At 61.7% G+C, this 229224-nt stretch carries 214 protein-coding genes, 4 tRNA genes and 1 pseudogene (1 of these 219 only partly in view); 116 read left to right on the top strand and 103 right to left on the bottom strand.

All coding sequences use genetic code 11. From position 1 onward, the window contains the following. Positions 1-1036 carry the 3' portion of a phosphoglucomutase (alpha-D-glucose-1,6-bisphosphate-dependent) gene (gene pgm, locus AR689_RS18170; RefSeq protein ID WP_231745585.1) on the top strand. The gene continues 626 nt to the left of window position 1, outside the view, so 1036 of the gene's 1662 nt are visible here — the last part of the coding sequence; the start codon falls outside the window, past its left edge; its stop codon occupies positions 1034-1036. A gap of 2 nt (positions 1037-1038) precedes the next feature. Here the strand turns inward: pgm and AR689_RS18165 are convergent, their stop codons facing one another. Beyond that, entirely contained in the window at positions 1039-2016 is a 978-nt protein-coding gene (locus AR689_RS18165; protein ID WP_062072376.1) for a sigma-70 family RNA polymerase sigma factor, read from the bottom strand. Positions 2017-2218: 202 nt separating this feature from the next. Further along, positions 2219-2872, bottom strand: a complete 654-nt coding sequence (locus AR689_RS18160; protein ID WP_197412921.1) for a TetR/AcrR family transcriptional regulator — start codon at positions 2870-2872, stop codon at positions 2219-2221. Positions 2873-2977: 105 nt separating this feature from the next. Here AR689_RS18160 and AR689_RS18155 point away from each other — a divergent pair, with 105 nt between their 5' ends. Next, positions 2978-4450 (top strand): MFS transporter, encoded by a 1473-nt coding sequence (locus AR689_RS18155; protein ID WP_082698050.1) that lies wholly within the window; start codon positions 2978-2980, stop codon positions 4448-4450. Between the two features lie 62 nt (positions 4451-4512). Here AR689_RS18155 and AR689_RS18150 read toward each other — a convergent pair whose 3' ends face one another. Next, positions 4513-5118, bottom strand: a complete 606-nt coding sequence (locus AR689_RS18150; RefSeq protein ID WP_062072374.1) for a malonic semialdehyde reductase — start codon at positions 5116-5118, stop codon at positions 4513-4515. Between the two features lie 245 nt (positions 5119-5363). On the opposite strand from AR689_RS18150, the gene AR689_RS18145 reads away from it, so the two are divergent. Then, positions 5364-6719: a uracil-xanthine permease family protein gene (locus tag AR689_RS18145; RefSeq protein ID WP_062072372.1), complete on the top strand. Its 1356-nt coding sequence runs from the start codon at positions 5364-5366 to the stop codon at positions 6717-6719. A 209-nt stretch (positions 6720-6928) separates the two neighbouring features. Here the strand turns inward: AR689_RS18145 and AR689_RS18140 are convergent, their stop codons facing one another. Beyond that, positions 6929-7189, bottom strand: coding sequence for an ABC transporter ATP-binding protein (locus AR689_RS18140; protein ID WP_156424638.1), 261 nt, complete (start codon positions 7187-7189; stop codon positions 6929-6931). Between AR689_RS18140 and AR689_RS18135 the strand changes: the two genes are divergently transcribed. After that, complete coding sequence (locus AR689_RS18135; RefSeq protein ID WP_231745584.1) at positions 7169-7762, top strand: MurR/RpiR family transcriptional regulator; 594 nt, start codon at positions 7169-7171, stop codon at positions 7760-7762. The genes AR689_RS18140 and AR689_RS18135 overlap by 21 nt on opposite strands. A 6-nt stretch (positions 7763-7768) precedes the next feature. On the opposite strand, the gene AR689_RS18130 is transcribed toward AR689_RS18135, so the two are convergent. From AR689_RS18130 to AR689_RS18110, 5 genes are all read right to left on the bottom strand, one after another. Next, positions 7769-8149: a hypothetical protein gene (locus AR689_RS18130; RefSeq protein WP_062072368.1), complete on the bottom strand. Its 381-nt coding sequence runs from the start codon at positions 8147-8149 to the stop codon at positions 7769-7771. Then, the gene (locus tag AR689_RS23570; RefSeq protein WP_062072366.1) at positions 8149-8760 is read right to left on the bottom strand and encodes a nucleotidyltransferase domain-containing protein; all 612 of its coding nucleotides are present in this window, start codon (positions 8758-8760) and stop codon (positions 8149-8151) included. Before AR689_RS23570 ends, AR689_RS18130 begins: the two co-directional genes overlap by 1 nt. Positions 8761-8804: 44 nt before the next feature. Next, a complete protein-coding gene (locus AR689_RS18120) occupies positions 8805-9605 on the bottom strand; it encodes an alpha/beta fold hydrolase (protein WP_062072363.1) in 801 nt (266 codons plus the stop codon). 62 nt (positions 9606-9667) lie between these two features. Beyond that, positions 9668-9955, bottom strand: coding sequence for a helix-turn-helix domain-containing protein (locus AR689_RS18115; RefSeq protein WP_062072362.1), 288 nt, complete (start codon positions 9953-9955; stop codon positions 9668-9670). Continuing rightward, a complete protein-coding gene (locus tag AR689_RS18110) occupies positions 9955-10446 on the bottom strand; it encodes a DUF2975 domain-containing protein (RefSeq protein ID WP_062072360.1) in 492 nt (163 codons plus the stop codon). Before AR689_RS18110 ends, AR689_RS18115 begins: the two co-directional genes overlap by 1 nt. 192 nt (positions 10447-10638) lie before the next feature. On the opposite strand from AR689_RS18110, the gene AR689_RS18105 reads away from it, so the two are divergent. After that, positions 10639-11205 carry a type 1 glutamine amidotransferase domain-containing protein gene (locus AR689_RS18105; RefSeq protein ID WP_062072358.1) on the top strand — a complete coding sequence of 189 codons (567 nt, stop codon included), beginning with the start codon at positions 10639-10641 and terminating at the stop codon, positions 11203-11205. Positions 11206-11305: 100 nt separating this feature from the next. Here the strand turns inward: AR689_RS18105 and AR689_RS23165 are convergent, their stop codons facing one another. The 3 genes from AR689_RS23165 to AR689_RS18090 all read right to left on the bottom strand — a co-directional run bounded on the left by AR689_RS23165 (position 11306) and on the right by AR689_RS18090 (position 13660). Continuing rightward, positions 11306-11554 (bottom strand): hypothetical protein, encoded by a 249-nt coding sequence (locus AR689_RS23165; protein WP_156424637.1) that lies wholly within the window; start codon positions 11552-11554, stop codon positions 11306-11308. 164 nt (positions 11555-11718) lie between these two features. Continuing rightward, positions 11719-12171 (bottom strand): DUF3806 domain-containing protein, encoded by a 453-nt coding sequence (locus tag AR689_RS18095; RefSeq protein WP_062072355.1) that lies wholly within the window; start codon positions 12169-12171, stop codon positions 11719-11721. Positions 12172-12499: 328 nt separating this feature from the next. Beyond that, positions 12500-13660 (bottom strand): hypothetical protein, encoded by a 1161-nt coding sequence (locus tag AR689_RS18090; RefSeq protein ID WP_062072353.1) that lies wholly within the window; start codon positions 13658-13660, stop codon positions 12500-12502. Between the two features lie 75 nt (positions 13661-13735). Between AR689_RS18090 and AR689_RS23160 the strand changes: the two genes are divergently transcribed. From AR689_RS23160 to AR689_RS18080, 3 genes are all read left to right on the top strand, one after another. Further along, complete coding sequence (locus AR689_RS23160) at positions 13736-13897, top strand: hypothetical protein (RefSeq protein WP_156424636.1); 162 nt, start codon at positions 13736-13738, stop codon at positions 13895-13897. Between the two features lie 471 nt (positions 13898-14368). Continuing rightward, positions 14369-14695 carry a hypothetical protein gene (locus tag AR689_RS18085; RefSeq protein WP_062072351.1) on the top strand — a complete coding sequence of 109 codons (327 nt, stop codon included), beginning with the start codon at positions 14369-14371 and terminating at the stop codon, positions 14693-14695. Between the two features lie 41 nt (positions 14696-14736). Further along, positions 14737-15288 (top strand): dihydrofolate reductase family protein, encoded by a 552-nt coding sequence (locus AR689_RS18080; RefSeq protein WP_062072349.1) that lies wholly within the window; start codon positions 14737-14739, stop codon positions 15286-15288. A gap of 47 nt (positions 15289-15335) precedes the next feature. On the opposite strand, the gene AR689_RS18075 is transcribed toward AR689_RS18080, so the two are convergent. Further along, a complete protein-coding gene (locus tag AR689_RS18075; RefSeq protein ID WP_062072347.1) occupies positions 15336-16289 on the bottom strand; it encodes an ArsR/SmtB family transcription factor in 954 nt (317 codons plus the stop codon). Between the two features lie 56 nt (positions 16290-16345). Here AR689_RS18075 and AR689_RS18070 point away from each other — a divergent pair, with 56 nt between their 5' ends. Beyond that, on the top strand, positions 16346-17644 hold the full coding sequence (locus tag AR689_RS18070) for an MFS transporter (protein ID WP_062072345.1): 1299 nt from the start codon (positions 16346-16348) through the stop codon (positions 17642-17644). A 34-nt stretch (positions 17645-17678) separates the two neighbouring features. On the opposite strand, the gene AR689_RS18065 is transcribed toward AR689_RS18070, so the two are convergent. Together AR689_RS18065 and AR689_RS18060 are read right to left on the bottom strand one after the other, a co-directional pair. Beyond that, positions 17679-17978 carry a hypothetical protein gene (locus tag AR689_RS18065; RefSeq protein ID WP_062072343.1) on the bottom strand — a complete coding sequence of 100 codons (300 nt, stop codon included), beginning with the start codon at positions 17976-17978 and terminating at the stop codon, positions 17679-17681. Positions 17979-18457: 479 nt separating this feature from the next. Continuing rightward, a complete protein-coding gene (locus AR689_RS18060; RefSeq protein WP_197412920.1) occupies positions 18458-18823 on the bottom strand; it encodes a MerR family transcriptional regulator in 366 nt (121 codons plus the stop codon). Positions 18824-18848: 25 nt separating this feature from the next. Here AR689_RS18060 and AR689_RS18055 point away from each other — a divergent pair, with 25 nt between their 5' ends. After that, positions 18849-19652 carry an aminotransferase class IV gene (locus tag AR689_RS18055; protein WP_062072339.1) on the top strand — a complete coding sequence of 268 codons (804 nt, stop codon included), beginning with the start codon at positions 18849-18851 and terminating at the stop codon, positions 19650-19652. A gap of 297 nt (positions 19653-19949) precedes the next feature. Here the strand turns inward: AR689_RS18055 and AR689_RS18050 are convergent, their stop codons facing one another. The 3 genes from AR689_RS18050 to AR689_RS18040 form a co-directional block, all read right to left on the bottom strand. After that, positions 19950-20393 (bottom strand): YdeI/OmpD-associated family protein, encoded by a 444-nt coding sequence (locus tag AR689_RS18050; protein WP_062072337.1) that lies wholly within the window; start codon positions 20391-20393, stop codon positions 19950-19952. Positions 20394-20455: 62 nt separating this feature from the next. Beyond that, complete coding sequence (locus tag AR689_RS18045; RefSeq protein ID WP_062072335.1) at positions 20456-21598, bottom strand: glycerate kinase; 1143 nt, start codon at positions 21596-21598, stop codon at positions 20456-20458. Between the two features lie 220 nt (positions 21599-21818). Then, entirely contained in the window at positions 21819-22790 is a 972-nt protein-coding gene (locus AR689_RS18040) for a D-2-hydroxyacid dehydrogenase family protein (RefSeq protein WP_062072333.1), read from the bottom strand. Positions 22791-23069: 279 nt separating this feature from the next. Here AR689_RS18040 and AR689_RS18035 point away from each other — a divergent pair, with 279 nt between their 5' ends. Next, positions 23070-24830, top strand: coding sequence for a glycoside hydrolase family 2 protein (locus AR689_RS18035; RefSeq protein WP_062073870.1), 1761 nt, complete (start codon positions 23070-23072; stop codon positions 24828-24830). Between the two features lie 31 nt (positions 24831-24861). Here AR689_RS18035 and AR689_RS18030 read toward each other — a convergent pair whose 3' ends face one another. Then, complete coding sequence (locus AR689_RS18030) at positions 24862-25659, bottom strand: glycerophosphodiester phosphodiesterase family protein (protein WP_062072331.1); 798 nt, start codon at positions 25657-25659, stop codon at positions 24862-24864. Positions 25660-25672: 13 nt separating this feature from the next. Further along, a complete protein-coding gene (locus AR689_RS18025) occupies positions 25673-25945 on the bottom strand; it encodes a hypothetical protein (RefSeq protein ID WP_062072330.1) in 273 nt (90 codons plus the stop codon). Between the two features lie 135 nt (positions 25946-26080). On the opposite strand from AR689_RS18025, the gene AR689_RS18020 reads away from it, so the two are divergent. Beyond that, positions 26081-26947, top strand: a complete 867-nt coding sequence (locus AR689_RS18020) for an SDR family oxidoreductase (RefSeq protein ID WP_062072328.1) — start codon at positions 26081-26083, stop codon at positions 26945-26947. After that, on the top strand, positions 26944-27891 hold the full coding sequence (locus AR689_RS18015) for a methyltransferase family protein (RefSeq protein ID WP_062072326.1): 948 nt from the start codon (positions 26944-26946) through the stop codon (positions 27889-27891). Before AR689_RS18020 ends, AR689_RS18015 begins: the two co-directional genes overlap by 4 nt. Before the next feature lie 170 nt (positions 27892-28061). Here the strand turns inward: AR689_RS18015 and AR689_RS18010 are convergent, their stop codons facing one another. Then, the gene (locus AR689_RS18010; RefSeq protein WP_062072324.1) at positions 28062-28871 is read right to left on the bottom strand and encodes a Cof-type HAD-IIB family hydrolase; all 810 of its coding nucleotides are present in this window, start codon (positions 28869-28871) and stop codon (positions 28062-28064) included. Positions 28872-28964: 93 nt separating this feature from the next. On the opposite strand from AR689_RS18010, the gene AR689_RS18005 reads away from it, so the two are divergent. Further along, positions 28965-30026: a glutathione S-transferase family protein gene (locus tag AR689_RS18005; protein ID WP_062072323.1), complete on the top strand. Its 1062-nt coding sequence runs from the start codon at positions 28965-28967 to the stop codon at positions 30024-30026. Positions 30027-30029: 3 nt separating this feature from the next. Here AR689_RS18005 and AR689_RS18000 read toward each other — a convergent pair whose 3' ends face one another. Beyond that, positions 30030-30965, bottom strand: coding sequence for a carbohydrate kinase family protein (locus AR689_RS18000; RefSeq protein WP_062072321.1), 936 nt, complete (start codon positions 30963-30965; stop codon positions 30030-30032). 41 nt (positions 30966-31006) lie between these two features. Beyond that, on the bottom strand, positions 31007-31828 hold the full coding sequence (locus AR689_RS17995; RefSeq protein ID WP_062072320.1) for an alpha/beta hydrolase: 822 nt from the start codon (positions 31826-31828) through the stop codon (positions 31007-31009). Between the two features lie 110 nt (positions 31829-31938). Here AR689_RS17995 and AR689_RS17990 point away from each other — a divergent pair, with 110 nt between their 5' ends. The 3 genes from AR689_RS17990 to AR689_RS17980 all read left to right on the top strand — a co-directional run bounded on the left by AR689_RS17990 (position 31939) and on the right by AR689_RS17980 (position 35725). Further along, positions 31939-33045, top strand: coding sequence for a GTP pyrophosphokinase (locus AR689_RS17990; protein WP_062072318.1), 1107 nt, complete (start codon positions 31939-31941; stop codon positions 33043-33045). 22 nt (positions 33046-33067) lie between these two features. Then, the gene (locus tag AR689_RS17985; RefSeq protein ID WP_062072316.1) at positions 33068-34564 is read left to right on the top strand and encodes a SulP family inorganic anion transporter; all 1497 of its coding nucleotides are present in this window, start codon (positions 33068-33070) and stop codon (positions 34562-34564) included. A 165-nt stretch (positions 34565-34729) separates the two neighbouring features. Further along, a complete protein-coding gene (locus AR689_RS17980; RefSeq protein ID WP_062072314.1) occupies positions 34730-35725 on the top strand; it encodes a bile acid:sodium symporter family protein in 996 nt (331 codons plus the stop codon). A 34-nt stretch (positions 35726-35759) separates the two neighbouring features. Here the strand turns inward: AR689_RS17980 and AR689_RS17975 are convergent, their stop codons facing one another. Then, entirely contained in the window at positions 35760-36764 is a 1005-nt protein-coding gene (locus AR689_RS17975; protein ID WP_062072312.1) for a LacI family DNA-binding transcriptional regulator, read from the bottom strand. A 128-nt stretch (positions 36765-36892) separates the two neighbouring features. On the opposite strand from AR689_RS17975, the gene AR689_RS17970 reads away from it, so the two are divergent. Then, a complete protein-coding gene (locus AR689_RS17970) occupies positions 36893-38140 on the top strand; it encodes a D-arabinono-1,4-lactone oxidase (protein ID WP_062072310.1) in 1248 nt (415 codons plus the stop codon). A 78-nt stretch (positions 38141-38218) separates the two neighbouring features. Here AR689_RS17970 and AR689_RS17965 read toward each other — a convergent pair whose 3' ends face one another. Genes AR689_RS17965 through AR689_RS17950 form a run of 4 tightly spaced genes read right to left on the bottom strand, consistent with a single transcriptional unit; the run spans position 38219 to position 43828 of the window. Next, on the bottom strand, positions 38219-39979 hold the full coding sequence (locus AR689_RS17965) for an acetyl/propionyl/methylcrotonyl-CoA carboxylase subunit alpha (RefSeq protein WP_062072308.1): 1761 nt from the start codon (positions 39977-39979) through the stop codon (positions 38219-38221). 7 nt (positions 39980-39986) lie between these two features. Then, positions 39987-41645: a 5-oxoprolinase subunit B/C family protein gene (locus AR689_RS17960; RefSeq protein WP_062072306.1), complete on the bottom strand. Its 1659-nt coding sequence runs from the start codon at positions 41643-41645 to the stop codon at positions 39987-39989. A 6-nt stretch (positions 41646-41651) separates the two neighbouring features. Next, complete coding sequence (locus AR689_RS17955; RefSeq protein ID WP_062072302.1) at positions 41652-43022, bottom strand: MFS transporter; 1371 nt, start codon at positions 43020-43022, stop codon at positions 41652-41654. Positions 43023-43069: 47 nt separating this feature from the next. Next, on the bottom strand, positions 43070-43828 hold the full coding sequence (locus AR689_RS17950) for a LamB/YcsF family protein (RefSeq protein ID WP_082698048.1): 759 nt from the start codon (positions 43826-43828) through the stop codon (positions 43070-43072). A 109-nt stretch (positions 43829-43937) separates the two neighbouring features. Here AR689_RS17950 and AR689_RS17945 point away from each other — a divergent pair, with 109 nt between their 5' ends. Further along, the gene (locus AR689_RS17945) at positions 43938-44636 is read left to right on the top strand and encodes a GntR family transcriptional regulator (RefSeq protein ID WP_062072301.1); all 699 of its coding nucleotides are present in this window, start codon (positions 43938-43940) and stop codon (positions 44634-44636) included. On the opposite strand, the gene AR689_RS17940 is transcribed toward AR689_RS17945, so the two are convergent. Beyond that, complete coding sequence (locus tag AR689_RS17940; RefSeq protein ID WP_062072299.1) at positions 44637-45362, bottom strand: LysR family transcriptional regulator substrate-binding protein; 726 nt, start codon at positions 45360-45362, stop codon at positions 44637-44639. Between the two features lie 33 nt (positions 45363-45395). On the opposite strand from AR689_RS17940, the gene AR689_RS17935 reads away from it, so the two are divergent. After that, positions 45396-45845: a DUF5997 family protein gene (locus AR689_RS17935; RefSeq protein ID WP_062072297.1), complete on the top strand. Its 450-nt coding sequence runs from the start codon at positions 45396-45398 to the stop codon at positions 45843-45845. A 68-nt stretch (positions 45846-45913) separates the two neighbouring features. Here AR689_RS17935 and AR689_RS17930 read toward each other — a convergent pair whose 3' ends face one another. Then, positions 45914-46297 (bottom strand): VOC family protein, encoded by a 384-nt coding sequence (locus tag AR689_RS17930; protein ID WP_062072296.1) that lies wholly within the window; start codon positions 46295-46297, stop codon positions 45914-45916. A gap of 167 nt (positions 46298-46464) precedes the next feature. On the opposite strand from AR689_RS17930, the gene AR689_RS17925 reads away from it, so the two are divergent. After that, positions 46465-47019 (top strand): hypothetical protein, encoded by a 555-nt coding sequence (locus AR689_RS17925; protein WP_062072294.1) that lies wholly within the window; start codon positions 46465-46467, stop codon positions 47017-47019. A 2-nt stretch (positions 47020-47021) separates the two neighbouring features. Here the strand turns inward: AR689_RS17925 and AR689_RS17920 are convergent, their stop codons facing one another. The 3 genes from AR689_RS17920 to AR689_RS17910 form a co-directional block, all read right to left on the bottom strand. Next, positions 47022-48524 carry an APC family permease gene (locus AR689_RS17920; protein ID WP_062072292.1) on the bottom strand — a complete coding sequence of 501 codons (1503 nt, stop codon included), beginning with the start codon at positions 48522-48524 and terminating at the stop codon, positions 47022-47024. Positions 48525-48547: 23 nt separating this feature from the next. Then, positions 48548-49414, bottom strand: coding sequence for a universal stress protein (locus tag AR689_RS17915; protein WP_062072290.1), 867 nt, complete (start codon positions 49412-49414; stop codon positions 48548-48550). Positions 49415-49499: 85 nt separating this feature from the next. Next, positions 49500-50900: a flavin monoamine oxidase family protein gene (locus tag AR689_RS17910; protein WP_286158893.1), complete on the bottom strand. Its 1401-nt coding sequence runs from the start codon at positions 50898-50900 to the stop codon at positions 49500-49502. A 79-nt stretch (positions 50901-50979) separates the two neighbouring features. Here AR689_RS17910 and AR689_RS17905 point away from each other — a divergent pair, with 79 nt between their 5' ends. Continuing rightward, positions 50980-51687 carry a TetR/AcrR family transcriptional regulator gene (locus tag AR689_RS17905; protein WP_062072287.1) on the top strand — a complete coding sequence of 236 codons (708 nt, stop codon included), beginning with the start codon at positions 50980-50982 and terminating at the stop codon, positions 51685-51687. A gap of 20 nt (positions 51688-51707) precedes the next feature. Here the strand turns inward: AR689_RS17905 and AR689_RS17900 are convergent, their stop codons facing one another. Both AR689_RS17900 and AR689_RS17895 read right to left on the bottom strand, forming a co-directional pair. Further along, complete coding sequence (locus AR689_RS17900; RefSeq protein WP_062072285.1) at positions 51708-52517, bottom strand: hypothetical protein; 810 nt, start codon at positions 52515-52517, stop codon at positions 51708-51710. Next, positions 52514-53086, bottom strand: coding sequence for an RNA polymerase sigma factor (locus AR689_RS17895; RefSeq protein ID WP_062072283.1), 573 nt, complete (start codon positions 53084-53086; stop codon positions 52514-52516). Before AR689_RS17895 ends, AR689_RS17900 begins: the two co-directional genes overlap by 4 nt. 165 nt (positions 53087-53251) lie before the next feature. Between AR689_RS17895 and AR689_RS17890 the strand changes: the two genes are divergently transcribed. From AR689_RS17890 to AR689_RS17845, 10 genes are all read left to right on the top strand, one after another. Further along, a complete protein-coding gene (locus AR689_RS17890) occupies positions 53252-53596 on the top strand; it encodes a helix-turn-helix transcriptional regulator (protein WP_062072281.1) in 345 nt (114 codons plus the stop codon). Then, on the top strand, positions 53580-54824 hold the full coding sequence (locus tag AR689_RS17885; protein WP_062072279.1) for a type II toxin-antitoxin system HipA family toxin: 1245 nt from the start codon (positions 53580-53582) through the stop codon (positions 54822-54824). Before AR689_RS17890 ends, AR689_RS17885 begins: the two co-directional genes overlap by 17 nt. Positions 54825-54960: 136 nt before the next feature. After that, positions 54961-56088 (top strand): L-talarate/galactarate dehydratase, encoded by a 1128-nt coding sequence (locus AR689_RS17880; RefSeq protein WP_062072277.1) that lies wholly within the window; start codon positions 54961-54963, stop codon positions 56086-56088. A gap of 10 nt (positions 56089-56098) precedes the next feature. Next, positions 56099-56797, top strand: coding sequence for a FadR/GntR family transcriptional regulator (locus AR689_RS17875; protein WP_062072276.1), 699 nt, complete (start codon positions 56099-56101; stop codon positions 56795-56797). 421 nt (positions 56798-57218) lie between these two features. Then, positions 57219-58547, top strand: coding sequence for an FAD-binding oxidoreductase (locus AR689_RS17870; protein ID WP_156424635.1), 1329 nt, complete (start codon positions 57219-57221; stop codon positions 58545-58547). A gap of 55 nt (positions 58548-58602) precedes the next feature. Next, positions 58603-60255: an ABC transporter substrate-binding protein gene (locus AR689_RS17865; RefSeq protein ID WP_062072274.1), complete on the top strand. Its 1653-nt coding sequence runs from the start codon at positions 58603-58605 to the stop codon at positions 60253-60255. Beyond that, positions 60252-61205 carry an ABC transporter permease gene (locus AR689_RS17860; RefSeq protein ID WP_062072272.1) on the top strand — a complete coding sequence of 318 codons (954 nt, stop codon included), beginning with the start codon at positions 60252-60254 and terminating at the stop codon, positions 61203-61205. Before AR689_RS17865 ends, AR689_RS17860 begins: the two co-directional genes overlap by 4 nt. Further along, positions 61202-62056, top strand: coding sequence for an ABC transporter permease (locus AR689_RS17855; protein WP_082698046.1), 855 nt, complete (start codon positions 61202-61204; stop codon positions 62054-62056). Before AR689_RS17860 ends, AR689_RS17855 begins: the two co-directional genes overlap by 4 nt. A 1-nt stretch (position 62057) precedes the next feature. Beyond that, on the top strand, positions 62058-63761 hold the full coding sequence (locus AR689_RS17850) for a dipeptide ABC transporter ATP-binding protein (protein WP_062072270.1): 1704 nt from the start codon (positions 62058-62060) through the stop codon (positions 63759-63761). Continuing rightward, positions 63758-64957: an aminotransferase-like domain-containing protein gene (locus tag AR689_RS17845; protein WP_062072269.1), complete on the top strand. Its 1200-nt coding sequence runs from the start codon at positions 63758-63760 to the stop codon at positions 64955-64957. Before AR689_RS17850 ends, AR689_RS17845 begins: the two co-directional genes overlap by 4 nt. Before the next feature lie 124 nt (positions 64958-65081). On the opposite strand, the gene AR689_RS17840 is transcribed toward AR689_RS17845, so the two are convergent. Then, positions 65082-65164: transfer RNA gene (locus tag AR689_RS17840), tRNA-Leu, on the bottom strand. A gap of 330 nt (positions 65165-65494) precedes the next feature. Between AR689_RS17840 and AR689_RS17835 the strand changes: the two genes are divergently transcribed. Genes AR689_RS17835 through pknB form a run of 7 tightly spaced genes read left to right on the top strand, consistent with a single transcriptional unit; the run spans position 65495 to position 75070 of the window. Then, a complete protein-coding gene (locus AR689_RS17835; RefSeq protein WP_062072267.1) occupies positions 65495-66244 on the top strand; it encodes an FHA domain-containing protein in 750 nt (249 codons plus the stop codon). 5 nt (positions 66245-66249) lie between these two features. Further along, positions 66250-66729, top strand: coding sequence for an FHA domain-containing protein FhaB/FipA (locus AR689_RS17830; RefSeq protein ID WP_024818875.1), 480 nt, complete (start codon positions 66250-66252; stop codon positions 66727-66729). Positions 66730-66732: 3 nt separating this feature from the next. Then, positions 66733-68439 (top strand): PP2C family protein-serine/threonine phosphatase, encoded by a 1707-nt coding sequence (locus AR689_RS17825; protein ID WP_062072265.1) that lies wholly within the window; start codon positions 66733-66735, stop codon positions 68437-68439. After that, the gene (locus tag AR689_RS17820; RefSeq protein ID WP_062072263.1) at positions 68436-69866 is read left to right on the top strand and encodes an FtsW/RodA/SpoVE family cell cycle protein; all 1431 of its coding nucleotides are present in this window, start codon (positions 68436-68438) and stop codon (positions 69864-69866) included. The genes AR689_RS17825 and AR689_RS17820 overlap by 4 nt, the downstream gene beginning before the upstream one ends. Then, a complete protein-coding gene (locus AR689_RS17815) occupies positions 69863-71320 on the top strand; it encodes a penicillin-binding transpeptidase domain-containing protein (protein WP_062072261.1) in 1458 nt (485 codons plus the stop codon). Before AR689_RS17820 ends, AR689_RS17815 begins: the two co-directional genes overlap by 4 nt. Continuing rightward, the gene (locus tag AR689_RS17810; RefSeq protein ID WP_062072259.1) at positions 71317-73158 is read left to right on the top strand and encodes a protein kinase domain-containing protein; all 1842 of its coding nucleotides are present in this window, start codon (positions 71317-71319) and stop codon (positions 73156-73158) included. Before AR689_RS17815 ends, AR689_RS17810 begins: the two co-directional genes overlap by 4 nt. Before the next feature lie 10 nt (positions 73159-73168). Next, positions 73169-75070 (top strand): Stk1 family PASTA domain-containing Ser/Thr kinase, encoded by a 1902-nt coding sequence (pknB, locus tag AR689_RS17805; protein ID WP_062072258.1) that lies wholly within the window; start codon positions 73169-73171, stop codon positions 75068-75070. 99 nt (positions 75071-75169) lie between these two features. Here pknB and AR689_RS17800 read toward each other — a convergent pair whose 3' ends face one another. Genes AR689_RS17800 through AR689_RS17795 form a run of 3 tightly spaced genes read right to left on the bottom strand, consistent with a single transcriptional unit; the run spans position 75170 to position 76809 of the window. Then, positions 75170-75811 (bottom strand): aminodeoxychorismate/anthranilate synthase component II, encoded by a 642-nt coding sequence (locus tag AR689_RS17800; protein ID WP_062072256.1) that lies wholly within the window; start codon positions 75809-75811, stop codon positions 75170-75172. Continuing rightward, entirely contained in the window at positions 75808-75978 is a 171-nt protein-coding gene (locus AR689_RS23425) for a hypothetical protein (RefSeq protein WP_197412919.1), read from the bottom strand. The genes AR689_RS17800 and AR689_RS23425 overlap by 4 nt, the downstream gene beginning before the upstream one ends. 3 nt (positions 75979-75981) lie before the next feature. Next, a complete protein-coding gene (locus AR689_RS17795; RefSeq protein ID WP_062072254.1) occupies positions 75982-76809 on the bottom strand; it encodes a class E sortase in 828 nt (275 codons plus the stop codon). 157 nt (positions 76810-76966) lie between these two features. Here AR689_RS17795 and AR689_RS17790 point away from each other — a divergent pair, with 157 nt between their 5' ends. The 7 genes from AR689_RS17790 (at position 76967) to AR689_RS17760 (ending at position 81777) form a co-directional block, all read left to right on the top strand. Next, on the top strand, positions 76967-77221 hold the full coding sequence (locus tag AR689_RS17790) for a cell division protein CrgA (protein WP_062072252.1): 255 nt from the start codon (positions 76967-76969) through the stop codon (positions 77219-77221). 45 nt (positions 77222-77266) lie between these two features. Then, complete coding sequence (locus AR689_RS17785; protein WP_062072251.1) at positions 77267-77776, top strand: methylated-DNA--[protein]-cysteine S-methyltransferase; 510 nt, start codon at positions 77267-77269, stop codon at positions 77774-77776. Continuing rightward, complete coding sequence (locus AR689_RS17780) at positions 77776-78306, top strand: RNA polymerase sigma factor (RefSeq protein ID WP_062072249.1); 531 nt, start codon at positions 77776-77778, stop codon at positions 78304-78306. Before AR689_RS17785 ends, AR689_RS17780 begins: the two co-directional genes overlap by 1 nt. Beyond that, entirely contained in the window at positions 78303-78932 is a 630-nt protein-coding gene (locus AR689_RS17775) for a methylated-DNA--[protein]-cysteine S-methyltransferase (RefSeq protein WP_062072247.1), read from the top strand. Before AR689_RS17780 ends, AR689_RS17775 begins: the two co-directional genes overlap by 4 nt. After that, positions 78929-79645: an alpha-ketoglutarate-dependent dioxygenase AlkB family protein gene (locus AR689_RS17770; RefSeq protein WP_062072241.1), complete on the top strand. Its 717-nt coding sequence runs from the start codon at positions 78929-78931 to the stop codon at positions 79643-79645. The genes AR689_RS17775 and AR689_RS17770 overlap by 4 nt, the downstream gene beginning before the upstream one ends. 121 nt (positions 79646-79766) lie before the next feature. Continuing rightward, on the top strand, positions 79767-80366 hold the full coding sequence (locus tag AR689_RS17765) for a DNA-3-methyladenine glycosylase I (protein WP_062072239.1): 600 nt from the start codon (positions 79767-79769) through the stop codon (positions 80364-80366). A 790-nt stretch (positions 80367-81156) separates the two neighbouring features. After that, positions 81157-81777: a GyrI-like domain-containing protein gene (locus AR689_RS17760; protein ID WP_062072237.1), complete on the top strand. Its 621-nt coding sequence runs from the start codon at positions 81157-81159 to the stop codon at positions 81775-81777. A gap of 76 nt (positions 81778-81853) precedes the next feature. Here the strand turns inward: AR689_RS17760 and AR689_RS17755 are convergent, their stop codons facing one another. Together AR689_RS17755 and AR689_RS17750 are read right to left on the bottom strand one after the other, a co-directional pair. Continuing rightward, positions 81854-82708, bottom strand: a complete 855-nt coding sequence (locus AR689_RS17755) for a rhomboid family intramembrane serine protease (protein WP_062072236.1) — start codon at positions 82706-82708, stop codon at positions 81854-81856. 21 nt (positions 82709-82729) lie between these two features. Next, complete coding sequence (locus AR689_RS17750) at positions 82730-83272, bottom strand: peptidylprolyl isomerase (protein ID WP_062072234.1); 543 nt, start codon at positions 83270-83272, stop codon at positions 82730-82732. 154 nt (positions 83273-83426) lie between these two features. Here AR689_RS17750 and AR689_RS17745 point away from each other — a divergent pair, with 154 nt between their 5' ends. Together AR689_RS17745 and AR689_RS17740 are read left to right on the top strand one after the other, a co-directional pair. Beyond that, positions 83427-84362 (top strand): hypothetical protein, encoded by a 936-nt coding sequence (locus tag AR689_RS17745; protein WP_062072232.1) that lies wholly within the window; start codon positions 83427-83429, stop codon positions 84360-84362. A gap of 144 nt (positions 84363-84506) precedes the next feature. Further along, positions 84507-85382 carry a glycosyltransferase family 2 protein gene (locus tag AR689_RS17740; RefSeq protein WP_062072230.1) on the top strand — a complete coding sequence of 292 codons (876 nt, stop codon included), beginning with the start codon at positions 84507-84509 and terminating at the stop codon, positions 85380-85382. 18 nt (positions 85383-85400) lie between these two features. On the opposite strand, the gene AR689_RS17735 is transcribed toward AR689_RS17740, so the two are convergent. From AR689_RS17735 to dnaA, 12 genes and pseudogenes are all read right to left on the bottom strand, one after another. Continuing rightward, positions 85401-86309, bottom strand: coding sequence for a DMT family transporter (locus AR689_RS17735; protein ID WP_062072228.1), 909 nt, complete (start codon positions 86307-86309; stop codon positions 85401-85403). Between the two features lie 409 nt (positions 86310-86718). After that, positions 86719-86794: transfer RNA gene (locus AR689_RS17730), tRNA-Ala, on the bottom strand. A 70-nt stretch (positions 86795-86864) separates the two neighbouring features. Next, a complete protein-coding gene (locus AR689_RS23565; protein ID WP_217639245.1) occupies positions 86865-86984 on the bottom strand; it encodes a DLW-39 family protein in 120 nt (39 codons plus the stop codon). Between the two features lie 48 nt (positions 86985-87032). Continuing rightward, positions 87033-87106: transfer RNA gene (locus AR689_RS17725), tRNA-Ile, on the bottom strand. Positions 87107-87219: 113 nt separating this feature from the next. Then, positions 87220-87939, bottom strand: coding sequence for a DUF3566 domain-containing protein (locus AR689_RS17720; protein WP_062072226.1), 720 nt, complete (start codon positions 87937-87939; stop codon positions 87220-87222). After that, a complete protein-coding gene (gene gyrA / locus AR689_RS17715) occupies positions 87936-90605 on the bottom strand; it encodes a DNA gyrase subunit A (RefSeq protein ID WP_156424634.1) in 2670 nt (889 codons plus the stop codon). The genes AR689_RS17720 and gyrA overlap by 4 nt, the downstream gene beginning before the upstream one ends. 62 nt (positions 90606-90667) lie before the next feature. Beyond that, entirely contained in the window at positions 90668-92746 is a 2079-nt protein-coding gene (gene gyrB / locus AR689_RS17710; protein WP_062072224.1) for a DNA topoisomerase (ATP-hydrolyzing) subunit B, read from the bottom strand. 336 nt (positions 92747-93082) lie between these two features. Then, a complete protein-coding gene (locus AR689_RS17705) occupies positions 93083-93637 on the bottom strand; it encodes a DciA family protein (protein WP_062072222.1) in 555 nt (184 codons plus the stop codon). Then, the gene (recF, locus tag AR689_RS17700) at positions 93624-94817 is read right to left on the bottom strand and encodes a DNA replication/repair protein RecF (RefSeq protein WP_062072220.1); all 1194 of its coding nucleotides are present in this window, start codon (positions 94815-94817) and stop codon (positions 93624-93626) included. Before recF ends, AR689_RS17705 begins: the two co-directional genes overlap by 14 nt. Before the next feature lie 23 nt (positions 94818-94840). Further along, positions 94841-95758, bottom strand: a pseudogene (gene gnd, locus AR689_RS17695) (phosphogluconate dehydrogenase (NAD(+)-dependent, decarboxylating)); the annotation flags it as partial. Between the two features lie 8 nt (positions 95759-95766). Then, positions 95767-96891, bottom strand: a complete 1125-nt coding sequence (dnaN, locus tag AR689_RS17690; RefSeq protein ID WP_062072216.1) for a DNA polymerase III subunit beta — start codon at positions 96889-96891, stop codon at positions 95767-95769. 575 nt (positions 96892-97466) lie between these two features. Further along, entirely contained in the window at positions 97467-98885 is a 1419-nt protein-coding gene (gene dnaA / locus AR689_RS17685; protein ID WP_024818846.1) for a chromosomal replication initiator protein DnaA, read from the bottom strand. Positions 98886-99350: 465 nt separating this feature from the next. Here dnaA and rpmH point away from each other — a divergent pair, with 465 nt between their 5' ends. From rpmH to AR689_RS17650, 8 genes are all read left to right on the top strand, one after another. Next, positions 99351-99488 (top strand): 50S ribosomal protein L34, encoded by a 138-nt coding sequence (rpmH, locus tag AR689_RS22825; protein WP_011776797.1) that lies wholly within the window; start codon positions 99351-99353, stop codon positions 99486-99488. A 41-nt stretch (positions 99489-99529) separates the two neighbouring features. Continuing rightward, on the top strand, positions 99530-99940 hold the full coding sequence (rnpA, locus tag AR689_RS17680) for a ribonuclease P protein component (protein WP_062072214.1): 411 nt from the start codon (positions 99530-99532) through the stop codon (positions 99938-99940). A 79-nt stretch (positions 99941-100019) separates the two neighbouring features. After that, positions 100020-100355, top strand: a complete 336-nt coding sequence (gene yidD / locus AR689_RS17675; RefSeq protein ID WP_208097097.1) for a membrane protein insertion efficiency factor YidD — start codon at positions 100020-100022, stop codon at positions 100353-100355. A gap of 16 nt (positions 100356-100371) precedes the next feature. Beyond that, positions 100372-101349, top strand: coding sequence for a membrane protein insertase YidC (yidC, locus tag AR689_RS17670; RefSeq protein ID WP_062072211.1), 978 nt, complete (start codon positions 100372-100374; stop codon positions 101347-101349). Continuing rightward, complete coding sequence (locus AR689_RS17665) at positions 101349-101888, top strand: Jag family protein (protein WP_062072209.1); 540 nt, start codon at positions 101349-101351, stop codon at positions 101886-101888. Before yidC ends, AR689_RS17665 begins: the two co-directional genes overlap by 1 nt. Positions 101889-101894: 6 nt before the next feature. After that, positions 101895-102545 (top strand): 16S rRNA (guanine(527)-N(7))-methyltransferase RsmG, encoded by a 651-nt coding sequence (gene rsmG / locus AR689_RS17660; RefSeq protein WP_062072207.1) that lies wholly within the window; start codon positions 101895-101897, stop codon positions 102543-102545. Positions 102546-102633: 88 nt separating this feature from the next. Further along, complete coding sequence (locus AR689_RS17655) at positions 102634-103689, top strand: ParA family protein (protein WP_231745579.1); 1056 nt, start codon at positions 102634-102636, stop codon at positions 103687-103689. A 67-nt stretch (positions 103690-103756) separates the two neighbouring features. Then, on the top strand, positions 103757-105004 hold the full coding sequence (locus AR689_RS17650; RefSeq protein ID WP_062072205.1) for a ParB/RepB/Spo0J family partition protein: 1248 nt from the start codon (positions 103757-103759) through the stop codon (positions 105002-105004). Positions 105005-111220: 6216 nt separating this feature from the next. On the opposite strand, the gene trxA is transcribed toward AR689_RS17650, so the two are convergent. The 5 genes from trxA to AR689_RS17625 form a co-directional block, all read right to left on the bottom strand. Beyond that, on the bottom strand, positions 111221-111547 hold the full coding sequence (gene trxA / locus AR689_RS17645) for a thioredoxin (protein WP_021473158.1): 327 nt from the start codon (positions 111545-111547) through the stop codon (positions 111221-111223). Positions 111548-111582: 35 nt separating this feature from the next. Then, positions 111583-112539 (bottom strand): thioredoxin-disulfide reductase, encoded by a 957-nt coding sequence (gene trxB / locus AR689_RS17640; RefSeq protein WP_062072204.1) that lies wholly within the window; start codon positions 112537-112539, stop codon positions 111583-111585. A gap of 230 nt (positions 112540-112769) precedes the next feature. After that, positions 112770-114431 carry a hypothetical protein gene (locus tag AR689_RS17635; protein WP_062072202.1) on the bottom strand — a complete coding sequence of 554 codons (1662 nt, stop codon included), beginning with the start codon at positions 114429-114431 and terminating at the stop codon, positions 112770-112772. A gap of 139 nt (positions 114432-114570) precedes the next feature. Then, positions 114571-116586, bottom strand: coding sequence for a murein biosynthesis integral membrane protein MurJ (gene murJ, locus AR689_RS17630; RefSeq protein ID WP_062072200.1), 2016 nt, complete (start codon positions 116584-116586; stop codon positions 114571-114573). 26 nt (positions 116587-116612) lie between these two features. Continuing rightward, positions 116613-117116, bottom strand: coding sequence for an NUDIX hydrolase (locus tag AR689_RS17625; protein WP_062072198.1), 504 nt, complete (start codon positions 117114-117116; stop codon positions 116613-116615). 196 nt (positions 117117-117312) lie between these two features. Between AR689_RS17625 and AR689_RS17620 the strand changes: the two genes are divergently transcribed. The 5 genes from AR689_RS17620 (at position 117313) to AR689_RS17605 (ending at position 123260) form a co-directional block, all read left to right on the top strand. Beyond that, positions 117313-118782 carry a CCA tRNA nucleotidyltransferase gene (locus tag AR689_RS17620; RefSeq protein ID WP_062072196.1) on the top strand — a complete coding sequence of 490 codons (1470 nt, stop codon included), beginning with the start codon at positions 117313-117315 and terminating at the stop codon, positions 118780-118782. Further along, a complete protein-coding gene (locus AR689_RS17615) occupies positions 118779-119360 on the top strand; it encodes a histidine phosphatase family protein (protein WP_026541028.1) in 582 nt (193 codons plus the stop codon). Before AR689_RS17620 ends, AR689_RS17615 begins: the two co-directional genes overlap by 4 nt. Before the next feature lie 600 nt (positions 119361-119960). Beyond that, complete coding sequence (locus tag AR689_RS23420) at positions 119961-120101, top strand: hypothetical protein (RefSeq protein ID WP_181151794.1); 141 nt, start codon at positions 119961-119963, stop codon at positions 120099-120101. Positions 120102-120304: 203 nt separating this feature from the next. Then, positions 120305-121822 (top strand): glycosyltransferase family 87 protein, encoded by a 1518-nt coding sequence (locus AR689_RS17610; protein WP_197412918.1) that lies wholly within the window; start codon positions 120305-120307, stop codon positions 121820-121822. Continuing rightward, positions 121815-123260 (top strand): phytoene desaturase family protein, encoded by a 1446-nt coding sequence (locus AR689_RS17605; RefSeq protein ID WP_062072194.1) that lies wholly within the window; start codon positions 121815-121817, stop codon positions 123258-123260. Before AR689_RS17610 ends, AR689_RS17605 begins: the two co-directional genes overlap by 8 nt. Before the next feature lie 7 nt (positions 123261-123267). Here AR689_RS17605 and AR689_RS17600 read toward each other — a convergent pair whose 3' ends face one another. Together AR689_RS17600 and AR689_RS17595 are read right to left on the bottom strand one after the other, a co-directional pair. Continuing rightward, positions 123268-123969, bottom strand: a complete 702-nt coding sequence (locus tag AR689_RS17600; protein WP_062072192.1) for an ABC transporter ATP-binding protein — start codon at positions 123967-123969, stop codon at positions 123268-123270. 24 nt (positions 123970-123993) lie between these two features. Next, on the bottom strand, positions 123994-125103 hold the full coding sequence (locus tag AR689_RS17595; protein ID WP_062072190.1) for an ABC transporter permease: 1110 nt from the start codon (positions 125101-125103) through the stop codon (positions 123994-123996). Between the two features lie 195 nt (positions 125104-125298). On the opposite strand from AR689_RS17595, the gene AR689_RS17590 reads away from it, so the two are divergent. The 7 genes from AR689_RS17590 (at position 125299) to AR689_RS17560 (ending at position 137169) form a co-directional block, all read left to right on the top strand. After that, the gene (locus tag AR689_RS17590; RefSeq protein WP_062072189.1) at positions 125299-126579 is read left to right on the top strand and encodes a sensor histidine kinase; all 1281 of its coding nucleotides are present in this window, start codon (positions 125299-125301) and stop codon (positions 126577-126579) included. Next, positions 126576-127232 (top strand): response regulator, encoded by a 657-nt coding sequence (locus AR689_RS17585; protein ID WP_062072187.1) that lies wholly within the window; start codon positions 126576-126578, stop codon positions 127230-127232. The genes AR689_RS17590 and AR689_RS17585 overlap by 4 nt, the downstream gene beginning before the upstream one ends. 181 nt (positions 127233-127413) lie before the next feature. Next, positions 127414-131253 carry an NPCBM/NEW2 domain-containing protein gene (locus tag AR689_RS17580; RefSeq protein WP_062072185.1) on the top strand — a complete coding sequence of 1280 codons (3840 nt, stop codon included), beginning with the start codon at positions 127414-127416 and terminating at the stop codon, positions 131251-131253. A 112-nt stretch (positions 131254-131365) separates the two neighbouring features. Beyond that, positions 131366-133357 carry a penicillin-binding transpeptidase domain-containing protein gene (locus tag AR689_RS17575; protein WP_062072183.1) on the top strand — a complete coding sequence of 664 codons (1992 nt, stop codon included), beginning with the start codon at positions 131366-131368 and terminating at the stop codon, positions 133355-133357. 44 nt (positions 133358-133401) lie between these two features. Beyond that, positions 133402-135084, top strand: a complete 1683-nt coding sequence (locus tag AR689_RS17570) for an ABC-F family ATP-binding cassette domain-containing protein (protein WP_062072182.1) — start codon at positions 133402-133404, stop codon at positions 135082-135084. A gap of 133 nt (positions 135085-135217) precedes the next feature. After that, positions 135218-135985 (top strand): DeoR/GlpR family DNA-binding transcription regulator, encoded by a 768-nt coding sequence (locus tag AR689_RS17565; RefSeq protein ID WP_062072180.1) that lies wholly within the window; start codon positions 135218-135220, stop codon positions 135983-135985. Beyond that, positions 135982-137169, top strand: coding sequence for an MFS transporter (locus tag AR689_RS17560; protein WP_062072178.1), 1188 nt, complete (start codon positions 135982-135984; stop codon positions 137167-137169). The genes AR689_RS17565 and AR689_RS17560 overlap by 4 nt, the downstream gene beginning before the upstream one ends. Here the strand turns inward: AR689_RS17560 and AR689_RS17555 are convergent. Beyond that, a complete protein-coding gene (locus AR689_RS17555; protein ID WP_062072176.1) occupies positions 137114-137818 on the bottom strand; it encodes a phosphatase PAP2 family protein in 705 nt (234 codons plus the stop codon). The two genes, AR689_RS17560 and AR689_RS17555, sit on opposite strands and share 56 nt — an antisense overlap. 55 nt (positions 137819-137873) lie before the next feature. Between AR689_RS17555 and AR689_RS17550 the strand changes: the two genes are divergently transcribed. From AR689_RS17550 to AR689_RS17525, 6 genes are all read left to right on the top strand, one after another. Then, positions 137874-139376, top strand: coding sequence for a bifunctional phosphatase PAP2/diacylglycerol kinase family protein (locus tag AR689_RS17550; RefSeq protein ID WP_062072174.1), 1503 nt, complete (start codon positions 137874-137876; stop codon positions 139374-139376). A 148-nt stretch (positions 139377-139524) separates the two neighbouring features. Next, positions 139525-140469: an ABC transporter ATP-binding protein gene (locus AR689_RS17545; protein WP_062072172.1), complete on the top strand. Its 945-nt coding sequence runs from the start codon at positions 139525-139527 to the stop codon at positions 140467-140469. A gap of 2 nt (positions 140470-140471) precedes the next feature. Continuing rightward, entirely contained in the window at positions 140472-141323 is an 852-nt protein-coding gene (locus AR689_RS17540; protein ID WP_062072170.1) for an ABC transporter permease, read from the top strand. 26 nt (positions 141324-141349) lie between these two features. After that, complete coding sequence (locus AR689_RS17535; protein ID WP_062072168.1) at positions 141350-142639, top strand: histidine kinase; 1290 nt, start codon at positions 141350-141352, stop codon at positions 142637-142639. Continuing rightward, on the top strand, positions 142636-143328 hold the full coding sequence (locus AR689_RS17530) for a response regulator (protein ID WP_062072166.1): 693 nt from the start codon (positions 142636-142638) through the stop codon (positions 143326-143328). Before AR689_RS17535 ends, AR689_RS17530 begins: the two co-directional genes overlap by 4 nt. Before the next feature lie 96 nt (positions 143329-143424). Then, positions 143425-143868, top strand: coding sequence for an Lrp/AsnC family transcriptional regulator (locus tag AR689_RS17525; RefSeq protein ID WP_062072164.1), 444 nt, complete (start codon positions 143425-143427; stop codon positions 143866-143868). A gap of 41 nt (positions 143869-143909) precedes the next feature. Here the strand turns inward: AR689_RS17525 and AR689_RS17520 are convergent, their stop codons facing one another. From AR689_RS17520 to AR689_RS17510, 3 genes are read right to left on the bottom strand one after another with little or no spacing between them, the layout of a single operon-like run. Beyond that, entirely contained in the window at positions 143910-145289 is a 1380-nt protein-coding gene (locus AR689_RS17520) for an aspartate ammonia-lyase (protein WP_062072162.1), read from the bottom strand. A gap of 11 nt (positions 145290-145300) precedes the next feature. Beyond that, positions 145301-146716, bottom strand: coding sequence for an aldehyde dehydrogenase family protein (locus AR689_RS17515; protein ID WP_062072161.1), 1416 nt, complete (start codon positions 146714-146716; stop codon positions 145301-145303). Further along, positions 146709-147755: a homoserine dehydrogenase gene (locus AR689_RS17510; protein WP_062072159.1), complete on the bottom strand. Its 1047-nt coding sequence runs from the start codon at positions 147753-147755 to the stop codon at positions 146709-146711. Before AR689_RS17510 ends, AR689_RS17515 begins: the two co-directional genes overlap by 8 nt. 285 nt (positions 147756-148040) lie before the next feature. Here AR689_RS17510 and AR689_RS17505 point away from each other — a divergent pair, with 285 nt between their 5' ends. The 3 genes from AR689_RS17505 (at position 148041) to AR689_RS17495 (ending at position 151522) form a co-directional block, all read left to right on the top strand. Next, positions 148041-149483 carry an amino acid permease gene (locus tag AR689_RS17505; protein WP_062072158.1) on the top strand — a complete coding sequence of 481 codons (1443 nt, stop codon included), beginning with the start codon at positions 148041-148043 and terminating at the stop codon, positions 149481-149483. 84 nt (positions 149484-149567) lie between these two features. After that, entirely contained in the window at positions 149568-150722 is a 1155-nt protein-coding gene (gene alr / locus AR689_RS17500) for an alanine racemase (RefSeq protein ID WP_062072156.1), read from the top strand. 35 nt (positions 150723-150757) lie between these two features. After that, on the top strand, positions 150758-151522 hold the full coding sequence (locus tag AR689_RS17495; RefSeq protein WP_062072154.1) for an IclR family transcriptional regulator: 765 nt from the start codon (positions 150758-150760) through the stop codon (positions 151520-151522). Here the strand turns inward: AR689_RS17495 and AR689_RS17490 are convergent. The 3 genes from AR689_RS17490 to AR689_RS17480 are packed head-to-tail and all read right to left on the bottom strand — an operon-like array spanning position 151519 to position 153531. After that, complete coding sequence (locus tag AR689_RS17490; protein ID WP_062072151.1) at positions 151519-152319, bottom strand: IclR family transcriptional regulator; 801 nt, start codon at positions 152317-152319, stop codon at positions 151519-151521. The two genes, AR689_RS17495 and AR689_RS17490, sit on opposite strands and share 4 nt — an antisense overlap. 25 nt (positions 152320-152344) lie before the next feature. After that, a complete protein-coding gene (locus AR689_RS17485) occupies positions 152345-153085 on the bottom strand; it encodes a cyclase family protein (protein WP_062072149.1) in 741 nt (246 codons plus the stop codon). Continuing rightward, positions 153082-153531 carry a hypothetical protein gene (locus AR689_RS17480; RefSeq protein WP_062072148.1) on the bottom strand — a complete coding sequence of 150 codons (450 nt, stop codon included), beginning with the start codon at positions 153529-153531 and terminating at the stop codon, positions 153082-153084. The genes AR689_RS17485 and AR689_RS17480 overlap by 4 nt, the downstream gene beginning before the upstream one ends. A gap of 178 nt (positions 153532-153709) precedes the next feature. On the opposite strand from AR689_RS17480, the gene AR689_RS17475 reads away from it, so the two are divergent. The 3 genes from AR689_RS17475 to AR689_RS17465 all read left to right on the top strand — a co-directional run bounded on the left by AR689_RS17475 (position 153710) and on the right by AR689_RS17465 (position 157569). Continuing rightward, entirely contained in the window at positions 153710-154597 is an 888-nt protein-coding gene (locus AR689_RS17475) for an intradiol ring-cleavage dioxygenase (RefSeq protein WP_062072146.1), read from the top strand. A gap of 37 nt (positions 154598-154634) precedes the next feature. Then, positions 154635-155942, top strand: a complete 1308-nt coding sequence (locus AR689_RS17470; RefSeq protein WP_062072144.1) for a M18 family aminopeptidase — start codon at positions 154635-154637, stop codon at positions 155940-155942. Between the two features lie 220 nt (positions 155943-156162). Beyond that, positions 156163-157569, top strand: a complete 1407-nt coding sequence (locus AR689_RS17465) for an amino acid permease (RefSeq protein ID WP_062072142.1) — start codon at positions 156163-156165, stop codon at positions 157567-157569. A gap of 86 nt (positions 157570-157655) precedes the next feature. Here AR689_RS17465 and AR689_RS17460 read toward each other — a convergent pair whose 3' ends face one another. Beyond that, positions 157656-158315: a DUF1345 domain-containing protein gene (locus tag AR689_RS17460; RefSeq protein WP_062072141.1), complete on the bottom strand. Its 660-nt coding sequence runs from the start codon at positions 158313-158315 to the stop codon at positions 157656-157658. Between the two features lie 26 nt (positions 158316-158341). Next, positions 158342-158512, bottom strand: a complete 171-nt coding sequence (locus tag AR689_RS23415) for a hypothetical protein (protein ID WP_197412917.1) — start codon at positions 158510-158512, stop codon at positions 158342-158344. A 131-nt stretch (positions 158513-158643) separates the two neighbouring features. Here AR689_RS23415 and AR689_RS17455 point away from each other — a divergent pair. From AR689_RS17455 to AR689_RS17445, 3 genes are all read left to right on the top strand, one after another. Next, positions 158644-158726: transfer RNA gene (locus AR689_RS17455), tRNA-Leu, on the top strand. A 192-nt stretch (positions 158727-158918) separates the two neighbouring features. Beyond that, complete coding sequence (locus tag AR689_RS17450) at positions 158919-159569, top strand: TetR/AcrR family transcriptional regulator (protein WP_156424633.1); 651 nt, start codon at positions 158919-158921, stop codon at positions 159567-159569. 5 nt (positions 159570-159574) lie between these two features. After that, on the top strand, positions 159575-160477 hold the full coding sequence (locus tag AR689_RS17445) for an SDR family NAD(P)-dependent oxidoreductase (RefSeq protein ID WP_062072138.1): 903 nt from the start codon (positions 159575-159577) through the stop codon (positions 160475-160477). Between the two features lie 33 nt (positions 160478-160510). On the opposite strand, the gene AR689_RS17440 is transcribed toward AR689_RS17445, so the two are convergent. Continuing rightward, entirely contained in the window at positions 160511-160843 is a 333-nt protein-coding gene (locus AR689_RS17440; RefSeq protein WP_062072137.1) for a YnfA family protein, read from the bottom strand. A 232-nt stretch (positions 160844-161075) separates the two neighbouring features. Between AR689_RS17440 and rpsF the strand changes: the two genes are divergently transcribed. From rpsF to rplI, 4 genes are all read left to right on the top strand, one after another. Next, positions 161076-161381, top strand: coding sequence for a 30S ribosomal protein S6 (gene rpsF, locus AR689_RS17435; protein WP_011776755.1), 306 nt, complete (start codon positions 161076-161078; stop codon positions 161379-161381). A gap of 50 nt (positions 161382-161431) precedes the next feature. Further along, on the top strand, positions 161432-162013 hold the full coding sequence (locus tag AR689_RS17430; RefSeq protein WP_011776754.1) for a single-stranded DNA-binding protein: 582 nt from the start codon (positions 161432-161434) through the stop codon (positions 162011-162013). 128 nt (positions 162014-162141) lie between these two features. Then, positions 162142-162381 (top strand): 30S ribosomal protein S18, encoded by a 240-nt coding sequence (gene rpsR / locus AR689_RS17425; RefSeq protein ID WP_003800144.1) that lies wholly within the window; start codon positions 162142-162144, stop codon positions 162379-162381. 18 nt (positions 162382-162399) lie between these two features. After that, positions 162400-162852, top strand: a complete 453-nt coding sequence (gene rplI, locus AR689_RS17420; protein ID WP_024818808.1) for a 50S ribosomal protein L9 — start codon at positions 162400-162402, stop codon at positions 162850-162852. An 86-nt stretch (positions 162853-162938) separates the two neighbouring features. Here rplI and AR689_RS17415 read toward each other — a convergent pair whose 3' ends face one another. After that, positions 162939-163361, bottom strand: a complete 423-nt coding sequence (locus AR689_RS17415; protein ID WP_062072135.1) for a DUF1801 domain-containing protein — start codon at positions 163359-163361, stop codon at positions 162939-162941. 83 nt (positions 163362-163444) lie between these two features. Here AR689_RS17415 and AR689_RS17410 point away from each other — a divergent pair, with 83 nt between their 5' ends. Then, positions 163445-164296 carry a PhzF family phenazine biosynthesis protein gene (locus AR689_RS17410; protein WP_062072133.1) on the top strand — a complete coding sequence of 284 codons (852 nt, stop codon included), beginning with the start codon at positions 163445-163447 and terminating at the stop codon, positions 164294-164296. A 7-nt stretch (positions 164297-164303) separates the two neighbouring features. On the opposite strand, the gene AR689_RS17405 is transcribed toward AR689_RS17410, so the two are convergent. Next, positions 164304-165779, bottom strand: coding sequence for a DUF6297 family protein (locus tag AR689_RS17405; protein ID WP_231745578.1), 1476 nt, complete (start codon positions 165777-165779; stop codon positions 164304-164306). A gap of 118 nt (positions 165780-165897) precedes the next feature. Next, the gene (locus AR689_RS17400; RefSeq protein ID WP_062072129.1) at positions 165898-166575 is read right to left on the bottom strand and encodes an ABC transporter ATP-binding protein; all 678 of its coding nucleotides are present in this window, start codon (positions 166573-166575) and stop codon (positions 165898-165900) included. Positions 166576-166633: 58 nt separating this feature from the next. On the opposite strand from AR689_RS17400, the gene AR689_RS17395 reads away from it, so the two are divergent. From AR689_RS17395 to AR689_RS17380, 4 genes are read left to right on the top strand one after another with little or no spacing between them, the layout of a single operon-like run. Further along, entirely contained in the window at positions 166634-167425 is a 792-nt protein-coding gene (locus AR689_RS17395) for an IclR family transcriptional regulator (RefSeq protein ID WP_062072128.1), read from the top strand. 27 nt (positions 167426-167452) lie between these two features. Next, complete coding sequence (locus AR689_RS17390) at positions 167453-167812, top strand: iron chaperone (protein WP_062073865.1); 360 nt, start codon at positions 167453-167455, stop codon at positions 167810-167812. Next, positions 167812-168567 (top strand): class I SAM-dependent methyltransferase, encoded by a 756-nt coding sequence (locus tag AR689_RS17385; RefSeq protein ID WP_062072126.1) that lies wholly within the window; start codon positions 167812-167814, stop codon positions 168565-168567. Before AR689_RS17390 ends, AR689_RS17385 begins: the two co-directional genes overlap by 1 nt. A gap of 32 nt (positions 168568-168599) precedes the next feature. Then, positions 168600-169499 (top strand): diacylglycerol/lipid kinase family protein, encoded by a 900-nt coding sequence (locus tag AR689_RS17380; protein ID WP_062072124.1) that lies wholly within the window; start codon positions 168600-168602, stop codon positions 169497-169499. A gap of 5 nt (positions 169500-169504) precedes the next feature. Here AR689_RS17380 and AR689_RS17375 read toward each other — a convergent pair whose 3' ends face one another. Next, positions 169505-170410: a hypothetical protein gene (locus tag AR689_RS17375; protein ID WP_231745577.1), complete on the bottom strand. Its 906-nt coding sequence runs from the start codon at positions 170408-170410 to the stop codon at positions 169505-169507. Positions 170411-170528: 118 nt separating this feature from the next. Here AR689_RS17375 and AR689_RS17370 point away from each other — a divergent pair, with 118 nt between their 5' ends. After that, positions 170529-170822 (top strand): DUF4287 domain-containing protein, encoded by a 294-nt coding sequence (locus AR689_RS17370; protein WP_062072122.1) that lies wholly within the window; start codon positions 170529-170531, stop codon positions 170820-170822. 80 nt (positions 170823-170902) lie between these two features. Next, complete coding sequence (locus tag AR689_RS17365; RefSeq protein WP_062072120.1) at positions 170903-171352, top strand: SRPBCC family protein; 450 nt, start codon at positions 170903-170905, stop codon at positions 171350-171352. Here the strand turns inward: AR689_RS17365 and AR689_RS17360 are convergent. From AR689_RS17360 to AR689_RS23155, 3 genes are read right to left on the bottom strand one after another with little or no spacing between them, the layout of a single operon-like run. Beyond that, a complete protein-coding gene (locus AR689_RS17360; protein WP_062072118.1) occupies positions 171349-172350 on the bottom strand; it encodes a hydroxymethylglutaryl-CoA lyase-like TIM-barrel protein in 1002 nt (333 codons plus the stop codon). The genes AR689_RS17365 and AR689_RS17360 overlap by 4 nt on opposite strands. Then, complete coding sequence (locus AR689_RS17355; RefSeq protein WP_062072116.1) at positions 172347-173597, bottom strand: CaiB/BaiF CoA transferase family protein; 1251 nt, start codon at positions 173595-173597, stop codon at positions 172347-172349. The genes AR689_RS17360 and AR689_RS17355 overlap by 4 nt, the downstream gene beginning before the upstream one ends. Before the next feature lie 40 nt (positions 173598-173637). Continuing rightward, entirely contained in the window at positions 173638-173808 is a 171-nt protein-coding gene (locus AR689_RS23155) for a GntT/GntP/DsdX family permease (RefSeq protein WP_231745576.1), read from the bottom strand. 52 nt (positions 173809-173860) lie between these two features. Between AR689_RS23155 and AR689_RS17350 the strand changes: the two genes are divergently transcribed. The 6 genes from AR689_RS17350 to AR689_RS17325 all read left to right on the top strand — a co-directional run bounded on the left by AR689_RS17350 (position 173861) and on the right by AR689_RS17325 (position 178138). After that, positions 173861-174373, top strand: coding sequence for a GNAT family N-acetyltransferase (locus AR689_RS17350; protein ID WP_062072115.1), 513 nt, complete (start codon positions 173861-173863; stop codon positions 174371-174373). 88 nt (positions 174374-174461) lie between these two features. Next, the gene (locus tag AR689_RS17345) at positions 174462-175538 is read left to right on the top strand and encodes an alpha/beta hydrolase (RefSeq protein WP_062072113.1); all 1077 of its coding nucleotides are present in this window, start codon (positions 174462-174464) and stop codon (positions 175536-175538) included. A 60-nt stretch (positions 175539-175598) separates the two neighbouring features. After that, a complete protein-coding gene (locus tag AR689_RS17340) occupies positions 175599-176558 on the top strand; it encodes an alpha/beta hydrolase (RefSeq protein ID WP_062072111.1) in 960 nt (319 codons plus the stop codon). Between the two features lie 95 nt (positions 176559-176653). After that, positions 176654-177280 (top strand): FMN reductase, encoded by a 627-nt coding sequence (locus AR689_RS17335; RefSeq protein ID WP_062072109.1) that lies wholly within the window; start codon positions 176654-176656, stop codon positions 177278-177280. A 59-nt stretch (positions 177281-177339) separates the two neighbouring features. After that, positions 177340-177660, top strand: coding sequence for a hypothetical protein (locus AR689_RS17330; protein WP_156424632.1), 321 nt, complete (start codon positions 177340-177342; stop codon positions 177658-177660). A gap of 121 nt (positions 177661-177781) precedes the next feature. After that, positions 177782-178138 (top strand): TFIIB-type zinc ribbon-containing protein, encoded by a 357-nt coding sequence (locus tag AR689_RS17325; protein WP_231745575.1) that lies wholly within the window; start codon positions 177782-177784, stop codon positions 178136-178138. Between the two features lie 3 nt (positions 178139-178141). On the opposite strand, the gene AR689_RS17320 is transcribed toward AR689_RS17325, so the two are convergent. Both AR689_RS17320 and AR689_RS17315 read right to left on the bottom strand, forming a co-directional pair. Beyond that, complete coding sequence (locus AR689_RS17320; RefSeq protein ID WP_062072104.1) at positions 178142-178717, bottom strand: hypothetical protein; 576 nt, start codon at positions 178715-178717, stop codon at positions 178142-178144. 7 nt (positions 178718-178724) lie between these two features. Next, positions 178725-179198 carry a hypothetical protein gene (locus AR689_RS17315; protein WP_062073863.1) on the bottom strand — a complete coding sequence of 158 codons (474 nt, stop codon included), beginning with the start codon at positions 179196-179198 and terminating at the stop codon, positions 178725-178727. A gap of 589 nt (positions 179199-179787) precedes the next feature. On the opposite strand from AR689_RS17315, the gene dnaB reads away from it, so the two are divergent. From dnaB to AR689_RS17295, 4 genes are all read left to right on the top strand, one after another. Beyond that, positions 179788-181176 (top strand): replicative DNA helicase, encoded by a 1389-nt coding sequence (gene dnaB, locus AR689_RS17310; RefSeq protein WP_017197290.1) that lies wholly within the window; start codon positions 179788-179790, stop codon positions 181174-181176. A gap of 101 nt (positions 181177-181277) precedes the next feature. Beyond that, positions 181278-182003: a hypothetical protein gene (locus AR689_RS17305; protein WP_231745574.1), complete on the top strand. Its 726-nt coding sequence runs from the start codon at positions 181278-181280 to the stop codon at positions 182001-182003. 384 nt (positions 182004-182387) lie between these two features. Beyond that, the gene (locus tag AR689_RS17300) at positions 182388-183665 is read left to right on the top strand and encodes a hypothetical protein (RefSeq protein WP_062073861.1); all 1278 of its coding nucleotides are present in this window, start codon (positions 182388-182390) and stop codon (positions 183663-183665) included. A 133-nt stretch (positions 183666-183798) separates the two neighbouring features. After that, the gene (locus AR689_RS17295; RefSeq protein ID WP_062072102.1) at positions 183799-184350 is read left to right on the top strand and encodes a hypothetical protein; all 552 of its coding nucleotides are present in this window, start codon (positions 183799-183801) and stop codon (positions 184348-184350) included. A gap of 413 nt (positions 184351-184763) precedes the next feature. On the opposite strand, the gene AR689_RS17290 is transcribed toward AR689_RS17295, so the two are convergent. Continuing rightward, a complete protein-coding gene (locus AR689_RS17290) occupies positions 184764-185423 on the bottom strand; it encodes a helix-turn-helix domain-containing protein (RefSeq protein WP_231745573.1) in 660 nt (219 codons plus the stop codon). Positions 185424-185788: 365 nt separating this feature from the next. Here AR689_RS17290 and AR689_RS17285 point away from each other — a divergent pair, with 365 nt between their 5' ends. Continuing rightward, positions 185789-187210 carry a sugar transferase gene (locus tag AR689_RS17285; protein ID WP_062072100.1) on the top strand — a complete coding sequence of 474 codons (1422 nt, stop codon included), beginning with the start codon at positions 185789-185791 and terminating at the stop codon, positions 187208-187210. Between the two features lie 490 nt (positions 187211-187700). Here AR689_RS17285 and AR689_RS17280 read toward each other — a convergent pair whose 3' ends face one another. The 10 genes from AR689_RS17280 to AR689_RS17235 all read right to left on the bottom strand — a co-directional run bounded on the left by AR689_RS17280 (position 187701) and on the right by AR689_RS17235 (position 197546). Continuing rightward, positions 187701-189275, bottom strand: coding sequence for a tyrosine-protein kinase domain-containing protein (locus tag AR689_RS17280; RefSeq protein WP_062072098.1), 1575 nt, complete (start codon positions 189273-189275; stop codon positions 187701-187703). 138 nt (positions 189276-189413) lie between these two features. Continuing rightward, positions 189414-189734, bottom strand: a complete 321-nt coding sequence (locus tag AR689_RS17275; RefSeq protein WP_197412915.1) for a PqqD family protein — start codon at positions 189732-189734, stop codon at positions 189414-189416. Between the two features lie 101 nt (positions 189735-189835). Next, positions 189836-190468, bottom strand: a complete 633-nt coding sequence (locus AR689_RS17270; protein WP_062072095.1) for a glycosyltransferase — start codon at positions 190466-190468, stop codon at positions 189836-189838. Beyond that, entirely contained in the window at positions 190461-191036 is a 576-nt protein-coding gene (locus tag AR689_RS17265) for a glycosyltransferase (protein ID WP_062072093.1), read from the bottom strand. Before AR689_RS17265 ends, AR689_RS17270 begins: the two co-directional genes overlap by 8 nt. Positions 191037-191052: 16 nt before the next feature. Next, positions 191053-192108, bottom strand: a complete 1056-nt coding sequence (locus AR689_RS17260) for a glycosyltransferase family 4 protein (protein WP_062072092.1) — start codon at positions 192106-192108, stop codon at positions 191053-191055. A 22-nt stretch (positions 192109-192130) separates the two neighbouring features. Then, positions 192131-193414, bottom strand: coding sequence for a glycosyltransferase family 4 protein (locus tag AR689_RS17255; RefSeq protein WP_082698034.1), 1284 nt, complete (start codon positions 193412-193414; stop codon positions 192131-192133). Continuing rightward, positions 193411-194310: a hypothetical protein gene (locus AR689_RS17250; protein ID WP_062072088.1), complete on the bottom strand. Its 900-nt coding sequence runs from the start codon at positions 194308-194310 to the stop codon at positions 193411-193413. Before AR689_RS17250 ends, AR689_RS17255 begins: the two co-directional genes overlap by 4 nt. Continuing rightward, positions 194294-195658: a lipopolysaccharide biosynthesis protein gene (locus AR689_RS17245; RefSeq protein WP_082698033.1), complete on the bottom strand. Its 1365-nt coding sequence runs from the start codon at positions 195656-195658 to the stop codon at positions 194294-194296. Before AR689_RS17245 ends, AR689_RS17250 begins: the two co-directional genes overlap by 17 nt. Next, a complete protein-coding gene (locus AR689_RS17240) occupies positions 195658-196983 on the bottom strand; it encodes an O-antigen ligase family protein (protein WP_062072085.1) in 1326 nt (441 codons plus the stop codon). Before AR689_RS17240 ends, AR689_RS17245 begins: the two co-directional genes overlap by 1 nt. Further along, positions 196980-197546, bottom strand: a complete 567-nt coding sequence (locus AR689_RS17235; protein WP_156424631.1) for a DapH/DapD/GlmU-related protein — start codon at positions 197544-197546, stop codon at positions 196980-196982. Before AR689_RS17235 ends, AR689_RS17240 begins: the two co-directional genes overlap by 4 nt. A gap of 850 nt (positions 197547-198396) precedes the next feature. Between AR689_RS17235 and AR689_RS17230 the strand changes: the two genes are divergently transcribed. From AR689_RS17230 to AR689_RS17210, 5 genes are all read left to right on the top strand, one after another. Beyond that, entirely contained in the window at positions 198397-199623 is a 1227-nt protein-coding gene (locus AR689_RS17230; RefSeq protein WP_062072083.1) for a glycosyltransferase family 4 protein, read from the top strand. 44 nt (positions 199624-199667) lie between these two features. Continuing rightward, positions 199668-200705: a GDP-mannose 4,6-dehydratase gene (gene gmd / locus AR689_RS17225; protein WP_062072082.1), complete on the top strand. Its 1038-nt coding sequence runs from the start codon at positions 199668-199670 to the stop codon at positions 200703-200705. Then, positions 200702-201667, top strand: coding sequence for a GDP-L-fucose synthase family protein (locus AR689_RS17220; protein ID WP_062072080.1), 966 nt, complete (start codon positions 200702-200704; stop codon positions 201665-201667). The genes gmd and AR689_RS17220 overlap by 4 nt, the downstream gene beginning before the upstream one ends. A 3-nt stretch (positions 201668-201670) precedes the next feature. Then, positions 201671-202621, top strand: a complete 951-nt coding sequence (locus tag AR689_RS17215; protein WP_062072079.1) for a nucleotidyltransferase family protein — start codon at positions 201671-201673, stop codon at positions 202619-202621. 71 nt (positions 202622-202692) lie between these two features. Next, positions 202693-204081 (top strand): UDP-glucose dehydrogenase family protein, encoded by a 1389-nt coding sequence (locus tag AR689_RS17210; protein ID WP_062072077.1) that lies wholly within the window; start codon positions 202693-202695, stop codon positions 204079-204081. Here AR689_RS17210 and AR689_RS23150 read toward each other — a convergent pair. The 5 genes from AR689_RS23150 to AR689_RS23670 form a co-directional block, all read right to left on the bottom strand. Next, positions 204078-204413, bottom strand: a complete 336-nt coding sequence (locus AR689_RS23150) for a hypothetical protein (protein ID WP_156424630.1) — start codon at positions 204411-204413, stop codon at positions 204078-204080. The two genes, AR689_RS17210 and AR689_RS23150, sit on opposite strands and share 4 nt — an antisense overlap. A gap of 282 nt (positions 204414-204695) precedes the next feature. Next, a complete protein-coding gene (locus AR689_RS17200; RefSeq protein ID WP_231745572.1) occupies positions 204696-207266 on the bottom strand; it encodes a helix-turn-helix transcriptional regulator in 2571 nt (856 codons plus the stop codon). 316 nt (positions 207267-207582) lie between these two features. Then, on the bottom strand, positions 207583-208557 hold the full coding sequence (locus tag AR689_RS17195) for an acyl-CoA thioesterase (RefSeq protein WP_062072072.1): 975 nt from the start codon (positions 208555-208557) through the stop codon (positions 207583-207585). A 47-nt stretch (positions 208558-208604) separates the two neighbouring features. Further along, positions 208605-208856, bottom strand: a complete 252-nt coding sequence (locus AR689_RS22820) for a hypothetical protein (protein WP_231745571.1) — start codon at positions 208854-208856, stop codon at positions 208605-208607. A gap of 75 nt (positions 208857-208931) precedes the next feature. Then, entirely contained in the window at positions 208932-213293 is a 4362-nt protein-coding gene (locus tag AR689_RS23670; protein ID WP_286158884.1) for a rhamnogalacturonan lyase family protein, read from the bottom strand. Positions 213294-213588: 295 nt separating this feature from the next. Between AR689_RS23670 and aztD the strand changes: the two genes are divergently transcribed. Next, entirely contained in the window at positions 213589-214902 is a 1314-nt protein-coding gene (gene aztD, locus AR689_RS17180; protein WP_231745570.1) for a zinc metallochaperone AztD, read from the top strand. A 159-nt stretch (positions 214903-215061) separates the two neighbouring features. On the opposite strand, the gene AR689_RS17175 is transcribed toward aztD, so the two are convergent. Together AR689_RS17175 and AR689_RS17170 are read right to left on the bottom strand one after the other, a co-directional pair. Continuing rightward, entirely contained in the window at positions 215062-215496 is a 435-nt protein-coding gene (locus AR689_RS17175; protein WP_062072066.1) for a DoxX family protein, read from the bottom strand. Positions 215497-215564: 68 nt separating this feature from the next. Beyond that, positions 215565-216152, bottom strand: a complete 588-nt coding sequence (locus AR689_RS17170) for an antibiotic biosynthesis monooxygenase (protein ID WP_062073858.1) — start codon at positions 216150-216152, stop codon at positions 215565-215567. 41 nt (positions 216153-216193) lie between these two features. Between AR689_RS17170 and AR689_RS17165 the strand changes: the two genes are divergently transcribed. The 3 genes from AR689_RS17165 (at position 216194) to AR689_RS17155 (ending at position 218541) form a co-directional block, all read left to right on the top strand. Continuing rightward, positions 216194-217534 (top strand): MATE family efflux transporter, encoded by a 1341-nt coding sequence (locus AR689_RS17165; protein ID WP_062072064.1) that lies wholly within the window; start codon positions 216194-216196, stop codon positions 217532-217534. A gap of 9 nt (positions 217535-217543) precedes the next feature. Further along, positions 217544-218128, top strand: coding sequence for a DUF308 domain-containing protein (locus tag AR689_RS17160; RefSeq protein ID WP_231745569.1), 585 nt, complete (start codon positions 217544-217546; stop codon positions 218126-218128). 68 nt (positions 218129-218196) lie between these two features. Next, complete coding sequence (locus tag AR689_RS17155) at positions 218197-218541, top strand: hypothetical protein (RefSeq protein ID WP_062072060.1); 345 nt, start codon at positions 218197-218199, stop codon at positions 218539-218541. Between the two features lie 136 nt (positions 218542-218677). Here AR689_RS17155 and AR689_RS17150 read toward each other — a convergent pair whose 3' ends face one another. From AR689_RS17150 to AR689_RS17135, 4 genes are all read right to left on the bottom strand, one after another. Then, on the bottom strand, positions 218678-219625 hold the full coding sequence (locus tag AR689_RS17150) for a class C sortase (RefSeq protein WP_082698032.1): 948 nt from the start codon (positions 219623-219625) through the stop codon (positions 218678-218680). A 111-nt stretch (positions 219626-219736) separates the two neighbouring features. Further along, entirely contained in the window at positions 219737-221218 is a 1482-nt protein-coding gene (locus tag AR689_RS17145; RefSeq protein WP_156424629.1) for a SpaH/EbpB family LPXTG-anchored major pilin, read from the bottom strand. Positions 221219-221314: 96 nt separating this feature from the next. Then, on the bottom strand, positions 221315-223972 hold the full coding sequence (locus tag AR689_RS17140; protein ID WP_062072058.1) for a DUF7933 domain-containing protein: 2658 nt from the start codon (positions 223970-223972) through the stop codon (positions 221315-221317). 479 nt (positions 223973-224451) lie between these two features. Beyond that, complete coding sequence (locus AR689_RS17135) at positions 224452-225000, bottom strand: CGNR zinc finger domain-containing protein (protein ID WP_062072056.1); 549 nt, start codon at positions 224998-225000, stop codon at positions 224452-224454. Positions 225001-225071: 71 nt separating this feature from the next. On the opposite strand from AR689_RS17135, the gene AR689_RS17130 reads away from it, so the two are divergent. Continuing rightward, positions 225072-226112, top strand: a complete 1041-nt coding sequence (locus tag AR689_RS17130) for an EamA family transporter (RefSeq protein ID WP_062072054.1) — start codon at positions 225072-225074, stop codon at positions 226110-226112. A gap of 124 nt (positions 226113-226236) precedes the next feature. Here the strand turns inward: AR689_RS17130 and AR689_RS17125 are convergent, their stop codons facing one another. Further along, positions 226237-226500 carry a WXG100 family type VII secretion target gene (locus tag AR689_RS17125; protein ID WP_011776688.1) on the bottom strand — a complete coding sequence of 88 codons (264 nt, stop codon included), beginning with the start codon at positions 226498-226500 and terminating at the stop codon, positions 226237-226239. Positions 226501-226657: 157 nt separating this feature from the next. Here AR689_RS17125 and AR689_RS17120 point away from each other — a divergent pair, with 157 nt between their 5' ends. Then, positions 226658-226930, top strand: a complete 273-nt coding sequence (locus tag AR689_RS17120) for a DUF2277 domain-containing protein (RefSeq protein WP_024818746.1) — start codon at positions 226658-226660, stop codon at positions 226928-226930. A gap of 73 nt (positions 226931-227003) precedes the next feature. Here AR689_RS17120 and AR689_RS17115 read toward each other — a convergent pair. Continuing rightward, the coding region (locus AR689_RS17115) for a heavy metal translocating P-type ATPase (RefSeq protein ID WP_231745568.1) at positions 227004-229224 on the bottom strand (2221 nt) is incomplete at its 5' end.

Here is a 229224-nt window from a genome sequence, read left to right as displayed (position 1 = left end):
CAGCAGCTACGTGGACGATCTCCCCTCCGTGCTGAACCTTGATGCGATCCGCAACGCCGGGGTCCGCATCGGCGCTGACCCCATGGGTGGTGCCTCTGTGGACTACTGGGGTGAAATCGGCGAGCGCCATCAGCTCAATCTCACTGTTGTGAACCCCACGGTTGATCCGCAGTGGGCTTTCATGACGCTCGACTGGGACGAAAAGATCCGCATGGATTGCTCGTCGCCGTCGGCCATGGCGTCGCTGATCCAGCGCATGGCCGCTGGCGCCGACGGCACCGCCGCCTATGACGTCGCTACCGGTAACGACGCCGACGCCGACCGCCACGGCATCGTGACACCTGACGGTGGCCTCATGAACCCGAACCATTACCTCGCCGTCGCCATCGACTACCTGTACCGGAACCGAAGTGGCTGGAACCCTGAGTCCGTGGTGGGCAAGACGCTGGTTTCGTCCTCGATCATCGACCGCGTCGCCTCCGGGCTGGGCCGCAAGCTGGTTGAGGTTCCGGTTGGCTTCAAGTGGTTCGTGCCCGGACTTTTGTCCGGTGAGGGCGCATTCGGTGGCGAAGAGTCTGCCGGCGCATCTTTCAACAAGCTCGACGGCAGTGTGTGGACCACGGACAAGGACGGCATCCTGCTGGCCCTGCTGGCTTCCGAGATCACGGCCGTTACTGGCAAGTCCCCTTCGCAGCTCTACAAGGGCCTGACTGACCAGTTCGGTGCACCCGTGTACGCCCGCATTGACGCCGCTGCTACCCGCGAGCAGAAGTCCAAGCTGGGCAAGCTGTCCGCTGCCGACGTCACCGCTACTTCGCTTGCCGGGGAAGAGATCACGGCCAAACTCACCGAGGCTCCCGGCAACGGCGCTTCGATCGGCGGCCTGAAGGTGGTCACCGAGAACGCCTGGTTCGCGGCCCGCCCTTCCGGCACCGAGGACGTCTACAAGATCTACGCCGAGTCCTTCAAGGGCGCGGACCACTTGGCTCAGGTGCAGGAAGAAGCGAAGGCGCTGGTAGACGGCGTTATTGCGTAGCCTCAGTGGCGATCTGCGACTACGGTGGCAGTCATAGCCAAGTGAATGTCCCACTCATTTTCACGGATCGTCAAGGAGCCTGCTCGAATCTTCCACATCACGGGCATCGGCGTTGAGGTTGAAGGCTCACCACGGGAAGCGGTCAGGTCCCTGGCACCAGCCGAGGGAGCAGGCAGGGACGGAACCGCCAGGGTGAATCCAATGCCGGTCATCATGGGGAAGAGGGCGGCCCGCATTGCCGATTGGACATCATCCAGGTCCAGCAGCACGGCAGTGCACGTGGGGCATCCGTCCAGGTGCGCCCGGACCTTTTGCTCCCATCGTGTGCTGAGACCTTTACGGGCGTAAGCACCGAGCCGGGAAGAGTAATCTTCACATCCCTTGCCAACGGATGCTGAGATGTGGGTCTGCAGATATGCCTGACGAAGGCCTTCCCTGGCGCGAAGTACCAGTGACGAAACCGCGTTGGGGCTCAGTCCGAGCATGGGCGATGCCGCTTTTGGCTTCATCTCTTCAACGTCTATGTACCAAAGAGCGGCCTGCCAGCGCTCGGGCAGGGACGTGAAAGCCTGGGCTATTGCTGTGGATTCGAACTCCGCCAGGATTGAGTCATGATGGTGTTCCGCACCGTCCAGGTGATATGTCTCGGTGGGCCGCGTCCGGGAGCCCGCATGGTTTGCCTTGTAGGCGATTCTCCGCACCGCGGTCAGCAAATATGCCCGGAAGAACGTTTCAGGACCCTTCCCTGCGACTAAGTACTGAAGCACAGCGGTAAATGCATCGGACACGATGTCCTCGACGTCGGCCTCGTTATCGGCTTGCTTGGAAGCTACGTACAGGGCCATCGAATGATGACGTTGAAACAGCTCCTCAAAGGCGTCTATATCCCCCGCCCGGACGCGTGCCACCAGCACGTCGTCGCCATCGTTGGTGATGGTCTCGTCGCGAGAAGTGCCGTCCAGTGGAGCTTCGTTGCCCATACCAGTCCCCGATTCGGACACGACCCAGGAAGTGGATCACATAGACCATCGGGCAAGGCCTACGGAGCCACTCTTCTGCAGCTCCTACGCGGCGGCCATGTCCAGACCCGCGCTCCAAGGCAAGCCTACGACTAATGCGGGCACGCAAAGACCACTCGTCGACCCATGGTTTGGGAGCAGGGGTCGACCCTCGGGGAGGGAATCAGTTCCGGGTGTCCAGGAGGACCCTGAGGACGCTCTCCAGGGGTTCCGTGAGCTGTTCCGCGGAGGCCGAAGCCAGGGGCTGCACCTCCGTGGCGGTCCTCAGCATCACCAACCCCAGCATCAGGGCTATGGCCATCTGGGCGCGAAGGAGTAGCGGCTGCGAGGCGGGGACATCCGCACTCCACCCTGCTGCTGCAGCGAGTTGTTCGGTGAACCGTTCCAAGGTCCTGCGGCGGATCGCATCTGCGTTCTCATCGCCGGATGAGCGGAGCAGGAGCAGGAGCTGGAGGGGGTCGTCCGCGTTGGGGGCTTCGACAACGTGCGTGAGGAGCCTGGCTATCACCTCGTCAACGCTGGATGCGCGAGCCCGGGTTTGAGGATCAAGCTCATCCACGGTGCGGTTCATGCAGGCCTCGAAGAGACCTTCTTTAGAGCCGAAATACCGGTTGATGAGCGCTACGTTGACGCCCGCGTCCGCGGCGATGTGGCGGACCGTGGTGGCCCTGTAACCTTCCGTGGCGAAACGTCGTCGGGCAGCCCGGACGAGCGCCCGCCTGGTGACGTCCGCATCCCGACCCGATCGGACCAGTTCGTCGTCCGCAAACGTTGCTCCGCCGTCGAGAGCCTTTGATTCCTGCACTTCTTTACCCACTCCCCCACTCTAGCCCGGCAACCGAGCATGTAAACGATTGTTGACATGGGTAACTTTTGTGATTTATTGTCGAAGTAATCAACCGTTTACATCCCGAGGAGAATCATGTCCAGCACCATCGAGCGCCCTCACAGTGCGCCGGCATCGGGTCAGGAGGCTCACGGTAAACGGGGCACCGCGATCATTGCCTACCTCTCCCTGGGTGGCCTGTCCTTCGCCGTCCTGCAGTCGCTCGTGGCGCCGGCCCTAGGCACCATCGGCAAAGATCTGGGCGTCGCAACGAGCGATGCGAGCTGGGTCCTCACGGCCTACCTTCTCTCCGCCTCGGTACTCACGCCGATCCTCGGACGACTGGGCGACATGGTGGGCAAGCGAAAAGTCCTCATCGTTGTACTCTCCCTACTCTTGGTGGGCACCGTACTCGCGGCCCTGGCCCCGAACCTGACCGTGTTGATCATTGGCCGGGTACTCCAAGGTGCGGCGGGTGCGGTGATGCCACTATCCATCGGCATCGTCCGTGATGAGCTCCCCAAGGAGCGTGTCAGCGTCACTATTGGTTTGCTGTCCGCCATCTTCGGCATCGGCGCCGGTGTGGGAATCGTTGCAGCAGGGCCGATCGTCGAGGCTCTGTCCTGGCACTGGCTGTTCTGGCTGCCTGCCGGACTCGTCCTCATCGCCCTCCTCGGCGCCATCTTCGGAATGCCCGAGTCCCCGGTCAAAACTCCCGGCAAGCTCGACATCTTGGGCACCGGGATCCTTTCGGTGGGCCTGGTTGCCGTACTGCTCGCTATCAGCGAGGGCCAGACGTGGGGGTGGGGCGACGGCAAGACCGTCAGCCTGCTCATCGGTGGCGGCATCGCCTTGATCGCGTTTGTATTGGTCGAATTGCGAGTGGCAGAACCATTGATCGACGTGCGGCTGTTCCGCAACCGCGGCGTGTGGACCGCCCACATCGTTGCGTTGGCCTTCGGTTTCGCAATGTTCGGCACGTTTGTCCTGGTGCCCACTATCCTTCAGCTGCCCACGGCCCTTGGCTACGGCTTTGGAAAGACTGTCAGTGAAGCCGGCATCTACCTGCTGCCGACCGTCGTGGCCATGGTGATTTCCGGCGTCGTGGCCGGCGCGCTGATCCGCAAGGTGGGGCCTAAGGTCCCCATGATTCTTGGCGCCGTGGCTGTCACGGTCGCTTTCATCATTCCCGCGCTGGGACACGGCGAAGAATGGCAGATCGTGGTCTCGGGCATTCTCACCGGCATCGGCATCGGGATGGCCCTCGCCGCGACCTCCAACGCCATCGTCGAGAGCGTGCCTGCAACGCAGACCGGTGAGGCCATCAGCGCCAACACCGTGCTGCGGACCATCGGCAGCAGCATCGGCACGGCCGTCATCGCGGCGCTGATCTCCTCCAACGTCACGCCACAGGGCGCACCGACAGATGACGCCTTCACCATCGGCTTCTGGGTTTCTGCGGGGGTTGGCGTACTGGCCCTGCTGGCAGCACTGGTGGTCCCGTCCCGCGTGAAGCGCCGCCAGAACGCGGAAGCCGCGGGCATCGACGACTTCGACGAAGCTTCCTAGCCTCCTTTTAAGGCAGAACGCCCGCTCACTGGAAAGTGAGCGCGCGTTGCTACTGTGAGAACTTAGACGGTGCGAACAACGTCGTCGTAAGCGAACTTCGGCTTGGCTTCGCCCCAGGCGTCCGGGCCGGGCTGGCCGATGTTGACCACCAGGAAGCTCTTCTGGTCGCCGGCCGGGAAGAACCCGGCGTCGATTGCGGAGAAGTCGGCACCGGTCATCGGGCCAGCAGCGAAACCAAGCGAGCGCACAGCCAGGATGAAGTAGCCTGCCTGCAAGTGAGCGTTGTTGTTGCCCGTGGCAGCGGCGAAAGCGGGGTCGGCGTCGTACATGGCCTTGGGCGCGCCGTAGGCGGGCAGGAACTTGTCCCACTGACCCTGCCAGTCGGTGTCGTAGGAGAGGATGGCTACCAGCGGAGCGGAGGCGGTCTTGGCCTGGTTGCCGCGCGAAAGAGTGTCCACCAGCTTGGCGCGGGCCTCGTCCGAGCGGACGTAGGTCACGCGGAGCGGCTGGGAGTTGAAGGCGGTGGGGCCGAACTTGGTGAGCTCGTAGATGGCACGGGCCTGTTCGTCGGTGACCTCACCGGCGAAGCTGTTGGCGGTGCGGGCTTCGGCAAAAATGGCGTCGACTGCTGCGGCGTCAATGACTGCTTCTTGGTGGGCGATCGTCATTCGTAAACCTTTCGCTGGGCCCAGGCCCTGAGCGGGCGGGGCACTTCTGCTTTCCATGGTTGCAACTTCAAGTTCCCTTGTCCTCTTCCCATGACGGCCCGTGACGTTGGGCACAGTCACCTTGTGGGCTCTGCGTTGTGAGGCCCGTTTTGCGCGCTCCCGAGCGCGCGAGGCGCGTAGAGCAGGCCCCGCAATGGCGGTAATGTTGCACCGAATCCCAATACTCTTCTGAGGAAGGCCCCGCCATGAGCATGCTCGGCATGAAATGGAAGCTCCACGGCAACGGCAAGTCCATCCGTCCCGGCCACGTGGTGGCTCCCGACGAGCGGCTGGCTTGGCCCTTGACCATCGGCATCGGCATGCAGCACGTGGTTGCCATGTTCGGCGCCACCTTCCTGGTACCCATCATCACGGGCATGCCGCCGGCAACCACCCTCCTCTTCTCGGGCATCGGCACGCTGCTCTTCCTGGTGATCACCAAGGGCCGGGTGCCCAGCTACCTGGGGTCGAGCTTCGCTTTCATCGCCCCCATCATGGCGTCCCAGCAGCAGTACGGCGTGAGTGGCGCCTTGGGCGGCGTGGTGCTTGCCGGCGTCGTACTGGCGCTTATTGGTGCGGTGGTCCAGAAGTTCGGTGCCGAATGGATCAACCGGCTCATGCCGCCGATCGTTACCGGCGCCATTGTGGCGCTGATCGGCTTGAACCTCGCACCCGCCGCCAAGACCAACTTCGACCTCGCACCCGTCACCGCGCTGATCACTTTGGTGACGATCATCCTGGTGTCAGTGCTGTTCCGCGGAATTCTGGGGCGCCTGAGCATCCTGGTGGGTGTTGTGGTGGGGTACATCGTGGCGATGATGCGCGGTGAGGTGTCCTACGAAAAGATGGACGCCGCCGCATGGATTGGCCTGCCGCTGTTCCAGACACCCGAATTCCACATCGGCGTGGTGGGGCTGTTCGTGCCGGTGGTGCTGGTGCTCGTGGCTGAGAACGTGGGGCACGTGAAGTCGGTGGCCGCGATGACCGGCCAAAACCTCGACGGCGTCTCCGGCCGCGCGCTGATGGCCGACGGCGCCGCGACGGTACTTGCCGGGTTCGGCGGCGGTTCCGGTACCACGACCTACGCGGAGAACATCGGCGTCATGGCCGCCACCAAGGTCTACTCGACGGCGGCCTACTGGGTGGCCGGTATCTTCGCCATCCTGCTGAGCTTCTCCCCGAAATTCGGCGAACTGATCGCCACCGTTCCGGCGGGCGTCCTGGGCGGCGCCGCGACCATGCTGTACGGCATGATCGGCGTGCTCGGCGTGAAGATCTGGGTGCAGAACAAGGTCAACTTCTCCAACCCGATCAACCTGACCACAGCCGCCGTGGCTTTGATCATCGGCATTGCTGACTACACGTGGACCATTGGCGAGCTGAAGTTCACGGGCATTGCACTGGGTTCCGCCGCTGCCCTGGTGATCTACCACGGCATGAAGGGGCTGGCCCACTGGCGCGGGACCGTCGCCGAGCCGGAAACCGAGACGGCGGGGCTGCCGCCTGCGGTGAAGTCAGCGATGAATGCTGCGGCGAAGCGGGGCGGGAAGAAGGGGAAGTAGGGGCAATCCGAACCTCTAGACTGAGCCGATGATTTTTGGTCGCGAAGCAAGGCGGGTCCGCGAGGATTAGTTGCCCCCGAGTGCCCGAGGTGCCTCCCGTGGCTACGCCTTGGAACTTCCGCACCAGCTAAAGCCGGGTCTATCGGTCTCCGCCCCCGAGCAATCCGGACAGTCCACGTTCCCGGACTCCGGACAGGAATCCGGCAACCTCAGACCCGCACCTCTTCTATGAACGCCGCCCGCCGCTTCAGCACGTCGTTCGGATCCCACCCCGGTCCCGGCATCGACGAGATCAGCAGCTTCGTGTAGCTGCGCTCCGGCGCATTCAGCACTCGTCCCGTTGGCCCCTGATCCATGATCGAGCCTCGGTACATGACCAGAACGTCGTCGGTGACCTCGGAAACCACGGCGAGGTCGTGGCTTACGAACAACAGCGCAATGCCCGAAGCATGCAGCAGCGCATCGACCATATGGGTGCCCGCATCGAAGACATCTGGCAGAACGTGTGGTCCGAGGCCAAGGACAGACTGGAACTCGCTTCCAGCGCCGACCCCGCAGAGGCGATCGCTCCCGCCGTCGAACTTCTCATGAGAGGTTCCACGATTGTCAGTTACGGCGTGGGCGCGTCCGGAATCGCCGCCCTCAACCTGGCACTGCGCTGTAACCGAATCGGCAGGCGCGCTCGGTGCATTTCCAGTGACGGATTCCGGCTCGCGGATGATCTGCTCCAACTTGGGAGCCAGGATGTTGTGGTCGTCTTCGCCCCGGGACGAGTAACGGTGGACGTCGAAGTGCTGCTTAAGCGCGCCCGCTCGATTGGAGCGTCCATCGTCTTGCTAACGGATGAACCTGAGTCGGCGTTGCATGACCTGGCTGACGCTGTGATTCTCGCTCCGCACACCCCGACAGGCATGACTACGGAGGCGCTGCCGTCGATCGTGCTGAGCGACGTCCTGGTCCAGGCGCTGGTCTCCGTGGATCACGAGCAGGCCGTGGAATCGTCGCACCAGCTCACGGCATTGCGGGAGCAGCTGGGGTACTGACGTCATTCACGATAGGGAAAATTTCGATTCAGCGGCAATAACCAATTTAGAAGCCCACTCAATGCACTTGCTGGACTTGGCCCGGGTGAGACTCGAAACGTTATAGCCCGCCTTTGTCTTCTCGCCCAAGTGGCGAGCAAGAATGGCATTTTCGCCCCCCGCTTCCTTCAGCACCTCTATTGCATCAGCATGGTTGTCTGACTTAGAGTGACGACCGAGCGCCAGCAAGCAAAATGCGTCGGCTGCCGCTATGCCTACATGGATTGCCAAAGTAGCAATGACGTCCGCGTAGGTTTCTCCGGAATTTAGCGTGTTGATGGTATCGGCCGCCTCGAGGAAGGCTTGCGAATCCTCAAGTCGTGCACTCGCATCTGACCTCGCCGACACTAGGCAGCCGCCGCATCAGGCAGGCGGCGCGACAACCAACGACGGTCACCGTGAACGTGGACGCCTTCCCCCAAAATCGAGTCGAATATCGGTGCCGCCCGTACTTCTGCCGCTTCGTAAATCATCGGACGAACGTCATTACCGGTGAGGCGGTAAACGTCCACGGCCAGATTTCCAATTTGCTCATATAGCTCATCGCCAGCTCCGTCATCAATGATGAACAGCAAGTCGATATCAGAGTCATTGCGCATGTCTCCGCGTGCCGCTGAACCAAAAAGGATTACCTGCAACGGCTCCTCGGGCCATTTGGCTATTGCGCGGGAAATAAAGCGCGTGAATCGTTCCCTGCCCTGGGACGCCTCAGCAATGACGCCTGCGAGCATGTGGGACAAATTCAGGGCGTACTCGTTCCGATTTCCTACCCTGATACCCATAACAATGCCGCTCTCTTCGAGGCGTTCCAAGCATCGTCTGGTGCCAGACACCGAGGCCTTGATGCCACGCTCCCGAACAAGATGCCCGGGCGTGCTCGGGCGACCGTTCGCCAACGCCATGAGGACGTCGGCTTCAAGCGTCGGACAAATCGCTCTCAGCGGGTTCTGTAATTGCATCAGGGCCTCCTAATCGCTTCTAATTGTACGCGATTAGCGGAACGTCAGCTTGGTTTCTGCTTCCACTCCAGCACCCGATCCAACCACTCACCAAGGAGGACCGCCGTTAGCTGCGGTTGATCCAAGTGCGCGTTATGGCCGGCGTGGTCCAGGACTGCAACCGTGGCCCGCGGATAACTGCCAGCTAGATCCATCTGCTCCTGATAACCCACCACATGGTCCTGACGCCCGGCCACGATGAGGGTGGGCCCCTGATAAGTCTCAAAGCGAGCTTCCGGCTCAGTAGTGAGCGCGTAGTTGTTGGAGATCCGAGCTGTGGCAACCTGATCAAACGCCCTCAAGCCCGGCAAGGCGGCTTCGCGGAACCGCAGCCAATTCTGGCTGGATTGGACCACGGCCTTCTCCTCGTAGTCGGATCTGCCCTCCGGGCTCAGGGTCGCCATCAGCTCAGGATCTGAACGCAGGACAGTCTTGGCGGGCAGAGTTCGCGCCTCGTGATCCGCAACGACCACCGGGCAAAGGAGCGCCAGGCCCAGTACCCGCTCCCCGAATTCGGCCACCAGGTGGCGGGCGATCATGCCTCCGAAGGAGTTGCCGAGGACCGCGAACCTCTCGTCGCCGAAGGTCCTCCGGGCAAAGGAAACGACCGCGTCGGCGACGGCGTCAGCACCGTCGATTTCCGGTCCTGCCGATGACTTCCCCATCCCCGGCAAGTCAAGGTAGATCCGCCGCCACTCACCATTCGCGGCGAGCACTGGGTCGAGCCCAAGCAGCAGATGATGATCGACGCAAAAGCCATGGATGATCAGTATCGGGGTCCCCGCCCCGCGCTCAACAAAATGCACTTTCGAACGCTAGCACCCGGGGAACACGTACGGTCACCAATCCGCACTGACCGAGAGCCCGTTCATGAATCCTGAGTCGTCGGTTGAGACGAGGGAACTGTTGGACGAAGCTCGCCGGCAGAAGGGTGTCCGCTATCCCAGTGATCTTCAGATTCCCATCGCAGCAGATCCCCCGGCTGGCACTCCAGCACCTCACACAGCGCTTCGAGCGTAGTAAAACGCACAGCCTTCGCGCGCCCGTTCTTCAAAACAGCCAAGTTGGCCGGCGTTATCCCCACCCGCTCGGCAAGCACTCCCACAGGCATTTTGCGCTTGGCCAGCATGACGTCGATGTCCACGATGATCGGCATCAGATCACCTCGTCCAGCTCGGCCCGCAGGTCAGAGGCCTCGACGTCCCGCGCTACGGCCTGGGCGAGCAGAGTTCGCATCACACGGACAACCAGCGCCACTCCCCCGATCATCAAGGCCGCCCCACAGATCAGCAGCACGACTCCTGGGGCAACCTCGCCCGGCGCCAGGATCACCGCCATGCCAAACATGAGTACCGCCGCGAAGGCGATGGCTCCGAAGATGATGTCCACAAATCGGAAGGCCCGGTGGGAGAACACCGTCCCGCAGCGCACCATGGTCAGCAAACGCCACACGCAGACGGCAACCACCTGCACACACACAATTCCGAGGACCACGATGGCCAGCAGCGCTACTCGAGGAGCGTCCGGGGCTCCTGCCTCTACGAGGTCGGCTGAGAGCAGCGGGACCATCCGCGCCTGAACGAACAATGAACCCGCCAGCACCAGCGCGATTACTACCCGCAAGGCAAGGATGGACAGCTTTCCCATGGAAACTCCTTTATCGAACAACAACCAGATTCTATCGTTATTCGATACATCAGCAAGCTCTAGACCATCCTCATGCGATTAGTCAGCTTGCTTACTAAAGCCGCTTTCCCTAGGCTGGAGCAGGTCAGACAAACAACTCTCACAGCGGCGGCCACGCCCATAAGGCACCCCGCTGCGCAACGAGGAGGAACAATGTCAGAACACAACATCGCAGGCAAGAAGGTCGCATTCCTGTTGACGGACGGCGTGGAGCAGGTGGAGCTCACCAGCCCATGGCAGGCGGTCAAGGATGCGGGCGGTGAGCCAACGCTCGTGGCCCCCTCCAAGGGAAAGCTGCAAGGTTTCAATGGCGTGGAGAAGGGTGACACCTTCGACGTTGATCTTGCCGTGGCCGACGCCAACGCCTCCGATTTCGACGCGCTGGTCCTCCCAGGCGGCGTCGTCAATGCGGACAACCTTCGCGTGGACAAGGATGCCCAGAACTTCACGCGCGCGTTCTTCGAACAGCACAAGCCGGTGGCTTCGATCTGCCACGGTCCGTGGATTTTCATCGACGCCGGCGTCATCAAGGGCCGCAACGTCACCTCGTTCCACACGCTCCAGGCGGACCTGAAGAATGCGGGCGCCAATTGGACCGACGAGGAAGTGGTGTGCGACCAAGGCTTGGTCACCAGCCGCAACCCGGACGATCTCCCGGCCTTCAACAGCAAGCTCGTGGAGGAAATCTCCGAGGGTCAGCACGCAGGCCAGACCGCCTAACTGTCACCCACCCGGATACGGCAAGTGCCGCCGTCGTACTTTCACATGAAGTACGACGGCGGCACTTGGCGTTTCGTGACTTGAAGACTTGGTAGCGAGACTATCCACGCACGGTGACGGAGAACTTCCACACGACTTTCCCGGTGTCAGTCATGATGAAGCACTGGCTTGCACGGGTCCAGGAGGAGTTCATGGTGAGGCGCTTCGTGTTGCACGAGGACTGTGAGCTGAAGTCAGTCGGGTACAGGTAGGTGTAGCCCGCGGCCTGTGCGGGCGTCGCGATCGCGAGGCCTCCGGCGGCAAGTGCGATCGCTGCTGCAAACGTGGCAATGGTCTTTTGACGCTTCACAGTCTCTCCCCAAATAGGCCTGAACGAATATGGCCAAACTATCAGCGCAGCCAAAGGGCCAAAATGGGCAGGAGTGCCCATCAATGGCAATGCGCCAATGAATTCATTGAGGTCCGCAAGCGGAGCAAGTCGCATCCACTCAAGGCCTGGGGTCGGACGGTCGGTTAGTAGACCTTGAAGTGGTCAATCACTTTGCCGGTAAGGGCCTTGATGAACTCGCCGTCTTCACCTCTGTCCCACCGCTTCTCGACGGCATCCAGGGGATACACAAGGAAATTGGTTCGGTCAGAATGAACAGCCAGTTCGCGTCCCTGCGAATCCTCGGCGACGACCCATCGAAGAGGAGAGGTCCGGACGAGGAGTTCGCCGAAAGCAACACCAGCGGCATTTCGGTACAGCTCAGCGTCTGTCTGCCCACCCGATGCCTGCCATGTTTTCAATGCCGTCCGGTAAAAACCGGCGACACTGTCAGGATCCGCGAGATCCACACCAGATCCTTCTGCGATCTGCACGTATGTGGAGAGGAACTCTTGATGCTCCGGTGGCAGCTCCGAAAAAACCGGCTGCTCATATTCGTCGGCACTAACCGCTTTCTTTTTCCAATCAAACAAACCCATGCCAATAGGAAATCATCATCCGATCTCCATCGGTAACACAGCCCTGCGCGCGGTCTCTTTCTGAACCACACTCAGACAGGAGACGGATTGGATGCATCTATGTTCGTCAAGTGGCAGACGTAGGATCTTGAGATGGCCTTCCCGTCCCGTAGCAGCGATCACCGAGGCTATCGCTCGGGTGGGGCTGGTCCTTCGGCCACGGCTGAAACAACTGAAGGTCTCCGGAGATACAACAGAAGTAGGCAATCTGATCGGTTCCATTCCGCGGGAGGATGGGTCGGTTTTGGAAATCGATCCCAAGGCGAAAACCCCTGAACGGGACTGTCGACTAGTTTGCGTACTTTGCCGGTATGACTGCTGCGCGCTGGATGGGTTCGCCCTGTTGTTGGGATAGCTCCGCTGGGATCCAAGGTAAGTCCGGGTTGGTCAGTAACTCGCGGAGCTGATCGCGGTCCGCCGACTCTTCTTGCCACGAATGGAATAGTGAACCGTCTGGATTTTGTCTAGCACCCGGGAGGTATTGATGGACTAACTCTGCATAGGGTTTCGAGTACCATGAACACCAAACCGGGTAGGGCGGGAGTCCGTACCACTGTCCTCGGTAATCGGCAGGATAATAGCCCTCTTCATGCATTTGGGAGAACATCGCACCATGCGAGCTCCGTCCAGGCCTTAGAACTTCCACGGAGGCGAAAAAGCACCCGAGTTCAACGGCCATGCGATCGAAATACTTCATGAGCGCTTCCCGCCACAAAGGATCCCTGAAAGTAGCCCTGTCGACGCTTAGAGAGATGAATCGGGTGTTCCCGGCAAATTTCTTTCTGCCGACCAAACTGCCACTGGTGACGGGATACTTTCCCACTGTATAAGTTGTAGTGGCCGCTTCCACGTCAAGAGTCCTAATGAAGTGGGCGTCCCCGTCACGTTCAAGGTTTCCTTGAAACGGTTCGGAGCTTCCATAACGTCGCGGCAACGCCTCGGGAAAGTACTGTCGCGCGAGCCGTAGATATCGGGCGGCGAGGTCGTGCGGGGCATCTTCGACTTGATAGCACCACTTCAGCTTTATCTCATCGACTAGATCCGCGGCTTTGGGACGCGGTGGTTGCCGTTGGTTGCTTTTCGGCCACACTTGACCGGTCTGCTCATCAACCAGGATGCCCGATGCTGCCTTGGTCAGCTTCCTTGAAATCCTGTTAGCGTCGCCCATGGTCTTGTCCGAGACATCTTCAACGCTGATACGGTACAACCACTTCACGCCCAGGATCCGGGCGGTCACCTCCAAAGGAATGTCCTCATCTTCCACCGCGAATGGCCCGTCTATTGTGAAACCGGGCCCCTGTGGTGCACCTCGGCTGACACGCACCATGCCCGCCCCGGATTCGTCATCGCCAGAATAGATCGCGGTCAGAATCGGAATCGACTGGACCAGGTCCACAACGCTTAATGGGCCAATTCGTGTAGTGCCATAGATCGAGAGGTCATACGACATTTCGTGGGTATCCTTTGCGACGAGTAGTTACTGGATCGTCGTGCCTACGGGACCAGCATCAACGACTTCAGCGCAATGCTAACGTTCACAGGCAACGTCCACGCACAACACCCCTCCCCACTGGTCCCGCTCCTCTTCTGGTGGAACGGAAACGCTATAGAGCCCATCTCGGGTACCGACGGCAACGACGTAAACCTCTACCTTCCCGATGAGCTCCTCAACGTACTGCAAAGCTAATGATGACTACCGAAACTGGACAACCAGCAGCCGTCAACGCAAGGAAGATCCCGCGAGTGCTTTAACTTCGGAGCAATATCACTCGACGGGACACCCAAAGTTTCGAACCGGGGTAATGACAGTGCGGAAGCGTCCTAACAGTTCGCCCCACAGCGTGCACAAAAACGAACGATTCCGTGCAACTCCATTCCAGGTCTCCAACGCTATTTGAAACCTCAAGAAGATGGTCCATTGACCACATCTGTGAGCTTCGCGTTGTCGATAACGGCGTCAGTGATGTCGGCGGCGCTCATAGCCAAAAAGGATTACCAGTTCAGCCTTTAGGCAGCTAATTCGATGTGGAGTTTTGATGCACACCTACGTGTCCTCTCGACGTGATAAACGGGCACGCTCTTACAGTGCCGCCGTCGCAATGTTGCGCAGGTCACACTCGGCTAATACGCTGGGGGACGCTGCAGCGTGGCAGCAAGGATGAAAGGCAGTACATTGGCCAGCGACAAGCTCTCCGTAGTTGTTCGCGTCGACGTTGACGGCGAACAGATCCAGATCGCAGCGACAGGTCGCGTGACCATCTCGAGCCTCCAAGGGCTCTACCCGGTGGTCCAACGCACCAAGAGTTTGGGCGGCGGACTCGGCGTTGAAATGGACCTTTCCCAAGCGACCATTGACCTGGACGCACTGGATCAGCTGCAGGGCTACGCCGCACTTCACGCCGTTCCGGTTCGCCTTGCCGCGGAACCCAGCAACGTGACCGCCCTTCCGGCCCGCAGCCTCCAAACCACCGGCCGCGCCGCCTAAAACCAACAAGTCAACCACCCGCCGTCCAACAGGAGATCCACATGCGCAAAGTTACCGCTGGCCTTTTCCACTCAGTGGACGGCGTAGTTCAGGACCCCTTCAAGTTCCAGTTCGATAGCTTCGACGACGAACTCGGGAAGGGGCTCACCAAGATGATCAACACTGTGGACACCGTGGTGTTGGGCCGTGTCAGCTATCAGGAATGGGCCGGATATTGGCCGAACGCGCAGCAGGACGACGACTTTGCAGCTTTCATCAACCCGATCGAGAAGTTCGTTGCATCCCGCACCCTCACCGAGCCTCTTGAATGGGAGAACTCGCACCTGATCGAGGGTGATGTTGAGCAGTTCGTCACCGAGCTGAAGTCGCGGGACGGCGGCGAAATCGCGGTCTGCGGCAGCATCTCCCTGGTCCGCCAGCTGCTGTTCGCAGGCATCCTGGACGAACTCACCCTGATGACACATCCGGTGGTGGCCGGCAGCGGGCGACGACTTTTCGAAGACGGCGATCCCCTGCACCGGCTCGTCCTGGAGAACCAGTACGCCACCAGCAAGGGCAACGTGGTCAGCACGTACAGTCTGAGAAAAGACTGAACGCACGACGACGCCGCCCGCCTGCCGCCGTCGGCCCGCCTCAGCAGTCACCCCAGCAGCAACGACGCGCCCAATTCGCTCCTGAAGTAGAGCACGCTGCGGCCGTAACGGGTTGAGGTCACGAGTCCGGCGTCCCGGAGCACCCTGAGATGCTGATTCACGGCGGACGTTGTGACGCCAAAGCGAAGGCCCAACTCGGTGGACGAGGCCGGGGCAGCCAGGGCCGTGAGCAGGCTGGTCCGGACCTCTCCCAACACGGCTACTATCGCGGCCGGATTCGTGACCCGTTCCGCCTCCCACATGGCACCTTGGCCCCGGGCCGGGTACATCAGCAGTGGCGGGTCGCCGTGGTTCACGGGAGCAGAAGCCCTGCGGGTGAACATGGTGGGAACCAGGGTCAACCCCAGGCCGTCCGTTTTCTCGGTCCGCGACGCCGGGTTCTTCAACCTCACGGAAATCACGTGGCCATCGAATTCCACGGCGCCGGACAAGTCGTTCAGCATCGTAAACAACCCACCCTGCGCGATCTGCCGGCCGCGGTAGACGATGTCCGCTTCCAGGATGGTGCGCATGCGCAGCCAATGGGGTGCGAAGCAGGTGTCCCAAAACTCCTGGAGGATCCGGACCATGCGTCGGATGGCTGGAGCAACAGGGCCGGAAAAGAAGGACGGAACAACGCCGTGCACACGGATCAGGTCCCCATGAAATTGGGTGGCGGAAATCCGCTCCAACGCCGCGAACTCGTCATCGATCCGCGTAAGTGGGGACTCAGGCCGCGGGTTCAGGAAGTCCGGTGTCCACAATCGGTCATCCACCAACGCCAGCAATCCATCCAGGTCCAAGCGGGAGCGGGCCTCTTCCGTCCGGCGCAGCCAAGGCAGCTGAAGAGGATAGTGGCTGGGGTCTCGAATAGCCCTGAGGGACAGTCCAAGCTCACAGAGAGGCGAGATCCCAAAACGCACGCCGCCCAGATCTGCGTCCGACAACTCGTACTTCAACATGAAGCACTACGCTACATCAATACAAACTGCCGGTAGGGGGTGGCAGAACTACAGGTGTGACTAAATCCCCCGCAGACACCGCACCGGACCAAAAGCACAGCCTCCGCGTCGCGCTCTCAGATCCCCCCCTCAAGATCCTTGCTTCTGCCATCCTCGTAGCCACAGTGGGCCGCGGTATTTTTCTCACGTTGACGGTGCTGTACTTCAGCCGCTTCGTAGGATTGAGCGCCGTGGAAATCGCCATGATTCTCACGGTGTCCAGCGGGGTGGGCGTTGCCACGTCCTATATTGGCGGCCGGCTCGCCGACCACTTTTCAGCACGTCGACTCCTGGTGGGCATGGTCGCCATCGAAGGTCTCGCGATCGCAAGCTATACCTTCGCCGGGAACTTCAATACCGCCGTCGTGATCGCCTGCATCGCAGTAGGAGTAAACCGTGGCGCGAACGCCACGCGTTCGGCGATCATCGCCCGGGCATTCGAGGGCCCCCACCGCGTGAATGCGCGCGCAGTCCTCCGCACCATCACCAACCTCGGCATTGCCGTCGGAGGCATGATTGCCGGACTCGCGTTGTTGGCCGGAACCGCCGACGCATTCCGGGGAATGATGCTGTGCGCCGGCGTTGTCTACATCCTGAGCGCACTGTACCTGCGCCGCCTCCCCCAGCGTGTGGACGCACCGCGCCGCGATCCCGCCAGCCCGGCACCGAAGCGCGGAATCTCCCCCTTCAGGGACCGTCGTTACGCACTATTGACCGTGCTGTCCGGTATTTTTGGCATGCAATTCGGGCTCGCCGAGGTGGGCGTTCCGTTGTGGATTTCACAGGACACAAGTGCCCCGGACGTCCTGATATCCATCATCCTTGTCATCAACACCCTGTGCGTCGTCCTGCTGCAAGTGCCTCTCTCCCGGGGCACCGACCACCCTCGCCGTGCAGGAAAGATCGTGCTGACTGGTGGGGTGCTCATGGCCGTAGCCTGCGTGCTCTACGCATCGGCGGGCGGGGCGCCGGTCATCGCCGCCATCGCCCTGCTGTGCGGCGCAGCCCTCCTTCATGCGTTCGCGGAAATCCTCTCGCAAGCCGGAGCGTGGGGACTCAGCTTCGAGCTCGCCAACCCACTCCAAGCAGGCGCTTACCAAGGGATGTTCGGTATGGGATCGGCGCTGGGCGCAATGCTCGCACCGCTCGTGGTGACTGCCACCGTCGTCGAACATGGTGCGCTGGGCTGGGGCATCCTGGGTGCCGTCTTCCTAGCGGCGGCGGCGGGAACCTGGCTGATAGCGCGGAAGGCATCGACGACGGCGGTAGTCGCCTCAGTGGCCACAGGCCCAGATGGCTGCCTCCCGCCGGGATGATCCCTGAAGAAACAGCCATATTCCTGGCCAAACGTCAGTGGCTACCCGTCACCTCCTGCCACGGAAGCCGGTGGCCGTTGCAGAGCAGGCTAGGCGATTCACCCTGCTCAGCCAGCTCGTCCTTAAGCCCCTGCCTCACGGCTTGGCCATAGGACTGAACCCGCCCGCCTTCCGGATACGCAGCATCGGGTTCATCATTCAGGCCAGAGTATGAGCAGATGGAGTTGGAGTTCTCCGGTCCCTTTTCCACTTGGCCGGCAGCAAAAGCCGGCGTCGCAGACAACGCGGTCAGGGCGCCAACACAGAGTGCAGCGGAGAGAATTTTGATGCGCATTGCATTACCTCACTTCGATTGACGTGGCGTGCGCTCCCCAGCCAGCCCGACGCAGGTTGGCTTAAGATAGCGCAGGTCCGCAGCAAAGTTAAGACCCTTACGGTGCTATCCCCAGCGGGAAGGTCCAGAGCCAGGACGGGGAAACCGCCGCAGAAAAATCTGGAGCCACGATGCATTGGGCTGCTCAAGCGACGGGCCCTGATGCGAGGGTTCATCCACAGCCGAGCAGTCCGGGCAAGGTCCGTCGGGAAACTCACCCACCTGTTTCCAAATCCACCCCTCCAGGCAGTGATTGTTCCGGCAGTTCCCGTGCTCCATGAAGCGTCCCCTATGCGCCAATTACTGTCTCGGGGGTTGTGTGGCAACACTGGATGGTTCCCTACGCAAAACAGTGCCGAATCTCAGCTGAACCAGCCCTAAGTACTACGGGGTGGCGACCGGTGGCTTGTTCGGCGGCGCAGGCGGACTAACCCGGCGGGCTACTCCGTCGAAGAGTCGATTAGACCCTGAAGGGCAGCGCGGGTGCTGACAAGATCCGCGATGCGGTTGTCGTAGTCCTCAACGTGCGCCATCAACGTGGGAACCGCGCAAGGCTCCAACCTCCCCGGCTGGTATATGCAGTCAATCAGTTCACGGATAACGCTGGTGGGAAGCCCTGCAGCCAGCAGAGAACGAATATGCTGAACCCGTTCCACCGCGGAAGGCCCGAACAGTCGCTGTCCGGTGGGGGACCGATCGGCGAGCAGAAGACCACGGCCCTCGTAGTAGCGCAGCAAGCGTGGCGCCACACCGGTGAGGGCGGACAAGTCGCCCACCCGGAGCATTGACCCGCTTGCCTTTGACACTGGTGTCACCTCCTAAGTTCGATCCATGACGATTTCGACGACGTATCTCAACGGTAGTGCCCCAACAGCTGAGGAACTCGCCCCCTTGGCCTTCGCAGGCTTTGCCCATTTCACAGCAATGCAAGTACGGGGCGGGCGTGTTCGTGGCTTGGATTTACACCTTAACCGCCTCAGGGAGGGAAGTGATCTGCTCTTCGGGCATCACCTCCCCGACTCGTCCATCCTGGAAAACATGAGTGCTGCTCTCACTGCCGCCGATTCCGCGGATTCTTCACTGATGGTCTACATCAGCACCAGGCCAGGCGAATTCAGGTTCGCCGCGGATCCTGACCTCAATGTACTAGTGAAATTTGCGGATCCTGTGACACCGCCGGCAACTCCCCTGGCGCTGGATCTTGTGCAGCACGAACGCCATGTGGCACTAGTGAAACATGTGGGAGAAGTATCTAAGACGCTCCTTCTTCGCCATGCAAAGGAACGCGGTTTCGACGACGCAGCGTTCATGGATCGCAGCGGACGGATCAGCGAAGCAACTATTTGGAATCTCGCGTTCTGGGACGGCACAGGAGTGACGTGGCCCAAGGCGGACATCCTCTACGGCGTCACCATGCAGATTCTCCAGAGACAGCTCCGTGCCGAGGGCGTTGTGCAGGAGACTCGGCAAATTACCGCTGCCTCAATTGCTGAAGCAACGTCTGCCGCTGTGCTTAATTCCTGGAGCCCCGGAATCGGGGTGCATAGCATCGGTGGCCAGCGGCTGGCTGCGAGCCTCGAGTTTGTACATCTCCTGCACGACGCGTATCAGCTTGAACCTCTGGAACGCATCTGACGTGCCAGCCCCGAGGGGCCCACCAAACCGGGGGGTGTGTGGCCGGCCCCGGGGGTCTAAGTCAGAACCGGCCACACTGTCCGCTAGAGCGAGCGGACATACGCACGGCCGGCCGGCCAAAGATGGGGCCCTGCACGTGCGCCGTGACCGGCCGACGAAAGGGTCTCGAGTTCTCGTCAACCGTGGCTGAGGTCCCGCATCCAAATGCGCCCTGCAGCCTGTCACTACTAGGTAGTGACGCCGCCGGGCCAAACGTGACATGGTTCAGAGCATTTATCTTCCGCTCAGCCAAAAGGGCTACTTCTTACCGGCTTTCAGATCAGTAACCACCTTGGCGATGCGCCGCGCGCGGGTTTCCGGCGTCTTCGCATCACCGATCGGTTCAACATACCGCCGCTGAGCGCTGTAATTGAGCGTTCCGTAGAAGGCCTTCGCCTCCGGCTCGGCGTCCAGTGCAGCAGCAAGGTCATCCGGCACGTCCACAACGCGCGGCTGGGTGTCCACGTCAAGGCCCACTTCCACAGTGTGCCCCGCTGCGGCGCCGGTCAGCTCGCGGTTGGCCGAGCTGACGCCCACCATGTACTTCCCGCCCATCACCGCGATGCTGCTGCGGTAGCTTTGGCCGTTAATGGTCACCACCACCGGCGGCCGCTTGCCTGCGCCGAGCCCCTCAACTACCTCGTCCGGAACTTCGATGCCCGCCTTGTTGCCTTCGCCCACAATGGTGGTTGTAAATTTCATGACCCCAGTATGCCGCCGGTCACGGTTAGACGCACCCCATCAGCCAGGTCTAACGGCAGTAATCAGGCTCCTTCAAGCACCTGACTGGTGGCCCATGCCAGATACTTGGCGGCGTTGGCCACGGCGTCGGCCACGTCCGGGACGCCATCCTTGCGCTGCGCCACGTCCAGCAACTGGGCTGCAGCAACAATGCCGTGCTTCGCCAGGTCTTCCGGCGTTACCGTGATGCGTCCGGCCACCGCGATCACCGGGATGCCGTGTACGCTCGCGGCGTCAGCCAGCGCGATGGGCGCCTTGCCGGTGAGCGACTGCTCGTCCATGGAACCTTCACCGGTGATCACCAGATCGGCCTCACCCAAGTGCTTCGCGAGGCCCGTCAGCCCGGCCACCAGCGCGAAGCCGCCTTCCAACGCGGAGTCAGTGAAAGCCAGGAACGACGCCGGGAACCCGCCCGCCGCTCCGGCTCCCGGAACGTTAACATCGCGGCCGGTGGCCTCCCGAAGGAGCGACGCCCAGTTGCGAAGACCGGCGTCGAGTTTCTCAACGGCGTCCTCACCCGCACCCTTCTGGGGGCCGAAAACATGCGCGGCACCTTCCGGTCCGTACAGCGGGTTTTGAACGTCGACGGCGATCCGGAACTTCACGGCGGACAGCCGGGGATCCAGCTCGGAGACATCCAAGGCAACGACGTCGGCAAGGGAACCGCCGCCGAGGGGCACCACATTGCCGGCCGCATCAAGGGGTTTGAGCCCCAAAGCACGCAAGGCGCCACTGCCGGCGTCGGACATCGCCGAGCCGCCCAAGCCCAGCACGATCTCGGTGGCACCGGCGTCGAGGGCCGCCGCCACGAGCTGGCCGCAGCCGTAGCTGTGGGCGCGCAGCGAATTCTCAGGTGTGGGCTCCATGTGGGCAAGGCCGGAGGCCATCGCGGTCTCAATGACTGCGCTGGCCCCGCCGAAAGCGTCCTTGCGGATGGCCCACGACGCTCCAACAGGCTTGAGGATAGGGCCCACCACCGCGTTGTTTCGTTCCTCGTACCCCCCCGCTATGGCTGCATCCAGGGTCCCTTCCCCACCATCTGCGACGGGGAATTGCGTGGTCACGGCATCCGGGTACACGCGCAGCGCGCCTTCGGCCATGGCTGACGCGGCTTCGGCGGCGGTGAGGGATCCCTTGAACTTGTCCGGGGCGATGAGGATACGCATGGGTCCTATCTTGCCAGCTTCGCCAGGAAAGCGCTTGCCGAACGCGTAATGTTAGCGCCGGAACGTGGGCCGCTCTGAGCGTGGTCTTCTGCTTGCGCACCCATGTCAGCCGCACGCTCCCGTAACCTCTGGTGCGCCCGGCGCTAACGGGCGCGCAACCCACGCGGAACGGACGCAGAGGGCGCTAACGGGCGCGGTCCTGCGGCAGCAAAACACCGAACTAGCCGTTGAGCACCCTCACAGGAGCTCCGTTGAGCCAACCCCTGACGTCCTCGAAAGCCCCGCCATAGAACTGCCGGTAGCTCTCGTGGGTCACGTAGCCGACATGCGGCGAGAGCACTGTCCTCGAAGAATGAAGCAGTGCGTGCCCTGAGGGAAGGGGCTCTTCGTCGAACACATCCAGCGCAGCGCCGCGGATCCACCCTTCCTCAAGGGCCTGGATGAGGGCTGCTTCGTCCACTAGAGGACCGCGTGCGGTGTTGACCAGGACGCCCTCGGGGCCGAGCAGACGCAACTCTTTCGCGCCGACAGTCCCCTCCGTCCGTTCAGACAACCGCAAGTGCAGCGTCACGACGTCGGACTCGCGGAACAGCTCCTCTTTGCTCACTTTGCGAGCGCCCGCAGCCTTAGCGGTTTCAGCGGTCAAGTTCTGGCTCCACGCCAGGACGTCCATCCCGAAGGCCTTCGCGTACCCTGCCATGCGCTTGCCGATCTTGCCCAGGCCAACGATTCCCAGCGTCTTGCCTTCGAGTTCAAACCCGACGCCGGTCTGCCAGTCGCCTGCGCGCAGCGAGTTCTCCTCCACAGTGAGATTCCGGGCAAACGCCATGAGGAGCGCCCACGTCAGTTCAGGTGCCGCGGCAGGTGAGCCACTGGTCCCGCACACCACGATCCCCCGCTCCGCAACTGCCTCCAGGTCAATCGCGGCGTTGGCCATTCCAGTGGTCACCAGCAGCTTCAGGTTCGGCAGGGCCTCAAGGACGTCCTGTGGAAAACGGGTCCTTTCACGCATGGCCACAATGATGTCGAAAGGCGCCAAGGCGGCCACGGCTTGCTCTTCGGAGACGAAAGGTGCGCTGAAGACGCTGACCTTCACGCCGTCGTCGAGCAGCGAATCCCACGGGGCGTAATCGCCGGAGACCTGCTGGTAATCATCAAGGATGGCTAAACGGAATCGGGTCACGCTACTCATCCTTGCGCGGCGACGCGTGGGACTCAAGGCCGACGGTGATGTTGTGGCTTGTCAGTAATGTCGTCGACAACCCGCTCTTGCGTCGTTGCCCAACAACGTAAGAGCGGGTTGGCCGCGTCGCAATGCCATCTCAAAGGCCTATGGCATCCAAGGGCAAATGATTCTAACGTTGTAAAGGACGTAAGCATCCCTTTCGAAGGAGATCCCTTGACTGATCCACGCAACCGAGCGTTTCCCAAGCCCGAGCATCCCCGCCCGCAACTGGTCCGCGAGAAGTGGATGAACCTCAACGGAACCTGGGGTTTTGAGATCGACGCCGGCGACTCCGGTGTGGAGCGCGGGCTCGCCACGCGTGAACTCGCCAACGAGATTCTGGTTCCTTTTGCGCCGGAATCGGTGCTGTCCGGGATCGAACACGTGGATTTCATGGAGGCCGTTTGGTACCGGCGCACGGTGACCATCCCGCAGGAGTGGGAAGGCCAGAGCGTCCTGCTTCATTTCGGCGCTGTTGACCACGACGCCACCGTGTGGGTCAACGGAATTGAGGTTGCCCGGCATCGAGGCGGCTTCACCCCCTTCACAGCGGACCTGGGAGGAGTTGCTGAACCCGGAACGGAAGCAGTGATCGTGGTTCGGGCCAGGGATTCGCGCCATGAGATGCAAGCCCGCGGCAAACAAGCCACCTGGTACAACAACACCCACTGCCAATACACCCGGACCACAGGAATCTGGCAAACGGTGTGGATGGAGGCCGTGCCCGAGGTTCACATCAAGCGCCTGCGGATGACTCCCAACGTGGCGGACTCCAGTATCACCGTGGAGGTACCCATCAGCCAGAACAGAAGGGGGCACACGGTGACTGCGGTCCTGACTGACGGTTCAGGCGGCCGCATTGAGGCGACTGCCCGTGCCGACCTGGACCTCACCCCCACGCTCCGCCTCAGCATTCCCGCCGAATCACTGCGCCCCTGGTCCATCGAGGATCCGTTCCTCTACGACCTCGAGCTCAGCATCCGGGACTCCTCCGGCACTGTTGTTGACCAGGTCAGCAGCTACGCAGCCATCCGCTCCATAGCGCTGGACGGCAAAGTGGTCCGGCTCAACGGCAAGCCAGTCTTCCAACGCTTGGTTCTGGATCAGGGTTATTGGCCGGAGTCACTCATGACGTCCCCGGACGAGGCGGCTCTGGTCAAGGACATCGAGTTGTCCATGGCCGCCGGCTTCAATGGGGCCCGCCTCCACCAGAAGGTCTTCGAGGAGCGCTTCCTCTACCACGCTGACCGGCTCGGGTACTTGGTGTGGGGAGAGTTCGGCGACTGGGGTGTCTCCGGCGGAGGAACGGTGGGGCACAACCAGCAACCCACGGCGAGCTTCGTGGCCCAGTGGCTCGAAGTTCTCAAACGGGATTTCAACCACCCGTCCATCATCGGCTGGTGCCCGCTTAATGAGACCCATCAAGTCCTGCACGACCGCCTGACAGTTCTCGACGACGTCACCGAAGCCATGTTCCTGGCCACCAAACTCGCTGACCCCACCCGGCCGGTCATCGACGCTTCCGGATACGCACACCGGATCCGGGACACTGACATCTACGACTCCCACTCTTACGAGCAGGACCCCGACCGCTTCCGCATGGAACAGCAAGGCCTTGCTGAAGGGAAGCCCTACATCAACCGCAAAGCCGACGGCGAGGAATACTCTGTGCCGTACGCCGGCCAGCCCTACTTCGTCTCCGAGTTCGGCGGGATCTGGTGGAACGAAATCGAGGCCCGCCAGGCTGCGGAAGGAACAGACATCGCCACATCGTGGGGCTACGGACAGCGGGTCAGCAGCGAGGAAGAGTTCTACACCCGCTTCGACGGTCTCTGCTCAGTACTGCTGGAAAACCCGGACATGTTTGGCTATTGCTACACTCAGCTCACGGACGTGTTCCAGGAGAAGAACGGCATCTTCACCTTCCACCGCAGCAACAAGTTCGATCTGGAAAGAATCCGTGCCAGCCAAGTTCGGCCTGCCGCGATCGAAACCCGAGGGATGTGAGAGAGCGTCACCACCAAACCCCGGCGCTCTGTTAGACCCACTCGCCCCGGCGCACCAGAACTTCCTTGAGCAGATCGAGCCGGTCGGACACGATCCCGTCCACGCCGAGATCCAGCAGCCGTTCCATCTCCACAGGATCATTGACGGTCCACACATGAACCTGCCTGCCCAGTCGGTGTGCGCGCCGGATAAACCCCGGTGTGACCACGGGCAAGCGTCCGTAGCGGACAGGAACCTGGAAAACGTCGACGCCGGAGAGCAGCTTGCGTGCCAAAGGAACCGGAAGCACGGGCCCGAGAATAACGAAGAGCGCGATGAGTGAACTGCCGGCCGAGGACGCCACACGGCGCGACAGTTTGGCCAGAACTGCTCTGCGGCGTCTATCGGAAAAGCTGGTGACCAAAACCCTGTCATGGAGGCCATGCTTCTCGATCGCCGCTGCCATGGGGCCTACGGAGTTCCAGTCTTTGACGTCCAGGTTCAACCGGGCATGGGGCAACGAAGTGACCAGCTCGTCGAAAGTTGGCACCGGCTCTACGCCGCCAATGCGTGCCTCGGAAACCTCGGACGCGGTCAGCTCGGCAATGCGGCCCACGGAATCGGTCACGCGGTCCAAGGAGGAGTCGTGGAACACCAGCAGTACGCCGTCGGACGTGGTGTGGACATCCGTTTCAAGATGCACGGTCCCCAGCTCCACGGCAGCCCGGAAGGCGGCCATGGAATTCTCCAAGCCATCCAGGGAGAAACCCCGGTGAGCGAAGGCCAAAGGGCCCTCTGAACCGTCCTTGCGGAGGAAGTAGGGCAACGTCACTCCCGTAGCGTAGCCCATCACCAAGGTGCGCTTAGCTCTCCGGCGAGAGGGCCGCCGTCGTTGTTTGCGGAACGATCGCCACGCCGTCGCTGATATGCACCAGCGTCCGGCCGCGACCGTCGTCGAGCTCCACCCACACCGCGGTGGCATCGCCGGTCACGGCGTCCACAACTCCGGAGGACTCGAAACCCGGAGTCAGGGTGACGTTGACGCGGTCGCCCTGACGAAGCGAACGCCAGTGATGATCCGGTTCGATGCGCCGCAAAGGCGCGGTGTTGACGATATTGATCCTGCGCTTGGCCATGGTTCCCCCTGCAAAATCCGACTGGTAGACACGATGCGAACGGGTCCTTGGCTGGAAGCCTACGGAGCCAACATGAACGCCGGTTGTATGGAGGCTGGGAACTGGATGACACTGCGGTACTGACAAACTAGGGGCATGACTGTGTTGATTGCCGGCTGCGGCGACCTTGGAACCGAAGTTGGACTGCGCTTCGCAGCTGCGGGCCATGACGTGGTGGGCTTGCGTCGGTCCCCTGAAAAGCTGCCCGCCCACATCAGGGGCGCGTTCGCGGACCTCTCCGTCGCAGTGCCGGAACTGCCCTCCGACGTGGACATTGTTGTGGTGGCCATCGCCGCCGATGCATCCACCGAAGAGGCTTACCGGGCGGCCTACTTGGACGGCGTAAAGAACGTGCTGGACGCCCTGGAACGGCAATCGATCGAGCCGCGACGAATCCTGTTCGTCTCCTCCACTGCCGTGTACAAGGATTCCGGCGGAGCTGTTGTGGACGAGTCCACCCCCACGGAGCCCACCCGGTTCAGCGGCAAGGTCCTGGTGGAAACCGAAGAGCTCCTGTTCACCCGGACGCGCGGCACCAACACGCAGCCCATCTCCCTGCGGCTGGGCGGAATCTACGGGCCGGGACGCACACGGTTGATCGACCAAGTCCGCAGCGGCAAGGCTGTCATCCCCGCCCTGCCCCGGCACACCAATCGCGTGCACCGGGACGACGCCGCGGCCATGATCGTCCACCTCACCACCATGGAAGACGCCCCGGATTCGGTCTACGTAGGGGTGGATGATCACGCCGCGGAAATGGGGGACGTCATGCGGTTCCTCGCCTCAGAGATGGGATGCCCGGAACCCACGACGGCGGCACCGGACTCCGCGTCTGACGCCGACCCCGGGGATAAGCGCTGTTCCAACGCACGTTTACGGGCCACCGGATTTGAGCTCACCTTCCCCACGTACAAAGAGGGCTACCGCGCTTTGCTCGCCGGTGAGGGCGTGCGGCACCCGTGAAACGGGAGGGTCCTGCCGCTGCGCGGGCGCAAGGGTGGGGCCGGGCCTACTTCGCTGTACAAGCCTTGGCCGGGCTGGCGTGGTGGGTAGGAGTTTTCCTGTCACCGGCCATCCGCACTGCCACTCTCGGCAGCCTGGACCCGGTCCTTGTGGCGGCCTTCGACATTCCCTTGTTCGTCATCGGTTCAGGTGTCGCGGCGCTCGGCGTCAGGGCAGCAGCAGTGGTAGCCACTGGTTGGACTGTCCTTGTTGCAGCCGCTTTGGCCGCCTACGCCACCATCACTACCGAAGCGGGGTGGGGCGTCCTGATCATGGCGGCCGCCGCTGCTTGTTCAATGGCAGCGCTGTTCCTCTTGGTGCGGGGACGTGTTCCCACTGAGTTGATCGTGCGGGGACCGTTCGCGTTCCGTCCCGCACCGCCGCGCCGCCACACGGCAGCCAATGTGGCGGCCACCATGGGTCAGTTGATCCTCTTCTGGGGATTCTTCCTGGTGGTCCTTCCGTCAGTCATATGGTGGTTGGAGCAGCGGTGGGGCGTGTCCCTGCTGTTCCCCTCGGCGGCAGCACCCACCGGTCTCGTAGTGCTCATATTGGCCAGTTCCCTGGGTATCGCTTCGGCAGTGACCATGTCCTCCACCGGAAGCGGAACCCCATTGCCCTCCGCCATGCCAAACCGACTGGTGATCGCCGGACCGTACAGGTGGGTTCGGAACCCCATGGCTGTGGCAGGAATTTCCCAAGGGGCAGCTGTGGGCCTGATGCTGGGTTCGTGGCTGGTAATCGCCTATGCGGTGGTGGGCTCGCTGGTGTGGAATTACGCCGTCCGGCCGCACGAAGAGGCAGACCTGGAGAAGCGGTTCGGTGCCGAGTTCCAGCGATACCGCGATTCAGTGCGCTGCTGGATACCCCGCTGGAGAAAGGACCTCCCTCAGCTGCCTCCGTGATCACGGCGCTGGCCACATCCCAGGCATTGCTCAGCGCCGGCGGCTTTGGGCTGGTGTGGAGAGATCGGAAATGAGCAGCAGTCTGGTGGTGTTCGAGGTACATGACGTCATTCCACCAGCCGGCGCGAACTCCGGCTGGCAGGAATGGGACATCACCGGTGCGGGACCGACTAAACCCGCTGCTCGGTGAGCTTTGCCTCGAGAATCTGGGCCACGCCGTCGTCGTCGAAGTGCGGCGCCTGCTGCCCGGCGGCGAGGATGGCGTCCGGGTGTCCGCTGGCCATCGCATAACCGTGACCGGCCCAACGGAGCATCTCAATGTCATTGGGCATGTCCCCGAACGCCACGACGTCGGCCGCTTCGATTCCCAGCGACTCGGCGTACTGAGCCAAAGTGACGGCCTTGTTGATGCCGGGAACGGACATTTCCAGCATCGCGGTTCGTGGCGCTGAGTGGGTGGTGCTCACCAGGTGCGCCACGGCAGGCTGCACTTCGGCGAGGAACTCATCCGGCGTTTTCTTGCGGGTGATCGCCAGGAATTTTACGACGGCGTCATCCGCCGTGAGCGTCTCGGCCAGCGGTTTGGGGGTGAACTCGGCGAGGAGCTCGCTGGTTTCGTTTTCTATGAAGCCCGGCTCGAGCTGGAATCCCGTGAGGGTCTCCACAGCGAACAGGGCGTCCGGCCGGAGGGATTTGATGATCCGGCGTGCCTCAAAGACAGACTCCGCATCGAGGGCACAGGAAGAAAGTGCCTTCTCGGTTTCGAGGTCCCACACCACGGCACCGTTGGAACAGATCACGATCCCGCTGTGACCCAGTTTGTCCTGGAGCGGTGACAACCAGCGCGGCGGACGACCCGTGACGAAGACGAGTTCCACCCCTGCGTCGCGGCACGCCTGGAATGCCTTGATGGTCCGGTCACTGATTTTGCCGTCGTGACCGAGGATGGTGCCGTCAATATCGCTTGCTACGAGCCGCATGAGGCCAGTCTACGTGGGCGCACCGGCCCACAAGGCCGCGCCAAGGTCGCGCCAAGGTCGCGCGGTCCGGGGAGCGCGGCATAGTGTGAAGTCATGAGTGAGAAGACCAGCGAAGTCGAAGAACACAGCACCCTGGGGGCATATGTCACCGGAGGCGAGTTCACCCGGGACACCAATTACATCGAGGACAGGATCACCCGCGATGGCGCCGCCGGACCCAACGGTGAGCCGGGCTGGCCCGTGGAGCCGGGCCGTTACCGCTTGATCGCAGCTCGGGCTTGCCCTTGGGCGAACCGTACGGTGATCGTCCGCCGGCTTCTTGGCTTGGAGGATGTCATCAGCCTCGGCCAACCTGGCCCCACCCACGACGCCAGATCCTGGACCTTCGACCTCGACCCGGATGGCAAGGACCCGGTACTTGGCATCGAGCGCCTGCAGGAAGCATTCTTCCGCCGCTTCCCGGACTACCCCCGCGGCATCACGGTCCCAGCAATGGTGGACGTCCCCAGCGGCGCAGTAGTCACCAACAACTTCCCCCGCATCACGCTGGACTTCTCCACTGAGTGGACTGAATTCCACCGTCCCGGAGCGCCGCAACTGTACCCGGAACACCTGCGCGAGGAAATCGACCAAGTTAACAAGCGCGTCTTCACGGAGGTCAACAACGGCGTCTACCGGTGCGGCTTCGCCGGATCCCAGGAAGCGTACGAGGCCGCGTACCACCGGCTGTGGACTGCCTTGGACTGGCTGGAGGAACGACTCACCGGCCAGCGCTACCTTGTAGGTGACTCCATCACCGAGGCTGACGTGCGGCTCTTCACCACCTTGGCCCGTTTCGATGCCGTCTACCACGGCCACTTCAAGTGCAACCGCAACAAGCTCAGCGAAATGCCGGCGCTGTGGGCGTACGCAAGGGACCTGTTCCAGACACCGGGTTTCGGGGACACCATTGATTTCGTGCAGATCAAGCAGCACTACTACATGGTGCACGAGGATATTAACCCCACCAAGATCGTTCCCGTGGGCCCGGACCTATCTGGCTGGCTCACCGATCACGGACGGGAATCCTTGGGTGGAAGCCCGTTCGGTGACGGCACTCCCCCGGGACCGGTCAAAGCCGGCGAAGAAGTGGCTGAAGGGCACGGGGCCAGCTAGGACCTAGCCCAGGCCGTGGTTGAGCTCGGCCCGCGTGGGGGGATTCGCGCCCGCACGTGACACCGTCACAGCTGCCGCGCGAGTGGCGTGATCCATGATGGCTGCCAAAGTTTCCACTGACATGGCTCGGAGATCAGACCGGTTTTGAGCGCCGTCCAAGCCATGGTCCACAATGGCGGACAACAACCCTGCCATGAAGGAATCGCCTGCGCCCACGGTGTCCACCACATTCACTTTTGGCGCGGCAATCTGGGTTTCGCCGGCCCGGGAGACGCCCCACGGACCACGCGAACCACGCGTCACCACCACCAAAGCCGGCCCTTCTTCACCGCCCAAGGACAGCCAGCGGCGTGCGGATTCCACCGGATCAACGCCTGGATACAGCCATTCGAGGTCTTCGTCCGAGGCCTTCACCACGTCGGACAGCACCACGAAGCGCTCGGCTTGCGTACGTGCATACTCAACATCCGTGATGATGCTGGGCCGGCAATTGGGATCGAAGCTGATAGTGCTGCCCGGGTGGGCGTGCTCGACGGCGGCAATCACCTCTGCGGCGCCGGGCTCCAGGAAAGTTGCAATGGAACCGGTGTGCAGCAGAGTGGACCCCTGCAGCATGAGCGGCAACCGTCCGGCGAGTCCGGGAAGCTCCCAGTCGAGGTCGAAGACGTAGGTGGCGGCGCCGTCGTCGTCGATCTGCGCGGTGGCCACGCTGGTTGGTTTCTCGTCAGGCGGAACCGGAACCATCACCGAGCTGGAACGGAGGTGCGCAGCAATGGAATCGCCGTACGCGTCCCGGCCGTAGCGCCCAATGAACTGCACCGGGTGATCCAGCCGTGCCAGACCGACGGCAACGTTCAGCGGACTCCCTCCCACGTGCGCCTCAATTCCCGAGGAGCGTTGAACGACGTCCACCAAGGCTTCACCAATGACTGTCAGCATGGGGACCACTCTGCCAGAGGCGGGCCCTCATCAACCACAGATTACGAGAGCAGCCGTTGCACCAATTCGCGGCATTTCTTGTAGGCCACGGCCTTGGGATCGATGAGGTCGAAGTGGTCGCCGGGGACGCGCAGCAGCTGGGCCGCACTTCCGGCCGCCGTTGCCGCAGCAACATACGCTTCGGATTGGCTCGCGGGAACGTCCTCATCATCCGTGGCGTGCACGGCATAAACGGGGACGTTGATGGGCAGTGAACTCATAGGGTCCGCGTATTTATGCCGTTTAGGGAATCTATGGGAATCGCCGCCCATGAGGTTGCAGACAGCGCCGTTACTGAGGTTCAGCTTCTCCGCCGCCGCCAGGTTCAGGAGACCCGACTGACTCACTACGCCGGTCAGGTGCACAGCGTTGTCCTCCGATCCTCGCTGCAGTTGCCGGTCGGCGTCGGGCGTTCCAATGGAGGACAGCTTCTGCCGTCCGGCAGCCCAGACGGCCAAGTGGCCCCCGGCTGAGTGGCCAAGTGCCACCACTTTGCCGAGTTGGAGATCGTGCTCACCGGCGATTTCGGACAAGTGATCGATGCCCGCCAGGATGTCCTCGAAAGTATGGGGCCAGCCACCGCCATTCCCGGCCCGCCGGTACTCGAGGTTCCACGCGGTGATTCCATGCGCTGCAAGGTCCCGGGCAAGGGGCTCCCCGAGCTCAGCGCCATACTGTGAGCGCCAGTAGCCGCCATGGATCACAACGGCGATTCCACCGGCCACGCTGGACGCGCCGCGATGGTTTCCGTTGGACGGTTCAGGTATGAAGAGTTCGCCCCATTGGCTGGGGTGTTCGCCGTAGCTGTACTTGTGCCGCAACATTGCGCCCTCCTTTGTACTGAGCCTATCGTGACGATTCGGTAGTTTGGCTAGAGGCACCCCGACGGCGGGTGGCTCGGTTCAGTGTCGGACCCGCCCCGTAAGCTGGGGGCATGGCAAGCAATTGGGACAGCCTGGACCAGGCTCAGCGTGACTCTGTGGATGCGAACGTGGCGCTCTATGAGCGTGTTCGCCCTGCATTGAAGCGGGTCACGCGGGATGTCCTGCTCACTTTGCGGGACATGTTGAACGACGCCGAGGTCACTCCCTTGTTCGTCACGGGACGGACCAAAACCGTGGAGTCTTTCCGCGAAAAGATTTCCCGCACGGATGATCCCCTGGAGCCGGGCGGTCCGCGGGTTTTGAAGTTTCCGGACCCTTTCCGCACCTTGAATGACATGGTGGGCATCCGTGTCATCACCAAACTGCCGGCGGAAAACGCGGCGGTAGCCAACATCATCAAGCGGCAGCGCCAGCTTTTTGATTGCCGTGGAGATCGCGAGAAGGATATCGGCTCCATTGAGTCCGGAACCTATGGTTACTCCAGCCGCCACCTCATTCTGCGGACTCTTCAGAACGAGGCCGTGAAGGAGTACCAGCACGTCTTCAACCCGGACATGCCCGCTAACGGCAGCTACTTCTTCGAATGCCAGATCCGTACCGTGTTTGCGCATGCCTGGAGCGAGATCGAGCACGACATCCGCTTCAAGGCCGAAGACCCGCGCGCCTGGACGCCGCATTTCGATCGCCAGTTCACGGCCACAGCGGCCATGCTGGAGACGGTGGAGAGCGCCTTCGCGGATCTTCACGAGCGCTACGAGGAAGTCCGTAGCTACTGGGACCTCGAAGGTGAGGGTGGCTCGCCGCTGACGCCAAACCGGGTTCGTGACGTCTGGCGTACCCTCCTGCCGCACGTTGACCGTAAAGTTGATGACGACTGGGGATGGGCTGCAGAACTGCTCGCCGCCCACGGACTCACCAAAACCGTTGAACTTGCCGGGCTGCTCAGTGCCAACCGGATCACCGAGGTCCGCAAGGCGCTGGACCACCGCTACTCCCCCGGCCCGGACCGCCTCCTGGACGATCTCCTGCTGTGGCAGTACGGAACCGAACACATTGATCTCACCGCTGAGGCGCCCGACGTCGTCCCGCACCCGCGGCGCGACAGCCTCCTGCGGCGTCTTAAGCAGATTGAGCGCTACCGCCAGACTGCCCTGTAAAAGACCGCACTTCTAAGGATCCATGACACCCGAGCAACTCATGTCACTGCGGGCGACCTTCCGCTCACCCCGCCGCCTGCTGACGGAATCCCTTGCGGGGCTTGTGGTGGCCTTGGCGCTGATCCCCGAGGCCATCGCATTTTCGGTGATTGCCGGAGTGGATCCCCGGATCGGGCTGTTCGCTTCCTTCACCATGGGCGTGGTCACCGCCATCGTGGGCGGGCGTCCCGCCATGATCTCCGCGGCCACCGGCGCCGTTGCCTTGGTGATCGCACCGGTGATGAAGGAACACGGGCTCGACTACCTCATTGCCACGATCATCCTGGCGGGCGTCTTCCAGATCATCCTGGCCATTCTGGGCGTCACCAAGCTGATGCGTTTCATCCCGCGGTCCGTGATGATCGGCTTCGTGAATGCCTTGGCAATCCTGGTGTTCATGTCCCAGATGCCGGAGCTCTTCAACGTGCCGTGGATGGTCTATCCCATTGTCATTGTGGGCTTGGTGATCGTGTTCGGGCTGCCGCGCATCACCACAGCCATACCCGCGCCGTTGGTAGCGATTGTTGTCATCACGTTGGCGACTGCTCTGGGGAACATCGACGTTCCCACCGTCAGCGACAAGGGCGAACTCCCGGACAGCCTCCCCGGGTTCTTCCTGCCCAACGTTCCGTTGAACCTGGAGACGTTCCAGATCATTGCACCCTTCGCTTTGTCCATGGCGATGGTGGGCCTGCTGGAATCCCTGATGACCGCCAAACTGGTGGATGACATCACTGACACCCGTTCCAACAAGACCCGTGTCTCTTGGGGCCAGGGTGCCGCCAACATCATCACTGGTTTCCTGGGTGGCCTGGGCGGTTGCGCGGTGATCGGTCAGACCATGATCAACGTCAAGGGCTCGGGGGCTCGAAGCCGGCTTTCCACGTTCCTGGCCGGCGTTTTCCTGCTGGTACTGGTGGTGGTCCTGGGCGATGTTGTGGGCATGATCCCCATGGCGGCGTTGGTGGCGGTGATGATCTTCGTTTCATTGATCACCTTCGACTGGCACTCCATCCGGATCTCCACCCTGAAACGGCTACCAAAGTCTGAAACCGCCGTCATGCTCGTTACTGTTGCCGCTGTAGTGGCGACGCACAACCTCGCGGTGGGTGTCGGCGTCGGCGTCTTGACTGCCATGGTGCTTTTTGCACGGCGGGTGGCCCATTTCGCGACCGTTGAGCGGACGGAACTGGAACTCAACGGTGAAAACGTTGCGACGTATACGGTTGACGGCGAATTGTTCTTCGCTTCCTCCAATGATCTGTACACCCAGTTCGACTATGCGAAAGATTCCTCGGAGGGCATAGATCGGGTGATCATCGATTTGCATGGCTCGCACATCTGGGATGCCTCCACGGTTGCGGTGCTGGACTCGGTCACCGAGAAGTACCGGAATCATGGGCGTGAGGTGGAGTTCATCGGGCTCAACGAGGCGAGCGTTCGCATGCGTGAGCGGCTGGCCGGGAAGCTCAACTCCTAACCTCCCCCTCCTCACCCAACTAGGTCGCAGATCAGGTCGTTCTGAGCCCTCAAAACGACGCGAACTGCTACCCAGTTGGGGGACAGACAGCGGTCATCTGACATATACACCCCCGCGAATGTAACGAATTCGCTCCTCGTCGGCGCCGAGTGTGAGCATGGATGAATGCTCGAGGCAACCAATTCCCCCTCCAAAACCGAAGAACCTGCTGCACCCGTCAATGCCGCATTGGCCGCTGAAGCCAAGATTGCGCGCGTTGCCGTCACGGTCTTCCCGCTTCTAGTGGTGGTTGCCGGCGTTCTCGGCTTCCTGGTTCCGGATCTGTTCAAACCGATGGGTGTTGCCGTCCCTTACCTGCTGGGCGTCATCATGTTCTGCATGGGCCTCACGCTGACCCCGCCAGACTTCGCCTCGGTGGCCCGCCGGCCGTGGGCTGTGGCGTTGGGAATTGTGGCGCACTACGTGATCATGCCCGGTGCTGGCTGGCTTATTGCGGTCCTCCTGCAACTTCCGCCGGAGCTGGCCGTCGGCTTGATCCTCGTTGGTTGCGCCCCCTCCGGCACTGCATCCAACGTCATGGCGTTCCTTGCCAAGGGCGATGTTGCCCTGTCCGTGGCTGTCGCCTCGGTTTCCACGCTCATCGCACCCCTCGTGACCCCCGCGCTGACGCTCTTCCTGGCCGGGTCCTTCCTGCATATCGATGCCGGTGCCATGGTGATGGACATCGTGAAGACCGTGCTGCTGCCGGTCATCGCAGGCCTCCTCGCCCGCCTCTTCCTTTCCAAAGTTGTGGCGAAGGTTCTCCCGGCACTTCCCTGGGCTTCCGCCGTCGTGATTTCCCTGATTGTCGCGATCGTCGTAGCAGGCAGTGCCAGCAAGATCGTGGCCGCCGGAGGAATCGTGTTCCTGGCGGTAGTCCTCCACAACGGTTTCGGCCTGGGGCTTGGATACTTGGCGGGCAAGCTCGGCCGCCTGGACGACAAGGCACGCCGCGCCCTGGCATTCGAAGTGGGAATGCAGAACTCCGGTCTGGCTGCGACCCTGGCCACCGCACACTTCGGTGCGCTGGCCGCACTGCCGTCCGCCGTGTTCTCCCTGTGGCACAACATCTCGGGTGCGGTCGTGGCTGCTTGGCTGGCTCGCCGCCCGCTGAAGGACTAAGCCCACTGAAGGACTAGGCCCGCTGAAGGACGAGCTAGCCGTTTGTAGTGCCGCGCCGGTGCAACTTCCACGGTGACGCAATCCGGACTCCCTCAACGGGCGTGGCTCCCGCCAAGCGATCCAGCAACATGCGGACAACCTGCTCGAAGATCGGGTCCGGGCCAACGGTAGTCAAAGCGGGATCGTAGTCCTGCCCCTCAGTGGAATTCCCAACCCCCACAATCTGGACATCTTCAGGCACACGGAGGCCAAGACGGTAGGCGGCACGGATCGCTTGCAGCGCCTCCATATCGTCGGTGCAGAGGATGGCCGTGGGCCTGTCCGCCAGCTGGAGCAGCTCAAGAGCAGACTGATACGCAGAGGCCGGGCGGTGATGCGAGGTCCTGACCAAGGCCTCATCCAAGTGAATCCCTGCTTTTTCCAGCCCGGCTGCGTAGGCAGCAAAGCGGCTCTTCGGCCGGCCGGTAGGGTCAGCCCTCCGGATGCAGCCGATTCTGCGGTGCGACGCAGTGAGGAACTCCATGCACTCTTCGAGTCCGGCGTCGGATTCAGGAGCCAGGACATCGAATCCAGCAGGCTCCATGGTCCCTGAGATGACCACTTGGGCAACGCCGCGCCGAGCCAGCTCCGTGACGGTTTTATCCTCTGATTTCGCCTCAGGGAAGTAGCCGATGATGACGCCATCGGCGCCGCCGGACATCATGAACTTCCGCCAGTCGTCGCCGAGGAGGATCACCGGTTGGTAGCCGTGCTGCGGGAGGATCGTTGCTGCAGCCGTGGCGAGTGCCCGGTCCCACGGCCACTCAAGGTTTCCGATGGCCACAGCCACTACGTCCGTCCTGCCCCGGCGCATCCCCCGCGCGGCCTGATTAGGCACATATCCGAGTTCCTTGACTGCTGCCAAAACACGGTCCTGCGTGGGCTGACTGATACGGGTGGTGCCACCATGGCGACCCGAGAGCACATAGGACACCGTGGTCAGCGAGACGTCCGCCGCCTTGGCCACATCCCGAATGGTGGGCTTGGATCCCTTGCTCACGTTGCGACTCCTGGTAGACAGCGGATTCCTTGAACTCTATCCGCTACGGAGTTGGACTCCTCTTGACGCAATTAGTTGTGAACGTTAACAATTGCGGGAGTCTACAAATACAAGCGGGAGATCATTCGATGAAGAACTGGGCAGGAAATCTTGAGTACTCGTCAGCGGACGTTCAGCGGCCCACCACCGTGGATCAGCTGCGCGAGCTCGTAACTCATGCAACCCGTATCAAAGCCCTTGGTTCCCGGCACTCCTTCAACACCGTTGCAGACACCGACGGAACTCACATCCTGCTCGATGCCCTCCCCCAGGAAGTGGTGTTGGACACCGCGAAAAGCACGGTCAAGGTCAGTGGTGGCATCAGCTACGGGGCTCTGGGCCGGGCACTTGAGGAACAGGGCTACGCGATCCACAACCTCGCTTCCCTCCCGCACATCTCCGTTGCGGGCGCTATCCAAACCGGCACGCACGGCAGTGGGGTCAACAATCCCTCCTTGGCTGCCGCCGTCGTCAGCGTTGACTTGGTGCGCGCCTCCGGCGAGCTGGTGACCCTTACAGCGGACGACGACGAATTCCTCGCCAGCGTGGTGGGAATGGGCGCACTTGGCATCGTCACAGGGCTGGAACTGGCGGTCCGGCCGAGCTACGAGGTCCGGCAGCGCGTGCTGACCAACCTGTCATGGGAACATGCTTTAGGAAACTTCCAGGCCATCGCATCCAGTGCCTACAGCGTCAGCTTCTTCACCAACTACACGGGCGACACCATTCCCCAGGTCTGGCTCAAAGCACTGGACACCGAGGCCCCGCTACCGGACCTGTTCGGAGCAACACCGGCGACGGCGGCCATGCATCCCCTGCCGGACATGTCTGCAGAGAATTGCACCGAGCAGCTGGACGTCGCAGGGAAGTGGCTGGACCGCTTGCCGCACTTCCGTCACGAGTTCACGCCGAGCAACGGCGAGGAACTCCAAAGCGAGTTCCTCCTGCCCCTGGATCAGGCGCCGGCCGCGCTGCAGGCTGTCCGGGAACTCGCCCAGAAGCTCGCGCCGCTCCTGTTCGTTTCTGAAATCCGCACCGTGGCAGCAGATGAGTTCTGGCTCAGCCCGTTCTACCAGCAGCAAAGCGTGGCGCTGCACTTCACGTGGAAACCGCTGCAGACCGAGGTGGAAGCAGTGCTGCCCGAGCTTGAGGAAGCGCTGCGGCCGTTCGGTGCACGCCCGCACTGGGGCAAGCTCTTTACCCCCGGCCAGTACGACTTCGCTTCTTTGTATCCTCGGTTCGAGGACTTCCGGGCCCTGGTTCAGGCCAATGACCCTTCGGGCAAGTTCCGGAACGGCTTGCTGGACAGCGTGCTGGGCGTAGCCGTTAGGTCCTAGCCACTAACCACGTCGCCAACCCGCTTTTCCGTTGCTGCCCAGCGACGGAAAAGCGGGTTGGCAACGGAAGAACGCGATCTACGAGATGTGAGCCAGGACTGCGCCAGCCGTGACCACACCGCCGGGTGCGGAAAGGACTTCGGAGAGCGTACCTGAGCGGTGTGCGGGGACCTGGGTTTCCATTTTCATGGCTTCCAGAACCACCAAAGGGTCACCCGCAGCTACGTCAGCACCAGGTTCAACGAGCCATTTCACAACAGTGCCGGCCATGCTGGAGACGAGGGCCGATTCGGCGGGAGAGTCTCCACGAGTGACAGAACCCGGCAGCCCCGTCACGTCCGAGGCAGCTGGCAGTCCCTGACCGGATCGAGCCCAGCCCTCCAAAAGGTCCGCCGGAAGTCCAACAGCCAGGCGTTTGCCGTCCACATCAACGGTGATGGTCCGCCGCCGCCCTTCCGGGGCAACCACGCTGTATTCGGGATCCACGGGAATCTGGTCTGCGAAGTCGGTCTCTATCCAGCGGGTGTGGATGTTCAAGCCGGCAACCGATGTGAAGTCATCGGATTCCAGAACGGCCCGGTGGAACGGCAGGACAGTGGCCAGCCCCGTGATGTTGATTTCGGCGAGTGCACGGCGCGCACGGCGCAGGGCCTGCTGCCTGTCAGCTCCGGTGACGATCAGTTTGGCCAACAGGGAGTCGAACTGCGGCGCCACGAATGAGCCGGACCGCACCCCTGTGTCCAAGCGGATGCCCGGGCCTGTCGGCGCCTCAAAGGAGGCCACTGTGCCCGGGGACGGCAAGAACCCGCGGCCCACATCTTCGGCGTTGATGCGGAACTCGAACGAGTGGCCCCGCGCAACAGGATCCTCCGTGATGCTCAACGGCAAACCTGCGGCAATGCGGAATTGCTCCTGCACGAGGTCAATCCCAGCAGTTTCCTCTGTGATGGGATGCTCAACCTGGAGCCGCGTGTTCACCTCGAGGAAGGCCACGGCGCCATCGGCGGACACCAGGAACTCCACCGTTCCGGCCCCGTAATAGCCGGCTTCGCGAACAATGGCTTTTGAGCCCTCATAGATTCGCTGCCGCTGTTCATCGCTCAAGAACGGAGCCGGGGCCTCTTCCACCAGCTTTTGGTGACGGCGCTGGAGGGAGCAGTCGCGGGTGCCCACTACAACCACGTTGCCTGGTTTGTCCGCAATGATCTGGGCTTCCACGTGCCGCGGCCGGTCAAGGTACTGCTCCACGAAGCACTCGCCACGACCAAACGCAGCAACGGCTTCGCGGACCGCGGAATCGAACGCTTCCTCAACCTCGGCGAGCTCCCGAACCACTTTCAGCCCGCGGCCGCCACCACCGAACGCCGCTTTGATGGCGAGCGGGAGCCCGTGTTCCTCCGCGAAGGAACGGGCTTCAGCGGCCGACGAAACCGGTCCGTCGCTGCCTGCAACCAACGGAGCTCCGGCGCGGACGGCGATTTCGCGGGCCGTGATCTTGTTGCCCAACTGACGAATCGACTCCGGTGAGGGACCGATCCACTCAAGGCCGGCGTCGAGCACTGCCTGGGCAAAGTCCGCATTCTCGGACAGGAAACCGTACCCGGGGTGGACGGCGTCCGCGCCGGACTTCTTCGCAACGGCAAGCAGCTTTCCCATGTTCAAGTACGTGTCAGCCGGCGAGTTTCCGTCCAGGCTGTAGGCTTCGTCGGCAGCGCCAACGTGCATGGCATCGGCATCGATGTCTGCGTAAACGGCCACCGACAGGATGCCGGCGTCGTCACAGGCTCGGGCGACGCGGACTGCGATTTCGCCTCGGTTCGCGATCAGGACCTTGCGCATCAAATACTCACTTCTCTGGGGTCTTCGTAAAAGTCGTGGAGGCGTCCGGCGAATCCGGAACGAACCGGAACCGGATCTTTCCGCCAAGGGGGACCTGCGCGGCGAGATCAAGGTGTTCATCGCGCACCACACCGATCACCGGGTAACCGCCGGTGATGGGGTGGTCGGCCAGGAACAGGACGGGCAGTCCGGCAGGCGGAATTTGGAGGGCGCCGGCCATGGTGCCCTCGCTGGGAAGTTCGCCCTCCCGCGTGCGCTTCAGCGGTGTGCCATCCAGGCGCATGCCCACCCGGTTGGACTGCGGGGTGACCAGCCATTCCTGGCTGCAGAGGGAATCCAGGGCTTCTTGGTTGAACCAGTCAGCACGCGGCCCGGGGACAACGTCCAGTACCGTGACGCCTGTGCCGGGGAAGTCGGGCTGCAGCTCGGGCGCACCAACCGCCGTGGACGCCGTGTGGTCCCCGGCATTGAGGACCTGCCTGATGACCAATGGTGCCGGCCCGATTCCACTCATGGTGTCCGCCGAGCGGCTACCCAAAACCTGCGGCACATCAACGCCGCCGCGGATCGCCACGTAGTTCCGGAACCCCGACTCGGGAGCACCCAAGGTGAGCACTTCGCCGTCGAGCAACGCGAACGGTGCGGCCATGGGGACGGTCCGGGACGCGCCCGGCTGGACGTCGCCGTCGTCGGACCCAACCCACGACGGCGACTCGATAGTCAGCGCGACCGGCGCGCCTGTCACAGCAACTACTTGGTCGCCAACGGCTTCCACGGTGAGCCCACCATTGACGGATTCGATGGCCGCAGCTGAAGCAGCGTTCCCCACCAACCGGTTGGCCCTGCGCAGTGAGGCCCTGTCCAAGGCCCCGGCAGCAGAGACGCCCAGTGCACCGTAACCCCTGCGGCCGAGGTCCTGGATCAGGCTCTGTGCACCCGGATTGAGAATCCTTAGTCCGGACTCAGTGTGGTGCTCCTTGTCAGGTTCGCCCACTGGAGAATCACTAGCCGTCACCACCTCACGGACGGCCCGGTACTGCACCCGATCGCCGGGCCGGACAAGGGCCGGCTGGGCCCGGTCCAGATCCCACATCCGTGCGCCGGTCCGGCCGATCAACTGCCAACCGCCCGGCGAACGGCGGGGGTAGACCGCGGAATACTGTCCACCGAGAGCCACCGATCCAGCAGGAACGGCTGTCCGCGGGGAAGAGCGCCGTGGAACCGTGAGGGCCTCGTTTTCGCTCACCATGTATCCAAACCCGGGCGCGAAGCCAGCGAAGGCTACGGTCCAGACCTGGCCCGTGTGCGCCGCGACGACGCCCTCCAGGCTCAGTCCGGTGAGCTCCGCGACGTCGGCGAGGTCCTCGCCGTCGTACACGGTATCGATGACCACCAGCCCGGAGTCAGTAACCTCCGGAGCAAACAGTTCCAATTCCAGGAGCCGTGCGCCGATGGCGCGGGTGGCGGCCGCGGACTCCCCCACCACCATCACCGTCTCCGCGGCGGCAAGAACGTCCACCTGGCCGGGAAGCGGGGACTTGTTGAGCATGTCCTGCAGCGCAAGGACATCCTGCAGGCCATCCAGTTCGGCCAGCACGGCGCGGGTGCCGACGGGCCTGACGGAGCGAACCCTCTTGGCTGTGGCTGTGTGCATCACGGTTTCCATTGTTCGTTACGCCGCCGGCTGAGCGTGCGTCCCCTGCATCAGCCGGACATCTTCTTCCGGCTTGGGGTCGCGGCCGAGGAGCATGCCCACAATCGTGACAACAGCGGCCACCAGGATGTAAACGGCGATCAGGTACCAGCCGCCGCCCGCAGCGCCGTACAGTGCGGTGAAGATGATGGGAGCAACGGCTCCACCAATGACGCCAGCCAGGGTGTAGGCCAGCGAGCTGCCGGCGTAGCGGAGCCTGGCCGGGAACTGCTCGGTGATGAAGGCCGCCTGGGGGCCGTACATGAAGGCGTGGAGTGCCAGGCCGATCACGGTGCCGACTGTCAGCATGGCGACGGACTTGCCCTGGATCATGAGGAAGAACAGGGGAATGTAAGCAGCTGTGGCAGCTGCGGCGATTCCGTAAACCCAGCGACGGTTGAAACGGTCCGTCAGTGCTCCGGCCGCGGGGATCAGGAAGAGCTGGAATGCGGAGCCGATCAAGATGGCAGACAGAACGTTGCCGGTGGTCATGCCCAGTTCCTTGGTGGCATAGACCGCCACGAACACGGTGAACAGCGCGTAAAGGATGTCAGGGCACACACGGGAAAGCGCTGCTGCCACCAAGGCCTTGGGCTGGGTGGTGAACACTTCCTTGATGGGAGCCTTGGGGCGATCCCCGTGGGCCTGGATGGCCTTGAAGACAGGGGTTTCTTCGAGCTTGAGCCGGATGATCAGGCCGAAGACCACCAGGAGTGCGGAAGCCAGGAAGGCTACGCGCCAGCCCCAGGAGAGGAAGGCCTCTTCACTCAGGGAAGCGGCGAGAATGGCGAGAACACCGTTGGCCATGAGGTTGCCGGCGGGCGGGCCTATCTGGGCCGCGGAAGACCAGAAGCCGCGCTTGTTGGGGTCGCCGAATTCGCTGGACAGCAGCACTGCACCGCCCCACTCGCCGCCAACGCCAATGCCCTGCGCCAAACGCAGCAACACAAGAATGGTGGGGGCCGCGACGCCGATCACCGAGTAGTCCGGCAGCGCACCGATGAGGACCGTGGCCACGCCGATGAGGACCGTGGCCACGCCGATCAGGACGAGCGTGAACACCAGGACGTACTTACGGCCAATCTTGTCTCCCAGGCGTCCGAAGATCACGCCACCAATCGGCCGGGCCAGGTAGCCAACTGCAAAGGCTGAGAAGGAGAGGAGCAACGCCACGAATTCGTCGTTGCCGGGGAAGAAGATCTTGGGGAACACGAGGGCCGAGGCCACGGAGTAGATTGCGAAGTCGTAGTACTCAAGCGAGGTTCCGGTGAGACTTGCGACGTACGCCTTGATGGCACCGGGCGGTGGCTTCCTTGTCACTGCCTTGGATGCGTTGTTGGTGCTGGTCATGATGTCCTCCGGGGGGATGAGGGATGGTGCGGAGCGCCCGGGATGGGCTAGAGGAACGAGCCGACAGTGACGCCGGCATCGCCCAGAGCGGACTTCACTGCGGTAGCCATTGCCACGGCTCCGGGTGAGTCACCATGCACGCAGATGCTCTCTGCGCGGATTTTCAGGATGGAACCGTCAATGGTCCTGACGGACTGTTCGGTAGCCATGCGCAGGACGTGCTGGGCCACTTCCGAGGGGTCATGGAGAACGGCGCCGGGTTGTGAGCGGGAAACCAGCGTGCCGTCCGGGTTGTAGGCACGGTCCGCGAACGCCTCGGAAACGCCCCGAAGGCCGGCTTCCTCAGCGAGGCGCAGGACCTCCGAGCCAGGGAGGCCAAGGATCGGAAGGTTGGGGTCAACCGACTTCACAGCATCGACGACGGCGCGCGCCTGGGCGGTGTGCTTCACGATCGCGTTGTAGAGGCCGCCGTGCGGTTTGACGTACTGGACGCGGGCTCCCGTGGTGGCCGCCAGGGCCTGGAGAGCGCCGATCTGGTACACGACGTCATCGGCCAGTTCACCAGGATCGATGTCCATGAACCGCCGGCCAAATCCCGCGAGGTCGCGGTAGCCAACATGGGCGCCAATAACGACGCCGGCCTCAACCGCCTTTTCGCAGGTGCTGCGGATGACGCTGGGGTCGCCAGCGTGGAATCCACACGCAACGTTGGCACTGGATACGGACTCGAAGATGGCCGCGTCATCACCGAGCGTCCAGCGCCCGAAGGACTCTCCGACGTCGCTGTTCAGATCGATGATTGCCATGATGTGATCCCTGCCTCGTGATGTGCGTTACATCCAGAATGCACCAATCTGCTGGATTGTTCAACAATCCAGCGATCCTGGTTTTCGGCAATCGTGTAATTTTGGTGTCATGGCCGGTGCAGATCAAGGAAAAAGCGAACACGTTGGCCTTGATGGTGCACGGGCTCGGGTCCGCATGAAAGTTCCGTCCGTTGCCGAGAGGGTGGCCGAGGAACTGCGCTACCAACTGGCCGAAGGCTTCCTGGTCCCGGGTGCCAAACTCACCGAAGCCACCATCGCCGAGGATCTGGGCGTTTCCCGTAATACCGTCCGCGAAGCCTTCGCCGAGCTGGCCGGTGAGCGGCTGCTCCTCCGCCAGCCGAATAAGGGTGTCTTTGTGGCCACCCTTGAAGCCGGCGACATCCACGACGTCTACACGGTTCGCCGGGCAATAGAGGTCAGCTCAATCCGCGCCGGTGGTTCGCCGGATCGCATAGCTGCCGTCAGGGCCGCCGTCGAGGAAGGCAAACGTGCGGCAGAGGCCAACGACAACGAGGGCCTGGGCAGCGCAAACCAGCACTTCCACGGCGCAATCGTGGCCCTGGCCGAGAGCAACCGGCTGAACACGATCATGGCGCAGATCCTGGCCGAGATGCGGCTCTACTTCCACAAAGCCACCATGAACGCGCATTTCTACAGCGACTGGCTCACGGAAAACGAACAGATCTGCTCAGCACTCGAATCCGGGCAACTGGAAGAGGCCGGGGATCTGCTCCTGGCCTACCTCAACCGTTCAGAGCAGCAACAAAGCGCAATCCACGGCGGATAGTCAGCGCTTGCCCTTTTTGCGTGAACCCTTGCCGCGGCCCTTGTCCGGATTGGGGGCGTAGCGCTGCGCGACCGCGGGCTTCTTGGGGCCGCCGCCGCGACGATCCGGCTTGGGCACCTTCTTGGGCTTTTCCTGCTGGGCTGAGGGCTGGCGTGAACTCTGAGCTGTCCGCCCACGCACGATCCCAATGAACTCCTCGATCACGGGGCTATCGGTTCCAACAAGCCACGCCAAGCCGATCTGCGTGGTGGGAGCCCCGGTCAGTCGCCGCATAACCGTGTCTTTGGCATTCAGGTGTCGCGCCACGGACATGGGCAGGATCGCCAGCCCGGCACCGGATGCCACCACTTGGAGGGCCATGTCCGGCCCACCCATGTCGTCGATGTCGAGGAAGTTCTCCTCGGCGAGGTCGTCCAGCGCGACCTCCTCGAACACCGAAATCTCGTGCCCCTTGGGAGCAACCACAACGGGCTGCTCTTCATACAGGGGGATGACGTTCAGGCCTTCGCGGTCCACGGGCAACCGAACAAAGCTGAGGTCCGCCAAACCGTCACGCAACACCGAAACTTGAGCGGCGTCGTCGGACATGAACGAGTGCAACGGGAAGTTGGGCATCCGCTCTTCCCAACGCCGGATCCATTTTCCAGGCGTCACACCCGCAACATAGGCGAAGCGGAGACCGGCTAGGGGTTCGGTTGTTTCGGCGGATTCTTCAGCGTCTGGCACACACTCACAGTACCGGCCAGATACCCTTGAAGCATGACGTCCTCGAACTCCCAGTCCATGAAGCCGGCAACAGTTGCCAAGAAACTCGGCATCTACCTGCCCGCGACACCCCAGGAGTTCCAGGATTCGTCCATCTCCCGCGAGGAATTCGCCGAACTTCAGGCCAACCCGCCGGAGTGGCTCGCCGAACTGCGCCGCAACGGCCCGCACCCGCGCCCGGTAGTCGCGCACAAGCTCAACATCTCCATCAGCGGCCTCGCCCGCGGCGGCGTTGAGGATGCACTCACGACGGCGGAAATCACCGAGCTGCTGCAGGCTCCGCCGCAGTGGCTGGTCACCGAGCGCGCCACGCACGCGGCTGTCCGCTCCGAAGCGCAGCGCGTCAAGGATGAAGCCGCAAAGAAGGCCGCCACCAAGGAAGCCCGGGACAACGCAGCCGCAAAGCGCGACGCTCCGAAGACCTCCAAGCGCGATCACGCGTAGGTTTTACGTGCTGTGGCCGGAATCAACGGATCCCGGCCACAACTGTTTAAGGCTCAGTTGTTCGGAGCTCAGTCCTGGTGCAGTTGGATGAAGTTGCCGCAGCCGTCGTCGAACACTGCGCTGACCCCTGAGGGATCCTCGGAGGGTTCGCCCTGGAACTTCACACCGGCGGCGAGCAGACGCTCATACTCGGCCTGGACATCGGGCACCCCGAAGGTAATGGCAGCCAGGCCGGACTCATGCAGGGCATTCATGTAGTTGGACGCGATGGGGTTGTCGCTGGGCTCCAGCAGAAGCCCTGGCGACGTGCTGTTCTCCGCGCCGGGATCCTTGATGATGAACAAGTTGTACTCGGGCATGGCCATCAAGGTCTCGAAGCCCAGCGTCTCAGTGTAGAAAACATGGGCTGCTGCGGGGTCCTTGACGTGGATGCTGCACATTTTCAGTCTCATGGTGCCTAGGCTACGCCCAGGGTCGGACAGAGTCCCGGGCAGCATTCACCCTCATCCGGACAATTCACCGGCGCGTGCGGTGGTGAATTGTCCCGCGGAAGGTGTCGCCCACGCAGTCACTGGCGCATACTGGGTTCAAAGCAGCGAATTCGCCTGGAGGTGGTCCGATGCCCGCCATGATGCTCCTGTGGGGTGTAGCTCTGGTTCTCGCAACCGCAGCAACTACCTATGTCCTGCACAAGAAACTCACCCACGGCCGCGGCCCGGAGCCTGACGGCCTCTTCTGGGACGTTTTTGGGGGTCTCGTGGTCATTGCACCCGCCATCCTCGTCCCTGCCGTGCAATGGTCTCCGGCCGGGCTCATCATGGTTTTCGTTGGCATGGCCACGGCAGCAGGCACCTTGGTGACCATCCGCAAAGTGGAACGGATCCACGCAGCTGAGCCCCGCCGTCGTGCTGGTTTCCCGGATGACGCCGCACGCCACACCAGCATTCTGGAGCAGTGGCGCCAGTACGAGCTCGATCCTGCGCGGACCATCGATTTTCCGGCCATGACGGACGTCAGGACTGCTGAGACGGCGGCGCTAACGCGGGCCATGCGGGAGGCCGAGTATTGCAAGGTGACAGCCGGGACCGACTACCGTGCCGCCGTCGAGCGTCTTGCCGAAGCCCTCGCCGCGGCCGAGCAGGCGGCGGGAGTCCCCGCCCCCGCGCCGAGATGAATCTACAGAACCTTGCCCCTGAAGAACTCGGGACGCAGGCGGTACATCAACAGCATCACCACCACACCGAGCAAGATCACGCCCATGCCCAGCACGAACACCAGGCCCACACCGCCCACGGATGAGCCCGAGCCGTATTCAGGATCCATGGAGTCCATGGCCGTCTTGACGAACATCACCAACAGGATCACGCCACCCAGCAACGGGGCGAGGAACTTGAAGAAGAACGCCCGGACACTGCTGAACGCCGATGCCCGGAAGAACCAGACGCAAGCCAGGGCAGTGATTCCGTAATAGAAGCAGATCATCATGCCCAACGCGGTGATGGTGTCCCACAGCGCGTTCTCGGACACCGTCCGGGTAATCACGTAAAAGCCAGCAGCCGCGATCGCAGCGGCGATGGTCGCGAAGCTGGGCGACTTGTAGGTGGGGCTGATCTTGCCGAACTTGGGCGAGATGGCGCGGTAGTGGCCCATGGCCAGCATGGTGCGGGCCGGTGAAACGAACGTGGACTGCAGGGACGCCGCGGAGCTGCTCAGGATGGCCAGTGACATGAGGATCGCGAACGGACCCATCACCGGGCCGGCAAGGACTGCGAAGATACTGGACTGGTTCTCGGGGTTACCGGCACCCAAACCGGTCTCACCAACGCCCGCGAAGGACAAGGTAGCCAGGGCAACGGTCATGTAGATGATCACGATGACCAGCACGGTGATGGTGGCGGCACGGCCCGGGGTCTTCTCCGGGTTCTTGGTTTCCTCGTTCATGGTCAGCGTGACGTCCCAGCCCCAGTAAATGAAGATTGAGAGCGATACGCCGGCAGCAAACGAGGAGAAGGAATCCACGGCGAAAGGGTTGAACCAGTCGGGCGAAATGGCGGTGGCGTCGAAGGCCGTGCCATTGGCAACATGCGCGAATGCGGAGACCGCGAACCAGCCCAACACCAGCAACTGGAAGGCCACCAGCACGTACTGCACGCCCTTGGTGGTCTCCATGCCGCGGTAGGAAATCCAGCACGCCAACGCGATGAACACCAGCGTGGTGGCGATGTTCAAGGGCAGGATCTTGCTGAGCTCCCCCAGGGCCGGGTTACTGAAAATCTGCGCCAGCATAAGGTAGAAGAAGTCCACGGCCACCGCGGCAAGGTTGGATAGCACAATGATGGTGGCCGCGATCAGCCCCCAGCCACCCATCCAACCGATCCACGGACCGAAGGCGCGAGTGGCCCACGTGAAGGAGGTTCCGGCGTCGGGCATTGCGTTGTTCAGTTCGCGGTAGCCGAGCGCAACCAGCAGCATGGGAATGAAGCCCACCAGGAAGATGGCGGGGAGGTGCACGCCCACCTCGGACACGGTGGGGCCCAGGGCCGCGGTGAGCGTGTAGGCGGGAGCGATGCAGGAAACGCCGATCACGACGGCGCCGATCAGGCCCACCGATCCGGCTTTCAGTCCCTTTTCACTCAGGGACGTCTCTTTCGACTGGACCGTCTTTGGTGCAGTTGACATGGGTTTTGCCTTTCAGGCGGTTGCTAGGCGCTGTGGCGCGTGTAATCGCGGGGGACCACGATCATGGGAACGGGGAGGGCGCGCAGGATCCGGTTAGCGGTGCTGCCCAGGAAAGTGGCCCGGTGCTGGGCCAGGCGGCTGGAGCCGATCAGCAGGATTTCGCCGTCTTCCCAGTCGAGTCGGTCAACGGCTTCCTCGATGGTGCGGCCTTGGGCGACCACGATCTCCGGCTCGGGCAGCTGCGAACCTGCCGGGGAACCGTCGACGGCGGCAATCCGGTCAGCGGCATGCATCCAGGCCGCGTCGAGCAGCTGAGGCGAGTCACCGCCGTCGAGCGCCAACAGGGAGACGAGCCGCAGCGGAAGGCCTCGATCCCGCGCGGACTCAACAGCGACGTCGAGGAGTTCATCAGCGCCCGGGCGCGTCCCGAATCCGCAGCTCAATCGCGTGATCGGCTCCATCCGGTGGTAGCCGTGCGGCGCCAAAGCGACCGGAACGGGCGAGGAGTGGAGCAGTGAACTCGCCACGGACCCGATGGTGAACCGCTTGAACAGACCGCTGTTGGTGGCCCCGATGACCAGTGCCGCGGCGTCGAATTCCACGGCGGCATCGATCAGGGTTTGAGCCTCTGAGTCGCCGCGGCGGATGTGCGCGCGGGCGGGGACGTCCTCCGGAACCAGGTCGAGGCCTTCATCCAACCAACGCTGGGCTTGCTGGTTAAGGATGTCGTTGTAGCCGGCCTCCGGCGGATAGACGGCGTTGAAGGGGGAATCCTCCGGGATCACCAGGACCAGGTCCAGGCTGACATCGTGGTTCCGGGCCAGCGCGACGGCGAGGTGAACGGCGTCGTGCCCCCTCGCGTTGGCGGTGTACCCCACTACGTAGCGCATGGTGGTCCTTTCAGTGCTTAAACAGTGGAGCCGGCAGGCCGGGGAATGGCGCTCCCCGGGCCTGCCGGTTTGGTTGTGACAGCGGTTAGACGGCTACCGTGGCCAGCTTGTTGGCTTCAACAATGCGGGCGGCGGTTGCCTGGCCCATGCGGACCGCGCCATCCACGTGCTGGTAGCCTTCGGCTGCGAGGTCGGACGAGGACCAGTAGATCGGGCCCACGTTGGCGTGCTGGTCCTTGCCGTAGCGGTGCAGGCCGCCGAGGTCGTAGCTGGAGGCGTACGCGCCGCGGGTCCATTCTTCGGAGCCCCAGTCGGACTCGTAGTAGACCTCGGGCGTGAGTGCCTTATCGCCCAGGAAGCTGGCGATGGACTCGAGGATGGCCTTCTTGCGGTCTTCGGCGCTGAGTTCGAACACGGCGTCAGCCTTTTCGTCGGACACGAAGCCCACCAAGGTGCCGCGGGTGTCGCCGTGGTTGGTGTTGTCGTAGACCTCCTGGACCAGTGCACCGGCGCTGAAGCCCGTGCCGGAGAGTCCTTCTTCGCGCCAGAACGGGGTGTCGTACACGGCGTGCACCTTGATGACCAGGCCCAGCGACTGGTGCTGGTGCATCTGGTGCTGGCGGCGCGGGAGCGGGGGCTCGAACGAGACGCGGGAGTACAGGTTGGGCGGCACGGCCATGATCACGAAGCGGGCGTTGACCGTTGCCTGCTCGGACACGACAGTCACGTTGCCCTCGTCCCACTTGATGGTGCGGACCGGGCTGTTAAGTACGACGTCGTCACCCAGCTCTGCTGCCTGCAGCAGCGAAACCTGCTGCATACCGCCGATGACCCGCTTGTCCAGGATGAAGTCCTCATCCGTGAGGTGGCTGAAGGAACCTGCCGAGGCGGCCATGAGGACTGCCTGCAGTGCGGAGAACGCGTGGGCGGGCTTGGTCAGCATGCCACCGGCGATGAAGAGGCCGATGTTGTTGCAGGCTTCCTCGTCGCTGGAGTTCTGGCGGAGCCAGTGGTGGAAGGAGATGGTGTCCAGCTCGCGTGCTTTGGGGTGGGCCCAAGGCTCGGTGGGGCCAATTTCGGCAGCAAGGCCGTCCAGGATGGCTACGAGCTTGTCCATCTCGGCCTTGGTGGTTTCGTTCACCGGGAACGTGTCACCGGTGTACTGGGTGCGGGTGCCGTCGGCACCGATGTAGACGGACTCGCCGTCGCGGTAGCGCGAGTACATTTTCAGCCCGAGCTCGTCCAGCAGCTCCATGAGGACCGTCTGGTCCGGGGAAACCCACTGGCCGCCGATCTCCAGCATGGCGCCGTCGATGGTGTCGGTCCAGGTGCGGCCACCCACGCGGTCGCGTGCTTCGAGCACGGCAACGCTGAGTCCGGCCTTCTTCAGTTCGCGTGCCGCCGTCAGCCCTGACGGCCCGGCACCGACGATCACAACGTCGCGATCAAGATTCTGCATGATGTCCTCTCCGTGGCCGTCCTCGATGGCTGACCAGTAAATGAATGGCGTTCATTTATAACCATAGTAGCGTCGGAGTCGGCGGCTGTGAAGGCCCGATGGAATAATGCTGGGGACACAGGCAGCAGAAAGGCCTCCGATGCCCGCACCAACGCCCGCTCCTTCCGCGGTCCCCGCACGCCGCCGCGCCGGCCGGCCGACTGCGGCGATCCTGGACCAGGACGGCATCACGACGGCGGCGCTTGAGTTGATCAGCAGCAAGGGTTATGAGGGACTCACCATGGCCGCCCTGGCCCGCTCCTTGGGCGTGGCGCCTTCCGCCCTGTACAACCACGTCGCCTCGAAAGATGACGTGCTCATTCTGCTCATGGACCACCTGGCCGCGATGGTGGACGTTTCCGCATTCGGCACCGAGCCATGGGACGAAGCTGTCCGACGCTGGGCGTGGTCCTACCGGGATGTCTTCTCCGAGCACACCCCCCTGATACCCATCATTGCCGTGCTGCCGGTGGCCAACGCCCCCAAGACACTCGCCATGTACGAATCCGTGACCGCTGGCTTTCGCGATGCCGGATTCCCGGAGGACCGCATCATTTCTGCGATCGTGGCCCTGGAAGCGTTTGTGTTCGGCGCCGCTTACGACGTCACCGCGCCTGAGGACATCTTCGACGCCGGCAGCCTCGCCGAGCAGGTCCCCAACTTCACGGCTGCTGTGGAGCGGCTGGCTCTGGAACGGCATAAGCGGCCGACGGACGTTGCGTTCAGGCTGGGACTTGAGGCGCTGATTACGGGATTCGGAGCGCTGCGGGGATAGTTTCGCTGCTTGTAGCTCCATCAGAGGCTGAGATAGCGAATTTCTGTCGTGTCGTCGGTGTAGGTCACTTCAACAGGCACGGCCTCGTCTGAGGAGTTTGTCAGTTCCCCTCCCGGAAGCCAAAAGGCGAACTGTCCTTTCGAGACCGTGGCCGTGATCTTTTCGCCGGCCACACTGGTGTAGGTCATCGCGACGACTTCGGGGCCAACCTGACCCGATGCCATGGAGAGCGGATTGTCTGCGATGACGCCGGTACCCAGCTGGGTGGTCCTCATCTCCCGGGCTCCGGGCTTCCGCCCATTGCCGGGCTTGCCGACTGAACCGAAGGATCCTCTTTTGAACCAAGGCGCTGTTGAATCCGTGGTGCACGTGGCTTCAAATCCATCCGCTCCGGCAAGGACGACGGTGGTCCACGCACCGCGCTTCTCAGCAATGGCTACTTCCGCTGCAGCCACATCACTGGCGAACATGCCATCACCAACACCTTTGCTGGACCGGACGCAGCCGGACACAGCGTTGTCGCGCTCCGAACCTGTCAGCGCGCCCGGCTCGGCGGTCCACGTGGCGAAGGCCGGGTCGCCTCCTGAGAGGACCGGCCCAACGAGGAGACCCAGGGTTGCAGCCAAGGCGAGGGCACCCAAAGCGAGCGTTCGACGCCTTCGGCCCGGACGCGACGTCGGCGTCTTCTTTTCCACGAGCACCTCAGCAATTGGGTGGGATCTGAGGATCTTTTCCAGGTCTGCCTGTACACGGTGCCGGTCGGGATCCGCACCCTGATCGGCAGCGTCCATGGACCGCAAAAGTGTGTCGATATTCTGGCTGTTTTTCATGGTGTCGAGGCCTTCTCGGAAGATGTCGCTGGCGCGGCAGACTCATTCGCGGGGACGTGGTGGAGCAGTATTCGGAGAGCCCGCCTCGCTCTTGTGAGGCGCAGCCGAAACGCGACGGGGGAAATACCCACAACCTGTGCTGCCTGAGGCGCGGGAAGATTCTCAAAGATCGCGAGTCCCAGAGTTTCCTGGTGGACTTCTGAGAGGAGCGCCCAAGCCCGGCCTAGGTCGATGCGGCTGCTGACCAGATCGGCGTGAGAACCGTCGCCGCCATATGTCACCATCGTCTCGGCCAGGCGAACGCCGACCGCCTGACGTCTGTGTTCACCGCGGCGGGCATTCAGCATGAGGTTTCGTGTAATGCCAAAAACCCAGGCTCGGGCGTCAGTTTCGAGTTCCGGCACTTCCGAAAACCGTCGCCAAGCTACGAGGAACGCCTCCGCGACGACGTCCTCGGCATTCGGCAAGTCAGTGCGACGTTGAACGAACCTAAGAAGGTCGGGATAGGCGGATTCGAACAATGCCCGAAAGGCCTCTTCCCGGTCAGGTGCTCTCGAAAGGTAGCTCATACCCTGTACCTGTCCGCCACATACCCAAGTGTGTTGCAGAGGCTCCAAATATCCTCGCCACTCGAAGGACACGGGGTGTCCCACTTCGTTGGAACCGGAACGCCCGTCACTGGCACATGGGTAATAGTTTATACATAAATAGTTATTAGGAGTAAACTATTACCCATGGGACGTCGAGAGCTAGGTCTAACCGGTGCCGCCGAGGATGCGCTTGTCGTGCTCGGGCAGCAAATTCGGATGGCGCGCGCCGCGCGAGGGATGACCGCCGATCACCTCGCCGGCACAGCCGGCATTACGCGAAAAACCTTGGCGGCCATCGAGCGCGGAAGCGCCGCGAGCAGTATCGGTAACGTGTTCAACGTTGCGTCGATCGTTGGCGTCCCCCTATTCGGAGTCGAGGACCCCAGTGAACTTATCGCCCTCCGCCGACGAGGCGAGGAACGACTAGCACTGCTTCCCAAACGTGTCGACAAGAAGCGAAAGGACAATGACGATGGCCTCGACTTCTGACATCTATGTATGGGTGTGGCTACCCGAAGCGACCGCACCGGTGCCCGCCGGCCGCCTTCGGGAGGGTGCGCCCGGCCAGTTCTCCTTCGACTACGGTCGGCGGTACCTGGAGCGCCCCAACGCCATCTCCCTGGCTCCAACCCTCCCGCTATCCGAGCAAACGTTCGGGCCCACTGGGTCAATGGGGCTACCTGGCGCTTTGCGCGACGCTTCGCCAGATGCATGGGGGCGGCGGGTCGTTCAGTACCAAGTCACCGGTGATCGAGGTAACGACGCCGACACGGGTGACCTTGATGAACGCACCTATCTCATAAACTCCGGCTCCAACCGCTTCGGCGCTATCGATTTCCAGATGTCGGTCACCGACTACGTCCCGCGTGCTACGGCACCCGCCCCGCTGGAAACTCTCCTGAACGCCGCAGACATCGTTGAAGCGGGAGGCGATCTGCCGTTCGAACTCGAGCGAGCTCTCCTGAGCGGTACGGCGATGGGCGGGGCGCGCCCGAAGTCCGTCATCCGCGACTCTGGTCGCGAATACATCGCGAAGTTCACCGCGTCCAATGACCACTTCCCTGTGGTCGGGGCAGAGGCAGCGAGCATGTTTCTCGCCGAGAAGGCGGGGCTCAACGTCGCTCGAACTCGAGTCGAGAGCGTCCTCGGTCGGAGTGTCTTACTGGTTGAGCGATTCGACCGAACGAACGACGGCGGGCGTATTCTTGCGATGAGCGCTCTGACCCTGACCGGCCTAGACGAGCTGCAGGCGCGCAGCGGCAGCTATGTCGAGTTTCTGGACACCCTTCGCAACAACGGCGCACCCGAGGGTACGGCCTCCGAACTCTTCGCACGCATCGCGTTCAGCATGTCAATCTCCAACTCCGACGACCACCTTCGGAACCACGCCGCACTCTGGGACGGATCTATAGCGATGCTCAGCCCCGCCTATGACCTTTCGCCCATGCAGCGTAGCGGGGAGACGGCTTCGCAGGCCATCGCATATGACAGGAACGGGACAAAGCGGAACAACTTATCCGACCTCATCGCCGCACGTAGTCTCTATGACCTGACCAAAAGCGAAGCCAACAACATCGTTGCCCGGATCGAAGACGCTATACGTGAGCACTGGGCGGAGGCCGCGGATTTTGGAATGCTTACTAACGCCGACAAGCGCCTCCTGTGGGGCCGGCAATTTCTCAATCCCGGCACCCTCTACGGTTTCCGCGATCGGTGACGTTCGAACGGCCCCCGGAAACAGGTGGGTATGCGAGGCCTCGGCAGTCGCCATAATGACCGCCAACTCTTGTAGTACAAGTTCAAAACTTGTATCCTAAGTGGTAGGCAAGGATGCCGCACCCACTAGGAGAACCATGAGCACCGTAGATCTGATTCGCCACGTCAAGCTGTCCACGGCACGTTTGCCCCTCACCGTACCCATCAGTGATGCCAAAGTCTTCACCGGCAGGCAGAAGCCCATGACCGAAGTGGTGTTCCTGTTCGCCGAGATCACCACAGAGCAAGGCCACAGCGGCATCGGCTTCAGCTACTCCAAGCGCGCCGGCGGCCCCGCACAGTACGCCCACGCCAAGGAAGTCGCAGAGGGCATCATCGGCGAGGATCCCAACGACATCGGCAAGATCTACACCAAACTCCTCTGGGCTGGCGCCTCTGTGGGCCGTTCGGGCGTGGCCACGCAGGCCCTGGCAGCCATCGACATCGCGCTCTACGACCTCAAAGCCAAGCGCGCCGCACTCCCCTTGGCCAAGTTGCTGGGCTCCTACCGGGACTCGGTCCAGACCTACAACACCTCCGGCGGCTTCCTCAACGCCAGCCTGGATGAGGTCAAAGAGCGCGCCACGCGCTCCATTGATGAGGGTATCGGCGGCATCAAGATCAAGGTTGGCCTGCCCGACTCCAAGGAGGACTTGCGCCGTGTGGCCGGAGTCCGCGAGCACATCGGCTGGGACGTCCCGCTCATGGTGGATGCCAACCAGCAGTGGGACCGGGCCACCGCGCTTCGGATGGGCCGCCAGCTGGAGGAATTCAACCTCATCTGGATCGAAGAACCGCTGGATGCCTACGACTTCGAAGGCCACGCGCACCTGGCCCAGGTTCTGGACACCCCCATCGCCACCGGTGAAATGCTCGCGTCCGTCGCAGAACACAAGGGCCTCATCAACGCCAATAGCTGCGACATCATCCAGCCCGATGCCCCCCGCGTTGGCGGCATCACCCAATTCCTGAGGCTCGCAGCGTTGGCGGATGAACGCGGGCTCGGCCTGGCACCCCACTTCGCCATGGAAATCCACCTCCACCTGGCCGCCGCGTACCCGCGCGAGCCGTGGGTGGAGCACTTCGACTGGCTGGACCCGCTGTTCGAGGAGCGCCTGGAGACCAAGAACGGCCGCATGATCGTTCCGGACCGCCCCGGACTGGGCGTCACCCTCAGTGAGCAGGCCCGCGCGTGGACCACCGAATCGGTAGAGTTCGGCGCGTAATCTTGAACCCATGAGCCGAAACCTGACCGCGGATCTCGCCGCCGACCTTCGCAACCGCATCGTCGACGGCGTCATCCAGCCAGGTGAGAAGCTCCCCAGCGAAAACACCCTCATCAGCGAGTTCGGCGTGAGTCGGACCGTGGTCCGGTCTGCCCTGACGCACTTGCAGGCCGAGGGACTGGTGGAAACCGAACGCGGGCGGGGCAGCTTCGCGCTGACTCCGCCCGCGGAGGGCCCGTCACCCGCGCCCGGATCGCGGGCTGTTTCCAGCATGGAAGACCGTCTGCAGATGCTCGACTTCCGCATCGGCGTCGAGACCGAAGCTGCAGCGCTGGCTGCGCGGAACCATACAGAACGCCAGCTCAAAGCCGCGCAGGGTGCCCTAGAGCAATTCAAAGCAAGCTCAGGGCACCCGGCACACTCCATGAAGGCCGATTTCGAATTCCACCGGGCCATAGCCGCCGCAACTGGCAACCCCTTTTATACGGACTGCATTTCCGCCCTGGGCCAAACCATGATCACCATGCCCCGCCCGCGCCTCGTCGCCGATGATGAGCAGGACTCCCGCGAACGTTTCGAACAAGTGGTCCACGAGCATTCCTCTATATACGACGCAATCGCCGACGGCGACCAAGCGGCTGCCGCGGCAGCGATGCGCCTGCACCTGAGCAACTCACGACGCCGGTTCACCGGTTCCGCACGTAGCTGACCTCGCGCGCGCCCCACCCAAGTAGGTAGCAGTTCAGGTCGTTCTCAGCGCTGGGAACGACCTGAACTGCTACTGAGTTGGCCGGCCGAGCGGGTAGCGACATGTGACGTCGCGGCGCTTTTTACTGGGACATAATTCGTCTTTCAGCGACCCCATTTAACGAAATGGGAATCCCCGCGACGCCCCATTGAGAACTATTGATCGACATTTCAAGAAACTGGCGAGTAAATTCCGAGTCCCGCTAACTTTTGAAGAACCCGTCATTTTATGACCGGGAAATCCATCAAAAGCCTTTGGGTGCTTCACGCAGGAATGCCTTGTCATGCACCCGGACAGAGAGACGCCGGCATGACAACACAGCAACTCACCGAAGACCACACCTCAATCCAGACATACGTCCAGGAACTCCGGCGTCAGGTTGATGGCATCGAGGTTCTTGAACCCGGCACCGGGACCACCCGCTGCAGCCACGGCCAAAACCGCAGCCGCAAGCGGAAACCCGGGCCCCGCCGTCGTGCTTCCCACCTCAGCCGCGGAAGTTCAGACGGCGGTAAGAATCGCCGCGGAACTCGGCCTTACCGTGGTCCCACGCGGGGCCGGAACGGGTTTGTCTGGCGGCGCCACAGCACGCCAAGACCAAGTGGTCATCTCCACTGAGAAGCTGACTGCCATCATCGAGGTGTCGCCCCTGGATGAGGTGGCGGTTGTAGAGCCAGGTGTCATCAATGCCGATTTGAATAAGCACCTTGAACCATTTGGACTTTTCTATGCGCCCGACCCTGCAAGCTACGACATTTCATCAATTGGTGGAAATATCGCGACCAATGCGGGCGGGCTCCGCTGCGCCAAGTATGGGGTGACCCGGGAGTCCATCCTGTCTCTGGACGTCGTTCTCCCGGACGGCAGCCTCATCAGTGTTGGTCACCGCGCCATCAAGGGCGTCACGGGACTGGATCTGACCTCGTTGTTTGTGGGTTCAGAAGGCATCCTGGGCATCGTCACCAAGGCAACGCTCCGTCTCCGCCCCATCCCCGTGGCCCGCAAGACGGTCAGCGCGTTCTTCAACAGCACCGCTGAGGGCACGGACGGGCTGGCAGCCATCACCTTGTCGCCCGTGCGCCCGGCCGCGATCGAATTCTTCGACACCCCCAGCCTGACCAACATCGACGCCCACTCGGGGACCAGCCTGCGAGAACGGGGTGCCGCGCTGATTCTCATCGAGATCGATGGTTACGGCATCGGCGACCAAGCGGCGGACCTCGCCACCGCGCTCAGTGCGGTTGGCGGCCGCGTCACCGTGGAGTCCGACGACGACGGCGTGCGGCTGTGGGAACTGCGCCGCAGCGGCCGCGGCCTCCCGCAGGACAAGTGGTACATCGGCGAGGACATCGCCGTTCCCAAGTCCCAGCTGCCCAAGGTTTACGCCGCTTTCCCGGCCTTGGAAGCTCGCTTCGGCGTGGACATCTCGGCGGTATCGCACGCCGGCGACGGGAACCTTCACCCGCTCATCACCAAAGACAAAACGCCCGACGACGGCGCGAACCCGCCTGCCTCCCTCCTGGAAGCTGCCACTGAACTGGTGAAGGTGGCACTTTCGCTCGGCGGAACTGTGACCGGCGAGCACGGTGTGGGCACCATCAAGCGCGAATGGGCGGCTCTGGAACTCTCGGAGCGCAGCCGCGAGGTGCAGCATGCCATCAAGGCGGCAATCGACCCCCAACTGACACTCAATCCCGGCAAAGCCATCTAAGCGCCTGCCCGCAGCACCCCCAACGCAATCCCCCAACGCATCAGGAGCACACCCAATGAATACCTTTAACACCCCCGAATTCCGCAGGCGGGCCTTCCTTGCAGGCCTCGGCGCACTATCCACCTCGGCCCTTGTCACCGCGTGCGGCGGCACCACGGGCAGCACCGGTGCAGGTTCCACAACTCCCGTGGACGGCGGCAACATCACCTTCCTCATCCAGGGCTACGACACCGGCTGGGTCTCCAGCAAGACGTCCATCTCCAGCTATGAGGGCAACCTCTGGGGCCAGATCACGGACAAGCTGGTGTACGTCAATGAAAAGGGCGAGTTGAGCCCGTGGGTTGCTGAGAGCTGGGAAGAACTCAACGGCGCCAAGGACTTCGTGATCTACCTGAAAAAGGGCGTGACCTTCTCAGACGGGACACCACTGGATGCAGCGGCCGTGGTCGCCAACCTGACTGCCTGGGCCAAGGGCGATTCCTCGCGTGGTGTCAGCAAGGTGGGCCTCTTCCCGTCCAGTAACTTCGTGTCGGCAGAGGCCTCGGATGCGGAAACGGTGAAGGTGTCCTTCTCCTCTCCCGCACTGGGCTTCATCGCCACGCTGGCGTACCACGGCTGCATCCTGCTCTCCCCGAAGACCTTGGCTCTGCCGGTTGAAGCCCAGGCGGACCTCAGCCAGGAGATCGGCAGCGGCCCGTTTGTGGTCAAGTCCTGGAAGCAGGGTGACAGCTACGTCCTGGAGAAGCGGAAGGACTACAACTGGGGTCCGGCAGCGCTCGGCCACACCGGTCCGGCACGCCTGGACACCATCACGTACAAGGTCATTAAGGACACATCAGTCCGGACCTCCACGGTGGTTTCCGGCCAGGCCGATGTTGCTTTCAACGTTGAGCCGCAGGAAATCGAGTCGCTCAAAGCACAGGGCTTCACGGTGGGTACGCCGCGCTACCTGGGGTTTGTGGACGGATTCCAGGTAAACACGCAGGCCTTCCCCACCAACGATCCCGCCGTCCGCAGGGCTATCCAGCACGGCATTGACCGCGAAGAGATCCTCAAGACCGTCTACACCAGCGATTGGAATGCAGCCACCACGTTCATCCAGGGCAACGTCCCGGAAGCAGGCGAGTTCAGCGACTCCTTCACGTTCGACGCCGACAAAGCCAACAAGCTCCTGGACGACGCCGGCTGGGCTTCCGGATCGGATGGCTACCGCACCAAGGACGGCAAGACCCTCGAATTCACCCTGACGCCGAACCCCTATGTACCGTCCACCAAGGCCGAGGACGAGCTCATCGCCCAGCAGCTCAAGAAAGTGGGTATCAAGGTCAACCTCAAGGTTGTGGACGTTGCCGGCTACGCGGCTGTGCAGGCCAGCAAGCCGCCTCTTTTCCAGACTTCACGCAGCTTCGTCGACGTCGGTACGGTGGCCGGAGTCTTGACCAGCCAGAACAAGGGCGAGGACTGGTTCGGACTTGGAACCAGCGATCAGAAGCTCAATGACCTCTCCACTGCGATCGCCACGGCTTCGGACCGGGCATCCCGCGAGAAGGTCGCCGACGAGCTCCAGCAGTACGTCCTGGAGCAGGGCTACTTTATCCCTCTTAACCAGCTCGTCCAGCGCCTCTACCTGATCAGCCCGAAGATCAAGGATGTCCAGTACAACGGCCTTGCCTACGCTAACTTCTACACTGCTTGGATCTCGCAGTGACCAGCGATTACAAGCGCTTTGCGTTGACCCGCGCGGGTCAGGCGGTCGTCGTCGTTCTTCTGGCCTATGTCCTCACGTTCCTGGTGATCAGCGTCCTCCCCGGTGACGCCATCACCAACACGCTCCGGGACCCGCAGCACGGACTGAGCGAGGAAGACATCCAGCGGATCGTGGCGTTCTACGGCTTGGACCAGCCCGTGATCGTGCAGCTGCTGCTCTCCCTGGGACGGTTCCTCACGGGAGAGCTGGGATTCTCGCTTCAGTCCAACCTTCCGGTCTCCCAGATCGTGGGAGACGCGTTGCCCTCCACGCTCACTCTTGCCACCAGCGCGCTCCTCATCGCCATTGTTTTCGCAGTGGCTATCGCGTACGGCGCCCAGTATTTGCCGGGCAAGTGGGCAGCTATCGTCCGTTCCATTCCTTCGTTCTTCCTGTCGGTTCCCAACTTCGTGATCGGCCTGGTGCTGATCGAGTTCTTTGCCTTCCGGCTGCATTCCTTCACCACCACAGATCCCAACAGCCCGGTGGCAACGCTGTTCGCAGCCGTCACTTTGGCCATTCCGGTCTCCGCACCGCTGGCCGAGGTCTTGATTGCGAGCTTGGACCACGAATCCCGGCAGGAGTACGCCCTGGTGGCCAGGTCCCGGGGTATTACAGAGGCCAAGCTCTTCGCCAAGCACCTGGTGAAACCGTCGGCTCTGCCCTCCGTGGCCATGGTGGCGCTCATCGTGGGTGAGCTTCTGGGCGGCTCCGTCATTACCGAGACGATCTTCGGCCGTGACGGCATCGGCACCGTCGTCCAGAAAGCGGTGACGGGAGAAGACCAACCAGTGCTTCAAGCCGTGGTCTCCCTCTCGGCCGTGGTCTTCGTGGCCGTCAATCTCGTGGCCGACCTCGCGTCGCCGTTGCTCGATCCGCGCGTCAAACTCCGGGAGAAGGTGGGCGCATGACTGCCACGCTTGGCTACACCCAATTGCGCAATGTTGGAACAGCATCCAAGAAGCTCACCGCGGGACTGCCTCCAGTCACCGTGATCCTGTCCTTTGCGGTGGTCCTGCTGGTCATCCTGTGGTCACTTTTCCCGGGTTTCTTCACATCGTTCAGCCCGGTCACGGGCGATACCGCGAGCAAGTTGGCGGCACCGAGTGCCGCACACTGGTTCGGCACGGACTACCTCGGGCGCGACCAGTACGCCCGCGTCGTCTACGGCACGGCGTCCTCCGTCACCAGCGCTTTGGTTGCGGTGCTCATCGGATTGATAGTGGGCAGCATCATTGGGCTCGCCAGCGGATTCCGCGGCGGCTGGCTGGACTCCGTCCTGGGCCGATTCGTTGACGTTCTTCTCGCCATCCCCGGATTCCTGCTGGCCGTGGTCATCGTTAGTTCGCTGGGCTTCCAAACCATCAACGCCGCAATCGCCACCGGAGTGTCCGCCGTCGCGGTCTTTGCCCGGTTGATGCGCGCGGAGGTGATGCGCGTCCGCAGCGCCACGTACGTGGAGGCGTCCTATCTGGAAGGCGGGAACCGGCTGCACGCGCTGCTCGGCCACATCCTTCCCAACGCCTACAGGTCCGTTCTGGTACTGGCTGTGCTCCAGTTCGGCACGTCCATCCTGATCATCGCCTCGCTGGCCTTCCTGGGCTACGGAGATCCGCCCCCGGCCTCCGACTGGGGTCTCCTGGTGGCCTCGGGCAAAACCTACGTAACCGCTCCATGGCTCGTGTACGCGCCGGCGCTGGTCATCGTGGTCACCGTACTGTCCGTCAACCGCATCAGCCGCTGGCTGCGAAAGGCGAAATGACATGACCCTGAACACCAAGGACCGCAACGTGTCCGCAGACCTATTAACAGTGCACGGTTTGTCCATCGCCTACGGTCCCACCGCGGTGGTCCATGACGTCTCCTTTTCGGTAGCCAAAGGCGAGAGCTTGGCGCTCATCGGAGAGTCGGGATCGGGCAAGTCCACCATCGCCAAGGCCATCCTCCGGTTGCTTCCCCACGGAGAAGCGACGGCCACGGGGCGTGTCGCGCTCAACGGACAGGATGTCCTGGCGTTGCCCGAGAAGCATTTCCGTCCCCTCCGAGGCCGGGAACTGGGCTTCATCCCCCAAGACCCTGCATCGGCCTTGAACCCCGTGCGAACCATCGGCGCACAGGCTCACGAGGCCGCCGCCTTGCTCGGCGAAACAGATCCAACGGTCCGCCGCGCCAAAATCCTGGACGTGCTGGAGCAAGTGGGCCTCCCGGACCCTGCCCGGGTTTACGATTCCTACCCGCACCAGCTCTCCGGCGGCATGCTCCAGCGCGTACTGATCGCGCTCACGGTGTTGCCTCGTCCGGCGCTGATCGTGGCTGACGAACCAACTTCCGCCTTGGACGTGACGGTCCAGAAGCTCATCCTGGACATGCTGACCGAGCTCCGCCGCGAGCTGGACATCAGCCTGCTCCTCATCACGCACGACCTCGCGATTGCCGCCGAGCGCGCCGATTCCCTGGTGGTGCTGAAGGACGGCTCGGTGCAGGAAAGCGGACCGTCCCTGGAAGTGTTCGCTTCGCCCGCCACCGAATACGCGCGGAGCCTTCAGGCCGACGTCCCGGCGCTCCACCCGGACCGGTACAGGAACCAGCGCATCACCTTAGCACCAGCGCACGACGGCGGCTCCCGCACCCCGGCGTCCAGCGCACCGGACGCCGGGCTCCAGATCGATGTCCGTGGTGTCACCAAGCGCTTCTCGGCCGGCGGAAAGGACGTCCTCGCCTGCGACGGGGTGTCCTTCTCCGTGGAACGCGGGCGGACGCACGCGCTCGTCGGCGAGTCCGGGTCCGGCAAAACCACCGCGGTCCGGCTGCTGCTGGGTCTTGAACAGCCGGACGGTGGGGACATTACGGTCGCCGGCCAATCGACGTCGGGCCGTTCCAGGGCCGACGTCCGCGAGATCCGCCGCCACCTCCAACTGGTCTACCAGAACCCCTTCACGTCCCTTGACCCAACGTGGCGGGTGGGCAGGATTGTCCGCGAACCACTGGATCAGTTTGGTGTAGGCACCAAGGCAGAGCGTGCCCAGCGGGTTCGCGAGGCTCTGGAAGCCGTGGGCCTACCGTCCGAGGTGGCTTCAAGGCGGCCCGCACACCTGTCCGGCGGCCAGCGGCAGCGGGTGGCGATCGCCCGGGCGCTGGTGGTGAGGCCCGACGTCGTGGTTTTGGATGAACCCACTTCCGCGCTGGACGTCAGCGTTCAAGCGGGAATCCTTGAGCTACTGTCCAAGCTTCAACGCGATTTGGGCCTGACATATCTGTTCGTTTCGCACGACCTCGCACTGGTGAGGCAGGTGGCCGACACCGTCTCCGTCCTGCGTCGCGGGCAAGTGGTGGAGGACGGGCCTGTGGAGGAGATCTTCCACAGACCACAACACCCCTACACGCGGGCCCTCCTCGAGGCGATCCCGCTGGCGACTGCGCCAACCGAGGAACAGACCAGCAAACAACTAGCGAAGGCAACAGCATGACCGTGAACCTGATATCCACCCGTCGGCCCGCACTCATCGAGGCCTTTACCGCCCCCAAGGGCTTTGGGGACCAGACGCTGCGTGATCGTCGGGCAGATGCCATCGAGCTTCTTGGTGGCATTCCGGATCCCAGCGTCCTCCCCACGGAGGAATTGGCCGCCGCCACAGCACGTGTGCTGGCCAAGCCCGGCGTCCCTGCGCTCCAATACTCACGGACAGAGGGTATTTCGCCGCTGCGGGAGTGGATCGCAGAACGCGAAGGCGTCTCTGTTGACCGGATCCTCATCACCAACGGCGGTTTCCATGGACTTTCCTTGGCCATCCAGTCCGTGGTGGAACGCGGCGACCTGGTGGCCGTGGACAACCCGGTTTTCCCACTGTTCCTCCGCGGGCTCCAGCTCTCTGATGCAAGGACCCTGCCGGTATTCGTAGGTCCGCAGGGCCTGGACGTCGATCATCTCTCGGACCAGCTCAGGGGCGGCGCCCGACCATCCGCCCTATATACAGTGCCGGACTTCCATAACCCATCCCAAGGCACGCTGTCCGGGGAGGCCCGGAAAGAACTCGTACGGCTGGCGGAACACTACGGATTCGTGGTCCTGGCGGACAACCCGTACCGTGAGCTTCGCTTTGCCGGCGAGCAGGAAAGTGTGGAGGAGTTCAATAACTCTGACCACGTCCTCCACATCAACACCTTCACCAAGACACTGGGGCCCGGGTTGCGCCTTGGTTGGACAGTGGCACCGGAGCGCCTGGCACGTGATCTGGTGGCTCTGCGGAGTCGCCAGGATTCCCACAGCTCCACTCTGGTCCAGGCCATCATCGGAGAACTGGTCACATCCGACCCCGCAATCTTCGACGCAACCCTGGACCGGGCCCGCGCCCTGTACCGGAACCGCGCCGAAACGCTGGTCGCCGCGCTGCACCGGGAAGCTCCGGGAGCTTTTGAGACTGTTCTCCCGGACGGCGGACTGTTCCTCTGGCCCAAACTGGCAGACGACTCCGTGGACCCTGATCAACTCGCCGCTGATGCCAGCGCAGAAGGGGTGGAGTACCAGCGGGGTTCGTTCTTCCCCTCGGGGCCCGGAACGGACGCTGACCGGCACCTGCGCCTGGCGTACGGCGACGTTGCGGAGTCAAAGCTGGAGGAAGCGGCTGCGCGACTGGGACGTGCGCTGAAGCGGCTAGTTCCGTAGCCCCACCCAAGTAGGTAGCAGTTCAGGTCGTTCCCAGCGCTGGGAACGACCTCAACTGCTACCTACTTGGGCGCGGAAAAACAAAAAGAGCCCCGGTCCTAAGACCGGGGCTCTTTTAGTTGCGTGCGCGAGGGGGGATTTGAACCCCCACACCCTTTCGGATACTGGCACCTGAAGCCAGCGCGTCTGCCGTTCCGCCACTCGCGCGCAACTTCTTTTTCCGGACTTCCGCTGGTCTCCCAGCTTCGTTTCCTTCAAAAGCAGCGAGATCAAGCATAACGGACACTCTTGGGAAAACACCAATCGGGGCTCATGCAGGAGAATTTTCACCCGTCGCCTCCCGCGCCAGGATGGGCCGGAAACGAACTTTTCCGGGTCGCAAGGCGTTGTGGATTAAGGCCATTCCCAGTCAGTCCCAGTAGTATCGGGAAGTGGAAGGGCCGTCAGGCGCGTACTTCGCTGTGTGCGCGGACGGAGCAATGGACGGACTATCGGACCAGGCACAACGGGTGCCGCGGCAAGGAAGGGAGAAGGACCATGGGTTTGCTGGACAAAGTCGAGCGCGGCATTGAAAAGGCCGTCCGCAACGTCTTCTCCACAGGGTCGCGGGCACGTGTTGAGCCAGTGGAGATTGCAAGCAAGCTAAGGCGCGAGTTGGACAATAAGTCCATCACCATCGCTGCCGGACGGACGCTGGCTCCGAATGTTTTTGATGTCCTGCTCAGTGACGAGGACTTTGCCCGGGCCCAGGAATGGGGCACCCCGCTGGCAGAGGAACTCTGTGACGTTGTTATCCAGCATGTCCGGAGCCAGGGCTATACGCTCCAAGGCGCCGTCCGCATTTCGTTCCGTCGCAATGACGAAGAACGTGCCGGACATTTTGAGATCACTTCCCGGACAGAGAAATCATCCGATGACGCCGCTCCTGCCCCACAGCCTCCCCGATCCAACGTTCCGGCCGCGCCGGCACGCCAACCCACCCGCCTCCAGCCTGTCCTGGACATCGGTGGCCAACGGTATTCCCTCAACGCCCGGTCCGTGGTGCTGGGCCGCTCCTCGGAAGCGGACATTCTTGTGGACGACACCGGGGTTTCACGGAAGCACCTTGAGGTCCGCACCGAGAATGGCAGCACGTGGGCCGTTGATCTTGGCTCCACCAACGGCAGTTACGTCAACGGACATAAAGTGAACGGCAGCGTGGAGCTCACAGACGGCTCAACCATCACGATGGGACGTACCAAGATCATTTTCCGCCTCCTCCCCCAAACCCCGGGTGGTCACGCGTGAACGACATCAGCGAACTGACAATCACAGCGCTCCGCTTCGGTTTCCTTCTTCTGTTGTGGGTCCTGATTTTCAGCATCGTGACCACCATGCGCCGCGACTTCCAGATTGGCCGCAAGGCCGTCACTGGAGTTCCCACGGCCCGCGAAGTCCGCAAGCATCCGGAACTCGCGGCCTCGCCTCCGCCGGCAATCCAGCATGCCCGCACTTTGGTGGTCACTGAGGGCCCCCTCAAGGGCACCACGGTTCCCCTCGCTGCCAGCCCCATCTTGCTCGGCCGGGCGCAGGAAGCCACGCTTGTCCTGGAGGACGACTACGCTTCCGGCCGGCACGCACGCCTGTTTCCGCAGGGCAGCCGCTGGTTCATCGAGGACCTGGGCTCCACCAACGGCACCTACCTGGCCGATCAACAGCTCACCCGCGCCTTGCCGGTTGAGCTTGGCGTCCCCGTGAGAATCGGCAAGACGGTCATTGAATTGAGGCCGTAGTCCATGGCCTCCCCCGAGACCCCCAAAGGCCAGGAAAAGCCTGCGGAGCGCCCGCTCATCATGCGCTACGCCGCTCGTTCCGACGTCGGACGGATCCGCTCCAAGAATGACGACTCCGCCTACGTGGGCCGTCATCTTGCAGTGGTGGCCGACGGTATGGGCGGTCACGCCGGCGGCGATGTCGCTTCCGCTTCAACGGTTCTGGACATGATCCACCTCGATCATGACGACTACCCTGAGGGTGCGGACACCGTCCTGGCGGACGAGATCCAGACCGCTAATTCCCTGCTTTCCGAGCTGGTGCACCAGAATCCCAAGCTTTCCGGCATGGGCACCACCGTGACAGCCCTGCTTTTGGAGGGCCGCAAGCTCCACTTCGCCCACATTGGCGATTCCCGTGCATACAGGCTGCGCAACAAAAAGTTTGAGCAGGTCAGCATTGACCACACGTTCGTGCAGCGGCTCATCGATGAAGGCCGCCTCCGCCCGGAGGAAGCTGAAACGCATCCGCACAAGAATGTCTTGATGAGAGTCCTCGGCGACGTCGACGCCAGCCCTGAGCTGGATCTGGACGTCCTGGATGTTGAGCCCGGCGAACGCTGGCTGCTCTGCTCGGACGGACTCAACTATGTAGCCGGCCACGTTGTGGAGCGCATGGTCCGTGAGACCAAGGACTTGCGCGAATGTGCTGAGATCCTTGTTGACCTGACGCTGGAAGCGGGCGCCCCGGACAACGTCACCGTGGTGATGTTGGAGATTGCGGAGGAGACCGACGACGACGTCAACACGGCCGCCGTCGACGTCGTTCCGGCTGCGGCGCTTGCCGCGCTGGACGAGCCCGGGACAGTCACGGCCACCAAGTCCCCCGACGGTCCTTCCGCGACCAAGGCAGCTGAGGACAGCAAGTCCGAATCCAGTACGCGGGCAGCTCTGGAAGCAGATGCCGGTTCCTCGTTCAGCGCGGGCGATCCGGACGACAACCAAGAAGATGCCGAGGGCACCTCCAAGGGCGATTCCACAGAGCCTCCCGCCACCACTGACCCGCACCTCGGTGAGCACCTCTCCGCGGAGGTTCTGCGCGAAGAGCTGGCCAGCCGTCCCCATGAGCTTGTAGGTGCTGCCGCGACTGCTGCCGCGACGGGCTCCATTCCTACTGTGGCCGGCCGCACTGTCGCCCGGCGGGCAGCTACTGTCCTGACGCATAAAGCTGAGCAGGACCGTGTTGAGGCCGAAGAGCCGCCGCGTCGTCGCGTGCGCTGGTTGATGCCTGCCGTCGCCGCCGTGGTTGTCCTCGGTGTGGTGGTGGGCCTGTGGCTTGGCTATGCCTGGACTCAGACGCGCTACTACGTGGGCGAATACGATCAGCGGGTGGCCATTTTCAACGGCATCTCGCAGAGACTCGGCCCTATTCAGCTTTCCCGGCTCGAAGCCGTAACCGACATCAGGGTGGAATCATTGCCGGAATACGGCCAACAGAGCGTACGCCAGACGGTACCGGCGGGCGATCTCGACAGCGCGCAAGGCATTGTGGAGAACCTTCGGAACACCGGCAGCGCGTCCGCGAACTGCCCGGGCACGCCCACACCCTCTGCAACAGGCTCGGCATCCCCTTCACCGGCGCCTACCGCCACTGTGCCCATTCCCAGCACGGCTGCCGTTGCCAGCCCTACTCCTTCTCCCGTCCCGACTCCCTGTGAGGCGGCCAAATGATGCAGACTGAGACAGCCCCCAAGCCCCGCCGGAACGTTGAGCTGGTGCTCATTGTCCTCGCACTTGCCGTGGGCATCGGTGCCAGCGCGTTGGTGAGCATCAACTCGGAAGTCGGATTGGACAATGATTTCTGGTTCCAGTCCAGCCTCTTGGCTGTTGCTGCTTTCGCCTTCCATGTTGTCCTTAGGCTTCGCGCAAAGTATGCAGACCCGGTAATACTTCCCATTGTCGTTGCACTTAATGGGCTCGGCTTGGCGTTGATTCACCGCATGGATGGTCCCGGGGACGATACCGGCAACAATCAGCTCCGGTGGACCCTCATTGCCATGGCGGTGTCCATTGCCGTGATCTGGTTCCTCAAGGATCACCGGATCCTTCGCCGCTTTACGTACATCTCCCTGGCAGTCAGTGCTTTCCTGCTGCTTCTCCCGTTGATTCCCGGCATCTCGGCCGGTGAAATCCTTGGTGCCCGCGTGTGGATCCGTGTGGGCCCCATGACGTTCCAGCCCGGTGAAATCGCCAAGATCACTCTTGCCATATTCTTTGCCGGGTATCTGTCATCCAACCGCGATCTCATTTTGTTGGCAGGCCGGAAGATCGGCCCCATGCAGTTCCCGCGGTTCAAGGACCTCGGCCCCATGATCACCGCCTGGCTGGTGAGCATTGGTGTGCTCGTCTTCCAGCGGGACTTGGGATCCTCCATCCTCTTCTTCGGCCTGTTCATCGTGATGATTTACGTGGCCACCAGCCGGATCTCGTGGGTGGTCATCGGCCTGCTGCTGATTCTGGGCGGCGGCTTCGTTGCAGCACAGATCTTCTCCCACGTCGCATTCCGCATCGATAGCTGGATCAATGCCTTCACGCCGGAGGTCTTCGGCAGATCTCCCGGAGGCAGCGGGCAAATCGTGGAGGGCTTGTTCGGCATGGCTGACGGCGGTCTGGTGGGTACTGGCCTTGGTCAGGGCCGGCCGGACCTGGTTCCGTTCGCCAACAGCGACATGATTGTGGCCCTTATCGGTGAGGAGCTCGGCCTGATTGGCCTCTTCGCTGTGGTGATGCTTTACCTGCTGCTCTTCACCCGCGGCTTCCGCGCCGCTTTGGGCACCCGCGATGCGTTCGGCAAGCTCCTTGCATGTGGCCTGTCCTTCGCCATTGCCCTGCAGTGCTTCGTGGTGATCGGCGGCGTTACCCGGCTCATCCCGTTGACCGGCCTCACCACGCCGTTCCTCGCGGCGGGCGGTTCCTCGCTTCTGGCCAACTGGATCATCGTCGGCCTGCTGCTCATGATTTCCAATACGGCCCGCGGCCCGGTGGACACCACTCCCATGGTCAATAAACCACCGGCCAGCAGCAGCACGCCCGGCACACGCAAACCGGCCACAGGACAGACACCCAGCGCACCAACAGAGGCGGTGAAGCAACAATGAACCAGGCTATTCGCAGTAGTTGGATGGCTGCCGTCGCCATGTTCGCGTTGATCTTCGGCGCCATCAGCTACGTCCAGGTGATTGGTGCTGATGACCTCAATGCCAACCCTTGGAACCAGCGCGCCGTTTTGGCGTCCTTCTGCAATGAGCGCGGTTCCATCATTGTGGGCGGCAAGCCGGTGGCGGAGTCGGTTCCCGGCACGGAGTCCTGCGCTTTCCAGCGCCAGTACAACCAGCCCGAGCTTTATGCCGGAATCACTGGATACTTCTCCAAGTTCTTTGGTTCCACCGGCCTGGAACAGTCCATGGGGGAAACCCTGGCAGGGAATTCCGATCAGCTGTTCCTGGATCGCATGAGCCAGATGTTCTTGGGCAAGGAGCCCAAGGGAGCGTCCGTGGAGTTGACCTTGGACCCTGCCCTCCAGCAGTTGGCCATGGATCTGATTCCTGAGGGGCAGCGCGGTTCCATTGTGGTGACCAACCCCAAGACGGGCGCCATCCTGGCAATGGCGTCCAAGCCGACGTACAACCCCAACTTGATTGCCACGCACGACCGAACCACTGCGGAAGCCAACTACGCAGAGCTTAACCAGATTCCCGGTATCAACCTGAACCAGAACGTCAGCGGCCCCACCGGCAATCTGTTGTCCCCTGGTTCGGTCTTCAAACTCATTGATACTGCTGCTGCCCTGAACTCCGGCAAGTACAACAAGGACAGCGAGTTGCCGAATCCCAGCAGCCTTCCCTTACCCGGAAGCAGTGCCAGCTTGCCCAACTACGCCGGCGGTAACTGCAACGTCCGCGAAACTGCGTCCTTCGCCTTTGCCCTTGAGCAGTCGTGTAACACCCCGTTTGCCAGCATCGCGCTTGACCTCGGCCAGGACGCCATCCGCGAACAGGCGCAGAAGTTCGGCTTCGGTCAGGACTTCGGTGACCAACTCAAGCTGCAGCAGGCCGTCAGCGTCTTCCCGGAGGACCTGGATCAGGCCCAGTTGGCCCAGTCATCGGTGGGTCAGCGCGACGTCAAGGCCACACCGCTGCAGATCAACATGATGACGGCGGCCATCGCCAACGGCGGGGTGCAGATGAAGCCGAACCTGATTGAGGCCGTTCGAGCGCCAGATCTGCGCGTCATCAATGAGCCCAAGCCTGAGACGCTCCGAACCAGCACCACGCAGCCCATCGCCAACCAGATCACTGAGTGGATGACCAGTGCTGTGGACAATGGCATTGCCAAGGGTGCAGCCGTTCCCGGGGTCAAGGTGGCCGGTAAGACGGGCACAGCCGAGCTCGGCGATTCAGGTTTGAACAATTCTTGGTTTACCGGGTTCGCCCCGGCAAACGACCCGCAAGTGGCCGTCACCATTGTCATGGAGAGTGTTGACGTGTCAACCGGGGCCCAGCTAACCAGTCCGAACGCAAAGAAGATTTTTGAGGCGGTGTTGAATAAGTGAGGCCTACTTCAGGAATCACACTCGGCGGCAGGTTCCAGCTGACCAGTCGCATTGCGATTGGCGGCATGGGCGAGGTCTGGAAGGCCAAGGACCAGATCCTCGGCCGGATCGTTGCCATCAAGGTGCTCAAGGAGGAGTACACGGGTGACCCCGGTTTTCTCCAGCGCTTCCGTGCTGAGGCGCGTCACACCGCCCTCCTCAACCACGTGGGCATCGCCAACGTCTTCGATTACGGCGAGGAAGCCGGTTCGGCCTACCTGGTGATGGAGCTTGTGCCCGGACACCCGCTGAGCGGCATCCTTGAGCGCGAGCAGGTGCTGTCCCCGGACATGACGCTTTCCATCATTTCGCAGACAGCACGCGCTTTGGCCGTGGCTCACGCCCAAGGCCTGGTCCACCGCGACATCAAGCCGGGAAACCTGCTGATTACGCCGGACAACCGCGTCAAGGTGACTGACTTCGGCATTGCCCGGTTGGCAGATCAGGTTCCCCTCACGCAGACCGGCCAGGTGATGGGTACCGCCCAGTACTTGGCCCCGGAGCAGGCCACGGGCCAGACGGCTACGGGGTCCTCGGATATCTATTCCTTGGGCGTCATTGGTTATGAGTGCCTTACCGGGCACCGTCCGTTCACCGGCGAATCGCAGATCGCCATTGCCCTCGCCCAGGTTAATGACGCACCGCCGCCCCTTCCGGAGACGCTGCCAACCCCTGTGCGCGCCCTGCTGATGTCCATGCTGGCGAAGGATCCCAAGAACCGTCCGGCCAATGCCATCAAACTGGCTGAAGCCGCTGAGGCCATCCGCAATGGTGACATCGCCACGGCGCACGCCGCCGTACCCGGCATGCTGTTGTTCGAATCCACTACCGGACCCATCACGGCACCGGTGGACACCGCAACGGCGCCCACCGGCGTCGTCACCTCGCCTTATGGCAAAGAGCAGTCGACGACGGCGACGTCCGCACTTCCGGTGCTGGGCGCCGGCGCCGCAGGAGCTGCTCTGGGAGCCGCTGCCGCGTCTTCTGAAAACCCCCTGACTCGGGCGAACGCGCTTGAGGCTGAACGGCAGCTCAATGACGACGATGTGGTCTACACCGAAGAAGAGAACTTCGATGACGTTGAGCCGGAACGCAAGAAGCGGAGCCCGTGGACTTGGCCTCTGGTTGCCCTGATCCTTCTGGTCCTGTTTGCCTTGGTTGGGTTCTTGATCTCCCAGTCGGGATTCTTCTCGCCGAGCCCTGCGCCCAGTGAGTCCACCACCACCAGTGCCAGCCGGAGCGCCAGCCCTACCTCTACCTCGGCCACTCCGACGCCCAGGCCTACGGAGACAAGCGAAGCGCCGCAGCCCACGCAGTCGGTTCCCCAGAAGATCAACGTCATCCCGGAGCAGTACCAAGGCCAACCCTTCGAGACGGTTAGCGCAGAGCTTCGCGCCTTGGGTCTTGGGGTGGACGGTCAGGAAGTCTTCGATGCCACGGCTCCCGCAGGAATCGTCATCAGCTTGAACCCCACCGGTCCTGTTGAGCGTGGCCAAACCATCACGGTGACCTACTCCAAGGGTCCGGAATTGGTGGCAGTACCCGCCATCGCGCCAGGAGTGGACGAGGCACGGGTTCGTCAAGCCATTGAAGGAGCAGGATTGCAGTGGGTGGCTGGAGAACCCGTCAATGGTGCAATCGGCCAGCAGCCCGGAACGTTCGTCCGGTCCTCACCTGCAGCAGGCAGCCAAGTCGCCGCAGGTTCAACGGTCACGTACTACCTGTCCAAGGCTCTGGTGCCCACCGAGCCTGAGACGCCCAGGCCCACGCCCAGCGGCTCCGGCAGCCCGAGAAACTAAGTAATCCGCCATGTCAACGTCACGTCCAGGTCCTGCGCATCGAGAGGAGAACACACCCGTGTCCTCTCAGCGCATCCTCAATTCCCGCTATGAACTTGGCGAGTTGATCGGTCGTGGCGGCATGGCGGACGTCTACCGGGGAACGGACACCCGGCTGGGGCGGACAATAGCCGTGAAGGTCCTACGCGCCGACCTCGCACGCGATCCCCAATTCCAGGCCCGTTTCAAACGTGAGGCCCAGGCCGTTGCGGCGTTGAACCACCCGTCCATCGTGGCCATCTTTGATACCGGGGAATACTCGGTTCCGGGTGGCCCCGGCGAAGACGTGCGCGTCCCGTACATCGTGATGGAGTACGTTGCGGGCCGCACCCTGCGCGACATGATCAAGGCCAACGAGCTCAGCGTTAAGGACTCCGTCGGCTTTACCTTGGGTGTCTTGGGTGCTCTCGAATACAGCCACCGTGCAGGCATCGTCCACCGCGACATCAAGCCGGCAAACGTGATGGTCTGTGCCGACACCGGGGATGTGAAGGTCATGGACTTCGGCATCGCGCGTGCCATGGCCGATTCTGCCGCCACCATGACCCAAACGCAGGCAGTGGTGGGCACCGCCCAGTACCTTTCGCCGGAGCAGGCACGTGGCGAAACGGTGGATGCGCGCAGTGACCTCTACTCTGCCGGTTGCTTGCTCTTCGAACTGCTGACCAGCAGGCCTCCGTTCATCGGCGATAGCCCCGTATCGGTGGCCTATCAGCATGTCCGTGAGACCCCGGACCTGCCCAGTTCCCACAACCCGGAGGTCTCCGAAGCACTGGATTCCGTCTTGGTTAAGGCACTGCAGAAGAGCCGCACGGATCGATTCCAGGACGCGGCAGCCTTCCGTCGCGCCCTGCGTGCAGCAGGCAATGGCATCCCCGTGCCAGCAGTGGCAGCCAGCGAGGCTCCCACGGACCCCAACGACCTCGTGGATCCTGAAGACCCGGCAACGGAGCTTTTGAGCACCACGGCCGTGGGTTTCCTCGATGCCGAGCAGTTTAAAGACGAACCTGTTGCTCCGCCCCAGGAAGAACCTCTTCCCTTGGGCCTCCCACCGGAACGTGAGCTGCCCGCGAGCCAGAAGTCCCGCCGTCGTGCGTGGGTTGCCACGTTGGTGATCTTCACCATCCTGATCCTGGCCGGTGGCGGTTTCTGGCTCTACAGCCTCATGAACATGCAACCGCCGCCCCCGGCGAAAATTGCCGTGCCGGTAGTGGCCAACATGTCTGAATCGCAGGCGATCCAGGCACTGTACTCAGCCAAACTGAAGCCCAAATCGGTTCGTGAGCCCAGTGACACCGTGGCCAAGGACATGACCATCGGGACATCCCCGATTGCCGGAGCCCTGGTGGAACAAGATGCTGAAGTCATCCTGAAGATCTCCGGCGGTCCCAGCTCGGTGACTATCCCGGCGGACATCGTGGGTCGCACTGAACCGGACGCCCGGGACGCCCTGCGCAGGCTGGGCATCACGGGCGACATCGTGACCGTCCTGACCCATAGCCCCACTGTCCCGGCGAACGTAGTGATCGCCACGGCACCGGCACCCGGCGGAGCGATCGCTGTGGAGTCCAAAGTGGAGCTGCAGGTGTCCACCGGCAAGGTCCTCATGCCTCAGCTGATCGCGCTGCCGGTGGCTGAAGCGGAAGCCGCACTAACAGCCAACGGCCTGAAGATCGCGATTGTGGAACAGGAAAACTCGCAGGTGGCGGCGGGGACAGTCACCGCGCAGAGCGATGCCTTCAACACTGAGGTGGCTCAGGGCAAGGTGGTCACTGTCACGGTGGCCAAGGCCCCGGCTCCGCCACCCACACCTACCCCGACGCCGACTCCCACGGAAACCGAGAAGCCGTCGCCGAAGCCCACCAAGAAGTAGGGGGGGCTTGGGCTGTCGCTGCGGGCACCTGGAAGCGGGCGTCTAAGCGAAGAACGAGCGAGCCCGCGGAGGGTGCCAGCGGCGACAGCCGCACCTCACCTACTGTTTGATCAGCGGGCTCAGCTTTGACGCGCGTTCCGCTGCGCCGGTCATGCCGAGGGACTCCAGCCAGTTGCCCAGCATCTGATATCCGCCTTCGGTGAGCACCGATTCCGGGTGGAATTGGACCCCACAAAGAGGTGCCGTCTTGTGCTGCAGGCCCATCACCACACCGTTGGTGGTTTCGGCGGTAATTTCCAGAACGTCCGGGATGGAATCCCGAACCGCGGCCAGGGAATGGTACCGCGTGGCCGTGACGGGCGACGGGAGGCCGGCAAAGACACTCTTGCCTTCGTGCATAACGGGCGACGTCTTGCCGTGCATGAGTTCCGGTGCGTGGGTTACCACCCCGCCATAGGCTTCGGCCAGGGCCTGATGTCCCAAGCAGACGCCGAACATGGGCTTGGCGGCCTCTCCACACCACTTGATGAGCTCTATGCAGACGCCGGCCTCGGCCGGCGTGCCCGGGCCGGGGGAGACCAGCACGCCGTCGCGGCTTGCTGCCAGCTCTATGGCCTCGGCAAGCGTCACGTCGTCGTTGCGTACAACCGTCGTTTCGGCGCCAAGTTCCTGGAGGTATCCCACCAGGGTGTAGACGAAGCTGTCGTAGTTATCCACTACAAGGATTTTTGTTGTGCTCATGGCTGCTGCACTGAACCAATCGTTGAGTCGGTCAAAGTGGTGAATTGGGAAAACCACGGGAAAAGGAACTCGACCATGAGTACCAGGGCTACGCCCACCAGTACCAGGGTGGTCAGGATCCGCACCCACAGGGGTCCCGGAAGATGACGGAAAATCCACGCGTACATTCGTTACCCCTTTCCGTGTGCCCGGGCTACTTGGGCGGCGATTTCCGACGGCGGCCCGGCTGAGGCAGGTTGCCAGCTATCCAGCATTGAGTACGCGATGATGCGTTCCTGTGCCCCGAAGCGCGGGTTGCAACTGGTCATGGTGAGGATGCTTTCGGTGGGCTGGACTCCCGCTTCGGTAGGAACGGGCATCAGGACGTCCGTGCGGTCCGGGAGCACAATCTGGTTGTTTCGGAAGACGTAGGTGTAGTAACCATCCGCAGTCTGGATATAGATCTTGTCCCCGGGGACCAAAGTGTGGATGTTGTCCAGTACGGCACCGTGGGTTTGGCGGTGGCCGGCCACCGCGAAGTTGCCCGGGGCGCCAGGCATGCTGGTGCTTCCATAGTGGCCCAGTCCCAGCGTGTCCAGAACGTCCGAGCCGGTGCCTTCGATGATGGGCCGTGTGTAGTCCGGGCCGAATCGGGGAATGTACATGATCCCGATCATTTCCGCGTAGGCGGGAGCCGGCGTCACCACGGGAGAACCATAGTCCACGGGGGCGGCAGGTGCCGCAGGGGTGACGGGGCCGTCGAATTCCTGCGCGAAGCTCTTGACCGCTTCAGTTTGCTTGGCATCTGCTTCCACGTTGGTCCACCACAGCTCCCAGCCAACAAAGAGGAGGAGGACGATCCCTGCTGTAATGAGCAGTTCGCCCAGGATCTGGCTGATTTTGCGGACGACGTCAGAGGCTCGAAGTCGCTTGCGCGGGCGCAGTTCCTGCCCCTGGCGGGCGGACGGCATGGCTGAAGCCGCCGTCTGCTGCTGATGCGCCACAGGGTCTCCTTGCATAGGGCGCGGGCGGCACAGGCGGACTCCCGGTTGCGGCTAGACTTGACAGCTAGAACCAACCCGGAACGCCGTGTGGCCGTTAACCGCTGGAAATTTCCTTCCTGCAGGATATCAAGGCTGGCGCGAACGGGTCTTAACCGATCAGCCAGGAGGATCCGTGCCCGAGTCCAAGCCCCGCAAGCGGCCTGCCCGTCAGGCCCAGCAGACTTCCGCAGCACAGCAGTACAAGCCCAACCCGGTGTGGTACAAGGCTGTGATGTTCGGCTTGATGATCCTCGGCCTGATCTGGATCATTACCTTCTACATCACTGAGGGCCAGTTCCCGGTCCGCGAGTGGGCCTCGTGGAACATCGTGGCAGGCTTTGGCATCGCGATTGTCGGCTTCCTCATGACCACCCGCTGGCGCTCCTAGGGAAACCCCACCTCACATTTCCGTGCCCGTGAACGTCTACAGGATATGAGCATCCGGCACACCACCATGGATTCCCCGTTGGGGCAGTTGACGCTGACTGCCCGCGGGGAATTTTTGACGGGCATCTTCTACGAAGGTCACTGGCATATGCCTCCAGCGGACTACTTCGGAGTTCCTGCAGGACTTCAGGACCCGGTTTTTGCTGTGACCCGGGGTGAACTCGATGAGTATTTGGCTGGCCATCGCACTGATTTCGATGTCCCGTTCGAGGCACTCGGGAATCCCTTCCAGGAGAAGGTCTGGTCTCGGCTCCAAACCATTCCTTTCGGGGAAACCATCAGCTACGGCGAGCTGGCCGCAGAGCTGGGCGATCCCCATCTTGCCCAAGCCGTAGGCTCAGCCGTTGGAAGGAACCCCATCAGCATCATCATCCCGTGCCACCGTGTAGTGGGTCGCAAGGGCCAGCTGACCGGGTACGCGGGCGGTCTCCACAACAAACGCTTCCTGTTGGAGCTGGAAGAACCGGCCACTGTGCGGGAAGGCAAGCTTTTCTGATGGACCCGGAGCAGGCGGCAAGAAAGAAGCCTTTCGAGGCTGTGGTCCAGGAGCAGGGCGCCACGGTGCTCCGGGTTTGCCGTGCTGTCCTCGGCGTACACGATGCCGACGACGCGTGGTCCGATACTTTTCTGGCGGCCCTCCAGGCGTATCCGGACCTCCCGCCGGAGGCAAACGTGCAGGCGTGGCTGGTCACCATTGCACACCACAAGTGCATCGACCATCTGCGGGCCGGGAGTCGTCGTGCCCTCCCGGTGGACTCTCCGCCCGAACGGCCTTCACGCCTTGGCATTCCCGGTGACGGCCACGCGGAACTGCTGGACGCCGTCATGAGCCTTTCACCCAAGCAACGCCAGGCCGTCGCTTATCACTACCTTGCGGGTCTCCCTTATAAGGATGTCGCCGTACTGCTGGGAGGCACGCCCGACGCCGCCCGACGCGCGGGTGCCGACGGCGTTAAATCACTCCGCAACGCCCTTGCTGATCTTCCTGCGCTGGCGCATTCACTTTCGAAAGGAGAACTCCGATGACACCTGAAGCAAGCACTGACCAGTCTGAGGTCACATCGCTCCTTGGGCCCCTCGATGATGGTCTCGAACCCGCTCTTGCCAGCCTCCATGCCCGGCTGGCCCTTGACGCACAACTTATCCACACCTTGGACATCGCGTACCGGATAGTGGACTCCCCGGTAGGAAAGCTTCTCCTCGCCGCCACGGACCGTGGGATCATCCGGGTAGCCTTCGAACTGGAGCACCATGGGGATGTCCTGCAGCTTCTGGCCAACACTGTCAGTCCACGGATCCTTCAGGCCCCGGCACGCCTGGATAATGCTGCACGGCAGCTCGAGGAATACTTCGCCGGCACCAGGAGAGAGTTTGATCTCACCCTTGATTTCCGCCTGTCCCGCGGGTTCCGCTTGAACGTCCTGCAGCACCTGCCCCGCATCGCTTACGGCCGCACGGAAAGCTACGCGGAGGTCGCCTTGGCGGCTGGCAGCCCCAACGCGGTACGTGCCGTGGGCACCGCTTGTGCCACCAACCCATTGCCCGTGATTGTGCCCTGCCACCGAGTAGTGAAGTCCGACGGCAGCTTCGGCGGCTACCTTGGCGGAAGTGATGCAAAACGGGCTCTGCTCACCCTTGAGGCAGCGGCATGAGCGAGGACGCCCTCTTTCCGCTGGAGCTGGTTCAGCCGGAGAATCACGACGCCGGCCCTCGCCTGATTGCCCCCGGCGCCGTTCATGTTCCTGGCTGGCTGACTTTGGAGCAGCAGCAGTGGATAGTGAACCGCTTCGGCGAGTGGACGCATGGACCTGTTCCCTTGCGGGCGGCCACGCTTCCCGGTGGCCGCCAAATGTCCGTTCGAACCGTGTGCCTCGGCTGGCACTGGCAGCCGTATCGTTACTCGCGGGAAGCCACTGACGTCAACGGCCAGCCTGTGCTGGACTTCCCCGACTGGATGGTCCGCTTGGGACGGAAGGCGGTTGCGGCCGCTTATTCGTCCAGTGTTGAGGTTGATGAGTCATTGAGCGCCTCGGCCCCTGATTACACGCCCGACGCCGCACTGGTGAACTTCTACGGCGATGGCGCGGCAATGGGCATGCATCAGGACAAGGATGAGCGCTCAAGTGCCCCCGTGGTGTCCCTCAGCATCGGCGAGACGTGCATCTTCCGTTTCGGCAACACCAAGACCCGCACCAAGCCGTACACGGACGTTGAACTTCGCTCCGGAGACCTCTTCGTTTTTGGTGGGCCGTCCCGGTTCGCCTATCACGGCATCCCCAAGGTCCTCCCTGGAACGGCGCCGGGGGATTGCGGCCTGTCACATGGACGGATCAACATCACCATGCGGGTCACTGGCCTAACGTGACGCGGATTCCCCGCCGCTGAACGGAGAAGGGGGCCAGAATGTCACAGGCACAGGGCAGAATATCCCCGGAAGCCAAAAAATTTGCCGAGGCTCTTGGGGTTTCGGCCGCAGAGGAGCGTTCATGAGCCCGGATAACGGCATCATTATCGGCGAAGATGGTCTTGCCCGGCCCCTGTGGGCCGCTTCGGACGCACTCATGCAGGCTTACTACGATCACGAGTGGGGCATGCCGGTCCGGGATGAGCAGGGCATGTACGAGCGCATCAGTCTTGAAGCATTCCAAGCCGGCCTGTCCTGGGCCACCATCCTGCGGAAGCGGGACTCGTTCCGGAAGGCTTTCCTGGATTTCCATCCGGAGAGCGTTGCCGCCTTCACAGAGGCCGACGTCGAACGGCTCATGCTGGACGCCGGGATCGTACGCAACCGTCTCAAGATCCGAGCGGCCATCACCAATGCCAAGGCCACCATCGCACTCCGTGATGAGGGCGGCTTGGTGGACTTCGTCTGGTCCTTCCAGCCTGAAAGCACCCCGGAGCCCCGTACGTTTGCCGACATCCCCACTACCTCGCCGGAGTCGGTCGCCCTGTCCAAGGCGCTCCGCAAGAAGGGTTTCGCTTTCGTCGGGCCCACCACCATGTACGCCTTGATGGAAGCAATCGGAATCATTGACACACATCTGGTGGACAGCCACCGCCGTGGAACATCGGGCGTGTGGATCTGAGGAGGGGTTTGGCTCCTGGAGTAGGTGGTCAGCCAAAGGACCGTCAGCTCTTCCGCAGATGCCACCGATCCTTGTCCACAGAAGTGGGGAACGTTATCCACAGGCGTGGATAAAGTCTGTGGACATCAACGTATTAAGGACCCGAATCGCCGTGTTGCTGCCGGTTTTGGAGCGAAAATACCCAGTGGTGACTTATACCCACTGTGTACAGCGCTGTGGATAGTGCCTCAAGCTTCACCGTATGTTCAACATCTTCGGATTGTCGGATTTGCCAAAGCTGTCTCCGGCGGACTTTTCAAGTGCACTCCGGCACGGCCCGCACACTTGCTGGCGTCGTCGGGGGTCCATTGAAAGTTACCCACTTAACAACAGCCCCCTACCCACAAGTTATCCACAAGTGGGGAAAACTTGTGGGTTTCAATTCCGGAATCGCCGCGATGCAGGGCTGTATGGGCCATAACAGTCGGTGAACTACACGGCTGTAAGTTATTAACATTGTTGATAAGCCTGTTGATAGACGGCACTTCGGGGCTGAATTAACAGACTTATCCACAGAAGAGCCTCAATACCCCCGGTTGTCCACATATTCGACCCCCACGGGGACAAAGTTATCCACAGTTGTGGAGAAATTCATGCCTTTCGGGGGATATCTACCGCTCTGACGGGTCCAACGGCGGGATGTGGGTCTAACTACACGGATGTAAGTTACGCACAGTGTGGATAACGCTTGTGGATAACCTGGTCAGTGCCTCCGTCGGACCACTATGCCTGGAGGGCGTACCGTGGTGCCATGAAGAGCGACTTCAAGAAGCAGATCCCGTCGTACAGTGCCAAGCGCGGCGTTTTTTCTGTGGTGACGGTACCCCGGCTCACATTCCTGATGATCGACGGTCACGGGGACCCCAACACCGCGCGGGCCTATAAGGACGCGTTGACCACTCTCTACCCCGTCGCCTACAAACTGAAGTTCTTCAGCAAAACGGAACTGGGACAGGATTATGGCGTCATGCCGTTGGAAGGGCTGTGGTGGTCCGACGACATGGAGTCCTTCACCCATGCCAGGGACAAGTCACGCTGGGACTGGACACTCATGAACATGGTTCCTGACTGGATCACCCAGGATCACTTTGACGCTGCGCGTCAGACCGTCGCCACAAAGGGCCAGGCACCGGCACTGGAAGCACTCCGTCTGGAGTCGCTGGAGGAGGGGCTGAGCGTGCAGACACTCCATGTAGGTCCGTATGACAACGAAGGACCCGTGCTTGAGGAGATGCACAACGCTTTCATTCCGTCGCAGGCATTGACCATGACCGGCAGGCACCACGAGATCTATCTTGGGGATCCCCGGCGCACCGCGCCGGAAAAGCTCAAGACCATCCTGCGGCAGCCGGTCACTCGGGACGCAGGCTAGAGAGGCGACGAGCCCAACGTCACGGGCACAAGGGCGCTGCGGAGCGCTGCAGCGTTGTGGCTAGGGATTTCACTCATCATCCAGCGGTGACGCGGAACCACGTGACCACTGCCAGCAGGCCTGCCACCAGAACGAGACCTCCGGTTTGGAGAAGAGCCTGGTTCTTGCCCTTGGGAGCGTAGGCAATCGCGGCAGCAGCGAGTCCACCCGTGATCAGGCCGCCCAGGTGGGCTTGCCAGGCAATGCTGGGCACAAAGAAGCCGATCGCACCATTGATGGCGATGAGAACCCAGAGTTGTTTTGTCTCGCCGCCCCTGTGCCTCTGCACCACCAGCATGGCGCCAAAGAGGCCAAAGATGGCCCCGGATGCGCCAACAACTCCCACTACCGGGAAGTTCGGTGTGAGCAGGAGGTAGCCCACGGAGCCACCAATTGCCGATATGAGATACACGGCCAGGAAACGGACCCGCCCGAGCAAAGGCTCAAGGGCCTGTCCAAAGATCCACAGCGTGTACATGTTCAGAACTATGTGGAGCAAAAAGCCTGGCGAATGCAGGAAGGCCGCAGTGAGCATGCGCCACGGCTCGCTGTCGGCAAAGATATTGGCGAAGGCGAAGTTTTGGAAGACAACCTCGTCCGGCAACAGCCACTGAAGGGCGTACACCACCACGCAAATACCGATGACGATGAACGTCACCAAAGGCCGGCCCACGGCCAAGGCACCGCCATACGGCGACTTGAAAGCCGGCGTCGTACGTTTTTGTTCGTTGACACAGTCAACGCACTGGAATCCGACGGCAGCCGTCCGCTGGCACTCGGGGCACGCAGGGCGCCCACAGCGCTGGCACCGCACATAGGAGGGCCTGTCCGGGTGCCTGGGGCACACCGGAACATCAGCGGACGGCTCGGCCGACGGAATTCCGTAACTCATGAGCTCTGGTTCAGCCTGTGGCTAGAGCTGTTCGATGTCGATGCTGTTGATGACAACGTCTTCAACCGGGCGGTCGCCCATGCCGGTGCGGACAGACTCAATAGCGTCCACAACCTTGCGGGATTCCTCATCCGTGACCTCGCCGAAGATGCTGTGCTTGCCGAACAGCCAATCGGTGTTCACGGTGGTGATGAAGAACTGTGACCCGTTGGTGCCCTTGCCCATCTGGATGCCGGCGTTGGCCATAGCAAGCTTGTACGGAGCGTTGAAGGTCAGTTCCGGGTGGATTTCGTCGTCGAACTGGTAGCCCGGGCCACCCACGCCGCGGCCCAAGGGATCGCCTGCCTGGATCATGAAGTCTTTGATGATCCGGTGGAAGATGGTGCCGTTGTAAAGGGGAGTGCCGGTCTTGTTCTCGCCGGTTTCCGGGTGGTTCCAGGACTTTTCGCCCGTAGCCAGGCCAACAAAGTTGGCGACCGTCTTGGGGGCGTGGTTGCCGAAGAGGTCAACCTTGATGTCGCCGAGGCTTGTGTGGATCGTTGCTTTTGCGGTTGCGATGGTCATGGCCCCATTCTTCCATGCAGGGTCAACGCCAGGACGGCTGTAAAGCCGGTTCCGCGCTCGGTGAAATCCGGCACCAACTCGGACGGATGAATAGCCGGTGTTCCACAAGCGACGTAGGCTAGCAACAAACCAGCATGTGTATCGGGAGGTAGTTGTGAAGAAATCAGACCGTATTGCCCGCGACATCGAACAATCCGTTGCGGACGGAGTGGAGAACGCCCGCGACTGGGCAGCACCCCGAGTGGAGGCTGCCGTGAATTGGGCTGTCCCGCGTATCCAGCACGGCATTGATACCGCTTCCCCCAAGATCCAAGAGGGGCTGAAGACTGCTGCCCACAAGGCCGCAGACGGCGTGGCAGTAGTAACACCCCGTCTTCAGGATGGCCTGGCGCACCTCGCGCCGAAGATCCATGACGCAGTGGAAGACGCCACACCCCGGATCCAGGAAGCCCTCAACAAGGCAACCCCCGTTCTGGGCCAGGCCAAGGACAAAGTGGTGGACGAATACCTCCCCAAGCTGTCCGAGCAGTTGGGACATGCATCTGTGGCAGTTCACCACGCTCTGGAAAAGGCCCCCGCGCAGGTGGACGCCGTAGCCCAGAAGCTGGTGGACTCGGGCGTTGTGCACAACGTGCAGGAACAGGCACAGACCACAACCAAGCAGATCAAGGCGGCCGCTGATGAAGCCACCAAGGCTGTCTCCGCCAAGTTGGGCAAGGAACCAAAGCCCAAGAAGCGCGGTTGGCTGATTGCCACTGTGATCGCTGCTGCCGTAGCTGCTGGTGTTGCAGCTTGGAAGGCCTCCAAGCCGGTGGAGGACCCGTGGAAGACCCCCGCGCCCGTCACTCCGAAGCCTGCATCCACTCCGGTTGAGTCCGTAACAGCGGCCGCTGCTTCCACTGTGGACGAGATCAAGGAAAACAGCACTCCACCTGAGGATGCTGCTGCCGAAGCCAAGCAGGCCACCAAGGATGCCGTGGAAAACGCTGAGGACACCGCTGCGAAGGTGGCAACCGACGCCAAGACTGCCGTCAAGAACATTGCGGCCAGCCTGCACAAGGACACCGACGGCAAAGGTGCACAGAACTAACCTCTGACCTGCAGCCTCGAACAGGGGCTTGCACAGTCAATCATCTGAAGGGATCCCGGCAAAGGCCGGGGTCCCTTCAGTGTTTGCCGGCTTGTAACCAAAGCCTCCATCGCATGCCCCGGCCCGGGTGTTAGATTTGAGGTGATGTCAGCCGATAGACCCCTCGCGGGTTCCCTTCAGGATGCTCCGGAACCCCCCGGCGTATCCATCGTCATCCCGGCGTATAACGAGGAAAGCGTCATTCGCCAGTGCCTCATCGCGGCCATCTACCAGTCGGTTCCCGCTGAAGAGATCATTGTGGTTGATAACCTGTCCACGGACCGCACGGCCAGGATCGTGCGGCAGATGCAGCAGGAATACCCTGAAAGCCCCATCATCCTCCTGCGGCAGGAAGGCGCACAGGGTCTCATCCCCACGCGCAACCACGGGCTGAATAACGCCACGGGAGATGTGGTGGGCCGCATCGACGCTGACTCAGTCCTTGAACCCGATTGGGTGGAACAAGTCCAAAAGGCCTTCATGGACCCGTCCGTGGCGGCTGCCACCGGTCCAGTGGTCTACTACGACATGCCTATGCGCCGGTTCGGGCTCAAGGCGGACGACAAGATGCGTCAGCTCATGCTCCGTCTGGCCAAGCATCAGTATCATTTCCTCTTCGGCTCCAACATGGCCCTCCGCCGCTCGGCATGGGAAACCATCCGTGATGAAGCGTGCCTGGACCCCAAGGACGAGATGCACGAGGACATCGATCTTTCGCTGCACCTGTTCGAGCACGATCTCAAAGTGCAGTACCTTCCCCAGATGGTGTCCGGCATGTCCGCACGGCGGCTTGAGGACTCACCCAGGGACTACCGCTACTACGTCCAGCGTTTCGATCGGACGTACAAGGCCCACAACGTCAAGAAGATGGCTTTGAAGGCGCCTATGGTGGTGTTCTTCTCCGTGTACTTCCCCGCGAAGTTGCTGCGTGCCATCCACACGGCCAACTCCACCCAAGGCGCCCGCCGCGGCGGTGTGTAAACGCCCGACGGCGGCACCTTAGTCTGTGCCCAGTTCGGCTTCGCGTCGGTCTGCTTCCGGCCGCCCGCGCCGCTGACCGCCGACAACCACGGCCAGCCCCGCAAGGATCAGCGCCAACCCCGCATAAGTACCAGCGGGCAAGGTTTCATTCAGGAAGATGGCCGCCAGAAGAGCAGCTCCCGGAATCTCCAGCAGGATGATCATGGAGACCAACAACGGGCTCATGGTGGCCAGTAGATGATTGAAGGCCGTATGCCCTACCAGCTGCGCACACACGGTGATGGCAATAATGCCAAGCCAACCGCCGGCGTCGAACCCTGAGAGCGGCTGGGCAGTGAATAACGCCATCCCGGCCACAATCACGGCGCACATGCCGTAGCAGAGCGTGGTGTACGTTCCCGTACCCATGGATTGCCTCGCTTTGCCACCGGCCAGTGTGTAGAGGCCGGCCAGGGCGCCGCCGGCGAGTGCCAGAAGGTCGCCCAGGAGCGCTTCCGGGGAAGAACCCATGTCGAACCCGGTGATGGCTACAACGCCGCCAAAAGCGATGCCCAGCCCCACGAGGACCGGCCACTTGTGCCGGGTACCCCGGAACATCTGGAACACCGCGATCCACCCCGACTGCAGGCACACCAACGCAGTGGCCGCAGCCACTGACGTCAGCTGAAGTGCAGTGATGAAGCAAGCGAAGTGGAAGGCCAACGCCGCGGCGGCCACAGCAGACCAGCCAAACTCACGCCGCGTGATCTGCCCGAACGCTTTGGGCTCCCGAATGATGACGGGGCCAGCCATCACCACGGCACCTATCGCATTGCGCCAGAACGCTATGGCCAGCGCAGTCACCGAAGTGGCACCGAGCGTTCCGGCAATAAGCGGGCCGGAAGAGGCCACTCCCAGGACACCGAGCGCAGCAATGAGAAGAGTCACGGATCCACCCTAATGCGGTGAAGGTTCCCCGCCTGTCAAACGTCAGCAGGCCTCAGAATATTCGGCGCAAATGAATTGCGGGTATAGGACAAAACGTGTGTATGGGAGGGGCTTGCTTCCCAGTGATCGCGCGGGAAATCCGGGGTAGCTAAGCTTTTGAAGCTTAGGGTGGCTGGGGTGCTTGCATATCTCTGGAGTGTTTGATTTGTGAGCAGAAGCCCGGCCCCGAGCTCTACAGCACCGGACTCAGCGCCGACGAAGGACTCTGGCATCGCAAAGGATGGGCAGGCCGCACATGACACACCCGAGATTTACACACGTTTTGTCCTATAACCCTGAATTGCCGTTGAGGTTCGAAAAGGTTCTTAAAAGCAAAAGTCCCGGTCATTTCTGACCGGGACTTTTCTTATGGTGGAGGCACGGGGACTCGAACCCCGAACCCCCTGCTTGCAAAGCAGGTGCGCTACCAATTGCGCCATGCCCCCATAAGAAGCAACCCATCAATCATACCCCATGTCAGGACTGGTATTTACCAATCCGCACCGGGCTCTTCGGCTAGTCCACCGTATCGGTTGACTTGCTCCAGACATCCTTCCGGGCTTCGGATTCCTGTGCCTTTTTATAGACCAGGACGCCTGCGATTGCAGCTGCCACAACTACCAGCAACTTCTTCACAAGCACCTCATTCCGGTTCAGTTTTACCTGAACCTCTTTGTGGTTCCGTGGGCGTACCAGGACTTGAACCTGGGACCTCTTCGTTATCAGCGAAGCGCTCTAACCGCCTGAGCTATACGCCCCGATGCCTCATCGGGCCGAGATATGACTGTACAGCACATCCCGGCCCGATCTCAAATCGAGGCATTTCCCCGGATCAATTCCGCCAATTTCGGCGTATTTCCGGGATTTTTTACTAGTCGTCAGTCAGGGTGACGCCGACGCCACCAACCAACGTTGCGGAAATGTTATACAGCACGGCCGAAAGCATGGACAGTGCCGTCAACAAAACCACGTTCACTACCGCAATGATGGTGGCGAGGGATGCCACCTGGCCGAGCGACGCAATCTTCTTGAGTTCAAACCCACTGCCCTCGGAGCCTGCCAAGGTGCCGAGAAGGCTGTCCACCTGATCAAAAATGCCTGTGAGATCCAACACGGTCCACAGAACGATTGCTGCAACCACGGTGACGATGCCCAGGGCAACAGACAACAGGAACGCCATCTTCAAGACCGACCACGGGTCCACCTTGCTGACAAGGAGGCGCGCGCGGCGGACCTTAGCCTTGGGAGCCGGCTTCACCAGGCCGGGTCCGCCCTGCGCGGGACGCTGGGCAGGGGTGCCGGCTGGACGTTGGCCGGGCTGTGCCGGCCGCTGTCCGGGAGCTCCAGCGGGACGCTGACCGGCCTGCGCCGGCCGCTGTCCGGGAGCACCGGCAGGACGCGGTGCGGAGCTGGTGCCGCCCGCTGGCCGTGCTCCGGCGGAGCCGGATCCCGCGGACCCGGTTCCAGGGCGCTGCTGGGGACGTGCAGGCGTTCCTGACTGTGTGTTGCCTGAGGGCGTGTTGCCTGAGGGCTGCCGGAGTCCGCCGGGGACACCTGTGCTCGGCTTGGGATATGAGTCGGAATTACTCACTCGTTACCTCCGGTGTTGTCTTCGTTCAGCTCCGCGCCCGTTTCAATTTCCGGGACTGCGTCGTTTTCCGTATCGGCCGTCACGGTCGCCTCGGAGGCGCCGTCGTTTGCAGCCAACGTTACGTCATCGTCGGGCGCGTCCTCGGACTCTTCGCCTTCCAAGCCGCGTTCGCTGTTGCGCGCAACCTCAATAATGCGGTCGTTTTTGTCCGGCTTCGCAAAGATGACACCCATGGTGTCGCGGCCCTTGGCGGGGACACCGGTCACGGCCGAGCGGACAACCTTGCCGCCCTCCATGACCACCAGGACTTCATCCTCTTCCTGCACGATCAAGGCTCCCACCAGGTCGCCACGGTCTTCAGCAAGCTTGGCTACCTTGATGCCCAGCCCACCGCGGCCCTGGAGGCGGTATTCGTCAACGGCGGTCCTCTTGGCGTAACCACCCTCGGTCACGATGAACACGAAGGAGCCGTCCTGGACCACGTCCGCGGCAAGAAGCTCGTCGTCTTCACGGAACTTCATACCCGTCACGCCGGATGTGGCGCGGCCCATGGGACGCAAAGCGTCGTCAGTGGCCGTGAAGCGGATGGACTGTCCCTTGCGGGACACCAGAAGCAGGTCATCGGTTTCGCTGACCAACTGGGCCGAGACCAGCTCGTCCTCATCGCGCAGGTTGATGGCGATGACGCCGGCTGTACGGTTGGTGTCGTAGTCCTCCAGCCGGGTCTTCTTGACCAGACCGTTCTTGGTGGCAAGCACCAAGTAAGGCGCCTGCTGGTAGTCACGCAGGTCAAGGACCTGGGCGATGTGCTCGTCCGGCTGGAACGCCAACAGGTTGGCAACATGCTGGCCCTTGGCATCGCGGCCGGCTTCGGCAAGCTCGTAGGCCTTTGCCCGGTACACGCGTCCAAGGTTGGTGAAGAACAGCAACCAGTGGTGGGTGGTGGTCACAAAGAAGTGCTCCACCACATCGTCACCGCGCAACTGTGCTCCCTTGATTCCCTTGCCGCCGCGCTGTTGCGAACGGTAGTTGTCACTCCGGGTTCGCTTCACGTAGCCGCCACGGGTAATGGTGACAACCATTTCCTCTTCGGGGATCAGGTCTTCCATGGACATATCGCCATCGAAGCCCATCAGGATGTGCGTCCGGCGGTCGTCGCCGTGCTTGGCCACGATCTCCGCGAGTTCTTCGCTGATGATCTGGCGCTGCCGCTCCTCCGAAGCCAGGATCGAGTTGTACTCCTGGATCATCGCTTCGAGTTCCGAGTGGCGGTCCTGGATCTTCTGGCGTTCCAAGGCGGCCAAACGGCGGAGTTGCATGTCCAAAATGGCGCGGGCCTGGAGTTCGTCGATCTCCAGGAGCTCCATGAGCCCTTCGCGGGCCGCTTCCGTGGTGTTGGAAGCGCGAATGAGGGCAATGACCTCGTCCAACATGTCCAATGCCTTCAGGAGTGCACGCAGAATGTGCGCTTCTTCCTCGGCCTTGCGCAAGCGGTACCGGGTCCTGCGGGCAATGACGTCCATCTGGTGCGCAACCCAGTGCCGGATGAAGGCATCAAGGCTCAAGGTGCGCGGAACGCCGTCGACAATTGCCAGCATGTTCGCCGAGAAGTTGTCCTGCAGCTGCGTGTGCTTGTAGAGGTTGTTCAGGACCACCTTGGCCACGGCGTCGCGCTTGAGCACGATCACCAAGCGCTGCCCGGTACGGCCGGAGGTTTCATCGCGGAGATCCGCAATGCCGGAGATCTTGCCGTCCTTGACCAACTCGGCAATCTTGATGGCCAGGTTGTCCGGGTTTGCCTGGTAGGGCAGCTCGGTCACCACAAGGCAGGTACGGCCCTGAAGTTCCTCCACATTGACCACAGCGCGCATGGTGATGGATCCGCGGCCGGTACGGTAGGCGTCTTCGATGCCCTTGTGGCCGAGGATTGTGGCACCTGTGGGGAAATCAGGTCCCTTGATACGCAGCAACAACGCCTCAAGAAGCTCTTCCCGCGTGGCGGTTGGGTTTTCAAGCGCCCACTGCACGCCATCGGCAACTTCGCGAAGGTTGTGCGGCGGAATGTTGGTGGCCATACCGACGGCGATGCCCGAGGATCCATTGACCAGCAGGTTGGGGAAACGCGCCGGCAGGATGGTGGGTTCCTGGTTCTTGCCGTCGTAGTTGTCCTGGAAGTCGACGGTTTCCTCGTCGATGTCACGGACCATTTCCATGGCGAGCTGGGCCATCTTGGTTTCGGTGTAACGCGGCGCAGCGGCGCCGTCGTTACCAGGGGAACCGAAGTTACCCTGGCCCAAGGCCAACGGGTAGCGCATGGTCCAGTCCTGGATCAGGCGGACCAGGGCATCGTAGATGGCCATGTCACCGTGCGGGTGGTAGGTACCCATGACGTCGCCAACCACGCGGGCGCACTTGTTGAAGGAGCGGTCGGGGCGGTATCCGCCGTCGAACATTGCGTACAGAACGCGGCGGTGTACCGGCTTCAGACCGTCGCGGACGTCCGGGAGGGCGCGGCCGACGATGACGGCCATGGCGTAGTCCAGGTAGGACCGCTGCATCTCAGTCTGCAGGTCCACCTGCTCCACGCGGTCGGTCAGCACATCGCCTTCGAGAACAACATCATCGGCGTCGTTCGGCTCCGGGACTTCGGGAGTTTCGTCACTCATAATCTAAGGTTTCCGTTTCAGGTATATGTCAGTTCTGGAATATTCCGGTGCCTTTGCGGGCCCTAGATATCGAGGAACCTGACGTCCTTGGCGTTCTGCTGAATGAAGTTACGGCGCGACTCGACGTCCTCGCCCATCAGGACGGAGAAGGTCTGATCAGCGGCCAACGCGTCATCCATGGTGACCTGCAACAACGTCCGACGATCCGGATCCATGGTGGTATCCCACAGTTCCGTATAGTCCATTTCGCCGAGACCCTTGTAACGCTGGATACCGTTGTCCTTGGGCAGGCGCTTGTTCATGGATGCACCCTTGCGGATGGTTTCATCGCGTTCGCGGTCGCTGTAAACGTAATCATGCGCGGCGTTGGACCATTTGATCCTGTACAGCGGCGGCTGGGCCAGGTAGACATAGCCGTTCTCGATCAGCGGGCGCATGTAGCGGAACAACAACGTCATCAGCAGGGTGGTGATGTGCTGGCCATCGACGTCAGCATCGGCCATCAGGACGATCTTGTGATAACGAAGCTTACTGATGTCAAAGTCCTCGCCGATGCCTGTACCGAAGGCGGTGATCATGGACTGGACTTCGGCGTTACCCAGGGCCTTGTCCAGGCGTGCGCGCTCCACGTTCAGGATCTTGCCACGCAGCGGCAAGATGGCCTGGGTCTCCGGGTTACGGCCACGTTTGGCCGAACCGCCAGCCGAGTCACCCTCCACAAGGTAAACCTCGCAGCGCGAAGGATCCTTGGACGAGCAGTCAGACAACTTGCCGGGCATGCCGAAGGACTCCAGCGGGCTCTTCCGTCGTGCATTGTCGCGGGCCTTGCGAGCGGCCATGCGTGCCTGGGCAGCCGAGATGGCTTTGCGGATCACGTCGCGTGCGGGGCCGGGGTTCCGTTCCAGCCAGTCACCCAACTGATCCGTGACAACGCGCTGGACGAAGCCCTTGACCTCGGAGTTACCCAGTTTGGTCTTCGTCTGGCCTTCGAACTGCGGCTCGGAAAGCTTCACGGAAATCACGGCGGTCAAACCTTCACGGATGTCATCACCGGTAAGGTTGTCTTCCTTTTCCTTGATGATGCTCTTCTCGCGCGCATAACGGTTGATCAGCGAGGTCATGGCGGCACGGAAGCCTTCTTCGTGCGTTCCGCCCTCATGGGTGTTGATGGTGTTTGCATACGTGTGGACGCTTTCCGAGTAAGCGGTGGTCCACTGCATGGCGACCTCGACGGCGATGTGCCGCTCGGTGTCTTCGGTTTCGAAAGCGATGACGTCCTCGTGGACGACTTCAACCTTCTTGTTAGAGTTCAGGTGCTTGACGTAATCCAGCAGGCCGTCAGGGTACTGGTACACCACGGTGCGGTGTTCAGCGGCTACTTCACCTTCGGTTGCCACGGCATCCAGATCGAGATCATCATCCCCGTCACGGTTGACCGGACGCTCATCAGTCAGGGTGATCCGCAGGCCCTTGTTGAGGAAGGCCATCTGCTGGAAACGCGCACGAAGCGTCTCGAAATCAAATTCGGTGGACTCGAAGATGGTGCCGTCCGGGTAGAACGTCTGGGACGTCCCCGTGACGTCAGTAGCCTCTCCCTTGACGAGTTCACCCTGGGGCTTGCCGCCGTCGGCAAAGGTCATGCGCCAAACGTGGCCTTGGCGGCGGACTTCCGTGTCAACCCTGCGCGACAGAGCGTTAACTACGGAAATACCCACACCATGAAGGCCACCGGAAACGGCGTAACCGCCGCCGCCGAACTTGCCGCCGGCATGCAGGATGGTCATGACCACTTCAACAGTGGGCTTGCCCTCGGTCGGGTGAATATCCACCGGGATGCCACGGCCATCGTCCACCACGCGCACTCCGCCATCAGCGCGGAGCGTGATTTCGATGTGGCTGCAGTAACCAGCCAACGCCTCATCAACAGAGTTGTCCACCACTTCGTAAACCAGGTGGTGCAGGCCGCGGGGACCGGTTGAACCGATGTACATGCCGGGGCGTTTACGCACGGCTTCGAGGCCCTCCAGCACGGTAATGTCGCTGGCACCGTACTCCCTGGGCGCCTCCGCGGGCGTGTCAGGCTTGGGTACAGTCTCCTCTTCGGGCTCTACTGCCAAGGTCTCTGCATTGTCGTTAGCCACAGGCGCTTTCGACTCCTCTGTACTCGATGTCGGCCGTTCCCGGAGCTGCCCGCGGCTAACCGCGGCCGCCAACGGGCACGTGACTGATTGCGCCGGTTACTCCGACGACCGGGTCCGCGATGCCACAGGAGTGGATTCAGGACCCGACGACGTTTCTCCGGCGCTCAGTGATCTACGCCAATTCTATCGTGGAAACCCATAAATCCTTGCAAATACGGGGGCAGCCGACAGCTGAATATGGCCATGGGAGACCACTGGCCCTATCTTCAATGGCCCTACGGTGGTCCCGACGGGGGCCTATACGACTCAGGGGCGTTGAAACGCCCTGCACGCCGTTTAGCCGTACGTGTCCCTCGGTCCTCGACCGTTAACGCTGCGTCCGCCTTTTCGCCAACTTGGAGCCGAAGGTCCCAGCACCTGAATGCTGGTGACCACCCCTTCGCCCAGTTCATTGCGGAACATCTCCAGAAGGCTGGTGCTCAGCAACCGCAGCTGGGTGGCCCAGGCCGTGGAGTCGCAACGAACGTGAAGGGTGGTGTCGGTAAAGCTCTCCGGCGTGCAGTGAGCGGAAATATCCGGGCCCACCAGCGTCTCCCACTCCGCCATGACGGAGCCAACGGCCACGGGCGACGTCCAACCGCGTTCGGCCACTAAGCGGCCTACGACTTTTCCCAAGCCCAAAGGATCCCGGCCACTGCCGTGGAATTGGGCAAAGCCCCTGGTATCCCGGAGCCCCTTACGTTTGGGAGCAGATCCCGGCCTCGGCGCACGCTGCCGTACTTCGCCGCGGGCAGCCGCGGCCTCCCGCATGCGGTTCAACGCCGCTTGGGCAGCATCAATTTCATCCGGTTCACGGCCGGGTTGAAGTCCCTCGCGGCTATCCTTCGCCATCGATGCCTCCCGGAACAACGGTTACGCGCCGTCCGGCCAGCTCCTCGGGGATATCGGCGTCGACGGCGGCGGTCACCAGTACTTGCTCCGCACCGGCGACTATTGCAGCCAGTTTACGCCGCCTCTGGACATCCAATTCAGCGAAAACATCGTCCAGGATGAGGATCGGAGCGGTGCCACCCGTACGGGCGTCGTCCAACATTACGTAGTAGGAAGCCAAGCGCAGCGAGAGGCACATGGACCACGTTTCACCGTGGGAGGCATAACCCTTTGCCGGTGCCTGTCCCAAAACGAGTTCCAGTTCATCCCGGTGCGGACCCACCAAAGAGATTCCCCGTTCGAGTTCCTTTTTCCTGGAAGCCGCGAACGCCTGGATGTAACGCTCCGTGAGTTCATCAACGGACAGCAGCCGGAGGTCATCAACCGACGCCGAAGGTTCCGTTCCGTGGTCGGCCGGACCGCCGTCGTCGTCAAGTACGCCTTGAATGGTTGAGCGGTACACGGCCCCGGCGTCCTTTGACCCGTCGGTGAGCTGCGCATATGCGTTGTTCAGGTGGGGACGTAATCGTTCCACAAGTTCAAGGCGGGCATGGAGTAGTTCTGCACCGGCACGGGCCATGTGCTGATCCCAGACATCCAAAGTTGCCTCATGCCCCGCCGTGAACTTGCCGGCCCGTGCGGATTTGAGCAAGGCATTGCGTTGCTTCAGAACCCGGTCGTAGTCGCTTCGGGTGGCAGCATGGCGCGGAACAAGACTCACCAGAAGCTCATCCAAAAAACGACGACGGTTCGAAGGATCTCCCTTGACCAAGGCCAAGTCCTCGGGTGCGAACAACACCGTTTGGCAGATTCCGAGAATATCCCTGGCGCGGACCGGGTTGCTCCGGTTGATGCGACCACGGTTGGCCCGGCCGGCATTGATCTCAAGCTCGATGACCGTCGACTGTTCTCCACGAACGAGTCTGGCCCGGATCATCGCGCGCTCGGTACCGAAACGGAGCAGGGGCGCATCTGTGCTCACACGGTGGGAGCTCAGCGTGGCCAAATACCCGATGGCTTCCATCAGGTTGGTCTTGCCGATTCCGTTGGAACCCACCAGGACCGTCACACCGGGGCCAAGCTTCAGGTCAACCTGTGCGTAGCTGCGGAAATCCGTCAGCGAAAGATGTTCGAGATACACGCCGTTTGCAGGACTCCTGCGGCCTAGTTGGCCGGACGGGTGGCGTGTCCACCGAACTGATGGCGCAGGGCCGAAACCATCTTCATGGCCGGTGAGTTGTCTTCACGCGATGCAAACCTGGCGAAAAGCGCAGCCGTGATCGCAGGCGCGGGCACTGCGTTGGCAATGGCTTCTTCCACGGTCCAACGGCCTTCGCCGGAATCTTCAACGTAATCGTCAATCGAGGCAAGACCCGGATCTTCGTCCAGTGCCTTGACCATGAGGTCCAGGAGCCAGGAACGAACAACCGTGCCCTTCTGCCAGGCACGGAATGTGCCGGGAAGGTCTTTCACGATGTCCTTGGCTGCGAGCAATTCGTAGCCTTCGGCATAAGCCTGCATCAGTCCGTACTCAATGCCGTTGTGGACCATCTTGGCGTAGTGGCCCGCGCCAACACCGCCAACATGGACAAAACTGTCAGCCCTTTCGCCTTCAGGACGGAGGGCATCGAAGATCGGCATTGCCAGCTCGATGTCTTCATCAGCACCGCCAGCCATCAGGCCGTAACCGTTCTGGAGTCCCCACACGCCGCCCGATACACCGCAATCGGCAAAGCGAATGCTCTTTTCAGTGAGGGCTGCTGCGTGCTTCTGGTCCTCGGTGAAACGGGAGTTGCCGCCATCGATCACCATGTCACCGGGGCTGAGCTTCTCACCAAGTTCGGTCACTACCGCATCTGTGATGGCGCCTGACGGTACCATGACCCACACAATTCGCGGAGTCGGCAAGGCGGCGATCAGCTCATCTACTGAAGCGACATCCGTGACGTCCGGGTTCCGGTCAAAACCTGTGACCTCGATGCCACCGTTCCGCATGCGTTCGCGCATGTTGAAACCCATTTTTCCAAGGCCGATCAGTCCGATGTGCACGGTGTGAACTCTTTTCTGCGAAGGTGGCGGGAGGCTGCCGGTTAGTTGGGGAGGCGGACCGGCATCACGAGGTAGCGGTAGTCGTCCTGGTCTTCGCCATCTGCTTCAGCCTGGGCAGTGATCATGGCCGGTTTCGGGGCGGTGGTGAAGGAGAAGCGGACGTACTTGGTTTCGATCACGCTCAAGCCCTCCACCAGGTAGTGCGGGTTGAAGGCCACGGTGATGTCCTCACCGGAAAGCTGGGCTTCCAACTCCTCGGAAGCCTGCGCATCCTCACCCGTACCGGCGTCGAGGTTCAACAGACCTTGGGTGAAGGCGAGCCGCACCGGAGTATTGCGTTCGGCAACAAGCGATACACGGCGAACCGCTTCAACCAGTTCCTGGGTCTGGACCGTTGCGTGGATCGGAGTTGAATCCGGGAAAAGCGAGCGGATCTTGGGGTAGTCGCCGTCCACCAGGAGCGATGTGGTGGTTCGTCCGCCACTTTCGAAACCAATGAGGCGGCTGTCGTCGTCGGCAAGGGCGAGGTTGATGTCGCCGCTGCCACCAAGCGTCTTGGCTACTTCGTTCAGGGTCTTGGACTTGACCAGGGCGCTGGTGGAAATCCCCGGTGTTACAGGCTTCCAAGGGACTTCGCGCATGGCCAAACGGTAGCGGTCCGTGGCCAGAAGCGTGATGAGGTCATCCTCAATCTCCATGCGGACGCCCGTAAGGATAGGCAAGGTGTCGTCCTTGCTCGCCGCGATGATCACCTGGGATACGGCCTGGGCAAAGGCGTCGCCAGGCAGGGTTCCACTGATGGCCGGCAGAGCAGGGAGGGCCGGGTACTCGGCCTCGGGCATGGTGGCCAGGTGGAAGCTGCTTCGGCGGCACGTGAGTGTCACTTTGCTTCCGTCGGTTTCAACTTCCACCGGAGCGGAGGGAAGGCTGCGGCAAATGTCTGCCAACAAACGCCCGGACACCAGGATGGTGCCTTCAACAGCGATATCTGCCGGGATTTCCAAGCGCGCCGATGTCTCGTAATCGAAGCTGGAGAGGCTGACGGTTCCTGCCTCGGCTTTGAGGAGAAGGCCGGAAAGCACTGGTACGGGCGGCCGCGGAGACAACGACCGCGCGGTCCACGTAACGGCTTCTGCCAGGACGTCGCGGTCGACTCTGAACTTCACGGAAGGGTGCCGCCTTTCATTGCTGCTGCCATGTAGTAGCTGCGGATTCCTGCTTGGAAGCCGCTAAATCTTCGCAGTCCGGCACCGGAACCTGCATGGTCCGCACTGAGCGAACTACAAACAGACCCAAGGATGGGAGCGCTGCTGACAGCTTAGCCGGAAGATCCGCGATTAACCCATCCCCGTCGGGCCGGCCCCCTCGTATGTGGATAGCCGCGGGCCGGCCTTGGCCGGGCTCGTGGCCTGCCATCTGCGGGTGGGGACGGGCGACGGGAAGAGATTGTTATTTGAGGGATTTCAATTTTTTGGGATTCGTAGTGTTAATAACTGCTGTGGAAACTGTGGATAACTCGATCTCGCCCCGCAGTTCCGCGGTTAAGCCCTGTTCACGGATTGTGTGTTAACTGGGTTTTAAACAGGGTGTGGATGGGGACAACTCCCAGGCCGGTTTTTAACGATCCACAGATGCCTTAAGGGTTTTAAGCCCATTAAGCGCGCTTGTCCCCTTAAGTATCCACAGGCTTATCCACATGTACCTGTTAATAAGGTATGTAGTGGCGGACGCGATGTGGATTTCAGGAGTCGCGCTGCTGTTGTTTGATCCGGTTTGTCAGCTCGGTCACCTGGTTGTAAATCACACGGCGCTCCGCCATCAGCTCGCGGATCTTGCGGTCCGCGTGGATGACCGTGGTGTGGTCGCGGCCCCCGAGCTCCTGGCCGATCTTCGGCAGGGACATATCCGTCAGCTCGCGGCACAGGTACATGGCGATCTGCCGGGCCGTTACCAAAGTGCGTGTGCGGGACTTGCTGCAGAGCTCTTCCATGCTGAGCTTGAAGTAGTCCGCCGTCTGATCCAGGATCTGCTTCGCCGTGATTTCCTGGGCACCGTCGTCGGTGATCAGGTCCTTCAGAACCATTTCCGCAAGAGCCACGTCCACCGGCTGCCGGTTGAGGCTCGCAAATGCCGTGACGCGGATCAGTGCGCCCTCGAGCTCCCGGATGTTGCTGGAGATCTTGGAAGCGATGTACTCCAGTGCGTCATCCGGCGCGGAAAGACCTTCGCTGAGGCCCTTTTTGCGGAGGATGGCGATGCGCGTCTCAAGTTCGGGCGGCTGGATGTCCGTCAGCAGGCCCCACTCGAAGCGGGACGTCATACGGTCCTCGAAGCCGGCCAACATCTTGGGCGGCTGATCGGAGGTGATGACCACCTGCTTGTTGGCGTTGTGCAGGGCGTTGAACGTGTGGAAGAACTCTTCCTGGGTCCGGTCCTTGCCCGCCAGGAACTGGATGTCATCGATCAGGAGCACGTCCACGTTGCGGTACGTGGTTTTGAAGCTGGTGCCTTCATCGTCGCGGATGGAGTTGATGAAGTCGTTGGTGAACTCTTCGGAGTTCACGTAGCGGACCCGGATCCCGCTGTAGAGCCGGCGGGCATAGTGACCAATCGCGTGGAGCAAGTGGGTCTTACCGAGACCCGAATCACCGTAGATGAACAGCGGGTTGTAGGCCTTCGCCGGCGCTTCCGCCACAGCCACTGCCGCAGCGTGTGCAAAGCGGTTGGAAGAACCGATCACGAAGGTATCGAAAATGTACTTCGGGTTCAGGCGCCCGAATTCATGCGAGGTACTCGGGGGTGTGGGCTGCGGCTTCGGCTCGGCGAAGTCGGAAACAGCAGAAAGCTCGACGACGGGTTCCGGCTCCGCGTGGACGGGAACCAGATCGGTGTCCACGTCGATCGCGCAGCGGATGTCGTCCGAGAAAACGTTGCGAAGGGCGTCATCCAAGGCATCTTTGACCTGCGTCTGGAGGACTTCGCGGGTGAGTTCATTCGGGACGGCCACCAGCAAGGTTGAACCGATAAGGCCCTGTGCTTGGGCGAGGATGACGAAACCGCGCTGACGGGGTGAGACCCGGTCGTCCTGTTCCATAAGGCTCAGCACCCTACGCCAGGAACTTCCGACAGTGTTGGCGTGGTTGGCTTCGTCTACTGTCATCAATCAGTTCCTAAATACTTGCTTGCCGGCGTTGCTGGCAGCCGAAGTCTCTCCGGCCGCGCTGTTCTGGGCAATAATCCACAGAGTTATACACAGCGGGTGGACATTGGGCTACTGAGCCACTCTAGGGGATGAAATCGCTAGAAGATAGCTGGGAAGTTGCCTGTGGATAATTACACCGTTGTGGTTCGTGAAAGCGGCCTGTGAGCCACTTCATCCACAGGCTGCCACCAGGAGTTTGGCACAGCTGTGGATAGCTTCGCGGCAGGCTCCCGGTTTGACTGTGGGTGCCTTTTTGCCCTAACGTTGTGAAGTCCTTTGTGTCCGCTTTTGAGATCAGTTGTAACTCCGTACGTTCACCGTGCGGGAGGCAACGGCGGCAGGCACATACAAAACTTAGCGTCGGCCAGTTCTTCCCCTTTTTTGATCGGGTGGGCGCACCTTTGATCCACTGGAGTAACTAACGTGAGCAAGCGGACTTTTCAGCCGAATAACCGCCGTCGGGCCAAGAAGCACGGCTTCCGCCTTCGTATGCGCACCCGTGCCGGCCGAGCCATCCTGGCTGCCCGTCGCGGCAAGGGCCGCGTCGAACTGTCGGCGTAAATAACTGACTTGTCGGTCAGGGTCTTTTTGCGGGTTCGACGGTGCTAGCCACCCCTAACCGTCTGCGGACGTCTACCGACTTTTCAACAACTGTACGTTCCGGCGTCCGCAATGGACGCCGGAACTTAGTGTTATATACGGCCCCTATAGGGGCTGGGGAGCCGAGTCGAATCGGCTTCATTGTCTCCAAAGCCGTCGGGAACGCCGTGACCAGGAACCTCGTTAAGAGGAGACTGAGAGAAGCAGGCGCCCTGTCCTTGCATACGCATGGAACGGGTCTGGCGGTAGTGGTCCGGGCGCTGCCCGCAGCTGCAACAGCCAGCTGGGAGCAGTTGCTCTCGGACTACAACGCCGCACTGGCAGTGACGACGAAGCGATTGAGTGGCTCAGGTCAACGCAACGCTTCGACTGAACACATCGGCACCACTACGGAAGGGACACCGCGTGCATGACATAAGCACCGCCGTCGTTCCTTCCTCAAGCGACCCCTCCGCGAAGGTTCCGCATCGGAGCCTTCCGGCGGCGGTAGGCATGTTCCTCTGGGAGCTGCCCCGCAACATCCTTATTCTTTTGCTGAAGACGTACCGCAAGGTCATCTCGCCCCTGTACGGCCAGGTTTGCCGTTTCTTTCCCTCCTGCTCCGCCTATGCGCTGGAAGCGGTAACGGTGCATGGCGCCGTGAAGGGTAGCTGGCTCGCAGCCAAAAGGCTCGCCAAATGCCACCCCTGGAATGCCGGTGGAGTGGACCATGTCCCCGCCGGCCATCGTCACTGGCCCGAAGGCCGGACGCCCACAATTGTTGTACTGAACAATCCGGACCAGTTCCTGGCTGTTCAGGCTGATGAAGAAGGCCGCTCTGCGGCCTAACGAATAGGGATATCGTATGGACTTCTTTGAAACAATCATGTTTCCGTTCAAGTGGCTGGTGTCAATCATCATGGTTGGCTTCCACGAGGGACTGAGCTTCATTGGCCTGCCCGCCGCTAACGGCTGGACGTGGACTCTTTCCATCATCGGCCTCGTGTTGGTGATCCGCGCTGCCCTGATTCCTGTCTTCGTCAAGCAGATCAAAGCCCAGCGCGGTATGCAGCTGCTGCAGCCTGACCTGAAGAAACTTCAGACCAAGTACAAGGGCAAAACCGACCAGCTGTCCCGCCAGGCCATGGCGCAGGAACAGATGGCGCTCTACAAGAAGCACGGCACCAACCCCTTCTCGGCATGTTTGCCGATGCTGATCCAGATGCCGTTCTTCTTCGCACTGTTCCAGGTGCTGTCCGGTATCACCGCGGCCCGCAACAGCGGCAAGGGCATCGGCGCAATGAGCGCCGACCAGGTTGTCCAGTTCGATGAATCCAGCATCTTTGGTGCCCCGCTGTCTGCTTCCCTGCTTCACGGTGGTGCCGGTGGCAACGAGGTTGCAGTCTGGATTCTCTCCATCGTGATGATCGTTGCCATGACGGCCTCGCAGTTCATCACGCAGAAGCAGATCATGGCCAAGAACATGTCCGAAGAGGCCATGGCCAGCCCGTTCATGCGCCAGCAGAAGATGATGCTTTACATCCTGCCGCTCGTGTTCGGCATCGGTGGCATCAACTTCCCCATCGGTGTCCTCATCTACTGGACCACCACCAACCTCTGGACCATGGGCCAGCAGTTCTTTGTCATCCGCCGTATGCCCACCCCGGGTTCCCCTGCCGCAAAGGCACTGGAGGAGCGCCGTGCCGCCAAGGGCCTCCCCCCGCTGCTGGGTGGCAAGAAGACTGCGGACGCAGCCGCTGAGGCCGAAGCCGCTGCTGCGGCAGCAGCCGAAATCCGGGCCCAGCGCGTCCAGCCACAACGTAAGAACAGGAAGAAGAAGTAATGTCTGCCGAGAGCACTGAAGAAGTTATCGCCCCTGTGACTGAAGACCAGGAAGAGACGCAGTCCAAGACGGCCAGCCGCTTGGAAGAAGAAGGCGACATCGCCGCCGACTACCTCGAAGAACTCCTTGATATTGCCGACATTGACGGTGACATCGACATTGAAGTCCGCAACGGACGCACGTACATCTCCATCGGTGCTGATGAAGAGTCTGCAGCGTTGGACAGCCTCGTAGGGCGCGATGGCGAAGTCCTCGAAGCATTGCAGGAACTGGCACGCCTCTCGGTTTTGTCCGCCACGGAGAGCCGTTCACGCCTCGTCCTGGACATCAACGGATACCGCAAGGAGCGTGCCGGCGTTCTTCAGAAGATCGCTGAGGATGCCGCGGCCAAGGTTAAGGCCGACGGCGGAACAGTGGCTTTGGAACCGATGAGCGCTTACGAGCGCAAGATCGTCCATGACGCTGTGGCTGACCTCGGATACGTCTCAGAGTCCGAAGGCGAAGGCGCAGGCCGCCACATCGTCGTTTCGGCCGACTAGCAGCTCATGGTTGACATCACCGCAGCTGAACTGGAAGCGGCAGAGAAGATTTTTGGGGAGCGCTTGGATCTTGCCAAGCGCTATGTGGAACATCTGGCTACCTCGGGTACCGAGCGCGGGCTCATAGGGCCGCGCGAGATTCCGCGTCTGTGGAGCCGCCACGTTTTGAACTGTGCAGTCATTGAGTCCGCCATCGCCATGGACAGCCACGTTGCCGACGTCGGATCCGGTGCCGGCCTCCCGGGCCTCTGCCTGGCTATTGCCCGACCCGACCTCGAGCTGACCTTGATTGAACCCTTGGAACGCCGTGTCATCTGGCTCCAAGAGGTTGTGGATGACCTTGGCTTGGATAATGTCACCATCATGAGGACGCGGGCTGAGCTCGCAGTGGGAATGGTGGACGCGGATGTTGTGACCGCCCGTGCCGTTTCTGCACTCTCGAATCTGGCTGGTCTCACCATCCCACTTCTGAATGGCCATGGCGAAGTAGTAGCCATCAAGGGACGCAGTGCCGCCGAAGAGATCGAGAAGGCAAAGAAGGTCATCCGCAAACTTGGTGGCGTGGACACATCAGTTGTGGTTTGCGGACAGGAGCTTTTGGAAGAACCCACCACCGTGGTGAGGATCATCGTCAACAAGCCCGGAAAGACGGCGTAGGTCCCGCTCGGTTTCCCGCGTGTCGGCGGCTGAGCGGTTAGGCTAGAGAACGGCAGCAAAGCGCCGAATGAGAGTGAGAGTGTGACCAGTGGGCAGTAGTGAAACCTCCACGCAGCGAATCCCCCCGTTTATGTCGTTGGGGTCGGCGCGGGCCATGGCTACACCCTCCGCATCTCTTCAGTCTGCGATCGTGCGCACTGATTCGGTTGATAATTCTGCCGTTTCACGTGAAACCGCCTCAGATGGAGTGCGCAACGTCATGGATTCCATCGATGATTCAAGCCCCATCGCCCGTCAACTGGCTAATGAGACCCGCAGGCGCGAACGGTTGATCGGCAGGGAACTGCCCAAGCCCGAAAAGACCCGCATCTTCACTGTCTCCAATCAAAAGGGCGGCGTTGGCAAGACCACCACTACGGTGAACATTGCTGCGGCCTTGGCGTCAGCCGGCCTCAACGTCTTGGTAATCGACATCGACCCCCAAGGCAACGCATCCACCGCCCTGGGTATCGAGCACCACGCAGACGTAGACAGTATTTACGACGTCCTCATTAACGATCTTCCGCTCAAGGACGTTGTGGCCCCGTGCCCTGACATTCCCAATCTCATCTGCGCACCGGCGACCATCCACTTGGCCGGCGCTGAGATTGAGCTCGTTTCGCTCGTCGCCCGCGAACAGCGACTCCGCCGCGCCATAGACGTTTACGCCAAGGAACGGGCAAACGACGGCGACGGTCGCCTGGACTATATCTTCATCGACTGCCCGCCCAGCCTTGGGTTGCTGACGGTCAACGCGTTCTGCGCCGCCAGTGAAGTCCTTATCCCCATCCAGTGCGAGTACTACGCACTGGAAGGGCTGAGCCAGCTCCTCAAGAACATTGAGATGATCCAAAAGCATCTCAATGCTGACTTGGTGGTCTCCACCATCCTTTTGACCATGTACGACGGCCGCACAAACTTGGCGGCACAGGTCGCCTCCGAGGTTCGCCAGCATTTCCCTGACCAGGTCCTGGGTGCTGTGGTACCCCGCTCGGTGCGTATCTCCGAGGCTCCCAGCTACCAGCAGACAGTCATGACGTACGATCCCTCTTCGAGCGGCGCGCTTTCCTACATGGAAGCCGCAGCCGAAATCGCGGAACGCTAGAATTCTTGAAACACTGCAACAGCTTGGGCCGATCCGTGCTCGGCTATTCCATCGGAGGGATGAATCAATGAGCGAAAAGCGAAGGGGCCTCGGCAGGGGTCTTGGGGCTCTCATTCCTAGCTCGGCTGCGGCCCAGGGGAATGGGGCTGCACCGTCTCGTCCCGTGGATCTGTTCTTTCCAGAGGCGAGGAAGACAGCGGAGACCACCGTCGAGACCTTGCTGGATGAGTCGAGTGCTGCCAATTCCAAACCGGCTACTGAAGAACCTTCAGCCGCAGCCTCAGCAGGTGGCGCCCGTGCTGCCAAGTCACCCTCGAAATCCGCGGCGACTAAGTCCTCCCCTGCTAAAACTGCTGCACCGCCGAAGACTGCGAGCAAAGTGGCCGGTTCCAAATCCGCTGCCGCGAAGACAGCCGCCAACGCGGCAGGTTCGACGACGTCTGCCGCCGCATCCGTCCCAGCGGCTCAGTCCGCTCCCGAGGTGGAGCTTGTAGAAGTTCCCGGGGCTCGGTTTGCCGAGATCCCGGTAGGCGACATCCATCCCAACCGCAAACAGCCACGTTCGGTCTTCGATGAAGACGACATGGCGGAGCTCGTGCACTCTGTGCGCGAAATCGGCGTCCTCCAGCCAATTGTTGTACGTACTTCAACCGAAAAGGGTGGAGAACCGTATGAGCTGGTGATGGGCGAACGTCGCTGGCGTGCAGTCCAGGCTGCTGGACTCGAGACAATCCCTGCGATTGTCCGCGACACTACGGACGACGACCTTCTCCGCGATGCCCTGCTGGAAAACCTCCACCGCAGCCAGCTGAATCCACTGGAAGAAGCAGCGGCCTACCAGCAACTTCTGGAAGACTTCGGAACCACACACGAGCAGCTGGCCGACCGGATTGGTCGCTCCCGTCCGCAGGTCTCCAACACGCTGCGTTTGCTCAAGCTTCCGCCGTTGGTTCAGCGCCGTGTAGCCGCCGGTGTCCTGTCCGCAGGGCATGCACGTGCTCTCCTCGCACTCCCGGACGCTGCCGCCATGGAGCGTATGGCGCAGAAGATCGTGGCTGAGGGAATGTCAGTCAGGGCCACAGAGGAGTCGGTTGCTCTCTACCAGGATCCCACCACGCCGGCTAAGAGCAGCATCCCCAAACCGAATGCAAGGCATGAACGCCTGGACTATCTGGCATCTTCGCTGTCGGACCGCTTGGACACCAACGTAAAGATCACTTTGGGTGCACGCAAGGGCCGAGTAAGTATCGAGTTTGCCAGCGTTGAGGATCTCAACCGAATTATGGATGTTCTCGGACCAGGCTCCGAGGACTAGATCCGCTTTTCAATTGAATGGGGTTCACACACAGTGTGGGCCCCATTTTTGTAGTTTCGCCTCTTCGAACGCAACTCGCCCTATTCTCCGGACCGCTGCAGTGGGCATGATGTTTCAAGTGAAACTGAGTTTGCGGCGATGTCGTGGGGCAGCGGGAGAACAACCTTGGTCAGGACATTGGGTGGACATTGGGACTAGGCGACGTACTTCCACTAATGGGACGCTTCTATTCTGATGCAGATGCCCATATGTTGCTCTTAGGAAGCTCGGGCAGGGATGCCAGTGAGCCCCACGCTTGTTAGACAACGGTGCACGGGCGTTCGCTCACATCCGCACTCCGGTGGGCCTATGCGACGGGGTACGTCTTCCAGGGCCGTGTCTTTGAGCTATGGGGAGGCTTGAGTCCCCCGTATGTGCGCCGTATGCCCAAGGAGAGGTGTGATGCCCACAGAACGTCCAAATGGCGACCTACTGGAGGCTGCGCTCTACTAAGGATGCACTGTCTCGGTACGTATGGCCGAGTTGAGCAGGAACCGCCGGTAAGTTCCGACAGTCGATAATCTGTGGCCCCTCTTCTGGTGAGACGCTATGACGAGTACGGCCAATGACGGAGCGCAGACGGACTTCGCTTTTTCGTCAGCTGGTTTCACGTGAAACATGCGGATCGCAGCTTCCTTAGGGCTCAGTGTGTAGCCCCGTGCTGTCGTGCCGTCGCGGCGTGGTGGAGTCTCAAGATGCCGATCTAAGGTTGATGAGGACCCTTTTCGAGGCCTTAGCGTGCAAATACACTGCTTTCGGGGTGTGCGTAAGCGACCTCCGCGCATCATCTTGGAGAATTCCCGTAGAGTGCGAGCTAGACTTCGCCCCGTTTGGTTCTAATAGGCGGTGGCCATTCAGGTGTGACGGTCATGGAAGCGAGTTCGGACCCACATCCGCAGGTTCCTATGGGAAGGCTTCTGTGAGGCTGCATCAACTACAAGAGACTAGAGGGTGCTCGTTGATCACTAAAGGTCCTGCAGATCGACACACCGCCGCGGCTGCCTTCGCCTTCGCGTGTGGTGACTCGGCCGATGGCTTAGGTAATGTTTCACGTGAAACAGGCCCTATGAATCTCTTCAGGATATTTCCGAGGAGGGGCGGGACCAAGCTCTAGCTGGTGTGGTGATTCGCAATGAATCGGTCCGGTGACTTCTGTTGCCGACAGACGTCGCAGTTGCCTTGGAAGGGAGCGCTGCCTGCGAGATGTGCTCACAGTTTCACGTGAAACACTCGCGCTCTCGTACGTCGCAAATCCTGGCCCGCGGCAGCATTCTCGCCCATTGAAGCCGCATATAGGCGTGGTTCGATGTGGCCTCCGTATGATTCTGACACGTCAGCGGCGACGGACTCGACCACACACTGCTCAATTGGCCTTGCACCTCACTGCTGGGAGCTGCGGCGAGTATGCACTTCGCAGGAATCTTGGCTTCTTGGATTCCACCTGCCCGGGCCGACAGCTCCCAGCAACCCATAGCTCCTTGCAGCCGTTAGCTCCCCCTGTGCACCTACACCGTGAGAATGCGTTGGCTGAAAGGCCTGGGTTCCATAACCGTGCTGAACGAAAGATACGGATCGGACGACGCTTTCCTACCCTGTAAGTTCCGGACATTCCTGATGAGGGACCCTCTGATGACAGGGCTGATGTTTGTGCGGCGGCGTCGTCGAGTGCATGGACGCTGGTCGTGAGGGAACTCGCCCGCTGTCGCTGGCCGCCAGTGCACCTTCGAGATCGACGCGCTTACCTGCGGCCTCCAGACGTTGTGGATGTACTTATGAGCACATGGCTCATGACTCATCGCCTGGCAGACCTCACCGGTCCCCCGGTGAACGTTTGAGGTGCCTTCCTTTAGCTCGCCTACAGAACGGCACATGTTGGAGTCCGACAGCGAGCACGATGCTGGGCCTGGGCCCTGAGAGGGATCGGGACTACTCGTTCATACGACCGATGGTTCGGACGTAGCCTTCCTTCTCCTGTCGGTGCACGGTCACTGATGGCAGGAGCGGTGCGCACAGGGCACCGTCGATAGTTGCCAGCCGCCGCTGCAGCGCACCGAAGTATCAGGAGCTGTGGCATAGGGCGGGCCTCAAGTGTTGGCGAAAAACATGCGCACTCTTGTCGGAGGCGGAGTGGAAGGTCTCGTCAAAGGATCCTGCGATGTCGTGAGAGGGCAGGCAAGAGGAGACACGTTGGACTGTAACCCTTACTTCGAACCCTGTGTCTACCAGGGCAAGGAGTCTCCCTGGAGATGCATGATGACTGAGGGTCAAGCCATTCCTTCTCGTGCGCTAGTCAATGGAGGGCTAGCGCAAGACCACCACGGGTCGGCATGGATCATGTTTGAAGGCCCGCTGATGGGTTGGATGCGCCCTGGGACATGAGGAGGAACTTCGTGGACCAACAGTGACGTCGCCCACGAATGCTCTGATGTTGGGGATCATGCTCTGAAGCTGAGCTCTCGGGATGGCCGGCGCCCACCTAAGACGAATTTAGGACTCGACGCTGAACCAACGCTGTGTGTACGCAGGCCGCCAATGGACCCTGCCTGAGGAAGCAAAGTTGGAGATTATGTTTCACGTGAAACAAGGCTCTCTCGGGCGTACCGCCGAGTGAGCGAGTGGTCAAAAGCCTTGTTATAGCCGGTGGATAAGACGGTGGATATCGCTGTGGATAACTATGGGGATAACTATGTGGATGCGCATTGCGTTCCCATCGTTCCTCTCCCCGGTCCGTAACCACTTCATCACCGTAGTCGAGTGCCGTCGACTACTACAGAGTCGAACACTGTCGCTCAGGTGGAGCCCAGGCGAACTTCACGCATGCGGATGCCCCTGATAGCCCAATTTGCATTGCTTTTGCACAACTTAGCCCCAATCACCAGCTCACCCTTAGGATCTGAGTCGATGCTCTTTCGAGGGCGTAGTTGGAGGCCCCAATCCAAGATCTCTGATCGCGCTGAAGCGTAGATGTGGGCAACGTCATGCGTAGTGGATAAGCCTGTGGATAACGCTGTGTATAAGTCAGTGGATAAGAGTGTGGATTATCCGTAGCTTCTGTGTGGTTCCCCAATGATTTTCGGGTCGGCCCGTTTGGATGGGAGACGTGTCGAGGCGTACGCACCGGACTCTGTGCCACTTGGTCTTCAGTCATGATGTGGAGAGTGGACCCTTCCGTGAAGAGGGAAAGCCCCAGCTGACTCACTCTTTCATTGATGCGGACGCATCCACAGTCATCGAACGATGAGCCTTCCGACGAGGCAATGCATTCATCCGATGTATCGACCGATCTTCGGGCGATGATGTCGCGGGGATTGGGCGTGCTTAAGCCAGTTCCAATTTCCCGCTGCAGCGGTCACGGGGACAGCCAGAGACTAGTCGATCGATGTCACTCCCCCGATGAATCTTGATATGCGTCCTAGCCGCCGGTTCTGAGGTCGTGGCGCATGGACCATAGTGACAGCCGATGAGAATGACTTTGGTGACCACACCAGCGCCCTGGGCTGGAAAGGGTACTGCGGCCCTCTAGGACCGGATCACCCATTGGACCCATTGGGAGGACGTCATGATTCCTGCGTCGCCGCATGGGTCAGTGGCTGCGGAGAGGGCCAGTATGTTTCACGTGAAACGGCCCCGACTATCCTGACAGTTGCACGTGAAAGGGGCCGGACTGTTTCACGTGAAACGGTCAATGTTCTAGTGGTTGCCAGAGTACCCGCGTGAGGCGCTGCCAAGACACAGCGGACACAGGTCGTGGAAGATCAGGCTCTACAAAGGAGCAGCAGTCTTTACGGACGGTGACGTCCCATGCCAACTGCGGCCTGGAAGCAGGAGCTGCTTCGGCGATGATCGCGACCCACCCTTCGTTGCCGAAAGGGCTGTCCTTCACTCTCGATTCTCCGCGTGGCTAGGTTCGCAATGCGCAGATCGCTAAGGGGCCCTTCTCTGCGTATGCCCCGGGTCCGAGTGAAGTGATATCAAGGTTAGGTTGGATGCGTTGGTGTCGATTCTGGAGCTGCACAGGTAGTCCCGCCACCGGGGCCCGGTTGTCGAGGGAAGGGGAGGATCACCGCAGCTGCGTAGTTCTATTGTTGTTAGCGATCCACTGGGCACCGATCACCTCGGCTGGTTCATTGTCCGTTGGCCCCGTTCGCGATCAGCCCGCGGGTTGGCAGGCCAGACGCTGTTCTATGGCGAGGATGCCACAGTAAGCGAAACGCTGAGGGCAGGGAACTTCAGATGCTCCATCCTGTTGGCCAGGCGGGGTATCAAGGTCTGTTGAGAATTCCGTTTTGAGGGTGATCCGGGGATATGGCGGTGTGGACATAGGTGACACCAAAGGCCCTTGGTGAGCCAGAGCCAGCTTCAACGAAGCTACGGAATAACTGGCGAGATGGCCATTTGCAGGTGCATGTTTCACGTGAAACACTCCCCTGGATTCCAAGCTATGGACCCAAACTTAAGGGTAGGTCCACACTGGGGTGATGCTGACGTTCGCCGTCGTATTGAAAAATTGGGTCCTAACTGGAGCGCCTCCCATTGGGCGGTGGCTCGTCGTTCATTGGGACGGTAAGAGCTTGGGAGTTGTACCTTTGTGCTGCGCGCGGGGTTGCAGTCCGTCCTAGTCCTACCGGTGCTGGCGCTCCGTTCCGGCGTGAAGGCCGCCTGAGTGCGGTATTGGCCGGCTGTTGCGGACGTGTTTGTTTGCGGTTGGGAGAGTGCGTGGGTTGAGGTGGAATACGACGCGGTGCGATTCTGGCCGGCCAATCCCGGATGACAGACGTTTGAACCTGGCTAGGCAGGGGCAGACACTGCCGCACGCTGGTTCTATGCTGCGCACGGTTCTTCCTGCGAGCTTGGTATCCGCTGTCTATATGCGGTTTGGTGGTGATGTGCGTTTAGTTGGATAGCCGGTGCTAGACAGTTGTAGATGTAGGCTTCGAAAGTTGATCAGTGCCCCGGGCGGGGTGCTCTTACCCCAGACTCTCCGGCTATGAGTGTCACTGAGGATGCTGGGCACCTAGAGTCGGAGGGGGTGCGTCCAAGCCTCTGGAAGCGCCCCAGACGTCCTCGGAGCAGAGTCACGGCTTACACCTCAGGGCGCACCAGAATGGACTGCGACACGAGCTACAGGAGCCCTCGGGTCCGTTCGACAGCGGATTTCATGCAGACGGGGAAGCCAAATTCGGGGGGATGAAGTCAGTTGCCGTCAGTGGCGCGGGCTCGTTCGGGTCAAATAGCCGAGATTGGGTGGCTGCTTGGGAACTGGATCGGATTGGCACAGCACCCTTCATTCCCATCTTCGTTGCCCTGATTCAGTCAGATTTGGACTAATTATCAGCAGTCCCAGACAGATGGGTTCTGTTCAAGGCTCCACGTGTAGCTCACAAGTGCGCGTCTGCAGATCAGTGACATGCAGCGCCTCCTGAGTCGACCACCCCCGGTGGGTGTTTGCGCCGCATACACGTTCGGTCTTCTTCTCATCCGCGCCACTCCGGGTACAGCCATTGAGGCGATATCTGTTGTGTTTCACGTGAAACAAGACTGCTCGACAGACAGGGCAGACCCCAAATTGGCCATAGGCGAAGATCGAGGTACTGGTACCTGGACGTGAAGCCAGGGGAAGGTCCTTGTAGGGTCGCGGGCCCACACATAATGCAGGAGCACCCCTTGGAGTTCCCTTCGGGAACGTTCGGCCGCGATGATTGCAGAAAGGTCCATTTCAGTGCATACGAAGCCACTCCCGTTGGGCACTCGCCGTCGGGCAGGCTTCATGGGACACAACACGGTGCGCACACGAGTGTCGGCTGGGCTGACATGTCACCAACCTCCTAAAGCGCGGCTCAGCTGACGTGTCACTGATCCTGCCAAAGAAGATGCGTGTCCGGACTGGGCACGCATCGACCCGTCTGTTGAGGAGAGGAATTTCGGGTCAGTGGGCCGGAGCTGCCAGCCGGAGGAACGGAGGGCAAGGGATGGCTAAAGACGCCAACGTCCCCCTACCCCAGGTAGGGAGAAGTCTTCTGGCACTCATCGACGAGAGTGGAGCCCGCTGAGGCCAAGATCATGCTATAAGTGACTGTTTTCGGTTCAATTCAGTTTTTGGCACAAAAAACCGGCGGCTCCCGCTCCCTGTGGAGCAGCAACCGCCGGCTTTGGGCAAACTCAACTAAGCACGGAGGCTTAGGAAAGGACGTCTGCGAATTCCTTCTCGAAGAACTGCTTCGGCTTGGCGCCGATGACAGTGCTCTTCACTTCTCCCCCGCTGAAGAGGTACACGGCGGGGATGGAGGTGATGCCGTACTCGGCTGCGATGGCGGGGTTGTCGTCGACGTTAAGTTTCACGACGTCAACCTTGTCGCCGTACTCGACGGAGATCTCGTCGAGGATGGGACCGAGCTTGCGGCAGGGGCCACACCACTCTGCCCAGAAGTCCACGATGACCGGCTTCTCGGAAGCCAGGACATCAGTGCTGAAGCTTGCGTCAGTGACGTCTTTAGCGTTGCTCATAACTTTTCCCTTCGTATGGTTGCGTGGATGCAGCTTTAGGAGTTCAGGTCTGCGAGGTAGTGCTCAACATCGAGGGCGGCCACGCAACCCGAACCCGAAGCCGTGATGGCCTGGCGGTAGGTGGGGTCGATGACATCGCCCGCGGCGAAGACACCCTTGATGTTGGTCCGGGAACTGCGGCCCTCCACGGCGATGGTTCCCTCGGGGGTCAGATCCACCGTGCCCTTGATCAGGTCCGTGCGGGGGTCGTTGCCGATGGCTACGAACACGCCGGTGACAGCGAGTTCGGACTCGGTACCGTCCACCAGGTTCTTCAGCTTCAGGCCAGTGACCTTGTCACCACCGAGAACATCTTCGACGGCGGTGTTCCAGACGAAGTTGATCTTCTCGTGAGCCTGCGCGCGGTCACCCATGATCTTGGAAGCCTTGAGGGTATCGCGGCGGTGGACCACTGTGACGGACTTCGCGAACTTGGTCAGGAACAGTGCTTCCTCCATTGCGGAGTCGCCACCACCGATAACGGCGATGTCCTGGTCCTTGAAGAAGAAACCATCGCAGGTTGCACACCAGCTCACACCGTGACCGGACAGGCGCTTTTCGTTGGCCAGACCAAGTTCGCGGTATGCCGAGCCGGTGGACAGGATGATGGCCTTTGCTTGGAAGGTCTCCCCCGTACCGATGGTCACGGTCTTGATGTCGCCGTCGAGGTCCAACTCGGTGACATCCTCGAAGAGGATCTCGGTACCGAAACGTGCGGCCTGCTTTTCGAAGTTCTCCATCAGGTCCGGGCCCATGATGCCCTCGGGGAAGCCCGGGTAGTTTTCCACGTCCGTGGTGTTCATCAGTTCGCCACCAGCGGTGACCGAACCGGCAATGAGCAGAGGCTTCATGTTGGCACGGGCGGTGTAAACAGCGGCTGTATAGCCAGCAGGGCCTGAACCTACGATGATGACGTCACGCACCTGCGATGCGCTGTTTTCTGCAATGCTCACGTGGCGTGAACCTCTTCCTTAGTCGATGCTGCGGCTCTCGGGGCAGCCATCTGACTCAACCCCTGTTGCGTTCCAAATATTCCGTTGGAGTTGGGGACCCTAAAAGCCACCATCATTCAGGGTACCGTCTGGAGGCGTGGCGAATCTAAAGCGGTGACGCCAAAGTGAGTAGCAGAAGAGGCCGTTCTGACGAATCAAAACGACCTCAACTGCGACTTAGTTGGGTGGGGTTACTGGACGGTGACCTCGGCGAGGCGAAGACCGAATCCGAATCGTGTCTTCGGGGCAGCCAGCTTAGGCAGGGCGCTGATGACCACGATGACGTACTGGGTCTGCGTCGGCGCGGCAAGCGGCATGGTCAGTTCAGGTGAGGTGAAGCTGTTGGTTCCCACCAGTTTTGCGCCATCCATGGCAGGACGATCGTTGGTGTAAACGCTAATGCTGCCACCGGATCCACCAAGCTGGTTGAGGACTACGGACTTGACCTCCGTAGCTTCCTTGAGCTTGATCACCAGCGGCATGTCCTGGAAAAGTCCACCCCAGTTCGCGGTAGCGAACTCCATGTCCGACCAGTAGCTTGCAGCGTTGCCGTCGAAGGCCCTCGCCAGGTCCTTGTCGTAGGTAGCCGCGAAGGGGAAATCACCGAGTCGGGTGATCTCTTCAATTTCCGGCGGTGTGGCAGGCGCCGGAGCCTCCGTGGGAGCAGGCTCTTCGGTTTCCGAGGCAGTGGTTTGCGGGGCGGAGGTGCTCTGTGCCGCCGGAGTGCCGCTGGGCAGCAGACTGCCGAGGTTGGTTACCGCAAGGACGAGTCCCACTACCAGAACAGCGGCGAGCAGGCCGCCTACAAGCCAGCGAAGGGAACGTGGTTCCTTCTCCGGAGCCTCGTCCTCATAGACTTCCTCGTCCGTGTAACCATCTGCGTAGTCGCCGGCGGCAACGGACGACGCCGGGAAGTTGGTAGCCGAGCGATCGTACCTGGAGTCGTTGCCGGAGTTTCCAACACCAGCCCCGGCCGCGCCGGCAGCCGTACCGGAACCTGCGTCGCGGTCCCTAAACCCGTAGTCTTCCTCGGACCACAGTGAAACCTTGGGCTTCTCAGCAGATTCAGGGCTGACAGACTCACGAGGGGCTGGCTCGCGGCTCACAGGCTGCGACGAGACGGCCTGGGTGGGAGGTTGGGAAGCAGCAGGCGCCGTGCTCCCGCCATCGCCGGCGGCAGCACCGGCGTCGTTGTTCTTGGAGCCGGAATTCCTCAGCGCTGCAGCGGCGGCAACGCCGGCTGCTCCGGCGCCGGCAGCGGCCGCGGCGAGCTTGCCCGCGATGCCGCTCTTAGGAGACGACGGGCTAGACGAGGGCATGGGCGGTACATGCGGCGCTGTGCGGGCGGGTGCGGCAGGGTCAGCCTCGGGCTGGTCGTCGTACTCCGACGCGATGGGGTAGCCGTTTTCGTCGTATTGAATGTATTCGGCGTCGTGCTCGTCATCCTCATACAGGCCGTCGTACGTCTCAGGCTCATAGGTCCGGGGCTGGCCGAAGATCTCGCTTCCGAGCGTCTCCGTAAAGAAAGGCTCGATGTACGGCGGGTTGGTGGCCACCACGAGGTCCAGCAGATCAGCGGCGGTGCTGTGGTTGGTGATCAGGTACGTGGTGTTCTCACTGATGCCAAGGTCCAGGATCTGAACGTGACCTGGCCGCTCCCCTGTGGCCACTTCGCGGGCACTCTGGGCTACTTGCTCAGCATTTCCAGGACCGGCAACAAGGATGCTCACGGGACGGTTGAGGACCTGGTCCACGCCGTCGAGCACCTGATCTTGGTCATGCGAGGTCAATACATTGGCCGTGACCTTGTAGCGGCCGCCAAGTACTGATCCGACGTCGATCGGGTGGGACACGTGTTCCTCCTAGGCTGTCCGGCAGCTGCGGTCCTGCTCGTAGCTCACCCGGCTGGCCGGTTGAACCTCTTTTGCAACTACCTATATTCGTTTCTAGCCTAACGGATTGACGCCCGCCGCCCGTGTTGGCGGCACCGGCTCACTTCCTCTGGTTTCCGCGGACGGGGAAGTATGGATTCTGTCCGACGTCGCCCTGGTAGGTGCGCCGACCCGGCAACGGGATCTGTGGTGTGAACTTGCCGCCCCGGGCAGTGCTGGGCGCGTCCTCCTCCGGGAGGTAGGCCTTGGGCGCCTGTGATGAGTCGTCAGCCGCAGGTTCGCTGGAGCGTTGGGGTGCAACCGCGGGTCCGGCCCTGAACGAGGCAGCATCGAACTCACCGGAGATGCGTGGAATCAAACCGGTATCGTCCGAGACTGTGGCGCGTGCCGGCGTCGTGGGTTCTGCGGGGGCGCCGGCAGGCGCGGGGACGCCCCGACCCAGTCGACCCATGAGGGGGCGCAGGAGGTCGCGTAGTTCCGTGACGTGGAAGACGCGGAGAAGGATGAGATACGCAATGAGCATGACGGGCCCGACGACCACCACCGTCACCAGGGCGGCCGGGCGGCTGCTCCACGCGAAGCCGTCGGCGCGGTAACTGCCGAGGAGCCACAACGCTCCCGCGCCGGCCAGTGCAGAACCCAGGCCTGCGTAGCCCATGCGGATGTACGAGTTGGCGATGCGGGGACCGTCGAGGTGACCCAGCAGACGGCGCAGGAACACCACGCTGATCACGACGGACAGGATGTTGCCCAGAGTGTAAAGGATGGCGATCGCGTAGATGATCTGGCCGACGGGGAGGAACTGGATGAAGAACGCACCCACCACGTAGATCACGGCCAGCCACAACTGGACATACAGGGGCGTGCGGGCGTCCTCGTTGGCGTAGAAGACGCGGGACATCATGAAGTTTGCGCTCAGGAAGGGTGTGCTGAGGGCCAGGATGGTGAGCGTCTGGGCCAGCATGACGCCGTCCTGGGGCTGGCCGCCGGAGAAGAACATGCCGAGCGGACCTGCCAGGGCGAAAAGCGCCAAAGCGCCGAAGACCGTGGCCACGGCCATGGTGCGGAGTCCGTGGGACAGGGCTTCGCGCAGTTCGGCTTTGTTGCCGTCCTGCGACGCACGCGTCATCCGGTTAAAGAGGACAGTTGCCAGGGACAGGGCAATGATGGAGTGCGGCAGCAAGTACAGCTGGCTCGCGACTTCCAGGACAGCGTTACCGGGCAGGACCGCGGCAGCCGCCTTGTCCCCGGCGTTGTCCAAACGCAGGCGCTCAGCACCGGGAATGGTGGCGATTCTCATGATGTACAGGAACGCCAGCTGCCCGACGGCGGCAGTTGCCAATGTCCAGACGCTCAGCTTCGCTGCCTGGCCCAGTCCAACTCCGCGCCAGCCAAAGCGGGGACGCAGGCCCAGGCGCAAACGGAAGACGGGAATGAGGAGGATGGCCGTCTGGGCGATCACACCAAAAGTTGAGAAACCGGCAATGAGGAGCGTCTGGGTAGGTCCCCAGTTGTCCAATGTATGCGGGTTGTAGATGTTCTCGCCCAGAATCCAGATGAACATCCCCAGGCCCGAGATAGCCACAAGGTTGTTGAGGATGGGCGCCCACATGGCGGGGCCAAACGCTCCGTGGGCGTTCAGCACCTGGGTGAGGAGGGCATAGAGCCCGTAGAAGAAGATTTGCGGCAGGCACCAGAAAGCGAAGGTGACCGCCAAAGCCTTTTGTTGCTCGGAGTAGCCCTGCGTGGTGAGGTCGATGACCAGCGGCGCTGCGAGCGTCACAATGGTGGTCAACGCCAGCAGCACCAGGACTGCGAGGGTCAGCAGGCGGCTGATGTAGTCCGCACCACGGTCAGGTGCCTTGCTGGCCTTGATGATCTGCGGGACCAGGACGGCGTTGAACACGCCGCCGGCCACCAGCAGGAAGATCAGGTTAGGCAGGTTGTTCGCATTAATGAACGTGTCATTGATGGTGGAGCCCAGGCCGAGGGCGGCGCCGAGCATCCAGGTTTTGGCGAAGCCAAGGAACCGGGAAACGAGCGTTCCTGCTGCCATGATGGCGCTGGAACGTGCTTCTCCGGACTGAACGGACTGGGTGGTTTTGGCTTCAGACATCGCCTTTATCGTCCCATGTAGCCGGGTCAGAGATGTTCGGGCAGTACTTCCCGAGCCAAATCGGCGATGCGGCGTTCATTCGGGAAGGACAATTTTCGGGCCAGTTCCTGGAGGGGAACCCACGCGGCGTCCACGGCCTCTTGGTCCGGATCATTCTCGATGGTCAGCTCTCCACCCGTTGCCCGGAGGAGGAAATGATGCACGGTCTTGTGAACGCGGTGGCCGCTCACTGTGAACCAGTAGTCGATGCTGCCAAGGGGCGCAAGGATGCTGCCTTCGATGCCGGTTTCCTCCGCGATCTCACGGACAGCAGCTTCCTCGTTGTTCTCGCGACCTTCCGGATGGCCCTTCGGGAGGCACCACTCAAGCCGGCCACCCCTATTAAGGCGGGCGATGATCGCAACCCGGAGTTCGCCGTCGGACGTGTCTACTACAACGCCGCCGGCCGAGACTTCCTCCACAGTGGGAAGTGAGGCCTGCACCGGGTGCTGCTGGGCAGGCGCGACGTGAGCACCGATTGCCGACGGCAATGGTGCGTTTGTCCTCCTGCCAGGAGCGCTCGGGATCGGGTTGGCCATGAGGTCCACTCTAACGACTCTTGCCCTCGAGTGATGACTGGGACATGGCCACAAGATGGACTGCGGGAGATGCTCTGCGGACACATGCCTGATTTCGCATGGAACAGTGGCCCAATGATGAGTAAAAATCTGCCAAGCTTAAGGGACTATGGCGCACGTATTGGACAGCTCTTCAGTTAACTTCACCATCGATCCGGTGGTGCTCGACCTCGGGCAGCGCTTCGTCGATGCCGGCTTCGAACTGTCCCTGGTGGGTGGGCCTGTGCGCGACCTCTTCCTGGGGAGGACCTCCCCGGACCTCGATTTCACCACCGATGCCACTCCTGACCAGACCATCGGCGTCATCAAGAAGTGGGCAGACAACTTCTGGGAAATCGGCCGTGCTTTCGGCACTATCGGGATGAAGAAGAGTGGTTTCCAAATCGAAATCACCACGTACCGTGCAGAAGCCTACGATCCCGATTCACGGAAGCCCGTGGTGGCGTTCGGCAACTCCCTGACAGATGACCTCCTTCGTCGCGACTTCACCATCAACGCCATGGCGTTGCGGCTGCCCAGCCTTGAACTCGTGGATCCGTTCGGAGGCGTCCGCGACCTTCACGCCTCGGAGCTGGCCACGCCCGGCGCACCTGAATCGTCCTTCTCGGACGATCCGCTGCGCATGATGCGTGCGGCACGCTTCGCGTCGCAGCTCGGCGTGTCGGTTCACGATGACGTCCGGCTCGCCATGTCCCACATGGCCGACCGCATCAAGATCATTTCCGCTGAGCGGGTCCGCGAAGAGCTGGTCAAGCTCATTAACGGGGCCCACCCCCGGGTGGGCATCGATCTCCTGGTGGATACCGGGCTGGCGGAATTCGTGCTGCCCGAAGTTTCCGCCCTGCGCCTCGAAGCCGATGAGCACCACCGCCACAAGGACGTGTACCAGCACTCGCTGCAGGTGCTGGAGCAAGCTGCTGCCCTGGAAACGGGTCCAGACGGTGCCGTGCCCGGCCCCGATTTTGTGTTGCGGTTCGCTGCGTTGATGCACGACGTCGGCAAGCCGGCTACGCGCCGCTTTGAACCGGGCGGCGCGGTCAGCTTCCGCCACCACGATGTTGTGGGTTCGAAGCTGACAGCCAAGCGGATGAAGGCGTTGCGTTTCGACAACGAGTCGATCAAAGCCGTTTCACGACTTGTTGAACTCCACATGCGTTTCTACGGATACGGCGATGCGGGCTGGAGCGACTCCGCGGTCCGCCGCTACGTGACCGACGCCGGCCCCCTGCTTGAGCGCCTGCACCGGCTCACCCGCTCCGACGTCACCACGCGTAACCAGCGCAAGGCCGACCGCTTGTCCTTCGCCTACGATGACCTTGAGCAACGCATCTCGAAGCTTCTGGAACAGGAATCACTGGCGGCTGTCCGGCCTGACTTGGATGGAGCGCAGATCATGGCGCTTCTGGGACTGAAGCCTGGCCCCGTGGTGGGGCGGGCCTACAAGTTCCTTCTGGAAGAGCGGATGGAACACGGACCACTGTCCCCCGAGGAAGCCGAGCAGAAACTCTTGGCATGGTGGGAAGCCCAACCCGAGTCCGCCGTCGTCGAGCCATTGACCGAAACTGAGGAGCCCTCATGAACGCTGCGACTTCACCGCGTCCGCAACTCTGGATCCTTCGCCACGGCGAGACCGAGTGGTCCAAGAGCGGCCAGTACACGGGCCTGACTGACCTCCCCCTCACTGTTGAGGGCGAGCAGCAGGCTGTGGAGGCGCGCAAGGTCCTGGAAGGCATCGACTTCGACCTCGTCCTCACCTCACCCCTGCGCCGCGCCCGCCGCACGGCTGAACTCGCAGGCTACCCGGAGGCTGTCCATGAGCCGCTTGCCGTGGAATGGAACTACGGCGATTACGAGGGCATCAGCTCGGACCTCATCCGCAAGGACAACCCGGACTACCTCATCTGGACCGATGGCGTGCCCAACGGGGAAACCCTGGACGAGGTTGCTGCCAGGGCCGACAAGATCATTGGCCGCGTCCTGGAATCAGGAATGGACAATGTGCTGATAGTGGCCCACGGTCATTTCTCCCGCATCCTGACCGCCCGCTGGCTCGAAATGGATGCACGCGAAGGCCGGCACTTCATTCTGGGAACAGCAAAAGTCTGCACCCTTGGTTGGGATAAGCGGACGCCTGCAATTGTTCGTTGGGGACTCTAAAACACGAATTTAGAAAAACTTTTGGCGAATTAGGTAATTTCGCTGGTCAAACTCCATGTTCATGGGGTAGCTTATATCTTGTTCCCAGAGCGACCCGCCGGGAACCAGGCGCGCATTCACCGGTTCAGTCAGCCGTGACAATGCCACAGCAGGCTGCTTATCAGCCAGAAAAGGAGGTTGGGAAAATGATTACTTTGACTAGCGGACGGAAGTTGACCGTCACTGCTACCCCGGCCTCTGCTGATGACGCGCGCCATTTTTGCTCTCTGACCCACTCCTGAACTACCGGACCGGCTTGTTGCCGGCGGTATTTCTTACGGCCCTCCTGTCTTTGGATGGCTGAGTAGTCAGTTGTAGGCGCGGACCCACGCAGCATGCCGCGGGTGCGCAGTTTCCCCATAGTTCGGAACCAGCTTCTTGTTGGGTCGACTGCCGGAAGCACGCGCTATTGCACGACGAACCCTTTTCAACAAGGTCCGCAATCCCCCTTTATTAGCCTCGGCTATTTATGCCCTTTTAGCCTTGATTTCTTTTGAATTCATAGGGCTCTAATTGTTGCGCCTAAATTCCGATTACTTATCTCCTGAAAGGAGGTGAACCATGCGAAAACGCCCAGAAGACATGCGCTTCTTCAAGAGCACCAACGCTCCTAAGGACCGCACTCTGTTCAACGGCCAACTGCTCGACCAACGCCGTGAAGACGTCTACGTTGTCCTGCACCAGATGGGACTCATCCGCTGATGCCCAACAGCTGAGCCCGAAGGAGTTCAGATGCCACACATTGATGCTGAACCTCAAGGAGCCCACGCGGCTACGCGTGGGCTCCTCCCCTTTTAACCGGGTGGGCCTCGTTGGCGTGGTGGACGCCGTTAGCCGGGTAGGCCTCGTTAGCCTGGGTAGCCTTCCTGGGCCTGGTGGACCTCGCAGGACTGTAAGCTCGATCCATGCAGGAGACGAAGCCTCACCGGCCGGAAAAACGTGCCCGCTTTGTGGTTCCAAGCCGCAGTGACGCCCTGCTTCGAAACTTCACCGAACTTGTGGGCGGTCCCCTGGGCAGGCACTCCTCCCCAGGGAAGATGACGTCCGGCCCGTTCACCGTGGAACGTGTCTTGATCATCCTCACCGTTGTCGCTGCACTCCTCGCCGTACTCGCGAAGGACTACTGCCGTGTCCGTGGCTGGGAGACTCCAAGGCAGTTCTACGCAACGTGCTATTCGGACTTCCCTGAGCTTTTCCGGAACCGCGGCCTGAGTGACGGCATCTTTCCGTTCTTCACCCAAGGCAGCCTGTTTGAGTACCCGGTGCTCATGGGCATCATCGCCGGTATCACGGCCTTGCTGGTTCCCGGCCAGGGCATGGGAAACGAACGCTTACTGGGCTACTTCGACGTCAACGCGACACTGATCGTTGCAGTATGGATCATCACCGTGCTCCTGACCGCAAGGATCAACAGGCGCCGCCCCTGGGACGCAGCCATGGTGGCCGTAGCTCCCGGAATCATTTTGGCTGGCTTCATCAACTGGGACATGTGGGCCGTGGGGCTCCTGGCCGCGGCGATGTACTTCATCTCCCGGGACAAGCTGATCCTGGCCGGAGTGTTCATCGGGCTGGGCTCAGCTACCAAGATGTATCCGCTCCTGATCCTCGGGGCCGTGCTGGTGTTGGCCCTGCGCACCGGCAAGCTCCGCGCATTCTTCATCACTGCCGGCACAGCCCTGGCAACCTGGCTGGTAGTGAATCTGCCCATCGCAGCGGTGAACCCATCGGGCTGGCGCTACTTCTTCGACTTCAGCCAAGACCGTCCGGCCGGGTACAGCTCGCCCTGGTTCGCTTACAACCTCGTGGCGGACAGAGTACGTTGGGCGCAGCTTGACGGCGCAACCGTCAACACGCTGGCCCTGTGCCTGTTCGCTCTGGCATGCGTGCTTATTGGCGCCTTGGCCTTGTGCGCTCCGCGGCGACCCCGCCTGGCTCAACTGATGTTCCTCATAGTTGCCGCGTTCATCCTCACCAACAAGGTCTACTCCCCGCAGTTCGTCATCTGGCTCATACCGCTCCTTGCCCTGGCCCGGCCCCGCTGGCGCGACTTCCTCATCTGGCAAGCGGCCGAGGGGCTGCACTGGGCGGCCGTCTGGATGTACCTGGGCCAAACGACCAGCGGCGGATCCGTCCAGCACAACATCGACATGTCCTACTACGTGCTGGCCGTGGGATTGCACATGGTCGTCACCGCCTACCTCATGGCGCGGGTGGTGATGGATATCTGGGATCCCGCCCAAGACCCACTCCGCGCTGATGGCGTGGATGATCCGCATGGCGGACCATTCGACGGCGCACGGGACTGGCTGCGGTTCGACGTGTTCCACCCCTCCCGGTCAGTGTTGCCGTGGCGTCCCCGGGCTACGGTGGAAACCACCGAAGCGAAAGAACCCCAGCGTATGGAGGTAAACAGCGATGGTTGATGTCGCCGTCGTCGGCGCCGGTCCCAACGGCCTGGCCGCCGCAGTGGTGATGGCCCGCGCCGGCCTGAGTGTCCACCTTTACGAAGCAGCTGATGCGATCGGGGGTGGATCGCGGACCAGCGAGTTGATTGAACCCGGCTACCTGTACGACATCTGCTCAGCGGTGCACCCCATGGCGGTGGCCTCCCCTTTCTTCCGCGATTTTGAATTGTCGCAGCGGGTGGATCTGCGTCTCCCTGAGGTCCAGCACGGAACACCGTTGGACGTCGGAGGAGCTGCTCTGGCCTACCAATCCCTGGATCGGACGGTGGAGGAGCTGGGTGTCGACGGACCGGCCTACCGTCGGCTGCTGCAGCCCTTGCTGGAGCGGGTGGACGGGGTGGTGGACTTTACCTCCAACCAGCTCCTGCGCATCCCGAAGGATCCTTTGGCGGCTATCAGGTTCGGACTGGCTACCTTGGATCAGGGGACCCCGCTCTGGATGCGGCGATTCAGGGAGGAAGCCGCGCCCGCGCTGTTGACGGGCGTGATGTCACACGCCCTCGGCTCGCAGCCATCCCTCAGTTCAACGGGTGCCGGGCTCTTGCTCAGCGTTCTTGCCCACGCGGGAGGTTGGGTGATTCCTGTTGGTGGTTCCATGTCCATCGCCAAAGCAATGGCTGATGACCTCACGGCGCACGGAGGCACCATCCACGTAGGTGAACGCGTGAACTCCCTGAATCAGGTTAGGCCTGCGAAAGCGATCTTGCTGGATGTTGCCCCGCCAACGTTGGCCCGCCTGGGTGGGGCGGAAGTTCCAGACCGCTACCGCCGCGCATTGGAAGAATTCCGATTTGGGAATGCGGCGTGCAAGGTGGACTTCATCCTGTCCGGGCCCGTTCCGTGGCGCGACCCCGGATTGGCGAAGGCCGGGACAGTCCATGTGGGCGGTTCCAGGCTGGCGATGGCCGAGTCGGAGAACCTTGTGGACATGGGCAAACACCCCACCGAGCCCTACGTCCTGGTGTCCCAGCCATCTCTGGTGGACTCCACACGGGCCCCGGAAGGCCGTCACGTTCTGTGGTCCTATTGCCACGTACCGGCCAACTCCACCGTGGACATGGCCGAAGCTGTCATGGCCCGCATCGAGCGCTACGCACCTGGCTTCCGTGATCTGGTGGTGGGATCAAAGACCACGACGGCGGCGGAACTGTCCGCTTACAACGAGAATTATGTGGGGGGAGACTTCAGCGCAGGCCTGCTGGACCTGCGAGGCCTGGTGCAGCGGCCGGTGGTGTCCAACGTGCCGTGGCGAACCCCGTTGCCCGGCGTGTACTTATGTTCCTCGTCTACCCCGCCGGGGCCTGGAGTGACGGGAATGCCCGGGTACCACGCGGCGAGACATGCCCTTAAGGACATATTCAAAATGCGCGTACCCGGGCTGGGTGTGGGACTGTAGATGTCCCCTAGTTGGCTTGCGCGGACGGGACCAAGGCGGGGCTGATGCGTCCGTCCCTCATCGTGGCGACGGCGTCGGTGAGGGGCAGGAACCCGGTGTCATGGGTGACCATGACGGTTGCGGTCCGGAACTCGTCAGTGACCTGCCGCAGCAGGCGGACGATGGACTCGCTGCGTTTCTGGTCGAGGGCGGCTGTAGGTTCATCAACCAGGAGAAGGGTGGGGTTTCCCATGAGGGCCCTCGCAATGTTCACCCTCTGACGTTGGCCGCCGGACAGCTGATGAGGTCTCTTATCTGCTGCACCGGAAAGCCCGACGACGTCCAGCAGCTCAACGGCCTTCTCCCGCCCTCTGCGTCCTTGCTTGCCCCGTAGATGCTCGCGGATCAGCAACTGCTCGACGGCGGTCAGTGCGGGCAGCAGATTGGGTTGCTGGAAGATGATGCCCACTTTGTCCCGGCGAAGGGTTGTGCGTTCGGCCTCCGAAATGGTGGAGATGTCCTGCCCGTCGATGATGACCAGCCCGGCCGTGGGCTTCAGGAGAGTTGCTGCGACGTCCAGGAGTGAGGACTTGCCGGATCCGGAGGGCCCCACAAGTGAAAGGAATTCACCCGTGCTAACGCTGAGGTTGACGGCGTCCAGTGCCTTGAGGGTTGAGGCGCCGTCCGGGTATTCGAGGGAGACGTTGATCAGGTTCAATGCTGCAGTCACGATGCATGCCTTTCTAGGAATGTATTAGTTGCCACCGAGGGCCAACAGCGGGTCCACCTTGGTGACGCTTCTGACAGCAAGGACCGCGCCCCCTAAACCGAGAAGGATGATCCCCGCGATGGGGAACAGGGTGGTCATGGGAGTAATGAGAAATGGTGCGGCCTGGGCAGCGAATGTTCCGCCGGCCAAGCCAAGAAGTCCGCCTCCAACAGCTCCGACCAGCAGCACCAGGGCCGCTTGGGTGAGGGCATCCCGCAAAACGTAGCCGGACGAAGCTCCCAAGGCTTTGAGGACGGCGATGTCACGCGTGCGCTGAACTGTCCACACCGTCAGGAACGCAACGATCACCAAAGCAGAAATGCCGTAGAGGAATGCTTGCATCAGCATGAGTGAGCCGTTTTCACTCTTGTAGGAGGCCAGTGCTTGGAAAGACCCCACAGGATCGGTACTGACCGTGCCGGCCGCCGCATTGGCAGCGTCGATGTTCACGGAAGCTCCGGCGTCGAAAGTTACGGCGACAACAGTGGCTGTGCCTGGTGCCGCGTGCGCTATGGACCGCCACGTGTCCAGCGTTGTCCACACCACGCCCGTGTGGGAGTACCACTGGTCCTCCACAACAGCTGAAACCGTCAGGTCTGTCCCACCTGCTCGAACCCGGCTGCCAACATCCAACCCCAGTTCCTTCGCCAGCGATTCACCCACCACCACCGTCCCGTCCTTCACACCGGACGGTGCCGCCGGGGACTGTGCCACTGCGGACGGTGCCAGGCCGCCGCCAAAAACTGCAACGTTGGCGGTTCCAGCCGGAGTCCCGCCATCACTCAGTGACTGGAAACGGGTTTGGCTGATCCCCAGCGCCTCAGCGGACGCCACGCCCGGCTGATTCCGCCATGCCGCGAGCTGACCAGCGGAAACTTCGGACTCGGTGTACGAAGCCTTTGGCTCGGCCCCAGCGGGTGCGCCGAAGGCGATCTGCTGCACAGGCAGGGCCCCAAGGGCCGACGTCGACTGGTTGCCCAAGCCCGCCGTCAGCCCGGACAGCATAACCAGCAGCAAGGTGATCAGGGCGACCACGCTGCCCATGAGCGCAAAGCGGCCCTTGGCGAAACGGATGTCGCGGATGGCAAGAAACATCGGATTCCTTCGATTCAATGCGGGCTTGATCCCGGCGATATCAACTCTTCCGGCGATAGGCCTGAGGGGCATCGGGAGCCGGATGGATTGGCTGGCATCGTGGGGTTGAGCCAGCGATCATCCGAATGGTTGATTCAGGCTGCACAGGGCCGAATTCGGGGCGGTTTAGGTCACGCCGGGGATACGCTGTGAAGCATGCAGTCTCCCGCTGGCGCAGCCACAATCCTCCGCGTGCTGCGCGTGAGCCTGCATGTAGGTTTCGCGGTTCTGTTGCTGGTGGCCGTGGTCCGGTTGATGACGGGAATGGGAACCAGCGGTACGCCGTCGGCTGTGGCCGTGTCCGCCGGTCTGGGGCTATCGGCCGTGCTGGCGATGGTCTACCTCGGCGGGACTCTCCTGGAGAAACGCCACGCGACTGTTCCCACGCGGTTCAATCCGACGCCTTACGCGCGCTGGTGGTTGGGAGCGGTGATGCTGCTGTGGCTGTTGCTCCTCCTGGTCAGCAGCGACTTCGCATGGGTGGCCTTTCCCTTGTTCTTCCTGCAACTTCATCTGCTCCCCCGCGGCCTGGCCTTGCCCGCGATCGCCGTAAGCACCGCCCTTCTGGTGGGTACTTTGTGGTTCCATAGCCGAGGATCGTCCGACGGTGGCCAGCAGCTTGCGATGGTCATCGGACCGGCGTTCGGGGCAATCTTCGCGGTGGTCACCGGCCTGGCCTACCGTGCCCTGTTTCTCGAGGCCCAGAACCAGCGCGCTGTTGCTGACGAGCTTCGCAGGACACGCGCCGAACTCGCGCAAACCCAGCACGACGCCGGAACGCTGGCTGAGCGCGAACGGCTCGCCAGGGAAATCCACGACACGCTTGCGCAGGGTTTCTCCAGCATCATCCTGATGGGCAGGTCCGCGGAGAAAGCCTTGGACCACGGCGATACAACCGCAGCAAAAGAACGGTTACGGACGGTTCAGGACACGGCGTCAGCCAATCTTGCCGAGGCCCGGAGCTTTGTTCGCGGCCTTCGCTCGCCGGATCTTGAGGAGTCCGGGCTCGTGGACACACTCCGCCGGCTCTGCGCGAAGACGGAGACGGAAGCTGCCGCGAGGGGGTCTGCGCTGCGCTGCCGCTTCGAGCTGGCGGGTACGCCCGTGGAGCTGCCGAACACCTGCCAAACCACCCTGCTCCGGGCCGCACAGGCTTCCCTCGCGAACGTCTGGGCGCATGCCCGCGCGAGCACCGCCGTCGTGACCCTGTCCTTCCTTGGAGGGGAAGTGACCCTGGACGTTTTTGACGATGGCATTGGATTCGAGCCGTCGACGGCGGCCGGTACAGCGCGTGGCGACGGAACCGGCGTCGGGCTTCAGAGTTTGCGTGAGCGGCTGTCCGCACTGAACGGCAGCCTGGAGATCGAGTCGGCGCCTGGTGAGGGGACAGTGGTTGCGATCCGGGTACCGTTGCGGGCGGATGAGGGTGCTGCGTGAGTGAGATTCGAGTGTTGCTGGTGGATGACCATCCGGTGGTTCGAGCGGGACTGCGGGCAATGCTCGCCGATTTCCCGGGGGTGACCGTGGTTGCCGAGGCTGCTGATGGTGATGACGCGCTCCTCAAGCTCAGTAAGCTGCACACCCTGGGTGAGCCGGTGGACCTGGTGCTCATGGACCTGCAGATGGGCAGCGGCATGGACGGCGTAACGGCCACGGAGAAGATCAAAGCGGGCGAGGCCGGGACTCCCCCGCCGCCCGTCCTGATCCTGACCACTTACGACACCGACGCCGACATCCTTGCCGCAGTGGAGGCCGGCGCGAGTGGCTACATGTTGAAGGACGCACCGCCGGAGCAGATCCGGCAGGCCGTGTTGTCCGCGGCGGCCGGGCAAACCGCGTTGGCACCCGAGGTTGCAGCGCGGCTCATGGGCCGCATCCGCAATCCTTCGCCTGCTTTGAGCGCCCGGGAAGTCCAACTTTTGGAGCTTCTGGCCACGGGCATGAGCAACCGTGCCATGGCCAAGCAGCTCTTCATTTCCGAGGCCACGGTGAAGACCCACTTGGTGCACATCTACTCCAAGCTCGGCGTGGACAACCGGACCGCTGCCATCGCTGTGGCGACGCAGCGCAGGATCCTCCGAGCCCGCTAACTCCACCCAACTGAGTCGCAGTTGAGGTCGTTTTGAGCGCTGAAAACGACGTGAACTGCTACTTAGTTGGGTAAGGGATTCTGGTTAAACGGTTGACCTTTTGCCTTTTTGCAGTGACGATTAGTGCACGTTTCGCTATGAGTTAGATCACAAAAAGTCACTCGTCGAAAGTTGGCCTCACATGTCCGCACCCACATTGGGCTTATCCGGCGCTGTCCCCAACAGCCACGGACGAGCCAAAAAGCTAGTCAGGAAGGCCGCCTCCCTCGGCTTGGCCTCGCTGCTCCTCGCAGGAACCATTCCCGCCCTCAGCTACTCGGCTGCCAATGCGGCTCCGGGCGATCCCGCCGCCATCAAAGCAGTCACCCCCGAAGTCCCCGTCGATGCCGCCGGAGTACCTCTCGGAGCGGTGACAGGGTTTACCCAGTCCGGCAACGTCGTCAACCTTTCAGCGGAGAAGGGCGCCATCCGCGTCACGTTCCTGGACGACGGCAACTTCCGCCTGGAAGCTGACCCCAGCGGAAACTTCACTGATCCCGCCAATACGGACCAAGGCGACCCTGCCAGGACCGCCAACATCGTGGTGGGCAAGGATAAGTTCCCCGGCGCCACCCCAACCGTGAACGACGGCGACTGGCTGGTCCTGAAGACCGCCAAAATCAGCGTCGAGATCAACAAGGCCACCACCCAGCTGCGCGTTCTCAGGGCTGACGGCTCGGTGGTTCTGGAGGAATCAGCGCCCATCACCTTCGGTGCCAACTCAGCTACGCAGCACCTCGCCCAGCAGGATGAGGAGCAGTTCATCGGCGGCGGCATGCAGAACGGCCGCTCCGTGCACACCGGCGCCCTGATCAACATCGCCAAGAACTTCGACTGGGACGATGACGGCTACCCCAACGCCGTGCCCTACTACATGTCCTCCAAGGGCTACGGCGTCCTTCGCGACACGTTTGCCCGCGGCTCCTACAACTTCGGCGGCCAGCCCACCACCACACATGAGGAAAAGCGCTTCGACGCCTACTACTTCGTGGGTGACTACAAGCAGTCGCTCGGCGCCTACACCACGTTGACCGGCAAGCCCATGATGCCCCCGGTGTACGCCCTGGAGTACGGCGATGCTGACTGCTACAACCGCTCCAACCCGGGCTACTCCTCCTCGGGCTACGGCGATCCCGACGGCGCCAAGCAGCGCACCCCGGACGCTATCAAGACCGCACGGAAATTCGTGGAGAACGACATGCCTGCCGGCTGGATGCTGGTCAACGACGGCTACGGCTGCGAATACCAGCAACTTCCGGAAACCGTGAGCAACATCGAGGAAGAAACCGACCTCAAAGTTGGCCTGTGGACGCAGCGTTCCCTGACCAACCAGGAGTATGAAGTGGGCGAGGCCGGCGTACGGCTCCGTAAGCTCGACGTCGCGTGGGTGGGTCAGGGCTACCGCCAAGCACTCACCGGTTGCGAAGCAGCGCACGGCGGCATCGAACAGTATTCCAACGCCCGCGGCACCTCGCTCATGGTGGAAGGCTGGGCCGGCTCCCAGCGCTGCGGCATGCAGTGGACGGGTGACCATTCAGGAAACCTCGACGCCGTCCGCTGGCAGGTCTCGGCCCTCACCGGCGCCGGCAACTCGGGCCTGGCGTTCACCACGGGCGACGTTGACGGCATCTTCGGTGGTTCTGCAGAGTCCTACGTCCGCGATCTCCAGTGGAAGGCCTTCGCCCCGGCGCTGTACTCCATGTCCGGCTGGGCAGCCACTGACAAGCGTCCGTGGCTCTACGGTGACGAAGCCACGGCCATCAACCGTCAGTACCTCCAGCTCCGCCAGCAGCTCATGCCCTTTATCTATACGCTGGCCCAGGAGTCGTCCACCAGCGGTGTTTCGATGATGCGCTCCATGGCCCTCGAGTTCCCCGAACAGGAATGGTCCTACGGTGCCGAGGCGAACAACCAGTTCATGTTGGGCTCCGATTTCCTGGTGGCACCGGTCTTTACCCAGACCGATGTCCGCAACGGCATCTTCCTTCCGGAAGGACAGCAGTGGGTGGATTACTGGACCGGCAAGCTTTACCAGGGCGGCCAGATCCTGAACGGCTACAACGCACCTCTGGACAAGCTGCCGGTGTTCGTCCGTGCCGGAGCGGTAATCCCGCAAGGCATCGTGGCGCGCAACGCGTCCTTGGTTCCCGAAGATTCCATGATCACCTTGGACGTTTACGCCCAGGGCCAGGACACCTTCACGCTGTACGAAGATGACAAGGTCACCCGCGAATTCAAGGACGGAAAATCGTCCAGCCAGGTGTTCGCAGTGGACGCCCCGGGCAAGGGCAACAGCAGCGTCAAGGTCTCCATCGGCGAACGGAACGGCGAGTACACCGGTAAGGCTGCAGCCCGTCCCTACGAGCTGAAAGTCCACGCCGGCGCAGCACCCAAGGACGTCAAGATCGGCGGCACCAAGCTCGCCCAGCACTCCACCCAGGCCGCCTACGCCGCAGCAGCAACTGGCTGGTACTTCGATGAGGCCAACAACGGAACCATCTGGGTGAAGACAGGGTCCATCGCTTCCAACCAGTCCGCTACAGTCCAGCTCCAGCAGGCCGGTCCGCTGGGCGGCAAGAGCCAGGAGGACTCCGCAGCCGAGGTTCGTGTGACCACCGGCCAGCAGGTCTTCCAGGACCAGGAAACCACCGTCACCGCGGCTTTCGTGAACACCGGAACCAAGGCGAAGAGCAACGTGGTGCTGACCCCGGTGCTCCCTGAGGGCTGGACTGTCATCTCTTCCTCCGGCGCAACCGCGGCCAAGGTGGAAGGCGGCGCTACTGCAACAGCCACGTTCGTTATCAAGCCGGGGACCAGCGCGAAGGCGGGCCAACAGACCGTGCGGGTATCGGCGTCGTACGCTTCATCCGGGTCCAGCCAGTCCGTAACCGGCGGCAACCAGATCTATGTCGCCTACGGTTCCCTGGCCGCCGCATACAACACCGTCTCAATCACCACCGTGGCGGGCAAGGCACTTGGAAACTTCGACGGCGGAGGGGCCACCTTCGCTGCCGAACAGCTGGCGGCCGCTACGGTACCGGCAGGCGGTGTCCGGCCGGGCAGCACGGTGACGGTCGACGCCGGAAAGCCCACGCAGGTTGACTACACGTGGCCTGCCGTTGGCCCGGACGTTCCCAACTCCGTGGCACTCTCCGCTCAGACCATCGCCGTCCAGGGCAAGGGCACGCACCTGGCAGTGCTCGGATCGGCCGCGGTGGGCAACGGAACCAGCCCGGTATTGACGCTCACGTACGCGGACGGGACCACCGAGCAGCAATCCATCTTTTTCCCGAACTGGTTGCAGCCCTCGGTCCTGAACGGCGCCGTGCTTGCGGTCTCGGAACAAGGCCGCAATAACGCCAACGGACCGTCGCCGGAGTACACGCAATACAAGTACCAGGCCTTCTCCAACACGGTCCGGCTCAACCCCACCAAGGAGTTGGCGTCCGTCACCCTGCCCACTGACACCCGCGTGAAGTTCTTCGACTGGAAAGTGACATCGCAGCCCTTGCCCAACGTCCCGGTTGGAACGGTGTACGCCTCCGAAACGCCGTGGGTCCAGGCTTTGAACGGCTACGGCGTGATCGGAAAGAACGTGGCCAACAAGGACTCGGCGTCGTCTCCGGACAAGCCGCTGGCCATCAACTACACGGATCCCGTGACGGGTCAGCAACCTGTATTCAGTAAGGGCCTGGGCGTTCATGCTGCCTCAAAGATCACCTATTACCTGGGAGGAAAGTGCACCTCCTTCACCTCGCAGGTGGGCCTCGAGAGTGGCTTTGGCGGCAACATCATCTTCAAGGTCAATGCCGACGGCGTGAACAAGTACCAATCGCGCACGTACACACCGGGATTTGCCCCTGAGTCCGTGTCCGTTGACCTCACTGGTGCGGCATATGTGGAATTGGTGGTGGACCCCTCCGGATCCATCAACGGCGCACATGGCGTTTGGGGTGATGCCAAGTTCACATGCGCTCCGTAGCCTGATGCGAAGACCGCCGCCGCCCGCAACTCCATCCGGGGTGGCGGGCGGCGGCCGTCCGTCTGCTGGCCTGGACAAGAAACTGTCAGGGGAACCGGGCATAATGTCGCAAATGGGGAAATTGCAGAAACATCGTCTTGTCCTTGGTCTCGTGACGCTCGTGATGGCCGGCTCACTCACCGCCTGTGATGACGGCCGCGCCGGTGCGGAAGGAGCAGCCAAGCAGCTCGCCTCCTCACTGGCGGCGCTCGACGTCGGCCAGCTCGCCGTTGAGGGTAAGGACGCCGCCGCGGCCAATGACCAACTCAAAGCCGTCTTCGAGGGACTCGGCGCCAAGCCGGCAGTAGAGTCAGGCGACGTCAAGCTCGACGGCGACACCGCAACGTTCCCCCTTAACTACAGTTGGAACATCGGCTCGGCCAAGTGGGAGTACAGCTCCGAAGCCACGCTGAAGAAGGCCGGCGACAAGTGGGCTGTCCAATGGACCCCTGCACTCCTTGCTCCGGAACTCTCCGAGGGTGAAAACTTGTCCGTCAAGACCGTTCCCGCCCAACGCGGCCAAATCCTGGGTGCCGGAGATGCTCCCATTGTTGAGGACCGTCCCGTTTTCCGGGTGGGCATCGACAAGACCAAGGTTCCGGCAGAGCAAGCCGACGCTTCGGCGCGTGCCATGGCGGCTCTGCTCGGGCTGGACCCTGAAGAGTACGCCAAGCAGGTTGCTGCCTCGGGTCCGCAGGCTTTTGTGGAGGGCCTTGTGCTGCGCGCCTACACGGCGGACATCACTGAGGCTAAAATCGAGGCCATTCCCGGCGGATCGAGCATCCTGGACTCCATGGCTTTGGCTCCAACCCGTACTTTCGCGCGGGCATTGCTCGGCAGCGTAGGCCAAGCCAGTGCTGAACAGATTGAAAACTCCAATGGTGCGCTGCGTGCCGGAGATACCACGGGCACTGGCGGTCTGCAGCAGAAGTACGACTCATTGCTGCGCGGCAAAGACGGTGTGGAAGTTCTTGCCACCCCCGAGGTGAAGTCCGAAGGCGAGACCCCCGGCACCAAAGTGTTCTTCTCTTCCCTCCCGTCCCCTGGCACGACGCTCAAAACCACGCTGGACCTGAAGCTTCAGCAGCTGGCGGAAGAGACCTTGGCCGGTGTTGGGCCGGCGTCAGCCATTGTTGCCCTCAAACCGTCCACCGGGGCCGTCCTTGCTGCAGCCTCCGGACCGGGCAGCAACGGTTACAACACCGCCTTGCTTGGTCAGTACGCTCCGGGTTCCACGTTCAAGATTGTTGATTCCCTGGCAATGTTCCGCAACGGCGCCACCCCCGATTCCAAGGTTGAGTGCCCCTCAACGCTGACGGTGGACGGCCGCACGTTCAAGAACGCCGAAGGGTATCCGGAAAGCTCCCTTGGCTCGGTGGCCCTCCGCGACGCTTTTGCGCACTCCTGCAACACGGCCTTCATCAACGCCCGGGATGCCGTCAGCCAGGATCAGCTCGAATCCGCAGCGCAGGCGCTGGGCGTAGCGGTTGAAGCTCCCAAACTGGGCGCAGACGCGTTCTTGGGTTCTGTTCCCGGAGCTGCCGAAGGTACCGAGCACGCTGCTTCCATGATCGGGCAAGGCAAGGTGCTCTTTTCCCCGCTCTCGGCCGCGGTCATGGCAGCTTCCGTCGCCAACGGCGCACCGGTTTCTCCGCAGCTCGTGCTGAACGCGGATGCTGCGCAGAGCTCCGAGGCCACTCAGAACCCCAGCGCCGGTGCCACGCCCACCGAAAGTGGCAGCGCATCGCCGTCGTCCGCTTCTGCGCTCCCCGCCTCACCGGCATCCACCAAGCCCATCACCAAAGAAGAGGCTGCATCCTTGGCTGACATGATGCGGGCCGTAGTGACGTCAGGCCACGCAGGCTTCCTCGCCGAAGTCCCGGGCACACCGGTTGGGGCCAAGACCGGCACCGCGGAATTCGGCAATGACAATCCGCCCAAGACCCACGCCTGGATCGTCGCAACGCATGGGGATCTGGCTGTTGCCGTATTCGTGGAAGAAGGCGGCCTGGGTGCGACTACCAGTGGGCCCCTGTTGAAGAAGTTCCTTACCGCGGCCGGCTGACACCGCCGTCGAGTGCCAATCTGCCGCCATGGGAGGATTGAAACGTGGCCCATATTGACGTTTCCGGCATCGACTACTTCCTCTCCGACGGCACCCAGCTGCTCAACGGGGTGACCTTCAAGGTCCCCGATGGCACTAAGACGGCGCTGATCGGGCCCAACGGAACGGGCAAGACCACCCTGTTCAAGATCATCTCCGGTGACCTCACGCCGGACGAGGGTGTTGTTGGCCGCTCGGGAAACATGGGCATCATGCGTCAGTTCGTGGGCCAGGTCCGCGATGAGTCCACGGTCCGCGATCTTTTGGTGTCCACGGCCCAGGCAGGCCTCGCAGCAGCTGCCAAGGCGGTGGAAGAAACCGAGCTGGCCATGATGGAGCACGACGACGAACCAACCCAGATGAAGTACGCGCAAGCGATCGTGGACTGGGGAGACGCGGGCGGCTATGACCTCGAGACCGTCTGGGATGAGGTGTGCATGGCAGCCTTGGGGATTTCGTTCGATAAAGCGCAGTTCCGCCGCGCCTCCACCCTGTCCGGTGGCGAGCAGAAGCGCCTGGTGTTGGAAGCCCTGTTCGCCGGCCCGGACGAGCTCCTTCTCCTCGACGAGCCGGACAACTACCTGGACGTTCCTGGCAAGCGCTGGCTGGAAAGCAAGCTCAACGAGTCCAAAAAGACCGTGCTGTTCATCAGCCACGACCGCGAGCTGCTCAACAACGCCGCCAGCCGTATCGTCACACTCGAGCCCGGTATCAATGGCGCTTCAGCATGGATCCATGGTGGTGGCTTTGGCACATATGTCGAGGCGCGTGCCGATCGTAATGCCCGTTTTGAGGAACTCCGGAAACGCTGGGACGAGGAGCACATCAAGCTCAAGGAACTCGTCAATATGTACAAGAACAAGGCCGCGTTCCGCTCCGACATGGCCAACAGGTACCAGGCAGCGCAGACCCGCCTTGCCAAGTTCCTGGAGGCTGGCCCGCCTGAGGCACTGCCGATCGAGCAGAACGTCAAGATGCGGCTCAAGGGTGGTCGTACCGCCAAGCGGGCTGTCGTGGCCCAGAAGCTTGAACTGACAGGGCTTATGAAGCCTTTCTCTACGGAGATCTGGTTCGGCGACCGTGTTGGTGTGCTGGGATCGAACGGTTCAGGGAAGAGCCACTTCCTGCGCCTGCTCGCTACCGGTGGCACCGATCCGGAGCGCGAGCACCTGCCGGTGTCCGACGTCGTGATTGCGGAAGTACCGCACGAAGGGACCGTCAAACTGGGCGCCCGCATCCGGCCCGGCTTCTTCGCGCAGACCCACGTCCGTCCCGACCTCCTGGGCCGCACCCTGCTGGAGATCCTGCATCGCGGCGACGAGCACCGGTCCGGGCTCGCCCGTGAGGCCGCAGCCGGTGCCCTTGATTCGTATGGCCTGGCCGGTCAGTCTGAGCAGAAGTACGAGTCGTTGTCCGGTGGCCAACAGGCACGTTTCCAAATCCTGCTCCTGCAGCTGTCCGGCGCGACCCTCTTGTTGCTGGACGAGCCAACCGACAACCTGGACCTGCACTCGGGCGAGGCGCTGGAGCGTGCCATCGACTCTTTCGAAGGCACCGTCCTGGCGGTCACGCACGACCGCTGGTTCGCCAAGTCCTTCGACCGTTTCCTCATCTTCGGTTCTGACGGCAAGGTCTACGAGTCTGAAGAACCTGTGTGGGACGAGAAGCGCGTGGAGCGGGCCCGCTAAGCCCAAACGCTCTCTCACATAATGAACTGCTCTGCGAGAGCGTTTCGCTTTAAGCCATGGGATGTGAGAGAGGGATGGTGCGCAAATGATCACACTATGTGATTAATTGAGCACACCTTGCTAGGGTTGAAGCATGGGAACTGCTGACCGCCACCGGCTCATAGGCGAGCTGCTGCGCACACGCGAAGAAGCCACCGTTGAAGAACTCGTCCACGCCACAGGAGCCTCTGGCGCAACCGTCAGACGCGACCTGGAGATCCTCGCCGCCAACGGTGTACTGAAACGCGTCCACGGCGGCGCCCGCAGTTTGCTGGCACGCGGAGATAACCCAGGCTACGGGCAGCGCGAATTGGAGGACCACGAGGTGAAGGTCCGGATCGCGGGTGCTGTAGAACAGCTGATCAGGGACCGGGAATACGTGTGGCTGGACAGCGGATCCACGGCAACGGAGGTTGCACGCCGCTTGAGCAACCGTGAAATCACTGTGATGCCCATGTCACTGCACGGCGTTGACTCACTGACTCATGCCAAGGACGGCCGCGCCCCGGAGCTCATCCTCCCCGGAGGCCGCCTCATCCCCGGGGAACAGTCGTTCAGGGGACCCTTGACCGAAGCCAACATTCGCTCGCTAAGGTTCGACACCGCCGTCGTAACTCCCTGCGCGCTCAACCTCAAGGACGGCCTGCTGGCCCACGATCTTGATGATGCGGCGGTGAAACGCGCCGGTCTGGAATCCGCGGCGCGGGTGATAGTGGCTTCCGCTGGCAGCAAATGGAATGCCAGCGCGGTGGCCCTGGTGGCAGCCATGGACTCAGTTGATGTGATCGTCACAGACCTTGAACCATCGCCCGAAGATCTTGCCCGGCTCAACAAACTCTCCGTGGAAGTTGTGATTGCATGACCACCAGCACCAAAAGCAGCCAGAGCGTCAACGCCGCAGCGGTGGCGACGTTCCTGATCTTCGGCATGAACGGTTTGGTCTTCGCCAGCTGGGCTGCGCGCATCCCGGCCGTCACTGAAGCTCTCAACCTGACGTCCGGCCAGATGGGCACACTGTTGCTCTGCACCGCCGTCGGGTCGTTGCTGGCGCTGCCGTCGGCAGGCTGGGTTGTGGGCAGGATCGGCACAGCCAACACGGTCCGCGTTGCCGGCATTGTGGCGGGTGCCGCGGGAGCAGCCATTGCCTTCTCGCTCATGGCTGCCTCGGTTCCGGCCACGGCCATTGCCCTGTTCTTCTTCGGCATCGGCATCGGCCTATGGGATGTCGCACAGAACATCGAGGGCGCGGATGTTGAGCACCGGCTCAAGCGCACCATCATGCCGCAGTTCCATGCCGCCTTCAGTGGCGGCGCGTTCCTGGGCGCGCTGATCGGCGCTGGCCTCTCCCAACTGGGTGTGGGGTTGCCGGAGCACTTGTTGGTCATCGCAGCCATTGCTGTCGCCTTGGCGCTGACGGTTCCCAAGTACTTCCTGCCGCACCAGACAGAAGAAATTCACGACGGCGGCGTGGCGGCTGAGAAGGGTCCCACAGCTTGGCGGGATGGCAGGACGCTGCTCATCGGCGTCGTGGTCCTGGGTGCAACCCTTACTGAAGGCGCTGGCAACGACTGGATCGCCAAGGCCGCCGTTGATGGCTTGGGCGCCTCGGAATCCACGGGTGCCTTGCTGTTCGCCCTCTTTGTCCTGGCCATGACCATCATGAGGTTCCTGGGCGGAAAAGCGATTGATAAGTTCGGCCGAGTCACAGTGCTGAGGGCCAGTATGGCAGCGGCCGCAGCCGGCCTGGCATTGTTCGTCTTTGCCGGCAACGTAGTACTTGCCGGGATCGGCGCGGCGCTGTGGGGCGTGGGCGCGGCCCTGGCATTCCCCATGGGCATGTCAGCCGCGGCGGACGACCCCAAGCATGCCGCGGCCCGCGTCTCCGTGGTTTCCACCATCGGCTACATCGCGTTCCTTGCTGGACCGCCGCTCCTGGGCTACCTCGGAGACCACACGGGAATCCACTTGGCCTTGCTGGCCATCGGGGCGCCTATTTTGCTTGCCCTGCTGCTTGCCGGCGTTGCGAAGCCTTTGCCGCCCAAATAGTCCGGCCGTCAGCTATCTCATTCTCTTTGATGCATATATCGCGGAAGCGCCACCACATGAGAAGGACGATGCCAGCGGCAAGACACGCGCCGCCCAAAACGTCACTGAACCAGTGGGCAGAGAGGTAAGTGCGGCTGATCATCATCGCGACCACGCCGATGACGGCCATGAGTGCCATCCACCAGCGCCCGATCAGCACCGCGAGCACCAGCAGGAATGCCGTGGTGGCAGATACATGCCCCGAGGGGTATGAGCCAGTATCGGTGAGTACCTTCGCTCCCTCCGGCCTGTCCCTCCCCACCACGGCTTTTGCCAGTTGCGTTAGTGCGAGCACTGTAATGCCACTCGCGGCCGCGAAGAGGGCTGCCTTGGGTCGCTGCCATATAAGGAGCGAAATCGCGAGCACCACGTGGAAGAAGAGCATTCCGGCATACCCGGCCCAGTTGAGGACAACGTTCACGCCATCCCAGAACGGGGAGTGCAGGCTAAAGACGTAGGACTGCCAGCCGGTGTCCACCCGGTTAAAGGCCGGCTCGCCTTGCCCCGCCATGATCAGCACCCCCGGAACCGCGAAGGCACAGAGCAGGAGTACTCCAGGTATGACCAGCTGCCAGCCAGGACGTGGACGTGGGTGGAGTACGCGAATCATCCATTCATCGTAGCCACGGCAGATGAGTGTCACCGGCAGGCGTTAGTGTGAGGGGATGCGAGGCTTCTTGGGCAAAGGCCCCAAACGGGTTGCAAGATTCGACCATTTCCTGGTGCGGGCAGTGTCCCGGCAACCCCAGGGCGATCACGATGTCTTTTTCCGAAGACTCTCCGCTGCGGCCACCAAGGGGAAATTGTGGTTCGGCATCGCCGGAGTCATGGCGGCCTTCCCCGGTAATCCCCGGAGGGCGGCGCTTCACGGAGTGCTCGCCTTGGGCGTTGCCTCGGGCGTCACCAATGTCATCTTCAAGAGGGCACTCCCCCGGAACCGCCCGCGTCCGGAACACCTCCCGCTGTTCCGCTTCGTGAATCCACAGCCCACCAGTTCCTCCATGCCATCCGGCCACTCCGCCTCGGCCGTTGCTTTCGCCGTGGGCGCCGGAATCGTATCCCCCGCGATTGGAATTGCCTTGGCCCCGATTGCCGTGGGAGTTGCCTATTCCCGCGTGCACACCGGAGCTCACTGGCCCTCTGACGTGGTGCTGGGTTCGGCTCTCGGTGCTGGCGCAGCCCTGGTGACACGCAAGTGGTGGCCAGCGCGGCCTCCCGAGCCCACTCCGCACCGTACGCCAGCGGAAGCGCCTGCGATCCGCGACGGCGAGGGGTTGAGTATCGCCGTCAACGTCATGGGTGGTTCCTACACTCCGGAAACCGGGGAGTTACTAACGAAGATATTCCCAAAGGCGTATATTCGGGAAATCGCCGAGGGCGAGGACATTGCCGCAGAGATTGAAGCCGCGGCAAGCAAGGCCGGCACCGTTGCCCTGGGGGTGTGGGGTGGGGACGGAACGGTTGGCACCGCGGCGGCTGCCGCCGTCGAACATTCACTGCCGCTTCTGGTCCTTCCAGGCGGAACCCTTAACCACTTTGCGAGAGACCTCGGCACCAGCTCGATCGACGACGCATTGGATGCCGTGACCCAAGGCCACGCAGCATCCGTTGATCTGGGGCACGTGGTGGTGCAGCGAGGTCTGCCGGACATGCCGGAGACAACTGAGCTGGCCATGCTGAACACCGCCAGTGTTGGCGTGTATCCCAACTTGGTCCGCAGGCGGGAGCGACTGCAACCGGCACTCGGCAAACCACTGGCCGGGCTGGTTGCCTCCCTGCGCACCTTCGGCGTGAACTCGCCCACCACACTCACAGTGGACGGCGTGAAACACAAACTCTGGATCCTCTACCTGGGACGCGGCCGCTACTACCCCGGTGACCACGCACCGCTTCGCAGGCCTGTGCTGGACGACGGCGTGCTGGACGTCCGCATGATCACAGCGGATGAGCCGTTCGCCCGTGCGCGCTTGCTGTGGGCTGTGGTCACCGGCACTGTGGCGGCCTCCAAGGTCACACACCTGACGGAGGCCACGGAGATCACGGTGGAAGCGATCGGGCAGCCCTTGGTTCTGGCGGTCGACGGGGAGCCGAAGCCAGGCGTCCGTAGCGCCACCTTCAGCATCAAAGCGCGCGAACTCATCGTGTACTCGCCGTTGCCGGTGGACTAAGGGGCCACGCCATCATCCGCGAGGACTACCCTGACTGAACCCTGAATCATCCCTGAGACAGGCGATTTACGTTCCCTCCGTGAGTAGCGTTGTAGGTACATTCAAAACTCACTTGCACGCACATGTGCTCCGAGGAGGGAACGCTTCCATGATCGAAGCAAAAGGCCTGACCAAGGTCTACGGCGAGAAGACCGCCGTAGGTGGCGTCAGTTTCACTGTCCAAGCCGGACGGGTGACGGGCTTCCTGGGCCCGAACGGTGCCGGTAAGTCCACCACGATGCGCATGATCATGGGGCTGGACGCTCCCACGTCAGGTTCTGTGACGGTCAACGGTCAACCGTTTGCCCAGCACAGGGCCCCCCTGCGCGAAATCGGAGCGCTCCTGGACGCCAAGGCAGTCCACACGAGCCGCACCGCTTACAACCACCTCCTTGCCATGGCTGCCACCCACAGCATCCCCAAGAGCCGTGTCCGGGAAGTCATCGAGATGACCGGCCTGGGAGACGTCGCGAAGAAGAAGGTCAAGGGCTTCTCACTCGGAATGGGCCAACGGCTCGGCATTGCCGCCGCGCTCCTGGGGGATCCGCAAACCATCATCTTGGATGAGCCGGTGAACGGCCTTGATCCCGAAGGGGTGGTGTGGGTTCGCAACCTCGTTAAGTACCTGGCTTCTGAAGGCCGCACGGTGTTCCTGTCCAGCCACCTCATGAGCGAGATGGCGCTGACGGCAGATCACCTGATCGTGATCGGCCGCGGCCGAATCATCGCAGACGCGCCCATAGCGGAAATCATCACCGGCAAGGGTCAGGCACGCACCCGCGTCCGGACCGATCAGCCGGAACGCCTCATGCAACTCCTTGCCGGAACCGGCGTTTCCGTGGAGGCCCACGAGCGCGAACTGCTGGAGGTTTCGGGGATCGATCCGCGCGGCATCGCCCGGACTGCCTTGGAGAACCAAGTCATGGTCTATGAGCTGACCCCGCTCCAAGCAAGCTTGGAAGAGGCTTACATGGAACTGACCAAGGACGAGGTCGAATACCACTCGCACATCACCACCGGGGCCTCGGTTCCCGCTCAGGCCGGAGGGAAATAGACATGAGCACCACCACTGTGGACCGTAAGTCCACCCGTAACTCCGTCGGTCCCGGACCGGCATTCCACCGCGTACTTAACTCTGAATTCATCAAGTTCCGCACGCTGATGTCCACCGTGATCCTCCTGGCCTGCACCGCTCTTGTGATGGTGGGCTTTGCGGCCCTCGGGGCGTGGGGCACAGGGTCATTCGCCGAGCAGGTTGCCTCCGATCCTGAAGCCGCGGCCGCCGTGGCAGCCCAGGGTGGTGACCTTGCGGTCTCCATTCCAACCTCAGGCATTGTCTTTGCCCAGCTCATCCTCGGCTCCTTGGGCGTCCTCCTGATGAGCTCGGAGTTCACTACGGGCATGGCACGTTCCACTTTTGCTGCTGTTCCCAAGCGAGTGATCCCGTTCCTGGCCAAGCTCATTGTGGTTATGGTCAGCGCATTCGTCCTCACTGCTTTGTCTACTTACATCGCAGGTTTGGTTGCATTGCCCATCCTTGGCAACTATGACCTCAAACTGGATCTAGGCAGCTCCCAATCAGTCAAGCTGCTACTGGTCAACAGCATCTATGTAGCAGCCGTGGCCGCCATCGGTATGGCCCTGGGAACCATTGTTCGCAATTCAGCGGGTGGAATCATGAGCCTCGTTGGGCTGTTCTTCGTGGCACCGATTGCTTTCCAGCTCATTCCGGGCGACTTCTTCAAGGAAGCCAGCAAGTACCTTCCCGGTAACACCATCAGCCCGCTGACCGCCGTCGAGCACGTCCCGGAGACTTTGGAAGCGTGGCAGGCAGGCCTGGTCCTGGGAGCCTGGGTGGTTGTCCCTGTTGCCCTCGCCATGATTCTGCTCAAGAAGCGGGACGTCTAGGACGGGTTGCCGTCTAGGCTCATTTCATGACTGAAGCTCCACAGATGAAGGACGCATCGGCCACCACGGCCGATGCGTCCTTTGCTGAAATTGCCCAGCGCCGCAGGGGCCGGATCCGGCGCTACTTCTATGAGCGTCCTCGCGCCATGGATGCTGTGGTGATCCTCTGCTACGTTCTGTTGGCGCTGCCCACCATTATTGCGTCGGCCGTCGACGGCAAATGGCTCGTGGTGGCCATACTGCTGTTGATTGCCACGGCGTTGTTCTTTAGGCGCCGATTCCCGCTGCAAGTGGTTCTCGCCGTCGCACTTTTTGAAATAGCGGCCACCATCCTGAACCCTTGGGGCTCGAACGTTTCCGCGGGCCTGTGGTTCGCCCTGTACGCGGTGGCAGCGCTCCGGAGGCGCGCACTCACGCTGGTGGTGTTCGCTGCAGCCAGCCTGCCGTTGAGCCTTTTGTACTTGTTCATGTGGACGAGTCCCAGCCAGATGGATAACTTGCAGGATGTCCCGGAGAACTTCCACCTCATCAACAACATCACCACTGCTGTAACCATCCTGCTCTCCAACCTTCTGGCAACGGGCATCGGCATCTCGGTGCGCCAGCGCCGGGAGCATGAAGCGGAAATCGCGGCATGGGCTGCGCGGACAACGCAGCTTGGCAAGGTCACTGAACGCAACAGGATCGCCCGCGAAATGCACGACGTCGTTGCGCACTCGCTGACAGTGATGATCAGTCTCTCGGACGGTGCCGCGGTGGTGGTCAAAAAGGACCCGCAACGGGCTGGCGACGTCCTCGGCGAACTGTCGCGCACGGGAAGGGCCGCACTGGCGGATATGCGCCGTGTACTCGGCGTTCTCCGGGACGATTCCGGGCGGCCGGCACCGCTGACGCCCCTTGAATCCGGGCAGAACCTGGCAAAACTCCTGGACGGTTTCCGGACTGCTGGATTGCCGCTGCACTACGCCCATACGGGCCCCGGCCTCCCGGCCGATCCGGCCTTTGAACTCACCGTTTACAGGATTGTGCAGGAGTCCCTCACCAATGTATTGAGGTATGGGCGTTCGCTCAGCCGTGTTGACGTTCACGTGGCTCGCGACGGCGATTTGGTCACCATTGACGTGCTCGACGACGGCCGTGGAACCCGCGAGGGCGGCAGCGAATTTGCGGGCAGCCTGGGGACCGGGCAAGGCATTGCTGGAATGAATGAACGTGCCGGAATCTATGCTGGAATCGTTACTGCCGGTCCGGGAAAAAGGGGAGGCTGGGCGGTTCACGCCGAGCTCCGCTGGAACGGCGACAAGGGGGAATCATGACCGAAAACATCATCAATGTGCTGCTGGTGGACGATCAGCCGCTGCTGCGCATGGGCTTCAGGCTCATTCTGGAAGGCGAAGAGGACTTTCACGTGGTGGGCGAGGCTTCGGACGGGATTGATGCCGTCCGCCAAGTAGAAGCCCTGCAGCCGGACGTTGTCCTGATGGACGTGCGCATGCCAGGCATGGACGGCATTGAGGCAACGCGACGCATCTCGGATTCAGGATCCGATGCGCGGGTCATCATCCTCACTACCTTCGATCTTGATGAGTACGCCTTCAGCGGCTTGCAAGCCGGGGCATCTGCGTTCCTGCTCAAGGACGTTGCACCATCTGAACTGGTTCAGGCGGTGCGCCTGGTGGCCAGCGGCGATGCGGTGGTGGCGCCGCGGGTCACTCAACGCCTGCTGGAAACGTATGTCCGCGGCGGCGTGGTCCCGGGGAATTCGCCTGCTCCGCACCGCGACCCGCTCCTGGACGAACTCACACCGCGTGAAACCGAAATACTCACCACCATTGCGGAGGGCCTTTCCAACGCTGAGATCGCCCACAAGTTCTTCCTTTCGGAGGCCACGGTGAAGACGCACGTGCGGCGGATCCTGAGCAAGCTCCAACTGAGGGACAGGGTGCAGGTAGTGGTCTATGCCTACGAAACCGGGCTGGTGGTGCCCAGCAACCCGGATTACTGACCGGAACCCTGTCGGCACCTGGCCGGCGGGGTCCCGGCGCCCAGTATCATTTCCTTCTGGGCCGACCGGCCATAACGATCCTTTGGAAGGGGACGCATGGAGCGAGCGGGCCTCGACGCCATAGACCAAAGGATCCTGTCGGAGCTGACCAAAAACGCCCGCATTCCGCATGCCGAACTGGCGGGCAAGGTCCTTCTTTCCCGCAATGCGGTGCGCCAGCGGATCGAGCGGATGGAGAGGCAGGGCTACATCCAGGGGTACACCGTGGTGGCAGGCCTCGATACCCAGGATTTGGTGTCCGCTTTCCTCATGGTTTACAGGAAAGACCGGATGCGGGGCGCCGACGTCCTGAGCGAACTCCGCGCCATCCCGGAAGTGGTCCTGTGCGATGTGCTCAGCGGCGATTTCGATCTGATTGTCCGGGTTGAAGCGCGTTCGCATGGGAGGATCCGGGAGATTTGGGAACAGATTTCAGCCCTTCCCGGGGTCTCGGACACGGTGACAGCAGTGACGCTGTCCAACGTGATCCGCAGGGCCTGACCCCGGGAACCTGGCCGGCGCTTGGGTGTTGAAGGCGTCCGTCAGGTGCTGACGGCGTCCAGAATCAACTGTGCGTCCTCTCTTTCCATGAAGCCTAGAGCCGCCACCGCATCAATCACCGCCATCTGCCCATCCTTGGCCTTGTGCGCGACTTCAGCTGCGGCGGCATAGCCAATCGCCGGAATAAACGCGGTGGCAAGTCCTGCAGACCGGGAGACCCGCCGCCCGAGCTCTGCCTCGTTGGCCGTAATGCCTTCGATGCAGTGCGTCCGGAGGATCCGCACGCCATTGGTAAGCCAGTCGAAGCCCTGGAACAGCGCGTTGGCAATCACCGGTTCAAAGGCGTTGAGCTGGAGTTGCCCGTTGTCCGCTGCCATGGTCACGGTGGTGTCCGCGCCCGCAATGGCGAACGCGATTTGGTTGAGGGTCTCGGGTATCACCGGATTGACCTTGCCCGGCATGATGGAGGAGCCGGCCTGCCGGGCCGGCAGCAGGATTTCAGCAAAGCCATTCTGGGGACCGCTGGAAAGCAGCCTCAGGTCGCTGCTGATCTTGGACATCTTGATGGCCGACCGTTTCAGCATTCCTGAGACGTGCATGAAGACTCCGACGTCGGAAGTCGCCTCGAGCAGGTCCGCGGCGGGCACCAACGGCAATCCGGAGATTTCCGAGAGAGCATCGACTGCCCGGGCGCGGTAGCCCGGTACGGCGGTAATTCCCGTGCCGATGGCCGTGGCCCCCAGGCTGCATTCGAGCATGAGATCCGCCGACTCCTGCAGCCTGCACCGGTCCTCTTCGATCGTGGCGGCAAACGCGTGGAACTCCCGGCCCAGGGTCATGGGAACCGCGTCCTGCAACTGGGTGCGCCCCATCTTCACCACATGTGCGAATTCGTCACCTTTGATCCGCATGGACTCCGCCAAAGCGGCCAGCTCATGATCCAGGCAATGGATCGCGGAGATCAGGGCCAGTTTGATGGCCGTGGGGTAGACGTCATTCGTTGATTGGCACCTGTTGACGTGGTCAATGGGGTGCACATACTCATAACGCCCCCTGGCGTGGCCCAGGTGCTCCAACGCTACGTTGGCGATCACCTCGTTGGCGTTCATGTTGGTACTGGTTCCGGCACCACCTTGAATCATGTCCACGCAGAAGTGCCCGTGGTGATTCCCGCCCTCGATTTCCCGGCATGCGTGATCAATGGCCGCGGCAACCACGGGGTCGATCGCCCCAAGATCCCTGTTGGCCCTTGCCGCGGCACGCTTCACCATGGCCAAGGCCACCACCAGTCCCGGGTACCGGGAGACGGGGACCCCGCTGATGGGGAAGTTATCCAGTGCCCGGGCAGTGTGGGCACCCCAATAGGCAGCTTCCGGAACCGGGATGGACCCCAGGGAATCCCGCTCACGTCGATGCGTCATGATCCATGTCCTCAGTTGTTGATGCAGACGACTTTGGGCTGGGTCATTTCTTCGTAAGCGAAGCGGACTCCCTCACGCCCCATGCTTCCGTACTTGGAACCTCCGAAGGGCATGCCGTCGAACCGGTAGTCGGAGGAGTCATTGATCATGACCCCGCCGGCCTGGATTCTGCGGGCTGCTTCCATGGCCTGGCCCAGCGAGGCTGTGAAGATCCCGGCGTGGAGACTGAAGTCAATCGAGTTGGCAACGTCTATGGCTTCATCGAGGCCGTCCACCGGACGCAGCATCACCACGGGGCCAAACACTTCCTCTGCCCACAATCGGCTGTCTTCCGGGACGTCTTCCAGGACTGTTGGGTGCAGGACGTTTCCCTGGACCTGGTTCCCGGCGAGAAGCACGGCTCCTGCGTTCACCGCGAGATCGATCTTGGTGCGCACTTCTTGCAGGGCGGAGACGCTGATCATGGGACCCACGTCAGTTGTTTCCTCCGAGGGGTCGCCGGCTACCAACGCGCTGGTTCCAGCGAGGAACAGTTCCTTGAACCGAGCGTAAACTGCCTTGTCCACCAGGATTCTTTGAACGCCGACGCAGTTCTGGCCGGCCGCCCAGAACGCTCCGGATACGCAGGACGATGCTGCTTCCTGAAGATCGGCGTCTCCCATGATGATCACGGGCGCGTTTCCGCCCAGATCCATGGAGAGCCTCTTGAGGCCCGCCGTCTTCGCGATACTTTCGCCGGTGGAAAAGCCGCCAGTGAAGGACACCATCCGGACATCCCGTGCAGCAATGATGTGCCCTGCGACCCCACGGCCGCCGTGGACCACGGTGAGTACGTTGTGGGGCAAACCGGCTTCTACCAAGACTTCAGTGAGCAGCTGGGCTGACAAGGGAGTCAGGGCGGAGGGTTTGAGGATGACGGCGTTTCCGCCCGCAATGGCGGGTCCGATCTTGTGGGCCACGAGGTTGAGGGGATCGTTGAAGGGCGTGATCGCCAGGATCATGCCCAGGGGCTCCCGGGTGAACCATCCTGTCCGGTTTTCAGAGCCCTGGTAGGCATCGAACGGGATGACCTCACCGGCGCTGCGACGTGCTTCGGCCGCGGACAGCCGAAGGGTGTTGACAGCGCGCAGGACCTCCTTGCGTGCCTGGCGGATGGTCTTGCCGGCTTCGGCAACGATTGTCCCGGCAAAAGTGTCCCGCCGTTCTTCCATCAACGCGGCGGCTTTGTCCAGAATCTCCGCCCGGGCATGCCGGGAAAGGTCCGCAGCCACCCGGGCTCCCGCACGGGCGGCTTCCAGGACGGCGTCAACATTCGCGTCGTCGGTCAGGGGGACAGCACCCACCACGCGGTGGTCGTAGGGGCTGGTGACATTCTGGAAGGCCGGAAGGGCCTGAGATTCCGTTGCGGTACCTGATGCCTTAAGCATGGGAGGCCACCTTTGATGCAGCGTGCATTTCAATGATGTCCGAAAGAAGTGCGTAGGCGGTCTCCACGCGTCCGGCACCCGGGCCGGACACGGTTACCGGTCCCAAGAGGTCCGTGGTGAAGCAGACTGCATTGGTGGCCCCGGATATTCCTGCCAGGCCATGGTCCAAGGGCAGGGCCATCGGTTTGACGCTTGCGATGACGGAGCCGCCGGGCGGGATGCGCGCGGAGCCCACCAGCTTCCAGCGCAGCCCTTGGCGGGCGGCATCCTCAATAGCCCCGCGGGTGACGGAGGAGATGCCTTCGCAGCTGACGTCCTGCAGGGAGATGCCCGCCCCCAGAAGCTGGTTGGCGAGAACCAGGACCTTGAGGCGAACGTCGTAGCCCTCAATGTCGGCGGCCGGGTTGGCCTCTGCGTATCCCAGATCCTGTGCTTCCTTAATGGCATCACCCAGATCCATTCCGGCTTCCATACGGCCCAGCACGTAGTTGCTGGTTCCGTTGAGGATGCCCTCGAAACCGCTGATCCTGAGTCCGGCGAACATCTTCCTGGCGAGTCGGATCACAGGGGTTCCGCTCATCACGGCGCCTTCGAATTCGAAGTGCACGCCATTCATTTCGGCCAATGCCGACAGCTCAGGCCCTTGCAGGGCCACCGGGCCCTTGTTGGTGGTGCATACGCTCTTGCCTGACTCCAGCGCCCAGCGGACGTGGGATACAGCCGGCTCCCCGTCTTCAGGGTTGGTGAACGTTGCTTCACACACGATGTCAGCCGTGCAGGTGCGGATTACTGACTCATTGTTGGTGTCCTCCGAACCGCCATGGTCAGCAAAGGTCTCGCCCTGCCCCAGTCCAAGCACCAGCGGAAGATCGATTCCGTCGGCCTTCACCAACGAGCCCAGGCGAAGATCGGTGATGGCTACAACGCGGAGGCCAAAGCCCAATTCGCTGGAAAGTTCCTTGCCTCGGGTGGCGATAAGTTCGGCCAGGGTGCGGTTGACGCCGCCGAAACCGATCAATGCGAGGTCATAGGTCTTCATGGTTCTCCTTCATGGGTGGGGTGGATGGTTCAATCTTGGGGCAGCTCCCTGTCCGTCCCACCATGTTGTTTTGCCCTATTCCGTGGGCAGATCGACCATTTGGCTGCCGTTATGTCCAGACCCGATTTAGGCAATGCGTGCATCATGTGCATTAACAAATGCATTTAATGACTACTGAACCTCTTTCTGTGTTACCTTCGTCACTACAGACGCCATTCCCGGCACCCTCACCCCCGGATGTCCCAAGGCGTAACCTTCGCATCTGCCACTTACCGGAGACACCACATGGAATCTTCAACACCTTTGCAACTGGACAATCCACCCACGGCCACGGCTACCGAAGCTGAGGCCGGGCTACGCCGCTCAATGGGCCCACGCCACCTCATCATGATCGCCATGGGTGGTGTGATCGGATCCGGCCTGTTCCTGAGTTCCGGATACACCATTTCCCAGGCCGGTCCCCTGGGTGCCGTGATCGCCTACCTGATTGGCGCCTTCGTGGTGTATCTCGTGATGGCCTGCTTGGGGGAGCTGGCAATCGCCTACCCCGTGTCAGGGGCATTCCACATCTACGCGTCCCGATCCATCGGCCCTGCCACCGGTTTCGCCACCGCCTGGCTCTACTGGCTCTGCTGGGCCGTGGCCATCGGGTCCGAGTTCACGGCATCGGGGCTCCTCATGCAGCGCTGGTTCCCCGACGTCGAGGTCTGGGTTTGGTGCCTGATCTTCGCCGCGGTTCTTTTTGGCTTGAACGCCTTCTCTTCCAAGTTCTTCGGCGAATCCGAGTTCTGGTTCTCCATCGTGAAGGTGGGTGCCATCATCGCGCTGATCGTGTTTGGCGGTGCCGCATTGCTGGGCTTCCATCCGCTGTCCGGGTCCACCAACCACCCGTTCCTCCTGGAGAACTTCAACACCTCCGGAGGACTCTTCCCCAATGGCTTCACAGGAGTACTCGTCACGGCCCTCGCAGTGTTCTATGCCTTCTCCGGGTCAGAACTGATCGGCGTTGCCGCCGGCGAGACCAAGGACCCTGCCAAGAACATTCCCAAGGCCATGCGCAGTACTGTGATCCGGCTCCTGATCTTCTTTGTGGGCGCCATTGCCGTCATTGCGGCCACGGTTCCTTATGACCAAGTAGGGCTGGACGAGAGCCCTTTCGTCACCGTTTTCTCCTCAGTGGGTATCCCCTTCGCGGCGGACATCATGAACTTCGTGATCATCACGGCCCTGCTTTCCGCCGGCAACAGTGGGCTGTTCTCCTGCGCACGCATGCTCTATTCACTGGCTGATGAAGGCCAAGGCCCCAGGGCCCTCAAGCGCCTGACCCGCCGGGGCATTCCCTTGGTGGCGCTGTCCGTGAGCATGGTGGGCGGATTGGCCTCCTTGGTCAGCAGTGTTGCGGCCCCTGAGACCGTCTACCTTGCCCTGGTTTCCATCGCCGGTTTCGCTGTGGTGGGTGTCTGGATGTCCATTACGGCCTCCCACTTCTTCCACCGCAGGGCGTTCATCCGCAACGGTGGCCGGCTGTCCGATCTCAGCTACAAAGCTCCGTTCTTCCCTGTGGTGCCGATCCTCGCCTTCGCCCTGTGCCTGGTGTCCCTGGTAGGCATTGCCTTTGACCCAACCCAGGTTGCTGCCCTGTACTTTGGTATTCCCTTCGTGGCGGCATGCTACCTCTTCTTCCACTTCCGTTACGGGGCGAAAGCCAAAGCGAAGCGTTCACGCTGACGTAAACCATTGAGCTGACGTAAACCAATGAGCAACACGGCCGGGCACCATGCCCGGCCGTGTTGCCTTATCCGAGGAACCGGAATGACCATGAGTGACACCAGGCCTGCGGTCACGGCCGGCCTTCCCAGCTGGCTGGAAATCGATGGTTCCGCGTTCGGCAGGAACGTGCAGGCTGTGCAGGGCATGCTGGACGGCCAGTCCATGTTGTGTGCGGTGATCAAATCAGATGCATACGGGCATGGAGCGGACATGCTGCTGCCGTCCCTGGTGGCTGCCGGTGTTCCCTATATAGGGGTTGGAACCAACGCTGAGGCCGGCATGGCCCGCAAGCACGGATTCGCGGGCCGGCTCCTGCGGGTCCGGGCAGCGGCACCGCAGGAGGTGCACGCAGGCCTCCCCCATATGATCGAGGAGCTGGTCGCCGATCCGCAGAGCGCCTGGGAAATGAGTCGGATAGCCTCGGGGGCGGGGCGAAGGCTGCGCGTCCACCTGGATATCAACTCGTCCGGAATCAGCCGGCACAGCCTGGATGTCTCGTCGTCCTTGGGCCGGGCCTGCGCGGCAGGAATCGTGGGCCATCCGGGTTTGGAACTCGCCGGCATCATGACTCATTTCCCCCTGGATGACCCGGAGCATATCCACAGTGGGCTCCGGCAGTTCAGGTCAGAGGCGACCGCAATTCTCCGCGCGGCCAACGTGGACCGCAGGAAGGTGTTGCTGCACGCCGCAAACTCTTTCGCAGCGCTCAACATCCAGGACTCGTGGCTGGACATGGTGCGCGCGGGTGCTGTGCTCTATGGCGACTCGGACCCGAAGCACACCGGATTCGAGCGGTGCCTGGCGTTCAAGGCCCGGATTGGATCCATTAACCGGTATCCGGCCGGGACCAAGGTGGGTTACGGCCACACCCATACGCTGGCGGTGGACTCCAGGCTGGCCACCGTGACCGTGGGTTACGGCGACGGGTACCGGCGGGCCTTGGGCAGGGGCGGAACTGTCCTGGTCCGGGGGCAGCGGGCTCCGGTGGTGGATGCCATTTCCATGAATTCCATGGTCGTCAACGTTTCCGGGATCAACGATGTGAACCCCGGAGATGAGGTGGTGCTCTTTGGGCGTCAGAATGATGCGGAAATCACCGCGGCCGAGCTCGAGTCCGCCAATGCAGGAATACTCGCGGACCTGTACACGGTGTGGGCCAGGGACTCCCGTGTCCTCAGGGCGGATGTGCACGTGTGAGAATGGCGTGAGTGCTTGGTGGAAGGAGCGGATCAGTGGAGGTGTCTCCGGAAGCTTCGTCTTTGGCGCAAGGCCTGCGCCTGGTCCGGCTGGTTACTGACCGCGAAAAACAGGGCCGCCAGCTGCTGGGAGTCTCCCAGCTGGCCGCCGAACTGGACATGGAGCAGAGCCGCGTCTCACGCTTGGCGCAGGAACTGTGTGACTTGGGATTGCTGGAAAGGGTGGACCGCGGCCCCTTCCGCGCAGGACCGGGTTTCTTCAGCCTGGCCGCCTCCCTCAACGTTGGCTGGGTCCAGGAATCCCGGGCAGAGCTCGAAGAGTTGGTGTCCAGCCTGGGCCTGAGGTCCCGGCTCTCCGTGCGGCAGGGTGTCCGGGTCCTTCTGCTGCGATCCTCAACCAATAACTCAGTACTGGGTGGCTTTGCCAAGCCCGGAATGGTCACGCCTGTGTGGTGCACGGGAGCCGGGCGTGCCTTGCTCTGGGACCACACTCCCGCGGACTTGGAATCCCTGCTCCAGGGCGTGAACTTCATTGGCACGGGAGGCCCCGCTGCGGCGCATTCCGCGGCGGAAGTCACGGACCTGATGGCGCGGGACAAGCCAGGCGGAGTTGTTGTGGCCGCGGAGGAGTTTGAGCACGACGTCTGGGAACTGGCTGTCCCCGTCCGCTCGGCAGACGGGAATATCCTGGGAGCCCTCAGCGTCCTGGGGAGCAGGTCACAGATGGAAAACGGCGCCCGGGAGATCGCCCCGGTTCTTCATTCGGCCGCGCAGCGATTGGGCGGGACGCCCCAGGACTAGCTGTTTCCGATGGACCCGGGCAGGGTATCCGCGGCCCTTATCCGCCCGCCTGCGGTTGATTCGAGCCACTCACTCCACGAGCGCAGGGCGATAGCAAGGCTTTCGCGCTGCGGTTCCAGCCGCGATTTGGGGCCAACGATCTGCAGGGCAGCCGCTACTTCGCCTTTGAAGTCCCGGATGGGTGCGGCCAGGGAGTAGAGGCCCGGCTCGGCTTCCTCGTCAACAATCGAATATCCGCGTTCACGTGCAGTGCGGAGCCGGTCCAGGAAGTCGTCCACGGACACCGGGGTGTTGGGTCCGTGCTGGGCGAAGTCCACCGATTCGAAAATCTTCCGCACTTCTTCATCCGAGGCGTCCCACAGTAGAGCCTGGCCTGCGTCACTGCAGTAGGCAGGGTAGGGGCGGCCCAGCCACGAGCCAACGAGATTGGCGCTGGCAGGCACCTGCTCGGCAATGGTGACTGTACTGTTTCCGCTCAGCACGCCAAGGAAGCAGGCTTCGCTGGTTTCGGCGGCCAGTCCCTCCAGGGCGGTCAGGCCGTTGGTCTTGAGGCGCTGTTCCGTCACCAGTTGCGCGTCGGCCAGGATGGACCAGTCCAGGCTGTACTCGCGTTGCTCGGACCGCGTCAGGAAACCAGCCTGCTGCGCACCTTTGAGGCTTCGCGAAACCTGGCTCCGGTCCTTGTCCAGGAGGCCTGCGACGTCGGCCACGGTCGCTCCGGCATGGCCGGAAGCATGACGGGCTCCGACGGCGAGGACGGCCATCATGCCGCGGCCCATGCTGGAGGTCTTAGACATGGATCGATTCTAGCCACCCCTTCAATCAGTGGATGGCAAAGACCCTGGCAGGGAATCCGCTGCCGCCCAGGGGTTTGGCCCACGTGGCGATCAGTACAGCGCCTGATTCCGGCAGGGAATCGAGGTTGGCCAGCAGCTCTATCTGCCACTTGTTGCGGGCCAGGACGTACGTTTCCAAGCTGAAGTCCTGGCGGGACGTGGCGAGGCCGGGGTCCGTATCCGTCTGCTCGTGGCCGACTGCGGCCGCGCCCCGCTGTTCGATCAGGTATTCAAGGACTTCCCGGGACCATCCGGGCGTGTGGCTCAGGCCGTCGTCGTCCTTGTTCGCCATGGCATCCGGGTTGGGCCAGCGGTTGCTCCATCCGGTCCGGAGGGCAACAAAGGATCCCTCGGGGACTTGACCGTACTGTGCTTCCCAGGCGAGGACGTCCGCCATGGTGGGGACGGCGTCGTCGTCGTTTTCAACGCGGCCGCTGATATCGAGCACCACCAGCGGGAGAACCATCTCTTCCACGGGTATCTGGTCCAGCGTCCGCCCGCCGCGGATGAAGTGCGACGGCGGATCGACGTGGGTGCCCCACTGGCCCACTATTGAGTAGCGGTGGGCAGTGAAGCCGTCGCCCTTCTCCATATCGAAGAGGGCCTCGCGGGATTCATCCGGGAAAGCGGCAAACCGCGGCTGGCCAGGATGGAAGGCGTGCGTGAGGTCCGTGAAGGTTCTGTTGCGGAGCAGGGGAGCGAGCTCCTGCCAAAGTCCCGTGGTCATGATGCCACGCGGCTTTGGGCAACCGGGGCCAGCACGCTGCTGGAGACGCTCAGGGGCCCTGATACTTCTATCACGGGGACCTCCCATGGGTGGATATCCACGATCCTTTGAACGAGCTGGTGGACGGCGTCGTCCTCCAAAGAGTCATCGAAATAGGAGGTGAAAACGAAGGTCGGCGAAATGGTCCGCTGCCCTACCCGGCCCAGTGTGGGGTTGGCGCCCTCGGCAACAGTGAAGCCCTCGTAGCCCGCGGAGGACTCGAAGACATGATGGTAGTTGCCGAAGCCGCCCAGCTCGGGGCTTTCGGTCAGTGCGTGCAGCAGGGATGAGATGCCGGCGTCCGCCTCCAGCGCGGAGAGGTCACCTCCGGCAAGCTGCGTCATGGTTTCTACCGGGATTGGCCAGTGGATGCGGAGCTTCCGCACTGGTTTCAGCTGGATTTTCATAGATGGAACCTTCCGTGGATATGCGTTCTGTGAGCCATCGTGACACAACGTGACGAGCATTACAAGCATATAAAATTGTCTATATTGCACACTTGCTCTCCAGGAGATGATGAATCTGCACAGTCCCTGCACAGTTTCCCCATGTACAACCCATAGGTGCGACGCGTTTCATGGATGCATGACTACTCCTCACCCCAACCACGATCGCGGCCTTGAGTTTGATCTCTCCACTCTCTTGAGCCGGCGTCGCAGCTTAGGGCTCCTCTTGGGGGCAGGCACCGCAGCAGCCTTGGCGGCTTGTACGCCAAGTACGGGAGGCAGCAGCGCCCCGCCGTCGAGCACTGCCAGCGCTACTGCCGCGCCCACGGCAAGCACGACGGCGGCCGCGTCACCTTCCGCGTCGGCCACGAGCACCGTGACCCGTGCCTTCGCCGAGTGCGGGGTGGAGATCCCGGAGGAGACGCTGGGACCCTACCCGGGCGATGGTTCCAACGGCCCGAACGTGCTTGAAGCCTCCGGAGTGGTTCGTCGCGATATCCGGTCCAGCTTCGGCACGTCCACCACCAAAGCCGAAGGCGTGCCGTTGACGGTTACCTTGACGCTTCTGGACAACTCCAATGGTTGCGCCCCTTTGGCTGGCGCGGCCGTGTACGCCTGGCATTGCGACCAGGACGGGAAATACTCGCTCTACGATTCGGGCCTCGAGGACGAGAACTACCTCCGCGGCGTGCAGGAAGCCGACTCCAACGGGCAACTCACCTTCACCACCATCTTCCCGGGTGCATACAGCGGCCGCTGGCCTCATATTCACTTTGAGGTATTTGAATCCATGAGCAACACGACGGCCGCCGGACAGGTCCTGGCCGTCTCGCAAATCGCCCTCACTGAGCCTGCATGCAAGGAGGTGTATGCCACCTCCGGGTACGAATCAAGTGCCCGGAACTTCCCGAATACCACTCTGACCTCGGACAACGTGTTTGGGGACGACGGCGGAATATACCAACTGGCGACTATGTCCGGCTCGGTTGCGGGCGGATACACGGCCGCGCTGAACGTCACCGTATAGGCGTGCCGGCAACCGGAGCGGGGCTAGACTCGGGGGCATGCCTTCGAATGCCTCCGCCACAAGTGACCACATCAAGGACCTCGGTGCATACGTGTCGGCGTCACCATCCAGCTTCCACGCGGTGCATGAGGCCGCGCGACGCCTGGACGCCGCCGGCTTCACCGGATTGGATGAGCTCCAGCCTTGGGATGGTGGAGCAGGTAAGTTCTATGTGATTCGTGACGGTGCACTTATTGCTTGGGTAACGCCCGAAAAAGCCGGGCCCACCACTGGTTTCAACATTCTTGGCGCACACACCGATTCACCGTCCTTCAAGCTGAAACCGAAGCCCACCACCGGTAAATTCGGCTGGCTGCAGGCGGGCGTCGAGGTCTACGGCGGACCGTTGCTCAACTCCTGGCTGGACCGCGAATTGCAGTTTGCCGGCCGATTGGTCCTGCGTGACGGCACCGAGCACCTGACCGCCACCGGTCCGCTTCTTCGCTTTCCACAACTTGCCATTCACTTGGACCGCGGCGTCAATGACAACGGACTCCACCTGTCCAAGCAGCAGCATATGAACCCCATCTTCGGCCAGGGCGATCCTGCCGGCGAGGACCTTTTGGGATTGCTTGCCGATCGTGTTGAAGGCGCCAGTGTTGATGCCGCGGACATCGGCGGTTACGACGTCGTTGTGGCGGACACGCAGGCACCTGCGGTGTTCGGGGCCAAGAGTGAGTTCTTCGCTTCCGGCCGACTGGACAATCTTTCCTCCACCCACGCGGGCCTGCTGGCTCTGATAGCGCACGCATCCACTGCTCCGGCGGCAGGCCCCATCGCTGTCCTCGCGGCGTTCGACCATGAGGAGATCGGTTCCAATTCGCGCTCCGGCGCCTGCGGACCCATCCTCGAGGACATCCTGGTGCGGATCTCCGACGGCCTGGGTGCTTCGGTGAGCCAAAGGCGGCAGGCCATAGCGGCGTCGTTCTGTGTCTCGGCGGACGCGGGCCACGCTGTCCATCCGAACTATGCGGAGAAGCACGATCCCGCCAACAGGCCGGTGTTGAACGGCGGTCCATTGCTCAAAATCAACGCCAACCAGCGCTACGCAACGGATGCCACGGGAGCCGCTTTGTGGGCCCGGCTCTGCGGTGAGTCCGGTGTCCCGTATCAGGAGTACGTTTCCAACAACGATCTTCCGTGTGGTTCCACCATCGGGCCTCTGACGGCTACCCGCCTGGGAATCAGGACAGTGGACGTGGGCATCCCGCTCCTGTCCATGCACTCCGCGAGGGAACTGTGTGGAGTGGAGGATCCGAAGAGTTTGGCGACCGTTTCGGAGTTGTTCTTCCGGACCACGGTCTAGGTAAAGCCTCAAGCAGTCATTTCAGGGGTATTTCAAATGTTTCCTATAGGAAACATTGATTGCTTCTTTGGTTACATTTTGTGCGTTATCCCTGTTTGTGCGTGGTCAAACTGTTCGGTTGCATAGGATCGACGCCCGTGCAGCAGGTTAGCGTGATGTAGTCATGTGGCCCGTGGCACACCACTGTGGCCACCCCCAAAATGAAGGACGGCGCAGAACCATGCACGCTGACCAACAGCTTTCCAAGTCACTGAAGCCACGTCACCTCTCCATGATCGCCATTGCCGGCGTCATCGGAGCAGGGCTGTTCGTCGGGTCCGGGGCAGCCATCCAGCAAGCAGGCCCGGGCATCCTGGTGGCCTACCTTGCCGCCGGCCTCGTGGTCATCCTCGTCATGCGCATGCTTGGTGAGATGGCTGCGGCCAATCCTGAGACAGGTTCCTTCTCCACCTATGCCGACAAGGCGCTCGGCCGTTGGGCCGGATTCAGCATCGGCTGGCTCTACGCCTGGTTCTGGATCATCGTCCTGGGCATCGAAGCCACGGCTGGTGCCGCCATTATGCATCGCTGGGTTCCCGGCGTGGATCAGTGGGTATGGGCGCTCATCCTCATGGTGCTCCTCACGCTGACCAACCTGGGATCCGTGAAGTCCTACGGTGAGTTCGAATTCTGGTTCGCTTCCATCAAAGTGGCGGCAATCGTCATCTTCCTGCTCGCGGGCATCGTGGCCATCCTCGGCTTCATGCCGGGTGTTTCCGCCCCCGGCGTGGTCAACCTCCTGGATCAGGGCGGCTTCATGCCCAACGGTCCAGGTGCAGTTCTCGCGGGCATCCTCGTGGTGGTCTTCTCCTTCTTCGGCGCCGAAATCGCCACCATCGCCGCCGGCGAGTCAGAGAACCCCGTGGACGCCGTCAAGAAGGCAGTGAAGTCCACCGTGTGGCGCATCCTGATCTTCTACATCGGCTCCATTGCCATCGTAGTGACCCTGCTGCCTTGGAACGATGCTTCCGTGGCCAAGAGCCCCTACGTCGCCGTCATCGAGCTCTACGGAATCCCGGGAGCCGGCACCATCATGGACATCGTTGTCCTCACCTCGGTGCTTTCCTGCCTGAACTCGGGCCTCTACACCGCCAGCCGCATGCTCTTCTCGCTCTCGCAGCGCGGCGACGCGCCCCGCGCCTGGATGAAGATCTCCAAGCGTGGCGTTCCGGCTGCGGCAGTACTTGCATCCACAGTGGTGGGCTTCCTCACCGTGGGAGCCAACTACATCGCCCCGGACACCGTGTTCCTGTTCCTGGTGAACACCTCAGGTGCCATCGCGCTGTTTGTGTGGTTGGTCATTGCCACCTCGCAGTTGATCCTCCGCAAGCGAATGGGGGCCGCCGCCAAGGATCTTGAGCTCAAAATGTGGCTCTTCCCTTACCTCACGTGGGTCACTATAGGCGCCATCGTGGCACTGATCATCGGCATGGTCATCATCGAGTCCACCCGCGAATCACTGTTCCTGTCGCTGGCGCTGGCCGCTATTGTGGTGGGAATCGGCGTGCTCCGCTACCGCCGAAAGAACGCCACACCTTCAACCCCGGAGCTTGGAGGGGAAGCCGAACGCGCCAAGACCGGTTCCTGATCGGCGTCGTTATTTCTTGAAGGGGACAGCCGCCGTCAATACTCGACGGCGGCTGTTCCGTCCCGGAGAGGGGCACCGGCGTGCGGCTACTGGGCCAGGCCGATGACCAAGTTGATGGTGACGGCCAGGATGACCGTTCCGAACAAGTAGGACAGCAGGCTGTGTTTCAGTGCCTCAAGCCGGATGGTGTGATTGCCGAGGTTGGTGTCCGATACCTGGTAGGTCATGCCCAAACTCGTGGCCAGATAGGCGAAGTCCGTGTACTGCGGAGGGCGGTCCTGATTGAAGCTGATACCGCCCACTTCACCCCCGGCACGGCCATCCTGGCTGTAGTACAGCTCGGCGTAGCGCAGCGTGAAGAGGGTTTGGACCAGCATCCAGGACAATCCCACGCACGCCAGTGCGAGTGCTGCAGAGGAAAGACGTGCGCCGGTTCCTTGCGTATGCGAATCGACGATTACTGCGGCCACAGCCGCAAGGCTGGCCAGGTTGGCAACGAGTATGAGGACGTCTGTGACGCCCCGCGAAGGGTCCTCCGAGGTTGCATGGTGCTGCGTCTCCACAGGATCAAGCCGCGCAATCACCACCCACACCCACGCAACGTAGACCAGGGCGGCCACGGCCCAGCCGACTGCCGGAGCGTCCACCCAGTTGCCTAAGGAGCCGGTAGCGGCGAACGCTGACGCGCCGGCCAGAACCATGACCACAAAGCGCAGCCGGCTCCGCTTCACCCTGACGTTGTGCATGTGCTCACCCTAGCCAGTGGAGGAGCTCAAAAGTCTGCACGGCGTGACGGGGCGGTGGCATCTTCCCCGCTGCGCTTTTTGTCAGCCTGCAGAATGCCGTCGCGCACGCCGGCGCGGATCACGAAGTACAGGAAATACAGGGCGATCGCTGAGAACACAACGGTCAGAACCAAGGCACTTATAGGTGTGGCATCCATGGCCCCAACCCTAGCGGCGAGTCACCCGTGGGGCTCTCATGCACCTGGAATCTACGGATTGGTCCCGTTCGTGTTATTGTCTTTGTCGCTGTCAAGGAGAAAAACGAACCATTATTTCTCCTGATCACCTTGCGCGGGTGGCGGAATGGCAGACGCGCTAGCTTGAGGTGCTAGTCCTCGAAAGGGGGTGGGGGTTCAAGTCCCCCTCCGCGCACAAAGAACAGGGTCTCTGTTCGGGAGTTTGAACTCCTGAACAGGGACCCTTTTCGTTAAATACTGCAGAACCTGAGTCGTGACCGGGGCGAGCGGTAGATAAGTGGCCGACGATAGTCGATGTGACGGTGGATCGACTTTCGACTAGATTATGAAATAAAGTCGTTTCGTATCTAAAGTCGAGAGCGGTGTCATGACTGGTGCAGGGAAGCTTGAGGGAAGGCGGCCTGGCCGCCCGACGGATGCTGGACTGAGCCCGGCGATCTTGAATGCGGTGCTCGCATTGTTGGCCGAGAACGGATATGGCCGGCTAACAACCGCGGCCGTCGCCGCCCGCGCGGGTGTCTCGACGGCGACGCTGTACCGGCGCTGGCCATCAAAGCGTGATCTACTGCTCGCTGCGGCCGAGAAGATTGCCGATGCCGAGACTGCACACATCGATACGGGTACCACCGAGGGAGACCTTCGGGAACTGTTCGCCCACAAACGGCGGGTACTCTCCGGCCAGACGGGAGCGGTTTTGGTGGCGCTCGTGGGCGAATCGACCCACGACTTGGAACTGGCGGGAATTGTTCGCAAGAGCCTTTTTGACCCGGTGATGGAGCACCTCGGCGGTATTCTGGAGCGCGCGCGGTCGCGCGGCGAACAAGTTGCCGCGGACGCCTCCTCCGCTGCTCGGCTGGTGATGGGTGCCGTCCTGGCCCGCATTGCATTCGATGCTTTCGGTGATGCACCAGCGTCTGGAGCATCTGAGCTTGACCTGTTGCCGGAAAGCGACGCGGACCTGCTGATTCGGGCGATCACCGCCGGCGCCGGGCGCAATGGCCCGCAACTGGCGGACTGATGGCTATGGAACAGACAATTGTGATGACCGGAGCCAGTCGCGGTATCGGGCGCATCGCCGCCGAGCGAATCATTGCCAAGGAACCAGGCACGCGCCTGGTAGTGCTGGCGCGCGGCCCCGTCGATGATCTGACCACGATGAGCGGGAAGGTCTCTGTGATCTGCACCGACCTCGCTTCTATGCGCAGTACCGCCGATGCCGCCGCCGAGGTCATGAGGCGCCTTGATGCGGGGGTGCTGCCGCCAATGAAAGCATTGGTCTGCAACGCGGGAGTCCAGTACACCAACAACCTCACTGAGACCGTCGACGGTATTGAGGCAACCTTTGCCGTCAATGTGCTGGCTAACCATATCCTCGTGCGGGCCCTGGGTGACCGCTTGGGGAGCCCGGGAAGAATTGTCATGACAGTCAGCGATACGCACTTTGGCGACTTTCGTCACAACCTCGGGATGGTGCCGGGGCCGCGGTGGTTCCCGGCCGATGCGCTCGCCCGTATCGGGGTGTTTCCGGCTCCTGAGAGAACCATGGCCGGGCGAACGGCCTACTCCACCAGCAAGCTCGCCGTGATCTACCTGGTGCACGAGTACGCGAGGCGCCTCCCGCCCGGCGTCGCAGTGATGGGCTACAACCCCGGCTTCGTGCCCGGCACTGACCTCGCCCGCGACGCCGACATGTTCTCCCGATTCGCCATGCGCCGGATCATGCCCTTCTTGACAGCGACACCGCTGGCGACCTCCCCGTCCGCAGCCGGGCGGTACCTCGCAGCCGCTGCGCTGGGCGCTATCGACGCTTCGAGCGGGGCGTACATCGATCGAAACCAGGTTGCGCAGTCCTCATCCGAGTCATACAACCTGGAGCGTGAGCGGGACACCTGGAATTCAGTTGAAGCCCTTACTGCCGCATGGTGATGCTTCGGAATGCCGGGTAGTCCAGAGGGATATTTAGGGCCTCGGCGCAAACATGATGACGCCCACGCCCACTATGCAGATCGCGGCACCGATCACATCCCAGCGGTCTGGGCGGAAGCCGTCAACCAGCATTCCCCAAGCCAGCGAACCGGCAATGAACACGCCGCCGTAGGCTGCCAGGACCCTGCCAAAGTGGGCCTCGGGCTGGAAGGCTGCGAAGAATCCGTAGATGCCCAGGGCAATGATGCCTAGTCCTGCCCACCACCATGCTTTGCCTTCACGGACGGCCTGCCAGATCAGCCAGGCTCCGCCGATCTCTGCGACGGCGGCGAAAACGAAGAGCACGATCGACTTCAGTACGGTCATGACCCCAGTATTGCGTGCTGCGGGCCCCGGTTATCCACATACGTAACGTGGCGGGTTCCAGCCGGAGATTTCGCCGAATAGCTTTGAGTGCAGGAGATGCACTAAGATATTGAAGTCTGTGTTACGCCCTCTTGCCGTGTTTTAGGCCGGGGAGCGCCAATGCAGCATCGCAAATGAACCTCCTGTTACGGAAATACCGTAACCGCTTAGCCCAAAGGAGGTGGGTTCACATATGCGTCCTTACGAATTGATGGTAATCATCGACCCCGAGGTCGAAGAGCGTACCGTAGAGTCGTCGCTTCAGAAGTTCCTCAATGTCATCACCACCGATGGTGGAACCATCGAAAAGGTTGACATCTGGGGCCGTCGCCGTCTGGCGTACGACATCAAGAAGAAGTCCGAAGGTATCTACGCAGTGGTGAACTTCACCGCAGCACCGGCTACCGCCAAGGAACTTGATCGCCAGCTGTCTCTCAACGAGACGATCATGCGCACCAAGATCATCCGCCCTGAAGACCAGAAGGTCGTTGCTGAGTAATCAGCCCCTTCCACGTCTTTACCCCGAAGGAACGAACAAGGAGGCAGTAGATGGCAGGCGAAACCACTATTACGGTCATCGGTAATCTCACCAATGACCCCGAGCTGCGGTTTACCCCGTCTGGCTCAGCAGTAGCGAACTTCACCATCGCTTCTACTCCCCGGACCTTTGACCGCCAGTCCAATGAGTGGAAGGACGGGGAAACCCTGTTCCTCCGCGCATCGGTATGGCGCGAAGCAGCCGAGAACGTGGCCGAGTCCCTCACCAAGGGCATGCGCGTCATAGTTTCCGGCCGTTTGAAGAGCCGTTCTTACGAAACAAAAGAAGGCGAGAAGCGCACCGTTATCGAGCTTGAGGTCGATGAAATCGGCCCGAGCCTGCGGTACGCAAACGCCAAGGTCAACCGTACCCAGCGCTCCGGCGGTGGCCAGGGTGGCTTCGGCGGCGGTAACGCCGGTAATTCCGGTGGCTTCGGAGGTGGCGCTCCTGGTGGAAACCAGGGCGGCGGCAACTCCGGTGGAACCTGGGGCGGCAACCAGCCCGCACAACAGCAGGATGACCCTTGGGCCACGCCCGGTGTCAGCAATGCTGGCGGCTGGGGCAACGGCCCGGATTCCGAACCTCCCTTCTAAACACCAAATAAACGTCCGACGCCGGACACTCACCGGAACTGCCGAAAGGCACTATGGTGACAACCGCCGTCGAACACCACCATCCCGTGGATCAATATCCACGGGCTCCATAGAAAAGGAGCTCCACGATGGCTAAGGCTGAACTCCGTAAGCCCAAACCAAAGTCCAACCCCTTGAAGGCCGCTGACATCACTGTCATCGACTACAAGGACGTAGCACTGCTGCGCAAGTTCATCTCCGACCGCGGAAAGATCCGCGCTCGTCGCGTCACTGGCGTTACCGTTCAGGAACAGCGCAAGATCGCCCAGGCAATCAAGAACGCCCGCGAAGTTGCTCTGCTGCCTTACTCCGGCGCTGGCCGCGGCTAAGGGAAGGGATTAACTAACATGGCAAAGCTCATTCTGACCCACGAAGTAACCGGTCTCGGTGCTGCTGGCGATGTTGTGGAGGTCAAGGACGGTTACGCACGTAACTTCCTGCTGCCCCGCGGCTTCGCTCTGACCTGGTCCAAGGGTGGCGAGAAGCAGGTTGAGTCCATCAAGGCTGCCCGCGCCGCTCGTGCGCACGCTTCTGTTGAAGCTGCCCAGGCCCAGGCCCAGGCTCTGTCCTCCAAGAAGGTCAAGCTCGAGGTGAAGGCCGGCGAGTCCGGTCGTCTCTTCGGCACCGTCAAGCCTGCTGACGTCGCTGCTGCTGTTGAGGCCGCTGGCCTCGGCGCCATCGACAAGCGCAACGTTGAACTGCCGAACCACATCAAGTCTGTCGGTTCGTACACGGCCAACGTTCGCCTGCACGAGGATGTTTCTGCTGTCATCGACCTCGAGGTCGTTGCAAGCAAGTAGTCTCTGACTGCAACGAAGGCCCCCGCTACCGGATTCCGGTGGTGGGGGCCTTTTGCTTTCCCGCACCCTCAAGCTCGGCGCGGGACTTACGGCGTGTTGAGCTCTTCCATGACGTGCTTGTACCCGGTGCGGATCATCTCTGCGAGCACACCCCGGTCCACGTCGTCGAGTTTGTTGACGTAGAGGCAAGCGGCCCCGGTCTTGTGTTTACCGAGTTCGGGAAGCAACCGGTCCGCATCCGGGCCGTACGTCAGCCCGTACAGGGCCAGGTTGGCCTTTCGCGGTGAGAATCCGACGGCGGCTGAGTCACCTTCACGGCCGGTCTCGTACTTGTAGTGATAGCTGCCGAAGCCAACGATTGACGGGCCCCACATGACGGCTTCCTGGCCGGTGATGTCGCGCATCATGTCCAGCAACTCGAAGCCGTCCGCCCGTCGCACGGGGTGCTCCACCCTGGTCAGGAATTCCTCCACGGAGATGTCCGTGGGTTGGGTCTTGTTCTCTGCCATAGGGGTAGTTTTGCAGACGCGGGACGGACGCGTCAGCCCTACGGGTCAACAAACGTGTCGGAGCCCGGTGATAGCCTTCAGCGGTGACTTCAGAAGCCCTGCGCATACGCCCGTTCCACCAAGTGGACGTCTTCTCCGAGGTGCCATATCTCGGCAACCCACTCGCCGTCGTGGTTGATGCCGAAGGCCTCAGCGCGGAGGCTATGCAACACTTCGCCAACTGGACCAACCTGTCGGAGACGACGTTCCTGCTACCGCCCACCCATCCCCAAGCGGACTACAAGGTGCGGATCTTCACGGGCAGCGAGGAGTTCCCTTTCGCCGGCCACCCCACGCTTGGTTCGGCCCATACCTGGCTGCAGGCCGGGGGAATGCCCAAGTCTGAAGGCGTCCTGGTCCAGGAATGCGGCGCGGGTTTGGTCAGGGTCAAGCACGACGCCGGTCGCTTGGCTTTCGCTGCACCACCGCTGACCCGCTTCGGTCCGGTGGAGGACGATATCCGATCCCAGCTCGCGGCTGCCCTGCAGCTTCCGGAGGATGCCCTGCTGGACGCGTCGTGGCTGGTCAACGGCCCCACGTGGATTGGCGTGCTGCTCGGCTCCGCGGAACAGGTGCTGGCCATCGAGCCGGACCTCGTGGCCATGGGTGACCTCAAGGTAGGGGTGATCGGCCCCCATGAGCCGGGTTCCGGCGTCGACTTTGAAGTCCGCACCTTCATCCCAGGGGACGCCATGGTGGAGGACCCCGTGACGGGAAGTTTCAATGCCGGTGCGGCCCAGTGGCTGATCGGAAGCGGTCGGGCACCCGATGAGTACGTAGCCGCCCAAGGTAGTGTCCTGGGCAGGAGCGGGCGTATTCATGTCAAAGCGGAGGATGGCGAAATATGGGTGGGCGGAGCCTCAGCCACGTGCATCGAGGGCACGGTGCTGCTCTAAACGCCGGTTAGGAGCGTTTGGGGCGAGTGAGGACAACCAGAAGGAAGATGCCTGCACTGAAGGCCGCCTGCACAGCGTTAACGGACATCGGCACGTAGCCAAGGTACTGGGCCACCAGCAGGGGAACCATAGCCAGGATAGTCACGTCCAGCCCGCGCATGAGGGAACCAAGTTGGGCCCGCGGGACCGGACCGAACGGGGTTTCAACCGGTGGCGCGGTCCAGTCCGGCGGGGTCCTGGTGGCTGCGCGGAGAGTCCCGGCACCCATGCCGACCCCGGCCAGGGCACCAACGCCTATCAAGGCAGGGTTTGCCGCCCCGAGCAACGCCAACAGACTGCAGAGCACGGCCATCCACACGGACATCGCCACGCACGGCATCAGGGTCCGGCTTGTCCGCACCAGCGCCTGATGTAGTGGAAGCATCGCGTCCAGCTCGGGGACCAAGGCCGTCCTGCGGGCCACGCCGCCGAGACCGGACGCCGTGGCGCACCCGGCGATCACAATGACCGCCAACTGGGCGAACTCGGGCAGGCCACCTTCCACGAACAATATGGCGATGCAGGCGGTGAGCCACAGAATCGGCGGTATCACCGGGGGATTGAGCCTCAGGAAGGCCACCACATCAGCACGGATCAGCGATCTCAGTGGCCCCTGCGCTGGGCGGGCGTAGTAGCTGGCTGCCCGGCCGCCGTCGACCCTTTTGCGGGTGCCGCCCAGCGCACGAAGCACCTCATTTGAGTCCATCATGAATAGGGAAGCCCCGGCGTGCCCGGCAACGGCGCCGCTGCGTACCAGTTCGTCGCCGCGCACTTGGCCGGCGCGTGGCACCACCAGTGCAAGGAGCACGACGGCGGCAACGGCCACCAGCGCTGTGGGCCAAGCCGAGGATGTCAGCGCCGGAAGGACAGAGCACGCCAGAAGTAAGGCCGCCGCAATCGTCGCGCCAAGCCGCGGACCCAGTAGGCGCACACCCAATGAACGCAGACCCACTGAACGCATACCCAGGGAACCCGGACCAATGAAAGCAAGCTGCTGCAGGGCCGCCAGAATCACGGCAATGGCACCTGCGAAGCCGAAGGTGAGCGAAGCAAGAAGGTGATGGAGCGGAGCACGGTCAACAGCGGTCACCATGCTGAAGGGCAGGTAGACAACGGCTGCGCCGGCTCCAGTGATCGCCACTGTGCGCAGGAAGGGCGGCAGGACCATGGGCCGGCGGTCAACGGGAAGCGTCAGCCACCAACTGCTCTCGGCTCCATTCACGGACATCGGTCCTAGCTTCCGTGCAAGGTTGTTGATGACCACGAGGGCAGCGAAGGTCACGGCGGTCCACAACACGGGTTCCGGCAGGACGAGCCATTGCTCGCCGATGATGCTGCCGGTGGTGGAGGCGCGGTTGGCGATTTCATTCCGCAAGGCCAACACGAACGAGGCCGCAATGGTCAGGGAAACGCCAATGCCGAGTCCCCAACTGTAAACGTCCACGAAGCGGGTTCCCCACGAGACCCGGCTGCGCTGATAGCGTCTGGCGGATCGGCGGGTGAACCGGACAATCTCAGAGGCCAGCTCCCGGTTCTGTGGGGAACGGTCAAGGGCAAGCGTGTCAGGCCCCGGCAATGATCAAAGCCCCCTGCTCCGGATCGAATTCGCGGACTTCCTCATCAATGACCAAGCATGTGGAGGCCGTGGAGAGCAGCAGTTGCGGATCGTGGGTCACCAGCACCACCGCCCCACCGTCCTTGGCATGTTCAGCAATGCGCCCACCGAGGGCAACGCGCATCTGTGGGTCCAGCCTCTGCTCCGGCTCATCGAGGATCAGGAGCGACGACGGGCGGATGAGTCCCGCGGCGAGCAACAGCCTGCGCCGCTGCCCGGAGGACAGGGCATCCGGGATTGCATGGGACCTGCCCATCAGGCCGAAGAATTCGAGTTCTTCTTCCACGCGCGCCTCTGGATCATTGAGGGAGTGCCCCCGGGCGATCAAGAGCAGATGCTCCCGGACTGTGAGCGATGGGAAGAAGAGGTCGTCGTCGAAAACGGCGGAGACCTGCCGACGGAACGGCACGGCGTCCGGATCGATGAGGAGGCCGTGGACCTTCACGTCTCCGGCCAGGGAGGCCTGCCGTCCTGCGATGGTCCGGGCTACCGTGGACTTTCCCGCGCCGTTGACGCCGACGATTCCCAAGACCTCACCCGCGTCTACCGTCGCAGATACTTCGCCGCATACCGGAGCCCCGGCATAGCCCACCACCAGGCCTTCGGCCTCCAAAACTGTCCCCATGGTGCAACCCTACCGGCGGGATTGGCGCCGCCCCGCTGCAGCGTTTAGCGTGAGTCCTATGTCAGCATCCGATGCTTCCGCGAAGGCCAACGGCAACCCCTTGCTTGTCCTGGGCAAGATCACGTCCATCCTGGATGCCTTTTCCTTGTCCGAGCCGGTGCTTCAGTTGGCCGATATCCGCGAGTTCACCGGCATGCCCACGTCCACGGTGCAGCGACTGGTTACCAATTTGACCTCCCAGGGCTTCCTGGACCGGGAAGGCGATGCTTACCGCATCGGCATGCGGATGGCTTATTGGGCGGCGCCTGCCACCCGGGGGATGGAGGTGGTGGACATTCTGAGCCCGCTGCTCAAGACCTTGCGGGACACCACTGGCGAGACTGCCTGCTTCTTCAAGGCTGAGCAGCACTACCGGGTGTGCGTGGCCATGGCTGATACGCATCACGCACTCCGCCGCGAGATGCACCTGGGCAAGATTGTCCCTCTTCATGCCGGATCAGCCGGCAGGGTCCTGCTCGCTTGGTCTCCTGAGCTGATGGAAGCTGTCCTGCGGGATCCTTTGGAGTCCATCACGGACTACACCATCACCAGCTCCGAGGAACTTGAGGCTGCCGTAAAGAAAACCCGCGCCGATGGGTTCGCGATCACTGTGGGTGAGAGGGAGGACGGGGCGTCCGGCCTTTCTGCCCCTGTTTTTGACTCTGCCGCCGGCTTGGTGGGAGCTGTGACCATCAGCGGACCAACACTTCGAATGCCTCTGGAGACGTGTGAGGCCTGGGTGGAACCCCTTCTCGCCACTGCAGAACACATGACCAGGCTCATCGGCGGCCGGTTTCCCGGCGAGAGCTGATCCTCAACCAAGAGGGAGAAAGTGACCATGCCTGAGACTCACCAAACAGTGGACGCGTACATCTCCGCCCAGCCTGAGGCCACTCAGCGGATCCTCCAGGAAATACGCCGGACCATACACGCTGCTGTTCCGGATGCGGGGGAGATGATCAGTTACGGCATCCCCACCATCACCATTGACGGGCGCTATGTGGTGTACTTCGCTGCCTGGGTGCACCACCTTTCGGTCTATCCGGTCCCTCGCGGTGATGAAGGACTGACTGCTGAGCTGGCGCCGTTCTTGTCGGGCAAGGGGACGCTGAAGTTTCCGCTGGCCAAGCCGGTTCCCTACAGCCTGATAGCCAAAGTTGCTGCCCAACTCGCAGCAGAGAAAAAGATGGAGCACTGATGAGGGACTTCGAAACCTTGGTGAACGAGGCTGCCGAAGCGGACGTGACAGGGTGGGGATTCGATTGGCTGGAGGGGAGAGCCACCGAGGAGCGTCCGCCGTGGGGATTCGCCACGTTGCTGGCCGGGCGCCTGGCTACCGTCCGGAGTGCCCTGGATCTTGATACGGGCGGGGGAGAGGTTCTTTCAGAGGCTGGCACGTTCCCTGAGCGCATGGTGGCTACCGAGGGTTGGCCACCCAATGCCCAGCGGGCTGCTGAAAGGCTCGGTCCCCGTGGGGTGGAAGTTGTTGAAGCCACCACCGATGGGCCGTTGCCGTTCCCGGATCAGTCCTTTGACCTGGTCACGGCCAGGCATCCCGTTCGGCCGGACTGGCACAATATTCACCGCGTCTTGGCCCCGGGCGGGCACTATTTTGCCCAACATGTTGGCCCGGCGTCGGCGTTTGAACTCGTTGAGCACTTCCTCGGACCTTTGCCGGAACAGAGGAAGGGCCGCGATCCGCACGCCGAGTCGGCCGCTGCGGAAGCTGCCGGCTTCACCGTCGTGGACCTTCGGACGGCCCGGTGCCGCATGGAGTTCTTCGACGTCGGCGCGGTGGTGTGGATTCTCCGTAAATGTGTGTGGTGGGTGCCCGACTTCTCCGTGGCGGCCTATCGTGACAAACTCAAGGAGCTGGACGAGCACATGAGAGCTGGACGCCCCTTCATCGCTCACTCCACCCGGCACCTGATTGACGCCCAGCGCAATGGGTAGAAGTTAAACGGGCGCACCTAGGAGGAGTACGTATGGATTCTGCACGGACCTTTGAGTCGATTGTCATCATCTTCAATCCCAACAGCACCGGGGATGCACCTGAGTTGGCGCAGCAGCTGCATGACAAGCTGAGGGAGCTGCTCACGTATCAGCCCAAAATCACGCTTCAGCCCACGGAGCACGCCGGGCATGCAGTTGACCTGGCGCGGGAAGCGGCCTCTGAGGGCGGCGACGTCCTGGTGGTTTCGGTCAGTGGAGATGGCGGCTACAACGAGGTGGTCAACGGTGTGATGCAGGCCGGAAACCCGAAGGCCGTCTGCGCAGTCCGGGCCGCGGGCAACGCCAACGACCACAGCCGGATCATTGGGACAAAGCCGTTGGAAGAGGCCATTGCTGACGGGCGGGTCCACAACATCGACCTCCTTCGCATTCACACGGGACAACAAGAGAACGAGCCTTTCGAATACGCGCATTCCTACATCGGGTTCGGACTCACTCCGGTGGTGGCCACCGAACTTGAAAAGGGCAGTAAGGGCGCCCTCAAGGAAATGGTCACCGTCATTCAGACTTTCTCCAAGTTCGAGCCTTTTGGTATCCGCTTGGCGGATGGGAAGCGCAGAAAGTTCGACAGCCTTGTCTTCGCCAATATCAACGAAATGGCCAAATATGCCACGTTGAGCGAGGCAGAGAATCACCCGTCGGATGGGAAGTTCGAGGTGATCGTCTTCCCGCACATGCCCAAATGGCGCACTGTCCTCACTGCGCTGAAGGCCGCTACGCAGGGACTGGGCGATCAGCCGAGTGTGAGCAGCTACGAATTCACCACCCTCAAGCCGCTTCCGTACCAAATTGATGGTGAGGTAAAGAGCGTGGAGGCTAACGTCAAGGTCAAGGTGGAGTGCGCTCCCGGGGCTTTGGCTACTCTGGGCTAGGTCCGTTAGCCTGCGCAGGCGGCGGTGACGAAGTGGTAGATCCGGCCGCGCAAGTCATTCGAGGCCGGAATCTTCAGCAGGCCCTTTCGGTCACCGATAGCTACCCTCAGCGGCAAGAGGGTTCCCACCTTGTCTTCAGCAACAGCATGGGGATCACAGCGGGCCGGGCGAATGGTCAGCGGGACTTCCTGTTGGGCTGCGCCCACGGTGACGTTCACGGGCCAGGGAGCTGCGGGGGATTGCGCCAGCAGCGTGGTCTCCTCGAATGATTCGATGGTGAAGCCCGGCATGTCACTTTCCGGCGTGGCTGGGGTAATGACAAGGCGCACGACGGCGGTGCGACCGTCCGCGGCCACCTCAAGTTGGGGGTCCAAGACCATGGTTGCGATGGTTGCTGCTTCCGCGGCGATGCACAGCTCGCCGGCGTTCCTGGGCAGGACGCCGAAGGGATCCGAGGCGCTGGTGGTCTCTTCCAGGGAGCCCGTGTCCGGTGCTGAGTAGTTGATCTTGGCGGTGAGTTCTGTTGACGCGTCTTTGGATGCTTCGCAGGTGGCCGCGGGCAAAGCAGCAGGAAGGCTTTTGGGCTGACGGGGTGGCAACTCAAGGCCGCCCTCTGATGAATCCCAGGAGATGCCACCTTCAAACAGCCTGGATTGCAGCCGGGCGCCGGTCACGGTCAATGGCGAATCCGTGGTGTTCGTGAGCTGTATTTGGATGGTTTGCTTACCGTATTGATCCCGGGATTGGTTGACCTCCACGGTGATGGGTCCAGGGCTTCGGCTGGCGGCCGGCGAGGAGCTGCCGGAGCTGCCGGGGCTGCCGGATCCGGTGGAGTCGCAGCCGGCCAGGAGCGGCAGTGTCACAGCGACGGCCATGCCCACCGCAAAAGAACGCCACCGCCGGCTCATCATGCGATCAGTGTAGGTCGCACGTCCTTCGTGGAGCACGAGATGGTGCAATCAGCCCGATAGGATGTCCGCACGTACCAAAGATTTCCGCCCGTTGAAGCAACGACGAAAGGCGACACAGATGTCGTTCCAGGCTTACCTTGATGCCATTGAAGACAAAACCGGGCTTACCCCACGGCAACTGGTTGACATTGCGGAAACCAAGGGCTTCAATGACCCTTCGGTGAAAGCCGGAACGATTCTCGAATGGCTCAAGGCTGATTACGATCTTGGCCGCGGCCACGGAATGGCGTTGGTGCACGTCATCAAGAAGGGCCCAAAAATCGACAGCAAGCATGTGGGATCGGACGGAACTCACCGCGATGAGTCGGACACGCTGTGGCTGGACGGCAAGGACAGCAAGCCAACTCCTTGATGCGATGCTGGCGGGCTAACACTCAGCATGCTTAGCTTAGGGTCAAGCCATTTCCTGTTGTGCACGCAGAGAGGAACGCCATGGCCACCGTGACGCAGATCTTCCCATCCCCTGCCGCTGACATTTGGAGGGTGATCGAGGATGGCTGGCTTTATTCCGGCTGGGTGGTGGGAGCCTCAAGAATCCGCGCCGTGGACGAGCACTGGCCACAGGTTGGTGCAAAGTTGCACCATTCCGTAGGCTCCTGGCCCTTCCTTATTGATGACAGCAGCCGTGTGACGAGCATGGAACCGCGCCGAAAGCTGGAACTCCTTGCGAGGGGCTGGCCGTTGGGCGAGGCCAGGGTGCTGATCACGCTGGAGGACCTCGGCGGCTCCCAATGCCGTGTCTCCATTTTGGAGGATGCCGTGCGTGGACCAGGAAAAATGGTGCCCAGGGCCCTGCGGGATCCCATCGTTTCCGTCCGAAACCGCGAGACCCTGAGGCGGCTGGAACTCATGGCCGCAGGCGGAGCCGGCAGAAAAAGCTAAATGGTGGACTGGCCGGACGCGATTCCCGGGCCAGCGGCCGGTCCGCCACTGGCCGGCATGACCCACTCAAAGGCCGCCGCCTTGGACCGCGCTCCCTGAGCCGCCTTGGAACGGTTCGGCTCACCCAGTTCTGACAGCAACTTCTCTGAAAGGACCACGAGTTCGCCAAAGACGTCCGGGGTCAGCCAGCCGGGGCGGGTTGCGAAGAGGATGTCTTCAGTGGAGGTGTTGCCGCTGGCGCCGGGTGCGAACGGGCAGCCGCCCAGGCCTCCGAGGGCGCCGTCCACCATCTCCGCGCCGGCCTGGATGGCTGCGAGCGTGTTGGCCACGCCCAGTCCCCAGGTGTCGTGACCGTGATACACGATCCGACGCTTGGGGGACTCATCCCGCACGCGGGTGATCAGGCGGGATACCTGCGCGGGAACGGCCTGCCCCAAGGTGTCGCAGATGACGATGTCCGTGGTGCCTTCGGCGCGGGGATCGTTGGCGATGGAGAGGATGCGCTCCTCGGGGACGTAACCCTCAAACGGGCAGGTGAAGGAGGTCGCAATACATAGCTGAATGCGACCATTCACTGCGTGGGTGTACTCGACGGCGTCGGGCAAAGCGGCCAGGCTCTGGTCAGTGGTGCGCCCGATATTTGCCGTGTTATGCGAATCCGAGGCGGACAGGCAGTACTGGAAATTCCGCGCGCCAGCGGCAGACGCTTTGGCTACGTGACCGGGTGTTGCCACCCAGATCCAGCATTTCTCCAGTTCCTCGGGCGTGAGGGCCTGGACCACTTCCAGTGTGTTGGCCATGGTGGGGACCAAATCTGCGCGGGCCATGGAGCCCAGCTCTATCGCCGGCACTCCCAAACGCAGCAGCTCCCGCACGGTCTCGATCTTCTGTTCGGCAGGCAGGAGTTTGCCGGTGAGCTGAAGTCCATCGCGCAGCGTGACGTCCCTGAGGATGACGTTGCCCAGCGTGGTGGCCAGGGGACTTTCGAAGCGGTTCATGGTTGGAGAGCCTCCTCGCGGCCGGAAGCCGCATTGATCTGTGCGGAGTCCATGTTCAGGAGTCCGCCAAGGATTTCCTGGGTGTTTTCGCCCAGATCCGGGCCCAGGTTCCTAATGGGCAGGGACTGGTTACCGATTACCGGAACGATGCCTGGGAAGCCCACGCCGGGAAGGATTTCCTCACCGGTGGAAACGTCGAACTTCTGGATCATGTTGCGGGCGGCGTACTGGCTGTCCGTGCTGATGTCCGCCGCGGTGTAAATGGGGCCGGCCGGAACACCGGCGGCTTCCAGGGCCGCGAGGGCTTCAGCACCGGAAAGCGTGGCTGCCCATTCGCCGATTGCCTGATCCAGTTCTTCGCGCTGCGCCCAACGCCCGGCGTTCGTCTGGAGTGCGGGGTCGTCGGCAAGGTCCGGGCGGCCTATGGTCTGCATGTATCGCTGGTAGATCGAGTCACCGTTTCCGGCCACCACAATGCTCGCGCCGTCCTTGCACACGTACGCGTTGGAAGGAGCGATGCCCTCCATCCGGCCGCCCACCCGCTGCCGGTCCACGCCGTAGGCCTGATAGTCCGGGATGAGCGATTCCATCATGGAGAACATGGCTTCGTTCAGTGCGACGTCAATGATGCGCTCGGTGAGCGGCGCAGCGCCAGCCGAGTCCCGTCGTCGTGCTTCACGTTGGTAGAGGCTCATCATGGAGCCGAAGGCGGCATAAAGGCCGGCGATTGAGTCTCCAATCGAGACACCAACACGGACGGGTGCGCGGTCCGGGTCGCCCACCAGGTTGCGGAACCCGCCGTAAGCTTCTGCGACGGCGGCGAAACCGGGTCGCTCTGACAGGGGGCCCGTCTGCCCGAAGGCGGAGATACGTGTGACGATCAGGTCAGGATTGGCCTCGTTGAGGACTTCCGGGCCCAAACCCCACTTTTCAAGGGTGCCCGGGCGAAAGTTCTCCAGCAGGATGTCGCACTTGGCAACGAGCTCCAGCACTGCCTGCTTGCCCGCGTCCGTGCGCAGATCCAGGACCACGGACTTCTTATTGCGGTTCAACGTGCGGTACAGCATGGATGTGGTGCCCTTGTGCAGGCGCCAGTTGCGCAGTTCGTCGCCGGTCCCGGGCCGTTCCACTTTGATGACTTCAGCTCCGAAGTCGGCCAGCAGCCTGCCTGCCGTGGGCGCGGCGATGTAGTTGCCGAGTTCCAGCACCCGGACGCCGTCCAGGGGGGCGATTGTTTGGTGTGTCATGGTCTTCTTTCGTGCGTGGCGGGCAGGTTGGCGGGGCCGGTCAGAACAGCAGGCTCATGGGCAGGATCAGCAGGATCGCAACCACAGAGGCTACGGACACTCCCACCGTGACCGATTTGAGTGCACCCCTCACACTCTGGCCCAAAAGTGACTGCAGGAGCCAGAACGTGGTGGTGGTGACGTGAATCATGCGCAGACTCGCCAATCCCATATTATGAGCTTGAACTCATAATGCAAATACTTTCGGAAACTAGACTGAAATCGTGACGTTCGTGATCAGGCCTGCCATCGAGGCTGACGTTCCCGGGATTGTGGCGTTGGACCTTGCGGCCAGCAGATTGTCCGCCGCCACCGCCGACGCCTTTGCGGCGAAGATAGGCGCTGCAATCTCCGACTCCGCGCGTTTCGTCCTGGTGGCCGAAATTCAGGCAAATGTGACCACGGAAGGCCGTTCCGGCGTCGTGGGGTGGGCGAAAACGCATCACTGGAATTGTCCCGACGGCCCTGCTCCCAGCGGTCACTACTTGGGAGGTGTCACCGTGCTGCCGGAGTTCAGGCGCCGCGGAGTAGCGACGAAACTGACCGAAGCGCGGCTGCGATGGATCTGGGAGCGGGCGGACAGGTCCTGGTATGTGGTCAACGCGCGAAACCAGGCGTCTCTGGCTCTCCACTCCAAGTGGGGTTTTCGGGAGGTGGCGAGAGGTCCGCGTTTTCACACCGTCAAGTTCGACGGCGGCGAGGGGGTTCTGCTCTCAGCGGCGCGCCCGTTGGCCTGACGTTCAGGACGCGCAGGCGGCTTCCCTTCGCTGTCCCGCCGTTGCGCCTTAGCATGGTCCACAGGGACACCGACTGGGGGAGTGTGTGATGGGGCCGTTGGAATCGATCCAAGCCAAGACGCAGAGTGTTGAGTCGGCGGCAACCCCCTCACCACCGAAGGCACCCCGAAGGCGATTGACCCGGCATTGGAAGCTTGAGTTGGCGATCCTGCTGGCGCTGCTCATCGCGCTGGCACTTTCGGCCACTCCGTGGCCCTCGGCACTTCTGATCCGTAGTGTTTTTGAGCGTGGGGCGCAGGCAACAATTGACGAAATGACGCCGTATGTTCCGGATGCACCGCTGCAAACCCGGGACGGCGTCGTGTACAAGCCCGGTTCCACTTTCGATGTCTTCAGTCCTGCAGGCACCACTGCCCCACTTCCCACGGTGGTGTGGATTCACGGCGGTGCCTGGATTTCGGGGGCCCAGCGCGACGTGAACCCTTACCTGAAGATCATCGCAGCCGAGGGCTACACCACTATCGGCATGAGTTACCCAATAGCCCCGGAAGCCACCTACCCTACGGCGGTACGGGACATCAACGAAGCCCTCGCCTATATCAAGGCGCACGCCGCCGAGCTGAACGTGGACACCAGCCGCATCGTTCTCGCCGGTGACTCCGCCGGCGCCCAGCTCGCCAGCCAGATGACCACGCTCACTGTGAACCCCGAGTACGCCAATCTGATGGGAATTGAGCCCGCCCTCCAGAAGTCGGATCTGGCGGCCACCATCCTGCACTGCGGCGTATACGACCTCCGGGCCATGGCTGATCTTAACGGAATCGTGGCCTGGGGCTTTAAGACGTCACTGTGGGCCTATACGGGCACCAAGGACTGGTCTGCTACGTACGCCGGGGCCACCATGTCCACCATCGACTTCGTGACCGACGACTTCCCTCCCACGTTCATTAGCGGTGGCAACGGTGACGGGCTCACCTGGCTTCAGTCGGTTCCTTACAGCAATCGGCTGAAAGGCGCCGGTGTTCCAGTGACAGAGCTCTTCTGGCCAGCCACGCATCAGCCCGAGCTCCCGCATGAGTATCAGTTCCATCTGAACTTTGCCGAGGCACGTGAGGCGCGGGACAAGACGTTCGACTTCTTGTCCGAGCATGCACCGAGGCGATAGACCCAGCAGGGGCCATCCGCGCCATTCAATGTATCTCCATGATGGAACTATTATTGAGTAATGACTCCAACAGATCAGGTGCCCGCCCGCGCTCCCCGCCCAGTGCTCTTCTGGGTATCGTGCCTGTGCGTAGTGGCCCTCACGCTTGTTCCCCTGTGGATGGTGTTGGGGAATCCGGCGGTCCTGCGCGGACATCCGCTCCTGCCGTCGCTGTTGGTGACATCCGCCGTCGTCGGAGTTCTTTGGGGCATCCTGCTGTGGCGTCGACGCGGCAGGTCACCCAGGCGTTCCGTAGCCAGAGCGGTTGGGGCGTGGGCTGCGCGTGTTGCCGTGCTGGCACTCGTGGCCATGCTGGTGTGGCTGAATCCCTTCGCCTATCAAGCCTCCGGAGCGGCTGAAGCGGGGTCCGCCGCCGGGGTTTCCTTGGTGGATTCGCCCACGGCCCTCACTCTGATTCCGGCGGGGGCTTCTGCCACGAAAGGACTGATTTTCTCCCCGGGCGCTCGCGTTGAAGCGCGGGCATATGCGGACATCCTCCGACCCGCAGCGGATGCCGGAGTCCTGGTGGTGATTCTCAAGACGCCACTGAATCTGAGCTTATTGGACGGGAACCAGGCGCGCGGGGCCATGGCTGATCATCCTGAAATCTCCACGTGGGCCGTGGGTGGCCACTCGCTGGGTGGCGTCAGCGCAAGCTCCTTTGCCCTCGAAAACCAGGACGTGGACGGCCTGTTGCTCTACGCCTCCTACCCGTTGGATTCCCTGCGCGACCGCCCGGGGCTGCAGGTTCTGTCCATCTCGGGCTCGGAAGACGGGCTCAGTACGCCCGCCAAGATTGACGCATCCCGTGAGTTGCTGCCCCTCGATGCGACCTTCGTCGAGGTGCAAGGCGGGAATCATGCGTTCTTCGGAAACTATGGTGCGCAGCCCGGCGACGGCGAACCTTCTGTGGACCGCGACGGTGCCCAGGAGCAGATTGCCGGGGCTACTGTGGCGTTTCTGACCCAGCTCACAGGGTAGTCAGGGCGTCCCGGGAATACTTCGGAGCGGCTCCCTGTTCATTGATTTAGATGCAAACGCATGTAAGCTGGATGAACGAGCAACAGGAGAATGCCATGGAAACCCGCCGCATCACCGTACTTTCCGCCGGACTCGGCGTCCCGTCGTCGAGCCGCTTGCTGGCCGACCAACTGGCCGCTTCCACCGAGCGGCAACTGCGCGCGGCCGGGTACGACGCGACGATTGACGTCGTCGAACTGCGCGACCTCGCAGTGGACATCGCAAATAACTTCGTCACCGGCTACGCCGCACCGCGCCTCGCCGACGTGATTGCCGGCGTCGAGAATTCCGACGCCATCATCGCGGTCAGCCCCGTCTTCAGCGCCTCCTACAGCGGCCTGTTCAAGTCGTTCATCGACGTCTTGGACCCGAAGTCGTTGGAAGGAAAGGCCGTGTTGCTGGGTGCCACAGGCGGTACAGACCGACACCAGATGGTCCTCGACTACGCCATGCGTCCCCTCTTCAGCTACCTGCGCACCAGGATCGCGGCTACGGGCATCTTCGCGGGACCGCAGGATTGGGGAAACACCGACGACGGCGCCTCGCCCCTCTCGGTCCGGGTGGACAGGGCCGCGGGTGAACTCGTGCAGCTCCTGAGCGGACCCCAGCCCGGGCGTAAGGCTCCGGTTCTGGAGTCGCTGCCTTTTGAACAGCTCCTGGCCGGAATTTCAGCAGCCAGGTAGCCCTGCCGTCTCCTCTCGCCTGAGCGATCCTCGCCATGTCCCCAGGGATAATGGGGGGCATGGACATTGCAACGCCGCACCACCTGGACGAGTTGCTGGCGGACGGCGAACTCCTCACCGTGGCCAGAGTATCGACATACCTCGCCGCACATCGCTTAGCGACCGCGAATTGGTTTGGTCGTACCGGCCGCCCTGAAAGGTCGGCGTGGATCGACCGCGACGGCACGGGCTGGAGAGTCTGGGATACCGATGAACGCGCCGGGATCATGGACTTCACCATCGTTCGCACCGAATCGGAAACAGAGGCGCTGCAAAGCTTTCTTCGCCGGGCGCAGCACCACCTCAAACAAGACGGCGAAGCGGTTCGGCGTAACCTTTGAGGCGGATCCGGGTCCTCATGAACATCGGGAGCATCCGTTTCCCCACTGGTTCATCGGCCGGCCCTTGGATGGCCCGAACTAATTGTCCGGGCCGATCGTTGGGGCAAACATGAAGTGTCCTGTGGATTCCATTGACCTGGTGATGAGCGAACGAAGCGGTGTTGAGATCGACTACTGCCCGCAGTGCAGGGGTGTGTGGCTGGATCGCGGGGAGCTGGACAAGATCATTGATCGCGTCGCCGCCGAAACCATCCCGGCCCCTGCCCGTCCCGCCGCCGCACCACCCCAGCCGCCGATCGCGCCGCCGCCCATCTACAACCCCTTTGAGTCACGGCCACAGCAGCCCCGGTACGATGACAGGGACAGGCGCGACTACGACCGCAGGGACAACGATCGCCGCGACGGCTATAACCGCGATCAGTACGGCCGCAAGCGTAAGAAGAAGGAAGGCTTCCTGGGAGACTTGTTCGACTTCTAGGCTCTAGTCGTCCAGGAGCTCAATGAACTCGCGGGCCTGCTTAATGTTGATGTCTGAGTGGCGCGTCAAAGCAAGTGCCGCGCCCTCGACGTCGCCGCTTTTGGCCAATGTACGGATACGACCATAAATCTCGTCGTTGAGCATGTTGCTGCTCACTTCCCGGGTGACATCGCCCTTGCTGACGATTGCCCTGTACCTGTAGGGGAAACGTTCAGGCCCATCGTCGTCGTCGGACATCAAGTCTTTTGGCGGGGTCTCCGGGGTGAACGGCTGGGGATGCGACGCCAGAGCGCCGACGGCGTTACGCGAGGCCCGCAGGCCCTCTCCGGTCGCCTGCAGGTACAGCTTGATGGCCGCCATGCCCTGTCCCTGCGCAATTAGCGAGTAAAGCTGCCTGTGCTGTTCTTGGTTGAGCTTGGCTGCAGACTCTTTGGCCAACTCCACCGGATCCTTGGGTGCATTCGCCACGGCGGCGTCGGCCTTGCTTTCAGCGGAACGCTTGGTGAAGGAACGAATAAGCAGGAGCACGCCCGCGATGACCGCAACGAGGATCAGGAGCGGGATGAGGATGGAATCCATGGCGTTGTCAGAGCCGATCTACGTAGTTCTTGGCAGTAAGCAAATCTGAGTGGGTGGCCTGGCGCAGGACTTTGATGGCCTCGATCTTCTTCCCGCTACGGACCAGGTTCTGTAACTCGAAGGCGAGTTGCGGGTTCAGTTGACCATTGGGAAGTACTGCGGGCTGGTGTCCTGTGTGGCCGGCAGCGTGAGACCGTGCAGCCTGGGCTTGAATGGCCGTCCTGGAGTTCTCTGCCTGTTCCCTCTGGCTGGCCTCGTTCTGGCTCGGCTTAGTGGTGGCATCGATCCGCGCGCGGAGGGCCAGCGCCTCCCGCACCTGGGACGCCTGGTGGGCAGCGGAACGTGCCGCCAGTTCGCGCTGATACCTCTCCGCGTCTGAGACGCCGGTATCTCGCGGTTTGAAGGCCGCCGTGAGTGCCCATAACAGGCCCACGAGGACAAGAAGCGGAAGGACAATCGTCAGCACGTCACCAAAGTTCATCCCCATGCTTAGAGCTTATGTCAGAACTTCGTTATCCACAGCACATTCCACTTTCGGCATAGGCTTCTGAGAGGACTCTGTCAAATCAAGGCATGGATTGTAAGATGCATCACATTTTAGGCATGTACGGCATGATTTTCCTCGGCTGAATGACCATTCGGGCACGGCGTCTGTGGATTAATCACTCGCAAAATTTTCTCTCCTCCACAGCTTGTGAAGAGCGTTTTCGCAGGTCAGAGCATTATTTCCCCGAAAAGAATTTCTCTATCCACAGGGTAACGCACAGTCTGTGCACAACGTGTGGTCGGTATTCCACAGGTTATCCACAAGGGGTGTTCGGCGCCTGCTGTAACGTGTCTGAAGTGTCCATTTTGGGCACGAATATCCCGCGACGTGGTTCTTCGGGTCCCGAAAAGTCACCGCTGGCAACGGGTCCACGGACCCGACTGTGGATAACTTGTGGATACGCCCATTTTGTCGGACCAGCCTGACATCCTGAGATGCATCAGGTGGACCCGTATCCACGCATGGCGCTTTACGGGCCGTCAGGGAATACATCTCTGCAGCGGCACACAAATGGAGGACGGCTTTGTCAGTTACGCACTTGGACTCAATCGAGGGCTCACGCGCTTCGGACTCGAGCCGGAAACCTCCCCAGGACATCCCCGCAGAACAGTCGGTGCTTGGTGGCATGATGCTCTCCAAGGATGCCATTGCCGACGTCGTGGAGATTGTTCGTGGACACGACTTCTACCGTCCAGCTCACGAGACCATCTATGAGTCCATCATCGACCTCTACGGCCGTGGCGAACCCGCCGATGCCGTCACCGTCTCGGATGAACTGACAAAGCGCGGGGAGATCAACAGGATCGGGGGGCCCGCATACCTCCACGAGCTCATCCAGACGGTGCCCACCGCGGCCAACGCCGGCTACTACGCCGAGATCGTTGCGGAGCGGGCAGTGCTGCGGCGCCTTGTTAACGCTGGCACCAAAATCGTCCAGATGGGCTACGGCCAGGACGGCGAAGTGGAAGACCTCGTCAACCAGGCACAGGCCGAGGTGTACGCAGTGGCCGAGAAGCGCACGGCCGAGGACTACGTGGCGTTGAAGGACGTCATGGAATCCACCGTGGACGAGATCGAGGCTTCAGGTCACCGCGGCGAAGGCATGACGGGCGTCCCCACGGGCTTCTACGAACTCGACGAACTGACGCACGGACTCCACCCCGGCCAGATGATTGTTATCGCTGCTCGTCCTGCCGTGGGTAAGTCCACATTCGCCCTGGACTTCGCCCGTTCCGCGGCCATCAAGAACAACCTGGCTACGGTCATGTTCTCCTTGGAAATGGGCCGGAACGAGATCGCCATGCGCCTTCTCTCCGCAGAAGCGACCATTGGACTGCAGGATCTTCGCAAGGGCACCATCAAGGACGAGCAATGGTCCAAGATCGCCACCACCATGGGCCGGATGAACGATGCTCCGCTGTTCATTGATGACAGCCCCAACATGTCCCTCATGGAAATCCGCGCCAAGTGCCGCCGCCTCAAGCAACAGCACGACCTCAAGCTCGTGATCCTCGACTACCTCCAGCTCATGAGCTCCGGTAAAAAAGTTGAGTCCCGCCAGCAGGAAGTCTCCGAGTTCTCCCGTGCCCTCAAGCTGCTTGCCAAGGAGCTGCAGGTTCCCGTCATCGCGCTGTCACAGCTGAACCGTGGTTCCGAGCAGCGCCAGGACAAGCGCCCCATGGTGTCCGACCTCCGTGAATCAGGTTCCATCGAGCAGGACGCCGATATGGTGATCCTGCTCCACCGTGAAGATGTGTACGACAAAGAGTCGCCCCGAGCCGGCGAGGCAGACATCCTCATTGCCAAGCACCGTAACGGTCCCACCAAGGACATTGTGGTTGCCTTCCAAGGCCACTACTCACGCTTTGCCAACATGGCCGGTGAAACCGGAGCGGGTGGCGGCGGCTTCTAGCCCGTTGCCTCTCTGAGCCGTGTCCCGAGCCGCCCTGTCAGGGCGGTAGTCTGGTTCGTGGCCGCGACTGCGGGAATTACTAAAGTCATTGGGGGAAATGAGTGAAGAAGAATTTGCTGCCCGGAATCGGTGCAACGGTTTTGGTGCTTATGACATTGACGGCTTGTGGTGGGGCTACGGCATCACCCGAGTCCGGGTCCACCCCGGCAGGCAAAACTGCCACAGCCACACCAACACCCGCTAAGCAGTACGCGAATGAAGAGCTAGTGGCGTTGGTGGAGCAGGTAAAGGAATCCGACGGCACTAACAGGGCGGTAGTTTCAGGACCGGAGCTGGTGGCCCAGTTTGAGCCTGTTCGGGTGCTGACGAAAGCAAGCATTGAGCCGGCAGGGTGCGCGGACTTGGGCACCCTCGGCGCATACCAGGCAATCGACGGTTCTACTTCTGCTGGCACCACGAGGTCGAAAACCGGTGACTTCATCACCAGCCTGGCAGTAACCTCCGGCGTCGACACCGGAGTGCTGCAGGCGAACTTGGACAAGAGCAAGTCGCAGATTGAGGCGTGTAAGAAAGTGACGCTCTCCGCGGAGGGCGACACCATGACGCTTACTACCGAAAAAATCGACGGCGTCGGCAACGTGCCCGGGACGGTAGGGCTGAAAACCATCATGGTGATGCCGGATGGGAAGGCTGGGGCCATCTACAGCGCTCACGCAATCAAAGGCGGAGTCCTGATTTCTGCCTCGGCCTCCAGTAATAATGCCGCATCCGGTGGCCCGGAAGCGGTAGGTGCGCTGATGGACCAAGCCGCCGAACTCATCAAATAGCTGCAACCTAAGGGTCGTAGGGCGAGGGGTTTGCCCGCCCTGCGGCCCTTTTGCTGTCTGCGGATCGGATGCTGTCGTCACCGGTCGGCCAACGCTAATGCTTCCACCAGGCCCTGGTGGGTCTCGTCGATTGCGCCACTGCGGCATGATCACTGAATGTCGGGCCGTTAGTCTATTTGTTCTTCCAGGGGCATCAGTGGTCAAAATCCCCGCTTCTACGTAGTCAGTAATGGATGACCCTAAATGGCTGCGGATATTTAGTGGTATTGATTGGATGCAATCAAAAATACCGGCGAGCTGTTTGGCAATCCCGGTCCCGGCGCTACGAATGTTTTCAGGGTTGAGAACTTCCGAAAAGGCCGTTTCAAGAAGAGGAACACAATCATGACCACTAGGTCGGCGGCGAGCACTCATCAATGGACCAAGGGGTCCAATTCAGCAGAAGAAGCAAAAATTCTTGCGGGAAAGGGTGAACTGAATCTCCGTGTCCTGGGGGCTGCTGTCTCAGTGGTCCTGCAGGCAGGAGTGACTCAGGAACTTCACGCGGAGCTGCGGCGGGCGTGGTCCCGCTGCCTCGATCAAACCGGCGAGTCGGTGCACGCCTTGAGCAGTTCTGTTGCAGACTCGGGCGCCCCGGACGAACGCCCCTTTCGTGCCACCGTCTCCTCTACGGTTGGCACTGCCATGGTCACCGGCAGGACGTTCAGAGAATTCGCATCGGATCTGACCAGCGCCGTCACCTTGGCTGGCATCACCGCGGGACGAGGCTCCCTGGTCATGTTGCACGCCGCGGCGTTGGCGGATGAAAAGACTGGCCGGACTGTGGCGCTTGTAGGCCGTTCGGGCATGGGGAAGACCACCGCAACGAGACATCTCGGGGCCGTACTGGGCTACGTCACGGATGAGACCGTCGCCGTCGATGGCTCGGGCATCATCGTTGCGTACCCGAAACCGCTATCGCTGATAGTTGAAGAGCCCACCGCTCCAAAGCATCAGATCAGCCCCGACGAACTAGGGCTGCTGGTGGCACCGCCCGCGCCCACTCTGGCGCTGGTGGTCCTGCTGGACCGAAAACCCGATGCCGACGTTCCCAAGGTCACTCCGCTTTCGCACGGCGAAGCTATCATCGAACTGGCACCCCACACATCGTCCCTGGGTGAGGTCCGCCGGCCAGTGAGCCGCCTTTGCGGGATCCTTGACGCGACCGGTGGCGCCGTCCGGGTGACGTACCGCGAGGCAGGAGACTTGGCCGGTGTCTTGCCGGCCCTCCTTGAGCGGCTAGCCATCGCCAAGACATGGTCGACAGTCCTGAGCGAGGGTACCCGGCAGTCCGAGGGTCGGCGGCGCCTCCATGCCCCTCACCTCACGGTTCTGAAGAGGGCAGATCTTCTCGACGCAGTTGAGATTCCGCTACCCAGCGGCCACGGCACGGAACTCATCGTCATGAACAGCCAAGGCGTAGTCCGACTGACCGGCATTGGGCCTGCAATCTGGCACGCACTGGCTACTCCCTGCGATCTGAACGGCATCGCCGAGCGGCTCGCTCCTCATATTGGACTTCCAGCCGGGTACGAATCCCATTTGCTGAGCAGCGTGGAGGAACTTAGGGCCCATGGAGTTCTGGTGGATGCCTCACCTGGTGAATCAGTAAAAAACCCATGAATCTTGCATAGTACATCCCAAGCAGTAAAAAATGTGGGAAAAGACAGCAATGATAAGTTCCGTTTGCACCGAAATTTCCACGAAAGATTTACTTCAGTCAGCTAGCGTGCTGACTGGCTTGAAGGAGCAAACGATGACCTTGGATAAAGGTAAAGAAAAAAGTTCGACTATTGACCGGCGCAAGGTAGTCATTGGCACTGCGTGGAGCATTCCCGCAATTGCCATTGCTGCTGCAACTCCGGCATTGGCTGCCTCAGTCCCGCCCGTCGTTGTGACGCCGGGAACCGGAACTGTCATCAGCAACTGGAAGGGCGACCACCACTACGGGAGCTTCGAAGAGGACCTGGATCAGAGGGCATACGATTTCCCCGTCACGGTAAACGAGGCCAACGGTAACCCTGTTGTCGGTGCCACCGTTACTGTCACCGTGTCAGGGCAGAACGAAGACGGCGACGTGCTGGGTATTTACGCATACCCGGCCCCTGATAATGATGGCCCTGAAGAAGATCAGAGCCGCAGTGCCACGGTGGTCACCGGGGCCGATGGTGTTGCTCGCTTTGCTGTGAGTACGCAAAACCTGAGTTCTGATGAAACGCCGTCAACCGCCACGATGACGGTGACCGTGACCTACAACGGCACCACCACGGTATCCGTCATCAGTGTTGTTCTGACCGAATCCGACTAGAAGCCCAAACGTCAGCTGCCTCCGCCTCGGATGGGGGCAGCTTTTGCTGTTTTCGGTCTTGCCGGGTGGTGGGTGTGTTCGCCCAGCCCGGTAAGAGCGCACCTACGGGTTCGGCTCTGGTCGTCGAGCCCGTAGGTTGCGTTCCGGGCCTACGGGTCGAGTCTCCGCATCAACGCCTCAGGCTCCCGACGGTCCGCGGCCCCCACGAAGATTGATGGGCCTTCTCGAACGCCCACACCAGGCCCTGTTCCCTTAGCGCCGGGCATTTAACCACTCACTGTTCGCCACGCCCCGCTGGCGCCGCTGCGGTCTGCCCTGCAGCTCTTACCTGGTAGTTGCTGGCTTATTACCGCTGTGATGATCTCAGTGGTGGAGCGCCGAACGCCTAAGTGGCGGGTGCCCTTATGCCCTCTTTACCATCGCCCGGCGGCATGCCATTGAGCATCCGTGTGACTGTAACCAATCTCCTGAAGTGCATTCGCCAGTTCCCCGCGGGTGGCACACTTGAGGCCTGCTGCAGTGAGCTTACGACGTCCGCGGAAGAGATGTCCGCGCACAGTGGTGGTACGGAGTCCCAGCCCGGAGGCCAGCGAGGAAGCTGTCAGCGCCCGGCGCTGCGCGAAGAGTTCCAGTACTTGTATCTCACGGTCAGTGAGATTGGTTCCGACGCTGGTCTGTGCTGGAAGCGTAGGGGCGGCCCCAACCACCACCGCTTCAATCTGGACGGGTATCTCCGCAGCTGTCGAGTCCTCATCCAGGATTGCCACGGCGCCCTCTGCGGCCAACGCGGACCGTTGTGCCTGGCTTACCTTCCCCAACACAATGCATCGTCGGCCGGTTGCCGCAATTGTGCGGACCTTCAGTGGAAGGGGTACTTCATCATCAAAAAAGGCGTCCAGTGCTATCCAGTGGGCTGCTCGTGGGTGATCGTGCGAAAAGGTAGCCCACGAGCTGTAGACCTTCCCGAGTGTTGTGGCTTTGGCACTGCTTTCCCACTCGAACATCACTGCGCTGTTGAGCACCGGATTTCTGTGGATGAAGTCGACATCAAAGGTGTATGCAACTGCTCCCAATTTCCCCTCCGATCGATGGACAGGCTCACGTCTGTTCCGCGCCGGCCATATGTGGATGGCGATCCGGCACATCAGTAAGGTAGCCCTCCGGTGACGCCCCGTCAGTGGGCTTTCCTGCGCCGGCTCAGTGGTGAAGGGCCGGGCTGTGCGAGCCACGTGACGCCCGCTGTACCGGTCCAAGGCCCCTAGTACTTTGTGAGTAGTCAGACCACCCCATGCCGTGGGCCCTTCCATAATCAGACAGGCGGGGTATCTCCGCCTTCCTCACTCCTTCCGGAACCAACAGTTAGCCACATGGGATTTTGGTGTTGACATTGATGAATAGACCCGCCCAAAGTGAGAGCAGTTCACGCCAGCGACATGACATGCTTGAGCATGACGGCCGGGTAAAGGTCTTGCTGGTTGATTTCCTGTGCATCACGTGGGCCGTTGCGATCGCCGAGCTACTTCGCTTCGGTCTTGAGCGCCCCTCACTGGGCATAGGGTCCGTTCAGACGCCATACCCTTTGGTGAGTGTGGTCCTCGACGTCCTCTGGTGGATAGCCTTGGGCGTCCTAGGGACCAGGGAACCTCGAATCCAGGGTTTCGGCACTGAAGAATACCGGCGGGTGACCACGGCGTCATTGTGGCTGTTCGGAGGAATAGCCATCTTCTCCTACGTGTTCCAGCTCGATACGGCCAGAGGCTACGTCGCAGTGGCCCTGCCGTTAGGCATGGTCAGCCTGCTCATTGGCCGATGGGCCTTGCGGAAGGACCTCATCCTCCGGCGGAAGTCCGGCCAGCATCTTCGTCGGGTCCTTGTCATTGGAGGGGCCCCGAGCACAGCCCACCTTGTTCGCCAACTCCGCGCTCATCCAGCGGCGGGTTACCAGCCCGTCGCGGCGTATCTGACCACGTCCGACGTTACCGAGCCTTGGCCGGAAGGCCTTGATCTGCCCGTCATGGGGAGGGGCAAAGACCTGGACGGAATATTGGCAGCGGTGGAAGCCACGGCCGCAGACTCCGTGGCCATATCCGGCGCAGACGTGGATCCTCCCACGCTGCGGCAATTGGGTTGGACCCTGACCGCGCGTGATATTGGCATGTTTATGGCACCGGCACTGACCGACGTAGCAGGCCCGCGCATTCACATGCAGCCCTTGGCCGGGTTGCCGCTGATCCACGTGACCACACCCAACCTGGAGGGACTGAAAGCGCTCGCAAAACGCGGATTCGATTTCTGTGCGTCGTTGGTCCTGCTCACTATCCTGGCCATCCCTATGTGCGTCGTTGCACTCTTGGTCAGGATGGACAGCCCTGGCCCCGCGATGTTCCGTCAGACCCGCATCGGCCGTTCCGGTGAAGTGTTCAGCATGCTGAAGTTTCGATCCATGGTGGTCGATGCCGAGAAGCAGTTGTCCCGGCTCGCCGACCTGAATGAGGGCAATGCAGTCCTCTTCAAGATGAAGGATGATCCTCGCGTCACCAAGATAGGCCGGTTCATCCGTCGGTATTCCATCGACGAGCTGCCACAGCTCTTCAATGTGCTCATGGGCGACATGAGCTTGGTGGGTCCCCGCCCGCCGCTTCCAGTGGAAGTGGAAACCTACGACGAGTTTGCCCACCGCCGGCTCTTGGTTAAACCTGGTCTCACGGGTCCATGGCAGGTCAGCGGGCGCAGCGATCTCTCCTGGGATGATTCAATTCGCCTGGACCTTTACTACGTGGAGAACTGGTCGATGTTTCAAGACATGATCTATCTCCTGCGAACCGTTAGAGCAGTCTTTGCCAAGGACGGCGCCTACTAAGCAGTCGGCTCTACGGGGCGCGGTATGACGCAGCGTTGGGAAACTGCGCTGCCGGAGTGGCGCATCCAGTACACCCGGGCCACTGATTCATGAACGAGGCTTCAGCTCTCGTCGACCAGTGATGCACGGCATTCAGAGTGTGGAGGCTACTGTTCGGCGCCGCACTCGCATCAGGCAGCATGTTCCGTCCGTCCGAACCGGTTGTGGCGGGCATGGTCGCTTTCGGCAAGATTCCGACGTCGGATGCGTAGTAAGCGCCTCTGGCGCTCGTCGTCACAGCGGTCGCCGTTGCCGATGACGACGTCTTGGCGAAAGCTGCCCCGCCCGCCACAGCAACCCTCCACTGGCGGTAGCGTGTGACGCGGTCGCCGCCTGGCTGTCCAGCGAATCAACATCAGATCCACCCCCAAACCTGAAGGCCTGGGTTCACGCCAGATAAGTCACCGGACTTGCCCTGGACGGCCTCAATCGACCCCTCGGGGCAGTAGAACTAGCTGGGAGGGGCCGAACGCCGGCCCCTGGAGCCGTCCTGGGGTGCACGCCATGTGCTGACAGAGCCCAGGAACGGTGAGGCCTCACGAATGTCGGGCACGGGATTCACTGCGTCAGCGTCCGGACTCCTGCGCGAAGCTGACGTCGTGGTGGTACTTGGCGCCGGGGGTTGGTGGTCCTTAAGGTCTTCGGCGCTCCCATATGCACCGTAATAGCCGTAGTTGAGATCTCCCGGTCCCTTGGTGGCAACGCAGTTGAGGATGACCCCCAGAACGCGCCCGCGAACACGCGTGAGGTTGCCGAGCGCCCGGTACAGGGTGTCCCGGGTTGTCTTGCGCGCCCTGGCGACCACAAGTGTGCCGTCCGCGACGCGGGAGAGTACTGCAGCGTCCGTAACAGGAAGCAGTGGCGGAGCGTCGATGAGAACCATAGCTCGCTGCGAAAGGTCCCTGAGCAGGTGTTCCATGGCCCGTGAACCAAGGAGCTCGGACGGATTTGGGGGTATGCGACCCGCGGTAAGGATCCGAAGGTGGGGATTCGGACCCCATTCCTGAAGTACGTCATCGATGGAAGCCCTGCCTGAGAGGACGTCCGTCACACCAACATCAGGCAAGACACCGAAAACCTGATGAACTGTGGGTCGGCGAAGGTCCGCATCCACAACAATGACGTCCCTGCCAGCGGCGGCGATGGTCGCAGCCAGATTACTGGTCACCGTGCTCTTGCCTTCGGAAGGGAGAGAGCTGGTGATCAGGAGGATTCGCGGAGGGTTGTCCACATCAATGAAGTCCAGATTGGTGCGCAGTTCCCTCAACGCTTCAGCCATGGCGTGGCCGCCGGGGACCCGGTGCATTCCCGTAGTACTTTCCAGGACGCTCGACTTTTCGCTGAGCCGTTTGTCCAGGGGCAGAGTACCAACGACCGCCAGGCCGAAGAGGCGTTCAATCTCGCTGGCACCGCGAATCCTGCGGTCCAAGTGGTTTCGTGCGAGGGCGTACCCAAGGCCAATGAGTAATCCGGCGGCCAGTCCAATGCCAAGGGTTGCCGTCAGAAGCGGGGAAACGGGAGCCGATGGCAGGCTCGCCTTGGCCAACGGCACAATCTTAGTGACAGGCTCGGTGCCAGGGCTCGCATTGCCCTTGTCCAATTCGTAGACCTGCGCAGCCAAGGCAGTCACCCACGCGTCCGCCACATTTTGGGCGGTTTGCGGATCGGATGACCGAGCACTGACCCGGATTTCCACCGAATCGAGGGGGACACTCACGCTGATCGATCGAGTGACATCCGGGGCCGATTCCTTCAAACCCAAAGACTTAATGACGCTTTCAGCTACCAGGATGGACTCGCCCACGGACTGATAGCCCTTGGCTTTGGATTTGGCGAGGCTGTCTCCCGCGAGAGACATGCCGAGGTTTTCGGCCCCCGCTGCCACCACTATGCCGCTCGACTCAGCGGAGTAGACCTTGGGCTGCAGGGCGTACCACCCGAGGGATCCTCCCACCATCAACACTGTGATGAACAGGATCCCGAGCCAATGTGAGCGGACTACGGAAAGGAGGTCATTGCCTGACATCCCTTGAGGTTTATCGTCCTGCAGCAATTGTGTGGTCCTCTCCATGCATGCCAGGTGCGTACTGTTCCAAGACTTGTAGTGTCAGTCTCGGTACTGTCATGGAGTACTGAGAGACTCGAAGGCCGCGTGGCTCAGTACCTAGATACCGCCCTTCATCACCGGCGCAGGACCGGTGGCGGGTTTGTCACTGCCCCGGGCAAGGCCATGGAAGGAAAGTGCAGCCAGGAAGTTCCTGACGTGCTCTGCCATGGAAGATTCGTCTGCTTCCGCAAAGGTGCTGGTCAACTCTTTGAGAATGTCGTCTTCAGTACGTGTTCCATCAACGAGTTCCCAGATGGCGGCCGCAGACCCGAGGAGGACGAGAGGGGAGCCACGTTCCAGATTCAAGACCACCAAGCGCTCTTCGCCGTCATCCAGGACTTCGGCCACAGCTTTCGCCCTGTGCCAGAACTGATTCACTTCATTGCACCTGTCTGCGAGGCCTGAGGGTGTGCCGGCAGCGAAGAAAGCCGACTCCGTGGTCCCGTCCAGTTGGCTCTCCGTAGCCGTCCCCGGCTTTATCAGTATCTATGGGGAGCCCCCAGGTTCCCCGGCCACATGCTCTTGGAGGAGTTCAGGCGCTTCACGGTGCAGCCGGACAGACTTTGGTAGACGTCCTCAAGCTGATGGGAAACCACCTCCATGGAGAACCGTTCCCTCGCCAGATGGAGTGCGGCCGCTGATGAGGAGTTTCTGAGAGCGGGTTCGGCGACAAATCGGCGCATGGCTGCGGAGAGAGCCTCGACACTTGAATCGGAGACGAGCCCCGCCCCTGACTCTGCAATGAACGGGGCCAGCCCGCAGCTGTCGGTCACGATGACAGGGACGCCCACGGACATGGCTTCAAGGACGCTCATGGGGAACGGCTCATTGATGGACGGCAACACGTACACGGATGCTTTTCGCATTCGGTCGAGAGTGCTGCCGGGCTCCAGCGGACCTTCAACCCGGATCCAGTCCGAGGTCCCCGTTGCCCGAATTTGCTGACGCACCTTGGACTCTTCGCCTTCGTCCGGCCCGACGAATGCCACCTCTATGGGCTCGTCGATGGTGTTGCCGAGCAGGGCCGCCGCTTCAACAAGCACAGTGGGGCGTTTTCTGCTGTGTAGCCGGGCGAGGTATAGGAATTCGAAGGATCTGCTGTTCTTATCCACGGCGATCCTTTTCCACTGAGACGTCGGCCAGAGGCACTCCGTTGACGAGCCTTTCGAGAGTGCCGTTATCAACGCCCAAAAGAACTTCAAGGGATGTCTTTTCCTCGGGCGTCAGCCAAAAACACCGTTGACTGGCGCGTAGCACTCGCAGGGTAAGCAGCGCGTCCAGGATCTTGGCCAGCTTCTTCCCGGACTCGTCGATCATCCCGTGCGTTTGGACCACGAAGGGTGTGCCTCGGATCAGGCAAAGGAGGGCGGCCGGGAGCATCACCAGATCGCGCGCAAGGTGCAGGTGGACAACATCTGCACCCTTAAGCACGCGCCATAGAGAAGGCAGCATAGCTGGAGCGAAGAGCCCGGCGAACCCGGTACCCGGAATGACGCGGAGGGTCCTGAAAAGCCGGGTACGCACACCGGGGCCAAAGTACGACGGGTCCACATCCCCACGTGCACCAGCGAATATTTGAACGTGGTGTCCACGCTTTGCAAGTTCTGTGGACTGATTTTGCGCAACCCGGACGGGCCCGCCGTAGGCCCCGTCCGGACTGACCAGGGTTACAACCTGCACGATCCTCAGTGGATGACTACCGATTCCTGCCACGACCGGCCTCCCTTAGCGTGCGCTCGATCGCCGCGTAGTAGCGGTCCACCATGACGTTCTCTTTGTGCTGATGGGCATGGGCCAAGGCTTCCCGTCGCCGCGCGGCAACGTCATCAGGACTGCTGAGCAGTGCACGAAGGCGGCCGTGCAACGACGTCGCATTGAGGGGTGTAAAGCCCACTGCCTGCGCGCCGGCCGCGTCAGGAAGCCCGCCATGACGCGCATAGACCACTACGCATCCCGCGGCGGCCGCCTCCAAGGCCACGGTTCCGAACGGCTCCGGCATCCGGCTCGGTATAACCACGATGGAATTCCGGTTCAGGATCAGGTTGGCCTCCTCAGGGCCTTGGGAGCCCACGAATGTCACAGCGTTGCTCAAACCGCTCTTCTCGGCGAGGTCCTCAAGGCGTTCACGGTGGGTGCCATCACCCACGATGGTCAGTGTGAAGCCGTCTATTTCTCCTACAAGATTCGCTGCTGCCTGGATCAGGAGGTCGACACCCTTGTCCTCGCTCAGACGGCCCAGATAGACGATGCCCAAGGGAGCACGTTCCTCGCCGTCGAGAACTGAGAAGAATTCATCCCGATAGCTGTTCGGAATGACTTCAACATCGCCGTCAACATGATCCGCCAGCGCCCGGCTGTTGGCCACGATGACATCCGCCCGCTGGATTATCCGGTACTTAGCGGCATATTTGATCCGCTGGAATCGGGAAAGTTGCTGCCCGGGCAGGGTCACCCACATTCTGAGGGTGACCATCCATGGCTTGCGGATCAGCGCAAGAGGCCACCAAAGTGAGATGGCCGGGTTGTTATGAAAAACGACGTCGGCCCTGTTCACCAGCGCCAACAGGCGAAGTGGGGAGGGTCGCCTGAAAACTTTGTACGGAAATGAGCGGGTCTTGTCGGTCTCAGGTGTCTTGGTGATGACTGTTACTTCAGCACCGTGCCTCATGAATCCACGCGCAAGAATGTCCGAAGTAATTTCCACTCCGCCGACGCTTGGGTAAAAGACGTGGGCGACCAAGACGATCCTCAACGGTCGTTCTTCGGATTGAGAACTATTGGCCACGTACACCACTTCCAATTTCTTGCAGGAACTGCGCAATTCCCTCACGGAATGGACCCCACCCCGATGCTCTGGCGATCTCCAACGCTTTGGCGCTCCGCTGTTCAACCAGCCCAGGGTCATCGAGGAAATGTTGGAGTTCGGCAACAATCTGTTCGGGCGCAAAGCGATCCACGATTGCACCGGCACCCTGGGCCACGAGGTCGTCGACGCCGCTTCCGAGCGTGACTATCGCGGGCAGGCCCTGGCTCAGTCCTTCCAGAGCTGCGAGGGACCGGCCTTCAACGAGGCTCGGTAGCAACAGCACGTGGTGCTTGCGCATTTCCAGGAGGATTTGGCTCCTCGGCATCGTGCCGCGGTAATCCACCGTCCCGAGCATGTCCTCAAGTGCGGGGAAAGTCTCGCCAGGCAGTTGGCCAATGGCAGTAACGTGCACGGCGGAAGAGAGTGCTTTGGCCGTGGACACCACATCAGCAATCCCCTTCATGCCCACGATGCGGCCCACGAACAACACCTTTAGCGGGCCTGCGCCGTCCCATGTCAGGGGTGCCTGCCCCGGCTGGACGTCGGGACAGCCGTAGGGAATCTCTGCTATTTGGCTATCCACGCCAGCCGCACGCAGACTCTCAGTAACTTGGGCCGACGGTGAGATCAGCCGCGTGGCCAACGCGAGCTCGAGGTCCTCCATGGCATGGACCTTGCTTCGGGTTAAGTCCTGGCGCGCCGTGATTGCCCATTCCGGGGCGAGACTTTCGAGCTGTTGGGCCCAGCGCCTGGTGGCGGCCCAGTGAACGTGTGGAACTTCCAGAACGGTTTCCATGCCGCGTTCTCTGGCCACCTTGAACACTCTTGAAGCGAAGGTTGAGTATCCGTAGATGGCGGTCGGCTGATTCAGCCGGCCGAGGGACTTGATCGCCTTATTCTCTACCTGCCAGGCGACCCAGTGCGCGGACAGCGGACCGGATGCTGAGCCAAGCCGCCTCAATGCTGCCGGGCGGGTTCGCAGGAGAAGATTGCGGACGAGTTCACTGGCCGGCGTGACATGCAGCTGACGGTCTTCGATCATGGGAAAAAGCCGGCGTTTGACCAGTGACCTCGCGGGCGGGAGCCAAGACAATGCCTCCGAATCTGTCCAGCCGATTGAGGTGACAAAGGCGGACAGTTGGCGGTGTTCGCTCAGCGAGGTCAGGGTCTGACGAACGTTCTCGTTCCCGAAGGGGTGCACCAGCATCGTTTGCATGGAGCCCGCGGATGTATGAGTAGTGGGTACCGTCATGGCGTGTTGGTGATGTCAGTGGTGACGGCGGTGATGTCATCAGGGCCAAAAACCGCAGCGATTTGGAAATCATTGCGGCCGCCTTCCACGTTTTCGCTGTGAAGGGCATCTCCTTGCGAGCGTGGATACATGGTGAGATGCTGTCCGCCGGAAGGCAGTACTCGGCGCCGGTATCCATTGCGGATTGCCAAGGCGTTGAGCCAGACGTCATCCGCACGTGGAGCCACCTCCCGAAACGAAGTCCCCGCCTCCCGTATCGCCGACTGTAGCCGGGGAGGCAGGAGAACCCCCGCTCCTCCCGTCAGGAAATTCGCGTGGCTGACTGACCCAGTGGGAGCCGGTGTCCATGAATTGTAGTTTTCCATGGTGCTCCGCGACGCATCGGGCCTCATGCGGTGCGCCCGGTAGGCAGGAATCTCGTGATCATACCCGGTCGCGCCAACGAGGAGCTCAAGCCAACGGCGTGGGTACATCAGATCATCGTCGGCTAGTGCGAGGCCCAAACCATCTTGGGCGAACTCGCGACAATAGGGAAAATACTTCTTGTGGGGTCCGAAATCCTCGCAGTGAAGAATTTCCAATCCTCGCCGCTGAAGGCGCTGCAGCATGGGATACGCGGCAACGTCGAAATCCGGTTCGTCTACCCAAAGGATCATCCGGCTCGGGAGCACTGAACCAGCGGCGATCGACTCCAAGGCATGGGCCACTATTCCCAACCGGCGGCCGTAGGAGGTCATACTCAACGCGACGTCCGCTGACCCCGTTACTTTCCGCTGGCTAAAGCGATTGCGTAGCCGGAGGCAGCTGATGAGCCCCACTTTGTACGCAAGCCGCGGAATCCTCGGCAGTGAAATGTCCAAGGCAAGCTGAGGCCCCGGATTACTTGGAGACGGCATTTACGTTCTTCTTTCCTGTGATTTTTTCAAGGGTGTTGCGGGCGAGCTGAACATCCTGACGCCTAAGCCCGTAGAAGCCCCGTATTGCCATCCCAAAATGCCTGCGCAGCCATACGATGTTCATCGTGCCGGCGACGATGCTTCCGGCCAGGGTGGCCAGGGCAGCTCCCATCGCTCCCAGGGTAGGTACTGTCACCAGAAGAATGGCGGTGTTGAGGAGGGCTCCAATGACCATTCCGAAACTCCGTAGCCCTGGCCGCCCCCGTGCGCTGAGACCGGCGCCGGCTACCGAGCCAGGGGTCCCCAGGGTGACCCCCGCGAGGATCACCCAGCACACTGGAACGGCGGCGCTGAACGTCTCACCGAAAAACAAGGGGATTGCCCATGGAAGAACCACACCGATCCCAATTCCCGCCGAGGCAGTTGCCGCCGAGGTCAAGCGCGCGGTCTGTTGGAGACGTTCCCGGTCCTCAGGCTGGTGGGAGCTTTGCGCGTCGGAGGAGAAGACGACATTTCGTACAGCCCCTGAGAGCACGGCAGGGATCTCACCCAGGCTGACAGCCACCGAGTACAGTCCGAGTTGTGCGGCGTTCCCGAAGGGAACCATCAGAAGCTGGTCGAGGCGTAAAAGCACAACCCCGGCCAAGGATCCCACCCACAAGCGACTTCCGTAGTTGAAGAGCCGCACTCTTGCAGCGGTGGAACTTCTCCATCCCTGCCGGTATGCGATGAGGAATGGTAAAGTCACAAGCCCCTTCAACAGGGGAAAGCCGAGCATTACCATCGTTGCTGCCAACGGGGTCAACGTATTCGACATGGCTAGAACGGACAGCACAAGAAGCCGCAGTACCGACAAGCCCAAATCAATCCTGGCTGATTGCTTCCACGCATGGTTTCCGGCTAAAACACTGTTCGGCACTGAAGCCCAGAAAGTGGGCAAGGTCAGGATCGCGGTAACGAAAATGAGCTGTTCGATCTCCGCATTGCCATCGGAGAGAAGAGAGGCGCTCAGTGCCACAAGGGCCGCTGCCGCTATCCCCAACAGTGTGAGAATCCAAAACGCCCGCCTAACTGCTCTTCGGGCGCCTCGCGCCTGCCTGGCAACGTAGAACGTGAGTGCTTCCGGGATGCCAAGTGCTCCGACTGCCACAGCGAAGAGCATGGGAGCCATTCCGGCGGCCAACTCTCCCCGACCTACGACGCCAAGGGATTGGGCCAGGATTGGAGCCGTAGCAAGGGACATCATTGGCGTGATTGCCGAGCCGGCTACGGCGTAGAAGAATCGGCTTCCATGGCTTTCCTCTTGAGACTCTTCCGTACTCGACCTGCGGCGTTTGCGAGCTCTCATCAAGCGAGTACCCGCCTCGCAGGAAAGGTCGATGAACCGCCTGGCGTCGGGAACTGACTCGACGAGACCCTTTGGGGGCTCTCCCTTACCTGAGGTGTGGGGTGGGAGCGGTAGCTAGCCATAGCGAGTACGAACCAGAAAAGGTGGATGTCGATCGAGTTGCCGCCGATGGAGCTGTAGCCATTTATCGAAACGATGATCAATGCTGCGGCTGCGACGCCCGGCCAACTCTCCCTTTCCTTGATGTCGATCTGGCCGAAAAGGACACAAATCATGAAGATGAAGAAGGCAACTACGGCAAGAATGCCGAACATGAGAGCCATCATGAAATAGCCGTTCTCAAGGCTGGATCCCAAGGTGCCCACGCCCTTGAGATCGCGACTTCCCGGATAGCCGCCGGAGAAGAACTCTGAAGTGTGCTCCCAAAACCAGTCGACAGCAGCCACTCTCAACGCGGCCGAGCCGTTGTCGTCCTCGAACTTTCGCAGGAGCTTCTCACCGGCTTCGCCTTGAATGCTGATCAAAAGTGCCCCGAGGACAACGGCGGCCAGAAGAATGCTTCGAAGGACTTTTTGTCCTCCGATGATCACGAGGAAGACGAACCCCACAACGGTGAGAACGAGGCCCATGCGGCCGTAGGCAAGAGGCACAGTCACGAGGAGGACGGCCGCCAGCGTGAAGCGCAGGAACATCGACTTGATCAGGGCAAGAAGCGGCATGGTTGCCGCAAAGAAGACTCCAACTTGGATGCCGTGTCCAAAGGTGCCAATTGCCGCGCCAAGCTCTGAAACTGTGCCAGTCAGCCAGATCCGCGAGAAATCACTTTCCCACACCAGGGGCCTACCTGTAGCCACCTGAATCTGCGATAACACTGCTTCCGTGAGTGCCAGGAGCATAAACGCCACCAGGAAGGCTTTTCCTGCCCCTGGCATGGAGCGGATGGAATATCGCATAAACACGAAGATGTAGTAAGGAGCCCACACGATGCCAAGGACAAACATCCCCGTATCCAGCAGTCCTGCACTGCCGGGGTTTCCGACGTCGGTCATCATGACTGCGGCGATGCCACCAATGATGGCCTGGGGCCAAACGCCTGCGGAACGGATCACCCGTCCGAAGATGGTGGGAGCGAATACCGCCTGGACAAGGACAAAGCACAGGAAAAGGTATGTGGACGGATGCAGCCCGGGCATGACTTCGTTCTGAACCACGCCTGGTACCAGGAGCCGGACCGCGATGACGACGGCCAAAACGATATGCATGCGACGAACAAATACGACGCTGAAGACCAGACCGAGTCCTATCCAGATGATCAGCGTGCTCAAAGTGGCGTTCCGTCCGCCTTGCGCATCCGTGCAGGCAATGTGGTACCTATCGGTGCCAGCAGCCGCGTGCCGTCCGGTAGATCCTTCACTACCAAAGTGCCGGCTCCCACCAGGCAGGAGGCGCCGACCTTCACGCCGCGCAGCACGATGGCCCGGGCACCTATCCAGCTACCGTCACCAACCGCAATTGGAGCGTTGTCGAACTCAAAAGTAGGGGAGTCGAAAGAGTGGCTGCCGGTGCAGATGAAGACGCCTTGTGAGATGCAGCAATCGGAACCTATGGTGACTGGCTCAAGATTGAGAATCCAAGCATCGACGCCGATCCAAACGTTGTCCCCGACGGTCAGCTTCCAGGGCCAATGGATGGTAACTCCGTGGCGGACTTTCACGCCTTGGCCGATGGAGGCGCCGAATGCCCTGAGTATGCGCACGCGCAATGACGACGGGCACCACCACGTGCTGAAGACCAGGTTCTGGATTGCGAACCAGGCCGCCTGACAGAGTAGTCCGCGGCCTTTGTCGTAGCCGGCGCCGGTGAACCCGGCGAGATCCAACCGGCTCATCCTGGGAGGAGTCCCAGCGCATGAGCGTGACATGCGGTTAATACTGAACATGACAGGGCCGTCGTCGTGGTGTCCATTTGTCCTCAGCATTCTGTCTTCCGGATACCACCCGATTCTGGTTGGAGTCTCGCACCCCTAGGCCCACCTAAACCCACTTTCTCAGTGGTGCTGTCAGCGACCAGGCAATCCCTATCAGACAACCAGCGGCGGAATCAGGTGCCTTCAGCTTCCGGGCACGCCACTGGTGATTTTCGGGTCCTCAGTGGAGGTCTGAGGCTATTACGTAGGGAGGCCAAGGCCACCTGCGTGTCAGGCAAAGCCGGCGACGGCGTTGCTACTTTCCGGCCTCTCCACGCAGACGTTTTCAGTTGCCATACGCAATACCGTGCGGACCTCCACGGAGGAAGCCGATAGGTGGGGGAGCTGGTTCAGCCCTGCAGGGCTCCACCACTGAGGAAGTGGGTCCTTTCGGCTCTAGGGGGTGTGCTCCTCCCGCCAACATCGACTGGTATCCGATTGACAGAATGCTGAGGCGAAATGGACACCACGACGACGGCGCTGACATGTTCCCCATCAATGACAGGTCGCACCCATGCCCTTGAACACCAGCCTGCGGCTCAAAGCCTGGCTGTTCCCCTTGGACGGGAAATCCCGGGTGACCCCTACCCCGGTGTTGCTGGACGAGGGCGACGAATCGCCTTGATTGCGGGCATCGTCCTGGGCCATGCCGTCACCCTTTTCGGGCCGTTGCTGCTTGGTCGCATTCCCCTGGCGCCTCTGTGACGTCCGAACATTCGCTGCTCCGGAGGCGGGCACGGGCCATGAGCTTCCGCCGGATCGGTAGGGGCTCATGAAAGCGCTGATCGTGGGACTGAACTATGCCCCGGAGCCCAGCGGAAATGCTCCCTACACCACCAAACTCTCGCAAGGACTGGCGCGACGCGGGGTCTCTGTCAAAGTTCTGACCGGATATCCCCACTATCCCGAATGGAAGATCGCCGACGGCTATACCGGCCTTTCCATGGAGGAGTTTTTTGGGGACGTCGCGGTCAAACGACTGCGGTCCACCGTCCCCCAAAGGCCCAACGGACTTGGCCGTCTCATCATGGAACTCACCTTTGGGCTCCGCACCGTGCTTGAACGCTGGGACCGCCCCGATGTGGTCCTCGTAGTCAGTCCCGCCCTTTTCTCGGCGGCGTTCGCGATTCTTCGAGCACGCCTTTTCCGCATCCCGGTGGGTATCTGGGTTCAGGACCTCTACAGCAAAGGCATAGAGGAGACGGGCGATGCCGGGTCTCCTCTGGCTTCAGTCATGAAGCGCCTTGAATCCACGATTCTCAACGCCGCGGACGGAGTAAGTGTTATTCACGACCGTTTTCGCGCGCATGTCATCAATGATCTGGGCGTCCCCGCACACCGTGTCCGCGTGATTAGAAATTGGACTCATGTTCGGCACCAGCATTCGTTTGACAGGTCCAAGGCCCGCGAACGCCTCGGCTGGGCCGCAACTGACTTTGTGGCGTTGCATGCGGGCAACATGGGCGTCAAACAAGGGCTGGAAAACCTGATTGATACTGCGCGGCTGGCAGGGCGCAGCGGAAGCGATGTTCGTTTTGTCCTACTGGGCAACGGCAATCAACGGCGCATCCTCGAATCCAAGGGTGCGGGCATTGACAGGCTGCAGTTCCTGGAGCCGCTTCCGGACCGGGACTACTCGGAGGCGCTCAGATCGGCGGATGTGTTGCTCGTCAACGAGCGTCCGGGCGTAAGAGAGATGTCCGTGCCCAGCAAGCTCACAAGTTACTTCGTGACGGGGCTTCCGATTATCGCGGCTACGGAGGCCGGCAGCGCAACAGCACACGAGCTTTCCGCAGCAGGCGCCGGCATCCGGGCTGAGTCGGGATCGCCAAGGGATCTGGTGGCCGCTATTGAGCGGCTTCGCGAGGACCCTGATTCTGCAAAGGACTTCGGTGCTGCTGGTCGGCAGTACAGCGACAGGGTGCTTACCGAGGAGGTGGCCGTGGACAGCTACGTCGAGTGGTTGAACGATCTGGCGTCGGGTCAGCGATCGCGCTGAGACAGCATTTGCCACATTTATCTGTACGAAGAGAAGGAAAAACCTTGGCCAAGAAAGCGCTAATCACAGGAATCACAGGGCAGGACGGCTCCTATCTTGCCGAACTCCTGCTGTCCAAAGGCTATGAGGTGCACGGCCTGATCCGCCGCTCTTCAACCTTTAATACGTCCCGTATCGACCACCTGTACGTGGACCCGCATAACAGCAAAGCACGCCTCTTCCTTCACTATGGCGACCTTTCCGACGGCGCCCGGCTGGTCACGCTGCTGGCTGATATCCGTCCCGACGAGGTCTATAACCTGGGGGCCCAGTCCCACGTCAGGGTTTCCTTCGACGAGCCGGAGCACACGGGCAATACGACGGGAATTGGCACAACCCGGCTTCTGGAAGCTGTGCGCATGGCTGGAATCGAAACCCGCTTTTACCAGGCATCCTCGTCTGAGATGTTCGGGGCTACTCCGCCGCCGCAGGATGAGGCTACTCCCTTCTATCCCCGTTCTCCCTACGGCGCGGCAAAGGTTTACAGCTACTGGATGACCAAGAACTATCGGGAGGCCTACGGCATGTTTGCCGTCAACGGCATCCTTTTCAATCACGAATCACCCCGCCGTGGCGAGACGTTCGTGACTCGCAAAATCACGCGTGCTGTCGCGGCCATCAAGGCTGGAAAACAGTCAGAGCTGTACATGGGTAACCTGCAGGCTGTCCGCGACTGGGGTTATGCCGCAGAGTACGTCGAAGGCATGTGGCGCATGCTTCAGGTGGATGAGCCTGATGACTATGTCCTTGCGACAAACGAGGGCTTCACCGTCAAGGACTTTCTTGAGAACGCGTTTGAACATGCCGGGTTGAACTGGGAAAACTACGTGCGCTTTGATGAGCGTTACCTTCGTCCTACAGAAGTTGAAGCACTCATTGGCGACTACTCGAAAGCCAAGGAAAAGCTGGGCTGGGAGCCGACCATCAGGACACCTGAGCTGGCTCGTCTCATGGTGGACGCCGATATGGAGGCGTTGCAGCATGGGGGAAACCCGTGGATCGATACTGTTGATCTGCAAACTTGGAAGGCTCTTGCTCGATGACGGCCTTTACTCCGGGGCGGCTTGACCGATCGTCCCCCTTCTACGTCGCAGGGCATGGAGGCCTGGTGGGATCCGCTCTGTGGCGGAAACTCGCGGCGGAGGGCTTCACGAACACGATAGGGCGAACGTCCAAGGACCTGGACCTCAAGGACCGCCAGGCTGTCTTCGCATTCTTTGAAAAGGAAAGGCCCCGGTATGTGGCACTGGCCGCAGCCAAGGTTGGCGGCATTCTGGCGAACAAGACCTACCCGGTGGATTTCCTCAGCGAAAATACCCGGATCCAAGTAAATGTGATGGATGCAGCGCAAGAATACGGGGTGGAACGGCTGCTGTTCTTGGGATCATCCTGCATTTACCCCAAGCTGGCGCCCCAGCCCCTCAAGGAGGAGTACCTCCTCACAGGACCGTTGGAGGAGACCAACGAGGCTTACGCAATCGCCAAAATTTCGGGAATCAAGCAGGTTCAGGCTGTCCGTCAGCAGTACGGTTTGCCGTGGATTTCAGCCATGCCTACCAACCTGTATGGGCCTGGTGACAACTTTTCGGCCAATGGATCCCACGTTTTGCCGGCCTTGATCCGCCGTCTGGATGAGGCCCGGGCCCGGGAAGATGAGTCTGTAACCAACTGGGGAACGGGTGCACCTCGACGCGAGTTTCTTCATGTGGACGATTTGGCTGACGCTTGCTTACATCTCCTGGAAAACTACGATGGTTCGCAACATGTGAATGTTGGTGTTGGGTCGGATCTGACGATCAAAGAGCTCGCCAGCCTTGTTGCAGCCACCGTTGGTTATCGGGGTGCACTTGCTTGGGATACGACGAAACCCGACGGCACACCTCGGAAGCTCATGGACGTGGAAAAGCTGGCGTCGCTGGGCTGGACCGCCCGCATTTCCTTGAAGGACGGAATCGAGTCCACGTACTCCTGGTACAGGGAGAACCGGAACGGCCTGAGGGACTAGCTTGTGGCTCCGGTCCATCTCCTGCTGGCGGCCATGAGGCCTCCGGCCCAGGCAGGTCCATCGGGAGAAGTCCTCAGGATCAACGAATCGATCCTGCTATCCGCTGCGCTGGTGTCCCATATCGCTGCAGAGTCCAACATTCGGGTGCTGCTCATCAAAGGTCCAGCGGCGACCTTAGTAGGCGCCCGCCCCGTCAGGCCATCGCTTGACCTGGACGTCCTCCTCCAGCGCTCGGAGTTGAAGGCCCTGCTGAATGCTCTTGGCCAGAGGGGGTGGGAGGCGAGAATCCATGAAGTCTCCGAAGCGTTCCCCGATCACTCCACCACTCTCATCAACCCGGGGTGGCCCACCGACATTGATGTTCATTGGCGGTTTCCTGGGTTCTACGAGGATGAGTCTGAGGTGTTTGATCGTCTCTGGAGTGCCAGGCAAAGCATAGAACTCGGTGGGCGTCCGGTGTGGACGCTGTCACGCAACGACGCTCTTCTTGTGACGCTCCTGCATGCATTGCGAAGTCCCGCCAAGGGTGTCCTCCATGATGACGTCTCATTCTGCCTGGGGGAGATCACGGCATCCCCGCAGGAGCACTATGACAGGGCCTTGGAACTGGGGGCGATAGGTCCCTTGGGACCTTTGTTTGCGATGTTGCCGGAGACCCGGGCATTCGATGTTGGTGAGCCGCCCTTTGATTGGGTTCTTCGGACGACGGCGCAAAGGTCTGCCACGCTCCGTCTCTTCCATCTCATGGAGATCCCCTGGTCCAGAAAATCGGCAGCGCTGTGGCAAGCCCTGGTTCCCTCACGGGAATCGATCAGCTGGCATGACCTGGAACTTCGCGACAGGAACCACTGGCAGCAAACGTCCTTCAGGCTCCGCCGACTCTGGCGGAGTGTGACCGAGGGTGTCCAAACCCTGAAGGAAGTGCGTGAAATCCGTGCCCGCATCCGCAAATAGATGCACACCTCCGCCGCCCGGCGGCCCTCACAGTTTTGATCATTTTTTGTCACTCCGAAAAGCGAGGACTCATGCGTATTACCGTCATAGGCACCGGTTACTTAGGTGCCACCCACGCAGCCTGTATGGCCGAACTCGGCTTTGAGGTTCTTGGACTCGATATAGACCCCGCGAGGGTCGCGTCGCTTTCAGAGGGGCTGTTGCCGTTCCACGAGCCCGGCCTGCCCGAACTTCTGAGGAAGCATGTGAAAAGCGGACGCCTTCGCTTCACCACGTCCTACCAGGAAGTGGGAGCTTGGGGGGATGTGCACTTCATTGGTGTGGGAACTCCCCAGCGGGCTGGTGAGGGTGCCGCTGACATGTCCTTTGTGGACGCAGCCACTATTTCGCTCGCCCGCAACATCACCAAAGATGCCCTCATTGTCGGCAAATCAACTGTTCCGGTGGGCACCACGAGGCGTCTCAAAACGCTTGTTCGTGACAACAAACGCCCCGGCGTCACAGTGAATCTTGCCTGGAACCCTGAGTTCCTTAGGGAAGGCTTCGCCGTTGTGGACACCTTGACGCCGGACCGCCTTGTCATTGGTGTGGAATCGCCCGAGGACGAGGTGGTCTTGCGGGAGGTGTATGCGACAGCCCTTGAGAGTGGCGTGCCTCTGATCAGCACCGATTTTGAGACCGCTGAACTGGTCAAGGTCGCTGCAAATGCTTTCCTCGCTACAAAGATCTCCTTCATCAATGCGTTCTCCGAGGTAACCGAGGTTATTGGAGGAGATATCCGCACGCTGGCGGATGCGATTGGCTTGGATGCGCGGATTGGGCGCCGCTTCTTGAACGCAGGCATCGGCTTCGGCGGTGGGTGCCTGCCCAAGGACATTCGCGCCCTTCAGGCACGTGCAGCTGAGCTTGGCGTGGATCAGAGTATGCGGTTCCTTGATGAGATGGACGGTATCAATCTGAGGCGCCGGGAGCGCGCGGTGGACTTGGCCCGCGTGATGCTTGGTTCGCTTTCGCAAAGCAGGATCGCCATTCTGGGCGTCGCGTTCAAGCCCAACAGCGACGATGTCCGAGATTCACCGGCCCTGGACATCGCCAATAGGCTGTTCGACGAAGGCGCGGAGGTATGGATCTATGATCCTGCAGGCAACGCCAATGCCTCCCGGAGGTCCCCGCAACATACTTACGCAGCATCTACCGAGGATGCCGTGAGGAATGCCGACCTCATCCTGATCCTCACCGAGTGGGACGAGTTCAAAGCCCTGACAGCGGAGGGTCTTTCTGCGAAAACGCGCTCGCGGAAAATTATTGATGGGCGGAACATTCTCGATGCCCGGGAGTGGGAAGGTGCAGGGTGGACCCTTGGTTCACTCGGCCGGCGCTACGTAGCGAATCCGGTGACTGGCGGCCTATCACGTGAGCACCTACAGCTGAGTTCTGGCCCCGCCCCTTCGCGATACTAGACCGATTGCCTCGACGGTACTGCCTGCCTCACGGTAGCGCGGTACCGTCGGCTCACTGCTGTGCGGCTGGCCTGCGGGGGGATACCAAGTTTTCGTCGGACTGATGCCAGCTGGTTTCGTAGTGTCGAGTCAGCAATACCCAGCCGTTTGGCTACTTCGATCCGGGGCATTTCCTCGTCCCTGAGGAAATAGGCATTGGCCGCAACTTCCTCGGCAGAGGTCAAGGGGACGAAGTTCCGGCCGGAAGCAGGATCAAAGGGTAAGTGGATGCCATCGGCGGCAATGCTCTTGACCGCTGCCAGCAGGACGGGGAGTGTGGCTGTTTCAGGCACGTAGCCTCGTACGCCGAGATCCATCAGACGCAAGACTCGGGAGCTATGGAGCACGCCGCCGTAGACGAGCACTCGATAGCTGTCATGGACCAAATCCAGCACATCGACATCTAGCTCCGGCAACGTCCCATCAACCACAGCCACTCTTCCCGAGGGTACGGATTGCAACGAATTCGTGGCCCAATGGATCAGAGCTGTGAATTGCCGGTGAGCGCTGACAACTAATAATTGGGGCAACTCTGTGACTCCTGTATTGGTGGATCAAACGTTCTTACGCCAGTGCTAGGGCTTGGATCGGGAAGCTTCAGTGGCGCCTGACGCCAAGGATTTAGGTGCATTTCGGATAAGATCGGCGAGCTGTTTTCGGGTGGTCGTATCGGTTTTTCGCAAAGCATTGGAAATGTGGCTCTCCACAGTCCGGATGCTGATACCAAACTGCTCGGCGATGTCCTGGTTGCTGTGCTGCCCGGCCACCAAGGCAACCTCAATTTCCCTCAAGGTCAAGGAAGAACCGGGAGGCTCTGACTTGAAGTCAAGCAACGTTCCCACCACACCGAAACGGGCGGCGAAGTCCTTGGCTGCCCTTCTGATCTCGCTCGCGACAGCAGGCTCGCCGCTGAGCTGGCACCGCTGCTCTGCCCCGCGAAGAACCATGGACACTTGGAACGTATCTCCGTCCAGCACGTAGGTGTCCAGCAAATGACGAAGGCGTGGAAGGTCCATCTCAATGGCGGCGCCCGCCACTGCCAAAAGCTGATCGTGGACTGTTATGGCGCGGTCCTCCAGGATCCTCTGAAGGAGCCCCCGGATGCGCGGGCCGGGGAGGAGACCCAGTGCGAAGAGCCCCGTATGCGTGGCTTCGAAGGCGAAACCCCGTGCAAGGGACTTTTCGATGATTCGGCTGGCTCGCTCGTCGAAGGCCTTGGCGCTGGAAGGGCGGCTGGCGGCGAGATCGTGCAAACCCGTTCCGAAACCTGGGAACGGCCCGTTCTCCCTTCCGCTGGAACCGGCCGTCACGCCCAAGGAAGTAGCTGGAACTGCGTCCCGAAGTGATGACAGGCGCAGCATGGCCACGTGCAAGGACTCCACCAAGAATCCTGGTTTTCCCAGGGAAAAGGCCCGCCCCATGAGATATTCGGCTTCGTCGAACAGGCCGTGGTGCAGGAGGGAGAGTGCAGCTACATAACTGTGACTGACGAACGCGAACTGATCGACATTCTGTAAAGCCTTCTCCCGGTGCTCCAGAGCCATGACCAGTGCCGCATCCTCCCGACCGTTGGAGAGCATCGCCATTCCGCGGATGAAAGACTTGAGCGGCGGGTAGCCAGGTGCATCCGCGGAGAAGTCCAATGCGTCTTGTGCCCTCTGGGGGTTGAGGCGGTACAGCTCCAGCAGTCCCTTGATGGCTGGGGCAATGCCGCCTTGCGATCCATGCTCGAGGGAATCAACAAAGGAGTGATCGTGGTTGCCGGGGATGCCGCCGTGAGATGTGCGAAGGAAAGCCGTGACCGCGTCGGCTTCATCCCGCAGATCAGGTTCCTTGGAGGCCAGAGCTTGCATTGTCGCAATCGCGCCGGCCAGGTTCTTCTCATGGGAGAACTGCCAACATGCCAACGACATAGTGAACAAGAAGAGATCTCCTGATTCACCGTGGTCAGCGTCGGTTTGACGCAGAACCTCCTGGACCCGATGGATGTTGGCAGGCGCTCCCCAGTAAACCCTCAGGGTCGCCACAGCATTGGACAGGCTTCGATCGTTTTGCCACGTTTGGTAGCACGACTCTTCAAGGGCGTCGCGGCGCTGCTGGAAGTATCGGGTGGCAGCCGCGTGGTTGCTGCCCATTTCCGTGCGAAGAGCGGAAAGTGAAGCCGACATCATGTCGTCAGTGGCTGGCGGTACTGGGAGACCGGCCGAATCTGCAGTGACCTGGTCTGTTACGGCGCTCTGGAGAATTCTCCGGGAGCTTAGCGTGTGGGCTCGAAGGTAGTCGTCCACTATGGGCGGAAAGACAGCAGCCAGAAGGGTTCCATGCGAACCCTGAATGACCGAAATCAACCCGTTGTATTCAAGGTTGTCGAGGATGTCCTCGCCAACAGTTGCAACCAAGCGGTCAACGGGGCTGGGACCTAGAAGTGACATCTTGTTAAGTGCCCGGACTTCCTCCGGCCGCAAACCTTGGAGCAAGGCTTCCACTGTCCCGTTGAGATGTTCGTTCATGAGCTTTGGGCCGTTCATGCACCACAAGCCGTCCCTGAGAACCACGCGCCCACTGAGTGCCGAGGTCTGGATGATTCGCACCGCCAGCCGCAAATTGCCGCCGGACTTGGTGAGAACATTCGCAACCACATTCACTTCCGCCGGATGACCAAGGGTTTCGGTGATGAGTTTGCCGATTTGTTCGTATTCCAGCGGAGCAAGGGAAACCGTTGCTTCGGGAATGCTGCCCAAATAGCCGGAGCTCCTGGCCTGGAACGGCCTGTCATTCATGGTGGTAATCAGCGGAACGTTGCGCCTTCTCCTGAGCACGTCCACTACCGCCAATGACTCTCGGTCCAGGTTTTCGAGATCGTCGATAGCTATGAGATGCGCCCCGTTCCTGGCCATCTGAACCGAGAGAACGTCCACGATGCCGAGAATGCCAATGGTCCTGGAACGAAGATCCAAGCCGAGCGAAAGAACGCCCGCAAAAGGCACAGCAGCAAGAGCTGGCGCAGCGAACATGGTGTAGACCGTGGCGCCATCCTCTTCCAGTTTTGCAACGACGCTCTTGAGGAGGCTGGTCCGGCCGCTGCCTGGTGCGCCAACGATTCTTACCCCCAGACCTTTGCCGACATAGTCCAGGACACTCTTCATCTTCCGCTTATACAACTGATGCCCCCCTTTGGAAGCGGCTGATGGACCACTTGACGCTGCCAAGAGCCTTGCTTCTGTTAGACCTACTGTTTGTCCGAGAGCCATCGAAGAAAGGAGAATGCCGGCTCGTCAACTAACGGAAGCGGGGTGCCGGCTCACCATTGCCTTATTCCGAGTCACTCAAGTCTCAAGTGCACCCATGACGTGATTCGTGTCGAGGAACGATAAAGCACCCTAGTACTTGTGAATGGCAGCTGGAGGCACGGCGAAGCAGCCCCGGCACTCAACGAGGCAGCTTAAAAAGTAAAAGCCAGGTTTAGCTTCCTGTGAGGTTCTGGAGATGATCCGGCAGCCGGTTGCCCGGGGCGCGCCCACGGATTTCCAGCAGCTCCCGGGCATGCGCATGGAGCTTCCTGTCCTCGTCAGACACCGGCTCCCAAACTGGGATGGGGACGGCTGTCCCTGTTTGGTCGCGCGCCACCATTACCGTGAGGCAGTACGTGGTCAGGTTCATGACCTTGGTTTTAGGGTCACCCGAGCGGACGTGAACCGCGATGTGCATGCCCTTGGCGCCGGTGTAGACCAGCCGCGCCTCCACTTCTACGACGTCGCCGATCAGCAGGGGCCGGTAGAAGCGGACACCGCCGGAAAACACTGCCACCGTGTCCTTGCCGCAGTAGCGGGAGGCGCAAACATAAGCGGCTTCGTCGATCCACTTCATCACAATGCCACCGTGAACCTTGCCGCCCCAGTTCACATCAGTGGGTGCCGCCATAAACCGCAGGACGACGCGCTCGGCGGTTCCGGCGTCGGTGTATTCCTGAGCGTTCATCGCATTGACGATCTGTTCGCGGACCTCGATCCGAGCCAAGGCGTGGTCCCGCCGCTCGATTTCCTCAGTCGTGGACGGCTTAAATTGCGGCACGGGAATCGGCTTACCGTCCGGCCCGACGGCAACGAAGATGACCATGCATTGACTGTGCATTGTCTCGGGACCGCCCTTGGGATCCCTGGAGCTGACCACGGTGTGGATGTGCATGGAGGAGCGCCCCGTATAAACGATGGTGGAAGTCACTTCCACCATGTCCCCGCTGTTGACTGGATCCGTAAAGTGGATGTTGCCCACGTACGCCGTAACGCAATAGGCCTTTGCCCAGCCCACGGCTGCTGCATACGCTGCTTTGTCCACCCACTCAAGGACGGTACCGGCGTCGACGGACCCGCTGTGTCCTACGTCCATGGGGGCCGCGAGGAAGCGGAGGGTCACTGAATTGGCAGCATCATCGCTCATGGTGGCAGTTTACTGTTGCCAAGTTTCTGTTACGTGACGAAGTCAGATCACCCGCGGTGGATGCCGAGGGTGGCGATGAGATCCTCGCGGAGTTCGAACCAGGTCCAGTGGAAGGAGTCGCGGTCCGTGGCTGTGAGCCACGCCGTGTCCTGGACAGCGTGCTTGAGCGCGCCCAGAAGGCGCTGCAGGCGGCCACTACGCCGGTGTTGATGTCTGTGAAATCGTCGTGGACGGCCATCACCGCGTTTCGCGCGTCGGCACCCGGTGCTGGCGCCGACACCGGTGAGGATGGTGGTCATCCGGCTATTTCCACCACCTGAAGCGCCGCCTCCGCACCAACAGGTGCAGAGGCGGCGCTTGCCGTGGCAGAGGGGCTACTTGCTTCCCGTATATGCAATATTCGGAATAGACGGTGCATCCATGCCCACACCGATATAGAAGCCCGCGTGTGGCGGCTGGTTATAGGCGATGTTCTCGCGTGCGACAGAGAGCCGGTACACGGGATCGTGCATCAGGGTGCGGAGCCGAACATCAGTACCGGACGTGGTGGTGTAGATCCGGAGCTCCGTGCTGTCCGCGGAACGCCAGGCAATTTCTTCCCGCCAGTCGCCCAACAGATCGGCTTGTATAGCCGGGTTCCCCTTGGTGCTGTTGTTGGTCAGGGCACCGTTGGCCGTCAGCAGGCGATCGCTGCTTTGGGTGTTCCAGTTCCACTTGCTGATGCTCGGTGTCCCACTGTTGCTGGCAACGTCCCAGTCGTGGTCCACGATTTCGCGGAGCAGGTCGCCGTCCCACCACGCCAGGAAGTTTGCTGCCGGGATGTTGGTGGAGAGCAGCTCACCCTTGGCCGAGCGAAGTTCGCCCACCGGGGAGTTCCACGCAGCGTCGCCGCCTACGGCCCACCCTTCAGCACCCAGATAGCGCGGGTCAATATCGCCCGAGGCCCCACGGCCGGTGTCCCTTGCCGCCGGGATGCTCCAGAGCACTTCCCCGGTGGCGGAGTCGCGGAAGGTTGCGCCGAGATTTCCACTCGATCCCATGTCCTCATGGACTGCGAAGGTTTCCAGGCCCGGACGGGAAGGATCCAGATCGCTGGTGTGAATGGCATCCCCATGACCGAGGCCGGTGGTGTAGAGCGGCTGGCCATTGTCATCGATGGTCATGGAGCCGAAGATGAACTCGTCCTTGCCGTCGGCATCCACATCAGCCACGGATAAGTTGTGGTTGCCCATGCTCCGGTACTGATCGCCGGAAACGTTGGAGTCGAACACCCAGCGCTTCACGATTTTGCCACCCACCAGGTCATAGGTGGCCAGGACTGCGCGGGTGTAGTAACCGCGGCTGAACATCATGGACGGGTGCTCGCCGTCGAGGTAGGCCACGGCTCCGAGGAAACGGTCCACGCGGTTGCCGTACGTGTCACCCCAGGCGCCAACGTCACCGCGCGGCGGGTCATACGCCACGGTGTCCATGATGGTTCCTGTCTGGCCATGGAAGACCGTCAGGAATTCCGGGCCGGTGAGGACATAGCCGCTGCTGTTGCGATGGTCGGCGTTGGCATTGCCGATCACGGTACCGGCGGCATCCCGGGTTCCATCGGCGGTCTTCATGGCCACTTCAGCCTTGCCGTCGCCGTCGAAATCGTAGGCCAGAACCTGGGTGTAGTGGGCCCCGGCGCGGATGTTCTGCCCGAGGTTGATGCGCCAGAGTTTGGTGCCTTCCAAGGTGTAGGCGTCCACGTAAACGGTGCCCGTGTACCCGGCCTGAGAGTTGTCCTTGGAGTTGGACGGTGACCACATCTGGATGATCTCGTACCGGCCGTCACCGTCGACGTCGGCAACCGTGGCGTCGCCGGCCGAGTAGCTGTACGGCTGCCCGTCCTTGGTGTAGTCGTCGGCAGGCTTGTCCAGTTTGATGGCCAGGTAGTCCTGAGCCAGCGGGCTGAACTCCGTGGTTTCCTTCTCGCCGCTGCTGCCGCCGCCGGCTACCTTGATGACGTACTTGGAGTTCGCGGTGCCGGCGGCGTCCAGGTAGCTGGTGCTGTTGGTGATGGGTGATGATGTGATCTTTTTGCCGTCGCGGAAGACGTTGAAGCCGATCTTGTCCTCATCGAGGCCAAGCATGCGCCAGCCGATGCGGATTCCCTCTGCTGTTGGAATCGCCACAGGTGCCCGGTCCAGCTTCTCCATCTGGCGGTTCAGGACCACCACGTCTTCGGTGCCCACGGTTTCAGACGGAGCCGATTCTCCCCCGGCGTTCAGGGCCGTGACCCGGTAGTAGTACTTGATGGTGGTCAGGACGGTGGTGTCGGTGAACTTCTTGTCGTCGGTTTTACCTACGTAGGTGAAGGCCCCGTCAGCTGCCGTGGAGCGGTAGATGAGGTACGCCGTCGAGCCCTTAACTTCGCCCCACTGTAGTGAGACGCTGGTCTTTTCCACCTTCTTGGTTTTCAGTTTTTCAGGTGCTGCGGGCGCTGCGGTGGCGGGGTTGATCAGGGGCACGTCCAAGGTGTTGGACGGGACGGACTCCAGGCCTGTGCGGTCTACGGCGGTGACGTAGTACTTGTAGGGCAGGCCTGCCGTGGCGGTAGCGTCCGAATATGCCGGTTCGGCAATGTTTTCCGCGATCAGCTGCGCGGACGTCTCGAAGGGTGCCTGACGGAAGACGCGGTAGCTGGCGGCGTCGCCAACAGCGTCCCAGGAAAGTCCGACGACGGGCGGCTGGGCGGCTGCGTCAACGGACGTTGTCTTGAGGTTGCTTGGGCCCACCAGGAGCGGGGTCACCTCGAGCCCGTTGAGGCGCTGGCCGGATCCACTGATGCTCAGGTTGAGTTGACCGTCCGTTACCAGGACCTCGTTGATGACCTTGGTGGCGGATGCGGCTTTGCCGGAGGTGACGGTGCCGAAGCCCTTGCCTTCTACAGCGATGTCAGTGCGCGTGGAGCCGATCCAGTCGCTGTGGTACGTCTTCAGGGCGTAGGTGCCGTTGGGGACGTCCAGCTGAAATTCGAAGCTGGCGCCGCTGAGGACGAAGTCCCGGAGCAGGTTGGTGGTGGTTGCGCCGCGGTCGCGGTCGCTGAGGACCGTGATGTCCTTGAAACCGTAACCGCGCTCGGCGGAGTAGGCCATGGTGCGGTTGACTTCGGTGTAGCCAGCTTCCACCGGGGCGCCGACAGGTCCGAAGTCGAACTTGTACGTGGCTTGCTTGGTGGTCACCGCCAACGTATCGCTGTACTCGGACAGGCCCTTGCCGTTCATCGCCGCCACGCGCACGTCATATGCGGTGCCTTCTGCGAGGCCATTGAGGTTGGTGGTGGGGATGGTGGACGTGGTGGCTAGCTTGTACGCGGTGTCCGGTTCAGCGGCCAGCTTGCGGTAGATCTTATAGATGTCCGCCCCCTCCACCTGCTGCCACTTGAGCAACGCTCCGGCGTTGGAGACACTGCCGGCCACCAGGCCTTGCGGCTTGGCAGGAACGCTCGACGGCGGCGTGACCTCCTGGACGCGCGATGCCAGCGGAACGTTGAGCTGCTTCATGCCGCCGGCGAGGAGGCGGGCGATCTGGATGGCGCCGTATTCCTGGAAGTGGGTGTCGTCAGCGGTGCCGCTCGGGCGTCCGGGGTACACGCCGGCGTCGACGTGGAGGAAGACCGATTTGGCTTCTTCGGGTCCGATTGCATCGTAGTAGCCGCGGCTGAGGGCGGACAGATCCACCAGGGCCACGTTCTCTTCGGCCGCGAGTTCCTTCATCTTGTCCACGTACTCCGGGAAGCTGACGCGGAATTTACCGGTGGCGGCGTCGAAGTCCCGGCGCCCCACCGGGGTCACCAGGATGGGGGTGGCGCCGCGTTGGCGGGCACCGTTGACGTAAGTGCGCAGGTATTCCTTGTAGTCGGCGGGCGATGCGTAGCGGTCGTCGACGCCGATGGTTGCGTCGTTGTGGCCGAACTGGACCATGAGGTAATCGCCGGGGTTGATGACGCGGAGGATCTCGTCCAGCCGGCCCTGGCTGATGAAGTTCTTGGAGCTGCGGCCGCCGATCGCGTGGTTGTAGACCGCAACCTTGTCGTCGAGGTAGCGGTCGATCATCTGGCCCCAACCCGCCTGTGGCGCGTAGCCGGGATCATACGTCTGCACGGTGGAGTCGCCGGCCAGGTAGACGCCGGGCTCCGTTGTCGCCGTGCGGGGCGCGCGGGCCGAGATGACCAGCGAGTTGATTTTAGCGGCGGTTCCGGTGATGTCCAGATTGAGCTGGCCGTCCACGAGTGAGATGGGGAATTCCATCTCCAGGAACTGACCGGCCGGCTTGTCGGTGGCTTGGACTTTGGCCATTTTCTCGGCCGTGATGGCGATGTTGGTGGCTTCCGTTGCGTCGCCGGCAATGAGCTTTACGGTGTAGTCGCCATTGGGTAGGTCCACCTGAAAGGAGCTGCCCTGAGCTTGGACGAAGTCGCTCCGCAGGGCATCCGGTGTGCCCCTGTCAGTCCCGGAGGTGACTGCTGTGTCCGTGAAACCGAACTTCGTGGCGGCGGTGTAGGCGCTGCCTGCGTTCACTTGCGTGTACCCGTCCGCCACGACGCCAGGGCCGAAGTCGAACGCGAAGCCGCTTCCGGCCGGGGGGAGTGACGTCTGGGCGTGAGCCGCAGGAAGGCCGGTGAAGGCCAGTGCCACTGAGGCGACGGTGGCAGTCAGGGCTGCGGTGCCCGTCCTGGCCGCGCGTTGAGGGGGGTGTTTCACGAACATCTCCTTTGATGACGCATGGGGGTGTGTACCAACCACGCTGTCGGACTTTGTATCGTTTCATTAACCGGCAAGGCGTCTTCCCTGGTGTTTGGCGCGAGGCCATCGACTGAGGATGCGGTGGAGGGGTTCGGAAAACGCTTGCCCGGTGGGGATATGTTTACCAGCCCACAAAAGAGTCAGTCAAGGAATTGACGGGAGAATTTGTTTCTTTGTGTTCTTAAACGTCAATTGTGACGGGGCGGCCCAATCCACAATTTGCGGACTAAATGAGAATCAATATCATTTAACCATGCCTCATCACTCAACCCCCATGACCCCTGCCCCGACCCCTCGCAGTCGCCAGTGGCGCCCGGTGCCGATTGCCGTCGTCGGGCTCTCAGCCCTGCTTTTAGCCGCCTGCGCAAGCCCCGTCGCCTCAGGCGGTAATGCAGTCACTGCAGCACCCTCGGGCAGTTCGGAGCCGAGTTCACAGGAGGCTGGCGCCCCGACTCCTCGTCTGGTTTACACCCACGACGCCGGCATTTCAGTTCTCGATGCAACCTCCCTTGAAGCCGTGGGAAGTGCGGAAATGTCCGGTTTCAACCGGCTGAATCCGGCCGGTGACGGCCGGCACGTTTTCGTATCCACCGGCGATGCCTTCCGGCTCTTCGACGCGGGCGCTTGGACCGAACCGCACGGCGATCACAGCCACCACTACATAGCTGAGCCCAAGCTGACTGAGTTGGCGTTCGCGGCTGACAAGGCTGGCCACGTGGTGCTGCACGGAGGCAAGACTGTGCTGTTCAACGACGGCTCCGGCAAGGTGGAGAGCTTTGAGACCTCTGCTCTGGCCGCTGCCGCGGAAGACGGAAAACTGCCTTCGACCGACGTCTACACCACGCCCGAGCCGCATCACGGCGTGGCCGTGGAGCTTGAAGACGGCAAGCTGCTGGTGACCCTGGGCAACGAGGAAAGCCGCCCCGGAATTGCGGTGCTCTCCGCCGGCAAAGGCCAGGAACGCACTGAAATTGTGCGTAACGAGGACTGCCCAGGTGTTCATGGTGAAGCTGTTGCCGCGGGTGAAGCCGTGGTGGTGGGATGCGAAAACGGGATGTTGATCTACAAGGATGGCGCCATTAAGAAGGTGGCAAGCCCGGATGCGTACGGTCGGCTCGGAAACCAGGCGGGCTCCGAAAAGTCCCCAGTGATCCTGGGCGACTACAAGGTAGACAAGTCAGCAAAGCCGGAGCGGCCTACCCGGATCTCGCTGGTCAACACCCAAACCGCCACGATGCAGTTGGTGGACATCGGTACCAGCTATTCCTTCCGTTCACTGGGCCGCGGACCGGCAGGTGAGGCGCTGGTACTCGGTACTGACGGTGGCCTGCGGGTGATCGATCCGATCTCCGGCGCCGTCACGTCCAGCATTCCCGTCGTCGCCCCGTGGGAGGAGTCGGCAACCTGGCAGGACCCGCGTCCCACGCTGTTCGTTCAAGGCTCTACGGCATTTGTCACCGAACCAGCCGCCAGTACCATCCACGCGGTGGACCTGAAGACCGGAAAGGTGAAGAAGTCTGCTCAGTTGGAGCACGTGCCGAACGAACTCACGGGCGTGACGGGCTAGGACCCCCGCTCACGCCCCTAGCCCTTGAGGCCGATCCTCTCTCACATCCCGATGCTTAAACGCCAACGGTCTCTCACTTTCCTGAAGGAAGTGAGAGACCGTCGGCGTTTAGGGGCTGGTATATGAGAGAGCGTCGGTGGGGCGGTGAGTCGGTGCCGCCTACGCCAAGACGCGAAGCTTGGAGCCGGAGCGACCAAACAGGGCGGCGTCGGCTGAGATCCTGCCCGCGCCGGCCAGTGCCAGGGCCAACGCGGCGCCGGCGAAGAGCAGGACAAGTTCGTACCCGCCGTTGCCGACGAAAATGCCGGCCGGGGCGTGCACCAAGAAAAGGGCGCCGAGCATGTTGACGGCCAGGAGGGCGGCGAAGACGCGGGTGAGGAAACCGATGATCAGCGCGATGCCGCCCACCAGCTCGAGTGTTGCAACAATCGGGGCTACTGCCGAGGCGCCGGGCACGCCCATTTGGGCGAACGATGCCTGCGTGCCGGCAATGGTGAATTCGTTGAACTTCTGCCAACCGTGCGCGGCGAAGAGAAATCCTGCGACGACGCGCAGGATGGTCAGGGCTGTGGTGGTCAAGCTGGACTTGTTCATAGCTTCAACCATTCCGGAAATAAGTTGAAGTGTCAACTAATTGAGGACTTTTATGACCAAATTCCCAGCTAAGAATCCCGGGTTCGCCGCTTGCTTCGCGGCTTCGCCTGAAGCCACGGCTGCAGCAGCCGGGTGGTGATGGGCAGGAAGATGTACGTCATCAACGGCGTAAGGATCACGATGTTCACCAGGACCGCGAACACCAGCGGCCAGTTCTGAGTCAACGGATGCAACAGGAAATTAGCCAACAGACTCAGCGGGAAAAACGGCAGGAAAATGCTGATGGCTTGTTTCCAGCGAGGCGGCACCACCGTTTCGGGGACCACCACCGAGACATCTCCGGGCCGCGAGAACCAGCCTTCAATCCCCGTGTGCCGCTCCACCCGCGTGGTCTCCATCATGCCCCTGGCGCTATCGATCCACCAGCGGCGCTCCTCGGAGTCTTCCCATTCCTGCAGCGAATCGGCGTCGGCGAAACGGTAAAGCATGTGCCATTCAGTGGAGTCCACCCCGTTGCGCACCCAGCCCGACCCCAGATATCCGGGCCATTCGCGGGCGAGCTCCTGGCCGGCATGGGCCCAGGCATTGGCTTGCCGGGTATAGCCGGGAAGGATAGTGCGGGCTACAGAAACGGTGACGGGATGCTCATGTGACACGGCCCAAATGTACCGGGCCACCAGCGGACTAGGCTTGTTTAGTGCCTCAAACCACAATCACACCCACCCGCTCCAACGCCCGCGAGATCCTCCGCCTGGCCGTCCCTGCCTTCGGTGCGCTCATTGCCGAGCCGCTGTTCCTGCTGGCCGACTCCGCCATCGTGGGGCACCTGGGCGTTAACCAACTGGCAGGTGTCGGCCTCGCATCCACCATTCTGCACACCGCGGTGGGGCTCATGGTTTTCCTGGCGTATTCGACGACGCCGGCGGTGGCCCGGGCGATCGGCGACGGCAAAGTGGGGAAAGCTTTGGCGGTAGGGCGCGACGGCGTGTGGCTGGCACTGCTGCTCGGATTGGCGCTCGCCGTGGTTGGTTTCGTGGCGGCCGAACCCTTGGTTGGCTTCATGGGGGCCACGGGAGACGTTCGGCAGTTCGCCGTCGATTACCTGAGATGGTCCATGCCGGGCTTGGCCGCGATGCTCCTCATTTTCGCCGGTACCGGCGTCCTCAGGGGGTTGCAGGACACCCGGACCCCGCTGGTGGTGGCAACTGCTGGATTTGCCGTCAACATCGTCCTCAACCTGTTTTTCGTCTACGGGTTGAACATGTCCGTAACCGGCTCCGCGATCGGCACGAGCATCGCACAATGGGCCATGGCGGCCGTCTACTTGGTGATGGTGAGCCGGAACGCACGGCATCACGGGGTCTCCCTCAAGCCCGACTGGCACGGTATCCGAGCCATGACCAAGGTGGGTTCGTGGCTCATGCTGCGGACGCTGAGCCTCCGCTTGGCCATCCTCGCAACTGTCCTGGTGGTGACTGCTCAGGGTGCCGTGAACCTGGCGGCACACCAGTTGGCCATGACCATCTTCTCCTTCCTCGCCTTTGCCCTGGACGCACTGGCGATCGCCGCGCAGGCCCTGATCGGGAAGGAACTGGGCGCCAGGAACGCCCAACGCGTCCGTGAACTGACCCGCACCATGATCCGTTGGGGGCTCGGGTTCGGCGTGATCACCGGCGTGCTCCTGGCCATTGCGGCACCGTGGGCCGGATACCTCTTCACCTCCGATTCCGGCGTCCGGTCCGCCCTCACCGTCGCCCTGTGGGTCCTCGCGGTGGGGCAACCGTTGGCAGGGTACGTCTTCGTCCTGGACGGAGTCCTCATAGGCGCCGGCGACGCGCGCTATTTGGCGATTGCCGGCGTCGTGAATCTCGCTGTCTATTTGCCGCTGCTGGTGGCGATCCATCAGCTCAGGCCCGACGGCGAGGCGGGGCTGCTTTGGTTGTGGGCTGCGTTTGCGCTCGGCTACATGCTGGCCCGCGGGGTGACTTTGGGACTGCGCGCACGGACGGATCGATGGATGGTGCTGGGTTCGCACTAAACTGGACGGGTGACTCTCCCAGCGACTCCTGCCCAGACTCCTTCTGCCACAGTGGCCGGTCTCTGGAAACCCGTGCTGATCCGCGCCACGGTTGCCCTGGTGTTCGGCGCGATCACCATCTTCTGGGCGGCTCCGTCCGTGCACGTTCTGGCGTGGGCCGTGGGCTTGTATCTGCTCGCGACCGCAGCGGCTGTATGGATGTCCCGCGCACTGCCAGTTGCTGTTTCGGCGGTTGTTGCGCTCGGAGGTATCGCCGCCTTGGTCACGCAATCTGATGAGGGCGTTGCGGTCTCGGCCATGTTCGCGCTGCTGGTGCTGGGCCTCCTTGAGTTGGTCCATGGCCTCCGCAAACGGGATGCATTGGCGCGCGACTGGCTCATTTCAGGTGTCATATCCGTGGGCACTGCCGTGCTGCTGCCGTTCTTCACGTCCCTGGGTGCGCATGCGCTGTTGGGTGTGGCCGGCGGTGGGGCCATCATTTCCGGCGTGCTGTGGATACTGTCCGGACTGACGCTGCGGCATGAGGCCAAGACCGCTGCCGGCGGGCCAGCCCAGGCTGCTGCTCCCGGCGCTTCGCCCGAGGCCGTAAACTAGTAACTGGACGTTCTACTCGCTGTAGAACTTTTGCTGACCGGCGGAGACCAACCGCCATCATTGGAGGAATGACCGTGGCAGACCAGACACCAGGAGAACCGCGCAAGATGCGGACCTCGGTCAAGGGACCCCTCATGTTCTCCGCGTTCTTTGCAGTGCTGGCCTTTGTTGCCGTGCTGATCTTCGCGTCCGGTGGCAGTGCAAAAGCCCCGCGGTTCGATCTCGCCTTCACAGGCGCGGGCATCGCGTTCATTGTGAGCCTCGTGGTAGCGGCCATGCTGTCCATGAGCCACAAGGAAAACGCCGACCACCTCGGCAAGGGTTCCGGCGTCAACCTCAGTTCCAAGCGTCCAAGCCACGGCGGCCCCGGTGCTCCGAACGAGGGGCCGGAAACGCCCGACGCCGGCCACTGACCTTTCGGGCGCTTCCTCACCTTGGGTGGGGGAGCGCTTTTTTGTGGGCCGGCTGAGTCCCGGCCTGTGCGATGCCCTGTCCAGGATTTCCAAGGCGGCACGGCAGTGGAAAACGTGAATCAGCCGGGAATGCGGTTCAGCGGAGGAGCGAGTCGGTCAGATCCTCTTCGCTGGCCGGGTCCGGCTCTGTTGGGTCGGGCCGGATTTTGCGGGGACGAGTGACCACTACCATCAGGACCGCGGTGCCAACGAGGGCAAGGGCCCACCAAGGAAATCCCGGGTCCAAAGCTTGGCTGGGCAGTATTTGGGAAGAACCTGCAGCTGGAGCGTCAACGCGCTCGCCACGCACCAAAAGCCTGTGGCTGTTGACCCCTGTGGGCGTGCAGGTCACCAGGGTGACATAGTCCTTGTCCTGGACCTTGCGGAGATCGTCCGTTTCCTCCGGAAGGACCGTTTTGATCTGGTTCACTTTGTAATAGAAAGTCTCACCGAGCACTGTTACCGAGAAGACGTCACCCTCGCGAACTTGGTCCAGGTCATCGAAGAGAGTGGCGTTGACGAAGCCGGAGTGGGCGGTCAGGACGCTGTGGGTTCCCGTTCCGCCAACTGGCAGGCCGGAGCCGAACAGGTGGCCGGCGCCTTTGGAGAGCGTTTCATCATCGGTGCCGTGGAAGATGGGCAAGTCCGAGTGGATGGAGGGGATGCTGATGCGTCCCATCATGCCGCCGGGGCCGACGTCGAGTATTTTCTTGTAGGCTTCCGAGCCGGCTCCGATCACGGTTTTCTCACCTTGCTCGTTCAAGGAGTACGGATCGCGAAGCGGGCCGGATGGCAGCTCCTTGTTGAACTGCCGGGCCTCATCCAAAAGTGTCTTTTGGGCGGATGGGGAGAGGTTTTCCACGCTGTCCACGTAGCCGCTGATCTCGGTGGCATGAACCCTGTCGGAGAACCATGCAGCGGCGGTGGGGTACAGCATCACTCCCACCCCCAGAATTGCGACGACAACGATGATGATGCGCTGAGCGCTCCATCCGGCGCGGAAACTTCGCTGGGACGGCAGCTTGGAGTCTTGGTGCTTTGACATGAGAGTCCTGGGGGATTTGTGCTCTGGGGTAGCAAAGCGGGGAAGAGCGCGTGTTTGGCGTTCTTCCCCGCTTTGGTATCTAGACTGCGAACCTTTGCAGGTGGGCAGGGACTAGCTGTTGGTGCTGCGGCGTGAACGGACCAGCAGGAGTCCGGCGCCGACTACCAGGAGCGCACCCGCTGCGTACAGCAGGCCGGTTCCCACGCCACCGGTGAGCGGCAGCTCGAAGCCACCGTTGGACGGGATGTTCTTGACCGTGAGGTCGACACCCACCGTGGTGCTGGTGGAGTTGATCAGGAAGGAGATCGGCTCTGCGAGCAACTCGTAGCCTTCCGGTGCGGTGGTTTCCACCAGGTAGTACGTGCGGAATTCGGGGGAGCCCGGTGCTACCGCAGCGCCGTTGGCCCAGTCGGAGTAACGCAGGCCAGAGATGGTGAGGGTTCCATCGGCAGCAACCGTAAAGGTGCTCTGACCGTTCAGGACAATGGCGTTGGTTCCGGCCAGAGCATCAGCCTGGTTGGCGTAGACGGAGAAGGAAGCGCCGGCAAGTGCAGCGCCGTTCTCGTTAGTCTTCAGGAGGGTCATTTCGCCCCACTTGGTCACAACCGGGGGAGTGACGATGGGACCGCCGGGCTGGCCGGGAACGGTGGTGAAGCTGCCCAGGTTCGGGTAAACCATGGCGTCGTTCTCGATCTCGCCGATGGTGTTGACGGCGGTGTTGACAACAACCTGTACTTTGGTGTCGTTGTTGGCAGCCAGCACTGCAAGGCCTGCAGGGGTGAAGATGATGGAGACCGTGTTGTTGGCGGCGTCGAATTCAACCGTGTAGTGCGTGCCTTCGGTGATGACCGTGCCGTCAACCAAGGTGGCGGAGGCGCCGAGGTAGGTCAGCTTCTCATCCAGCTGGTCCACGATCTTATAGCCGTCGATGACTGCTTCGTTCGGGATGTCACCGGTGATGGTGAAGTCAATCTGATCGCCGAGCTTGACGTCAGGTGCGTCCGTGACGATCTTCTCTGCACCCGTAATGGAGTTCTTGGGGTACACGTGGACGTCGTAGATCCAGTTGTCGTTGTTGTCCGGATCCGTCAAGGGCACAGAAACCAGGAATGGAGCTGACGGGGTGACGCCTGCCGGGTAGTTGGTTTCCGTGACCAAGTACAGGCCAACGGGGAGGTTGCCGAACGATGCGGTGCCCGCGGCGTCGGTGACCTGAGCGGTGCCGGTACCCAAGGTGAACCCTGCACCTGTGATGGATCCTGCGGGATCGGCGGGGGAGAAGACGCTGCTCAGGTTATGGGCTGCGTCCCAGCCGGCATTCGTGGCGAGGTCGATGGTGTTGACCTGCTGAATGGTGAACTCGATGCCAGCAAGGGCGGTCAGTCCTGTGGTGTCCACGGCCGTGCCGTTGTTGGGCAGGCCGGTGGGCGTGTCCGGGCGTTCGAACTTGTGAACGGTGATGGAACCGATCTGGTCTCCGTCGACCAACGGAGCGGCTGAAGCCGGTGCGGCGGAGAAGGACATTGCCAAAACCGCTCCGGCAATTGTGGTGGCGGCGGCCTTCCAAAGGCGCCGGGAGCTTTGATTACTCACTGTTTTCCTCTTTCATGGGTGATGATGCGATGCTCGGGAGTGAACATTTTCTGGGGTTGATGCCTGCCGCTTTTGCTGCAGGTCGGGGAACGACGTTTACGGGTGGTTTCGGGTGCGCCGGGCATTGCTCGCGGTGAGGACCATGGCGACCAAGAGCAGTGATGCTCCCGCTGCCGCGAACGGCCACCAGCCGATGCCTCCGGATTCGGGCATCTTCAGCGCAGGCACATCGCGGACGGTGACCAGGAAGATTCCATTGCCGTCCGTATCGCTAGCGGTCACCACTCCACCGCCGCTTCCCTGGCCAAGCGTGACGGCACCATTGGGAGCCACGGTGAACTGCACGGCTTCGGCCAGCAGGTTGAAGCCATCCGGAGCCGTGGTCTCTTCGAGCCAGTACACGCCCGGCTGAATGCCCTCCAGCTGGAATTGGCCGGTTTGGGACGGGATGGGAGCCACCGTGAAGCTGGTATTGACTGCCCCGGGAGCTCCGGCCGCGTCATTGTGGATGGCCCAGGTAGAGCCAGCCATCGGAACCCACTCTTCGCCGGAGGATTCTCCGAGCTTTTCGATGAGGATCTTGGCCGGTGTCATGTGCGTTGTGGTGCATTCCGGGGCCACAGGAGTGGTGCTGGTTGCGCAGCGGATGGGTGTGACGCTGCCGGCGCCCGTAGCGACGTTGACCAGTTGGGCGCTCCATGCGTCTGCCTTGACGGTGACCTTGTAGCTGAGCACTGCAGTTTGGCCCGCCGGAAGTGTGAACGGCTGGGTGGTCAGCGTGGTGGAGGGGGCTACGGGATTTGCGACGGCGACCGGCGCGGCGGTGCCGATGGTCAGCACTGCGGATCCGGAAACGAACGTGCCCTGATCCAAGACATCGGCGAGGTTGTCCGTGAGGACTACGTTATTGATCTGGCCACGGTTGCTGGTGGCGGTCACGGTGTACGTGATGGTGTCGCCGGGTTTCACCCATTGGGTGTTCGAGGATGCGCCGTCAACTGTTGCGGTCTTGGCGATGGTCCACTGGGGATCCACAGGCGTGGTTACCGAAGCGGAACATCCAACCCCGGGCAAAGGCGGGCAGGCCACATCCACAGTGGGAACCATGGTTGTTGATCCGGGAACCGGAATCGGTCCACCGCCTGGCATGTTGGGAACGGCCGTTTGGGCTGCGGGTGCAATGGTGGCCGTGTTGGTGATGTTTCCGGTGGTGCCCGTCGCTACCGTGCCCTTGACGGTGTACGTCAGGGTTCCGCCAACATTGATTCTTACGGTGCCGGAGATGCTCCCGGTGCCGCTGGGAGCGTTACAGGCGGTGGGTCCGGCTGGGGGAAGATTGGAGGTTCCCGCAACCGTGACGGCACAGGTCCATGTGGCTCCGGTGATGGATGCAGGCAGGGGATCGGTGAATACTGCATTGACGGCATCACTGGGCCCGTTGTTGTGGACTACAACCGTGTAAGTGATCGGCTGACCCGGGATGTATGCCGTGATGTTTGCGCTCTTGGTGATGGACAGGTCCACCACCGGCCGGACGGTCAATGTGGCCGTTCCGGGAGAGTAAAGCCCTGTGATGGTGGGGAAGTTGTTGGTGCAGTTCGGAATCGCCGTGCCGTCGTTGGCCACGCACCCGGAGTTGTTGTAAACGCCAGGGGTGTTGCTGGTAACGGTTACCGTAATAGTGCACGAGGCACTGCCCTGTGCGAGGTTTCCAGTGACGTCCACGGTCCGGCCTGAAACAGTGCCCGCGGTGCGGACACATGTGCCTCCGAGCGGGCCGACTGCAGTGAGGCCGGTGGGCAGGGTGTCAACGAAATGCCAGCCATTCTTGGCCATCAGGTCACTGGTATTGGTGACGGTGTAGGTCAAAGTGCTGCTCTGGCCCTGAAAAATGCTGGTGGGGCTGAAGGACTTATCCAGCTGCGGCGTAACATCCACCAGCTGCGGGAGGTCGAATCCGACGTCGTTTCCGGTGCCCGTGGCCTGCAGATTCCTCACCCGGACACCGAGCGTGGGGGTGGTGCCGGTCAGCGGGACCTGGATTGCTCCCGACTGGAGCTTTGCCACACTGTAGTTGGTGTTGCCGTAGTTGATGACCTGCCGGCTGGGATCTGCGCATGGGTCCAGGTTTGAACCGACCACGGTAGGCACCCCGTTGATGAGGATGGAGAATTCCTGGAGGGCGTGGTTGGAGAAGCAGTTCGTTTCACCGAAGATTCCCGATATCGCGTAGTAGTGGCCTGCGATGGTTGGGATGCTGTTCTTGGTGGTTTGGAGCTGCAAACCAGCAGGTTGGACGCCGCTGACGGTATTGGTGTATTCGCTGAGAATCTGGTTCTGAGCGGCCTGGGCGTCCGTCATACCCTGGTACTTCCCCATGACGAAAGCCATGTCACGGAGAAAGCTGATGGCGTTGTTCCGGTTGCATTGATCGTTGTTGACGATGTTGCCTCCGTCGGCCGGGAGGGGAGTGCTTTGCCGCAAGATCCAACCGTTGCAGGCGCCATAGCCTGGAAGCCAAGCGGGGTCAGCGGTGTATTGCTCGTTCTGCGCTGCTGCACCGCCGGTGTATGAAGTCAAAGGGATGGGTGCAGTGGCCGCGCTGATGTTGGAGAAGTCTTCGCTGTAGATCAACGTGCCAGGCTGGGTTACGCCAGGGGAGCCGGGCAGTGCAATTCCGGGGGTGGGAGCGTTGACCACTCCATAGGCCGTGATTCCCATGACGGCGAGAAGCACGCAGGCCAGAAGAGCCATAAAGGATCTGCCCTTGCCCTCACCCCGCCCTCTTTGATCGTGGGCACGATTGTGCTCAAACTTCTGCCGCATGGAGTCCCTTTTCCTAATGCTCTGGCGAAACAACCCACCTCGGGAGGGTTGCTCTTTTGTCCGTTACTGAGGGGTAAGTGCAGCCAGATAGGAAATCGTGATGCGATTCTAAATGTGACGCTGGTCACATTTAGAAAATGCCGTACGAAAGTACCATTGCGGTGGCAAAAAAGGACTAAGAGCCGGGCTCGCGCGTCCACCGCAGCGGCAGCGACGCGCTGACTGGCAGGCCACCATCATGGCCATCAGCGCAATGCATCAAAGGTGGCGCGGATGCCGCCGGCGCCGGTTGACCGATCGGCGTCATGCCTGCATTTTCATAGCGCTCGCGGGGAGGGCTGCCCCACGGTCGGCGGGTCCTCGGATCGACGATTATCCGGTTCCCCCATGCTGTCGCTATGCCGGTATTACTCGCCCTCGGCGGCCTTCCTTGCCCGATATGCCGCGACGTGGGCACGGTTGGCGCAGTTGCCGGTGTCGCAGTAAAGCTTGGAGCGGTTGCGGCTCAGATCCAGAACAGCCGCGTCGCAGTCCTCCGCCGCGCACACGCGCATGCGGTCCATTTCCCCGCTTCGGATGACATCAATAATGGCCATGGCGGCCTCGGTGCCCATCCGGTCTGCCAGAGGTGCTTCCGGGGTTGTGGCGTGCAGGTGCCAGTCCCAGTGGTCATGTTTGACGAGTTGCGGGAGTGCCTTCGCGTCGGCGAGCAACTTGTTGACGGACTTTGCCGCCGTGTCCTCATCGGCACTCCACAACGCTGCCAGCTCGCTGCGTAGACGCTTGATGCTGTTCAATTCCGCTGGCGTATTGACCCGTGAGCCTGTGAACTCTTCGGCGTCCAGGAATGAGTCGAGGTCGTGTATGGAGGCCAGCGTTTCCTCGCCATTGGCGGCAGTGTTGATGAGATTGACAACGCTTCGGAGGGCTACCTCGGTGTCAGGCGCAAAAAGCACTTTGACTCCTTACATGCTTCGGGAGTACTGTCATGACCATAAGCCAACTTTACTCCTGACAGGAGGCTGCTGTGTCAGCTCCAACGACGAAGGCTGATGCAAAGAGTTTCCTGGCATCAGGACTCGGCATCGCGCTCTTTTCCTCCGCTGTTTTTGGTACGTCCGGCTCCTTTGCCAAGTCGATGCTTGAGACCGGGTGGTCACCCGGGGCCGCTGTGGCCGTGCGCCTCACCGGTGCCGCGCTGATCTTGGTGATTCCCGCCGTCGTGGTTCTGCGCGGCCGCTGGCACCAACTCAAGGACAACTGGCTCACTATCCTCTTGTTCGGGCTTATTGGAGTAGCCGGTTGCCAGCTTTTCTACTTCAACGCCGTGGCCCGATTGTCCGTGGGCGTCGCCCTGCTTCTCGAGTATCTGGCGCCGGTGATGATTGTGCTGTGGCTCTGGATTGCCAGCAGGCGCCGACCCCGTGCTCTCACTGCGACCGGCGCACTGTTGTCTTTGGGCGGCCTGGTTCTGGTGCTTGATCTGACGGGCGCCGTGAAGGTGGACTTCGTTGGTGTTCTTTGGGGCATGGCCGCCGCCGTCTGCCTGGTGATCTACTTCTTTATCACCGCTAAGGAGAACGACACCCTTCCCCCGCTGGTGCTCGCTTCGGGGGGTCTGCTTGTGGGAGCGCTGGTCATGTGGCTGGTTGGCCTGTTGGGGCTGCTACCCATGACGTTCAGCACCGCAGACACAACACTCGGGCCGTGGACCACACCGTGGTGGGTCTCCGCCGTCGGGCTCATCATCCTGGCCACAGTGCTCGCCTACGTTACCGGCATCATGGCTGCCCGCAGTCTGGGGTCCAAGGTGGCGTCCTTCGTGTCCCTGACCGAAGTGCTTTTCGCCGTGATCTGGGCCTGGTTGCTCTTGGGTGAACTCCCGGGGCCCATTCAACTATTGGGCGGTCTCCTGATTGTGGGAGGCGTGGTTCTGGTTCGCGTCGATGAGTTGCGTGGGGATCGCAGGGCGACCCTGGCCACCCAGGAATCTGCCCGCGTATTGGATCACCCGAATGACGTTGAACCCGTCCCTACGGGGCGGGTCACCAAAGCGCGGCGCGGGTAACGCGTTTGTGAGGCCCACTCTGCGTCCTAAATGTGGGGAACAGGGCGCAGAGTGGGCCTCACAACAAGGGCGATTAACGGCGAAAACCCCGGACGCTGGTGCGTCCGGGGTTTTCCCAACTGTCTTAGTTGGAGGCCTGCTGCTGCTGCTCAGCGTTCTTCTGAGCGCGATCGCCGGCTTCGCGAAGAGCGTCGGCAACCTTCTTCAGGTTCGAAGCGTGCTGGCTGTCCCACTCGCCGCGGAACTTGTCAGCGTCCGGGCCCTTCCAGTCGGTGCCATCAAGTGCGCCCTTGAGCTGTGAACGCTGCTGCTCAATGTTCTCAGCACCGGCCTTCAGCTTGTTACCGAGCTGACGAAGCTGATCAACATCTGCACCCCAAATAGCCATGAGATTCTCCTTCATTTTTCGGACCCGAGCTCTTCGGCATCCCCAGCGGCCTCCGGCTCATCCGGAAGATCCAATAACTAAAACCTATCCCGGGAATCCAAAAAGCGTCGATGGGCACCCCTCCCCATGTAGCACTGCCCATAGTTAGCATGGGGTTATGTGCCGCAATATCAGGACCCTGCATAACTTCGAACCGCACGCCACGAGCGCCGAAGTGGAGGCCGCTGCCCTGCAATACGTAAGGAAAATCAGCGGATCCACCAAGCCCTCCAAGGCCAACGAGGAAGCCTTCGCGGAGGCCGTCCACGAGATCGCGCATATTACGCAGCATCTCCTTGACTCCTTGGTGAGCCATGCCCCGGCGAAGAATCGTGACGAGGAAGCCGCCAAAGCCAAGGCCCGGGCTGCGGTACGGTTCGGGGCTGCTTAGCCTCAGCCCTCACAGCAGACAGCAGTTGCAGGTGTTCCGCGGCCCGGAACACCTGCAACTACACCAGCCAGGTCTACTTCCCGAACGAGCGCAACCTCAGCGAGTTGGCAACCACCAGCACGGAGCTGGCCGCCATAGCTGCGCCGGCGATCATCGGATTCAGGAATCCAAGTGCTGCCACGGGGATGCCAATCGCGTTGTAGAAGAATGCCCAGAAGAGGTTGGTCTTGATGGTGGACAGGGTCTTGCGCGACAACTCAATCGCCTGCACCAGCTGGCCAAGATCACTGCCCATGACCGTCAGGTCCGAGGCCTCGATGGCAACGTCAGTTCCCGACCCCATTGCTATACCTAGGTCCGACTGGGCCAAGGCTGCGGCATCGTTCACGCCGTCACCAGCCATGGCGACCGTGGCACCGGAAGCCTGAAGCTTCCGAACCGCCTCAACTTTCCCCTCCGGCAGGACGCCGGCGAACACATCTTCGGGTGAAATTCCGACGGCGGCAGCCACTTGGGCGGCTACTGCGGCATTATCACCGGTCAGCAAGATGGGGCGGATTCCCAGGTCCTTCAGCTTCTGGATTGCTTCTGCTGAGCCGGGCTTGATGGTGTCGCGCAGGCTGACGATCCCTGCAGCCTCGCCGTCCACGGCAACCCAGATGGCTGTGGCGCCACCGTTTTCCTCTGCCGCCAGTGTTTCCCGTTGGGTCGCATCGAGCGGGATGCCGTTCTCCTCGAGCCAGCCGGAACGTCCGACAACTACGGTCTTGGAGCCTCCGTCAAGTGAAACGGTCCCCCTCACGCCGCCGCCCGGGGCGGAACTGAAGCCGTCAACACCCGGGAGGGTCCCGGCGTCGGGCATGGGGTCCTGAGCTGCGGCCGCTATGGCATGCGCGATGGGATGCTCGGAGGCTGATTCAACCGCCCCGGCCAGGGTCAGGATGGTTGCCGGTGCGTAGCCGTTCAAGCCCAGGGTGTGGTCCACGGCGAGCTTTCCACTGGTGACGGTGCCCGTCTTGTCCAGCAGGATGGTGTCCACGTGGCGGGTGTCCTCAAGAACCTGCGGTCCTTTGATGAGGATGCCCAGTTGAGCGCCTCGGCCCGTCCCCGTCAGCAGCCCCACCGGAGTGGCCAGGCCCAGGGCGCAGGGGCAGGCAATCACCAGGACGGCTACAGCTGCCGTGAAGGCGGCGTTGAGGTCGCCCGAGAAGAAGAGCCACAGAACGAACGTCACCACGGCGATGACCAGCACAATGGGTACGAAGACAGCGCTGATCCTGTCCGCGAGCCGTGCAATGGGCGCCTTGCCCGTCTGCGCCTGACTGACCATCCGGCCCATCTGAGCGAGGGTGGTATCCGAGCCCACGCGCGTGGCGCGGACCAGCAGCCGGCCGGAAGTGTTGATGGTAGCGCCCGTCACCAAGCTGCCCGGCCCAACCTCCACCGGCACCGATTCGCCCGTGACCAGTGAGGCGTCGACGGCGGATGAACCGTCAGCGACCACGCCGTCAGTGGCGATTTTCTCGCCAGGGCGGACAACAATGACGTCGTCCACAAGGAGTTGATCGGCAGGGATCTTCTGCTCAACGCCGTCCACCAGGATGGTTGCGTCCTTGGCGCCAAGATTCAGCAGTGCCTTGAGCGCATTGCCTGCTTTGGCCTTGGCATTCGCTTCAAGGTAGCGGCCAAGAAGCAGGAAGGTTGTGACGACGGCTGCGACCTCGAAGTAGAGGCCCCCGCCGGACATGTTTTCCATGCCGGGATGCTCGGTCATGCGGGGATCGGCGAACAATTGCCATGCCGAGTAGAGGTACGCAGCAATAACGCCGATGGAGACCAGAGTGTCCATGGTGGAGGCGAAGTGCCGGGCATTGATGGCCGCCGCCCGGTGGAAGGGCCAAGCCGCCCAGCTCACCACCGGCAAGGCGAGGGCGCCGGCGACCCATCCCCAGTTGGCGAACTGGAGGGCGGGAATCATGGAGATTGCGAACACGGGAATGGTGAGGAAGGCGGCGACGATCAGGCGCGGGCGGAGCGTCGACGCTGCTGGGCCGTGGGCCATGTGATCAGAGTGCGGGTGCTCGGCGTGTGTGGCACCGCCGGTGCCATGCTCGGCATGCTCGGTCGTTCCTCCCTTAGACGCATGCTGCCGCACGGCACCGGCGGTGCCGCTGCCTGGGGCGTCGTGGCCACTCAGCTCCGTTCCGTGCGCAGGGGCGGCATGGCCTGTGGGAGTGTGGCCGTGGACTTCGTGAGTGGTGGGGATGTGTTGGTGGGCCGTGTGGGTTTGGGGG

The organism is Arthrobacter sp. EpRS71, assembly GCF_001512285.1.
Classification (GTDB): domain Bacteria; phylum Actinomycetota; class Actinomycetes; order Actinomycetales; family Micrococcaceae; genus Arthrobacter.
Note: the sequence above shows the minus strand (reverse complement) of the source record. Positions and strands in the feature narration are given on the sequence as shown.

What these genes read in the sequence shown, in the direction of transcription:
- AR689_RS17560 (WP_062072178.1), top strand. Translation starts at nt 135,982, where the DNA reads ATGACCACCAGCACCAAAAGCAGCCAGAGCGTCAACGCCGCAGCGGTG.
- AR689_RS17775 (WP_062072247.1), top strand. Translation starts at nt 78,303, where the DNA reads ATGACACCTGAAGCAAGCACTGACCAGTCTGAGGTCACATCGCTCCTT.
- AR689_RS17430 (WP_011776754.1), top strand. Translation starts at nt 161,432, where the DNA reads ATGGCAGGCGAAACCACTATTACGGTCATCGGTAATCTCACCAATGAC.
- AR689_RS23415 (WP_197412917.1), bottom strand. Translation starts at nt 158,512, where the DNA reads ATGGATGCCACACCTATAAGTGCCTTGGTTCTGACCGTTGTGTTCTCA.
- AR689_RS18140 (WP_156424638.1), bottom strand. Translation starts at nt 7,189, where the DNA reads ATGGTCGATGCGCTGCTGCATGCTTCGGGCATTGCGCTGTTGTTCGTA.
- AR689_RS17140 (WP_062072058.1), bottom strand. Translation starts at nt 223,972, where the DNA reads ATGGCTCTTCTGGCCTGCGTGCTTCTCGCCGTCATGGGAATCACGGCC.
- AR689_RS17770 (WP_062072241.1), top strand. Translation starts at nt 78,929, where the DNA reads ATGAGCGAGGACGCCCTCTTTCCGCTGGAGCTGGTTCAGCCGGAGAAT.
- AR689_RS18145 (WP_062072372.1), top strand. Translation starts at nt 5,364, where the DNA reads ATGAGCATGCTCGGCATGAAATGGAAGCTCCACGGCAACGGCAAGTCC.
- pknB (WP_062072258.1), top strand. Translation starts at nt 73,169, where the DNA reads ATGTCAACGTCACGTCCAGGTCCTGCGCATCGAGAGGAGAACACACCC.
- AR689_RS18105 (WP_062072358.1), top strand. Translation starts at nt 10,639, where the DNA reads ATGTCAGAACACAACATCGCAGGCAAGAAGGTCGCATTCCTGTTGACG.
- rplI (WP_024818808.1), top strand. Translation starts at nt 162,400, where the DNA reads ATGGCAAAGCTCATTCTGACCCACGAAGTAACCGGTCTCGGTGCTGCT.
- AR689_RS17150 (WP_082698032.1), bottom strand. Translation starts at nt 219,625, where the DNA reads ATGTCAAAGCACCAAGACTCCAAGCTGCCGTCCCAGCGAAGTTTCCGC.
- AR689_RS17535 (WP_062072168.1), top strand. Translation starts at nt 141,350, where the DNA reads ATGACTGAAGCTCCACAGATGAAGGACGCATCGGCCACCACGGCCGAT.
- AR689_RS18000 (WP_062072321.1), bottom strand. Translation starts at nt 30,965, where the DNA reads ATGCTGACAGTCATTGGTGAAGCCTTGGTGGACGTCGTTCAACGCTCC.
- AR689_RS17220 (WP_062072080.1), top strand. Translation starts at nt 200,702, where the DNA reads ATGACGGCCTTTACTCCGGGGCGGCTTGACCGATCGTCCCCCTTCTAC.
- AR689_RS17210 (WP_062072077.1), top strand. Translation starts at nt 202,693, where the DNA reads ATGCGTATTACCGTCATAGGCACCGGTTACTTAGGTGCCACCCACGCA.
- AR689_RS17575 (WP_062072183.1), top strand. Translation starts at nt 131,366, where the DNA reads ATGGGGAAATTGCAGAAACATCGTCTTGTCCTTGGTCTCGTGACGCTC.
- AR689_RS23570 (WP_062072366.1), bottom strand. Translation starts at nt 8,760, where the DNA reads ATGCAATTACAGAACCCGCTGAGAGCGATTTGTCCGACGCTTGAAGCC.
- rpsR (WP_003800144.1), top strand. Translation starts at nt 162,142, where the DNA reads ATGGCTAAGGCTGAACTCCGTAAGCCCAAACCAAAGTCCAACCCCTTG.
- AR689_RS17330 (WP_156424632.1), top strand. Translation starts at nt 177,340, where the DNA reads ATGGACATTGCAACGCCGCACCACCTGGACGAGTTGCTGGCGGACGGC.
- AR689_RS18150 (WP_062072374.1), bottom strand. Translation starts at nt 5,118, where the DNA reads ATGACGATCGCCCACCAAGAAGCAGTCATTGACGCCGCAGCAGTCGAC.
- AR689_RS17245 (WP_082698033.1), bottom strand. Translation starts at nt 195,658, where the DNA reads ATGAGAGCTCGCAAACGCCGCAGGTCGAGTACGGAAGAGTCTCAAGAG.
- AR689_RS17620 (WP_062072196.1), top strand. Translation starts at nt 117,313, where the DNA reads ATGGCGCACGTATTGGACAGCTCTTCAGTTAACTTCACCATCGATCCG.
- AR689_RS17400 (WP_062072129.1), bottom strand. Translation starts at nt 166,575, where the DNA reads ATGGGGACAGTTTTGGAGGCCGAAGGCCTGGTGGTGGGCTATGCCGGG.
- AR689_RS17280 (WP_062072098.1), bottom strand. Translation starts at nt 189,275, where the DNA reads ATGTCAGGCAATGACCTCCTTTCCGTAGTCCGCTCACATTGGCTCGGG.
- AR689_RS22820 (WP_231745571.1), bottom strand. Translation starts at nt 208,856, where the DNA reads ATGACCACCATCCTCACCGGTGTCGGCGCCAGCACCGGGTGCCGACGC.
- AR689_RS18065 (WP_062072343.1), bottom strand. Translation starts at nt 17,978, where the DNA reads ATGCGCATCAAAATTCTCTCCGCTGCACTCTGTGTTGGCGCCCTGACC.
- AR689_RS17555 (WP_062072176.1), bottom strand. Translation starts at nt 137,818, where the DNA reads ATGATTCGCGTACTCCACCCACGTCCACGTCCTGGCTGGCAGCTGGTC.
- AR689_RS17615 (WP_026541028.1), top strand. Translation starts at nt 118,779, where the DNA reads ATGAACGCTGCGACTTCACCGCGTCCGCAACTCTGGATCCTTCGCCAC.
- AR689_RS17845 (WP_062072269.1), top strand. Translation starts at nt 63,758, where the DNA reads ATGACCGTGAACCTGATATCCACCCGTCGGCCCGCACTCATCGAGGCC.
- AR689_RS17565 (WP_062072180.1), top strand. Translation starts at nt 135,218, where the DNA reads ATGGGAACTGCTGACCGCCACCGGCTCATAGGCGAGCTGCTGCGCACA.
- AR689_RS17390 (WP_062073865.1), top strand. Translation starts at nt 167,453, where the DNA reads ATGCCTGAGACTCACCAAACAGTGGACGCGTACATCTCCGCCCAGCCT.
- AR689_RS17870 (WP_156424635.1), top strand. Translation starts at nt 57,219, where the DNA reads ATGGCATCGAGGTTCTTGAACCCGGCACCGGGACCACCCGCTGCAGCC.
- AR689_RS18165 (WP_062072376.1), bottom strand. Translation starts at nt 2,016, where the DNA reads ATGGGCAACGAAGCTCCACTGGACGGCACTTCTCGCGACGAGACCATC.
- AR689_RS17920 (WP_062072292.1), bottom strand. Translation starts at nt 48,524, where the DNA reads ATGTCAACTGCACCAAAGACGGTCCAGTCGAAAGAGACGTCCCTGAGT.
- AR689_RS17525 (WP_062072164.1), top strand. Translation starts at nt 143,425, where the DNA reads ATGGAGCGAGCGGGCCTCGACGCCATAGACCAAAGGATCCTGTCGGAG.
- AR689_RS18075 (WP_062072347.1), bottom strand. Translation starts at nt 16,289, where the DNA reads ATGTTGAAGTACGAGTTGTCGGACGCAGATCTGGGCGGCGTGCGTTTT.
- AR689_RS17450 (WP_156424633.1), top strand. Translation starts at nt 158,919, where the DNA reads ATGACTGGTGCAGGGAAGCTTGAGGGAAGGCGGCCTGGCCGCCCGACG.
- AR689_RS17235 (WP_156424631.1), bottom strand. Translation starts at nt 197,546, where the DNA reads ATGAGCCGGTTGGATCTCGCCGGGTTCACCGGCGCCGGCTACGACAAA.
- yidC (WP_062072211.1), top strand. Translation starts at nt 100,372, where the DNA reads ATGGACTTCTTTGAAACAATCATGTTTCCGTTCAAGTGGCTGGTGTCA.
- AR689_RS17480 (WP_062072148.1), bottom strand. Translation starts at nt 153,531, where the DNA reads ATGAAAATCCAGCTGAAACCAGTGCGGAAGCTCCGCATCCACTGGCCA.
- AR689_RS17345 (WP_062072113.1), top strand. Translation starts at nt 174,462, where the DNA reads ATGGGGCCGTTGGAATCGATCCAAGCCAAGACGCAGAGTGTTGAGTCG.
- AR689_RS17665 (WP_062072209.1), top strand. Translation starts at nt 101,349, where the DNA reads ATGTCTGCCGAGAGCACTGAAGAAGTTATCGCCCCTGTGACTGAAGAC.
- AR689_RS17820 (WP_062072263.1), top strand. Translation starts at nt 68,436, where the DNA reads ATGATGCAGACTGAGACAGCCCCCAAGCCCCGCCGGAACGTTGAGCTG.
- AR689_RS17200 (WP_231745572.1), bottom strand. Translation starts at nt 207,266, where the DNA reads ATGAAGAGTGTCCTGGACTATGTCGGCAAAGGTCTGGGGGTAAGAATC.
- AR689_RS18005 (WP_062072323.1), top strand. Translation starts at nt 28,965, where the DNA reads ATGAGTGAGAAGACCAGCGAAGTCGAAGAACACAGCACCCTGGGGGCA.
- AR689_RS17865 (WP_062072274.1), top strand. Translation starts at nt 58,603, where the DNA reads ATGAATACCTTTAACACCCCCGAATTCCGCAGGCGGGCCTTCCTTGCA.
- AR689_RS18080 (WP_062072349.1), top strand. Translation starts at nt 14,737, where the DNA reads ATGCGCAAAGTTACCGCTGGCCTTTTCCACTCAGTGGACGGCGTAGTT.
- AR689_RS17375 (WP_231745577.1), bottom strand. Translation starts at nt 170,410, where the DNA reads ATGATGAGCCGGCGGTGGCGTTCTTTTGCGGTGGGCATGGCCGTCGCT.
- AR689_RS17300 (WP_062073861.1), top strand. Translation starts at nt 182,388, where the DNA reads ATGACCACTAGGTCGGCGGCGAGCACTCATCAATGGACCAAGGGGTCC.
- AR689_RS17815 (WP_062072261.1), top strand. Translation starts at nt 69,863, where the DNA reads ATGAACCAGGCTATTCGCAGTAGTTGGATGGCTGCCGTCGCCATGTTC.
- AR689_RS18050 (WP_062072337.1), bottom strand. Translation starts at nt 20,393, where the DNA reads ATGAAATTTACAACCACCATTGTGGGCGAAGGCAACAAGGCGGGCATC.
- AR689_RS18030 (WP_062072331.1), bottom strand. Translation starts at nt 25,659, where the DNA reads ATGGGCTACGCTACGGGAGTGACGTTGCCCTACTTCCTCCGCAAGGAC.
- murJ (WP_062072200.1), bottom strand. Translation starts at nt 116,586, where the DNA reads ATGTCTGAAGCCAAAACCACCCAGTCCGTTCAGTCCGGAGAAGCACGT.
- AR689_RS23160 (WP_156424636.1), top strand. Translation starts at nt 13,736, where the DNA reads ATGCTAACGTTCACAGGCAACGTCCACGCACAACACCCCTCCCCACTG.
- AR689_RS17120 (WP_024818746.1), top strand. Translation starts at nt 226,658, where the DNA reads ATGTGCCGCAATATCAGGACCCTGCATAACTTCGAACCGCACGCCACG.
- AR689_RS17850 (WP_062072270.1), top strand. Translation starts at nt 62,058, where the DNA reads ATGACCCTGAACACCAAGGACCGCAACGTGTCCGCAGACCTATTAACA.
- AR689_RS17195 (WP_062072072.1), bottom strand. Translation starts at nt 208,557, where the DNA reads ATGAGCGATGATGCTGCCAATTCAGTGACCCTCCGCTTCCTCGCGGCC.
- AR689_RS23425 (WP_197412919.1), bottom strand. Translation starts at nt 75,978, where the DNA reads ATGTACGCGTGGATTTTCCGTCATCTTCCGGGACCCCTGTGGGTGCGG.
- AR689_RS17285 (WP_062072100.1), top strand. Translation starts at nt 185,789, where the DNA reads ATGCTTGAGCATGACGGCCGGGTAAAGGTCTTGCTGGTTGATTTCCTG.
- AR689_RS17875 (WP_062072276.1), top strand. Translation starts at nt 56,099, where the DNA reads ATGAGCCGAAACCTGACCGCGGATCTCGCCGCCGACCTTCGCAACCGC.
- AR689_RS17945 (WP_062072301.1), top strand. Translation starts at nt 43,938, where the DNA reads ATGGCCGGTGCAGATCAAGGAAAAAGCGAACACGTTGGCCTTGATGGT.
- AR689_RS17395 (WP_062072128.1), top strand. Translation starts at nt 166,634, where the DNA reads ATGTCAGCATCCGATGCTTCCGCGAAGGCCAACGGCAACCCCTTGCTT.
- AR689_RS18035 (WP_062073870.1), top strand. Translation starts at nt 23,070, where the DNA reads ATGAACCTCAACGGAACCTGGGGTTTTGAGATCGACGCCGGCGACTCC.
- AR689_RS17415 (WP_062072135.1), bottom strand. Translation starts at nt 163,361, where the DNA reads ATGGCAGAGAACAAGACCCAACCCACGGACATCTCCGTGGAGGAATTC.
- AR689_RS17445 (WP_062072138.1), top strand. Translation starts at nt 159,575, where the DNA reads ATGGAACAGACAATTGTGATGACCGGAGCCAGTCGCGGTATCGGGCGC.
- AR689_RS17855 (WP_082698046.1), top strand. Translation starts at nt 61,202, where the DNA reads ATGACTGCCACGCTTGGCTACACCCAATTGCGCAATGTTGGAACAGCA.
- AR689_RS17885 (WP_062072279.1), top strand. Translation starts at nt 53,580, where the DNA reads ATGGCCTCGACTTCTGACATCTATGTATGGGTGTGGCTACCCGAAGCG.
- AR689_RS18090 (WP_062072353.1), bottom strand. Translation starts at nt 13,660, where the DNA reads ATGTCGTATGACCTCTCGATCTATGGCACTACACGAATTGGCCCATTA.
- AR689_RS17990 (WP_062072318.1), top strand. Translation starts at nt 31,939, where the DNA reads ATGGCAAGCAATTGGGACAGCCTGGACCAGGCTCAGCGTGACTCTGTG.
- AR689_RS17580 (WP_062072185.1), top strand. Translation starts at nt 127,414, where the DNA reads ATGTCCGCACCCACATTGGGCTTATCCGGCGCTGTCCCCAACAGCCAC.
- AR689_RS18055 (WP_062072339.1), top strand. Translation starts at nt 18,849, where the DNA reads ATGACGATTTCGACGACGTATCTCAACGGTAGTGCCCCAACAGCTGAG.
- AR689_RS17355 (WP_062072116.1), bottom strand. Translation starts at nt 173,597, where the DNA reads ATGACACACCAAACAATCGCCCCCCTGGACGGCGTCCGGGTGCTGGAA.
- AR689_RS17515 (WP_062072161.1), bottom strand. Translation starts at nt 146,716, where the DNA reads ATGCTTAAGGCATCAGGTACCGCAACGGAATCTCAGGCCCTTCCGGCC.
- AR689_RS17980 (WP_062072314.1), top strand. Translation starts at nt 34,730, where the DNA reads ATGCTCGAGGCAACCAATTCCCCCTCCAAAACCGAAGAACCTGCTGCA.
- AR689_RS17825 (WP_062072265.1), top strand. Translation starts at nt 66,733, where the DNA reads ATGGCCTCCCCCGAGACCCCCAAAGGCCAGGAAAAGCCTGCGGAGCGC.
- AR689_RS18135 (WP_231745584.1), top strand. Translation starts at nt 7,169, where the DNA reads ATGCAGCAGCGCATCGACCATATGGGTGCCCGCATCGAAGACATCTGG.
- AR689_RS17545 (WP_062072172.1), top strand. Translation starts at nt 139,525, where the DNA reads ATGATCGAAGCAAAAGGCCTGACCAAGGTCTACGGCGAGAAGACCGCC.
- rsmG (WP_062072207.1), top strand. Translation starts at nt 101,895, where the DNA reads ATGGTTGACATCACCGCAGCTGAACTGGAAGCGGCAGAGAAGATTTTT.
- AR689_RS17510 (WP_062072159.1), bottom strand. Translation starts at nt 147,755, where the DNA reads ATGAAGACCTATGACCTCGCATTGATCGGTTTCGGCGGCGTCAACCGC.
- AR689_RS17505 (WP_062072158.1), top strand. Translation starts at nt 148,041, where the DNA reads ATGGAATCTTCAACACCTTTGCAACTGGACAATCCACCCACGGCCACG.
- AR689_RS17340 (WP_062072111.1), top strand. Translation starts at nt 175,599, where the DNA reads ATGACTCCAACAGATCAGGTGCCCGCCCGCGCTCCCCGCCCAGTGCTC.
- AR689_RS17750 (WP_062072234.1), bottom strand. Translation starts at nt 83,272, where the DNA reads ATGACCATCGCAACCGCAAAAGCAACGATCCACACAAGCCTCGGCGAC.
- AR689_RS17785 (WP_062072251.1), top strand. Translation starts at nt 77,267, where the DNA reads ATGAGCATCCGGCACACCACCATGGATTCCCCGTTGGGGCAGTTGACG.
- AR689_RS17590 (WP_062072189.1), top strand. Translation starts at nt 125,299, where the DNA reads ATGCAGTCTCCCGCTGGCGCAGCCACAATCCTCCGCGTGCTGCGCGTG.
- gyrA (WP_156424634.1), bottom strand. Translation starts at nt 90,605, where the DNA reads ATGAGTGACGAAACTCCCGAAGTCCCGGAGCCGAACGACGCCGATGAT.
- yidD (WP_208097097.1), top strand. Translation starts at nt 100,020, where the DNA reads ATGTTCCTCTGGGAGCTGCCCCGCAACATCCTTATTCTTTTGCTGAAG.
- AR689_RS17125 (WP_011776688.1), bottom strand. Translation starts at nt 226,500, where the DNA reads ATGGCTATTTGGGGTGCAGATGTTGATCAGCTTCGTCAGCTCGGTAAC.
- AR689_RS23420 (WP_181151794.1), top strand. Translation starts at nt 119,961, where the DNA reads ATGCGAAAACGCCCAGAAGACATGCGCTTCTTCAAGAGCACCAACGCT.
- AR689_RS17605 (WP_062072194.1), top strand. Translation starts at nt 121,815, where the DNA reads ATGGTTGATGTCGCCGTCGTCGGCGCCGGTCCCAACGGCCTGGCCGCC.
- AR689_RS17755 (WP_062072236.1), bottom strand. Translation starts at nt 82,708, where the DNA reads ATGAGTTACGGAATTCCGTCGGCCGAGCCGTCCGCTGATGTTCCGGTG.
- AR689_RS17985 (WP_062072316.1), top strand. Translation starts at nt 33,068, where the DNA reads ATGACACCCGAGCAACTCATGTCACTGCGGGCGACCTTCCGCTCACCC.
- AR689_RS17315 (WP_062073863.1), bottom strand. Translation starts at nt 179,198, where the DNA reads ATGAACTTTGGTGACGTGCTGACGATTGTCCTTCCGCTTCTTGTCCTC.
- AR689_RS18025 (WP_062072330.1), bottom strand. Translation starts at nt 25,945, where the DNA reads ATGGCCAAGCGCAGGATCAATATCGTCAACACCGCGCCTTTGCGGCGC.
- AR689_RS17485 (WP_062072149.1), bottom strand. Translation starts at nt 153,085, where the DNA reads ATGACCACGGGACTTTGGCAGGAGCTCGCTCCCCTGCTCCGCAACAGA.
- AR689_RS17705 (WP_062072222.1), bottom strand. Translation starts at nt 93,637, where the DNA reads ATGGCGAAGGATAGCCGCGAGGGACTTCAACCCGGCCGTGAACCGGAT.
- AR689_RS17175 (WP_062072066.1), bottom strand. Translation starts at nt 215,496, where the DNA reads ATGAACAAGTCCAGCTTGACCACCACAGCCCTGACCATCCTGCGCGTC.
- AR689_RS17520 (WP_062072162.1), bottom strand. Translation starts at nt 145,289, where the DNA reads ATGACGCATCGACGTGAGCGGGATTCCCTGGGGTCCATCCCGGTTCCG.
- AR689_RS17370 (WP_062072122.1), top strand. Translation starts at nt 170,529, where the DNA reads ATGTCGTTCCAGGCTTACCTTGATGCCATTGAAGACAAAACCGGGCTT.
- AR689_RS18095 (WP_062072355.1), bottom strand. Translation starts at nt 12,171, where the DNA reads ATGGGTTTGTTTGATTGGAAAAAGAAAGCGGTTAGTGCCGACGAATAT.
- AR689_RS17960 (WP_062072306.1), bottom strand. Translation starts at nt 41,645, where the DNA reads ATGGAAACCGTGATGCACACAGCCACAGCCAAGAGGGTTCGCTCCGTC.
- alr (WP_062072156.1), top strand. Translation starts at nt 149,568, where the DNA reads ATGACCATGAGTGACACCAGGCCTGCGGTCACGGCCGGCCTTCCCAGC.
- AR689_RS18010 (WP_062072324.1), bottom strand. Translation starts at nt 28,871, where the DNA reads ATGCGGCTCGTAGCAAGCGATATTGACGGCACCATCCTCGGTCACGAC.
- AR689_RS17465 (WP_062072142.1), top strand. Translation starts at nt 156,163, where the DNA reads ATGCACGCTGACCAACAGCTTTCCAAGTCACTGAAGCCACGTCACCTC.
- dnaA (WP_024818846.1), bottom strand. Translation starts at nt 98,885, where the DNA reads ATGACAGTAGACGAAGCCAACCACGCCAACACTGTCGGAAGTTCCTGG.
- AR689_RS17955 (WP_062072302.1), bottom strand. Translation starts at nt 43,022, where the DNA reads ATGACCAGCACCAACAACGCATCCAAGGCAGTGACAAGGAAGCCACCG.
- AR689_RS17475 (WP_062072146.1), top strand. Translation starts at nt 153,710, where the DNA reads ATGACTACTCCTCACCCCAACCACGATCGCGGCCTTGAGTTTGATCTC.
- trxA (WP_021473158.1), bottom strand. Translation starts at nt 111,547, where the DNA reads ATGAGCAACGCTAAAGACGTCACTGACGCAAGCTTCAGCACTGATGTC.
- AR689_RS17320 (WP_062072104.1), bottom strand. Translation starts at nt 178,717, where the DNA reads ATGGATTCCATCCTCATCCCGCTCCTGATCCTCGTTGCGGTCATCGCG.
- AR689_RS17365 (WP_062072120.1), top strand. Translation starts at nt 170,903, where the DNA reads ATGGCCACCGTGACGCAGATCTTCCCATCCCCTGCCGCTGACATTTGG.
- AR689_RS17900 (WP_062072285.1), bottom strand. Translation starts at nt 52,517, where the DNA reads ATGAAAAACAGCCAGAATATCGACACACTTTTGCGGTCCATGGACGCT.
- AR689_RS17255 (WP_082698034.1), bottom strand. Translation starts at nt 193,414, where the DNA reads ATGACGGTACCCACTACTCATACATCCGCGGGCTCCATGCAAACGATG.
- AR689_RS17880 (WP_062072277.1), top strand. Translation starts at nt 54,961, where the DNA reads ATGAGCACCGTAGATCTGATTCGCCACGTCAAGCTGTCCACGGCACGT.
- AR689_RS17800 (WP_062072256.1), bottom strand. Translation starts at nt 75,811, where the DNA reads ATGAGCACAACAAAAATCCTTGTAGTGGATAACTACGACAGCTTCGTC.
- AR689_RS18045 (WP_062072335.1), bottom strand. Translation starts at nt 21,598, where the DNA reads ATGCGTATCCTCATCGCCCCGGACAAGTTCAAGGGATCCCTCACCGCC.
- AR689_RS17595 (WP_062072190.1), bottom strand. Translation starts at nt 125,103, where the DNA reads ATGTTTCTTGCCATCCGCGACATCCGTTTCGCCAAGGGCCGCTTTGCG.
- AR689_RS18040 (WP_062072333.1), bottom strand. Translation starts at nt 22,790, where the DNA reads ATGAGTAGCGTGACCCGATTCCGTTTAGCCATCCTTGATGATTACCAG.
- AR689_RS17740 (WP_062072230.1), top strand. Translation starts at nt 84,507, where the DNA reads ATGTCAGCCGATAGACCCCTCGCGGGTTCCCTTCAGGATGCTCCGGAA.
- AR689_RS17470 (WP_062072144.1), top strand. Translation starts at nt 154,635, where the DNA reads ATGCCTTCGAATGCCTCCGCCACAAGTGACCACATCAAGGACCTCGGT.
- AR689_RS17250 (WP_062072088.1), bottom strand. Translation starts at nt 194,310, where the DNA reads ATGCCGTCTCCAAGTAATCCGGGGCCTCAGCTTGCCTTGGACATTTCA.
- AR689_RS17835 (WP_062072267.1), top strand. Translation starts at nt 65,495, where the DNA reads ATGGGTTTGCTGGACAAAGTCGAGCGCGGCATTGAAAAGGCCGTCCGC.
- AR689_RS17460 (WP_062072141.1), bottom strand. Translation starts at nt 158,315, where the DNA reads ATGCACAACGTCAGGGTGAAGCGGAGCCGGCTGCGCTTTGTGGTCATG.
- AR689_RS17965 (WP_062072308.1), bottom strand. Translation starts at nt 39,979, where the DNA reads ATGCGCAAGGTCCTGATCGCGAACCGAGGCGAAATCGCAGTCCGCGTC.
- AR689_RS17440 (WP_062072137.1), bottom strand. Translation starts at nt 160,843, where the DNA reads ATGACCGTACTGAAGTCGATCGTGCTCTTCGTTTTCGCCGCCGTCGCA.
- AR689_RS17995 (WP_062072320.1), bottom strand. Translation starts at nt 31,828, where the DNA reads ATGTTGCGGCACAAGTACAGCTACGGCGAACACCCCAGCCAATGGGGC.
- AR689_RS17905 (WP_062072287.1), top strand. Translation starts at nt 50,980, where the DNA reads ATGCTGGGGACACAGGCAGCAGAAAGGCCTCCGATGCCCGCACCAACG.
- AR689_RS18110 (WP_062072360.1), bottom strand. Translation starts at nt 10,446, where the DNA reads ATGGGAAAGCTGTCCATCCTTGCCTTGCGGGTAGTAATCGCGCTGGTG.
- AR689_RS17970 (WP_062072310.1), top strand. Translation starts at nt 36,893, where the DNA reads ATGAAGAACTGGGCAGGAAATCTTGAGTACTCGTCAGCGGACGTTCAG.
- AR689_RS17295 (WP_062072102.1), top strand. Translation starts at nt 183,799, where the DNA reads ATGACCTTGGATAAAGGTAAAGAAAAAAGTTCGACTATTGACCGGCGC.
- AR689_RS18020 (WP_062072328.1), top strand. Translation starts at nt 26,081, where the DNA reads ATGACTGTGTTGATTGCCGGCTGCGGCGACCTTGGAACCGAAGTTGGA.
- AR689_RS17490 (WP_062072151.1), bottom strand. Translation starts at nt 152,319, where the DNA reads ATGTCTAAGACCTCCAGCATGGGCCGCGGCATGATGGCCGTCCTCGCC.
- AR689_RS17335 (WP_062072109.1), top strand. Translation starts at nt 176,654, where the DNA reads ATGGAAACCCGCCGCATCACCGTACTTTCCGCCGGACTCGGCGTCCCG.
- rpsF (WP_011776755.1), top strand. Translation starts at nt 161,076, where the DNA reads ATGCGTCCTTACGAATTGATGGTAATCATCGACCCCGAGGTCGAAGAG.
- AR689_RS17760 (WP_062072237.1), top strand. Translation starts at nt 81,157, where the DNA reads ATGAAGAGCGACTTCAAGAAGCAGATCCCGTCGTACAGTGCCAAGCGC.
- AR689_RS17550 (WP_062072174.1), top strand. Translation starts at nt 137,874, where the DNA reads ATGCGAGGCTTCTTGGGCAAAGGCCCCAAACGGGTTGCAAGATTCGAC.
- AR689_RS17610 (WP_197412918.1), top strand. Translation starts at nt 120,305, where the DNA reads ATGCAGGAGACGAAGCCTCACCGGCCGGAAAAACGTGCCCGCTTTGTG.
- AR689_RS17385 (WP_062072126.1), top strand. Translation starts at nt 167,812, where the DNA reads ATGAGGGACTTCGAAACCTTGGTGAACGAGGCTGCCGAAGCGGACGTG.
- AR689_RS17935 (WP_062072297.1), top strand. Translation starts at nt 45,396, where the DNA reads ATGACGTCCTCGAACTCCCAGTCCATGAAGCCGGCAACAGTTGCCAAG.
- aztD (WP_231745570.1), top strand. Translation starts at nt 213,589, where the DNA reads ATGCCTCATCACTCAACCCCCATGACCCCTGCCCCGACCCCTCGCAGT.
- AR689_RS17950 (WP_082698048.1), bottom strand. Translation starts at nt 43,828, where the DNA reads ATGGCAATCATCGATCTGAACAGCGACGTCGGAGAGTCCTTCGGGCGC.
- AR689_RS17780 (WP_062072249.1), top strand. Translation starts at nt 77,776, where the DNA reads ATGGACCCGGAGCAGGCGGCAAGAAAGAAGCCTTTCGAGGCTGTGGTC.
- AR689_RS23155 (WP_231745576.1), bottom strand. Translation starts at nt 173,808, where the DNA reads ATGGGATTGGCGAGTCTGCGCATGATTCACGTCACCACCACCACGTTC.
- AR689_RS18115 (WP_062072362.1), bottom strand. Translation starts at nt 9,955, where the DNA reads ATGCCGATCATCGTGGACATCGACGTCATGCTGGCCAAGCGCAAAATG.
- AR689_RS17230 (WP_062072083.1), top strand. Translation starts at nt 198,397, where the DNA reads ATGAAAGCGCTGATCGTGGGACTGAACTATGCCCCGGAGCCCAGCGGA.
- AR689_RS17895 (WP_062072283.1), bottom strand. Translation starts at nt 53,086, where the DNA reads ATGAGCTACCTTTCGAGAGCACCTGACCGGGAAGAGGCCTTTCGGGCA.
- AR689_RS17765 (WP_062072239.1), top strand. Translation starts at nt 79,767, where the DNA reads ATGAGCCCGGATAACGGCATCATTATCGGCGAAGATGGTCTTGCCCGG.
- AR689_RS17915 (WP_062072290.1), bottom strand. Translation starts at nt 49,414, where the DNA reads ATGCGCTACGTAGTGGGGTACACCGCCAACGCGAGGGGGCACGACGCC.
- AR689_RS17930 (WP_062072296.1), bottom strand. Translation starts at nt 46,297, where the DNA reads ATGAGACTGAAAATGTGCAGCATCCACGTCAAGGACCCCGCAGCAGCC.
- AR689_RS17925 (WP_062072294.1), top strand. Translation starts at nt 46,465, where the DNA reads ATGCCCGCCATGATGCTCCTGTGGGGTGTAGCTCTGGTTCTCGCAACC.
- AR689_RS17540 (WP_062072170.1), top strand. Translation starts at nt 140,472, where the DNA reads ATGAGCACCACCACTGTGGACCGTAAGTCCACCCGTAACTCCGTCGGT.
- AR689_RS18085 (WP_062072351.1), top strand. Translation starts at nt 14,369, where the DNA reads ATGAAAGGCAGTACATTGGCCAGCGACAAGCTCTCCGTAGTTGTTCGC.
- AR689_RS17380 (WP_062072124.1), top strand. Translation starts at nt 168,600, where the DNA reads ATGGATTCTGCACGGACCTTTGAGTCGATTGTCATCATCTTCAATCCC.
- AR689_RS17360 (WP_062072118.1), bottom strand. Translation starts at nt 172,350, where the DNA reads ATGAACCGCTTCGAAAGTCCCCTGGCCACCACGCTGGGCAACGTCATC.
- AR689_RS17650 (WP_062072205.1), top strand. Translation starts at nt 103,757, where the DNA reads ATGAGCGAAAAGCGAAGGGGCCTCGGCAGGGGTCTTGGGGCTCTCATT.
- AR689_RS17890 (WP_062072281.1), top strand. Translation starts at nt 53,252, where the DNA reads ATGGGACGTCGAGAGCTAGGTCTAACCGGTGCCGCCGAGGATGCGCTT.
- AR689_RS18155 (WP_082698050.1), top strand. Translation starts at nt 2,978, where the DNA reads ATGTCCAGCACCATCGAGCGCCCTCACAGTGCGCCGGCATCGGGTCAG.
- AR689_RS17795 (WP_062072254.1), bottom strand. Translation starts at nt 76,809, where the DNA reads ATGCAAGGAGACCCTGTGGCGCATCAGCAGCAGACGGCGGCTTCAGCC.
- AR689_RS17530 (WP_062072166.1), top strand. Translation starts at nt 142,636, where the DNA reads ATGACCGAAAACATCATCAATGTGCTGCTGGTGGACGATCAGCCGCTG.
- AR689_RS17155 (WP_062072060.1), top strand. Translation starts at nt 218,197, where the DNA reads ATGACCGTGGCAGACCAGACACCAGGAGAACCGCGCAAGATGCGGACC.